Genomic DNA, 215991 nt, shown 5'->3' on the forward strand with positions numbered 1-215991 from the left:
GCCCCGGACTCCGTGCGCACGCCCCTCGCCTGGGGCGCCGGTGCGGGCGCCGTCCTGCTGTGCGCGGCCGTCGCCGTGGCCACCCGCGCCGCGCAGACGGCCAAGGTGCTGCGCCGCCGTATCGACGCCGTGACGGCGGACACCGGCCGGCTGCTGCACGAACGGGCGCGGCAGGCCGAGGAGTTCGCGCAGGAGCGCGGGCGCCTGGCCGGCGAGCTCGCCCAGGACCGCGCCCGGCTCGCCGAGGACGCGGCACGCGAACGGGTGCGCCTGACCGAGGAGTTCGCGCAGGAACGCGCGCGGCTCACCGAGGAGTCCGACCGTGAGCGCCGCCGGCTCACCGAGGACCGGGCCCGGCTCGCCGAGGAGAACGCCCGCCTCGCGGAGCGCGCCCGGCAGGCCGAGAACGCCCGCGACGCCGCCGTCTCCGCCACCGCCAACGCGGCCGGACGGATGCAGGCCCTGGCCACCGGCATGCTCGCCGACCTGCGGGCGATGGAGGAGCGGCACTCCGACGAGGAGGTCCTCACCGACCTGCTGCACCTCGACCACCGCACCGCGCAGGCGGGCCGTCTCGCCGACTCCGTCGCGGTCCTCGCGGGCGCCCGCTCCGGACGCCGCTGGGCCCGCCCGATCCCGATGGAGTCCATCCTGCGCGGCGCGATGGGCCGTATCAGCGGCTACCAGCGCGTGCGGGTGCACTCCGCGAGCGAGGCCGCCGTCTCCGGCCACGCCGCCGAGGGCGTCATGCACGCGCTCGCCGAACTCCTCGACAACGCCGCCAACTTCTCGCCGCCGACCGCCGAGGTGCACGTCTACGTCGAGGAGGTGCCGGCCGGTGTCATCGTCTCCGTCGAGGACAGCGGCCTGGTGATGGGCGACGTCCAGCTGCGCCGCGCCGAGAGCGCCGTGTCCGGCGAGGTCGCCGGACTGGGCGGGCTCACCGGCACCCGGCTCGGACTCGCGGTGGTCGGCCGGCTGGCCCGCAAGCACGGGCTCAAGGTGTCCTTCCGGCCGTCCGCGCGCGGCGGCACCGGCGTCCTGGTGCTCATCCCGCAGGACCTCCTGACGCCCCAGGCCGCCCCCGCCGGCGCCCGCCCGGCGGCCCTCGCCGGGTCCGCGGCGCAGGACGCACCGGCCACGACCCCGACCCACGCACCGGCGGCCATCACCCCGGCCGCGTCCGGGAGCGACGGGTCCGCGGAGCAGCCCCCGGCCCGGCCCCCGGTGTCGTACGCCGCCGCCCGCGCCGGCGCGGACCTCGACCCGGACCCGCTGCCCACCCACGAGTCGCCCCGCGCCGGACAGGACACCGGGGCCGGCGCCACCGGGGGGCTGCCCAAGCGCCGCCGGGGCCGCACCCTCGCCGCCGCCGAGCGCCGCGCCCAGGGTGCGCACGGCCACGGCCGGACCGACCGCGAGATGCCGTCCGCCGACGACACCAAGGCCCGCGTCGCCCGCTTCGGCAGCTTCCGCCAGGCGGTCCGCGGCACGGCCGGGGACCCGGGCTCCGCGCCGGGCGCCGCACCCGCCGACCACACCGCCGGCGACACCGGCCGCGCCCGGACCGGCCACGGGGACGCCCCCGTGGCCGCCCGCCCGGAGCCGGCCCGCTCCGCCCCCACCGACCCCGAAGAGGCCGTACGGGACTCCGCGCCCGCAGCGGCCGACGCCCCCGCCAGCCCCTCACACGCGCACTCCCCCTCGCACCCGGAAGGCGACACCACTCCATGACCGGCACCACCACCGCCGACGAGAAGCTCACCTGGCTCATCGAGGGCCTGCTGGAGCGCACCCCGGGAGCCCGGCACGCGCTCGTGCTCTCCCGCGACGGCCTGAAGCTGTGCCGTACGCCGGAGCTCTCCGTCGACCAGGCCGACCAGCTCGCCGCGATCGCCGCGGGCATCCAGTCGCTGTCCCACGGCGCCTCCGTCGAGTTCGGCGACGGCAGCGGCGGCGTGCGCTCGGCGATGGCCGAGTTCTACGGCGGCGTCCTGTTCATCGTGGAGGCCGGCGAGGGCGCGCACCTCGCCGTGGTCACCGGTGAGGACGCCGACGCCGGGCTGGTCGGGCACAACATGAGCGAACTCGTGGAGCAACTCGGCGAACACCTGAGCGCGCAGCCGCGTACGTCATGAGCCGCCCCGGCAGGGACGACGCCCCCGACCGGCTCTACACCCTCACCGGAGGGCGCACCCGGTCCGGGCCGGACACCCCGTTCGACCTGGTGACGCTGGTGGTCGCCGAGTGCGATCCGGTCACGGGCATGCAGTCCGAGCACGCCGCGATCCTGCGGCTGACCGACCGGCCCACGGCGGTCGTGGAGGTCGCCGCCGAGCTGCGGCTGCCGGTGAGCATCACCCGCATCCTGCTCTCCGACCTCCTCGCGGCGGGCCGCATCAGCGCCCGCCACCCGCAGAAGGACGCTCTACCCGATCCCGACATCCTGGAGCAGGTGCTCGTTGGACTCCGTAACCTCTGACGCGCGGACCCCCCTCGGGGCCACCGCCGACAACGGCCTGAAGATCGTGGTCGTGGGCGGCTTCGGCGTCGGCAAGACGACCCTGGTCCGCTCGGTCAGCGAGATCCGTCCCCTCAACACCGAGGAGACGATGACCCAGGCCGGCGAGGCCGTCGACGACATCAGCGAGGTGCGCGGCAAGTCCGCGACCACCGTCGCCTTCGACTTCGGCCGGATCACCCTCGACGCGCACAACGTGCTCTACCTGTTCGGCGCGCCCGGCCAGGAGCGCTTCTGGTTCCTGTGGGACCGGCTGTTCGCCGGCACGCTCGGCGCGGTCGTCCTCGTGGACACCCGGCGCATCGACGACTCCTGGTACGCCATCGACCGCCTGGAGCACCACGGCACGCCGTTCATCGTCGCCTGCAACGACTTCGGCGGCCCGGCCCACACCCCCGCCCAGATCCGCGAGGCCCTCGACCTCGACCCGCACGTCCCGCTGCTCGACTGCGACGCCCGCTCCCGCGCGTCCAGCAAGCACGTGCTGATCACCCTCGTCGAGCACATCCAGACCCTGTACGCGTCCCGGCCGGCCGGCGGCGCCGTCCCCGCCGCCCGGACCCCCGACGACACCCTGCAATCCCCGGAGTTGGCCCTGTGACCTCCGCCCCCGTGCCCCTGAGCGGGCCCAGGTTCCAGACCGAACCCGCGGCGCTGTACCGGGAGATGCGGCGCGAGCACGGCGCCGTGACCCCGGTGGTCCTCGACGGGGACATACCGGCGTGGCTGGTGCTCGGCTACCGCGAACTGCACCAGGTCACCGGCGACCCGGCGCTGTTCAGCCGGGACTCCGACCTGTGGAACCAGTGGGACCGCGTCCCCGACGACTGGCCGCTGCTGCCGATGATCGGGCGCAAGCAGCCCTCGATCCTCTACACCGTCGGCGAGCGCCACCGCGAGCGCGCCGCGATGATCAGCAACGCGCTCGAGGGCGTCGACCCCTTCGAACTGCGCGCCCACGCCGAGAAGTTCGCCGACGAGCTGATCGACGCGGTCTGCGCCAAGGGCGAGACGGACATCATCGGCGACTACGCGGCGCTGCTGCCGGTGCGCGTGCTGGCCCGGCTGTACGGCTTCTCCGACGAGGAGGGCCCCGGCCTGGTCACCGCCCTGAACGACATGATCAACGGGCGGGAGGGCGCGCTGGCGGGACAGCAGCACCTCGCCTCCTCGATGGCGCGGCTGCTCGCCGAGCGCAAGGCCGAGCCCGCGCACGACGTGGTCTCCCGCATGCTCGCGGACCCCTCCGGGTTCACGGACGAGGAGATCATGCAGGACCTGATGGTCATGATGGCCGCAGGCCACCAGCCGACGGCGGACTGGATCGGCAACTCGCTGCGCCTGATGCTGACCGACGAGCGCTTCGCCGCCTCCCTCTTCGGCGGCCGCAACAGCGTCGCCGAGGCCATGAACGAGGTCCTGTGGGAGGACACCCCCACCCAGAACGTGGCGGGCCGCTGGGCCTCCCGCGACACCCAGCTCGGCGGGCGCCGCATCCGCGCGGGCGACCTGCTGCTGCTCGGGCTCCAGGGGGCCAACTCCGACCCGCAGGTGCGCACCGACGGTTCCGCCCTGACCGGCGGCAACAACGCCCACTTCTCCTTCGGCCACGGCGAACACCGCTGCCCGTTCCCGGCCCAGGAGGTCGCCGAGGTCATCGCGCGCACCGGCATCGAGGTCGTCCTGGACCGGCTGCCGGACATCGACCTCGCCGTCCCGGCGGACGCCCTCGCGCGCCGCCCCTCGCCCTGGCTGCGCGGTCTCACCGAGCTGCCCGTGCGGTTCACCCCGACCCCGGCCCTTGGAGGCACGCCCGCATGACCACCCAGACGAGTCCGGCCGACGCCGAGACCACGCGGATCGCCCTGGACCCCTTCGTCACCGACCTCGACGCGGAGAGCGCCCGGCTGCGCGAGGCGGGGCCGCTGGCCGCCGTGGAGCTGCCCGGCGGCGTCCCGGTGTGGGCGGTCACGCACCACGCGGAGGCCCGCGCGCTGCTGACGGACCCGCGGCTGGTGAAGGACATCAACGTCTGGGGCGCCTGGCAGCGCGGCGAGATAGCCCCGGACTGGCCGCTGATCGGGCTCGCCAACCCCGGCCGCTCCATGCTCACCGTGGACGGCGCCGAGCACCGGCGGATGCGCACGCTGGTCGCGCAGGCCCTGACGCCCCGCCGCGTGGAGCGGATGCGCGGGCGGATCGCCGAGCTGACCGAGGGGCTCCTCGACGGGCTGGCCGGCGCCGGTGACGAGCCCGTCGACCTGAAGGCCGCGTTCGCCTACCCGCTGCCGATGTACGTCGTCGCCGACCTGATGGGCATCGACGAGGCCGAACTGCCGCGGCTCAAGGTGCTGTTCGAGAAGTTCTTCTCCACGCAGACCCCGCCCGCCGAGGTCATCGCCACGCTGACCGAGCTGGCCGGGATCATGGCGCAGACGGTCGCCGCCAAGCGCGAGAACCCGGGCGACGACCTGACCAGCGCGCTGATCCTCGCCTCGGAGGACGGCGACCACCTCACCGACGAGGAGATCGTCTCCACCCTCCAGCTGATGGTCGCCGCGGGCCACGAGACGACGATCTCCCTGATCGTCAACGCGGTGGTGAACCTGTCCACCCACCCGGAGCAGCGCGCGCTCGTCCTCTCCGGTGAAGCCGACTGGTCCGCCGTCGTGGAGGAGACCCTGCGCCACTCGACGCCGACCTCACACGTCCTGATCCGGTTCGCGACGGAGGACGTGCCCGTGGGCGACAAGGTGATCCCGGCGGGCGACGCGCTCATCGTGTCCTACGGCGCCATCGGCCGCGACGAGCAGGCGCACGGCCCCACCGCGGGCGAGTTCGACATCACCCGCACGTCCGCGAACCGGCACATCTCCTTCGGGCACGGGCCGCACGTGTGCCCGGGCGCCGCGCTCTCCCGTCTGGAGGCGGGCGTCGCCCTGCCCGCCCTCTACGAGCGCTTCCCCGCCCTCGACCTGGCGGTCCCGGCGAGCGAACTCCGCAACAAGCCGGTGGTGACCCAGAACGACCTGTTCGAACTGCCGGTGCGCCTGCGCGCGAACTGACCCTCCTGCCGCCTTACGCCGGACGGGGATCGCGACCCGTCCGGCCTACGGCCGGCCGCCGTCTCACCCGACGGACGACGTTTCACCCAGGTTTCCGTGAACGGCTAGGCTCCGCTCGTGGCTGAGATCCAGATTCCCTCCGACATCAAGCCCGCCGACGGCCGTTTCGGCGCGGGTCCCTCCAAGGTGCGGACAGAGGCGCTGGACGCCCTGGCCGCCACCGGCAGTTCGCTGCTGGGCACCTCCCACCGCCAGGCTCCGGTCAAGAACCTGGTCGGCAAGGTCCGCGAGGGCGTGAGCGCGCTGTTCTCGCTGCCCGAGGGCTACGAGGTCGTCCTCGGCAACGGCGGCTCCACCGCGTTCTGGGACGTCGCGACGCACGGCCTGATCGAGAACAAGTCGCAGCACCTGAGCTTCGGCGAGTTCTCCTCCAAGTTCGCGAAGGCGGCGAAGCTCGCCCCGTGGCTGGCCGAGCCCACCGTGATCACCAGCGACCCGGGCACGCACCCCGAGCCGTCCGCCGAAGCGGGCGTGGACGTGTACGCGTTCACCCACAACGAGACCTCCACCGGTGTCGCCGCCCCGATCAAGCGGGTCGCGGGCGCCGACGAGGGCTCCCTGGTGCTGGTGGACGCCACCAGCGGCGCCGGCGGCCTGCCCGTCGACATCACCGAGACGGACGTCTACTACTTCGCCCCGCAGAAGTCCTTCGCCTCCGACGGCGGCCTGTGGATCGGCGTCTTCTCCCCCGCCGCGATCGAGCGCGCCGAGCGCGTCCACGCGAGCGGACGGCACGTGCCGGAGTTCTTCTCGCTGCCCACCGCGATCGACAACTCCCGCAAGAACCAGACGTACAACACCCCGGCGCTGACCACCCTGTTCCTGCTGAACGAGCAGCTGGAGTGGATCAACGGCCAGGGCGGGCTCGACTGGTCGGCGGCCCGTACGAAGGACTCCGCCGGCCGGCTGTACGGCTGGGCCGACGACTCCAAGTACGCCACCCCGTTCGTCACCGACCCGGCCAAGCGCTCGCAGGTCATCGGCACGATCGACTTCGCGGACGAGATCGACGCGGCCGCCGTCGCCAAGGTGCTGCGCGCCAACGGCATCGTGGACACCGAGCCCTACCGCAAGCTCGGCCGCAACCAGCTGCGCGTCGCCATGTTCCCGGCGATCGACCCGGCGGACGTCGAGGCGCTGACGAAGTGCGTCGACTACGTCATCGAGAAGCTGTAACCGCCTTACGTACGACGGCGAAGGGCGCCCGGTGATCACCGGGCGCCCTTCGCGTTCCCGGGGCGGCCCGTTCAGGCGCGCTGCGTCCAGTCCTGGTCCAGGCGGTCGGCGAGGCCGGCGGCGGCGAACGCGGCCTCCAGCTCGTCGCGGCCCTCGGTGAAGTGCGCCCAGCTGTCGTGGTGGACGGGCACGACGCGCCCGGCGTCCAGGATGCGTGCGGCCTCGGCCGCCTGCGCGCTGTCCAGGACGAGCAGTCCGCCGTCGAAGAGCACGGGGAAGCGAGGGGCTCCGGCGAACAGGATGGCGGTGTCGACCGGGGCGAAGCGTCCGGCGATGTCCCGGACGGCGTCCAGCGAGGCGTTGTCGCCGCTGACGTAGACGGTCGGCAGGCCCTCGCCGGTCAGGACGAAGCCGACGACCTGGCCGGTGAGGGGTTCGACGTCCTCGCGCCTGCCCGGGCCGTGGATCGCGGGGACGCCGGTGACGGTGACCGTGCCGCCGTCCGGCCGCTCCAGCTCGACCGACTCGAAGTCGGCCAGACCCCTGGCCCCGCCCCCGAGGCGCTCGCCGCCGCCGGGGGTGGTGAGGGTGAGGGGGACGTCGGCGAGGAGGGCCCGGCCGGACCTGTCCAGGTTGTCGGCGTGCTCGTCGTGGGAGAGCAGGACGACGTCGACGGGGCCGAGGTCGGCGGGGGCGGCGGTGGAGGGGGCCGTCTTGGTCAGGGTCGGCCCTTGGGACGGGTAGTCGCCGGCGCCGTCGAAGGTCGGGTCGGTCAGGAAGCGCAGGCCGCCGTACTCGAACAGGGCGGTCGGGCCGCCGAACGTACGGACCGGGAACTGCGCGGTGTCGTGCCGGGACATGTCCACACCCTCATTCCTCACGGATAATCTCGTCAGTTTCCGTGATGAAGACTAGGCCGACGTCACGGAAAAACACAAGCGCTACCATGAGAGCCATGCGGAAGTCCCCGGCCACCGAGATCGCACAGGCGACCCTGCCCCCGGCCCCGGGCGCCGAGCGGTACCGCAGCCTGGACTTCGCCGACACCGCGGCGACCCTGCCCGGCGACCAGAGCTACGACGTGCTCGCCACCCCCGAGTCCGCGCGGCACTGGCTCGTCACAGGCGACCTGGCCACGCCGGACGTGCGGTTGTACGAGATGTGCTCCCAGCGCATGCGCACCCTGCGGGCACACGTACGGAACCTCTTCGCGGCACGCGTCGACGACGCCCCCGTGCCCGAGGAGTCCTTGCGGGCGGTGAACGAAGCGCTCACGGCCCTGCCCACCGCACCCCTGCTCGCCCGAGAGGGCGCCACGGGACTGCGCCGCGTCCAGGCCCACCCCACCGACCAGGCCGTCAACCACGCGCTGGCGACCCTCGCCGCCGACGCCGCCGACCTGCTCACCGGCCCGGACGCGGACCTCCTCGCCGCCTGCGGCTCCGCCCCCTGCGACCGCTTCCTCCTTCGGACCCACGGCCGGCGCCACTGGTGCTCCACGCGCTGCGGCGACCGCGCCCGCGCCGCCCGCGCCTACGCCCGGCGCGGCGGCACCTCGGCCTGAGGCGGATCACCGCGCCGCCCTCCGGGAGGGGCGCGGTGGAGCGTCCCGCCCTACCGGCCGGCGCCTCCGGGCCCGCCGGGAGCACGATCGCACCGGTCTCCCGCGGCGCACGCCCTCGCCCCGCGCGTCAGTTCACGCGGGCGCCCGCGGAGCGGTGTGCTATCCCCGTCGGCGCAGCCGCAGGCCCCCGAAGACGGCGACAGCCGCGATCGCCACGACGACGAGTGCGCCGGTGCCGACCTTCGTGCCGCCGGCCGGACCCCCGTCCCCGTCGCTGTGCCCGCTCGCCGAACCCCCGCCCCCCGACGGGGACTTGCCGTCGCCGGACCCCGGTACGCTCCCCGCCTGGACGGTGCTCCGCTCCCCCTCGGTCCCGTACAACAGCTCGGACCCGTCGGCGGTGTAGGTGACGGACTCGCCCTGCCCCTGGAGCGGCACGTCCAGCCGCGCCTGCCGCTCGGGCTTCCCGCCGTTCCAGCGGTAGGCGATGCCACCGAGGTAGCCGCGCACGGCGAGTTGGCGGCCGTCCGGGGAGAACGCCCCGTCGGTGGTCCACAGGCCGATGTCGGCGATGCGCCGGAAGACGTTCGTGCCGGAGGCCGAGAGCCGCGCGGGCGCCTCGTAGAGGCCGCCCCCGTCCTCGTTCTTCGAGACGATGTACACGCGCCCGGTCTTGGGGTGCACCATCATCGCCTCCGCGTCCCGGGGACCGTCGGCGTACTTCACGACGTACTGGGTGGCACGGACGGTCTGGTCGGCCAGCTTCTTCGGCTCGGGCAGCCTGTAGAGCCACACGTGGTCCCACCGGCCGCCGAAGTTGTCGCCGATGTCGCCGACCCAGATCTCGTTGCCCGGCCCGATGGAGACGGCCTCGACGTCACGGGGCGAGCCGATGCCGCTCAGCGTGACGGTGGCGACCGTCTTCCCGGTCCGGCTGTCGACCGCGTACAGGTACGGGCCGTCGTCGCTGTCGTTGTGGGTCCAGTAGACGCCGGGGTGCTGACGCGAGGCGGCGAGCCCGCTGGACTCGGTGATCCGCGGGTCCTCGATGGTGAACCCCCCGTCGTCGGCGGCCGCCGGTGCGGCCGGCCCCACGGCGAGCAGGGCTCCGGAGGCGGCGAGCAGGGCCGCGGCGAGGAAGGAGAAGGGTCGGCGCATGCGCCAAGCCTGCCATCCACGCCCGCCGTTCAGCTCGGGTGGCCATCCTCACACCCCAACCGCCGCGGTGATCCACCATGATGAGCGGATGCTCAGGTTCATGCCCGTCGGCGATTCGATGACGATCGGAAGCCCGGGCGAACACACATGGCGCTACCGGATGTGGCAGCACCTGCGCGCGGCGCACGGGGGACCCTTCCACATCGTCGGCCCGCGCGAGGCCCTGTACGACCCGGCGACCGGCACGCCCGGCTCGTACGCGTACGCGGACCCCGACTTCCCCCGCGCCCACCTGGCCGGCTGGGGCGAGGGCTGGCTGCACATGGCGCCGCTCATCCGGGAGGCGGTGAACACGCACCGGGCCGACGTCCTGCTGGTCTCCCTCGGCCTGATCGACCTCGGCTTCTACACGAACGCGGAGCAGACGGCCGGGAACGTGCGGCTCTTCGTCGCCGAGGCCCGGGCGGCGAACCCGCGCATACGCATGGCGCTCCTGCCGGTGATACCCAACGTGCGCGCGGAGTCGGACGCGCCGTTCGCCGCCGAGGTCGCCTCCTTCAACGAGCTGCTCGCCAAGGCCGTCGCCGACCTCGGCGAGCCCCGCTCCCCCCTGCTGCTGGCGTCCCCGCCCGCCTCGTACGACATCCACCTCGACACCTACGACGGCACCCATCCGAACGCGAGCGGCGAACACAAGATCGCGGAAGGGTTCGCGGACGCGCTGCACCAGGCCTGGGGGCTCGGCGGGCCGTACGCCGTCACCGCCTGACCGGCCGCCCCGCCGGGCGCGGCGCGGGCCCATGGTGACCGTGCGTCACCGAGACCACCGTCGCCTTCGGCGGGGACGTGGAGCTGACCGTGGGCGGCACCCGCCTCGTCCTCGCGAGCGGTGCCTTCCCGCGCGACTGAACGCGCCGTCCGCCCGGCCACCTCTTGCCTGGAGCGCACTCCAGCGCGTTGGCTTGGGACCCATGAAGTACACGCAGCTCGGACGCACGGGACTCAAGGTCAGCCGGCTCGTCCTCGGCACCATGAACTTCGGCCCGCAGACCGACGAGGCCGGCAGTCACGCCATCATGGACGCGGCCCTGGACGCGGGGATCAACTACTTCGACACCGCCAACGTCTACGGGTGGGGCGAGAACAAGGGCCGCACCGAGGAGATCATCGGCAGCTGGTTCGCTCAGGGCGGCGACCGGCGCGACAAGGTCGTACTCGCCACCAAGGTGTACGGGAACATGGCGGCGGACGGCGACGCCTGGCCCAACCACGACAAGCTCTCCGCGGTCAACATCCGCCGGGCCGTCGACGCGAGCCTCAAGCGGCTCCGGACCGACTACATCGACGTCTACCAGTTCCACCACGTCGACCGCAGCACTCCCTTCGAGGAGATCTGGCAGGCGATCGACACGCTCGTGGCACAGGGCAAGATCCTGTACGCGGGCTCCTCCAACTTCCCCGGCTACAAGATCGCCCAGGCCAACGAGAGCGCCGCGCGCCGCGGCAGCTACGGCCTGGTCAGCGAGCAGTGCCTCTACAACCTGGCCGAGCGCCGGGCCGAGATGGAGGTCATCCCGGCCGCGCGGGAGTACGGGCTCGGGGTCATCCCCTGGTCGCCGCTGCACGGCGGACTGCTCGGCGGAGTGATCAGGAAGGAGACGGCGGGCGGGCGCCGGGCCGGCGGCCGGTCCGCGGACGCGCTGGCCAACACGGCGGTACGCGCCCAGATCCAGTCGTACGAGGACCTGCTCGACAAGCACGGCCTGGAACCGGGCGAGACGGCGCTGGCCTGGCTGCTGAGCCGTCCCGGCGTCACCGGGCCCATCGTCGGCCCGCGGACGGCCGAGCAGCTCGACTCGGCGCTGCGTGCCGTCGAGCTGGAGCTGTCCGAGGAGGTGCTGGCGTCCCTGGACGAGATCTTCCCGGGGCCGGGCCCCTCTCCCGAGGCGTTCGCCTGGTAGTCGGTCCGGGGCCCCTCGGGAGCCTGAGCAGCGGGCTCCCGGGGCACGGCGCGTCCGGCGGCGGCGGTCTATCCGACCGCCGCCGCCACAGCCACGACGACGAACATCAGCACGAGCACACCGGCCATGATCCGGTTTCGGGTCTTCGGGTCCACAGGGTCGAGGTTATCCGGCCGGCCGCGACGCGCACCGGCCGCCCGTCCCCGCGGGGCCGCCGCGCCTCAGGCGGACGGGCCGTCCGCGCCCAGCGGCCACCGCTCCACGGTCTCGTAGCGCGGCTGCTCCCCCGGCACCCCCGAGACCGGCAGATTGCTCCGGACGAGGCTCAGTTCGCCGACGGTCCACTCCCGCCCGGCGAAGGCGTCCAGGGCGCTCACGCAGGGACCGAGGTCGGCGGTGCCGCGACTGCGGGCCACCGTCAGATGCGGCCGGTACCCGCGGTGCTCCTCCGTCGGCAGGCCGGCCTTCCTGGCCGCCGCCTCGGCGCGCTCGGCCAGCAGCCGCAGCGCGCCGACGTCGCCCGCGGCGCCCGTCCACAACGCCCGCCCGCCGAAGTGGCCGCCGCCGCGCAGGGCCAGCGGGAACGGCGGGGTGCGTTTCGCGGCGCGCGCCAGCCGGCCGGACAGCTCCGGCACGCTCTCGTCCGCCACCTCACCGTAGAAGGCGAGGGTGAAGTGCCAGCCGGGGCGGCCGGTCCAGCGCAGCGCGTCCGCGCCGGGCAGCCGCCGCAGGCCGTCCACGGCGGCGGCGAGTTCACGGACCGCCTCCTCGGGAGGCAGCACGGCGGCGAAGAGTCTCATGGCGCCACCCTTCCAGGGAACGGGCCGCCGGGCGAGCGGCCTCCGCGTCCCGGCGCCGGGACGGCGGAGGCCGTATCCGCGAAGTCCCGCCTGTCCCGCCTGTCCCGCCTTCCGGGCGGACGACGGGACCTCGCGGACAGGCCCTGCGAGGTCACGCGGCGGCGGTCAGCCGCTCCCGGGGCACGAAGCGGACCTGCGGGTGGCCGCGGTGCCAGCCGACGGACAGCCGCAGTCCGCCGACGCGGGCCAGCACCAGTCCCACGGTGGCCGCGGCGAGCGCCGACACCAGACCGCCGAGCGCGAAGCCGATGCGCGGTCCGTAGGCGTCGGTGACCCAGCCGACCAGGGGCGCGCCCAGCGGCGTACCGCCCATGAAGACCATCATGAACAGCGCCATGACCCGGCCGCGCATGGCGGGGTCGGTGGCCATCTGGACCGAGGTGTTCGCGGTGACGTTGACGGTCAGGCCGAAGATGCCGATAGGGACCATGAGCAGGGAGAACAGCCACAGGGACGGCGCGAGGGCCGCCACCGTCTCCAGCAGCCCGAAGGCCAGGGCCGCGCCGATCAGCACGCGCAGCCGGGCGGTGCCGCGGCGGGCGGCGAGCAGCGCGCCGGCCAGCGAACCGAGGGCCATCAGCGTGTTGAAGAGGCTGTACGCGCCGGCGCCCGCGTGGAAGACGTCGTCGGCGTAGGCGGAGAGCCAGACCGGGAAGTTGAAGCCGAAGGTGCCGATGAAGCCGACGAGGACGATCGGCCAGATCAGCTCGGGGCGGCTGGCCACGTAGTGCAGGCCCTCGCGGAGCTGGCCCTTGCCGCGCGGGGTGCGCCGGGCCTGGTGGAGGTCGCGGCCGCGCATGAGCAGCAGGCTCGCGATCGGCGCGACGAAGGACAGGCCGTTGCAGAGGAACGCCCAGCCGGTGCCGACCCCGGTGATCATCAGGCCCGCGACGGCGGGGCCGACCAGCCGGGCGGACTGGAAGTTCGCGGAGTTCAGGCTGACCGCGTTCTGCAGCTGGCCGGGGCCGACCATCTCGGCGACGAAGGACTGGCGGGCCGGGTTGTCGACGACGGTCGCGAGGCCGACGGCGAAGGCCGCGACGTAGACGTGCCAGACCTGGACGTGGCCGGAGAGGGTCAGGAAGGCGAGGGCGAGGCCGGTGAGGCCCATGGCCGTCTGGGTGGCCAGCAGGGTCGGCCGCTTGGGCAGCCGGTCGACCAGGACGCCGCCGTACAGCCCGAAGAGGAGCATCGGCAGGAACTGCAGCGCGGTGGTGATGCCGACCGCGGCTGAGGAGCCGGTCAGGCTGAGCACCAGCCAGTCCTGGGCGATGCGCTGCATCCAGGTGCCGGTGTTGGAGACGACCTGCCCGGTGAAGAACAGGCGGTAGTTGCGGATCCTCAGCGAGCTGAACATCGACGACCGGGCGGTCGGGGGGTCGGGCGGGGTGTCGGGGGTGGCTGGTGCGGGGGCGGAGTCTGCTCCGGGTCCCGAACTCAACAGCGTTCGCCTCCTACAGCGGGTTCGTACGGTGTCCTCCGGCGGCGGCCGCCGGTCACAGGTGCGCGAGCTTCTCCAGGACGGGAGCGGCGGCACGGAGCTTCGCGCGCTCGTCCTCGTCGAGGGCCGCGACCAGTCCGGCCAGCCACGCGTTCCGCCGTCGGCGGCTCTCCTCGAGCATGGCCTCGGCCTGCTCGGTCTGCGTGACGACCTTCTGGCGCCGGTCCTCGGGGTGCGGCTCCAGCCTGACCAGTCCCTTGGCCTCCAGCAGCGCCACGATGCGGGTCATCGAGGGCGGCTGGACGTGCTCCTTGCGGGCCAGCTCACCCGGGGTGGCCGAGCCGCAGCGGGCGAGGGTGCCCAGCACCGACATCTCGGTGGGGCTCAGCGACTCGTCGACCCGCTGGTGCTTGAGCCGGCGGGACAGGCGCATCACGGCGGAGCGCAGGGAGTTCACGGCGGCAGCGTCGTCGCCATGGGTGAGGTCAGGCATGTTCTTTAGCGTAACTCATTACTCTGACTAAAGACCACCTGGATGCCCGTGAAACGGACCACTGAACCCATGAGTCACTCATTCGAGTGAGCCGGGCACGGAAAGCCACCCCCGGCCGCCCGGAGTCCCGCGACCCTCGTCGGCATGGGGACCAGTGTGCTCAGCCTGCGCATAGACGGGGAGCTGCTCAACCGGCTCCGACACCACGCCGCTAGAAGAGGGATGAGCGTCCAGGACTACGTGGTCCGGACGCTCGTTCGCGACGACTTCGACGAGCGGTTCCAGACCGCGGTCGAGGAGACCGAGAAGTTCTACGGGGTCACGTGACCCGGGTGCCGTACGGGACGGGTCACGTGACCGCGTCGCCGCACGGGAACGGGGTCGCGCTGACCCCGTCGCCGCACGGCGCCGGGCGGATCAGGTCAGGCCCAGCGCCGGCATCAGGTAGTAGAAGCCGAACACCGCCGCCACGACATACATCGCCACCGGGATCTCCCGGGCCCGGCCGACCGCGAGGCGCAGCACCACGAAGGTGATGAAGCCCATGCCGATGCCGTTGGTGATCGAGTACGTGAACGGCATCATCAGCATGGTCACGAACGCCGGGACCGCGATCGTGTAGTCCGCCCAGTCGATGTCCTTGACCGAGTGGGACATGATCAGGAAGCCGACCGCGAGCAGCGCCGGGGTCGCCGCCTGGGACGGGACCATCGTGGCGATCGGCGTGAGGAAGAGCGCCACGGCGAACAGCGCGCCGGTGACGACGTTCGCGAAGCCGGTGCGCGCGCCCTCGCCGACGCCGGCCGTGGACTCCACGAAGCAGGTGGTGGCCGAGGAGGAGCTGGCGCCGCCGGCGGCGACCGCGATGCCGTCGACGAAGAGGACCTTGTTGATGCCCGGCATGTTGCCCTGGGCGTCGGTCAGCTTGGCCTCGTCGCTGACGCCCATGATCGTGCCCATCGCGTCGAAGAAGCACGACAGCAGGACCGTGAAGACGAACAGCACGCCGGTCAGCACGCCGACCTTGCCGAAGCCGCCGAAGAGGCTGACCTGGCCGACCAGGCCGAAGTCCGGGGTGGCCACGGGGTTGCCCGGCCACTTCGGGGTGGTCAGACCCCAGGACGGGATCGTGGCGACGGCCTCGATGACGACCGCGAAGACGGTCATGGCGACGATCGAGATGAGGATCGCGCCCGGCACCTTGCGCACGATCAGCGCGAGGGTGAGCAGCGCGCCGAGGACGAAGACCAGGACGGGCCAGCCGTTGAGGTGGCCGTCGGCGCCGAGCTGGAGCGGCACGGTGGTGTGCGCGGCGTCGGGGATGCGCGAGACGAAGCCGGAGTCCACCAGGCCGATGAGCATGATGAACAGGCCGATGCCGATCGAGATGCCCTTGCGCAGGCCGAGCGGCACCGCGTTCATCACGCGCTCGCGCAGACCGGTGGCCACCAGCAGCATCACGACGAAGCCCGCGAGGACCACCATGCCCATGGCGTCCGGCCACGACATGCGGGGCGCGAGCTGGAGGGCGACGACCGTGTTGACGCCGAGTCCGGCGGCGAGCGCGATCGGCACGTTGCCGATGACGCCCATGAGCAGCGTGGTGAAGGCCGCGGTCAGGGCGGTGGCGGTGACCAGCTGGCCGTTGTCGAGCTGGTGCCCGTACATGTCCTTCGCGCTGCCCAGGATGATCGGGTTCAGCACGATGATGTAGGCCATCGCGAAGAAGGTGGCGAGTCCGCCGCGGACCTCGCGCCCCAGGGTCGAGCCCCGTTCGGAGATCTTGAAGTAGCGGTCGAGAGCCCCGTCGGCGGGCCGCGGGGACGGCTGCTTTTCCGGAGCGGGGGCCGTGGTGGCCGAGGAGGACATGCGGGACCTCATACGTGCGGGGCCCGGAGGGGCCAGGACGGGCGCCGGGCGGTGAGCGGGCCCCGCTCGGGCGGGACCGAGCCTGGGGAGGTGCGCGGCGGAACATGATCGAGTCTGGCCGTCAGATGATCACCGAAGGGTTTCATCGACGTTTCCGTTGGAGTTTCGTACGAACAGAAAGAGCCAGCATCAAGCGGTTTCAGTATGAACATATGAGGCCGAAATCGCTATCTCCGCGCGTAGACCCTTGGCATACGGCGGAAGCGGCCCTTCCGCCACCACCCGCCGACCGCGCCGGACGGGCCCGCCCACCGTGCTCGTAAGCTGTGCCCATGGCGAAGTGGACCCCCAAGCACGAGGCGCCGGAGCCCCTGGAGGGCCCCGTCGTCGCCACCATCACGGGCGGCACGATCCTCTGGTTCGTCCTCTTCCTGGTGCAGCTCCCCTTCTACGGCTGGTTCGACGACCACGGGCACACCTGGTGGGTGTGGACCTGCCTGGCCGGAGCCGGCCTCGGCCTCATCGGCATCTGGTACGTCCGCAAGCGCGACGCGGCGATCCGGCGCGAGGCCGCGACCCGGGGCGCCGCTCCCGCGGAGTGAGGAGAGCGCGCCTCCACCCACGGCAGCACTCGGGGCCGCCCCCGTCCTCCCCTGGTCGGATCTTTGGCGCACTCAGCGGGTGAAGCCGTATATCCGCACGTACCGTCGAATCCATGACGCACATCGACGCGGGCGCCGAACTCGATCCTGTGCATCCCGTGCCCATGCCCGGACGGGCACGCGGCCTCACCGCCGCCGAGGTGGCCGAGCGGGTCGCGCGCGGCCAGGTGAACGACGTCCCCGTCCGCAGCAGCCGCTCCCTGCGCGAGATCGTCCGGGCCAACGTCTTCACCCGGTTCAACGCGATCATCGGCCTGCTCTGGCTCGTCATGCTGTTCGTGGCGCCGTTCCAGGACAGCCTCTTCGGCTACGTGATCATCGCCAACACCGGGATCGGCATCATCCAGGAGTGGCGGGCGAAGAAGACCCTGGACTCCCTCGCCGTCATCGGCGAGGCGAGACCGACCGTCCGCCGCGACGGAGTGGCCTCCGCACTCAGCACCTCGGAGATCGTGCTGGGCGACGTGATCGAGATCGGGCCCGGCGACAAGATCGTCGTGGACGGCACCTGCGCCGAGGCCGAGGGCCTGGAGATCGACGAGTCACTGCTCACCGGCGAGGCCGACCCCGTGGTCAAGCACGCCGGCGACGAGGTGATGTCGGGCAGCTTCGTCGTCGCGGGCGGCGGCGCCTTCACCGCGACCAAGGTCGGCCGGGAGGCCTACGCGGCCCAGCTCGCCGAGGAGGCCTCCCGCTTCACGCTCGTCCACTCCGAGCTGCGCTCCGGCATCTCCACCATCCTCAAGTACGTCACCTGGATGATGATCCCGACGGCGCTCGGGCTCGTCGTCAGCCAGCTCGTGGTCAAGCAGAACGACTTCAAGGACTCCATCGCGCGCACGGTCGGCGGCATCGTGCCCATGGTCCCCGAGGGACTCGTCCTGCTCACCTCCGTCGCCTTCGCGATCGGCGTCATCCGGCTCGGCCGCAAACAGTGCCTCGTCCAGGAACTGCCGGCCATCGAGGGCCTCGCACGCGTCGACACCGTCTGCCTGGACAAGACGGGCACCCTCACCGAGGGCGGCATGGACGTCACCGAGCTGCGCTCCCTGGGCGGCAGCGACGAGACCTACGTACGCAAGGTCCTCGGCGCCCTCGGCGAGTCCGACCCGCGCCCCAACGCCTCCCTCCAGGCGATCGTCGCCGCCTACCCCGACAGCGACGACTGGCGTTGCACCGAGTCGCTGCCGTTCTCCTCGGCCCGCAAGTACAGCGGGGCCACCTTCAGCGAGGGCGACGGCGAGAGCAGCACCTGGCTGCTCGGCGCCCCCGACGTGCTGCTCTCCCCCGGCGACCCGGCGCTCGCCGAGACCGACCGGCTGAACGAACAGGGGCTGCGGGTGCTGCTGCTCGTACGCGCCTCCCGCGACCTGGAGGACCCCCGGGTCACCGAGGACGTGCGGCCGACCGCCCTGGTCGTCCTGGAGCAGCGGCTGCGCCCCGACGCGGCGGACACCCTGCGCTACTTCGAGCGGCAGGACGTACGCGCCAAGGTGATCTCCGGCGACAACGCGGTGGCGGTCGGCGCGGTGGCCGCCAAGCTGGGGCTCGACGGCGGGACCGTGGACGCGCGCCGGCTCCCCGAGGACCGGGAGAAGATGGCGGAGGCGATCGACGGGGCGACCGTGTTCGGACGGGTCACCCCGCGGCAGAAGCGCGAGATGGTGGGCGCCCTCCAGTCACGCGGCCACACCGTGGCGATGACCGGGGACGGCGTGAACGACGTGCTGGCCCTCAAGGACGCCGACATCGGGGTGAGCATGGGCTCGGGGTCGGAGGCGACCCGGGCGGTGGCGCAGATCGTGCTGCTCGACAACAGCTTCGCGACGCTGCCCTCGGTCGTCGCGGAGGGCCGCCGGGTCATCGGCAACATCACCCGCGTCGCCACCCTGTTCCTGGTGAAGACGGTCTACTCGGTGCTGCTGGCGGTGCTGGTCGTGTGCTGGCAGGTCGAGTACCCGTTCCTGCCGCGCCATCTGACCCTGCTCTCCACCCTGACGATCGGCGTCCCGGCGTTCTTCCTCGCCCTCGCCCCGAACAAGGAGCGCGCCAGACCCCACTTCGTGCGGCGCGTGATGCGCTACTCCATCCCGGGCGGCGTACTGGCCGGCGTGGCCACCTTCGTGACGTACCTGATGGCCCGTCACTACTACCGCGGGGAAGGCGCGTTGGACGCGGAGACGAGCGTGGCGACGCTGACGCTCTTCCTGATCTCCATGTGGGTCCTGGCGATCATCGCCCGGCCGTACACCTGGTGGCGGGTCTGCCTGGTGGCGGCGATGGCGGGGGCGTTCGTGCTGGTGCTGGCCGTGCCCGCGCTCCAGCACTTCTTCGCGCTGAAGCTGGTGGGCTCGGTGATGCCGTGGTTCGCCGTGGGGGTCGCGGCGGTGGCGGCGGTCGTCCTGGAACTCCTGTGGAAGTGGGTCGACCGCCGCTTCCCCGCCTGACCTCGGCGCGGCTCCCTTACGGGAGACGGGAATTACTGCACGTCGACGAAGTCACCGGTGGCCTTGACGGCCGGGGTGGTCGAGGTGCCCGCGAAGCTGTAGCGGAAGTAGCCGTCGGTGGCGGCGGTGACGGTCGTCTTCAGGCTGCCCGTGGAGGACGAGGTCACCGACTTGACGGTGTTGTAGGTGTCCGTGCCCTTCTTGCGGAACTGCAGCTGCACGGACTGGCTGGTGTAGCCCTTGTACGTGTGCGTCTCCCAGTTGGCGCGGGTCAGGGCACCGGTGACCGTGATGGTCCGGCCCTTCTTGACCGGCTCCGGAGAGGCGTTGACGGTGAGCTTGGAGTAGCGCTGGAGCTTCGTGGTGGTCAGGGCGTCCTGGTCCACGTAGCCGACCTTGCTCCAGTCGGCGTTCTCGTCGTCCGGGTTCACGCCGTTGAAGGCGACGGCGTAGCCGATGGCCTTCCAGGTGGCGGCGTCGGAGTTGGTCAGCTCGACGTCCGGGTAGATGTCGATGGTGCCCGTGCAGGTGGCGGTGGTGGTGGACGTCGCGGTGCAGTACGGCCAGTCGTCGCCGACCAGGACGTTGGTCGGGTCGTCGTAGGAGCCGCGGTAGATCTCGACGTCCATCAGGAAGTCGTCGGCGGTGATGTCGACGTCGGCGCCGTGCGTGACGGTGTAGGTGACCGGCGCGGTGACCTGCTTGCTGGTGCCGGCGACGATCGGCTTGCCGCCGTTGACCTTCACGTCGGAGAACGAGAGGTCGAGGGTGTACGGCTCGCCGTCCTCGCCGGTGGACCCGGTGTACGCGGCGTTGCCGGAGTCGGCCTGGCGCGCGACCTGCGTGGCCTTCAGCAGGTCGTCGTGGTCGAACGAGGGGCCGCTCGCCTGTGCTGCGGGCACGGCGAGGGCGGAGAGGGCCAGGGCGCCGGAGACGGCGGCCACGGTGGCTCGTATGCGCATGCGTTCCCCATGTGGAGAAAGGGGCCCTGCGGTTGTCGTCATCACGCGGGGCCCACGTCGGTGAGAGTCTGTTGACTCCGGTGATCAGATTCGCGGGGGCGGCGAATGGTTGTACGCCGGGTGAAGTTTTTGTGCGCGCATTACCAAGATCACAGAAAGCGGCCCCGACGGCGGGCGGGGCGGCACGACCGTCGTCGTGCCGCCCCGCCCGCCGGACGCTCAGTCGAACCAGCGGTCGCGGGCCAACTCGTCCGTGCGGGACGGGTCTTCGAGCAGCGCGGCGACCTCGAAGCGGCGCGGCCACTGGCGGGCCGCCCAGGCGAGTCCGGCCGCGACACCCTCCAGGGTGGACGCGTGCAGCACGCCGTCCCGGGTGCGGCGCCAGTCCAGTTCGGTGCCGTCGACCACCAGCTCCTCGTGCTCGACGTACGTCGCCGGGACCGAAGGGCCAAGCAGCACCCGCACCGGCTCCGGCACCTCGTGCTCGACGCCCTCCGACGTCACCTCGCCGGTCACCGACTCGCTCAGCCGCCGCACCTGGAACAGCTCGGCGAGCTCGGCGGCCCGCGCCGGCCGCACCGGAAGCAGCGGCACGCCGGCCGTGAAGGGCAGCAGATCGGGCGAGTCGACGACCACGGCGTCCGCCGCGTCCACGACCGCCACCCGCCCGTCGACCACGGCCCGCAGCTCCTCCGGCAGGGTCACCTTCTCCGGGTCCAGCTCGGCCAGGGCCCCGTACAGGGCGTGCAGCTGGGCCGCCGACACCTCGCGCCCGGGGTCGGCCAGCCGGTCGAGCAGCTCGGCCGCACCACCGGGCTCGTCCAGCAGGGCGGCCACCGACGTCCGGACACCCAGCGCCCGCAGTACCTGCTCGTCCTCGAACCCGCTCGCGTCCGCCTCGTCGTACAGCCCGTGCAGCAGCGGGTCGCCGCCCGCCGCCCGCAGCCCCGCGGGACGGCGCCCGTCGAGCACCGGGTGCCCGCGCAGCCACCAGGCGGTGTACGGCCGGACGATCTCGTGGGTGCCGTCGGGCAGCAGGACGCGCACCGGCTGGGTCAGCGCGTCCCGCAGCGGCGGCTGCGACAGCATCGCCAGCGCCTGCGGCCAGCGCCCGTCGTCCACCAGGTCCAGATCCCGTACGGCAACGATCTCCGTGGCGACGGGCGGCACCGGCGTGTCCGGCAACTGGTCCAGGACGTCCTCGCACCACACGTCCACGGCGTCCAGCAGCCCGGCGTCGTCCGGCTCCGCGAAGTCGCCGTCACGCGGCTCCAGTTCGTCCGGGTCCAGGACGACGTCGGTGGCACGCACCAGGGCGAAACCGGCGAGCACCCCGCAGGCGGCCAGCGGCTGCTCCCCCCAGCGCTCGGCGAACTCGGCGTCAACGTGCGCGAGTTCCCCCTCACGCATGACCTGCGCGAACGGGCTGCCGGGCAGCACCAGTTCACCGGCGGGGGCGAGTTCGCCGTCCTCGTCGGGCAGGGCGAGGGCGCCCAGCCACGGCTCCTCGCCGGGATCGAGGGCGGCGTCGCGCACCAGCGCCAGCACCGTCTCGGCGAGCTCCTCGGCGTCCGGGCCCTCCTGGTCCCAGCCCCCCTCGTCGTCCAGCGACGCGGCCACGGCGGCCCGCACCTGCGGGGTCGTGAGCACGGCGCGCGGTGTGGCGGGCAGCGCGCCGAGCTTCTCCAGCAGCGGATGCGCGGCCTCTGGGTGAGCCACCTTCAGCCCGAGCCGGGCCAGCGCCTCCGGCGCCGCCTGCGGGCCGTCGCCGGACGGCAGGAGCACCTGGCGGGGCCCGATGGTCGTCCGGCCGTCCGCGAGCGGCACGGGAAGCCCCGAGAGCCGGTCCGGGTCGACGCCCGCGAGGCTGTCGTAGAGCCGCCGCCACCAGCCGGGCTCCTTCTCCAGCCCCGCCAGCCGGTCCACCGCCTCGGTGAGCGGCACCCGGGCCACGCCCAGCGTGCGCAGCTCCACCCGGCGTTCCAGTCCGGCCGGCAGCAGGCTGGGCAGCACCTCGGCGAGCACGCGGACGGTGTCGGCGCCGGCGCCCTCCACGACCTCGGCGTCCCGGGGGCGCAGTGCGACGGCCGGCGCGGTGATCTCCTCGGCACCGGCCCAGTCGGCGGGAGCGTCGGTGACCTCCGCCTCGGCCGCGGGCGGCAGGAAGGCGGTACGCGGCAGCCGGTCGAGGATCGCCTGCCGCAGGGCCCCGTCCAGCTCGCCCTTGCCGAGCGGACCCGGCACCAGGTCGATGATCCCGGGGCCCACCGGGCGCCAGGCGGCGAGGAGTTCGGCGTAGGCGTCCGCCGCCCGCTCCACCAGGAAGGCGGTCAGCGGACCGGGGGCTGCGTGCCGCCGGGTGGTGTCCAGCGGCAGGGAGGCGATGAGCAGCGCGGGCACCCCGAGGGGCTCGTCGCTGGGCGTCGGGGCGTGCACGACGGGACTGGTCCGGGGTCGGGCCGGACCGCCGTCGTCGCCGACCGGAACGGCCCAGGTCACCGACCAGAACGGACGCAGCCGCTCCTCGACGGGACGGTCCGCGAGGAGCGCGGGCTCCAGGTCGCCGTGCCGGGAGGCGGTACGCCAGCGGGTGGTGCCGTCGCGGGAGTCCTCGACGGTGACCCCGTCGTCGTCGGAGCGGCGCCGCAGCGTACGGACTTCACCGTCGCCGGACTCGACGACGACCTCCTCCAGGCCCGGCAGGGCGAGCAGCAGCGCGTCGTCGACGTCCCGCAGGAGCCGCTCGGCGAGGTCCGCGGCGGCGGCGTCCCGCAGCGGCAGCACGACGACGGTGTCGTAAGGGTCGGGGGCGGAGCCCTCGGCGGCGAACGGGAGCCGCAGCAGCGGCACATGGCCGTCCCGCCGGCGGATCTCGTCACCCAGACCGGGGCTGTGCCGAGCGGTCTCCTCCGCCAGCTCGCGGGCCTCGGCGAGGGACCAGCGGACCCCGCCGTGCCGGCCGAGGACGGCGGGCTCGTCGGTCACGGCCAGCACGGCCGCGAAACCGACGCCGAAGCGGCCGACGGCCGTGTCACGGGCGTCCCGCTTGGCGGAGGCGCGCAGCGTGGAGAGCGATTCGACGCCGGTCGCGTCGAGCGGGGCGCCGGTGTTCGCGGCGGCGAGCACGCCGTCCCGGAGGGTGAGCCGCAGGCGGCCCGGCACTCCGGCCCTGGCCGCGGCGTCGGCGGCGTTCTGCGCGAGCTCGACGACGAGTCTGTCCCGGTAGCCGCCGAGGGCCAGGTCTTCCTCGGCGTTGGCGTCCTCCCGGAACCGGGCCGGGCTGGTCGCCCAGGCATCCAGCACTCCGCGCCGCAGACGCGCCGTCCCGAACGGGTCCGCGCCCTCGGCTGCCGGCCGCACGAACTTGCTCACGGTTCACTCTCCCTCTCGTGTGGCGCTGCCGCGAGCGCTAGCGCCTGTCTGACAATTCCCGTCTGCCTCGCGACCCTCCGGGCGACGACGGGAATTGTCGGACAGGCCCTAGGCCGGCCACCGCACGAAGGTACCGTGACCGCGGCTTTCCCCGGCCCGCCGCCCCAGCCCCCTGCCCGGGCCCCACACCCCCAAGCAACCCCCGGCCCCACGACACACCACCCCCACACGTCCCCCGCACAACCCGCCCCGGCCAAGCCCCTCCCCAGCCACCGAGCGCAGCACCAACGGGGCCGCCCACGTGGGGCACCCAGCACCCCAGCCGAACCGCCGTACCCGGCGAGCACAGGGCACCGCCCACGAAGGCCCACTCACCCCACGTACATCCAGCACCCAGTGCTTGGACTGGGGTCGGGGTGGGACGGCGAACCCGGCGCCTACGGGTTACCGCCTGCGCCCACCCGTGCCGCCCCAGCGGCACGATTGCCCGCAGCTGGAGGGGCGCCGCCCTTCACCGCACGTATGCCCGCACCGGAGCCACCGGCCCCGAGCCCCCGCGGCTCAGCCCCCACGGCCCGCAGTCGCCCTACGACCGAAGGGGCCGTGCCGGTACATCAAATGGCCGTCGAGACGGGGACGTACGCAACCGAGGAACGCTGGTGACGGACGCCCACAACAACTACCGACGGCCGGATGTACCGGCACGGCCCCGACCCACCCACCGAACCGACAGCGCCCGACGCCCACCGGACCCAGCAAGCGTCGGCGAAACCTACGAGTGCCCCAGCTCCGCCGAGGTCTCGTCCTCCGTCGCCGGGACGGAGCCCGAGTCAGGGGCCGGCCGCAGCGGGAAGGGGTCCACCCTCGTCTCGTCGATCACCGGCGGAGCCGGCCGCGGCGGCTTCGGCATCACCGCGGCCTCCGAATGCCCCCCACACCCGTACGCCAACGACACGACCCGCCCGTCCGCCGGCGAGAACTCATTCGCACACACCCCGAACGCCTGACCGAGCGAGCCCCCGATCCGGTTCAGGAAGCCACAGCTGACGCACGCAGCCGGCGCCGCCTGCGCCATCGCCGTCTTGGGCCCGTAGGCCTCCTCCCACCGGTCCGCCGCGGTGTGCAGCCCGTACCGCGACAGCACCCGCGCCCGCCGCAGCCCCAGCTCCTCCGCCACGGAGGCGATCGAACCCCGCGAAGGAGCCACCGGCAGGCGCGCGGGCCCCTCGCCCGCGACCTCCGCGTCCTCCGCCTCGACCAGCTCGGCCATCTCCTCCGACACGGCGGAGTTCGGCAGCGGCTCGTCCTCGCCGGTGAACCCGGGCTCCAGCCGCAGGTCGTCCGCCTCGGTGGGCAGCAGGTCCCCCGGACCCATGTCCCCGGGCCGCAACCGCTCGCTCCACGGCACCCACTCGGGCGCGAGCAACGCGTCCGCCCCCGGCAGCAGCACCGTCTCGTCGAGGGTCACGACCTTGGCCCGGGAGGCACGGGCGACGGTGACGGCCCAGCGCCAGCCCCGGTAACCGAATTCCTTGCACTCGAAGAAGTGCGTGACAACGCGGTCCCCCTCGGAGACCAGCCCCACGTGCTCACCGACGACGCCGGGTGCGGCGGCCTCCTCGGCGGCGGCACGGGCGAGACCCACGGCCTCGGCGCACAGACGGTCGGGGGTGCGGCTTCGCGTTGTCGCGCTCACAGGTATCGCTTCTCTCCTACGCCGTCTCACGGGTGCGCCGGTACCCGGCGGGGGAGCGGACGGAGCGGACCGAAGGGCCGCGTCGACGTCCGCGCCCGATCGCGCTCGGGCGCACCTACGCCATCCATTCTGCGGGATGGCCGAGAGGCGCGCGGCCGAGAACAACCGCCGCAGGCGCGCTACGCACGCTACCTTCTCCCGGCCCCTGGGCCCACACCGGCGTGCGGCCGGGTTGGACCCGGGCCGCTCCCGGCGCGCGTCCGCACCCCGCTCCCCCACCACCCCGCGCCGCCACATCCCACGCATATCGCCCCCGCGGAGAGCTCCCGCACACCGCCGTACAGGCCCATACGCGCGGTAACCGCGCTACCTTCGCCGTTCTCGGGGCACTATGACGGGGTGGCAGCCGCGAGGTCGCCCCAGGGCACCACCGGTACCGGTGGTTCCAGGGGCAGTATCCGAAGTGGCGGATCGGGCCGGATGAGCGGGTCCGTCCGCGCGGTCGGCCGTGCCCTGCACTTCCCGGTGACCGGCACGGCACGGGGAATCCGCAAGGCGACCCACGCGCACGGCGCGGGCGAGTCCGGCCTCGGCAAGCTGATCGAACTGCACGCGGTCAACGGCGCCGGCGACGTCATGATCACCGTCGCGCTGGCCTCGACGGTGTTCTTCTCCGTCCCCACGGACGAGGCCCGTGGCCGCGTCGCCCTCTACCTCGCCATCACGATGGCCCCCTTCACACTGCTCGCGCCGGTGATCGGCCCCCTGCTGGACCGGCTGCCGCACGGCCGCCGGGCGGCGATGGCGGGCGCGATGCTGGCCCGGGCGCTGCTCGCGCTGCTGCTGTCCGGCGCCGTGGTGACGGGCGGTATCGAGCTGTACCCGGCGGCACTCGGGGTGCTGGTCTCCTCGAAGGCGTACGGCGTGGTGCGCAGCGCCGTGGTGCCCCGGCTCCTGCCACCCGGCTTCTCGCTGGTGAAGGCGAACTCCCGGGTCACCCTGGGCGGACTCCTCGCCACCGGTGTCGCCGCACCGATCGGAGCGGGCCTCCAGGCGGTGGGACCGCGCTGGCCGCTCTACGGAGCCTTCGTGATCTTCGTGGCGGGGATGTTCCTGTCGTTCTCGCTGCCGCCCAAGGTGGACTCGGCGAGAGGCGAGGACAAGGCACTGCTGGCCGCGGACGAGCAGCACCTGCACGGACCGCACCTGCGCAAGGACACGCGCCGCCCGGGACTGCGCACGGTCGGTACGGCCGTCACGCACGCCCTCGCCGCCAACGCGTCCCTGCGCTGCCTGTCCGGGTTCCTGATCTTCTTCCTGGCGTTCCTGCTGCGCGAGCATCCGCTGACCGGCGAGAGCGCGGCCGTCTCGCTGGGGATCGTGGGCGTGTCGGCGGGCGCGGGCAACGCGCTGGGCACGGCGGTCGGAGCCTGGCTGAAATCCCGCGCTCCCGAGATCATCATCGTGACCGTCGTCGCGTTCGTGCTCGGGGCGGCGATCACCGCGGCGGTGTTCTTCGGGGCGGTCCTGGTGGCCTGCCTGGCCGCGGTGGCCGGCTTCGCTCAGGCCCTCGCCAAGCTGTCCCTGGACGCGCTGATCCAGCGGGACGTCCCGGAACTGGTCCGTACGTCGGCGTTCGCGCGCTCCGAGACGCTGCTCCAGGTGGCGTGGGTGATCGGCGGGGCGATCGGCATCATGCTGCCGCTGAACGGCACCCTCGGGCTCAGCGTGGCAGCCACGATCGTGGCCGTCGGCTGGCTCACGACGGTACGGGGCCTGCTCCGCACGGCCCGGCACCCGGGCTCCCGCCAGCGCCTCTCCTGACCCCACGACGCCACCCCGCACACCGCCGTCATCACCCCGGGCCGCACAGCCCCTCCGCCCCCACCACAGCCGCCCCAGAGCCCCCGCACTCCGTCACCACCCCCTGACGCGACGGCCCCCACGCCACGACCACCCCGGACACAAGGCCCCAGCCCGCCGTCACCGCCCCCACCCCGGACACACCGCCCCCGCACGCCGCCACCGCCCCGGGACACGCCAGCGCCGAACACCGCCGCACCTCACCTCCCCCGGGCCAAAGGCCCCCCAGACACCACGCCCCCGCACCCGCCTCACCGCGCCCCCGCCCCACCCAGGACCAGGCGGCCCCGCCGCCACCCCCGGGAGAGGCCCGCACCGCCGCCTGGCCGCACCCCGCGGCACGCCGCACCCCACGTGGGGGGACCGGTGGGCCTGCCCGATAGCCTTCGGCCATGACCTCCCTGCGTTCCTCTGCGCGCCGCCGTCGCGCCGTCGCCGCTGTCGGCGCCGTTTCCGCCGGGCTTCTCGCCCTGTCCGCCTGTGACAAGCCGACGCCGCTGGCCACCGTCACGGTGGGCAAGAACTCGGTGAGTTCCGAGACCGACTGCTACAACGACGGCAAGTCCCTCAAGACCTCCGAGCTTGCGGACTGCCTGAAGTCCAAGGACATCAAGTCGATCAAGGTCGACCCCGACGAGACCGTCCGGTTCGGCGTCGACCCGGACATCGCCGACGAGGGCTGGACGATCCTCATGAACGGCCGCCCGCTCACCGACTCCAGCAAGAAGACGTACCGGACGATCCCCGGCAGCGTGTTCTTCAACGCCGAGTACGGCGCCAGCGGCGACTCGACCCTCATCTCCGTCCGCCAGGGCGACGAGAAGGCCGCGACCGGCCTGTGGTCGTTCAAGCTGAAGAAGGACGCCTGATCACGTCCCCCGCCGAACTCCCGGGCACGGCTCGCACGCGTGTCCTCGTGGCCACCGCGGTACCCGCCGAACGGGACGCGGTGGCCCGGGCGTTCACACGCCCGGGCCGGGACACACACCTGCACGACGTCCCGCTCCCCGGCGTGACCCTGCGCCGGGCACCGGGCCACGACCTGCTCGCCGCGGGCGTCGGCCCCGCCCTCGCCTCGGCCGCCACCGCCACCGCGCTCACCACGGCCGCCCTCGACGGAGCCCCGTACGACCTGGTCGTCTCCGCGGGCATCGGCGGCGGCTTCCAGCCCGGCGCGCCCGTCGGCTCGCTCGTCGTCGCCGACGAGATCACCGCCGCGGACCTGGGCGCGGACACCGCCGACGGCTTCGTCCCCGTCACCGCCCTCGGCTTCGGAACCGTCACCCACCACCCCCCGAGATCACTCGTACGAGACCTCGCCGCGGCCACCGGAGCGGCCCTCGGGACGGTCCTCACCGTCTCCACGGTCACCGGCACGGCCGCCCGCGCCGCCGAACTGCGCGACCGTCACCCCCACGCCCTCGCCGAGGCGATGGAGGGCTTCGGCGTCGCCGAGGCGGCCGCCCTGCACGGCGTGCCCGTGCTGGAGATCCGCGCGGTCTCCAACCCCGTCGGCCCGCGCGACCGCGCCGCCTGGCGCATCGGGGACGCCCTCGCCGCCCTCACGGAGGCCTTCGGGAAGCTCGCGCCCGTACTGGAGAGTTGGAACCGACATGACCGCAGCCACTGAAGCAGCCACCGCGTCCGCCGCGCCCGTGCGGATCGCGTACTCGCCCTGCCCCAACGACACCTTCGTCTTCGACGCCTGGGCCCACGGCCGCGTCCCGGACGCGCCGCCGCTCGACGTGACCTTCGCGGACATCGACATCACCAACGGCATGGCCGAACGCGGCGAGTCCGACGTGCTCAAGGTGTCGTACGCCGTGCTGCCCTACGTGCTCGACGAGTACGCGCTGCTGCCCTGCGGCGGCGCGCTCGGACGGGGCTGCGGCCCGCTGGTGCTGACCCGCGAGCCGGGGGCGGACCTCACCGGCCGCACGGTCGCCGTACCCAGCGAGCGCTCGACGGCGTACCTGCTGTTCCGCCTGTGGGCCGCGGACACGCTGCCCGACGGGGTCGGCGAGATCGTCGTCATGCCGTTCCACGAGATCATGCCGGCCGTACGGGACGGACGGGTCGACGCGGGACTGGTCATCCACGAGGCCCGCTTCACGTACGGGAACTACGGGCTGCACAAGCTCGCCGACATGGGCGAGCACTGGGAGCGGACCACGGGTCTGCCGATCCCGCTGGGCGCGATCATCGCCAAGCGGTCACTGGGCGAGGAGCGGCTCAAGCGTCTCGCCGAGTCGGCCCGCGCCTCGGTCCGCGCCGCCTGGGACGACCCGGAGGCCTCCCGCGGCTACGTCCTGGAACACGCCCAGGAGATGGACCCGGCCGTCGCGGACCAGCACATCGGCCTGTACGTCAACGAGTTCACGGCGGATCTGGGCGAGGACGGCTACGCCGCGGTCCGCGGGCTGCTCACCCGCGCGGCGGCCGAGGGACTGGTACCGCCCCTCGGCCCGGACGCGCTGAACTTCCCCTGAAACGGCGGCTTGCGGTCGGCTAGACGTCGAGCTGGTCGGCGACCGCCCGCAGCAGACCGGCGATCTTGTGACCGGAGGCCTTGTCGGGGTAGCGGCCCTTCTCCAGCATCGGCGTGATGTTCTCCAGGAGGGTCGTCAGGTCCTGCACGATGGAGGCCAGTTCGTCCGGCTTGCGGCGCTGTGCGGCCGCGACGGAGGGGGTGGGGTCCAGGATCGTCACCGAGAGCGCCTGGTCGCCGCGCTGGCCGGCGACGACGCCGAACTCCACGCGCTGCCCCGGCTTGAGAGCATCGACTCCGGCGGGCAGGACCGAGGAATGGACGAAGACGTCGCCGCCGTCGTCGCGGGAGAGAAAGCCGAAGCCCTTCTCACTGTTGAACCACTTGACCTTGCCCGTTGGCACGTCTGTCCTCGTCCTCGTACTCGTCGGGAACTGCACGGAAAATCACCGGTGACAACTGCGCGGGCAACTGCCCGGAAACTGCCCCGGATAGCACTACAGCGGGTCGTCGGACCCGCCGGTACCAAGGCTAATGGTCCGGGAGCCGGTGACAAGACGTCGCCGGATGGTTCCTTCGCGCTGGGAACTACCCTGGTCGGGTGCGTGACAAAACCCAACCGAATTCCGCGGAGCCCGGTGACTGGCTGATCCGTGCCGGTGCCGTCGTCTTCTTCGTCGGGGCGGTGGCCACTCTGGTCACGGTGGCCCCGCTGCTGCTCGACACGACGCCTTTTCCGACGTACATGTTCGGTCTGAGCATGCTGATGGGCGTCGGCTTCCTGCTGGCCGGAGCTGGGGTGTTCCAGTCGCTGGCGGCGGGCCGCCGAAGGGCGCGCGCCTCCCGGTCGTAGCGGGGACGCCCCGGGTTCCCGGCGGAACGCGGCGCGAACCCGCCGCCGGGCCGCCCGCTCAGCCGGCGGTGTGGCCCCTCAGCCATGCCGGGAACTCGGTGAGGTCGGCGAGGACGACGTCCGCTCCTGCCGCGGTCAGCTCCGCCGCGTCGCAGGGGCCGGTGGCGACGGCCACGGAGTACGCGTCCGCCCGGCGGGCGCCCCGGATGTCGCCGGTGTGGTCGCCGACGTAGACGCTCGCCCCGTGCTCACGCAGCGCGGCGGCCTTCTGCTCGGCCCAGAGGTTGCCCACCACCGCGTCGGCGTCGATGCGCAGGTGCTCCAGGTGGAGTTTGGCGTTGGGCTCCCACTTGGCGGTGACGACGACGGCGCGGCCACCCGCCGAGCGCACCGCCTCGACGGCCTCCCGGGCGCCGGGCATCGCGAGGGAACCGGTGATGGCGTGTGTGGGGTACATCTCCCGGTAGAGGTCTGCCATGGCGGCGACCTCTTCGGCCGGGAACCAGTTCGCCAGTTCGTCCTCCAGCGGCGGGCCGAGCCGGGTGACGACCAGGTCGCAGTCGATGTACGCCCCGGTCCGCGCGGAAAGCGCCCGGTAGCAGGCGTGGATGCCGGGGCGGGAGTCGATCAGGGTCATGTCGAGGTCGAAGCCGACGGTCGGCGCGCGCGAAGTCATACGGGCCATTGTGCCGAGCCCTCCGGACCGGGCCGCCGGATGTCCCGCCGGCCGGCTCGGCCGGGCCGGTTGTGACGTCCGGGGGTGGTCGTTCGGATCGGGTCGGCTGGATCGGGTCGGCCTGATCCGGACGGCAGGACCTAGCGGGGGCGGCGGGAGCGCCAGGTGAGGTAGAGGGCCGAGGCGACGGCGGCGCCGCGGACGACCCAGGGCCAGGTCTCGGCCATCGCGTCGCTCAGGTGGCCCTCGGCGACGGGGTCGCCCCAACGACCCTCGGTACGGCCCCACAGCCAGACGAGTCCGGCGGTGGCGGCGAGCCCGGGGAGCACCAGGGCCGCCCACTTGGCCTCGGCGGGGGTGAGGCGGCGTGAGGTGTAGGCGATGAGCCAGCCGAGGCCGAGGGCGATCCAGTTGCCGAGGGCGGCGCCCGCGACGAGAAGGGCGGCGGCGAGCAGCAGGAGCGGGTTGCTCCGGCCGCCGCCGGGCCGGGCGCCGAGCCGGGCGCCGCCGAGGCGGGGCAGCAGTCGTCGGCGGCGGGCGGGGGCGGCTTCGACGGTCTCGCCTGTCGGGGCGGGGGCCTGGGCGGGTACGGCGGGGGGTGTGCCGGCGGCGGGGGGTTCCGGTTCGCGGGGCGGGGGTTTGAGTATCTCGGGGATCTCGACTCCGCCGACGAATCCGGGGACGCTCTCGCCGGGGCCGAAGGTGTTGGCGTCCACGCGCCACCAGTCCGGCTGGTCGGCGGTGTCGCCGAGTTCGTGGGTGCCGGCGAGGTGGGGTGGGGAGGGGATGTCGCGGGGCGACTGCGCGGGTTCGGGTTCCGCGGGGCGCGGCCGTGGGACGGCGCGGCGCAGGCCCCGGGGGCGGTCGTCCGCCGGGCGGTCCCGGCGGTCGCGGGTGCGCTGGACGGGGACGGCGGCGCGGGTCTCGGGGCCGTCGGGCGGGGTGCTCGCGCCGGGTGTGGTGTCGGCGGCGGTGGCGACGACGTCGTCGGGGGTGCCGAGCCGGGTGAGGATGCGGCGGACGGAGGCCGGGCTGTCGACGGGGGCCTTGGCGCGGCGCCGGTCGATCTCGGCGCGCAGCTCGGAGACCAGCCGCATCCGTGTCGCGGACGGCAGTTGGCGCTGCTGGGCCAGGTCTCCGACCCGGCTCAAATAGTCGAAGACGAGCTGGTCGCTCTCGATCCCCACGAAGTCCCCTCCGGGGCGCGTGCGTTGTGTGTCCCGCGCACCCGACGGTACCGGGTGTGCCGCCTCGGCCGCCTGTTCGCGTCCCGTCGCCGTGCGCTCGCCGCCGGGACGCCGCCGTCCCCGTCGTCCCCTCGCGGTGCGCTCGGCGCCGGGAAGGGGCCGTCCCCGTCGTCCTCGTGGTGGGGTGGCGCGCCGGTCGCCGGGGCGCCACGCGGGTGCGGGAGGGGGTTCGGGGTGCCCGGTGGCGGGCGTTCGGGGGTGCCGTGGGCGGGTCCGGGGTGTCGTCCGGTGTGGGACGGGACGGGGCGGCGGGGGGCGTAACCGCTACCGTTGGCCGGATGAGCACCGAGGAGCAGCCCACGACGGAGTCCGCGCCCGCGGGGAACGCACCGCGCTCCCTGGCGGAGGCCCTCCGTGCGCGGGACGACGCCTCCCTGTCCGCGCTGCTGCGTGCCCGTCCGGATCTCATCACGCCGGTGCCCACCGATCTCACGCAGCTGGCGACGCGGGCGGGTACGCGTGCCTCGGTCGTACGTGCCCTGGAGCGGCTGGACCGGTTCGCGCTGCAGACGGCGGAGGCGCTGGCGGTGGCGCCGGAGCCGGCGGCGTACGGGGATCTGCTCGGGCTGATGGCGGGCGACGACCGTGACCCGGTGACGGCCGGTGCGCTCCCGCAGGCGCTGGGGACGCTCCGCGAGCAGGCGTTGGTGTGGGGCGGGGACGACCGGCTGCGGCTGGTGCGCACCGCGCGTGAGCTGCTGGCGCCGTCCGCGCAGCATCCGTCGCCGACGGGGCTCGGGCCGACGGTCGCGGAGGCGACGGCGGGGATGTCGCCGGGGCGTATCCAGGAGATCGTGACGGCGGCCGGGCTGGCGACGACGCACGACTCCGTGTCGGCGGTGGCGGCGTTGACGGAGCTGTTCACGGACCGGGGGCGGATGTCGGCGCTGCTCGACGAGGTCCCGGCCGATTCGCTGGAGGTGCTGTCGCGGCTGGTCTGGGGTCCGCCGTACGGACAGGTGACCGCGGATCCGGCGCCCCGGCTGCGGCTGCTGCTGGACCGGGGGCTGCTGCTGCCGACCGCGCCCGGGACGGTCGTCCTGCCGCGGGAGGTCGCGCTGCATCTGCGGGCGGGGCGTGCGCACCGGGAGACGCGGCCGTTGCCGCCGGCGGTCGAGGCGGCGGCGACTCACCGTCCGTCGATGGTGGACGCGACGGCGGCGGGGCAGGCGTACACGGCGCTGGCGACCGTCGAGGAGCTGCTGAAGGACTGGGACGAGGGCGGTCCGGCGGTGCTGCGGGCGGGCGGTCTGAGCGTGCGTGACCTGAAGCGGACGGCGGTGGCGCTGGACGTGCCTGAGCCGGTGGCGGCGTTCTGGGTGGAGCTGGCGTACGCGGCGGGGCTGCTGGCGTCGGACGGTGATCCCGACGAGCGGTATGCGGCCACGCCGGCGTACGACGAGTGGCTGGAGCTGCCGGCGGCCGAGCGCTGGGCGCGGCTGGCGACGGCGTGGCTGGCGGCGACCCGGACGGCCGGTCTGGTGGGCGGGCGGGACGCGAAGGACCGTACGCTCTCGGCGCTGGGCCCGGGTCTGGACCGTTCGGCTGCGCCCGAGGTCAGGCAGCGGGTGCTGGCGCTTCTCGGCACGCTGCCCGAGGGTGCCTCGCCTGATGCGGGTTCGCTGCTGGCCCGTCTCCAGTGGGAGCGGCCGCTGCGCGGTGCCCGGCCGGCGGCGGACGACGATCTGCGGACCCGGCTGGCGCGGTGGACGCTGTCGGAGGCGGAGTCGCTGGGTGTCACCGGGCGGGGGGCGCTGTCGTCGCACGGGCGGGCGCTGCTCGGGCTGCCCGCCGCGGACTCCGGGGACGGCGGGGGCGGCGGGGGCGGCGGGGACGCCGGGCACTCCGAGGACGGTGAGCCGTCGGGTCCGGGTGACCGGCTTCCGGTTCACCGGCGCCGTCCGGCGGGAGCCGGGGTGCCGGCGGTGCGTACGGCGGCCGAGCGGGCCGCGGACGCCGAGCTGGCCGCGCGGCTGCTGGCGCCGTTGCTGCCGGAGCCGCTGGACCACGTCCTGCTCCAGGCGGATCTGACGGCGGTGGCGCCGGGGCCGCTGCGCCGTCCGCTGGCGGACATGCTGGGGGTGCTGGCGGACGTGGAGTCCAAGGGCGGCGCGACGGTGTACCGGTTCACGCCGGGGTCGGTGCGGCGGGCGCTGGACGCGGGCCGGGCGGCGTCGGACCTGCACGCGTTCCTGGCCGAGCACTCGCGCACGCCGGTGCCGCAGCCGCTGGCCTATCTGATCGACGACGTGGCGCGCCGCCACGGTCATCTGCGGATCGGTGCGGCGTCGGCGTACGTGCGGTGCGACGACGACGCGCTGCTGAACGAGATCCTCGCGGACAAGCGCTCGGCCGGTCTGCGGCTGCGTCGGCTGGCGCCGACCGTGCTGGCGGCGCAGGCGGATCCGGCGGCGCTGCTGGAGGGGCTGCGGGCGATGGGGTTCGCGCCGGCGGCCGAGTCCGCAGAGGGCGATGTGCTGATCACGCGTGCGCATGCCCGCCGCACGCCGCCGCGGTCGGCTCCCGAGCCGGTCCCGGAGGGTCCGCCGGTACCGGACGCGACGTTGCTGGGTGCCGCGATCCGGGCCGTCCGCGCCGGTGACCTGGCGTCGACGGCTCCGCGCAGGACCCCTGCGGACGCCGACCCGGGGGCGGCCGGTGAGCTGCCCCGCACGAGCGCCGCCGAGACGCTGGCGACCATGCAGGCCGCCGTCCTGACCGGGGAGAGCCTGTGGATCGGGTACGTGAACGCGGAGGGCGCCGCCAGTCAGCGCGTCATCGCCCCCGTCCGGGTGGAGGGGGGTTTCGTGACGGCGTACGACCACACGGCGGACGAGGTGCGCACCTATCCGCTGCACCGGGTCACGGGTGTCGCGGAGCTGGCGGACGAGCGGCCCTGACGGCGGCCTCGACCTGATCGGACCCGGGTACGGCACACTGGACGTTTGGCCGCACGCCTCGGATGCGGGCCGGGACCGGAAAGGGCACTCGCGTGAACGGACCCCTCATCGTCCAGTCGGACAAGACCCTGCTCCTCGAGGTCGACCACGAGCGGGCGGACGACTGCCGTCGGGCGATCGCTCCGTTCGCGGAGCTGGAGCGGGCTCCGGAGCACATCCACACCTACCGGCTGACGCCGCTCGGGCTGTGGAACGCGCGCGCGGCGGGCCACGACGCGGAGCAGGTCGTGGACGCGCTGGTGGAGTACAGCCGCTATCCGGTGCCGCACGCGCTGCTGGTGGACATCGCCGAGACGATGGACCGCTACGGGCGGCTGACGCTCAGCAAGCATCCGGCGCACGGGCTGGTCCTGACGACGACCGACCGGCCGGTGCTGGAGGAGATCCTGCGGTCGAAGCGGGTCGCGCCGCTGGTCGGTGCCCGGCTGGACGCCGACACCGTCGCCGTGCACCCCTCCGAGCGCGGGCAGATCAAGCAGACGCTGCTGAAGCTGGGCTGGCCGGCGGAGGACCTCGCCGGGTACGTCGACGGCGAGGCGCATCCGATCGAGCTGGCGGAGGACGGCTGGGCGCTGCGGCCGTACCAGAAGCAGGCCGTGGAGAACTTCTGGCACGGCGGCTCGGGTGTGGTCGTGCTCCCCTGTGGCGCGGGCAAGACGCTGGTGGGCGCCGGGTCCATGGCCCAGGCCAAGGCGACCACGCTGATCCTCGTCACGAACACCGTCTCGGCCCGGCAGTGGAAGCACGAGCTGGTGAAGCGGACGTCGCTGACGGAGGAGGAGATCGGCGAGTACAGCGGTACGCGCAAGGAGATCCGGCCGGTCACCATCGCGACGTACCAGGTGCTGACGACCCGGCGGAAGGGTGTGTATCCGCACCTGGAGCTGTTCGACTCGCGGGACTGGGGGCTGATCGTCTACGACGAGGTGCACCTGCTGCCGGCGCCCGTGTTCAAGTTCACCGCCGACCTCCAGGCGCGCCGCCGGCTCGGGCTGACCGCCACCCTGGTCCGGGAGGACGGCCGGGAGTCGGACGTCTTCTCGCTGATCGGGCCGAAGCGGTTCGACGCGCCGTGGAAGGAGATCGAGGCGCAGGGGTACATCGCGCCCGCCGACTGCGTGGAGGTGCGGGTCAATCTGACCGACTCCGAGCGGCTCGCGTACGCCACGGCGGAAACCGAGGAGAAGTACCGGTTCTGTGCGACCACCGCGACCAAGCGGAAGGTCACGGAGGCGCTTGTCCGCAAGTTCGCCGGGCAGCAGATCCTCGTCATCGGCCAGTACATCGACCAGCTCGACGAGCTGGGCGAGCACCTCGACGCGCCGGTCATCAAGGGCGAGACGTCGAACGCGCAGCGCGAGAAGCTCTTCGAGTCTTTCCGGCAGGGCGAGATCAGCGTGCTGGTGGTGTCGAAGGTCGCGAACTTCTCGATCGACCTGCCGGAGGCCACGGTCGCCATCCAGGTGTCGGGCACCTTCGGGTCGCGGCAAGAGGAGGCGCAGCGCCTGGGGCGTGTGCTGCGGCCGAAGGCCGACGGCCACCAGGCGCACTTCTACTCGGTCGTGGCCCGCGACACCATCGACCAGGACTTCGCGGCGCACCGCCAGCGGTTCCTGGCCGAGCAGGGGTACGCGTACCGGATCGTGGACGCGGACGAGCTGCTCGCGGACAGCTGACGCGGTTCAGGGCGCCGTTCAGGGCCCCGTTCAGGGCGCGGGCAGGGTGAGCACCAGGAACAGCACGGTCACCGGCGGCAGCAGTGCGCCGCAGGCGGCCCAGGCCCGGGTGCCCGCCCAGCGTCGCTTCCAGGGCAGCGCCCACGACGCCACCAGGAACACGGTGCTGAAGGGGCCGCCGAAGTAGAGCAGCCACCCGATCACGGCCAGGGAGTCCATGAGGGCCGGGGAGCAGTGGTCGGGGCCGCAGCTGTCCGTGGCCATGAAGGACAGGCCGCCGAGGGCGAGTGCGGCCGGGCCGAGCAGCAGCAGGAGCACGGAGGCCGTGACGGGCGCCAGCCAGGCCCGGCGGTGCGGTTCATCCGCCGGAGGCGGGGTCGTTCGCGGCGGTTCATCCGCCGGGAGCGGGGTCGTTCGCGGCTGCGCGGTGGGCCGGGACGCGAGGTGCGGTGTCGTCATGCCCGCATTGGATCGTCCCGCGCGGTGCCGGCACACCGGCGCGGATACTCAGCGGGTACGGGGCGTCGTACTCAACCGGTGCGGGGGTGCGGCGCCGGGTGCGGTGCGGGGCCGCCGCCCCGGCCGCGGCCAGGAGGGCCGCCGCCAGCAGGGGGTACGGCGACGCCGCGAGCTGCTGCCACCAGGGCAGGTGCAGGTCCAGGTCGCCCTCGTGCGGGACCAGCCACAGGGTGCGCGCCGTGAAGACGGCCGTCGCCAGCGCGGCGAGGCCGGTGCGGCCCTCGGCGAGCAGGAACGCGAGGAGCGGTACGCACCACACCCAGTGGTGCGACCAGCTGACCGGCGAGACCAGCAGCGCGGTGGCGGCCGTCGCCAGAACGCCGAGGCGGGTGTCGGTGGCGCGGCACGCGAGCCGGAGGCCGGCGCAGGCGGCGGGCACCGCCACGAGTGCCCAGGCCGCGCCCGGGGCGGGGTCGCCGAGGGCCCGTGCGAGGAGCCCCTGGAGCGACTGGTTGTCGACGATCCACACCTTGCCGATCCGGCCGGTCTCGAGGAGGCGGCGGGTCCAGAAGTCGACGCTCGCGGCGGGCAGTACGACGGCGCCGAGCAGGACGGTGCCGAGGAACGACGTCAGCGCGGTCAGCCCGTCCCGGGACCGGGCCCCGGGGAGGGTGGGAGGGCGCCGGCTCCGGGTGAACAGGAGGTACGCGACGAAGAGGACGGGGGTCAGTTTCACCCCCGCCGCGATGCCCACGGCGATCCCCCGGCCCCGGGCGCCCTGCGGGCGGCTCAGGTCCCACAGGACGAGGCAGGCGAGGGCGAGGTTGATCTGCCCGAACAGCACGGTCTGGAAGACGGGTTCGAGCCACAGGGCGAGGGCGGTGGCGGTGCACACCCGGGAGGTGCCGGCGGGCAGACCGGCGAAGCGGCAGGAGAGTCTGACGAGGAGCGCCAGCAGCGCGGTGTTGCCCGCGACGAAGGCCGCCTTGAGGGCGAGCGGTGGGAGCCAGGCCGTGGGCACGAACAGGAGCGCCGCGAACGGGGGGTACGTGGCGGGCAGCCGCCATTCGGTGACCGTGAAGCCGTACAGGTCCCTGCCGGTGACGACGGCCGCGCCCTCGGCCCGGTAGACGAGGGCGTCCGCCATGGGGGCGCGCTGGAGGACGCACAGCGCGACGAAGGCGCTGAGGGAGAGGGCGAACAGCGTGCCCGCCGCGGCGGGGGTCGCGGCCAGTGCGCGGAGGGTCACGTTCCGTCGGGTCACCCAGGGACCCTAGTGTCCGCGCGGGTCGGGACGGGGGCGCGGCGCACGGGGCACGTCCGGGCAGGCAGGCAGGCGGGCGCGGCGTCCGGTGGGCGTCGGGCGCGGTGGGGCCGGTGGGTGGGTCGGGGCCGTGCCGGTACATCCGGCCGTCGGTAGTTGGTGTGGGCGTCCGTCACCAGCGTTCCTCGGTCGGGTACGTCCCCGTCTCGACGGCCATTTGATGTACCGGCACGGCCCCTTCGGTCGCAGGGCGACTGCGGGCCGTGGGGGCTGAGCCGCGGGGGCGCGGGCCCGGGGGCTCCGGTGCGGGCCGGTGGGCGGCGCCACCTGGCGGACGGGCGTGCGGCGAGGGGTGGCGCCCACCCACCCGGCTGGCGCCGGCGGGCCGCCCGCCCCAGCTGCGGACAGGCGTGAGGCGGGGGGCCGCCCGCCCCAGCTGCGGACAGGCGTGAGGCGGGGGGCCGCCCGCCCCAGCTGCGGACAGGCGTGAGGCGGGGGGCCGCCCGCTCCAGCTGCGGGCAATCGTGCCGCTGCGGCGGCACGGGTGGGCGCAGGCGGCTCCCCGTTCGCGCCGGGCTCGCCGACCCACCTCGACGCCGGCCCAAGTGCTGGGTGCTGATGCGGGTCAGGGGGAGTGGGCCTGCGCGGGCGGCACCCCCTGGCGCCGGGCTCGGCGACTCGCCTCGACGTCGTCGCAGCGCCGGGCGCTGGATGTACGTCAGGGGAGCTGGCCCACTCTGACGGTGCCCCAATGGTGCTCCGCGGGTGGGAGCGAGGGCTCGCCCTGGTGGTGAGCAGGGAGGCGGGGCCAGTCAGCGGCGGTGGACGCCGGCTTCCTCGCCGTATTCGCCGAGCAGGACGACGCCGACGGCGGCGGTCGCGAAGACCTTGACGGCGCGCAGGGCGTCGCCGAGACGATGCCGATGGTGGCCGCTGTCGAGCGCGGTCGCACCACTCGGCGGGACGCGGTGGGGTGTGAAGGTCGCTGCACTCATGCTTCCATCATGGAATCCGGACACAGCGGATACGTCGGTCTTCCGATGTAACCTCGGCGCCCTTTGCCTACGCCTGCGGGCCGCGCCCTCTCCCCCTCGGGAGTGACCCGGGCGCCCGGTACCCCTAAGGAAACTCGGGGTCGCGACCCCGAAATCGGCTGGCACCCGCCACCCGTCTTCACCTAGGATCTCCGCTCTTGCCCGCCTCCCTTCACGGAGTGCCGCCGTCCGGACGGAAACCGGACGGCAGACCACCAGCGACGCAGCCCGTTCCCCGGAGGCAACACCCGTGTCCCCCATGCCCGAAGAAACCGACGATCCCCTCGTCCGCGAGCGGTCGCACCTCGCGAAGTCCCGTGCGGCGCTGCGCGCCATGCGGGAGGACGTGGAGTCGCTCGACATCAAGGACGTCACCGCGAACTGGGTGAACGCGGTGGTCCTGCAGAACCAGATCGACCAGCGCATCGCGGCCCTCGCCGACCTCAGCCACACCCCGCTGTTCTTCGGCCGCCTCGACTACCTCCACGCCCCCGGCGCCGACCGGGCCGAGGGCGCGGAGGGCGAGCGGTTCTACATCGGGCGCCGGCACGTGCACGACGCCGACGGGGACCCCATGGTCATCGACTGGCGCGCCCCGGTGTCCCAGCCGTTCTACCGGGCCTCCAAGAAGGACCCGATGGACGTGGCGCTGCGCCGCCGCTTCGGTTACACGGGCGGCGACCTCACGGCGTACGAGGACGAGCACCTCTCCGACCCCGCCGAGGCCGCGGCCACCAGCAAGCTGCTCCAGCAGGAGATCGAGCGGCCGCGTGTCGGCCCGATGCGCGACATCGTGGCGACCATCCAGCCCGAGCAGGACGAGATCGTCCGCGCGGGCCTCTCCGGTTCCGTGTGCGTGCAGGGCGGCCCCGGCACCGGGAAGACGGCGGTGGGTCTGCACCGGGTCGCGTACCTGCTGTACGCGCACCGGGACCGGCTCGCCCGCACCGGCACCTTGGTGATCGGGCCGAACCGGTCCTTCCTGCACTACATCGAGCAGGTCCTGCCGGCGCTGGGCGAGCTGGAGGTCCGGCAGGCCACGGTCGACGACCTGGTGGCCCATGTGGAGGTGCGCGGCACGGACGACGCCACGGCCGCCGTCGTGAAGGGCGACGCGCGGATGGCCGAGGTGCTGCGCAGGGCCGTCCGCTCGCACGTCACGCCGCCCGCCGAGCCGGTCGTGGTGGTGCGCGGCTCCCGGCGCTGGCGCGTCCCGGTGTACGAACTGGAGGAGATCGTCCGGGAACTGACGGAGCGTGACATCCGGTACGGCGCCGCGGGCGAGGCGTTGCCGCAGCGCATCGCGCACGCCGTCCTCGTGCAGATGGAGCGGGCGGGCGAGGCCCCGGACGACCGGGTGCAGGACGCCGTCGCCCGCAACAGCGCCGTCAAGGCGGCGGTCAAGGCGATCTGGCCGCCCGTCGACCCGGCGAAGCTGGTCCTGCGGCTGCTGTCCGACGCGGACTTCCTCGCCGCGCACGCCGGTGGGCTCCTCGACGAGGAGGAGCAGAAGGCGATCCTCTGGGCGAAGCCGGTGCGCAGCGTGAAGAGCGCCAAGTGGTCCGCCGCGGACGCCGTGCTGATCGACGAGGCGACCGATCTCGTCCGGCGCACGCACTCGCTGGGGCACGTGGTGCTCGACGAGGCGCAGGACCTGTCGCCCATGCAGTACCGGGCGGTCGGGCGGCGCTGCACCACCGGTTCGGCGACCGTGCTCGGCGACCTCGCGCAGGGGACGACGCCCTGGGCGACGCGGAGCTGGGAGGAGGCGCTCGCGCACCTGGGCAAGACCGAGGCCGTCGTGGAGGAGCTGACGGCCGGTTTCCGCGTCCCCACCGACGTGATCACGTACGCGTCCCGGCTGCTGCCCTACATCGCGCCGGGGCTGACGCCGGTGGCGTCGGTGCGGGAGAACCCGGGGTCCTTCGAGGTGCGGGAGGTCGGCGCCGTCGAGGACGTGGTCGCCGCCTGCGCCGAGTCGCTGCGCCGGGAGGGGTCGATCGGCCTGATCGCCGCCGACGCCCGGGTCCCGGCGCTGGCGGAGGCGCTGGCGGCGGCCGGGATCCCCTGCCTGGACCCGGGTGAGGAGACCACCGCGGACGCCCGGCTCACCCTCGTGCCGGCCTCGCTGGCCAAGGGCCTGGAGTACGACTACGTGGTGCTGGACGAGCCGCGGGCCGTGGTCGACGGCGAGCCCGACGAACGCACCGGCCTGCGCCGCCTGTACGTGGCCCTGACCCGAGCCGTCTCGGGCCTCATCGTCACCCACACGGCCCCCCTGCCACCCCAACTCGACTGAATCCGCCGGGCAACAAGCGCTCAGGTGCCCCGTCCGGCGGCCGGGTACGGCCGCCGCCGACATCGGTCGCCTTCCGGCCCGTTGCCGCCCGGCGGCCAGGTGTAGCGGACACGCGATTGGCGGCCGGACACCACGGACCCCGCCCACCCGCGGACCGGGCCCGGCGGACTGCCGTAAACCGGCCGGGCGGAGCCGGCTCCCGCCTGGTGTCCGGGCCACGGCCGCCGCCAACACCGGTCGCCTTCCGGCCAGTTACCGGACGGCGGCCAGGTGCAGCGGACACGCGATTGGCGGCCGGACACCACGGACCCCGCCCACCCGTGGACGGGGCCCGGCGGACTGCCGTAAACCGGCCGGGCGGAGCCGGCTCCCGCCTGGTGTCCGGGCCACGGCCGCCGCCAACACCGGTCGCCTTCCGGCCCGTTGCCGCCCGGCGGCCAGGTGCAGCGGACCACGCGAGTGGCGGCCGGACGCCATTGACTTCCGCCCACCCATGGACGGGGTCCGGCAGGCGGCCGGGTACGGCCGTCGCCGACATCGGTCGCCTTCCGGCGCCTTGCCGGTGCGTCCGTGTCCCCTCCGTCCCCCGGCGTACCGGCGCCCCGGGCGTCGGCGCTCGGGGCGGCAACCGGCATGCCTGCAGGAGGCGGTGACGTCCGGTCAGGTTTCCCGTCCGGTCGGGGTCACGCGTCCAGGGCCGTCCGCCACTCGCGGACCGCCTCCGCGGCGACCGGGGCCGTCCAGCCGCCGGGGCGGGCCGCTCCGCCGATGTGGAAGGCGTCCACGCCGGCCGCGCGCAGCCGGGGCACGTGGTCGAGGCGGAGGCCGCCACCGACGAGGACCTGCGGCTCGTAGCCGGGTTCGCCGCGGCGGGCCGCCTCCGCGAGGAGGGTGGGCAGTCCGTCGTCGACGCCGTCGGCGGAGCCGGCCGTCAGATAGGCGTCCAGGCCCGGCAGGTCGGCGAGCTGCTTGCGCAGGGCGTCGCGGTCGGCGGCCCGGTCGATCGCGCGGTGGAACGTCCACCGGCATCCGTCCAGCTCGGCGGCGATCCGCTCCACGACGGCGAGGTCCGGGCCGCCCTGCTCGTCCAGGAAGCCGAGGACGAACTCCTCGGCGCCGGCGGCCCGCATCTCCCGCGCGGTCGCGACGAGCGCGGCGGTCCCCTCGGCGCCGCCCGCCGCGAAGCCGTCCGCCAGCCGCAGCATCACGCGCAGCGAGATGTCGACGGCAGCGCGGATCCCGGCGAACGTCTCCACGGCGGGGGTGAGCCCGTCGGCGGCCATGTCGGTGACCAGTTCGAGGCGGTCGGCGCCTCCCGCCTGGGCGGCGACGGCGTCCTCGACGTCGAGGGCGATCACCTCCAGGACCGCACGCTTGCTCATAGGACCTCTTCCCTTGGGCGGCTACAGGTCTAGTCCAATCCAAGACTACGCCCGTAGCGCGTGCGCCCGCGAGAAGATCGCGCGAGTGGCGGGCGGCCGCCACCCGCTTCACGCGGTCAGTTCCCGAAGACGTTCAGCTCCGCCTCGGCCGCCCCGGCGAGTTCGTACCGCGTGCCCACCAGGGGGCGGCCCGCGTACAGCCGTACGAGGGTGGGCGCGTCCCCGATGTACCGGGCCGGCGGGCGGGTGCCCGAGGGGCGCCCGAGCCGCAGCGGCTCGTCCAGGCCGTCGAGGTCGGCGTGCAGGGGGACGTGGTCCCGCTCCCGGGTGACGCGGGAAAGCAGCGCGAGGGCGTACGGCAGGCCCTCGCCCCCGGCTCCCCGAACGCCTCGCGCACGTCCCCGGCGTGTACCCACTCGCCGAGCGCGACCGCGTCGAGGACGCCGCCGGCCCGGGCGATCACCGGTCCCGCCTCCGTCATCCCCCGCTCCAGCTCGTCCACGATCCGCTCCACCGGCAGCCCGTCCCGCTCGGCGATGTCCCGGTCGTTGGCCTCGGGCTCGAACACCCCCTTCTCGAAACGGCGCTCCACCACCCGGGTCAGCACGGCCCCGCAGTGCGCGAGCACGTGCCGCACGGTCCACCCGGGGCAGGCGGTGCGCAGCGCGAAGTCCGCCTCGGGGCGGGCCCGCAGCAGCGGGATCAGCAGGTCACGTTCGGTGCGGAGCAACCGCCCGGGCAGTTCCGGGTCCCGTACGTCCGACACGTCTGGCACGTCCGCGAGAGTCATGCCCACCAAAGTAGGGGTCGGCGGCGCCCGCTGGGGGTGCCGGGGACAATGGCGGGCATGGCACAGGACGAGACGGGGACGGCGCGGCGGCATCCCGCGCACGAGGACCTGGTACGGCGCTGGGCGGCGGCGGTCGCGGCGGCCCGCACACCGGACCCCGGGGCGGCGGACCCCTCTCCCCGCCCGTACGCCGAGGACCTGCTCCGCCGCTGGGCCGAGCCGCAGCGGCGCTACCACACCACCGACCACCTCCTGGCGGTCCTGGACCGCATCGACGTCCTGGAGGAGTACGCCGGTGATCCGGCCGCGGTGCGGCTGGCGGCGTGGTTCCACGACGCGGTCTACCTGCCGGACCGCTCGACGAACGAGGAGCGCTCCGCCCGGCTCGCCGAACGGGCGCTGCCGGAGCTGGGCGTCGACGGGGCCCGTACCGCCGAGGTCGCCCGGCTCGTCCGCCTCACCGTCGGCCACGACCCCGGCGAGGGCGATGCGAACGGCGCCGTCCTGTGCGACGCCGACCTCGCGGTGCTGGCCTCGCCCCCGGACGCGTACGCCGCGTACGCGGCCGCCGTCCGCGAGGAGTACGCCTTCGTCCCCCCGGACGCCTTCCGCGCGGGCCGGGCCGACGTCCTGCGGCACCTGCTGGACCTGCCCCGGCTGTTCCGCACCCCGTACGGCGCGCAGGCGTGGGAGGAGCGGGCCCGCGGGAACCTGCGAGAGGAGCTGGCGGCGCTCACCGCGTGAGGGCCGCCCCGCGCCTCCGGGTCACCGCGTGGCCGGGTCCGGCCGGGAATGCGCTCCGGCCGCCGGTCGTTGCACCCTGATATGCCCGCACCCGTCGATCGCCCCCGCATGCCCTTGGCCGTCTACATACTCGGGCTCTCCGTCTTCGCGCTCGGCACGAGCGAGTTCATGCTGTCCGGGCTGCTCCCGCCCATCGCCGACGACATGGGCGTCACGATCCCGCAGGCGGGACTGCTCATCTCGGCGTTCGCGATCGGCATGGTGGTGGGCGCGCCGCTGCTGGCCGTGGCGACGCTGCGGCTGCCGCGCCGCACCACGCTGCTCGCGCTGATCACGGTGTTCGGCCTCGGCCAGGTCGCGGGCGCGCTGGCCCCGACGTACGGGGTGCTCTTCGCGTCGAGGGTGGTGAGCGCGCTGGCCTGCGCCGGTTTCTGGGCGGTGGGCGCCGCGGTGGCCGTCGCGATGGTCCCGGCGACGGCGCGGGCCCGTGCCCTGGCGGTGATGATCGGCGGGCTGTCGATCGCGAACGTCCTCGGTGTCCCGGCCGGCGCCTTCCTCGGCGAGCACCTGGGCTGGCGGTCGGCGTTCTGGGCCGTGGGCGCGGCCTCCGCGGTCGCCCTGGCCGGGGTGGCCACGCTGATCCCGCGCATCCCGCTGCCGGACGAGAAGCCGCGGCTCAAGCGGGAACTGCGTATCTACCGCGATCCCCAGGTGCTGCTCTCGGTCACCGTCACCGCGCTGGCGGCGGGCGGTGTCTTCTGCGCGTTCAGCTACCTCGCCCCGCTCCTGACGGACGTGGCCGGTCTCGACGACGGCTGGGTGCCGACGGTGCTGGCGCTGTTCGGCGTCGGAGCGCTGATCGGGACGACGATCGGCGGGCGCTTCGCCGACGCGCACCTCTTCGGGGTGCTGGTCAGCGGCATCACGGCCTCGACGGTCGTCCTCGCCGCGCTCGCCCTCCTCGGCCAGTACGCCGTCGCCGCGGTCGTCCTGTCCTTCGTCCTCGGCGTCACCTGCTTCTACACGGCACCGGCGCTGAACTCCCGGATGTTCGACGTCGCGAGTGCCGCCCCCACCCTGGCCGGTGCCACCGTGACGGCCTCCTTCAACCTGGGCAACACCGGCGGGCCCTGGCTCGGCGGCACGGTGATCGACGCGGGCCTCGGCTACGCCGCCACGGCGTGGGCTGGCGCCGCGCTGACGGTGGCCGGACTCGCGGTGGTGCTCGTCTCCCTGCGGCTGCACCGGCGCACCCGGGCCTCCCGCGTGGTCGCCGGGGCCGGTTCGGCGCCGCATCCGGTCCGCACCGAGGTGTGAGGCACCCGCCGCTCCGGCGGGGCCTGCGGACGTCTCAGCGGGGTCCCGCCCACTTCTTGCGCCTGCGCAGTCCGGAGCCGTACAGCAGCCGGACGACCTCACGGCTGCCGACCTCGACCGCGCCCGCCCGCACGGCGTCCGGGTAGCGGTGCGCGGGGATGTCGTAGTGGTCCCGCTCGAAGGCGCGCCGCGGGACGCCCAACTCCTCGGCGAAGGCGTGCAGTTCCTCGTACGAGACGTCGCTGACGAGGTGGGACCACATCCGCCCGTGCCCGGGCCAGTTGGGCGGGTCGATGTACACCGTCACGACGAGGGCTTCCCGGCGGCGGGGCCCAGCGAACCGACGGAGGCGACCTTCACCCCCGCCTTGTGGCAGACCCAGTGCGGGTCGGGCCCCAACTCGGGCTCCACGTCGAGCGCGTGCGGGTCGCCCGAGCCGCAGACCGGGCACAGCGGCCACCGGCCGTGCCGGTCCAGCAGGGCGTCCTGGACGTCCTGCGCGACGAGTCCCGCCACGTAGCCCGCGCCCTCCGGCCACTGCTCGACCCACCAGCGGCGCTGCGCCACCGACTCCTCGACGAGGGAGACGACGTCCGCCTGGGCGACCTCGCCCGCTATCAGGTCGGCGAGCACGAGCGCGCGCGCCGCGTGCAGCGCCTGCTCCAGGGGGCTGATGGGGTCCATGCACCTATTGTGCGCACCCTTGACCGTATGCCCCAAAGGAAAATATCTTTCATTGGTGACCCATGACGTGAAGGAAATTTTCGCCGGGGAGGCTCCGCCCGCCCCCGCCGCCCTCGCGGCCAAGGTGCGCACGCTGGCCCCGTCGATGACGCGCTCCATGCAGCGCGTCGCCGAGGCCGTCGCCGGCGACCCGGCCGGCTGCGCGGCCCTCACGGTCACCGGCCTCGCCGAACTCACCGGCACCAGCGAGGCGACGGTGGTCCGCACCGCCCGCCTCCTCGGCTACCCGGGGTACCGGGACCTGCGGCTCGCGCTCGCCGGTCTGGCCGCCCAGCAGCAGTCCGGGCGGGCGCCCGCCGTCACCGCGGACATCGCGGTCGACGACCCGATCGCCGACGTCGTCGCCAAACTCGCCTACGACGAGCAGCAGACGCTCGCCGACACCGCGGCCGGACTCGACACGGTCCAGCTCGGTGCCGCCGTCACCGCGCTCGCCGCCGCCCGCCGCGTCGACATCTACGGCGTCGGCGCGTCCGGCCTGGTCGCCCAGGACCTCGCCCAGAAGCTGCTGCGCATCGGGCTCATAGCCCACCCGCACAGCGACCCGCACCTCGCCGTCACCAACGCGGTGCAGCTGCGCGCCAAGGACGTGGCGATAGCCATCACGCACTCGGGCTCCACCGGCGACGTCATCGAGCCCCTGCGGGTCGCCTTCGAGCACGGGGCCACGACGGTCGCGATCACCGGCCGCCCGGACGGACCCGTCACGCAGTACGCGGACCACATCCTCACCACCTCCACGGCCCGCGAGAGCGAGCTGCGGCCCGCCGCGATGTCCTCCCGCACGAGCCAACTGCTCGTCGTGGACTGTCTGTTCGTGGGGGTCGCCCAGCGGACCTACGAGACCGCGGCGCCCGCGCTCTCCGCCTCCTACGAGGCGCTGGCCCACCGCCACAGCCCGCGCGGCTCGCACCGCTGACCGCGACCGGCCCGCCCATCCCCGTAGCTCCGACGACGCATCCACGGAACGCGCGCACGCCCCGCCCGTACGCGCGGAAAGCACCGGAAAGAGCCGCTCCACATGACCTCCACCGCCGACGCCTCCTCCAACCACCGCGACCTGCGCGACGACGACCGCGCCCCGGGTGACGCCGACCCCCGCGACCCGGACGGGGGCGACGACTACCGCGGTCTGCGCGCGCAGTTGGAGACCCTGACCACCGAGGCGTTCCGCCCCGAGCTCTCCGAGATCGACCGGCTGCCGACGCTCGAGATCGCCCGCCTGATGAACGGCGAGGACGCCTCCGTGCCCGCCGCGGTCGCGGACCGGCTGCCGCTCGTCGCCGAGGCCATCGACGCCATCGCGGAGCGGATGTCCCGAGGCGGCCGACTGATCTACGCGGGCGCGGGCACGGCCGGCCGGCTCGGCGTGCTGGACGCCTCCGAGTGCCCGCCCACGTTCAACACCGACCCCGCGCAGGTCGTCGGCCTGATCGCGGGCGGCCCCAGCGCGATGGTCACCTCCGTCGAGGGCGCGGAGGACTCCCGGGAGCTCGCCGCGGCCGATCTGGACGCCCTGGCCCTGACCGCCGACGACACCGTGGTCGGCGTCTCCGCCTCGGGCCGCACCCCGTACGCCGTCGGCGCCGTCGAGCACGCCCGCGCCCGGGGCGCGCTGACGGTGGGCCTGTCGTGCAACGCGGACAGCGCGCTCGCCGCCGCCGCGGACCACGGCATCGAGATCGTGGTGGGCCCCGAGCTGCTGACCGGCTCCACCCGGCTGAAGGCGGGCACCGCCCAGAAGCTCGTCCTGAACATGCTCTCGACGATCACGATGATCCGTCTCGGCAAGACGTACGGGAACCTGATGGTCGACGTCCGCGCCTCGAACGAGAAGCTCCGGGCGCGCTCCCGCCGCATCGTCGCGCTGGCGACCGGCGCCTCGGACGAGGAGATCGAGTCGGCGCTCGCCGCCACGGACGGTGAGGTCAAGACCGCGATCCTGACGATCCTCGGCGAGGTCGACGCCGCGACGGCCGCCCGTCTCCTCGACACCAGCGACGGTCACCTGAGGGCCGCCCTGCGGGCCAACCACGACTGAGCACGGCCGCCCGGACGGCCCGGCACCGCGAGGTCCCGGGCCGTGCGGGGCGGGCGCCGGGTGACGGCGCTCAGCGTGCCGCGCGGGCCGCCACGGCACGGGCGGGGCACCATGGGCGTCAGGCGCCGTCCCTCCCGCACAGCAAGGCCCGCATGAGCACTGAAGCCACCGCCCGTGCCACCGCCGCCGCGATCCTCCCCCTCGTCGGGGGCGCCGCGAACGTCGTGTCCGTGGCCCACTGCATGACCCGGCTGCGGCTCGGCCTGCGGGACCGGACGCGGGTGCGGGAGGACGCCCTGCGGGCGCTGCCCGCCGTCCTCGGCGTGGTGGACGACGACACGTACCAGATCGTCCTCGGCCCGGGCGCGGTCGCCCGGATCACCCCGGAGTTCGAGGCGCTCGTCGCCGCCGCCCCCACGGCCGCCGACACCCTGGAGAGCCGCGGGGCCCGGCTCAGGGCCGCCCGCCGGGAACGCAACGCGACACCGTTCAAGCTGCTGCTGCGCCGCGTCGCGAACATCTTCGTCCCGCTGATCCCGGCGCTGATCGGCTGCGGCGTCATCGCGGGCCTCAACGGCCTGCTCGTGAATCTCGGCCTGCTCGCCTCCCTCACGCCCGCCCTCACCGCGGTCGCCTCCGGGTTCATGGCGCTCATCGCCGTCTTCGTCGGCCTCAACACCGCGAAGGAGTTCGGCGGCACCCCCGTCCTCGGCGGCGCCGTCGCGGCGATCGTCGTGTACGCGGGCGTCGCCAAGGTGACCGTCTTCGGCACCACGCTCGCGCCGGGCCAGGGCGGCGTCCTCGGCGCACTGGCCGCGGCGCTCCTCGCGACGTACGTCGAGAAGTGGTGCCGCGGCCGGGTCCCGGACGCCCTCGACGTGCTGCTCACCCCGACCGTCACCGTGCTCGTGGCCGGCCTCGTCACCGTCTACGGGCTGATGTACGCGGCCGGCGAGGTCTCCGCGGCGATCGGCACGGGCGCGGACTGGCTCCTCGGCCACACCGGCGCCTTCGCCGGACTGGTGCTCGGCGGCCTGTTCCTCCCGCTGGTGATGCTCGGCCTGCACCAGGCGCTGATCCCGATCCACACGACCCTCATCGAGCAGCAGGGCTACACCGTCCTGCTGCCCATCCTGGCCATGGCGGGCGCGGGCCAGGTCGGCGCCGCCCTGGCGGTCTACGTCCGGCTGCGCCACGACCACGCCCTGCGCACGACGATCCGGTCGGCGCTCCCCGCGGGCCTGCTGGGGGTGGGCGAGCCGCTCATCTACGGCGTCTCGCTGCCCCTCGGGCGCCCGTTCGTGACGGCCTGCGCGGGCGGCGCGGCGGGCGGCGCGTTCGTCGGGTTCTTCTCGATGGTCGGCGACACGGTCGGCTCGACCGCGATCGGCCCGTCGGGCTGGGCCCTGTTCCCCCTCCTCTCCGGCAACCGGAGCCTGACCCTCACCGCCGCCGTCTACGCGGGCGGCCTCCTCACGGGCTACCTGGTCGGCTTCGCCGCGACGTACTTCTTCGGCCTCGGCTCCGTCGAACGGCCGGCCGGGGCCCCGGCGGACACAGCGGCGGATACAGCGGCGGACACGGCGGCGGCCCCGCGCTGACCGGCCCGGCCCGCGCTGTCGGCGGCGTGTGCGATTCTCGTAGGACAGCACTCCGCCCCGGGAGGGACACCGCACGCCCATGAACCACGCACAGCTGACCGCCCTGGGCCGCGCGCTGCGGCTGCTGGGCGAGCACGGCGAGGCGCTCGGCGCCGACAGCCCCGACGCGAAGCTGCACGAGGTCAAGGCCGACCTGAAGCGGGCCCTGGACCTGCTGGAGGAGACCGTCACCACGGCGGTGCCCACCACGCGCTGCGCCGAGCACCCGACCGGGCCGGTGGACGAGGGCGCCGTCGACCTGTGCCTGCTGTGCGAGACCCGGCGCCGGGCCGCCCGCCGCTCCGAGGTCAACGGCTCCTTCGCGCACGGCCGCCCCGGCGGACCCGACGACTCCCCCGACCGCACCCAGTCCCGCTACGGCGTCCGCGCCGACCGCCCCCAGCCCCAGCAGCGCTGGCTGCCGGAGGTGTGGAACGGCCAGGCATGGCAGCTGTGCGGCACCCCCCGCCGCGACCGCCACGAGGCCGAGCGCTACCTCGCCGCCGAGCGCAGGTCCCCCCGCCCCGGGATGGCCTACCGCCTGGTCCACGAGTTCACCGACTACGAGGTCCTGCGGATCTGGGGCACCCCCGTCAAGATCGACATCGAGCCGATGGGGAACCTGTAGGCGGACCGGGAGCGGACGGGGGCCGTCCCGGCTCCGGCCCCCTTCCGCGCGGTCACGGCAGGCGCGCCTCCGCGTTGAGCCGCCGCACCCGCGCCCGCAGCACCTCCCCCGGCGGGGCCTCCGCCAGCGCCTCCGGCGGGCAGTCCCACTCCCGCCCGCCGCCGGGCGGCCGCAGCTGTACGAGGCCGCCCTCGTGTCCCATCACCCGGCCGAGCCGGCCGTCGCGCGTGTCGATCGCGTACTCCTCGCTCACGCGCCACCGCCCTCGTCGGCGGTGCCGCGGCCGCGGAGCACGGCGGCCAGCTTCCGCGCGGTGCCCACGTTGCACCGGCCGAGCGCGACCAGGGCGAACGGCTCGTCGCTCGCGCCGCTCACCGGATCGACCCGCAGCGACGGCAGCACCACGCCGACTCCGGCCAGCGCCGCCCGCAACTCCGCCACGATCTCCTCCGTCGGCCGTACGTGTGTACCCGGTGTCATCTCCATCGGAGCGTTCCCTCCACGCTGAGTGTTCGTGTTCGGTACTCAGCGTGGTCGGGGGCCCCTAACCTGGCCAGAGACGGCGTCTCAACAACCCAGGCTGTGTGACAGGGAGTTGCCATGCCCGGACCGAAGGACCTCGACCCCGCGTCCTCGCCCCGCGCCATGATCGGGGCGGAGTTGCGGCACGCCCGCGAGAACGCGGGCCTCAGCCAGGCCGAGCTGGGCGAACCGCTCTTCGTGAGCGGTTCGTTCATCGGCCAGCTGGAGGCCGGGACACGGCGGCTGCACCTCGAATACGCCGTCCAGATAGACGAGATCCTCGGGACCAAGGGGTTCTTCGAGCGCAACTGCCGGGCGCTGGCCAGGTCCCGGTACCCGGACCACTTCGCCGAGGCGGCGGAGGCGGAGGCGATCGCCACGGCGATCAGGGAGTACTCAAGCCTGCTGATCCCGGGACTGTTGCAGACGGAGCGGTACGCGGAAGCGGTCTTCCGCGCATACAAGCCGACGGCGCCCGACGCCGACATCCGGGCGCTGGTGGCCGCCCGCCTGGACCGTGCGCGCCTGATCGACCATCCAACAGAGCCGCTGTTGTGGGTGGTCGTGGACGAGGCCGTGCTGCGGCGGAAGGTGGGTGGCGCCGACGTGATGGCTGAGGCGCTCCGGCACATGACGGCCCTGGCACACGATCACCGCATCCTGGTGCAGGTGCTCCCGTTCGCTTCAGGGGCGCACGCGTCGATGACCGGTCCGCTGAAGCTGATGGAGTTCGAGGACGCGGCTCCGCTGTCGTTCGTCGAGGGACCGGACATGGGCAAGCTGCTGGACGACCCGGCGACGGTGGCCCGGCACAGCCTGACCTTCAACCTCCTTCAGGCGGCGGCCCTTTCACCACGGGACTCCCTGGCCCTGATCGAGTCCGTGGCGGAGGATTACGGCCATGGAGACCAACACCCGTGAGAACGGCCCGACGGCAACCACCTGGTACAAGTCCAGCTACAGCGGGGGCGAGGGCGGGAACTGCCTGGAGGTCGCTCGCTGGCGCAAGTCCAGCTACAGCGCCGGTGATGGCGGCGACTGCCTGGAGGTCGCCGACGGTCACCCCGCCCTCGTGCCCGTGCGGGACTCCAAGAGCCCCGGGACCGAGATCACCTTCGGCCCCGCCGCCTGGGCCGCGTTCGTCGGTCACGTCGGTTCCGGCGGCTGACCCGCGCCGGGTACGCGAAAGGGACGGCGCCCGCGTCACGGCGGGCGCCGCCCCTCGATGCGGGCGGGGTCAGCTCAGTGAGCCCAGCGCCGCCGCGTCGTACGCCTTCAGCTCGTCGTAGCGGCCGGCCAGGACCTTCGCCGCCCACTCCGGGTCCTGGAGCAGCGCGCGGCCGATCGCGACGAGGTCGAACTCGTCGCGCTCCAGCCGGTCGAGCAGGTCGTCGATGCCGCGGACCGAGGAGCCCTCGCCCTGGAAGGCCTTGAGGAACTCGCCGTCCAGGCCGACCGAGCCGACGGAGATGGCGGGCTTGCCGGTGAGCTTCTTCGTCCAGCCGGCGAGGTTCAGGTCGGACCCGTCGAACTCGGGCACCCAGTAGCGGCGCGTGGAGGCGTGGAAGGCGTCCACGCCGGCCGCGGCGAGCGGGGCGAGGATGGCCTCCAGCTCCTCCGGGGTCTCGGCGAGGCGGGCGTCGTAGTCCTGCTGCTTCCACTGCGAGTAGCGGAACAGGACGGGGAACTCGGGCGAGACGGCGTCCCGGACCGCGGCGACGATCTCCGCCGCGAACTTCGCACGGGCCACCGGGTCGCCGCCGTACGCGTCGGTGCGCCGGTTGGTGCCGGACCACAGGAACTGGTCGAGCAGGTAGCCGTGGGCGCCGTGCAGCTCGACGCCGTCGAAGCCGATGCGCTCGGCGTCCGCGGCTGCCTTGGCGAACGCCTCGATGACGTCGTCGATGTCCTGCTGGGTCATGGCCTTGCCCTTGGGCTCGGCGCCGGCGGTGTGGATGCCGGAGGGGCCGACCGCGGGGGCGTCGGCGAAGGGCGGCTCGCCCGCCCGGCGGACCATGCCGATGTGCCACAGCTGCGGCACGATCGTGCCGCCGGCCGCGTGCACGGCGTCGGCGACCTTCGTCCACCCGGCGAGCTGCTCCTCGCCGTGGAAGCGCGGCACGCTGTCGCTCTGGCCGGCGGACTCGTGGCCGACGTAGGTGCCCTCGGTGACGATGAGGCCCACGCCCGCGGCGGCGCGCCGCGCGTAGTAGCCGACCACGTCCTCACCGGGTACACCGCCCGGCGAGAACTGCCGGGTCATCGGTGCCATCACGATCCGGTTCGGGACGGTCAGGCCGTTCAGGGACACGGGTCGGGAAAGGATCTCGGCTGCGCGGGACGCGGCGTCGGCTGTCACGTGAGGGCTCCTCGGGGCGGGGAAGACGGACATTCCGGTGGGTATGTGCACGTGCATTGACCCACCCTCCCGACAACGGTCCCCGGCGCCGCGGCATTCCGTGTCCTCGCCGTGCCGCGGTGTGATCCCGGCCACGTGGGCGGGGGCTCCCGCCCCGGAAACGCCCGAGGGCGGCACCCCCGGGAAGGGGTGCCGCCCTCGGAAAGGACGAGCCTGATCCGGAAGGATCAGAAGTCCATGTCACCGCCCGGCATGCCGCCCGGGGCGCCGCCGGCGGCGGCCTTCTCGGGCTTGTCGGCGATGACGGCCTCGGTGGTGAGGAACAGCGCGGCGATGGACGCGGCGTTCTGCAGGGCAGAGCGCGTGACCTTCGCCGGGTCGATGATGCCCTCGGCGATCATGTCCACGTACTCACCGGTCGCGGCGTTGAGACCGTGGCCGACGGGCAGGTTGCGGACCTTCTCGACGATGACGCCACCCTCGAGACCGCCGTTGACGGCGATCTGCTTGAGCGGGGCCTCCAGGGCGAGCTTCACGGCGTTGGCGCCGGTCGCCTCGTCACCCGTCAGTTCCAGCTTCTCGAAGACCGAGGAGGCCTGGAGCAGGGCCACGCCACCACCGGCGACGATGCCCTCCTCGACGGCCGCCTTCGCGTTGCGAACGGCGTCCTCGATGCGGTGCTTGCGCTCCTTGAGCTCGACCTCCGTGGCGGCACCGGCCTTGATGACGGCCACGCCGCCGGCCAGCTTCGCCAGACGCTCCTGGAGCTTCTCGCGGTCGTAGTCCGAGTCGGAGTTCTCGATCTCGGCGCGGATCTGGTTGACCCGGCCGGCGACCTGGTCGGCGGAGCCGGCGCCGTCGACGATCGTGGTCTCGTCCTTGGTGATGACGACCTTGCGGGCGCGGCCGAGCAGGTCGATGCCCGCGTTCTCCAGCTTGAGGCCGACCTCCTCGGAGATGACCTCGCCGCCCGTGAGGATGGCGATGTCGCCGAGCATGGCCTTGCGGCGGTCACCGAAGCCCGGGGCCTTGACGGCGACGGACTTGAAGGTGCCACGGATCTTGTTGACGACCAGGGTCGACAGGGCCTCGCCCTCGACGTCCTCGGCGATGATCAGCAGCGGCTTGCCGGACTGCATGACCTTCTCGAGGAGCGGCAGCAGGTCCTTGACGTTGCTGATCTTCGAGTTGGCGATCAGGATGTACGGGTCGTCGAGGACGGCCTCCATACGCTCCATGTCGGTGGCGAAGTACGCCGAGATGTAGCCCTTGTCGAAGCGCATACCCTCGGTGAGCTCCAGCTCCAGACCGAAGGTCTGGGACTCCTCGACGGTGATGACGCCTTCCTTGCCGACCTTGTCCATCGCCTCGGCGATGAGCTCGCCGATCTGGGTGTCGGCGGCGGAGATGGAGGCCGTCGAAGCGATCTGCTCCTTGGTCTCGACATCCTTCGCCTGCTCCAGCAGGGCACCGGAGACGGCCTCGACGGCCTTCTCGATACCGCGCTTGAGAGCCATCGGGTTGGCGCCGGCGGCGACGTTGCGAAGGCCCTCGCGGACCAGCGCCTGGGCCAGGACGGTCGCGGTCGTCGTGCCGTCACCGGCTACGTCGTCCGTCTTCTTCGCGACTTCCTTGACCAGCTCGGCGCCGATCTTCTCGTACGGGTCCTCGAGCTCGATCTCCTTGGCGATGGAAACACCATCGTTGGTGATCGTGGGGGCGCCCCACTTCTTCTCGAGGACGACGTTGCGACCCTTGGGACCAAGGGTGACCTTGACGGCGTCGGCGAGCTGGTTCATCCCGCGCTCGAGACCGCGCCGTGCCTCCTCGTCGAACGCGATGATCTTGGCCATGTGAAGTGGTCCTCCCGGACTGGGGTGGATTGCTCCGGACCGCGCTGGCGCCCGCGACGGACGGCCTGCCTGCCTCGTGGTTCCTTGCCCCACATGGCCTGCGGGCCTCACCGACCCGGTCCTTCGTTGTCACTCTCACCTTCAGAGTGCTAACGCCAATGATTAGCACTCGACCCCCGAGAGTGCAAGGTGCTCCTCCCCAGCGAGCCCTATCGAGGGGGCGCGCGGAGCGCGTCGCGGCTGCCCTGCGAGCGCCTGCGCGGCCCCGAGCCACCCCCTCCGCGTCCGGAGCGGCGGGGACCCCGGCCGCTCCCGGGAACGCCCGAGGGGCCCGTACCCCTGATGGGATACGGGCCCCTCGACGTGAGTGAGTGCGTGCGTCGGTGGCCGATCGCGCCGAGATCAGACGGCGAGTTTGACCATGTCCGCCTGCGGACCCTTCTGGCCCTGCGAGATCTCGAACTCCACTCGCTGACCCTCTTCAAGGGTGCGGTAGCCGTCCATCTGAATCGCGCTGTAATGCACGAAGACGTCCGCACCACCGTCGACCGCGATGAAGCCGTACCCCTTCTCCGCGTTGAACCACTTGACGGTGCCCTGAGCCATGCCTAACTCCCCTATTACTGGCCCTTGCACAGATCCACACTTCGCGGATCCGGGTCAGACCTCACCCCCCAACGGTTGGGGGTGTGCGCCGGAACGCGTCGACCGCGGCTGAATGTATCTGTCCAACTGCCGTCTGCAACAGGTCAATCGGACGAGAATTCCGGGCATCGGCGATCGGCCGTATGTGGAGAATTCACACATATTCAGGGCAAGTCGGGCCCCGTAAATGCCGTAAAAGGCTCAAAAATGCCGGGTACATTGGCTGCTTCTTATCGGGCACCGGGTCGGTGTTCATATGCACCCGGCATGGAAAGCGAAGCGGCTTCCCCAACTGTACCGCGCTCAACCATGCAGAATTGCCCCCTCCGTTTCTCTCACGGAGAGGGCAATCCGGTTGAACGGTGCGTCGTCAGCAGCCGCCGGCCACGGCCGGGATGATCGAGACGCCGGCGCCGTCGGGCGTCGCCGTCTCCAGGCCCTGCTCGAAACGCACGTCGTCGTCGTTCACGTACACGTTCACGAAGCGGCGCAGCTTGCCCTGGTCGTCCAGGACGCGCGCGGCGATGCCCGTGTGGTTCTTCTCCAGGTCCGAGATGACCTCGGCGAGGGTCGCGCCCTCCGCCGGGACCTCGGCCTTGCCGCCCGTGTAGGTGCGCAGGATCGTGGGGATGCGAACGTTGACGCTCATGATGCGAGGCCAGCCTCTCGGAAGGAGTCCAGGTTCGGGCGGATGGTCGCGGTCAGACCGGTCCCGGCCACCGCGTCGAGGGTCTTGAGGCCGTCACCGGTGTTGAGGACGACTGTGGTCAGCGCCGGGTCCAGGGCGCCGCTCTCGATCAGCTTCTTCGTGACGCCCACGGTCACCCCGCCCGCCGTCTCGGCGAAGATGCCCTCGGTGCGCGCCAGCAGCTTGATCGCGTCGACGATCTGGCCGTCGTCGACATCCTCCACCGCGCCGCCCGTCCGGCGCGCGATGTCGAGGACGTACGGCCCGTCGGCCGGGTTGCCGATGGCGAGCGACTTGGCGATCGTGTCCGGCTTCTGCGGCCGCACGACGTCGTGCCCCGCCTTGTAGGCCACCGACACCGGCGAGCAGCCCTCGGCCTGGGCGCCGAAGATCTTGTACGGCCTGTCCTCGACCAGCCCGAGCCTGATCAGCTCCTGGAGGCCCTTGTCGATCTTCGTGAGCTGCGAGCCGGACGCGATCGGCACGACGAGCTGGTCCGGCAGCCGCCAGCCGAGCTGCTCGCAGATCTCGTACGCGAGGGTCTTCGAGCCCTCCGCGTAGTACGGCCGCAGGTTGACGTTGACGAAGCCCCAGCCCTCGCCGGCCGGGTCGCCGATGAGCTCGGAGCAGAAGCGGTTGACGTCGTCGTAGTTGCCCTCGATGCCGACGAGCTCGCCGCCGTAGACCGCGGCCATGACGATCTTGCCCTGCTCCAGGTCGTGCGGGATGAACACGCAGGAGCGGAAGCCGGCCCGGGCGGCGGCGGCACCGACGGCGCCGGCCAGGTTCCCGGTGGAGGAGCAGGAGAGCGTGGTGAAGCCGAAGGCGCGGGCGGCCTCCAGGGCCTGCGCGACGACGCGGTCCTTGAAGGAGTGCGTCGGGTTGCCGGAGTCGTCCTTGACGAACAGCTTGCCGGCCTCGACACCCAGCTCGCGGGCGAGGTTGTCGGCCTGCACGAGCTTGGTCCAGCCCGGGTTGATGTTCGGCTTGTCGGCGACGTCGGCCGGGACGGGCAGCAGGGGCGCGTAGCGCCAGATGTTCGCGGGTCCCGCCTCGATGCGCTTGCGGAGGTCCTCGGTGTCGTAGTCCGAGAAGTCGTAGGCGATCTCCAGCGGGCCGAAACACTCCTCGCAGGCGAAGACCGGGCCGAGCGGCACGCGGTGTCCGCACTCGCGGCAGGAGAGGGCGGCGGCGGGGCCGAGATCGACGGAGTCCGCGGCGGAGGGGGAGTTCGTGGTGCTTGCAACTGTCTGCGCAGCCATGGAGGCGAGGCCCTTTCTCCTCATCTTCCTCACGGCGCACTTCGCCGTGAGACGGATTTGGCACCTTCCCTAGCCGGGAGCCTCGCGACGCTGATCGGCGATGATCAGGACGAGACCGGCTGGAGGGTTGCCGGGGCTTCAACGGGCCGTATCCCTCTGCCCCTCTGGATGAGCGGTGTTCAGTTGTTGATCTGCGCGCGGTTCCCGGATCAGGACATGCGATGGTCATCCGCGTTGTTCAAGACTGTAACCGACGGCCAGGACAGTTGAGATAGTCGTCCGAACCGCGAGATGGATCACACCCCGGGTGGGCGTGTGAGCAGACAGTGAGGAGCCGCAGACCGTGCTGGAAGAAGTCGAGCGCTGGCTGAGCACCCGCTCCTGGTCCGTCACCGATCGTCCGCTGCACCGGCTGATGGCCGCGAAACGCGCCGCGGGCTCGACGGTCAGCGTCGTGCTGCCCGCGCTGAACGAGGAAGAGACCGTCGGCGAGATCGTCGCCGTCATCCGCCACGACCTCATGCGGCAGGTCCCGCTCGTCGACGAGATCGTCGTCGTCGACTCGGGCTCGACCGACCGCACCTCGGCGGTCGCCGCCGCGGCGGGCGCCCGGGTGGTGCACCGGGACGAGATACTGCCGCGCCTGCCGGCCGTCCCCGGCAAAGGCGAGGTCCTGTGGCGGTCACTGCTCGTGACGAGCGGGGACATCGTCTGCTTCGTCGACGCGGACCTGAAGGAGTTCTCGTCCGACTTCGTCACCGGGATCGTGGGCCCGCTGCTCACCGATCCGGGCGTCGATCTCGTCAAGGCCATGTACGACCGGCCGCTGACCGTGTCCGACGGGTCCGCCGCCGGCACGACCGCCGCGGGCCAGGGCGGCCGGGTCACGGAGCTGATGGCGCGCCCGCTGCTGAACATGCACTGGCCGCAGCTCGCGGGCTTCGTGCAGCCGCTGGGCGGCGAGTACGCGGCCCGCCGGTCCCTGCTGGAGCGGCTGCCGTTCCCCGTCGGGTACGGCGTCGAGCTCGGCATGCTGGTCGACGCGCTGCACCTGGTGGGCCTGGACGCGCTCGCGCAGGTCGACGTGGGGGTGCGCAGGCACCGCCACCAGGACGGGCAGGCGCTCGGCCGGATGGCGGCGGCGATCTACCGCACCGCGCAGCTCCGGCTGGCCCGCGGCCATCTGATCCGCCCGGCGCTCACCCAGTTCGAGCGGGGCGACGACGGCTTCGAGCCGCGCACCTACTCGGTGGACACCGAGGAGCGGCCCCCGATGACGGAGATCTCCGAGTACCGCTCACGCAGAGTGGCGTGAGACCGCTCCCGGAGTGACGGGCCGTGACGGGTTCCGGCGGTCGTATACGGCCGGTACCCGTCAGGTCCGTACGTTTGAGCGGTTCCGACCCGGGCTAAGTTGAGGCTTATGGCTTCCACGCACGGTGACCACCAGATCCTTGTCGCGTCCAACCGCGGACCGGTCTCCTACGAGGTACGCGAGGACGGCTCGCTCCACGCCCGGCGCGGCGGGGGCGGACTGGTCTCGGGGCTCTCGGCGATCGGACCGGACGCGGGCGCTCTGTGGGTGTGCGCGGCCCTCGGCGACGGGGACCGCGAGGCGGTGCGGCGCGGGGTCGGCGAGGACGGCGTGCGGATGCTCGACATCGACGCCGAGGTGCACGCGGACGCGTACAACGGCATCGCGAACTCGGTGCTCTGGTTCGTTCACCACATGCTGTACCAGACGCCCCTGGAGCCGGTCTTCGACGCGGAGTTCCGGCGCCAGTGGGCGTCGTACGAGGCGTACAACCGGGCCTTCGCGAAGGCGCTGGCGGAGTCCGCGGCCACCGGCGCCTCGGTCCTGGTGCAGGACTACCACCTGACGCTGGTGCCCGGGATGCTCCGCGAGCTGCGGCCGGACCTGCTCATCGGGCACTTCTCGCACACCCCGTGGGCGCCCGTCGACTACTTCCGGATGCTGCCCGACGACATCGCGGACCAGGTGCTGCGCGGGATGCTGGGCGCGGACCGGCTGGGCTTCCTGACCCGGCGCTGGGCGGACGCGTTCACCGCGTGCTGCGCGGAGCTGGCCGGCGGGGTCGGCGACACCCGGATCGGGGTGCACGGCCTGGGCGCGGACGCGGACTTCCTGCGGGCGCGCTCGCACGAGGCGGACGTGGACGACCGGATGGCGGCGCTGCGGGAGCAGATCGGCACGTCTCCCGAGGGGACGCCGCGGCGGACGGTCGTGCGGGTCGACCGCACCGAGCTGTCGAAGAACATCGTGCGGGGCCTGCTGGCGTACGAGCAGCTGCTCGCGGACCGTCCGGAGTGGCACGAGCGCGTGGTGCACGTCGCCTTCGCCTATCCCTCCCGGCAGGACCTGGCCGTCTACCGGGAGTACACGGCCGAGGTGCAGCGCGTCGCCGACGCGATCAACTCCCGGTTCGGGACGCCGGGCTGGACGCCGGTGGTGCTGCACGTCAAGGACGACTTCGCCCGGTCCCTCGCGGCGTACCGGCTCGCGGACGTGGCGCTGGTCAACCCGATCCGGGACGGCATGAACCTGGTCGCCAAGGAGGTGCCCGTCGTCTCGGACGGGGGGTGCGTCCTGGTGCTCTCCCGGGAGGCGGGGGCGCACGAGGAGCTGGGCGAGGACGCCGTCACGGTGAATCCGTACGACGTGGTGGGCACCGCTCGCGCGCTGCACGAGGCGCTGACGCTGCCGCCGGACGAGCGCGCCACCCGCACCAAGCGGCTGGCCGCCGCGGCGACGGCGCTCCCGCCCGCCCAGTGGTTCCTGGACCAGCTGAACGCCCTGCGGGCCTGAGCCCCGGGCCGTCCGGGGTCCCCGGACGGCTCCCCCGGCGCCCGGCACGGTGGGTCCCGTGCCGGGCGCCGCGGTGTGTCAGACGATCCGGTCCGCCAAGGCGGCGAGGAGTGCGACGACCCCGGCCGGCCCTTCGACCACGAGGTCGGCCCGCTCGGCGAGTTCGGCGACCTCGGAGCTGCCGCTGCACACCAGCAGGCCCGGTACGCCGTCGGAGCGGAGCTTGTCGACGGCGGCGAAGGCGGGCAGGTCGCCCAGGTCGTCCCCGGCGTAGAGGACGGCCTCGGCGCCGGTCTCGCGCACGTACTCGGTGAGGGCGACGCCCTTGTCCACGCCGGGCGGCCGCAGCTCCAGGACCATCCGGCCGGGCTCGACGATCAGGCCGTGCCGGGCGGCCAGCTCCGTGAGCGGGCCGCGCAGGGTCTCGAAGGCGGCCTGCGGGTCGGCGGCGCGGCGCGTGTGCACGGCGACGGCGCGGCCCTTCTCCTCGATCCAGGTGCCCTGCCAGGCGCCGATCTCGTCCAGGAAACCGGGCAGCTCGGCGCGGACCGCGGCGACCCCGGGGTGCGGTGCGGGCGCGTTGACCGTGCCGCTCACCGCGTCCCAGCGCTCGGCGCCGTAGTGCCCGAGGACCACCAGGTGCTCCAGGCCGGGGACGCCCGCGAAGCCGCCGTGGCGGACCGCGACGCCCGCCGGGCGCCCGGTGACGACGGCCACGGACGCCACCTTGGGGGCGAGGGCCGCGAGGGCGGGGACCGCGCCGGGGTGGGCCCTGGCCTGTTCGGGGTCGGGGACGATCGGCGCGAGTGTCCCGTCGAAGTCGAGTGCGATCACGGCCCGGCCGGGCCGTCCCAGGATGGCGTCGAGTCCCTCGCGTCCGGCCGTGGTCACCGGCGTCGGCAGGGAGTCCGTGGAGTCCGCGTTGCTGCCCATACGACGACCCTATCCGCGAGGGGCGGTACGCACGCATGTCTCATCGCGTCAGGTGCGGGCCGCCGGCCTCAGCGCTCCGCGCGGCGGGCCTCGCGGACGCGGCGCAGGCGGTTGACGGTCACCGGGTCGTGGGCGAGCGCCCTCGGATCGTCGAGCAGGGCGTTGAGGAGCTGGTAGTACCTGACCGGCACGAGACCGAGCTCCTCGCGTATGGCCCGCTCCTTGGCGCCCGGCCCGGGCCAACTCCGGCGCTCGGTCGCGAGGACGGCCCGCTCCCGGGGGGTGAGCTGTTCCATGCCGGCCACGGTAGTACCCGGCACCGACACCGCCGCCCCGGGACGGGCGGCGGCGCGGGCCCGTAGGTCCTACTCCGCGCTCTCCGCGATGGTCGCCTTGCGCTGGAGTTCGCCGAGGACGGCCGAGGGGCGGCCGCCGGGGCTCACGGCCTTGCCGATCTCCTGCTTGACGGAGGCGGCGACCCCGGCCCAGCTGGTCCGGCCGACCGGGTACAGCTCAGCGGCGGGCAGCTGCTCCAGGAAGGGCGCGAGATCGCGGTCGTCCTCGTCGGCGGCCATGGCGTCGGACGCGGAGGTGGTCACCGGCAACAGGTCGTACTCGTGGGAGAAGGCGAGGACGTTCTTGGTGCTGTAGACGTAGTCGAGGAACTCGCCGATCTGGTCGCGGTGGCCGTTCTGCTTGAAGGCCATCATCCAGTCGGCGACGCCCATGGTGGCGCGGCTCCTGCCGTCGACGCCGGGCATCGGCACCATGCCGACCTTCACGCCCTTCTCGGCGGCCGCCCGCATCAGCGTGGGGTGTCCGTTGAGCATGCCGACCTCGCCGCGCGCGAAGGCGGCGAAGGCGTCGGCGCGGTTCAGCTTCGCGGGCGGGGTCGGTCCGGTGAGGCCCTTGTCGACGAGCTCGTCCTTCAGCCAGTCGAAGGTGCTGATGTTCTCCGGGGAGTCGATCAGATAGGTGCCTACGTCCTGCGTGTAGCCGCCGCCCCCGCTCAGCAGCCACTGCATGGTCTCCGCCTGCGCCTCCTCGGGGCCCAGCGGCAGCGCGTAGGGGATCTTGACGCCCTTGGACTTGAGCACCGCCGCGTCGGAGGCGAGCTGGTCCCAGGTCTTCGGCGGGGTGAGTCCGGCCGAGGAGAACAGCTTCTTGTTGTAGAAGAGCAGCCGCGTGGATGCTGCGAAGGGCATGCCGTACTGGATGCGCCGCGTCTCGCCCGCGCTGCTGAGCTGCGGGACGAAGTCGGCCTGGGTCGGTATGGAGAGCAGCTCGTCGGCCTCGTACAGCAGGTCCTTGGCCGCGTAGTCTGCGTACGCGCCGATCTGGGCGAGGTCGGGCGCCTTGCCGGCGTCGACCATCTCCCTGACCTTGCGGTCCACGTCGTTCCACGAGTAGACGCTGACCTCGACGTCGATGCCCGGGTGGCCGGCCTCGAACTTCTTCACCAGCCGGTCCCAGTACTTCTGGGAGCTGTCGGCCGCGGAGGTGCCGTAGTCGGCGGCCACCAGCCGCAGCGTCACGTCCTTCGAGCCGGCCGAGCCACCGCAGCCCGCGAGCGCCGCCGTCATGCCCAGTGCGGACACCACCGCGATCAGTCCTGTCCTACGCCGCTGCACCGCTCGTCCCCACCATGTTGTCTAGTCCTGTTCAAACTTCGGATACAAGGTCTACACCACGTGAGTGGACTAGACCTCTCCAGGGGTAAGGGGCGACACTGTCCCCCGTGAGACATGTCATCGCCCTCGACGTGGGCGGCACCGGAATGAAGGCCGCCCTCGTGGGGGCCGGTGGCGAGCTGCTCCACGAGGCCCGGAGGGCGACCGGCCGCGAGCGCGGCACCGACGCCGTCGTCGGGACGATCCTCGACTTCGCGGCCGAGCTGCGGGCCCACGGCGAGCGGGAGTTCGGCGTGAGCGCCGAGGCCGCCGGGGTCGCCGTCCCCGGCATCGTCGACTCCGCGCGGGGCGTCGCCGTCTACTCCGCCAACCTCGGCTGGCGCGACCTCCCGCTGCGCCGGCTGCTCGGCGAGCGGCTGGACGGCGTACCGGTCGCGCTCGGCCACGACGTGCGCACCGGCGGGCTCGCCGAGGGCCGGATCGGCGCGGGCCGGGGAGCCGACCGCTTCCTGTTCGTGGCGCTGGGCACCGGCATCGCGGGCGCGATTGGCATCGACGGCACGGTCGAGGCGGGCGCGCACGGCTTCGCCGGCGAGATCGGCCACGTCGTCGTACGGCCCGGGGGCGCTCCGTGCCCGTGCGGGCAGCGTGGCTGCCTGGAGCGGTTCGCCTCCGCGGCGGCCGTCAGCGCGGCCTGGGCGCGGGCCTCGGGGAACCCGGAGGCCGACGGGGCGGACTGCGCGCGGGCGGTGGCGGCCGGGGACGCGCGGGCCGCGGCCGTCTGGCAGGAGGCCGTCGACGCGCTCGCCGACGGACTGGTCACCGCGCTGACCCTGCTGGACCCCGGCGTGCTGGTCGTCGGGGGCGGTCTCGCCGAGGCCGGCGAGACCCTGTTCGCCCCGCTGCGGACCGCCCTGGAGCAGCGCGTCACCTTCCAGAAGCTGCCGCCCCTCGTCCCCGCCGCCCTCGGCGACACGGCCGGATGTCTGGGCGCCGGACTGCTGGCCTGGGATCTACTCGAAACCGACATCACCGTCCGCTCGGAGGTAACCACCTGATGGCCCCTAGCAAGGTTCTCGCCGGCGCCCGGGTGGTCCTGCCCACCGGGACCGTGGACGGCGGCCGCGTGATCGTCGACGGCACGCGGATCACCGAGGCCGGTCCCGCCGGGCCGGAGCCCGCCGCGGTCCCCGCGGACGCGGAGCACCTCGACCTGACGGGCCACTGGCTGGTCCCCGGCTTCGTCGACATGCACAACCACGGCGGCGGCGGCGCGTCCTTCACCTCCGGGACCGTCGAGGAGGTCCTCAAGGGCGTCCACACCCACCGGCTGCACGGCACGACCACCCTCGTCGCCTCCACCGTCACCGGCGAGATGGACGGGCTCGCCCAGCGTGCCGGGCTGCTCTCCGAACTGGCCGAGCAGGGCGACATCGCGGGCATCCACTTCGAGGGCCCCTTCATCTCTCCCTGCCGCAAGGGCGCGCACTCCGAGGAGCTGCTGCGCGACCCCGACCCGGCCGAGGTCCGCAAGCTGGTCGACGCGGCGCGCGGCCGGGCCCGGATGGTCACGCTCGCCACCGAACTGCCGGGCGGACTCGACTCCGTACGCCTGCTCGCCGAGCACGGGGTGATCGCGGCCATCGGGCACACCGACGCGACTTACGAGCAGACGCGCGAGGCCATCGACGCGGGCGCCACCGTCGCGACGCACCTGTTCAACGCGATGCCCGTGCTCGGCCACCGCTCCCCCGGCCCGATCGCCGCCCTCCTGGAGGACGAACGGGTCACCGTCGAGCTGATCAACGACGGCACCCATCTGCACCCGGCCGCACTGGAACTGGCGTTCCGTCACGCGGGCGCCGGGCGGGTTGCGTTCATCACCGACGCGATGGACGCGGCCGGCTTCGGCGACGGCCGCTACATGCTCGGCCCGCTGGAGGTCGAGGTGGCGGACGGCGTCGCCCGCCTGGTGGAGGGCGGCTCGATCGCCGGGTCCACCCTCACCCTGGACCGCGCCTTCAGACGGGCGGTGACCGTCGACCGCCTGCCGGTCGAGGACGTCGTCACCGCGCTGTCCGCCAACCCGGCCCGGCTGCTCGGCGTGTACGACCGCACGGGCTCCGTCGAGGCGGGCAAGGACGCCGACCTCGTGGTGCTGGACGCCCGGTTCGCGGTGACGGGCGTGCTGCGCAGGGGCGAATGGGTGGTTCGTCCTCAACTGGGGTGACACGTGCTCCCGTTGGAGCATCCTCTACGCCGGCGGCGGGCCCGTGGGACTGGGCCTGCCGCCGTCGTCTTTGGCATGATCGGGTCTCCGCACGCGGGCAAGCGCGCACTTCACCACGACTCCTGGGGAGGTCGGCCCAGGTGATCCTCACGGTCACGCTGAACACCGCTCTCGACATCACCTATCGCGTACCGGCCCTGCGGCCGCACGCCTCGCACCGGGTCACCGAGGTGAGCGAACGGCCCGGCGGCAAGGGGCTGAACGTGGCCCGCGTGCTCGCCGCCCTCGGCCACCGGGTGACGGCCACCGGCTTCGCGGGCGGCGCCACCGGCGACGTCCTGCGGGAGCGGCTGGCGCGGGTCCCCGGGGTGGTGGACGCGCTGCTGCCGGTGGCGGGCGCGACCCGGCGGACGATAGCCGTGGCGGACACGGCGACGGGCGACACGACCCAGCTCAACGAGCCCGGGCCGGTCATCACCCCGCAGGAGTGGTCCGCCTTCCAGGAGACCTACGCGGCGCTGCTGCCCTCCGTGTCGGCGGTGGCCCTGTGCGGCAGCCTGCCGCCGGGGGTGCCGGTCGGCGCGTACGCGGGGCTCGTCCGGGCGGCCCGCGCGGCGGCGGTCCCGGTCCTCCTCGACACCAGCGGGGAGCCGCTGCGCCGGGGGCTCGCCGCCCGCCCCGACCTCGTCAAGCCGAACGCCGAGGAGCTGGCCGAGCTCACCGGCTCCCACGATCCGGCCCAGGCCACCCGGGACGCCCGCAGACGCGGCGCCCGCACGGTGGTGGCCTCACTCGGCGCCCGGGGACTGCTCGCGGTGAACGCCGAGGGCCGCTGGCGGGCGGCACCGCCACACCGCGTCCCGGGCAACCCGACCGGCGCGGGCGACTCGGCGGTCGCGGGCCTGCTGTCGGGGCTGGTGGAGCGTCTGGGCTGGCCGGAGCGCCTGGCCCGGGCCGTCGCCCTGTCCGCGGCGACCGTCCTGGCGCCCGCGGCGGGCGAGTTCGACCGGGCGGCGTACGAGGACCTGCTGGGCCGGGTGACGGTGACGCACGAGGCCGCCGCGGCGTAGGAGGTACGCGGGGGCGGCCCGGGCCACAGGGGCGGGGGTCTAGCCCTTCCAGCCCCTCACGAGCCACATCTGGTCGAGGAGGGCGTCGCACTGGTTGCCCTGCTCGCACGAGATCTTGATCGTGTTGGTGCCCTTGTTGAGCTCGACGTAGTTGTAGGTCTTCGTCCAGCCCTTGGCGTAGTCGCCCTCCGGCGCCTGCGCCCAGTTCTTCAGGGCGAGCGGCGTGGTCTGCGGCTTGCCGTTGACCGAGAGGGTGGCGGTGGCGTCCTTGCCGGGCACGCTGTAGCCCGTGTAGACGGTGTACTTGCCGTCCTTCGGGATGCCGTTCACGTTCCAGGTGACGGCGGCGCCGACCTGGTTGAAGTTCGTCACGTAGACGCCGCCGGCCGCCTTGGCGCCCTTGACGTCGGACGCGGTGACGGCGCCGTCCAGGCGCAGCGCCTTGGCGTCGATCGTGGGCAGCTCGCCCTCGTCCTCGGCCTGCGCGCCGGACGACTTGCTGGGCTCGGCGCTCTGCGAGGCCGTCGGGGCCGAGCCGCCGGCCTTGTCGTCCTTCTTGTCGTCCGAGTCGCCGCCGAGCATCACGACGCCGATGCCGACGACCACGGCGGCGACCACCGCGACGGCGCCGATCAGCAGACCCTTGGTGTTGGGGCCGCGGCCCCGCCCGCCGCTGTCGAGGCCGCCCGAGCGGCTGGTGACGGTGGTGGTGCCGGAGGCGGTCGCGGGGGCCCCGTGGTGCGCGTTCTGCTGGCCGTACGCCTGCTGCGGGGCCTGCTGGCCGTACTGCCCGGTGGGGGCCTGCTGGCCGTACTGCGCGGTCGGGGCCTGCTGGCCGTACGCGGCCTGCTGCCCGTACTGCCGCTCGCCCACGGCGCGCACCCTGTTGACCGAGCCTGGGTAGCCGTAGCCGCCGCTCGGCGGCTGGGCTCCGGCGGCCTGGCCGTCGGCGTACAGATAGCCGAACGGGTCGTCGTCCTCGGGCGTGCTCGCGCCGTTGTTGCCGGGCGTCATCCCTTGGTACTCCTCAGCGGTGCGGGTCGGATGCGGTACGTGGATGAATGGCGAGCCTACCCGCTCCGAGGGACCCAAACGGGTGACTCAGACCTCACCGACCCACTGACCTGCGTGTTATCCCGCACGCCGATGTTGTTTGGGACGAGACCGTTTCTCTACGTACATCCGCTCGTCAGCGGATTTCAAGACCTCGTCCGCCGTCATCCCGCAGTGTGCCCACCCGATGCCGAAACTCGCGCCCACCCGGACGGCCCGGCCGTCGACCCTGATGGGCGGGATGATCGCGTTGCGCAGCCGTACCGCGAGGTCCTGGGCGTCGGCCCGGCCGAGGCCGTCGGCGAGGACCACGAACTCGTCGCCGCCGAGCCGCGCGACGGTGTCCCCGTCCCGCACGCCGTTGGTCAGCCGCCGGGCGACCTCCACGAGCACCGCGTCGCCCGCGTTGTGCCCGAAGCGGTCGTTGATCGACTTGAAGCCGTCGAGGTCGCAGAAGAGCACCGCGAGGCCCTTGGTGCCGTCGTCCGTCTCGCCCTCGGGCGCGATGGTGTGGACGTGGTGGTCGAAACCGTCGTACGGGCCCGTCTCGGGACGGAAGTCGAAGCCGTGGCCGTGCCCGTGCGCCTCCTGGTCGAAGGCGGCCGGGTGCTCGGGCGGGTACGCCCCGTACGCCGCGTCCAGCGAGGCGACCGCGCCGGGCGGCAGGGACTGCGGGCGCTGGCAGAGGCGGGCGCCGAGCCGGGATCGCAGCTCGGCCGAGTTCGGCAGGCCGGTCAGCGAGTCGTGCGAGGCGCGGTGGGCGAGCTGGAGCTCGCGGCGCTTGCGCTCCTCGATGTCCTCGACGTGGGTGAGCAGGAAGCGGGGCCCGTCGGCGGCGTCGGCGACGACCGAGTTGCGCAGGCTCACCCAGACGTAGGTGCCGTCGCGGCGTCCGAGGCGCAGCTCGGCCCGGCCGCCCTCGGCGGAGGTCCTGAGCAGGGTGCCGATGTCCTCGGGGTGCACGAGGTCGGAGAAGGAGTAGCGGCGCATCGCGGAGGCGGGGCGGCCGAGGAGCCGGCACAGCGCGTCGTTCGTGCGCAGGATCCGGCCGTGCTGGTCGCCGCCCATCTCGGCGATGGCCATGCCGCTGGGCGCGTACTCGAAGGCCTGGCGGAAGCTCTCCTCGCTGGCGCGCAGGGCCTGCTGCTCGCGCTCCAGGCGGACCAGGGCGCGCTGCATGTTGGCGCGCAGCCGGGCGTTGCTGATGGCTATGGCGGCCTGGAACGCGTACATCTGGAGCGCCTCGCGGCCCCAGGCGCCGGGCCGGCGGCCGTTGCGCGGCCGGTCCACGGAAAGGACGCCGATCAGTTCGCCGCAGCGGGCTCCGGAGACGCCGGGGGTGTACATCGGCGCGAAGAGCCGGTCGGAGGGGTGCCACTCGTCCTCGAAGCGGGGCGCCGGGCCGTCCGTGTACCACTGCGGTACGTCGTCCTCGTCGAGGACCCAGCCCTCGGTGTGGGGTATGAACCGCAGGTCGCCCCAGGCCTCGCCCATGGTGAGCCGGCGGTCCCAGGAGTCGCGCGAGCCCACCCGGCCGGTGATGAGGGCCTCGGCGGCGGAGTTCCCGGCGAGGGCGGCCACCACCAGGTCGCCGTCGGGCCGGACGAGGTTGACGGCGGCCAGCTCGTAGCCGAGGCCGTTGACCACGCCGTCGGCGACGGTCTGCAGCGTGTCGGCCAGGCTGCGGGCGGTGTTCATGTCCGCCATCACCTGGTGCAGCTGCCGCAGGGTCGTAAGGCGGACGTACGGCTCCGACTCGGTCTCCATGCGCCCTCCCCCCGAGACCTCGCAGCAACTCCAGGGTTCTCTTCGGCGTGACTCGGCTTACTGCTTGGTAGCTTCACACGCAGCTTCGTACATCGTCCCCGCCACTGAATCACAGCGCGCTGCCCACTCGGTACACAGGGTCAACAAAATATGGCTCCTGTGACTCAAGTCACAGCAGAACATGAGCAATTGCGTGGGCTTTCTGCATTTTCACGGTGCGTTTACTGCGCGCATGACCGGGAAATGTGCACGCGCTGTGAGCATAGGTGTCCATGCGCGACCGCGGGCCGTTCTCCGCGACGGGCGGCGCACTCGGCCCCTGGTCCTAGGACCCGCTTCGGCCGCTGGTCCGATGCGGCCGCGCGGGACCGGCGACTAGCGTCTTCCCGTGCTGAAGACTCCCGCCGACCCCGCCCTCTCCCCCCTGTCCGGACCGCCGCCCGCCGGCGGGCATGCTGAGGGGGTGAGCAACGACGAGTTCCGTGCCGTCATGTCCCGGCTGGCCGCGGGCGTGGTCCTGGTGACCGCCCACGAGCCCGCGCTGGACCCCGACGGCCCCGGCGGCGAGGACGTCGGCATGACCGCGACGTCCTTCATGTCCGTGTCCCTGGACCCGCCCCTGGTGCTCGTCGGGTTGCGGGAGGGCTCCCGGATGGACGACCTGCTCGCCGAGCAGCCGAACTGGGCGGTCTCCGTGCTCTCCGAGAGCCAGCGCCATGTCGCGGGCCGCTTCGCCATGAAGGGCCGCATCAGCGACCGCCTGCTGTTCGAGGACATCCCGTACCTGCGCGGCCAGGAGTCGGGCGCGCCGCTGGTCGGCGGCGCGCTGGCCACCCTGGAGTGCCGTACGGAGCAGCGGGTGACCGCGGGCGACCACACCCTCGTCATCGGCCGCGTGCTGACCGCGGCGGTGCCGAGCGCCGACGGCGGCCCGCTGACGTACTTCAAGGGCCGCTACCGGCAGCTCGGTTGACGGCTCGGGGCTGCCCCGCGCCCCCGCGGTGACGGGCCGTCCGGTCCGACGGCGGGCCCCGCCGGGAAGGGCGCACCGGACCACCGGCGATCGCGGCCGGCGGTCGGTGTCGGGCCACCGGCGGCCGGTGGTCCGTGCCGGTCAGGGCGTCAACGGGTACGACGTGCGGCCCGAGGCCTCGTCGATCTCGTCGTGCGCCTTGGTCAGCAGCTTCATCGCCAGTTCGTTGAGCGCCCTGGCGCCCGCGACCTCCTCGCCGACCCTCGGCTGGTCGGCGTCGGAGGGGTGGCGGCTCGAGTAGCCGTGCGCCCGTACCTCGCTCCCGTCCGGGAGCCGCACCATGGCGGCCGCCCGCGTGCGGTGGGAGTCCTCCTCGAATTCCAGCTCGACATGCCATCCGACAGCGGTCCGCGCCATCACGATCACCTCCGGAACCCCTGCTTCCAGGATGTGCCCGCGACCCCGTCGGCGCACGGCCTGAGGCGGGGCGGGCGGCCCCGCTCAGCCCCAGTCGCGCCCGGAGCGGCCCCGCTTGGTGTCGGAGCGCTGCTTCTTCTCGCGCAGCCGCCGTTCGTTGATCCCCCGCGGGATGCGGGTGGCGCGGCGGGGGCGGGGCGGCGGCGCGCTCGCCTCGGCGAGCAGCGAGGCCAGCCGGACGGCCGCGGTCTCGCGGTTGCGCCACTGCGAACGGTGCTCGGAGGCGCGCACGCTGATCACGCCGTCGACCAGGCGCCCGGCCAGCCTGTCCAGGGCGCGCTCCTTCCACACCGGCGGCAGCGCCTCGGTCCTGGCGAGGTCGAACCGCAGCTCGACCTGGGAGTCGCTGGTGTTGACGTGCTGTCCACCGGGTCCCGAGGAGCGCGAGAAACGCCACATGAGCTCGGCCTCGGGCAGGGAGACGGAGCCGCGGATGACGTAGGGACCGGACATGGGGTCCATGGTCGCCTGCGCGTGCGGTCCGCGTCACCCGTTTTTCCGACCGGTGCGTCCCTTCGGGTAAAGAAAGTAAAGAGAGCTGGAACCTCAGGTACCCCCCTCGACGTTCATAGGTGTAGCTGTAGCTTCGTGCCCGTACGAAGCCCATACGTACGGGCACCGAGCGCGTACGCAACGAGGGAAGGGACTCCCAACAATGGCTGTAAGCCTGTCCAAGGGTGGCAACGTCTCGCTCACCAAGGAGGCTCCGGGCCTGACCGCCGTCACCGTGGGCCTCGGCTGGGACGTCCGCACCACCACCGGTACCGACTTCGACCTCGACGCCTCGGCCATCGCGGTCAACCCGCAGGGCAAGGTCTACTCGGACGGTCACTTCGTCTTCTTCAACAACAAGCAGACCCCGGACCAGACCATCGTCCACACCGGCGACAACCGCACGGGCGAGGGCGCGGGCGACGACGAGGCGATCAACGTCAACCTGGCGGGCCTCCCCGCCGACGTCGAGAAGATCGTCTTCCCGGTCTCGATCTACGACGCCGAGACCCGCTCGCAGAACTTCGGCCAGGTCCGCAACGCGTACATCCGCATCGTGAACCAGGCCGGCGGCGCGGAGATCGCCCGCTACGACCTGTCCGAGGACGCGGCCACGGAGACCGCCATGGTCTTCGGCGAGCTCTACCGCAACGGCGCCGAGTGGAAGTTCCGCGCGGTCGGCCAGGGCTACGCCTCGGGCCTCGCCGGTATCGCCCAGGACTTCGGCGTCAGCGTCTGATCACGCCATACGCGCAGCGCCCGAAGCCCCCGGCCCCGCGGCCGGGGGCTTCGGCGTCCCCGCGCCGGGTCCGTCCCCAACCCTGGGTCGCGGACACGGCCTGGGCGCGGCGGTACTTTGCCCCCGTGATCCTCGAATCCCTCCGTCTCACCCCCGACCACGACCTGCCGGCCCCGCTCCTCACGGAACTGACCGGCCTCTACGCCTCCAACCGTGACTTCTACGCCCTGAGCGGGGACTTCCCGGACGCGGACGACATCCGCCCGGAGCAGGTCGCGGCGGCGCTCGCCGGGGAGCTGGCCCATCCGGACGTGGAGGTGCTGCTCGCGCGCGGCGCCGGGCGGCTGGTCGGGGTCGCGATCACCCTCGCGCACCATCCGGACCCGGCCGACCCCGACCCGTGGATCGGCCTGCTCCTGGTCGACGCGGGCGAACAGCGCAAGGGGCACGGGCGGACGCTGGCCTCGCTCGTCGAGGACCGGATGCGCGCGGCGGGCCGCACCGCCGTACGGCTGGCCGTCCTCGGCAACAACCCGGGCGCGCTCGCCTTCTGGACCTCCCTCGGTTACGAGGTCATCGGGCACCGCAGGGATCTGCAGCAGGGCCGCCCGTGCGCGGTGCTGCGCAAACCGCTGGCCGACGTCGACGTAACCCGGCCGCGACCTCAGCCGCAGCCGCACTGACGAGGGGGCGGCCGGAGGGCCGCAGACCGGGCTTTACGGTCCGGGCCCCTCGGGCGACCGGCGGTGGGGTGCACCCGTCGCCTGCTCGGCGGACGTGACTCGCCGTGCCGTCGTTACGGTCCGGTCCGGTCCGCTCCCGTCCGTTCCGCTCCGGCCCGGTCCGGTCCGGCTGGGCTCGCCGTGCCGTCCTCACGGGCGGTCCGGCTTCCCCTCCCCGTACAGCCAGTCCCGCCAGATCCCCTCGAAGTCCTTGTCCGGCGCCCGCTTCTCGACGTAGTCCGTGAAGTCCGCGGTGTCGGCGTTGCCGTGCCGGTGGGCGGCGGCCCAGCCCCGGACGAGGTCGCGGAAGGCGGCGTCGCCGACGGTCCGGCGGATCTTGTGCAGGACCATGGCGCCGCGCTCGTAGACCGGGCTGTCGGAGATGTGGGCGGCGTCGGTGGGCCGGGCGGGCGGGAAGGCCCACACCGCCTCGCCGGTCGCCGGGTCGTCGTAGTAGTCGCCCCGGTAGAGGGCGTCGAAGGTCTCCTGCGCCGTGTCGCCTCCGTGGTCCTCCTCCCACAGCCACTCCGCGTAGGTCGCGAACCCCTCGTTGAGCCACATGTCCCGCCAGGACTTCGGGGTGACGGAGTCACCGAACCACTGGTGGGCCAGCTCGTGGACGAGGGTCCCGAGGTCGGGGGCGCCGGGGAAGACGGGCCGGTTCTGCGTCTCCAGGGCGTAGCCCACGTCGTCCGCGTCGTCCACGACCGCGCCGGCGGAGGAGAAGGGGTAGGGGCCGAAGGCGTCCTCCTGCCACGCGAGGATCTCCGGCAGCCGCCGCAGCACCTTCGCGCTCGGCCCGGCCTGCGCGGGGTCGACGGCGACGTACAGCGGCAGTCCGCTCTTCGTCGTCGTGCGCCGGACGTCGTACCGGCCGATCGCGAGGAAGGCCAGATAGCTCGCCATCGGCTCCGCCGTGTGCCAGCGGAAGGTGCGGCGGCCCTTCCCGGCCGTCCCGCTCCTCGGCTCCCCGTTGGACACCGCCCGCAGCCCCGCCGGGACGGTGACCGCCACGTCGTACGCCGCCTTGTCCGAGGGGTGGTTGCTGCCGGGGAACCAGGCCATCGACCCGGTGGGTTCGCCGAGGGCCAGGGCACCGTCGGCCGTCGGCAGCCAGCCCTCCTGCGAGCCGTCCGGATCGGTGACCGTCTCGGGCCTGCCCGAGTAGGCGACCCGCACGTGGAACGTCTCACCCCGGTCGAGGTCGTCGTGCGGGCGCACCGTCAGTTCCTGGCCGGTGCGGCTCCAGCGGGCGCCCCGCCCCTCGACGCTGACCGTGCCGACGTCCAGGCCCTTCAGGTCCAGGTTGAAGGCGCTCAGGTCCTGCGTCGCGCGCGCCGTGATCTCCGCCGTCCCCGTGAGGTCCCCGCGCACGGGGTCGTAGGAGAGGGTCAGGCCGTAGTGCGTGACGTCGTAGCCTCCGTTGCCCGCCTTCGGGAAGTACGGGTCGCGTACGCCCGAGGTCCCGGGTCTGCCCTCCACCCCGCCGCCGCACGCGGTCAGGAGCAGGGCCGCGGCCAGGGCAAAGGGCACGGAGACGGAAGATCGGGGCACGTCCGTGATCCTACGAGGGCGTGACACCATTCCTTCCGTGCTCGACATCGGCTACGCCCTCTCCAACCGCTTCCCCGACCCCCCGCAGACCGACTACCGCCGCGCGGACGTACGGGCGCTGCGGCACGACCTGTTCTGCGGGGACGTCTACCTCGCCGACACCAAGGCGGACCGGGAGCTGTCCACAGCCTGGGGATGGGTGCCGGTGCTCGACTTCGCCTGGGCGCTGTGCGACATCGTGGAGCAGCTGGACCAGGACCCGCGGGGCAGCCGGGCCTCCCGCCCCCAGCACGCCGAACTCGACTTCACCGAGTCCACCGACCGGATGCTCTTCGAGCGGCGCTTCGGCTGGGTCGACATCGAGGCCGACTGGATGCCCGTCGAGGAGGCGCCGCTGACCTTCTCGCACTCCGAACTGCGCCGCGAGGCCCGCGACTTCCTGCACGACCTGCTCGCCGACCTGACCGACCTGCACGAGGGCCTGGCCGACAACCCGGCCATCTGGACCCTCCAGGCCCGCTTCCCCCGCATCGGCTGAACCCGGCCCGCACCGGTCGCCCCCGGTGGAGGCGGGCCCCGTTCGTCACGCCTGGCCGGGGCCCACCACCCGCAGGCCCAGCTCCGCCGCCAGCAGCGGCGCCAGGTCGAGCAGCTGGGACGGGCTGATCACCGCGCCCGCCAGCCGGTCCACCCCGCGCGCGATGTCCAGCTCCGCCGCCCGCAGATCGACGTCCTTGAGCGTGGCCGCGCTGAAGTCCGCCCCCTTCAGGACGCAGTCGACGAACTCCACGCGCTCCAGCGTGGCGGCGCCGAAGTCGGGCTCGACCAGGACGCATCCCTCGAAGACCACGTCCTTGAGCCGGGCCTTGCGCAGATTCAGGTAGTCGATCTTGCCGCCGCGCACCAGCACCCGCTCCAGCACCGCACCGTGCAGCTGCACGCCCCCGACGCGGGCGTCGAGCAGCTCGACATCGCGCAGCATCGCCCCGGCGAGGTCGGTGCCCACACCGCGGGCGTTCGAGAGGACCGAGTCCAGGAAGCGCGCGTTCGGCAGCCGGGTCTCGTCCAACGCGCAGCCCTTGAGCGCGCAGTCCATGAAGCGGGCGCCCGAGCCGTCCTGCCCGGCGAGGTCGGCGTCCCGGAACTCCAGCCCGTCGTAGTCCCCGTCGGGCTCCAGCGCGCCGTCCGCGAACGCCTCAAGGGGCGGCAGCCGCACCCCGGGGCGCCGCGCCCCCTTCACCGCTCCGCCCGCCCTGCCCGCCCTGCCCGCAGCCCTGTGCACCATCCGCTCATCGTGCACCACCCCACTGACAGCATCCCTGACCTGCCGTTCTCCTCCCGATGTCACATTCCGGGGCCCCGAACCGGTCCTAGTCACGGACCGGGCCGTCCTCGGCCGGCACCGGCCGGGGCCCGGACCGCGACCAGAGGGAGACCCGACCATGCACCGCATCACCGTCATCGGCGGCGGCTTCGCCGGACTCACCGCCGCCATCACCGCCGCCGAGGCCGGCGCCAAGGTCACCGTGTACGAGGCGCACCACACCCTGGGCGGCCGGGCCCGCACCGCCGAGGGCCCCTACCGGACGAACGAGGGACCGCACGCCCTCTACAGCGGCGGCCCGCACTGGACCTGGCTCAGGCAGCGCGACCTCATCGGCCCGCTCGCCCCGCTGCCGCCGCTGGAGGGCGCCCGGCTGCGCCTGCGCCACCGCGGTGTCCTGCGCCGCACCCCGCCCTTCGCCATGCTCAGGCTGCTGCGCCGCACCGCCCGGCAGGCGCCCGTGGACAGCGACTTCCTGACCTGGGCGACCGCCCAGGCGGGCGAGGAGGGCGCCCGGGCCGCCGCGCACTACTCCGCCGTCGCCCTCTTCCACCACGACCCGGGCTCGCTCTCGGCGGCGTTCGTGCAGGAGCGGCTGCGCCGGGCCACCCGGCTGCCCCCGGAGGCGCACTACCCGCGCGGCGGCTGGGCGAGCGTCATCGACCGGATGGCGGCCCGCGCCTGGAACCTCGGCGTACGGGTGGAGACCCTGTCCCGCGTCGACGCCCTCCCCGAGAACCAGGGGCCGGTCGTCGTCGCCACCTCCCTCGACGCCGCGCGGCGGCTCCTCAAGGACGACACGCTCACCTGGACCGGCGGCCGGACCGCCCTGATCGACCTGGCCGTGCGCACCCGCCGCGGTGACGCGTTCGCCGTCTCGGACCTGGACGCGCCCGGCTGGATCGAGCGCTTCACGGCCCAGGACCGCACGCTGGCCCCGGCCGGGGAACAGCTCGTGCAGGGCCAGATCCCGATCGCGCCGCACGAGTCGCGGGCCGACGGCGCCGCACGCGCCGAGGAACTGCTCGACCTCGGGTTCCCGGGCTGGCGGGAGCGTCTGACCTGGCGCCGGGAGGCCGTCGCACGGGGGCGTACGGGGGCGGTGGACCTGCCGGGGACCAGCTGGCGCGACCGGCCCTCGGTGGACCGCGGGGACGGCGTCTACCTGGCCGGCGACCAGGTCGCGGCACCGGGTGTGCTGTCCGAGGTGTCGTTCAACAGCGCCCTCGAAGCCGTGACCCTGGCCCTGCGCATCCGGCAACGCCTTGACCTCAAGCAAGCCTGAGGTTGAAGGCTGGGCACCTCAGGACCCGTGCACGGCCGCGCACTCCCGCGCGGCCCGCACGGGTCACGACCGCACAGCGAGGAGCCCGCCATGCACGCCGTACGCCTGCACGCCTTCGGTCCCGCCGAGAACCTCACCTTCGAGCGGACCGCCGATCCCGAACCGGGCCCGGGGCAGGTCCGGATCGCCGTGGCCGCGGCCGGCGTGCACCTGCTCGACACCGCGCTGCGCGAGGGCATGCGGGGACCGGCGCCGCGGCCCGCCGAACTGCCCACGATCCCCGGCCGCGAGGTCGCCGGCGTCGTCGAGTCCCTCGGTGCGGGCGCCCCCGCCGGCCTGCTCGGACGGCGCGTCGTCGCCCACCTCGGCTTCGCCCCCGGCGGCTACGCCGAGCTCGCCGTCACCGACGCCGCCCGGCTCCACGAGATCCCGGAGAACCTGGACTTCGCGGCGGCCGTCGCCATGATCGGCACGGGGCGTACGGCGCTGGGGATCCTCCAGTTCGCGGAGCTGGGGCCCGGTGCCGTGGCCGTGATCCCGGCCGCGGCGGGCGGCATCGGAACCCTGCTCGTGCAGTACGCCAAGCACGCGGGCGCCACGGTGATCGGCCTCGCGGGCGGTCCCGAGAAGGCCGCCCTGGTCCGCGCGAACGGCGCCGACCTGGCCGTCGACTACCGGGACGGCGCGTGGCCGGAGCGGGTCCGCGCCCACCTGGGCGACCGCGCGGCCACCGTGGTCCTGGACGGCGTCGGCGGCGATGTCGCCCGTGCCGCCGTCGGCCTGCTCGCGCCCGGCGGCCGGCACCTCGTCTTCGGCTGGTCCGCCGAGGGCGTCCGGGACGGCGGCCCCCACCTCGTGGACGGGGTGTCGACGCAAGTCCTCGGCCCCGTCATGTTCGAAAAGGCGGGCGGCCCAGACCCGCTGCGCACCCTGGAGGAGCGCGCCCTCGCCGAGGCCGCGGCCGGGCGGCTGACCCCCGCCGTGCAGCGCTTCCCCCTCGCGCGGGCCGCCGACGCCCACCGCGCCCTGGAGTCCCGGCGCACCGTCGGCAAGGTGGTCCTGGAACCCTGAACGCCCGCCCGCCCCGGAGATGCGACGAGGTCCGCTTCATGGTGTTCTGGGCGGATGACTGTCCCCCACACAGGTGAACACGTGGGCGCCGATCCCCGCCGCTGGTGGGCTCTGGTGGTCATCGCGCTCGCCCAGCTGATGGTGGTCCTGGACGCGACGATCGTGAACATCGCGCTGCCGTCGGCCCAGAGCGATCTGCACATCTCCGACGGCGACCGCCAGTGGGTCGTCACGGCCTACACGCTGGCCTTCGGCGGACTGCTGCTGCTGGGTGGCCGAATCGCCGACCTCGTCGGACGCAAACGTACCTTCGTCATCGGTCTGATCGGCTTCGCCGCCGCCTCCGCGCTCGGCGGCGCGGCCACCGGATCCGCGATGCTCTTCGGCGCCCGCGCGCTGCAGGGCGCCTTCGCCGCCCTCCTCGCCCCGTCGGCGCTGTCCCTCCTGACGACCACCTTCACCCACCCGAAGGAGCGCGGAAAGGCTTTCGGGATCTACGGAGCGCTGGCGGGCAGCGGATCCGCGATCGGGTTCATCGCGGGCGGGCTGCTGACCGAGTACCTGGACTGGCGCTGGTGCCTGTACGTCAACATCCCCATCGCCGTGCTCGCGGTGGTCGGTGCGTTCGCGCTCCTGCACGACCGGCCGGGCCGCGCCGGTGCCCGGCTCGACGTGCCCGGCGCGGTGCTGGGCTGCGGCGGCCTCGTCGCCATCGTGTACGGGTTCAGCGAGGCGCAGCCGCGCGGCTGGACGGACCCGCTGGTGCTCGGCCTGTTCGCGGCGGGGATCGCCCTGCTCGTGGCCTTCGTGTGGTGGCAGGCGAGGGCACCCCAGCCGCTGCTGCCGCTGCACATCGTCAAGGACCGCAACCGCGCGGGCTGCTTCCTGACCATGGGACTCGCCGTCATCGGCCTGTTCGGGCTGTTCCTGTTCCTGACCTACTACCTGCAGGGCGTCCTCGGCTACTCCCCCGTGAAGGCGGGCCTGTCGTTCCTGCCGCTGACGGCCGCCATCATCGTCGGTTCGACCCAGATCTCGGCCCGCCTGATGAACCGCCTCGCGCCGCGCATGCTGATGGTCCCCGGCATGGTCCTCGCCTCGGCCGGCATGGTGCTCCTGACCCGGCTCGAGGTCGGCTCCTCGTACGCGAGCCATCTCCTGCCCGCCATGCTGCTGATGGGCCTCGGCATGGGTCTCACCTTCATGCCGGTCTTCGCCACCGCCACCGCCGGGGTCGCCCCGCACGACGCCGGAGTGACCTCCGCCACCGTCAACACTGCCCAGCAGGTAGGCGGTTCCATCGGCACGGCACTGCTCAACACCATCGCCACCACCAGCAGCGCGGCGTACATCACCGCGCATCTGCGCGACCCCTCGCGAAAGGAGCTGGTGACGCAGGAGGGCATCGTGCACGGCTACACGGTGGCCATCTGGTGGGCCGCCGGGATCATGCTGCTGGCGGGCCTGATCGCGGGCCTGATGGTGACGGTGCGGGCTCCCCGGCACGCGCCCGCGCAGCACTCGGTGCCGGAGTCAGTCCCGTGAGCCGAGCCTCGTGAGCGACTCGTCCGTCAGCCGGTACACGCTCCACTCGTCCTGCGGGCGGGCGCCCAGCGACTCGTAGAACTCGACGGCGGGGCGGTTCCAGTTCAGCACCGCCCACTCCAGCCGCTCGTAGCCGCGCTCGACGCAGATCCGCGCCAGCTCGGTGAGCAGCGCCCTGCCGTGGCCGCCGCGGCGCGCCTCCGGGCGTACGTACAGGTCCTCCAGGTAGATCCCGTGCACCCCGCGCCAGGTGGAGAAGTTCAGGAACCACAGCGCGAACCCGACGGGCTCGCCCGCCTCCTCGGCGACGAGCCCGAACACGGCGGGTCGCTCCCCGAACAGCGCCTCGCGCAGCTGCTCCTCGGTGGCCCGGGCCTCGTGCGCCGCCTTCTCGTACTCGGCCAGCTCACGGATCATCGCGTGGATGACGGGGACGTCGGCGGGGGTCGCGGTACGAATCATGCGGGCAGGCTACGTGAGTGTCCCGGCGGTCCGCCGCGGGGTGCCCGCGGGGGCTTCCGGACGGCCTCCGAGCAGCGAAAGAGCACGAAATCCGAAGGAGACACCGGCGTCCCGCAGGGGTTAGCGTCCGGGCCATGAGCAGCAAGCCCGCGAGCAGCGCAGGAAGCACGGCCGCCACGGTGAACGGCGGCATCTCGTTCTGGTACGCGCAGGACGGTCTCCCCGGCCCGCGCGAGCCCCTGCCCGGGGACGCGTCGGCCGACGTCGTCATCGTCGGCGGCGGGTACACGGGGCTGTGGACCGCGTACTACCTGAAGAAGGCGGCCCCCTTCCTGCGCATCACCGTCCTGGAGCAGAAGTTCTGCGGCTACGGCGCCTCGGGGCGCAACGGCGGCTGGCTCTACAACGGCATCGCGGGCCGCGACCGGTACGCGAAACTGCACGGCCACGACGCGGCCGTACGGCTCCAGCAGGCGATGAACGAGACCGTGGGCGAGGTCGTCAGGGTCGCCGCGGAGGAGGGCGTCGCGGCCGACATCCACCAGGGCGGCGTCCTCGAAGTGGCGTACACACCCGCCCAGTTGGCCCGGCTGAAGGACTTCCACGCCACCGAGCTGTTCTACGGCGAGAAGGACCGCGAGCTGTACGGCGCCCGCGAGACCGCCGAGCGGATCCGGGTCGCGGACGCGGTCGGCTCCGCCTGGACCCCGCACGGCGCCCGGCTGCACCCGGTGAAGCTGGTCAAGGGGCTGGCCGCGGCCGTCGAGGCGCTCGGCGTCACCATCCACGAGCAGACGCCCGTGACCGAGATCCGCCCCAAGCACGCGGTGACCCCGTACGGCACGGTCCGCGCGCCCTACGTCCTGCGCTGCACGGAGGGCTTCACCGCCTCCCTGAAGGGCCAGCGCCGGACCTGGCTGCCCATGAACTCGTCGATGATCGCGACGGAGCCGCTGACCGCCGCCCAGTGGGAGTCCGTCGGCTGGGAGGGCCGCGAGACGCTCGGCGACATGGCGCACGCCTACATGTACGCCCAGCGCACCGCCGACGGACGCATCGCGCTCGGCGGGCGCGGGGTGCCGTACCGCTTCGGCTCGCGCACCGACAACGACGGCCGTACGCAGCCGGCGACCGTGGAGGCGCTGCGCGAGATCCTCGTGCGTCTCTTCCCGTCGCTGGCGGGAGTGCGGGTGGAGCACGCCTGGTCCGGTGTCCTCGGCGTCCCGCGCGACTGGTGCGCCACGGTCACCCTGGACCGCTCCACCGGCCTCGGCTGGGCGGGCGGTTACGTCGGTTCGGGCGTCGCGACCGCCAACCTCGCCGCCCGCACGCTGCGCGACCTCGTCCAGTACGACTCCGGCCAGGCGGGCCCCACCGACCTGACCGCCCTGCCGTGGGTGGGCCACCGGGTGCGCAAGTGGGAGCCGGAGCCCTTCCGTTTCGTCGGCGTCCACGGCATGTACGCGACCTACCGCACCGCGGACCGGCGTGAGCTGGCCACGCACGCCGCGCGGTCCTCGCGGCTGGCGCGGCTGGCGGACCGGGTGGCCGGCCGCCACTGACGGGCCCTCACCCCGCGTCGCAGGCACCGCCGACGACGCGGGGGACGATCACGTGGTGCAGCGGCTGGATCGCCGTGAAGTACAGGCGTCCGGCGGGGCGGTGGAAGCGTACGGCCGTGGTGCAGACGCCCTCCGTGCCGGTGCCGGAGGCGGCCGGGCGGACCGCGAACGACGTCCGGAAGTCCAGGTGCTTGTCGTCGTCCCCGCACAGGACCTCGTCGTCGTCGACCGTCAGCAGCCGGAACGGCCCCATCTTCAGGCCCGGTTCGATCCGGATGTGCTCGGGGGCGACGCGCCGCTGCCGCTGGAGGCCGAAGGGCGCCATCACCCGGTCGCGCACCCCGATCAGCCGGTGCACCCACTCCGGGGTACCCAGGAAGACGGCGCGGGTGAAGTCGACCGCGGTGGTGCCGGGCGGCAGGTCCACGGCCACCGCGTCCACGTGGTCGCAGCCGCCGAGGCTCTCCCGGGCCGCGTCGAGCACGGGCGTGGCGTGCCTGCGTACGTTCCCAGCGGCCATGTCGCCGCCCCCTTCTCCAGTACGGTCCCGGCCGGCTCCCGGGCACGGTCGCCATGGTCCTCCCCGTGCCGTCGGGCCGGCGTCAGGTGTGCGCGGGCGCCCCGAGGACCTCGCTGGGGCGCAGCGCGGTCATCACGCTGTCGACCGTGAGGACGGGTCTGCCGTCGGCGGTCGAGGTGGCGCCCTCGAAGATCCACGTCCCGGCGAGCGCCCGGCTGATCGTCACCTCGTGGCGCAGCACGTCACCGGGCAGGACCTCGCCCACGACCTCGATGCCGGACATGCCGCCGAACAGGGCTACCTGCCCGGCCAGTTCCTCCGGGGCCCGGTCCCAGGCGGCGAGCAGGGCCGCGCTCTGGCACCACGACTCGATGAGCAGCGCCGCCGGATACCCGTACCCGGAGTCGGCCGTCTCGTCGGGAAGGTCCCGGTACCAGGGCTCGTTGCACGTCACCGCCTTCCGCGTGACGACGCGCCGGCCGGGCTCGACGGCGAGGACCCGGTCCACGAGCAGCGCGGGATAGCGGTGCGGGATGAGCCGCTTCAGCACGGCCACCCCGTGGGAGGCGCCCGGGGCGGTGTCGGCGCCCGCCGCCGGTGCCCGGGGTGCGGGGGCCGGGTCCGGCCGCCCGGCGTCGCGGTACCGCAGCCGCAGCGTCGCGCTCTTGCCGCGCGCGGTCCGGCAGACGGCCCGCACGTCCCGCACCCCGTCCGCGGCGGCGACGGCGGCCTCGACGGTCAGGGTGTCGCCGGGCAGCACGGGGGACAGGAACCGCACGGACCTGATGCCCGCGAGTACCGGCGTCCCGCCGCCGGTGTCCCGGGCGTGCCGGAGCACCGCGTGGTGCACGGCGTCCAGGGCGAACACACCGGGCAGGAGCGGGAAGCCCGGGTAGTGGCCCGCGAAGACCGGCGCCGCCGGGTCCGCGGGGAACGTCATCTCGATGCCGTCGCCGTCCCGTCTCACGACGGACGACCTGGGCATCAGCTCGATGGAGTGCACTCGGTTCCTCTTCCTCGGGTCCTCGGGGTCCAGGGGGTCCTGGGGCCGGTCCGCGTTCCGCGGGGTCCGCGGGCCGCTACAGGGCGATCCGGGTGCGGACGACGAGCCCCTCGGGCCCGAGCACCGCCTTGACGTCCAGCAGCCGGTCGGAGTCGGAGTAACTGAGCCGGACGCCCAGCGCCTGGAGCGCGGAGGCCCCCGGCCGGCCGGCCGTGCCCAGGGAGCGCAGCTGGTGCCGGGCCGCCGCCACGGCGTGGTGGCCGCCGCCCGCGACCAGCAGTCGGCGCAGTCCCTGCGGTGCGGCCAGCCCGCGCAGCCAGGCGAGCAGCGGGCCCATGGCGTCCTGCTCGCGCAGATAGACGTTGCGGGGGTGGTCCGCGCACTCGGCGTCCTCGGAGGCGGGGACCCGGCAGCGGTAGTAGGGCTCGCCGTTGTTCCAGGTGCCCTGCATCAGCCGGTTGCAGCGTCCGCAGCGCAGCAGCCCGCGCAGCGCGTACGGCTTCGGCGGCTCGGCGTCGCACTCCCCGGTGCGCTTCCTGCGCTTGGCGAACACGGCGTGGACCTGCTCGAAGACGTCGGACGCGATCAACTGCCGCCCCCCGGCGGCGTCGTCGGCGAGGCCCTCGGGCGCATTCCGGCCCGCGTAGCGGGGGTTGAGGAGGATGGCCCGCACCGTGCTCTTGGACCAGCCGGACGCCGGGCGGGTCGCACTCGCGGCCGCCGGGCCGGGGCTCGGGACGCCGTCGGTGTTCAGGCCCTCGGCGATGCTCTGCAGGCTCCGGCCGTCGAGGCACTCGTGGAAAATGCGGCGCACGACCGGTGCCGTGTGCTCGTCCGGGACGAGTAGCTGCCGTTGTCCGGTGCCGTCGAGGACGACGGCCGTACGGAATCCGTAGGGCGGGCGTCCACGCCCGCGGGACAGTTTCCGCAGCGGATACGAGTTCGTCGGCGCGGAAATCGAATGGGACGGATTTTCTCCCCGGATATCCGCGCAGGGGCGGGCCGGTATATGCGATTTCATCAAGCTTCCCCGTTGATTCTTGCCGGCCGTTCACTCGCGACGGCATGCCCGCGCCGCCGCACGGCGGCACCCCGGAAAAGGGAGCGCCGCGTGCGGTCGTTCCGCGCGGATGAGTGAGTGCCGTCTCGGCACGGCCGGGCCGGGGCCGCCTCGTCGCGGCCGGGCCCGGCCCGGGTGAATGGCCGTGGTCCCCCAGCGGGCCGCGTGCGGGAGAGTCCCGCCTCGCGAGCGCCGCTCGAACTGCTCTCAAGCTATGCCCGGGTCCCGGAGCGGGACAACGGCCTGGCCGGTTGCTGACGGCCGGGCCCCGTGGTTCCCGGCGGGGCCGGCCGGAAGTGGCAGCTTGCTGAGCCCTCAGCCGTGCCCGGCGCGGCCCCCGTCCGCCCCGCGGTCCCCTCTGAGCAGCCCCATCTCGGCCGCGCGGACCCCCGCCTGGAAACGGGAGCCGGCGCCCAGTACCCGCATGATCTCGGCCACGTGCCTGCGGTAGGTGCGCACGGAGATCGACAGCGCCCGGGCCGCGGCGTCGTCGGTGTACCCCTCGCACAGACAGCGCAGGATGTCCTGCGGGACCTGCCGGCGCAGCTGTTCCTCGGCGAGCGGCACCCCGCGCTCCCAGGCGTCGGTGAACAGCGCGTTGAGCGCGTCCACGACGGCGGGCGCCCGGACCAGCGCGATGTGCCGCGGGCCCTCGTTGCCCGTGCCCTCCGAGCGGGTGAGCACGTTCTCCGCGTCGATGACGATCGCGCCGGTGAGCGCGGCGTCGCCGAGTCTGACCTCGATGCCCGGCCGGCGCCGCTGGAGTTCGGCGAGCCGTCCGCGGTCCGCCGTCGCCTGCGAGTCCAGCACGCGTACGCGCACCCCGTCCGGCACCTCGCCTGCCAGTTGCGACAGCACGTGTATACGCAGCCGGGCCGCCGAACGGTCCGACGGCACCAGGACGTTCACGCTGTGCTTCGCCTCGCCGAGCAGGCGCTGCAACGCTCCGAGCGCCGCCCGGGCGCTCTCGGCCGTCACCAGCAGCGACCTGCTGTCCGGGGACGGACGCTGTCCCCGCGAGACGATCGATTCGATACGGTCACGGATCTCCAGGAGCGCCTGCTCGGCGTCGCTTGAAATGTGCGAGAACTCTACCCCCACACTGTCGAACAGACCTGAATTCGCTAGTGTTTCCCCATTGGACATACATCCCCCGTTACGACCCCGCACGATTTTTCTCTCGGTGCGGGATCATCCCCCGAAAAAGCTGGTCAAAAGCTTCCAGAATTCTCTTTCGGGAGTCTACCTATAGCAACTCTCAGCGTCAACGAACAGCAGTTAGGTGAGAATTGAACCTTATTTCGTCGACAGAATGTCGAGAAGAACCCGTCACCCCCCGGCCGGGGTTTCGCCCGGCTCGCCGCCCCGCGCCCCGCGTCTGACGAGTCCGGCGACGACGGCGTGGTGAAAGGTCTCGATCGCCCGGAAGTAGAGGCGGCCCGCCCTGCGGTGAAAGCGGACGACGGTCGTGCACACGGCCTCGGGACCGCGCGGTCCCTGCCGTACGGCGAAGGAGCAGCGGAAACTCAGATGCTTGTCGTTGTCGCCCGCGAGGACTTCCTCGTCCGAGACGCTCAGCAGCCGCATCGGGCCGATCTTGGCACCGGCGGCGACGGCCGCGGGCGCGCCCCTCTCCCGCTGTTTCAGGCCGAAGGGCGCCACCGCCGCGTCCCGCACCACGAGCAGGGTCCGCACCCAGCGCGGGGGCGAACCCAGCATCCGCCGGGTGAAGTCGACCGCGGTGACGCCCGGTTCGACGTCGACGGCCACCGTGTCGACGTGGTCGTAGCGGCCCAGACTGGCGTGCGCCGCCGCCACGACCGGCTCGACGTTCCTGCGTACCGCGACCCGCTGCATCTCGTGTTCCGTTCCCTGGGGCGTCGTGACTTCGGGTGGGGGCCGCTCCCGGTCCGGTCCGCTCAGTCCTTGATCTCGCAGATGGGGGCGCCGGAGGTGAGGGAGGCGCCGACTTCGGCGGTGAGGCCCTCGATGGTGCCGGACTTGTGGGCGTTGAGGGGTTGTTCCATCTTCATCGCTTCGAGGACGACGATGAGGTCGCCTTCCTTGACTTCCTGGCCTTCCTCGACGGCGATCTTGACGATGGTGCCCTGCATGGGGGAGGCGAGGGTGTCGCCGGAGGCGGCGGGGCCGGACTTCTTGGCGGCGCGGCGCTTGGGTTTGGCGCCGGCGGCGAGGCCGGTGCGGGCCAGGGACATGCCCAGGCTGGAGGGCAGGGACACTTCCAGGCGTTTGCCGCCGACCTCGACGATGACGGTCTCGCGGCCGCTCTCGTCGTCGGTGTCGGTGTCGGCGGGGGTGGTGAAGGCGGGGATGTCGTTGACGAACTCGGTCTCGATCCACCGGGTGTGGACGGTGAAGGGGGCGTCGGAGCCGGTGAGTTCGGGGGCGAAGGCGGGGTCGGTGACGACCTTGCGGTGGAAGGGGATGGCGGTGGCCATGCCCTCGACGGTGAACTCCTCCAGGGCGCGGGCGGCGCGCTGGAGGGCCTGTTCGCGGGTGGCGCCGGTGACGATGAGTTTGGCCAGGAGGGAGTCCCAGGCGGGGCCGATGACGCTGCCGGACTCGACGCCGGCGTCCAGGCGCACGCCGGGGCCGGAGGGCGGGGTGAAGGTGGTGACGGTGCCGGGGGCGGGCAGGAAGCCGCGGCCGGGGTCCTCGCCGTTGATGCGGAACTCGAAGGAGTGGCCGCGCAGGACGGGGTCGCCGTAGCCGAGTTCCTCGCCGTCGGCGATGCGGAACATCTCGCGGACCAGGTCGATGCCGGCGACTTCCTCGGTGACGGGGTGTTCGACCTGCAGGCGGGTGTTGACCTCCAGGAAGGAGATCGTGCCGTCCATGCCGACGAGGAACTCCACGGTGCCGGCGCCGACGTAGCCGGCCTCGCGCAGGATCGCCTTGGAGGAGGCGTACAGCTCCTCGACCTGCGCGTCGGACAGGAACGGCGCCGGGGCTTCCTCCACCAGCTTCTGGTGGCGGCGCTGGAGGGAGCAGTCGCGGGTGGAGACGACGACCACGTTGCCGTGGGTGTCGGCCAGGCACTGGGTCTCCACGTGGCGGGGCTTGTCGAGGTAGCGCTCGACGAAGCACTCGCCTCGCCCGAACGCGGCGACCGCCTCACGGACGGCCGAGTCGTACAGCTCCGGGACCTCTTCGAGGGTGCGGGCGACCTTGAGGCCGCGTCCGCCGCCGCCGAAGGCCGCCTTGATCGCGATGGGCAGGCCGTGCTCGCGGGCGAAGGCGACGACCTCCTCGGCGCCGGAGACCGGGTCGGGAGTGCCCGCGACCAGCGGTGCGCCGGCGCGCTGCGCGATGTGGCGGGCGGCGACCTTGTCACCGAGGTCGCGGATGGCCTGCGGGGGCGGGCCGATCCAGATCAGGCCCGCGTCCAGGACGGCCTGGGCGAACTCGGCGTTCTCCGAGAGGAACCCGTAGCCGGGATGGACGGCGTCCGCTCCGGAGTCCTTGGCGGCCTGCAGCACCTTGGCGATGTCCAGATAGCTGGTGGCCGGGGTGTCACCGCCCAACGCGAACGCCTCGTCCGCGGCCCGGACATGCAGAGCGTCCCGGTCCGGATCGGCGTAGACGGCAACACTCGCGATCCCGGCATCCCGGCACGCCCGGGCCACGCGGACAGCGATTTCGCCACGGTTGGCGATGAGCACCTTGCGCATTACGGAAGAGACCTCCAAGACCCGGCCTGCGCCGAGGAACGGTGAGGGGCACGGTCCCATCCGGCCCTCACCGAACGACGCTCCGGCGGGGCCGAGGGTTCCCGGCAGACCGCCAGGAGTACGCCGACCAGGGCGGCCAGGTCCTCCGGGTCGGCGTTGCCCCGGACGAGGGTGAAGGACGGACGGCCGGCGCTCACGGCGCTCACACCGGCGGGTTGCCGTGCTTGCGCGACGGCAGGTCGACGTGTTTCGTGCGCAGCATCTCCAGCGAGCGGATCAGCATCGAACGGGTCTCCGCGGGGTCGATGACGTCGTCGACCAGCCCCCGCTCGGCGGCGTAGTACGGGCTCATCAGCTCGCTCTTGTACTCCTTGATCTTCTGGCTGCGGGTCGCCTCGGGGTCGTCGGCCGCCGCGATCTCCCTGCGGAAGATGACGTTGGCCGCGCCCTCGGCGCCCATGACCGCGATCTCGTTCGACGGCCAGGCCAGCGACAGGTCGGCCCCGATGGAACGGGAGTCCATGACGATGTAGGCGCCGCCGTACGCCTTGCGCAGGATCAGCGAGACGCGCGGGACGGTGGCGTTGCAGTACGCGTACAGCAGCTTGGCGCCGCGCCGGATGATCCCGTCGTGCTCCTGGCCGACCCCGGGCAGGAAGCCGGGCACGTCCACCAGCGTCACCAGCGGGATGTTGAACGCGTCGCAGAACTGCACGAAGCGCGCCGCCTTCTCCGACGCCTCGATGTCGAGCACGCCCGCGAGGCTTCCGGGCTGGTTGGCGACGATGCCGACGACCCGGCCGTCCAGGCGGGCCAGCACGCACAGGACGTTCGTCGCCCAGCGCTCGCTGACCTCGAAGTACTCGCCGCCGTCGACGATCTCGGCGACGACCGCGCGCATGTCGTAGGAGCGGCCCGGGTCCGCCGGGACGAGTTCGGCGAGCGCCTCCGTGCTGCGGTTCACGGGGTCGTCGCACGGTTCAGCGGGCGGCACCTCGCGGTTGTTGGACGGCAGCAGCGACAGCAGGTAGCGCACCTCCTCCAGGCACTGCTCCTCGTCGTCGTGGACGAACGCCGCCACGCCGGAGGTCGCCGCGTGGACGTCGGCGCCGCCGAGCCCGTCCTGGGTCACCTGCTCGCCGGTGACCGCCTGCACCACGTCGGGCCCGGTGATGAACATCTGCGAGGTGCCGCGGACCATGAACACGAAGTCCGTCAGCGCGGGACTGTAGGCCGCGCCGCCCGCGCACGGGCCGAGCATCACGCTGATCTGCGGGATGACGCCGGAGCAGCGGGTGTTGCGCCGGAAGATGCCGCCGTAGCCCGCGAGGGCCGTCACCCCTTCCTGGATCCGGGCGCCCGCCCCGTCGTTGAGGCTCACCAGCGGCGCGCCCGCCGACTCGGCGAGGTCCATCACCTTGTGGATCTTCTCGGCGTGCGCCTCGCCCAGGGCGCCGCCGAAGATGCGGAAGTCGTGGGCGTAGACGAAGACCGTACGGCCGTGGACGGTGCCCCAGCCGGTGATCACGCCGTCGCTGTACGGGCGCCGCTGCTCCAGTCCGAAACCGGTCGCGCGGTGCCGGCGCAGGGCCTCGATCTCGTTGAACGAGCCCTCGTCGAGGAGCAGTTCGATGCGCTCGTGGGCGGTCAGCTTGCCCTTGGCGTGCTGGCGCTCGGTCGCCGCGGGGTCCGGCCCCTCCCGGAGCGCTCCCTTGATCCGGGCCAGTTCGGCGACGCGCTCACCGGGGCCCCTGTTCTCCTGGACGGTGGTCATACGGCGGCTCCCGGGGTGGCGGGTTCGAGGGGTCGGCCGGCGGTGCCTCCGGCGGTCGGCGGCACGGCGGACAGCGTCCTGGCCAGTGCGCGTTCGTCGTGCGTGGCGTGCACGGCGGCGGCCGGCACGATACGGCGGCACAGACCGCCGAGCACCTTGCCGGGGCCGACCTCGACGAAGGTGGTGACGCCCTCTTCGGCGAGGGTGCGCACGGTCCCGGTCCACTGCACGCGGCCCGCGAGCTGGCGGCGCAGGCAGCGGGCGACGTCCTCGGCCGTGGTGACGAGCCCGGCGGTGACGCCGGAGACGAACGGCACGCGCGGGGCGCGCAGTTCGACCCGGTCGAGCGCGGCCGCGAACTCCTCCTCGATGCCGCTCATCAGGCTGGAGTGGAACGGGGCGCCGACGGCCAGCGGCAGCGCCTTGACGGCCCCGGCGTCCTGGGCCTCGGCGCGGACCCGCTCGACGGCCTCCCGCTCGCCGGACACGACGACCTGCCGGGGCTCGTTGTCGTTGGCGACCTCGACGACCTGGCCGAGCTCCAGGGTGACCCGGTCGCAGAGGGCCTCCACCACGGCGAGGTCCAGGCCGAGCACGGCGGCCATCCGGCCGGGTATCCGCTCGTTGACCCCGGCCATCAGCAGGCCGCGTCGGCGTACGAGGCGCAGCGCGTCGGTCCAGTCGAGGACTCCGGCGGCGACCAGGGCGGTGTACTCGCCGAGGCTGTGCCCGGCGACGAGGTCCGGTTCGAGTCCCTTGTCCCGCAGGACGTCCAGGGTGGCGAGGGCGGTCAGGAACACCGCGGGCTGGGTGACCGAGGTGTCGCGCAGGGCCTCCTCCGGTCCCTCCCGGCACAGGGCGGACAGGGGGATGCCGAGGATGTCGTCGGCCGCCCGATAGTAGGTGTCCAGCAAGTCGGGTCGCTCGGTGAGCAGATGGAGCCCCATGCCCACCCGCTGCGACCCCTGGCCGGGGAAGACGAACGCGGTCTTGCCCATCACGGGTGACCCGCCTTTCTTGGTGATTCCTGTGTCATGGAAGGAAGCGGGGACGGGGTGTCACGGCCGTCCGGCGTCGGTGACGGCGACACCGGCGACGGGGGTTCGGGTCCCGTCGGCCGGGGTCTTCGTCCCGGGGGTGCGCGGCAGGTCGCGGACGAACAGCACGACGACGAGGGCCGCGGCCAGCGTCACCGCGGCGGCGAACCAGGCGCCGTGGTCCAGTCCGTCGGTGATGGCCGCCTGCTTCAGCGCGGCGGCCCGTTCGGGCGTCAGCGTGCCCTTCGCCGCGAGCTTCTCGGCCTGCTCCGTGGCGGATTCGGTCTGCGTGCTCATCAGCGCGCCCATGATGGCGACGCCCACGGCGTTGCCGACCTGCCGGAACATGGTGCCGGCGCTCGCGGCCACGCCGACCTGGTCCTGCGGGGCGGCGGCGACGGTCAGTTCGGAGGAGACGGGCATGAGGATGCCGAGCGTGAGGCCGGTGACGAGCAGGCCTGGCAGCAGCCGCGTCCAGGAACCGGGGTCGCCCGCGGGGTCCGTCAGCGTGAACAGGGCGATGCCCACGGCCATCAGGCCGAACGCGACCGCCATGGCACCGCGCATCCCCAGCTTCGCGGCGAGTTTGCCGCCCAGCGGGGCGCCGACGATCAGCATCAGGGTCAGCGGGAGCAGCCGTACGCCGGTCTCCAGCGCGGTCAGTCCGAGGCCGCTCTGCATGTAGATGGACAGGTAGAACATCACCGAGAACATGCCGGCGCCCAGCAGGAAGCCCGCGGTGACGCTGCCGCCGAAGGAGGGCCGCCTGAACCACCCGAGGTTCATGATCGGGGCGGCCGAGCGGGACTCCACGGCGAGGAAGGCGAGCAGCAGCAGCGCCGAGCCGCCGAACAGCGCCAGTTCGCGGCCGGAGGTCCAGCCCCAGTCGGCCCCGTTGATGAGCGCGAGGTTGAGGCAGAGCAGCGAGCCGCTGACCGTCAGCAGTCCCGCCAGGTCCAGCGGGGGCCGCCCGGGGCCGCTCTCGCGCCGGTTGTCCTTGATGCCGAGGGCCGCGACGACCACCACCAGGCCGATCGGCAGGTTCACCAGGAAGATCCACTCCCAGCCGACGTGGTCCACCAGGACGCCGCCGATCAACGGGCCCAGCGCGGTGGCGAGTCCGCCCACGGCACCCCACAGCATGATGCCGAGCGCGCGCGCCTTGCCCTCGAAGGAGGAGTACACGATGGCGAGCGTCAGCGGCATGATCACCGCTCCGCCGACGCCCTGCACGACACGGCCCGCGTGCAGCGTGGTGATGTGCGACCAGCCGAAGGGCGCCAGCTCTCCGGCGGCGCCGCAGACCAGCGAGCCGGCGAGGAAGACCGTCACGCCGATGACGTAGATCCTGCGCTGTCCGTAGAGGTCGCCGAGCCGTCCGGCCGTGACGATGAAGACCGCGAGGGCCAGCATGTACGCGTTGGCCACCCACTCCAGGTCGGAGAAGGAGGCGTCCAGGTCGGTGCCCATGGTGGGCAGCGCGACCGTGACGACCGTGACGTCGAGCAGCGCGATGAACAGGCCGAGCAGGGCGGCCACCATCGTCAGGGCCGGTTTCCCGGACCGGTGTGCGGGATGCGTCGGCACAGGGGGTCAACTCCTTCGTTGCGGGTGCGTGGTGCGGCGGGTGCGGGCCGGGTGCGGCGGGTTCAGGCGGCGGTGTGCCGTGCCCCCGCCGTCCGGTCGAGGAAGGCGAGGACGAGACGGGCCACCTCGTCCGGCTGGTCCGAGTGGCAGAAGTGGGTCAGACGGGGGTCGAGATGGAACTCGGCGGCCGGCATGTCCGCCTTCAGCGCGTCGGCCCGTTCGCCCGCGAGACCGGTGTCGTGCGGGCTGCCGATGACGAGGGTGGGGATGTCGACGTGCGCCAGGTCGAGTCCGGTGGCCGCGCTGTACTGGTCGAACAGGGCCAGGAAGGCCTGCGGCCCCATGCCCTCCAGCATCTTGCGGGCCATGCCGTTGAAGATCTCCGGGTCCATCGTCTGCGCCCGCGCGCCCAGCCGGGTGCGCAGGCCCATCGTCATGACGGTGGCGAAGTCCTCGCGGAAGGAGTCGAACATCTGCCAGTCCGCGGGCTGCGACGGCGGCCAGTAGAACGGCGAGAGCAGGACCAGGGCGTCCAGTCCCGGCCGTACGCCCGTCGCCAGCCACTGGAGTACGGCGTTGGCGCCCAGCGAGTGGGCCACCAGGACGGAGACCGGCTCGGGCACCAGCTTCAGTCCCGCGTCCACCCACTGGGCGGTGGAACCCCGGCTGCGCCAGCGGTAGGTGCCCCCGGTGCGCCACGGCAGGTCCAGGGGGTAGCCGCGCAGCCGGCCGGCGAGCAGCCCGGCCAGCGGCGTCCACGAGTTCCAGGCGTCCTCCAGGCCGTGCACGAACGCGGCGGCGGGCGGGGTCCCGAACCGGTGCACGGCCAGGTCCTCGCCGAGCACGGTGCTCTCGCCGACCGGGTCCGGCCGGGGTGCGCGGCTCATCCGGTGCCGCCTTCCCGGGTGACCCGCAGGGCGACCAGGTGGCCCTGCGGTCCGAGCGTCAGGAACGCCACGTCCCCGGCGCCTTCGGCGGCGGCCGGGCGGGCCAGGTGCTGCGCGAGGGCGAGGAGGCCGGTGACCCCGGCCTGGGCGCCGCCCCGGACGACCGTCACCGCGTCCGGCACCCCGTGCAGGGCCGCCCAGCGCGCGCCGGCCTCCGCGGTCCGCTCCCCCGCCCCGGTCAGCGGGACGTGCAGGCGGATCGCGGCGGGCGGCGGGTCACCGAGCCGGTCGAGGACCGCCCCCAGCACCCGCTCGGCGTCGCGCGGGGCGCGGGGCAGCACGCGGCGCGCCCCGCCGGTCAGCCGGCCGTGGACCACGGCGCCGCGGCGCAGGGCCGCCCCGGCCGGTTCCAGGTGCAGCAGGCAGGCGCCCGCCACGTCGGCGTCCGGTCCGCACAGGGCGCCCGCCCCGGCGGGCGGCAGTCCCTCGATGCCGCCGGTGAGCACCGCGTCCGCCCGTCCCGCGAGCATGGCCCGCGCGCCGAGGAGGACCGACTCGTAGCCGGCGGTCAGCAGGTTGACCAGCGTCACGTTGAACGCCTTGAGGCCATAGGACAGGGAGACCTGGCTCACCGGCACGTTGATCGCGAAGTTCGGGCACTCGACGGGACTGATCCCGGAGACGCCCTCCTCCAGCAGCGCGCGGTCGATGCGGTCCACGATCTCGTCGACGGCGAAGTTGGTGCCGAGGGCGACCCCGGTGCGCTCCCGTGCGGGCGCGCCCATGGCGTCGGGGCCGGGGAGCGCGAGACGGGCCGCGGCCAGGGCGAGTTGGGTGGCGCGGGGCAGCAGCCGCCAGCCGCGCCTGCCGAGGAACTCGGCCGGGTGGAAGCCGTCCAGCTCCCGCGTCCGAGGTTGCCCGGCGGGCGCCTCGCCGACGGCGCCGGTCACGGTGGGGGCGGCGGCCAGTTCCTTCGCGCCGATGCCGAGCGTGCTGATGGGGCCGATGCCGGTGACGGCCACCTGGCCGCCGATGTCGGAGTTCATGCGATCGCCTCCCGGCCCGCGCCGGCCGCCGGACTGCCGATGGCCACGGAGATGTTGTTGCCGCCGAAGGCGTAGGCGTTGACCAGGACGGTGCCCGGTGCCGCCGCCTGCGGGGTGTCGCGCACGACCCGCAGCGCGCACCCGGGGTCGAGCCGGCGCAGGGTGCCGACCGGGGGCACGAGCCCGTGCCGGACGACCAGCGCGGCGGCCAGGCAGCCGAACGCGCCCGCCGCTCCCCCGCTGTGCCCCAGCGACGCCTTCACGGCGGTCACCGGCACCTCGGGGGTCCGGGCGCCCAGCACGCGGGCGGTGACGCCGCTCTCCACGGCGTCGTTCGCGGGCGTCCCGGTGCCGTGGCACAGCACCGCGCCGATGTCGGCGGAGTCCATCCCGCCGCGCCGCAGCGCGTCGTGGACCGCGCGCACGGCCTGGGTGCCCTGCGGGTCGGGCGCGGTGACGTGGAAGGCGTCGCAGCTCCAGCCGGAACTGACGACCCGGGCGTACGCGGTCCGGCCGCGGGCCGCCGCGCGGGCGGCCGACTCCAGCACCAGGAACGCGGCGCCCTCCCCGTACACGGTGCCGGCCCGCTCGGCGTCGAAGGGACGGCAGTGCAGCGGGTCGCCGGCGCCCAGCCGCAGGAAGGCGCCGACCGCCGGCCGGGAGATCGCCTCGGTGCCGCCGACCAGGACGGTGTCGGCCTCGCCGTCGGTGATCATGTCGGCGCCCATGGCGACGGCGTAGGCACCGGCCGCGCACGCGGTGGAGACGGTCACGCCGGGCCCGTACAGGCCGAGCCGGTCGGACAGCAGACCGGCGGTGCCGTACGGGAACCAGCTGTCGCCGTCCGGTTCGCGCCGGCCGTCCCGGCACGCCTCCTGCACGTCGCTGTCGCCGTTGCCCGTGGCCACGCAGACCCCGACGCCGTCGAGCTCCTCGGGGCCGCCGGTGCCGAGACCGGCGTCGGCGAGCGCGTCCCGGGCCGCCGCGAGGGCGAACCCGCTCGCCCGGCCCGCCCGTGCGGGGAGGCCGGAGGCGGGCGGGTCCTCGGCCCGGTAGGCGAGGGAGCCGGGCATCGCCGCGCCGGGGAAGGCGAGCGGGCTCACCGGCACGTCGCCGCGCAGCAGGCCCGCCCAGAACCGCTCGACGCCCCGGCCCAGCGGCGAGACGACCCCGAGTCCGGTGATGACCACGTCGGTGTCCATCAGGCCGCGCCCCAGGTCAGCTCTTCGGCCGGCCGCAGCACCGCGATGGCGTAGCCGATCTCGGCGACCAGGTCGTCACCGACGTAGGACTCGCCGCTCATGATGACGCTGCTGCCCGAGTACTGGTCGACCCGCACGACGTGCCGCAGCGTGTCCCCGGGGAAGACCTCGCGGTGGAAGGTCATGTCGCGGGAGGCGGCCAGGATCGGCGCCCCGCCGCGCTCGCCCCGCTCGTCGACCCGCCGCATCCACAGGATGGCGCCGCCCTGCCCCCAGGACTCCATGAGCAGTGAGGGCGGGTAGGCGAAGGCGCGGTGGGGCGCTCCGGGGGCCAGGCCCGCGTAGCAGGGCTCGCTCCCGGTGACCGCTTTCTGGGTGACGATCCGGTCGTAGGGCTCCCACTCCACGACCCGGTCCACCAGGAGCATCGGGTGGGCGTGCGGGATCACTCCGCGGATGTCGGCGTACTCAAGCATCCGGGCCTCCCGGCAGGTCGTCCGCGTCCGCGGTGGTCCGGAAGGTCATCTTGATCAGCGCCGCCTTGGTGCCGCCGTTGGTGCACCGGGCCTCGACCGCGAGCACGCCCGCCGCCTCCGGCCGGCACACGCAGTGCACCTCCAGGGTGTCGCCGGGGGCGAGCGCGCTGGTGAAGCGCACCGACCGGATGGCGGCCGGCCGCGCCCAGGCGTCCGCGCCCGACGTGTGCCGCACCAGGTGCAGCACCGCCTCGCAGACCGACTCGACGATGAAGGCGCCCGGGTAGACGGTGAAGTCCGGGTAGTGGCCCTCCAGATACGGCTCGTCGGCCGCGATCAGCTTGCGCACGGTGACCTCGGTCGGCGAGTGGACCGTCACCAGGTGGGCCGCGTCGACCGACGTGGCGCGCCGCCTGGGCCCCGTCACGGCGCTCTCCTCGGCCACGGCGACCGCGGCCGGGCTGCTCACAGCGCGACTCCGCCGTCGATCTGGATGACCTCGCCGGTGATGTACGCGGCCCGGTCGGACACCAGGAACGACACCAGGTCGGCCACCTCGTCCGCGCCGCCGTACCGCTTCAGCGGGATCGACTTGAGGGCCTGCTCGCGCACCTTCTCCGGGAGCGCCTCGGTCATGTCCGTCTCGATGAAGCCGGGCGCGACGACGTTGACGCGGATGCCGTAGGCCGCGACCTCCTTGGCCAGGGACAGGCTCATGCCCTGGATGCCGGCCTTGGACGCCGAGTAGTTGCTCTGCGTGGCGTGGCCGTAGACCCCGGAGATGGACGACATGTTGACGATGACGCCCTTCTTGCGCTTCATGAAGCCGAAGCCCACCGAGCGGCAGAAGTTGAAGGTGCCCGTCAGGTTGGTGTCGATGACGGTGTGCCAGTCCTCGACCGGCATCAGCACCATCGGGTTGTCCCGCACGACACCGGCGGAGTTCACCAGGACGGAGACCGGGCCCAGGCGCTTGGCGGCGGCTCCGACGAACTCCTGCACGGCGTCGAAGTCGGAGACGTCGCAGGGCGCGTGGTGGACCTGCGCGCCCCGGTCCCGCACCAGCTTCTCGGTCTCGGCGGCCGCCTCGGTGCCGCTGCGGTAGCAGAAGGCGATGTCGTACCCGTCCGCGGCGAGCTGGACGGCCACGGCACGGCCGATGCCGCGCGATCCTCCGGTGACGATGGCCACTTGACGTTCGGTCACTGCACTGCCCTTCTGAGTCGGTGGGGCGGGGGCACGGCGTCAGCCGCAGCCGCCCGCGGTGTCCTGGTCCATCGAGCCGATCCGCTCCCGCAGTTCGCGCGGGACGCCGAGCAGCGGGTCCTCGCCCCACTCGGTGTCCACCAGCGGGTACGCGGTGGTCGGTGCCGGTTCGCTCGCGGCGGCCTTCGCCGCGGTCGCGGTGGTCGTCGTGGTCATCGGTGCCTCATCCCTTCGCCGTCGTGCCGGCCAGCGCCTCGTCCAGCGCGGCCAGGAAGTCGTCGAGCCGGTCGAGGCCCCAGAAGCGGTGCCGGCCGACCTTGAAGTACGGGACGCCGAAGACGTCGTCCTCGTAGATGCGCATGAGCGCCCGTACGCCCTGCTCGCGGATGTGCGGCTCGTCGGGGGCGCCGGTCAGCGCCGCGCCGTCGAGGCCCGCCTCCTCGCAGACCCGCAGCAGCGTGCCGGGGTCGCAGATGTTCTCGCCGCGCTCCCAGCGGGCCGCCATCACGGCGTCGTAGTAGGCGCGTTCGACGCCCAGCTCGCCCGCCTTGAACCAGGCCAGGTGCGGCAGGTCCCACCACTCGTCGCCCTTGTCGATGGGCCACTTCATGGCGTAGCCGTACTTCGCGGCCAGGCGCTTGGTGTCGTTGAGGATGTACAGGTGCTTGGCCTTGCTCATGGCCACGTAGTGGAACTCGCCGCCCGCCGCCTCCAAGTCCGCCGCGCTGCGCGCGTCCGGCTCGGAGAACGGCACGAACTCGATGAGCTCCCGGGCGTCCGGCCGCGTCTCCTCCAGACGGCGCAGCGCCATCCAGCTGAAGGGGCTGCGCAGGGAGAAGTACAGCCGCGGGGGCCGGCGCGGGCTCATGCGGCACCTCCGCGCAGCGCGGTCTGGACCTGCTCGTCCAGGACGGCGACGGTGCCGGCCAGTTCGCCGCGGCTGATCGCGTAGCCGTGCATGATCGTGGCGGTCGCGGCGCGCTCCAGGCGGTCACCGCGCCGGACGTAGCAGTCCATGCGCGCGGTGTACATGGTGTCGCGCAGGATCTCGTCCACCCGGAAGACGGTGTGGACGGTCTCCTCCATCCAGATGTCGCCGAGGAGCTGGACCCGCGCCCGGGACACCACGGGGATCCAGCCGCGCTCCTCCAGGAGCCGCCCGATCGCCAGGTCCCGCGAGTGCAGGTAGCGGTCCACGACCTCCTCCAGCGTGCGGATGTACGCGGAGTGCTGGAGCCGGTCGGAGAAGTGGCAGTAGTAGTAGGGGGCCCGCCAGTCCCACAGGTAGGCACCGGAGCCCTCGGGCGCCAGCACGTCGGCGACCTCCTGGCCCTCGGCGATCGGCAGGCTCCCGGCGGCGCTGTTGTGCAGCGCGGCCACCTCGGGAACGACGTACGGCTCCAGGAAGGCGGGGACCGGCTCCGAGCCCGAGCCGTCCTTGACGGTGACGAGGGCGGCGCGGACCTTGCCCTTGAGCACGGTGACCGTGCGGCCCTCGCGCTCCACGGTCAGCGACACGGCGAACGGCGCGCCCTGGCCGGGCTTCGGCGTCGCCGAGACCACGGTGGCGTACACCTGCTCGCCGACCTCCAGGGCCACCGGCAGCTGCACCGAGGAGTCGACGATCTCCAGGCCGAGACCGTAGGTGTGGTAGAGGGTCCTGGCGTCCACGCCGCGGTCCGCGAAGTACTGCAGGACGGCTTCCTCGGCCAGGTACATGAAGTGCTTGAAGCCGATCCAGGTACGGATGTTGGCGCCTTCGTAGCGCGGCTGGCCCACGTAGCTGGTGGGCTCGCCGTCGAGCAGTTCGGGCACGGCGGGATCTCCTTCGGTGGTGTGCGGGGTCGGTGCGAGGGCGGCGGCGAGGAACGCGGCGGTCTCCCCGCTCATCCGCTCGGTCTGCGCGACGTGGCAGAAGTGCCCGTAGGCGGGGTGCAGGCGGACGGTCGCCGCGGGCATGTCCCGGTCGAGGGCGGCGGCCCGCATGGGTGTCAGCGACTCGTCCCGGGTGCCGGCCAGCACGAGCGTCGGCACGGTGACGCGGGTCAGGTCGAGCAGCCCGGACTGCGCGAACTCCTCGTAGAACACGGGGAATCCGCCCGGTACGGCGCGGTCGAGGAGCTTGCGCACCATCAGGCGGCGCACCTCGGGGTCCAGGGCCTCGCCGCGTGCGCCGAGACCCAGCCGCAGTCCCTCCACGATCACCTTGCGCAGTGCGGCGAGCGAGCGGGTGCGCAGCTCGGGCGTGAGCGGGAAGTCGGCGGGCCGGTAGAAGGGTGCGGCCAGGACCGCGGCCTCGATCCCGGGCCGCACGTCCTCGCCGGAGAGGTACTCCAGGATGGCGTTGGCCCCGAACGAGTGGCCGAGGAGCGCGACGGGCGGTTCCGGCACCAGGTCCAGCGCGCGGCTCAGCCACTGGCCCGGCGAGCCCTCGGGCCGCCAGGCGTAGGAGTTGCCGCCGTGCCAGGGGAGCTGGAGCGCGTAGGGCCGGTAGCCGGGGAGCCGGCCGGCGAGGGCGCGCCAGCACCCCCAGGAGTCCTCGATGCCGTGGGCGGCCACCAGCGCGGGACCCTCCCCCGGCCCGCGCCAGACCTCCAGGCCGTCCCGCTCGGCCACCTTCGTCCAGGTGCTCACGCGAGGGCCTCCGCCCGTCGTACGAGGGTGAGGTGCGTGCCCGCCCAGCCGTCCTCCGCGTCTCCGCAGCCGACGGCGACCGGCGTCTCGCTCGGGCCGACGGCGGTGAGACGGGCGGCGGCCACGGCGAGCCGGACGACACCGGCGGCCCCATAGAAGTCCCCGGGTTCCGCGTGGAAGGGGGTGACCGGTCCGGCGGCCCGTACGACGGGGCCGATCCGCAGCCCGTCCGGCCGCTGCCACGCGCCCGGCAGGCCCAGCAGCAGGCAGCCGGCGGCGGCGGTCAGCGGGGCGGGGGCGTCCTCGCGCAGCGCCGCGAGCCGTACCGCCACCGGGTCGGCGGGCTCCACGCCCACCACGACCGCGCGCCGCGCCCGGCCGGCCCGCACCAGCCGCGAGGCGAGGGCCACCGCGTCGAGTCCCGCGGTGGCGCCGCTGCACACGGCCAGGTTGGGGCCGGTGAAGCCGTACCGGATCGCCACCGTGCTCGCGATCACGTTGCTCGACGCGTTGGGCGCGTCCAGCACGCTGACCACGGAGCCGGAGCGCTCGCGCATGTCGCCGAGGACCGTGCACACGGTCTCGACGTTGCCGAGGTTCGAGGCGACGACCACGGCGGTGCCCGCGGCGTCCGGGACGGGCCCGGCGAGGGGGCCGGGCGGCAGTCCGAGGGCCCGGTGGACCGCGCACAGCGCCAGCCGCGTCGACGGCTCCTTGCCGAGGAGCCCCTTGCGGCCGAGCACCTCCTTGGCGTCCTCGGGCCGGCAGGCCGGTGTCTCCGGCGAGCCGGGCAGGTCCGCCGCGGACAGTCCGGGCACGTGCACGGCCCAGCCGTCGAGGGCGAGTTCGCGGGTGTCAGTGCTCATCGCAGGCCTCCACGACCGTCACGGCGTTCACTCCGCCGAAGCCGAACGCGTTCACCTGGGCCAGCCGCGCCCGCGAGGGCCGCGGCTCCCCGTACACGAGGTCGAGCTTCTCGGCCTCGGCGTCGGGCCTGCGCAGACCGGCCGTGGGTGGTACGACGCCGGTGCGCAGCGCGTCCACGGCGACGAGCAGGCTCATCAACGCGGCGCCTCCGGAGGTGTGCCCGACGGAACCCTTGATGCCGGTGACGGGCGGGCCGTCGGTGCCGAAGACCTCCAGCAGCGCCCCGGCCTCGGTCGGGTCGTTCAGGGCGGTCGAGGTCCCGTGGGCGAGGACCAGGCCGATGTCGTCCGGGGTGACACCGGCGCGCTCGTGCGCGTCCCGCATCGTCGCGACGATCCCGGCCCGGTCGGGGGCGGTCTCGTGGTGGGCGTCGCAGCCGAGGCCGACGCCGTGCACGAGCGCCGACGGCCGTCTGTCGCCGGTGAGTCGCTCCGCCCGTTCCAGGACCACGGCGACCGCGCCCTCGCCGAGCAGCACGCCGTCGCGGTCGGCGTCGAAGGGCCGGACCATGTCGGCCCTGACCGCGCCGACCCGGCCGATCATGGTGAGCATGCTCTCGGTCATGGTGTCGCAGCCGGCCGCGACGACCGCGTCGGCCTCACCGAGTTCGAGCATGTCCGCGGCCAGGGCCAGCGCGTAGCCCGAGGCGGCGCAGGCGTTGGCGATCGTGTGCACCTCGGTGACGTCCGGGGCGACGGAACGCACCGCCTCGGCGAAGTGCAGCTCGGCCAGACGCAGCGGGACACCGTCGGCGTACCACTGCTCCACCGCGCGCAGCTCCCGCAGGCCGGTGCCGACGAGGACCGCGACCCGGCGTCGCGCCGGGTCCACGCCCGCCTCCTTCAGCGCCCGCTCCACACAGCGGGCGAGCCACCGTCCGGCCAGCCGGGGCAGGCCGGGCGGGGTCTCCTCGTCGTCGTCGATCGAGTAGGCGTTGGCGACGTTCAGCCTGGCCGGGTCGCCGCAGCGCAGCGGGGACACGCCGGAGCGGCCGTCCCGCAGTGCCTGGAGCGTCTCGTCGAGATCGCCCAGGCACGTGATCATCGCGCTACCCGTGATGGCGGTCGGCACGGCTCCACCCCCTGACCACGGCGGCGCCGGCCGCGCCGTCACCGCCGAGGGTGGTGATCACGGAGATGTCGCCGTCACGCGCGGGCTCGGCCCGGTGCCGGGCGATCAGCGCCGCCAGCTGGAACGCCCCCGAGGCGCTGAACGCCTCCCCGGTCACGTCCTTGACGCGCAGCCGCTCGGGTCCGGCGCCGAGGACCGCGGCGACGGCCGCGTCCTCCGCGTCGTCGTAACGGGGCATGCCGCTGGTCGCCGTGGCCACCGCGGACACCTGGGAGGGCTCCACCCCGGCCCGCTCCAGGGCCCGGGCCAGACAGGCCGTCAGACCCGCGACGAAGGTGCCGTCGGTGCCCGGCGGGTCGTACACGCCGGTCTCCACGGCGAGCACCTCCGCGTCGGGCCGGCGCCCCGCGGCGCGCACCGCCTCGGCGCTCTCCACGACGAACACCGCCGCGCCCTCACCCGGCGGCAGTTCGCCGCCGTCGGTGGACTGCGCGTAGTGCACCGCCCAGGCCGACTGCGGGCTGAACTCCTCGACGCAGCCCGCCAGCAGGGCGTCCGCGTAGCCGCAGCTGATGAGGTTGCGGCTGTAGCGCAGCACGTTGAGCATCGCCAGCGGGCCGCCCGCGATGGTGGCGTTCACCCCCTGGAGCCCGTACCGGATCGCCGCCTGCCCCGCCGCGCAGTTCATCACCGCGTTGGGGAACAGCAGCGGGTTGACCAGGTAGGGCCGGTCCTGGACGAACGTGTCCCGGCTGTAGTCGCTGGTGGACTTGGCGCTGCCCGCGGTGGTGCCCAGGGTGATGCCGATACGGGCCCGGTTGCCGTCGCCGACCTCCAGGCCGGTGTCGGCGAGGGCGGCCTGGCAGGCGACCATGCCGAGCGAGGTGCTGCGGTCGAAGAAGGAGGTCCCCTTGCGGCCGAGGAAGTCGCGGACCTTGAAGTCCACCAGCGCGTGGGCGTCCGGGCGCGGCAGCGGGTCCTCGAACATCCCGGACACGTCCGCCGTGGCGGACCTTCCCGCGGTGAGGGCGCCCACCAGGGCCTCGGTGCCGATGCCGGCGCCGGACAGCACGCCGAGACCGGTGATGGCCAGGACGGCCGGAGTGGTGGGCGGGGTGGTGGCGGACAGCTCGGCTGCCGTCGCCGTCATGAGTACCTCCCGAGCATGACGATGGCGTTGTTGCCACCGAACGCGAAGCCGTTCACCTGGGCGATGCGCACGTCCGCGGGCCGTGCGGTGTTGGGAACGGGGTCGATCAGGGGCATGGCGGGGTCGGGGGTGCTGTAGTTGATGGTCGGCGGCAGGAACGACCCCGTGATGCCGAGCACCGACGCGATCGCGCCGAGGCCGCTCGCGGCGCCCATGGTGTGGCCGAGCATCGACTTGGTGGAGCTGATCGGCGGCGGGCTGTCCCCGAAGACGTCGACCACCGCCCCGGCCTCCACCTGGTCGTTCGCCGGGGTGCCGGTGCCGTGGGCGCAGATGTAGTCCACGTCCGCCGCCTGGACCCCGGCGTTGCGGTGGGCCAGGCGCATGCACTCGGCGATGCTGTCCCGGTTCGGCGCCACCATGTGGTTGGCGTCGCAGTTGACGCCGTAGCCGAGCACCTCGGCGTGGATACGGGCACCCCGGGCCTGCGCGGACTCCAGGCTCTCCAGGAACATGGCCGCCCCGCCCTCGCCGGTGATGATCCCGGACCGGTTCTTGTCGAAGGGCGAGCACGCCTTCTCGGTGAGGGCGCCGAGCCGGTAGAAGCCGGCGTGCGACCAGCGGCCGACCGAGTCCGCGCCGCCGGCGATCATGTAGTCGGCCTCGCCCGTCCTGATCAGGTCGTAGGCGTAGCCGAGCGCGTAGTTGCTGGCCGAGCAGGCGGTGGAGAGCGTGACGGCGTCGCCCGTCAGCCGCAGCTCCCGGTTCACCGCCTGGGAGAGGCGGGCGCTGGAGACCTGGCGGACCAGGTTGGCGTCCAGGCCCTGGACGCCGGCCCGCAGTGCGTCGCCGGTGAGCCGTTCGAGCACCTGCGACTCGCCGCCGGTGGTGCCCATGCTCGACCCGGCCCGGGAGGCGGCCAGTTCCTCCTCGTCGATCCCGGCGTCCGCGACCGCGAGACGGGCCGCGGACGCCGCGAACAGGCTGGTGCGGCCCCACTCGTCGACAGACAGTCGCCGGACCATCTCCTCCGGCCGGAAATCGTGCACCTCGCCGGCCATGAAGTAGGGGAAGCCGCTGGAGTCGAAGCAGGCGATCGGGGACACCCCGTTGACGCCCGCCCGCAGCGACTCGCCGTAGGCGGACGCTCCGATACCGATGCTCGACACAGGCCCGAGGCCGGTGATGACTACCCGTCGCATGGGGTCAGTCCTGCCAGCCCGCGTGCTGCCCCAGGATCCGGTGCACCTCGGTGAGGTTGACCATCTTGGGCAGTTCCGACTGCGGTATCTCGACCTTGTACTTCTTCTCCAGGCGCGCCAGGATCTCGATCGCGCGCAGCGAGTCCGCCTCGTGGTCCTCGACGAAGAGGCTGGTCTCCGTGATTTCCTCCGGCTCCAGCTCGAGCACCTCGGCGACGATCTCGCGGATTTCGTCGAGCTGCTCCTGCTTGGTTCCGTTCGACATACTGGAATTCCTCCCGTGGGAAATGCACTGGTTACTTGTCAACCGTCGGAAGCCGGAACGGATTTCCGATTCCCTTGCCATGACACTAAGAGCCGGTCCGCCCGCCGGACCAGCAACCATGGGCGTTCACAATTACGGCGCCGCGTCCGGACAGCAGAAAGGCGGAGGCCGGCGACCCGAGGGTCACCGGCCTCCGCCTGATCCGTCCGCGGGCGGCAGCGGGGGAACGGACGACCGGCCGACGGATACGGAATTCCCGCCCGCACTCCGAACGGCGGGATATTCCCGGGGACTTTCTAGCCGTTGACACGAACAACCAGCAACATCACGGCAGGAAGATGCCGACATTCCCCCGCCGGACGACAAGCGCGTGCACCATACGGACGGCGACGGCAGCTTTTTTCCCGCAGGCGACGGAGACGAGTGACATGGCGACGGCGGACGTGTGGTGGTGGCGCATACCGGTGCCGTTCGAACCGGCCGACCTCGCGCTGCTCAGTCCCGCGGAGCGCGCCCGCGTCGACCGTGCGCGCACCCCGCGCGCCAAGGCGTCCGTCGTCGGCTCCCGCGCGGGCGTGAGGCGGGCCCTCGGCGTCCTGCTGGGGGCCCGGCCCGAGGACATCGAACTGGGCCGCGCGGCCTGCCCGTGCTGCGGCGCCCCCGACAAGGGGCCACCGGTCGTGCTGCGTCCCGCCGCCGCGCCGCACATCAGCATTTCTCACGCCGACGGCTGCGCGGCCCTCGCGGTGAGCGAGCGCCTCGTCGGCGTCGACGTCGAGCGCCGGCGCGCCCTGGCCACCACGGAGCTCGCGTCCGTCGCCCTCTCCCCCGCGGAGCGGGCCCATCTGGGGTCCCTGGCACCGGGCCCGGCGCGCGAGGCGGCCTTCCTGCGGTGCTGGACCCGCAAGGAGGCCGTCCTCAAGGCCGTCGGCATCGGCGTCACCACCGACCTCACCCGGCTGGAGAGCGACCCGGCCGCACCGGGCCCGGTACGCGTCACGGCGGGCGCCCGCCCCGGCGACACCCGCCCGTGGTCCGTCACCGACCTCCCGCTCCCCACCCCCTGGACCGCGTCCCTGGCCGTAGCGACGCCATCCACCGCCCCGAGGCCCCCCGAAATCCGCCTGCACGGTCCCCTGACACCGCGGGGCGACGACGGCTGGCCGTGCCCGCCATACCGGCCCGCTGAGCGCGGCGGAACAGCTCCCTGCGGCGATGTCAGTGCCGGCGCACACAATGCGCGCCATGAGTGATCACTACGAAGTCGTCTTCTCGTGCTTCCTGAGCGACGACACTCCGGTCTCGGTACTGGCGGCACTGCGCTGGCACATGGGCATGGACGACGAGTGTCCGGACGACCTGGACCCTGAAGACCATCCTTACCCGTCACTTCTCCCGGGAAGCAGCCGTCTTCCCGGCGGTGACACCGTGTCGCTCCGCCGCACCGTGCAGGAGATCACGGGTTCGGGAGAGCGCTACGAATGGGAGCTGTTCGCCCGCCTCTACTGGGTCGATGACCTCAAGCTCCACCTCGACGCCCTGTTGGAGCTGATGGCTCCTCACATCGCGCGCGAGGGCTACGGCGGCCACATACGCGACGAGTACGACACAGACGTGAAGACCTTCAACTTCCACGACGGCACATATGACCACGTTGACATCTGAGTCGGGGTTCCGCCGATCCTGATGGCCAGAAACCCCACCTTGCCTGCCTGACGTTGCCGGATGGCGGCACAGTTCCACGAGTTGCCGGTGCCGGAAACGCACCCTCCCGCGCGCCGGCCCGAGGCGTACGGTTGCCCTTGGGGCAGCTGGGGGTGATCGGCACCGGGACCGTCACGAGCGGTCCGGGACGAATACGGGGTGACGATGGTCTACCTGGTGATCGCCGCGTCGGCGGTCGCGGCCGTCCTGACGGCCGCACTGACCGTGCTGGTGCGCCGAGAGCGGCGCCGGAGCGTCTCCGGCCCGGACGGGCACCGCATCGAGACGGCGGCCACGCAAGCCCTGCGCGACGCCCGCCGCCAGGCCCACGCCCGCCAACACTTCAACGACGGCGGAGGCATCAGCGCCCTACGGGACCGCGACTCCTCCTCGTAGGGCTCCGCCGAGCGAGCGCCCCCGCCGATGTCACCTTCGCACGCTGCGCGGTGCGGCGTGCCTGTGGGGGCCCGCTGGGTGATCGGGGATGCGACGCGTAAGGACGGCCTCTCCCTTCTGCTTACGCCTGAAGGGCTCGAACAGCACCGGCGCGGAGAGACGCCAGCTTTGGTCTCCACTGAGTGGACCCAGCTCATGGAGTTGAGGATGCGGGCCGCGTACCAAAAGTGGCAAGCCAGCCCTGGCGCAGGCATTTTCGGAGGCTTTCAGCCCCGTGCCGACTTCGGCCGTGACGGCTGCTCCCTACACGGCATCCGGCGTGACCCCTACGAGCCATGGTCGGTGCGGTATACACATCACGAACGTCGCTATAAGGGTGGCCACGTCATCGTGCTCAAGACACAACCGCTCGATCGTGGCCTGTCGGCTCACTGCTCGACTCGGCCACCGTTCCATCCATCCCTTCTGCACTGGGCACGCCTCGAGGAGCGGCCGACCTCGCCGAGTCCCTTCTTCCGCAGCTCGGGAACCGGTGGCTGCACACGCAGGCTGTGGCCGCTCGGGCTCAGGGAGCCACTGCCGCTGTGGCCGAAGCTGACCGGGATCTCCTCGTCGCTGCCGCGTGGCTGCACGACGTCGGCTACGTACCCGAGCTGCACAAGACCGCGTTTCATCCCCTTCACGGTGCCCGGCACCTCGAATCGCTGGACGCACCGGCGCGTCCTCACCACCCGCACCGGCCGCCCGATCGACCCGCAGAACATCAACCGGTCGTTCTTCCGCATCACCGACGCCGCCGGCCTTTGCCGCATCCGTCTGCACGACGCCCGCCACGGCTGCGCCACGCTTCTCACCGCGGCCGGTGTCGCGCCCCGGGGTCGTGACGGAGATCCTCGGCCACGGCCAGATCAGCAACACGATGGACGTCTACACGCACGTGCCGTCCGACACACAGCGCGAGGCCATCAGCCACATGGACCGCCTGCTCAGGCGCCACATCGACCGGGAGTGAACGCCCGCATTCATGTCACCCCCGAACGCCGAACGCCCCGGACCGTTCCGTCGGCCGGGGCGTTCGCGCTGTTCAAGACAAGAGCCCCCTGTCGGATTCGAACCGACGACCTTCGCTTTACAAGAGCGGCGCTCTGACCAGCTGAGCTAAGGAGGCCCGCACGCGTGCGTGCGGTGCTGCGTGCGAGCACGCCCGAGCAGTGTACCCACGTCACAGCGGGGGTCCGTCGAAAATTTCCTCGAACTTCATCGGCCTCGGACTACTGACAGATCCGGTGAACGCGGGGTAGCGTCCTGACCCAGTTCACTCGTGTGGACTACACCACTATGGAACGTTCCGTAGTGGATCACCACCTTTACAACGGATCGTCCGGCACGTTCCTGCCGGTGAAGGGGGCCCCTCACCATGGCCACTGTCTCGTTCGACAAGGCGACCCGGATCTACCCGGGTTCCGAGAAGCCCGCCGTCGATGCTCTGGAGATCGACATCGAGGACGGCGAGTTCCTCGTCCTCGTCGGTCCCTCCGGCTGCGGCAAGTCCACCTCGCTCCGCATGCTCGCGGGGCTCGAGGACGTGAACGCCGGCGCCATCCGCATCGGTGACCGCGACGTCACGCACCTGCCGCCCAAGGACCGGGACATCGCCATGGTGTTCCAGAACTACGCGCTGTACCCGCACATGACGGTCGCCGACAACATGGGCTTCGCGCTCAAGATCGCCGGCGTCAACAAGGCCGAGATCCGCCAGAAGGTCGAGGACGCGGCGAAGATCCTCGACCTCACCGAGTACCTCGGCCGCAAGCCGAAGGCGCTCTCCGGCGGTCAGCGCCAGCGCGTCGCCATGGGCCGCGCCATCGTCCGCGAGCCCCAGGTCTTCCTCATGGACGAGCCGCTGTCGAACCTCGACGCCAAGCTCCGCGTCTCGACGCGTACGCAGATCGCGAGCCTGCAGCGCCGCCTCGGCATCACGACCGTCTACGTCACCCACGACCAGGTCGAGGCCATGACCATGGGCGACCGCGTGGCGGTCCTGAAGGACGGTCTGCTCCAGCAGGTCGACTCCCCGCGCAACATGTACGACCGTCCGGCGAACCTGTTCGTCGCCGGCTTCATCGGCTCCCCCGCCATGAACCTGGTCGAGGTCCCGATCACCGACGGCGGCGTGAAGTTCGGCAACAGCGTCGTGCCGGTCAACCGCGACGCGCTCAAGGCCGCCGCCGACAAGGGCGACCGCACGGTCACCGTCGGCGTCCGCCCCGAGCACTTCGACATCGTCGAGCAGGGCGGCGGCGCCGCGGCGTCCTCCCTCACCAAGACGACCGAGGACGCCCCGGCCGGCCTGGCCGTGTCCGTCAACGTCGTCGAGGAACTCGGCGCCGACGGCTACGTCTACGGCAGCGCCAAGGTCGGCGACGAGCTCAAGGACCTCGTCGTCCGTGTCAGCGGCCGCGCGGTCCCGGACAAGGGCGCCACGCTGCACGTCGTCCCGCGTCCGGGCGAGACCCACGTGTTCTCGACCTCCACGGGTGAGCGCCTCTCCGACTGAGGCCGCTCCAACCCCCCGTAGAGGGTGAATTCACCCAAGTTGACGAGAAGGGCCCCGCAGCCTGCTGCGGGGCCCTTTCCGTTGTCGACGAATACCCCGGCAGAGCGGTCATTTCGATACGTGTACGTCAACACGTCACCTGAAATCCTCCCTCTTCCCGTCCCCCGAACCGGTGACTAAATGTCGCCAAATCATCACCCCGCGCTACCCTCACTCGCGTGAAGCACTCCACCACTAACCAACGGACCCGGCGTGGCCGTGGCCCCGCCCGCCGGATCGGCCGCACCCTCGCCCTCGTTCTGCCTGTCGTCCTGGTGCTCTCCGGGACCCTCGCGGTCACCCGAGTCAACTGGTCGGGGAATTCCTCGGACTCGGTGCTCACCGCCTCCTCGACGGACGTCTCCAAGCGTCAGTCCTCCCGCGCCCCGCAGGACGTCCTGCGGGACAGACTCCTCATGGAGCTCCAGGAGAAGGACCCGGGTGTCGCGCTGACCCACCTCCAGCAGGCGGTGAACGGCCGCCCGTCGCTGGCGAGGCACTGCTCGTCGATCGCCCGCGCCCTCGGCCGGGCCGCCGTGCGCGTGTACGGCCCGACGCGCGCCCAGTCGTTCTCCCGGCCCGTCTGCGACACCGCCTTCGCATCGGGGGTGGCCCACGGCCTCGCGGCCCGGTAGACCCGCCCCGGACCCCGTACGAGTAGGTCCGGTTACGGAACGATTGCCGCTCGGAACCTTCGACGGGGCGCCACGTACAGTTCGGGCATGACCGATCCGAACGCCGCGTCGCGCCCCGTTCAAGCCGTTGTCCTGGCCGGCGGCCAGGGGTCACGCCTGCGCCCCTACACCGACGACCGGCCCAAGCCGATGGTCGAGATCCCCGGCACCGGGACCCCGATCATCGGCCACCAGCTCGTCTGGCTCGCCGAGGAGGGCGTGACGGACGTGGTGGTCAGCTGCGGGCACCTCGCCGAAGTGCTGCAGAACTGGCTCGACTCCGCCGATCTCCCGGTCAACGTGAAGACCGTCGTCGAGACGGAGCCCCTCGGCCGCGGCGGCGGCCTCAAGTACGCCGCCGCCCACCTCCCGCACCCGGACAAGCCCTGGTACGCGACGAACGGCGACATCTGGACCCGTTTCTCGCTGCGCGACATGGCGGACTTCCACACCGAGCGCGACGCGGTCGCGACCCTCGCGCTGGCCCGTCCCCGCATCCCCTGGGGCGCCGTGAAGACCGACGGCTTCGGCCGCATCACGGACTTCATCGAGTCACCGCCGACGCAGCACGAGATCAACGCGGGCGTCTACGTCTTCTCCCCCGAGTTCGCCTCCCTGCTCCCGGAGCGCGGCGACCACGAGCGCACCACGTTCCCGCGCCTGGCCCGCGAGCGCCGCCTGGCCGGCTTCCCGATTCCGCAGGGGGCCTACTGGCGCGCCATCGACACCGCCAAGGACCTCAGCGAGGCGGCCAAGGAACTGGCGGCGCTGGGCCGCTGAGGTCCTCCAGCGCACGGCTGGCGACCCACGGCCGCCCTCGGTCCCGTACACGCCGACGGCCCCGCACACCCGGTGTGCGGGGCCGTCGGCGTGTGCGCCGCGGGGCGTCAGCCGAGGAGGCCGCCCACGAGACGGTCGGAGCCGCCGGAGCCGCCGCCGCTCGACGTGCCCCCGGACGTACCGCCCGAGCCGCCGGTGCCGCCGGAGGTGCCGCCGCCCGAGGTCGGACCCGAGGTGGTGCTCGGTGCCTGCTGGGCGGGGGACGACTGCCGGGGCGGGGCCTGGCCGGTGCCCTGGGTCTGGGTGGGGGCGGTGCCCGTCGTGCCGGGCGTCGCTGCCGCACCGGGCGTCGTGGCCGCGCCAGACGGGGACGAGGAGGCGTCGCGGGTCGGCGTCTGGGAGGCGGACGGACGGGCCTTGTGGTGGCGCTTGCCGGGCTCTCCCGGAAGCGGGGAACCGGGCAGCTCGTTGCGCGGGGCCTCGCCGGGACCCGGGACGACGACCCGGTCGGCGTCGCGCACGGCACCGCCGAGGAGCGAGCCGACGAGCAGGGTGAGTCCGACGACGACGGTCGTGACGAGCGCGCCGCGGCGCAGCACCCGCTGCCGCAGCTCCCAGATGTCCGCGCGGGGCCCGAGCCTGCGCCAGGCCTCCCCGGCGAGGCGCCCGTCGACGGAGTAGACCGGGGCGCCCGCGGTGATCAGCGGGGACCAGGCGGCGAGGTAGATGATGTCGGGAGCGTCGTAGACCGGCACCGTCTTCCAGCTGACGGTGAGCAGCAGGGCGGCCGACAGTCCGGCGCCGACGACGGCGGCGACGCGCTGCCAGAGCCCCAGGATCGTCAGGACGCCCACGACGACCTGGAGGAAGGCGATGACGAGTCCGGCGCCGACGGGGTGCTGGAGGGCGAACTGGCGCAGCGGCTCGGCCGCCTCCCACGGGTGCAGGGAGTTGAGCCACTTGACCATCGAGCCGCGCTTGCCGCCGTCGAAGTAGACGGGGTCGCAGAGCTTGCCCATGCCGGCGTAGATGGAGATGAACCCGAGGAAGACGCGCAGCGGGAGCAGGACGACGCCGAGGTTCATCCGGCGGCCGGGGTAGTACGCGTGCCGGACCGGGTCCGCGCCGTGGCGCTTCGCCGGGGACGCGCCGTCCTGGTCGAGGTCCCGGTCGAGGTCCTCGAGGTCCTGTTCCGCGAACTCGGTGTCGGCGTAGGCCGGTTCGTCGTAGGTGCTGCCCACCTGGCGCATGTGCGGCAGGAGCCGTGTCTCCCCGGCGACGGGAGACCGCTGGCTGCCGACGAGCGGCGTCTCGACCGTCTCGACGGTCATGTCGGCCTCGTAGCCGTCCTGTTCGCCGAGGCCGACGACCGGGATGACCTGGGTCGCGCCGGTGTCGCCCGACGACTCCTCGCCGTGGCGCACGCTCGTACTGCGCGCGGCCTGGAGCAGCCGGGTGGCGCCCGTGTCGTCGGGCGCGGACTTCCCGCTCCAGACGACGGGGGCGCGACGGCGCGTTCCGGCGGCCGAACCGCCCGCAGCCGCACCGCCCTTACCGACGAAGGGGGTGCGAGCGGTGGCCTCGGCGGAGCTCAGGGGCTGCGCGATGCGCGGGGATCGGGGCCGCGTCGACTCGCCTAGCCGCACGCGAAAGCTCGCGTGATTGACGATGATCTGCGCCGGGTCGCTCGGCACCTTCACCATGCTCAGCGCGGGAGCGTCGTCGTATCCCGACGAGCGGTCCCCCGTGGGTGTGCGGGGTGTTCTGGTGTCCACACTCATCTAACCGAGTGACGTCTGTTTAGGACACTGCTTTGACCCGGCCGATCTGTCCGGACCGCGTCAAGGTCATCCGGAACATCCCTGTTGCCCCACGGGGGTGATTACGCGCACATCTGTTCAGGCGCGGCGTCGCGAGGCCTCGTAGAGGACGACTCCCGCCGCCACGCCGGCGTTCAGCGATTCGGCGCCGCCGGGCATCGGGATCCGCACCCGGAAGTCGCAGGTCTCGCCCACGAGTCGGGACAGGCCCTTGCCCTCGCTGCCGACCACGATGACCACCGGGCCGCCCAGGGACTCCAGTTCGTGGAGTTCGACCTCGCCGTCCGCGGCGAGACCGACCACGACGAGCCCGGCCTTCTTGTACGACTCCAGGGCGCGGGTCAGGTTCGCCGCGCGGGCGACCGGCGTACGGGCCGCGGTGCCGGCGGACGTCTTCCAGGCGCCGGCGGTCATGCCGGCCGCGCGCCGCTCGGGCACGACGACGCCGTGACCGCCGAAGGCGGAGACGGACCGGACGACGGCGCCGAGGTTGCGCGGGTCCGTCACGCCGTCGAGGGCGACGATCAGCGGGTCCGCTCCCTCGTCGTACGCGGCGGCGGCGAGGTCCTCGGGGTGCGCGTACTCGTACGGCGGGACCTGGAGGACCAGGCCCTGGTGGTTGAGGCCGTTGGTCATGCGGTCCAGCTCGGGGCGGGGCGCCTCCATGAGGTGGATGCCGCCGCGGTCCGCGGCGAGCTGGAGCGCCTCGCGCACCCGCTCGTCGTTGTCGATGAACTGCTGGACGTACAGCGTGACGGCGGGCACGCCCTCGCGCAGCGCCTCGACGACCGGGTTGCGTCCGACGACCATCTCGGACGTGCCCTTGCCGCCCCGGCCGCGCGGCGCGGGCCGGCGGGCGGCCTGCTTCGCCTTGGCGTTGGCGATGCGGTTCGCCTTGTGCTTCTTGCGCATCTCGGCGGGCGGGGTCGGGCCCCTGCCCTCCAGGCCCTTGCGTCGCTGGCCGCCACTGCCGACCTGCGCGCCCTTCTTGCCGGACATGCGGCGGTTGTTAGCGGCCATGACCTACCTGTCTGTGTGAGGCGTGCGTACGTACGTATATGAAGTGTGCCGCCCGGAGGCCCGGGCGGCACAATCGATCAAGGTCGACGGAGCCGCTCAGCGCGGTCCGAGCGTCCAGCGCGGCCCCTGCGGGCCGTCCTCGATGACGAGACCGGACTGGTTCAACTGGTCCCGGATGGCGTCCGCGGTCGCCCAGTCCTTGCGCCCCCGCGCCGACTCGCGCTGCTGGAGCACGAGGCGTACGAGGGTGTCGACGACGCCGTGCAGGTCCTCGCCGCGGTCGCCCTCGCCCGCCCACTGCGGGTCGAGCGGGTCGAGGCCGAGGACGCCGAGCATCGCGCGGACCTCGGCGAGGCGGGCGACGGCGGCTTCCTTGTCGTCGGCGGCCAGGGCGCTGTTGCCCTGGCGGACCGTGGTGTGCACGACGGCGAGGGCCTGCGGGACGCCCAGGTCGTCGTCCATCGCCTCGGCGAAGGCCGGCGGCACCTCGGCGGCGGGCTCGACGACTCCCCCCGCCTTCTCGACGACGCGCTGCACGAAGCCCTCGATGCGGGCGAACGCCGACTCGGCCTCGCGCAGGGCCTCTTCGCTGTACTCGATCATCGAGCGGTAGTGCGGGGTGCCCAGGTAGTAGCGCAGCACGATCGGGCGCCACTGCTTGACCATCTCGCTCACCAGGACCGAGTTGCCGAGCGACTTCGACATCTTCTCGCCGCTCATGGTGACCCAGGCGTTGTGCACCCAGTACGCGGCGAAGTCGTCGCCGAAGGCCTTGGCCTGGGCGATCTCGTTCTCGTGGTGCGGGAAGATCAGGTCGATCCCGCCGCCGTGGATGTCGAAGGCGCTGCCCAGGTACTTGTGCGCCATCGCCGAGCACTCCAGGTGCCAGCCGGGACGGCCGCGGCCCCACGGGGTCTCCCAGTCGGGCTCACCGGGCTTGGACGCCTTCCACATGGCGAAGTCACGCGGGTCGCGCTTGCCGGTGATGCCGTCCTCGGCGGGCTGGCGCAGCTCGTCGAGGTCCTGGTTGGACAGCGCCAGGTAACCGGGGAACGAGCGCACGTCGAAGTAGACGCTGCCGTCGGCCTCGTACGCGTGACCGCGCTCGATGAGGACGCGCATCATCTCGACCATCTCGGTGATGTGCCCGGTGGCGCGCGGCTCGTAGGTGGGCGGCAGGCAGCCGAGCACGTCGTAGCCGTCGTTGAAGGCGCGCTCGTTCGCGTACCCGATGGACCACCAGGGACGGCCCTGCTCGGCCGACTTGACGATGATCTTGTCGTCGATGTCCGTCACGTTCCGGATGAAGGTGACGTCGTATCCGCGGTGCTCGAACCAGCGGCGCATGATGTCGAAGTTGAGCCCGGAGCGGATGTGCCCGATGTGCGGTGCGGCCTGCACGGTGGCACCACACAGGTAGATCGAGACACAACCCGGCACGAGCGGGGTGAAGTCACGGATCTGCCGGGCGCTGGTGTCGTACAGGCGAATAGTCACCACTCCAGGGTAGTGGGCCCCGGCCAGTGCCCCGAGCCCGTTACGCCTGAAGGCACACGGATTCGTGACATCCGGCGTGCCATCAGGCGCCCGGACCTCCCGTCCGGCGGCCCGCCGGGTCAGTCCGTCCGCACGACCAGCGCCGTGGCCACCGCCAGCAGACCCTCGTCCCGGCCGGGGAAGCCGAGCCCGTCGGTCGTGGCGCCGGACACGGAGACGGGTGCCCCCACCGCCTCGGACAGCAGCTTCTGCGCCTCGTCCCGGCGCCTGCCGATCTTCGGCCGCGGCCCGACGACCTGCACCGCCACGTTCCCGACGGCGAACCCGGCCGCTCGGACGATCCGCGCCGCCTCGGTGAGCAGCGTGACCCCCGAGGCGCCGGCCCACTCGGGCCGCCCGGTCCCGAAGTGGGCCCCGAGGTCACCCAGTCCGGCCGCGGAGAACAGCGCGTTGCACGCGGCGTGCGCGACGACGTCCGCGTCGGAGTGCCCGGCGAGCCCGGGCCCCTCGCCCTCCCAGAGCAGTCCCGCGCACCACAGCTCGCGGCCCTCCTCGAAGGCGTGGATGTCGGTACCGATCCCGACCTGCGGAATCACCGGCACGCCCGCGGGCGGCCGGCCGGCGGCCGTCTCAGAACCCATCGTTGAGCCTCCTGCGCGCGAGAACCGCCTCGGCGAGTACGAGGTCCAGGGGGCGCGTCACCTTGAACGCCTCCTCGTGCCCGGGCACCACGACGACGGGCGTGCCGAGCCGCTCGACCATGCTCGCGTCGTCGGTCACGTCGTCGGTGACGGCCGCGTGGGCGCGTACGAGCGTGTCGCGGTCGAAGCCCTGCGGGGTCTGCACCGCACGCAGCAGGGACCGCTCGGGCGTGGCGACGACCGGCTCGGGCGAGCCGTCGGCGCGCGGGTCGACCTGCTTGACGGTGTCGCTGAGCGGCAGCGCCGGTACGACGGCGGGGGCGCCGTCCCGTACCGCCTCGATGACCGCGTCCACGGTGTCCACGGGCACCAGCGGGCGGGCCGCGTCGTGCACGAGGACGATGTCGACGCCGTCCGGCAGCGCGTCGAGGCCGCACTTCACGGACTCCTGGCGGCTCTCCCCGCCGGGGACCACCAGGAAGTCGGTCCGCTCCGGCAGCGGGTGCGCGTCGAGGAGCGTCCTGACCTCGGCGGCGCCGTCGGGCGGGGCCACGACGACGACGAGGGAGACCGCGCGGGAGGCGGCCATGGCGCGTACGGCGTGGACGAGCATGGGCGTGCCGTTCAGCGCGCGGAGTGCTTTGGGGGCGCCCGGACCGAGGCGCACACCCCGGCCGGCGGCCGGAATCACGGCCGCGGTGCGGGGTTCCGGAGGCGAAGGGCGCGATTCGTCAGACATCGGTTCCTGTCAGGTTTGTGTGCTCGGCCGAGGTGGGTATGGGCTGGGCGTACCCCCGGCCGATGGTTGGGGCAGTGCCGGGCGCGACGCCTTGACCGGACCCCTTCCGTGACATCCGGTCGAGTCGGCTGCCCGGGCCCGGCACGTCAGTATCGGGGCCGCACATGATCATCTGGTGTTCGCGCGACCGGTCGGGGACCGGGACCCACGAAAGACCGGCTGACCGGGACGGCCCCGAGGCACGACATCGGAGCTCCGCGCCCGAACGGCATACGGGCACGAACATGCCGCAGCGCCCGGCGACAGCTTTCGCGTCATCGGGCACCGCGGCATTACGTTGCGCTGAACAGGCCGGCGCCTGCGTCAATCCGGCCGTCGTCTCGACGGGCACCGCCGTCGGGACGACCGTCGCTCGACGACCGCCGTCGTCAGGACGCGAGGACCTCGTCGAGCAGGGCCTCCGCCTTGTCCTCGTTCGTGTTCTCCGCGAGGGCCAGCTCGCTCACCAGGATCTGCCGGGCCTTGGCGAGCATGCGCTTCTCACCTGCGGAGAGTCCGCGCTCGCGCTCACGACGCCACAGGTCACGCACGACTTCCGCGACCTTGATGACATCGCCCGAGGCGAGCTTCTCCAGATTTGCCTTGTAGCGACGCGACCAATTCGTGGGCTCCTCGGCGTACGGCGCACGCAGCACCTCGAAGACCCGGTCCAGCCCGTCCTGACCGACCACATCACGCACGCCGACGAACTCCGCATTGTCCGCTGGCACACGTACCGTCAGGTCGCCCTGGGCGACCTTCAGCACCAAGTAGGTCTTGTCCACGCCTTTGATCTGGCGAGTTTCGATGGCCTCGATCAGCGCGGCCCCGTGATGGGGATAGACCACGGTGTCGCCAACCTTGAACGTCATGTGACAGGTACCCCTTCCGTGGCTATCCAGAGTAACACGGAAACGGCGTCTTCTGAATGGCGTTTTCGCAGGTCAGGGCATATCTCGGGGCTTGACAAGCACAACCGGAACGTGCTGCGAGGGGCGAGCGGAAGAGGGTATTCGCAGGTGGGAGCCGCTGTCCAGGCCGAGTGAAACACGTACGTCACACACCCCGGAAGTGACCTCAAGAGGTCCGAACGTCCTATTTTGTCCGACTCCAAGAGGGCGACTTCCGCTACTCCGTTCGGTGAGCGGAGTCGGGTACGAGACGTTTCGGGAATTGATCACCGCGGTCGATGATCAAAATTCCGGCGGCATCCGCATTCCGCACCGGCCGTTACCGATCCCCACCGGGAAATCCGCAAGTCAAGACCCCTGGCGCTTATGTGAATGGCGGACCGGTGCAGCGCCCAACTACCCGGCGCGCCTCACCCCGGGCCCGATCCGGCCGCCCCCGCCACCGGTCCGGCGCAGCCCGGCGGTGCGTAGGGGCGGGTCGGGTGCGGCGGCGCGGGAACGGCTCGGTAACCTAAGCCCGCTGACAGACACTTAGGGCGGCTTTACAGCCGTACGGCCGCCCTCCCTCGTACGCCCACGTTCTAGGAGTTGCCGCCGCCGTGAGCAGCAGCCTTCGACGCGGCTCCCTCGCCGCCGCCGCCATCGCGTTCTCGATCGCCTCGCTCGCCGCCTGCGGCGCCGGCAACAACGCCGAGACCCTGCAGGTCAAGCCCGACAACGCGGCCACCAGCGTGGGCGAGATCAAGGTCCAGAACGCCCTCGTCATCACCCAGCCCGACCCGGAGGCCGGCGGTCCCGCCGCGATCTCCGGAGCCGTCTTCAACGGCGGGAGCACGCCCCAGACCCTGGACTCGATCACCGTCGCCGGCGAGACGGCCACGATCAAGCCCGCCAAGGGATCCGGCAAGCTGACGATCCCGCCCCACGGCTCCGTCCTCCTCGGCGGCAAGGGCAACGCCTCCGCGGTCCTGGAGAGCACCCCCGAGGCCGTCAAGGACGGCAACGCGCAGAAGACCACCTTCAGCTTCAGCAAGACCGGTGACGTGACCCTGCGGGCCTTCGTCGTCCCGGCCGAGAGCTACTTCAGCGACTGGGGCCCGACCGCGGTCCCGGCGGGGCCCGGTGCCTCCGCGTCCGCCTCCCCGAGCGGCAAGCCGTCGAAGTCGGCCGGGGCGTCCGCCTCGCCGTCCGACGAGGCCACGGGTACGCCGACCGACGCCGCGTCGGCCAGCGCCTCCGCCTCGCACTCGGCCGCGGGTCACTGACCCGGCGGCACCCGGCTCGCGTACGACCGAGGGCGGCACCCCCTTCGCGGGGGTACCGCCCTTCGTGCGTCCGCTCGTCGTCCGGGCCGGTCTACGGCTCGAACTTGTAGCCGAGACCCCGCACCGTCACCAGGTAGCGCGGCGCGCCCGGGTCCGGCTCGATCTTGGCGCGCAGGCGCTTGACGTGGACGTCGAGGGTCTTGGTGTCGCCCACGTAGTCGGCGCCCCACACCCGGTCGATGAGCTGCATACGGGTCAGCACGCGGCCCGCGTTACGCAGCAGCATCTCCAGGAGGTCGAACTCCTTCAGCGGGAGGTCGATCTTGGAACCGGCGACGGTGACCACGTGACGGTCCACGTCCATCCGCACCGGTCCGGCCTCCAGGGCGGCCGGAGTGACCTCCTCCGGCTCACCCCGCCGGCGCAGGACGGCCCGGATCCGGGCGACCAGCTCGCGGGAGGAGAAGGGCTTGGTGACGTAGTCGTCCGCCCCTATCTCCAGTCCGACGACCTTGTCGATCTCGCTGTCCTTCGCGGTGACCATGATCACCGGAACGTTGGAGCGTCCGCGCAGCTGACGGCAGACCTCGGTGCCCGGCAGGCCGGGCAGCATCAGGTCGAGCAGGACGAGGTCGGCGCCGTTGCGCTCGAACTCGTCGAGGCCGTCGGGCCCGGTGGTCGCGACGGCGACCTCGAAGCCCTCCTTGCGGAGCATGTACGACAGGGCGTCGGAGAAGGACTCCTCGTCCTCGACGACGAGCACTCGGGTCACGGAAGGACCTCCGGGGCAGGATGCGGTTCGTACGGGGATGAGACGGCGGTCGTTCCGTCGGGCTGCTCGTTCTCGTCGTCTTCGTCGAGTCCAGGCATGTGGTGACCGGTCAGGCGGGCGCGGGCCGCGCCCGCCTCCGGCAGTCGCAGGGTGAAGGTGGAGCCCTGTCCCTCCGAGCTCCACACCGTGACCTCCCCGCCGTGCGAGGCGGCCACGTGCTTGACGATCGCGAGTCCCAGGCCGGTGCCTCCGGTGGCACGTGAGCGGGCCGGGTCCACGCGGTAGAAGCGCTCGAAGATGCGCTCCTTGTCCTTGTCGGAGATGCCGATGCCCTGGTCGGTCACGGCCACCTCGATGAGGTCTCCGCCGGGCGCGGTCACCCGGCGCGCGGCTATGCCGACCCGGGTGCGGGCCGGCGAGTAGTTGACGGCGTTCTCCACCAGGTTGCCCAGCGCGGCGGCCAGCTGACCCCGGTTGCCCCAGACGTGGAGTTCGGCGGTGCCGCCCGCCGCCATGGTGATCTGCTTCGTGCCGGCCTGGTGGCGGCAGCGGTCGATCGCCTCCGCCACCAGCTCGTCCACCCGGACGGGCTCGGCGTCTTCGAGGGGATCGTCGTTCTGCACCCGCGACAGGTCGATGAGCTCCTGCACGAGGTTGGTGAGCCGGGTGGCCTCGATCTGCATGCGGCCGGCGAAGCGCTGCACGGCCTCGGGGTCGTCGGAGGCGTCCATGACGGCTTCGGAGAGCAGTGACAGCGCTCCCACGGGCGTCTTGAGCTCGTGGCTCACGTTCGCGACGAAGTCGCGCCGTACCGCTTCGATCCGGCGCGCCTCGGTGAGGTCCTCGACCAGCAGGAGCACGAGCCGGGACCCGAGCGGCGCCACCCGGGCGGACACGGCGAGTGCCTCGCCCCGGCCGGTGCCCCGCCGGGGCAGATCCAGCTCCACCTGCCGTATCTCCCCGTCGCGGCGGGTGTCGCGGGCCATCTGCATCATCGGATCGACGGCCAGCTTCCCGCCCCGCACCAGCCCGAGGGCGTACGCGGCGGAGCTGGCCTTGACCACGGCGTCCGCCTCGTCGAGTACGACGGCGGAGGACCGGAGCACGGACAGCACCGTGTCCACACCCGGGGGAAGCACGGCGTCCGTGTGCAGGGAGGTCCTGGTGGGCCGTTTCTGGTCGCGCTCGCTCCAGCGGAACGCCAGCATGGCGATGACACCGGTGAGTACTCCGGCGATCGCTGCCGCTGCGGCGACCGCCGCGTTCACGTCCATGCCCCCAGGTTAGGCATGTCGTCGGTCGAGGCCACAGCCATCCGAGTGCGAGCTCGAACACTCGTCGCCCAGAGTTCACCTGGGAGCCAGTGATGGTTCATTTGGGGTGACGGAAACGGACGCGTAGGGGCCCGACCGTGGGAGCGTGGGGTTCACAGGGCCTGTCCGGCGGTCAGGGCCCAGCCCCCGGAACCCCCGAGAAGACGTAAGAGAGGGACATCCTGATGCGGGACGCGTACCACGAGGAACTGGACTCGATCGGCGAGGGCCTGGTCGAGATGGCCCGGCTTGTCGGGTCGGCGATCGGGCGCGCCACGACGGCCATCCTCGACTCCGACCTGAAACTGGCCGAGAGCGTGATCGCGGCCGACGAGAAGGTCGACGATCTGCAGCACGAGCTGGAGGCCCGGGCGATAGCACTGCTGGCCCGCCAGCAGCCGGTGGCGACGGATCTGCGGATCGTCGTGACGTCGCTGCGCATGTCCGCCGACCTGGAGCGCTCCGGCGACCTGGCGCAGCACGTCGCCAAGCTCGCCCGGCTGCGCTTCCCCGAGCGGGCCATCCCGCACGACCTGCACGCCACGATCCTGGAGATGGGCCAGCTGGCCCAGCGCCTCATGGCCAAGGCGGCCGAGGTCATCATCACCAAGGACGTCGACCTCGCCCTCCAGCTGGAGCAGGACGACGACGAGATGGACCTGCTGCACCGCACGCTCTTCCAGCACCTGCTGGACGACAAGTGGAAGCACGGCATCGAGACGGCGGTCGACGTGACGCTGCTCGGCCGCTACTACGAGCGCTTCGCCGACCACGCCGTGTCCGTCGCCAAGCGCGTGGTCTACCTGGTCACGGGCGAGCACGCGGACGACCTCCAGACGGACATCCCGCCCGTCACGGGGGCCGAGGGGGCCTGAACCCCGGGCCTCCGGGGCGCCCGAAAGCCTCCGTGCGCCGTTGATGCGCCCGCCCGGGTGGGCATGCAATGGGCGAACGGAAGCTGTGCGGTGCGGTGCCTTTCGCACCGCACCGCACACCTTCGTGTCCGAAGGAGGGACCCATGGCCGAATCCCCCAGTACGCCCGACCCCACGCAGGACCGCGAGACGCAAGCGCCCGCCGAGATCAAGAGCCTGCCGCTGTTCGGTGCCTGCGGGTGCGGTTCCGGCTGCGGCTGCGGCTGCCAGTCGGGCAACCCCTGTCAGTGCGGCTGACCGGGTACGACGTCGAAGGGGCCCCGCCGTGTCGGCCGGGGCCCCTTCTGCTCAGCGGGCGTCAGCCCTGGACGCCACCGAGGTGCAGCGGGTCCTGCATGCCCGCGTGGCCCTCGTCGCGACCGTCGTGGCCCTCGCCGCGGCCCTCGTCGTCGTGGCCCCAGTCACGGCCGTCGTGGCCCCAGTCGCGGCCCTCGTCGTCATCGTCGACGTTCAGACAGCCCTCGGCGTAGTACGTGTTGGCCTCACCGCTGCCGGCGGTCGTGCCGGCGAGGATCCCGCAGCCGGAGACGTGGCGGCCGTCGTTGTCGCCGCCCCAGTCGTTGGCCATGGCCTGGGCGGAACCGCCCAGGACGCAGGCGGCGGACAGGACCGCCGCGGTGACGATCGTGCGCATGCGCATGAAGAAACTCCCTTTTGTCGGGGGTTGAAGGGTCGTCAACAGCCATGGACCGGGGGCGTTCCGGGCAAACCTCGCCGCGCCCATCCAGCGCAACGGCCTTCCACCCTCGCTTCCGGCCGCCCGCGGACCTCCTCGCGCCACCTCCCGGGGCCCGCGTCCCGCCGTGCCGCTCCCCGCTCCCCCGGCCGCCTCGCGAGCCCGCTCGGGCCCCTCGCCCCCGTTCACTCCTTGGTGTCGCCGGAGCCGGGATTCGCGGCGGGCGCCTCCCCGGCGCGAGACGCAGGTCACACCGAGCCGTGTCACATCCCCCGGGGCCGTCCCGTCCTAGGGGTGTCCGCACCGACACGACACAGGAGTGCAGCATGGAAGCTCGGTTGAACCTCATGGCCAGCCCGGTCGCCGCCGCCTTCGGCAAGCACCTCGTCGCCGCGAACCGCGTTCTCGCCGAGTCGGCGCTGCCGGCCGCGACCCGCGAACTGGTGCTGTTGCGCGCCAGCCAGATCAACGGCTGCGGGTTCTGCGTCGACATGCACACCAAGGACGCCGCGCACGCCGGTGAGAGCTCGCTCCGCCTCAACCTGGTCGCCGCCTGGCGGGAGGCCACGGTGTTCACCGACGCCGAGCGGGCCGCCCTGGAGCTGACCGAGGAGGGCACCCGTATCGCCGACGCGGCGGGCGGTGTCAGCGACGAGGTCTGGGCGAACGCCGCCAAGCACTACGACGAGGAGCAGCTCGCAGCCCTGGTGTGCACGATCGCCCTCATCAACGCCTTCAACCGCGGCAACGTCATAGCCCGCCAGCCGGCGGGGGGTTATGAGCCGGGGCGGTTTCACTGAGGTGAGGGCGAGGGAGGCAGGCTGACCGCCCAGAGCGTGAGGGGGAGGGCTCACTGTCCGGGGGTGAGGGGGGAGGGAGTGGCCAACGCGACGGGCGGCCTGATGGACGTCGACCATGTCGTACGCCGGCTGACGGGACCGAGTCTCTGGCACAGCCAGGTCCTGGCGACCAGGTGCCCGCCGTCGCACTCGCGGAGCTGCCCGAGGGCGACGCCCAGCTAGCCGCCGCGGCCCTCCGTGAGGCCCACTGTCCCCGGCTGACGAGCGTCGCGTCGTCGAACAGAGGAAGCCGGGGTGGGCGGCCCGTGACCACGCTGCGTGTGCCGTCAGTTGCGCCGTGCCTCGGCGATCTGTCGCGCGAGCTCCTCGACCACCTGGGGTACAACACGCTGGGTCTCTTCTGCTTGCAGGGCTTCCGTGAGTGCCCGGTGCACTTCCGGATACGGCCGTCCAGAGTGGGTGGCACGGGTGCGATCGACCGCTCGCTCGATCTTCGCGACGTGCGCCGCAACGATCGGAATGGCCTTGTCGTACTCGCTCGGGTCGGTGGTCATGAGCTCAACCGATCAGTGTGGAGCGCCTCGGTCAAGAGGGGGCGAGGCGTTCCGGGACCTAGCTGAACTGCGGCCGGCCGACCTGTTCGGCCGCGACCACAGCACTGAGCCGAGCCCGTGCCATCCGCTCACGGCTCGCAGAAGGTCCAGTGCCGACTGGAGCGAGCCGTGACGGTCGGCCCGTGACGAGAACGCCTGAGCCATCAGCTTGGGAAGCTCGAGTTCTCGACGCGAGCCGACTCGGCTGAACGGCGCCGGGGCAGGCAGGAAGCCTGTCCGACCGCGGCCCGGTTCGTGTCGTTTCACTTCGTGGAGCCAACACGCAATGCATGAGCGGGCGTTGAGGGCCTGGAGTGTGTCCGATGTCGGTTGGCTTCCGACAAGATCACACAGTCGGCAAAGGGCGAAGTCGGGTTTCCCACTCCCTTCCAGGGAAAGACCCCGAGTGCATCTCGGTGAGTCGGAGGGGGCTGCTCATGAGCGATACATCACGGGCGCGGCACGACGGGTCAGAGCCGGGGCCGCCGCCCGAGCGCGGCTCAGATCGCTTCAGTGATGGTCCCCCTGATCCCCTCGCCTCTCTGCTTGCCAAAGTCAACGACGGGGAACACATCGCGGCTCCTGGAGACAATCTGGGCGCCGCAGACCGTGACCCTCATGACGAGGATTGGCGGGAGCATGATCGCCACGGCCCCTACGGGCAGGGGCGTCGCCGGAGGAACTGACTCCCAGGGCGGAGTCCCGTCTGCGGCAGCGCGAGCGGGGACTTGGCGTGGAGCTGTTCACACACTCGACCTGTCCGTTGGTTTCGCGCGCCGGCTCGACGCCCCATCGCTCGACGTTCGAACACGTTCGAGATGCCCTGTGAGGTGGCGGCAGCGGGTCTCCGCTGTTCGGGGCGCCATGCCTGAGCGACTCACGGATCTGGCACGGCACGAAACTCTTTGGCCGCGGCGCGGCGTCCAGGCTGAAGATTGGTCCTATGGATGTCGTTGTTCAGCGGATACGCACGTCGTGGACGAAGAAGTCGCGCGGCGGCCCTGGAGCTGCTCGCAGAAACGCCGCACCAACAGCCTTCTCGCTGCCCCCGCGCTTGAACGCCGCCCTACACGAGGTCGCCATGCAGGAGTCCGACTCCTTCGAACCTCACGTGCACGTACGGGACCTGTCGGCCCCCGGGACGATCATTCGCGAGGTTGACGGGCTGCTGCGCGTGAACCCGCCGGAGGTGAGCACGTTCGCCATGCCGCGACGCCATCGGCGCCCGTCGGCCGTTCGCCTGGCTCCCGGCCAGTGGCTGCAATGGCAGATCAACCACCGGTTTGTCGACCGTTGTGACGGAGGCTGGTCCTATCGACTGGAAACCTTCAACATCGTTTATGGCCCAGCGGCACCCGACGTGTTTCTGGGTGTGCCGACACGCCGTGTAGACGAGCGTCGGGCTCTGCGCTGAACTCCGCGGCGCAGAATCCCTCGTTGCCCACGGACGGCCCGGGACGAGCGCCCGAGCCGTCTCATGGTGGCGGGACCCTCTGATCCGTAGCTCCGGATGGATCGGTCAGCGACGTCTGGAGCTGCTCCAGGTCACCGACCTCCCGGCCTCCGCCGACTATGTGGGTCGGCGGTGGTCGGAATGGCAGCGGCGGGCCTCGTCTGTCCAGCCGTTACGTCCAGCAAGCTCGGCGTCCTCGGCGAAAGGCGAGTCTCGCAGGAGGTCGCGCGTCCAGCGTCGGGACGATACGCCTGCTGACGTCGAGGGCGGTTCCTGTCACCCTGTTCAGGGCTTAGGGGGGCAGCGGATTGGCTGGGGCTTTCTGGGATGGCAGCGGGTCGGCTCTGCTGGGCTCGGCGCTGTCGGGCATCTTGGCTGTCGGAACGTTCTACGCGACTCGTTGGCACGAGCGGAAGATCGCACGGGAGCACCTCGCGTACCAGGCAGCCGAGGACATCGCCAAGGCGCTGCTCGCATTGGAAGACGCCATCAGTCCGCGTCCTTGGGAACAGCCGCGCGGAGACTGGAAAGCGCTTTGGAAGGCTGCCGACAAGTGCGGTGAGGTCTGCATAGTGCGTATCGCAGCCCTCTCCGAGCGATCTTTGTCCCTTGCCGTCCAGGAGATTTACAACATGGTCTACGACGCGTTGCGGGTCATGCAGCGCCAGGCGGAAACGGATCCCGGCCCTGTCTCTGACGTGGACGTGGAAGCGATGCTTCACGAAACGATCATGTACTTGGAGCAGGTAGTCAATGCTCTGACGAACTGGCGAAGCCTGTCCGTAGCACGGAAGCCAGTGGTTCCGGAGATGCCATGGCGGAGCCTGCTCGAACCCGCGCCTCCACGCATCGAACCCGGTCGGCCCGAGTCCAGACGCGGGGTCCTGGGCTGGGCCAGGCGGCCCGACGAGAGCTGACAGCGTTGAACTCGGCTCACGGCCCAGAGACGGCTCCAGTACGGCAACAAGGCCCCTGCCGGCGGAGAAACCGCAGGCACGGGCCTTGATCGTGTCGCGTTACTTCTTCTTGCCCTGGTTCTTCACTGCCTCGATCGCTGCCGCTGCCGCGTCCGGGTCGAGGTAGGTGCCGCCCGGGTTCAGCGGCTTGAAGTCGGCGTCCAGTTCGTAGGAGAGCGGGATGCCCGTCGGGATGTTGAGGCCCGCGATGTCGGTGTCCGAGATGCCGTCCAGGTGCTTGACCAGGGCGCGCAGCGAGTTGCCGTGGGCGGCGACCAGGACCGTGCGGCCGGTCAGGAGGTCGGGGACGATGCCGTCGAACCAGTACGGCAGCATGCGGACGACGACGTCCTTCAGGCACTCCGTCTGCGGGCGCAGCTCCGGCGGCAGCGTCGCGTAGCGCGGGTCGGAGAACTGGGAGTACTCGGCGTCGCGGTCCAGCGGCGGCGGCGGGGTGTCGTACGAGCGGCGCCAGAGCATGAACTGCTCCTCGCCGAACTCGGCGAGCGTCTGCGCCTTGTCCTTGCCCTGGAGGGCGCCGTAGTGCCGCTCGTTCAGGCGCCAGGAGCGGTGGACCGGGATCCACAGGCGGTCGGCGGCCTCCAGCGCGAGCTGGGCGGTGCGGATCGCGCGCTTCTGGAGCGAGGTGTGGACCACGTCGGGCAGCAGGCCGGCGTCCTTGAGCAGCTCACCGCCGCGGACTGCCTCCTTCTCGCCCTTCTCGTTGAGATTGACGTCCACCCAGCCGGTGAACAGGTTCTTCGCGTTCCATTCGCTCTCGCCGTGGCGGAGGAGGATCAGCTTGTACGGTGCGTCGGCCATGGCTCCGAGCGTAATGGAAGCCTTCGTACCCTCGCTCGCCTGCCCGGAAGCCGGACACTTGACGGCATCTGCTAATTGAGTGGCTCCCCCGGCCCGGCCGCTCGTAAGTTGTGCTCACCGCCTGAGCCGCTTACCTGTGGGGGACCCCGATGCCGCTCGCCGTCATGAGACGCGCCGTCCGAGAGACCGTCTCGGGACTCCCCCGCGAGTTCTGGTGGCTGTGGACGAGCACCCTGGTCAACCGCCTGGGTGCCTTCGTCGCCACCTTCATGGCGCTGTACCTGACGCTGGACCGCGGCTACTCCGCCTCGTACGCCGGTCTCGTCGCCTCCCTGCACGGCCTCGGCGGGGTCATCTCCTCGCTCGGCGCGGGCGTGATGACCGACCGGCTCGGGCGCCGGCCCACCCTGCTCGTGGCGCAGACGTCCACGGCGGCGTCCGTCGCGCTGCTCGGCTTCGTGCACGATCCGGTCGCGATCGCCGGCGTCGCCTTCGTCGTCGGCATGGCGAGCAACGCCTCCCGGCCCGCCGTGCAGGCGATGATGGCCGACATCGTCCGCCCCGAGGACCGCGTACGGGCGTTCTCGCTGAACTACTGGGCCATCAACCTCGGGTTCGCCGTCTCCTCGATGGGCGCCGGGTTCATCGCCGAGTTCAGCTACCTCGCCGGTTTCCTCATCGAGGCGGGCATGACCCTGGTCTGCGCGCTCGTCGTCTTCGCCAAGCTGCCGGAGTCCAGGCCGGCGCCGACGGCCAAGTCCGCCGCGGAGCCCGTGACGAACCTCGGCACCGTTCTGCGCGACGGCCGCTTCATGAGCGTCGTCGGGCTGTCCTTCCTGGTCGCCGTCGTCTTCCAGCAAGGTTCGGTGGGGCTGCCGGTGGCGATGGGCGCGGCCGGCTTCACCGCCGCGGACTACGGCATGGCGATCGCCGTGAACGGTGTCCTCATCGTCGCCCTGCAGATCCCGGTCACGCGGTTCATCGAGCACCGGGACCCCAAGCGCCTGCTGGTGATCTCCTCGCTGCTCGCGGGCTACGGCTTCGGGCTCACCGCCTTCGCCGGCTCGGTCGGCCTCTTCGCCCTCACGGTATGCGTGTGGACGCTGGCCGAGATCGTCAACGCCCCCACCCAGACCGGGCTGGTGGTGCGCCTCTCGCCGGTGCACGGGCGCGGCCGCTACCAGGGGATGTACACGATGTCGTGGTCGCTCGCCGCGCTGGTCGCGCCGGTGATGTCCGGCGTCGTCATCGACCGGTTCGGCGCGGCGTGGCTGTGGGCGCTGTGCGCGGTGGTGGGCACGGTCGCCGCGGTCGGCTACAGCGCCCTGATGCGCAGCCTGCCCCCGGAGACACCGCCCGGCCCGTCGTCGAAGCCGGCCCCCGAATCCCTCGCGGCCCTGTCGGTGGGCGGCCCCGCCGACCCCTCCGCGGGACTGCCGACCGAGCTGCCTCCGACCCCGTCGGCCGGACTGCCCGCCGACCTGACGTCGGTCTCGTCCCAGGGACCGGTCAGCGGCCCGGCCGACATCGATCCGGCGGCGAAGTCCCTCGGCGCCGGCCGGGCGGTGGTGCCGGGACAGGCCGCCGCCCCGGCACCCGGCGACGAGGTCCGTCCGGAGGTCGCCGCCGGGTGAGGCGGCGGCGGACGCCCGGTCCGGCGCCCGTCAGGGATGCATCCGCGCTCCCTTGAGGACCTTGTCCACCCCGTGGCGCGGGCCGTACACGGCGAGGCCCACCAGGTCCAGGTCGGCCGCCGGCACGGCCCGTACGGCGGCCCGGTTGTCCCGGTCGTTGCCGGTGGCGAAGAGGTCGGCCGTGAACAGGGCCCGGGGCAGCCCGCGGGTCAGGGCGCGGGTGTGCGCGGCGGTCAGGGTCTCCTTCGAACCCTCGAAGACCAGCACCGGCTGGCGGAACATCGGCAGGTACGGCGTGCCGTCCGCGTCCTCGTACGGCTCGCCGACCACCTCGGGGACGGCCGAGCCGAGGCCGCTGACCAGGAACGCCGTGACGTTCAGCCGCTGCCAGGTCTCCAGGTCGTCGCGCAGCAGCACGGCGATCCTGGTGTCGAAGCGGACGGGTGCGGCGTCCGGGGTGGCGGGGTCCGCGGAGGGGCCGCCCGCGGAGACGGTGTCCGGAGTGTTCTCGCTGCTCATGCCTCGAGACTGCCGACCGGGACGGCCCGCGGTCTTGTACGTTTCTTGCATGGTGGCCCAGCGCGAGATCTCCGCGTGGCGCCCGCGAGTCCCGGGCGTCGTGGAGGTCTTCCACGCCCACTACACCGAGTACGCCTACCCGATGCACGTGCACGACGCGTGGACGCTGCTGATCGTCGACGCCGGCGCGGTGCGGTACGACCTGGACCGGCACGAGCACGGCACCCCGCACGACACGGTCTCGCTCCTGCCGCCGCACGTCCCGCACAACGGCTCCCCCGCGACGGCGGACGGCTTCCGCAAGCGGGTCCTGTACCTGGATCTGAGCCGGCTCGACGAGAGCCTGATCGGGCCGGCGGTGGACGGACCCGACCTCGCCGACCCCGTGCTGCGCCACCGCGTCGGGCAGTTGCACGCGGCGCTCGCGCGGCCCGGCGACGAACTGGAGGCGGAGAGCCGGCTGACGCTGATCGGCGAGCGGCTGCGCACGCATCTGCGCCCCGGGCCGGGGGCCGGCACTCCCCCGGCCGACCGGGCGGCCGCCGACCGCCCGCTCGCCCACCGGCTGCGGGAACTCCTCGACGAGCGCGTGGTGGCGGGCATCGGCCTCGACGAGGCCGCGCTGCTCCTGCACGCCCATCCCGCCCACCTCGTGCGGGCGTTCGGCTCGGCCTTCGGCATCGCCCCGCACCAGTACCTGATGTCCCGCCGGGTGGACCGCGCCCGCCGGCTGCTGCTGTCGGGCGCCCGGCCCGCCGAGGTGGCGACGGCGACCGGCTTCTACGACCAGTCCCATCTCACCCGGCACTTCAAGCGGCTGGTCGGAGTGGCCCCCGGCCGCTACCGCACCGCGTCCCGCTGAGCCTCGTACAGGTTCCGCGGCCGTACGGCGTCGGTGGTGCCGTACAGCTCCAGGCGGGAGTGCAGGTCCCCGGTGAAGTCGGGTACGTCGGTCTGGTCGAACTCGGTGACGTCGTTCAGTCCGACGGTGGCGCCGTACGGGGCGAGTCCGTCGATCTTCATCAGCCCCGCGCGGCCGTTGGTGACGCGGATGTTCCAGTGGGTGAAGCGGGCGCCGAACAGGGGCCCCGCGCTCGCGTCCCCGCCGTGACGGCCGTTGTTCTCGACCGTGATGTCGGTGCGGACGTTCGCGAAGGGCAGGCCCCGGTGGGAGTCGAAGGTGCCCATCTCCATCCGGCCGCGCGACCAGACGTTGTACGAGGACAGGCCCTCCACGTTGATGCCGTGGAGCTGCGTTCCGGCGGGGGCCGGGACCGTGCGCCGCTCGATCGTGAAGTCCTCGATCAGGTTGTCGTGCGAGCCCTCGCGGCAGAAGTAGGGGTGGTGGGCGCCCCGCCCCGCGACCCGCGTACGGCGCAGGGTGCAGGCAGAGGCGGCGACGAGCCCGAAGCCGTTGTCGACGTGGCGCACGACGACGTCGTCCGCCCAGCAGTCGTACGCGCACTGGAAGGTGACGCCGTTGTAGCCCTTGTCGAGGAGGTGCGGGGACTGCGGTGTCTCGACGGCCTCCAGGGTGAGCCCCTCGACGCCGGAACCGGTGAGGGCCGGCACGTGCGTGGTGAGCCGCGGGTCCCATTCGGGGCGGACGTCCAGGGGCAGCGGGCGTTCGAGGGTCACCTTCCTGCCCCGCACGCGCGCGATGCGTACGGGCCACTCGTAGGGGACGTAGCTGGTCAGCTTCGTCTTGTCGTCCCAGGTGTACGCGGCGGGGCCCGGGCCGTCGCCCGCCATGTGCCGGAGCAGGGTGTGCCCGGCGTCGTCGGCGAGGCGGAGCAGGACGAGGCGGCCCGGCTTCAGGCCGCTCGCGTCGGCGACCGTCACCGTCCGGGATCCGCGGGTGGCCGGCGCCACCGTCGTGAGCGTCTCCCACTCGTCCCGGGCGTTGCCGGTCCAGCCCTCGAAGGGCCAGGCCCTCGCCCGGACGGCGGCGACGAGGGACTCCCAACGGGCCTGCGGCGCCAGCCAGATGAGGCCGCCCGCCCAGGACCAGGACGACTTGTCGCCGCCGTAGCGGGAGCCGTAGGGGCCGATCAGTTCGGTGAGGTTCCTGGTGGCGTACAGCGTGGTGCGGCCGCTTCCGGCGCCGCGCAGGACGACGTCGTCGTAGCCGATGCGGACGAGTCCGTCGATGCGGTAGGTGCCCGGCGGGATGAGCACCGTGCCACCGCCGGCCCTTCCGGCGGCGGCGATGGCACGGTTGATCGCGGGGGCGCAGTCGGTCGTCCCGTCGGCGACGGCGCCGTGGTCGCGGACGTCGGCGACCACGGGGCGGCGGGGGAAGCGCGCCGCCCCGGCACGCTGTCCGGCCCGGCCGACGTACGGGATCTGCGGGTGGGTGAAGGGCGTGCGGGCGAACTCCCGCCAGATCGCCGGGACTTGACCGGGCGTCGGGGCGGGGGCTCCGCCGGGCGCCGGGCCCGCCGCCGCGTCCGAGGGGGCGGCCGTCGCCGTCCCGCCGGTCACGGCCGCCGCGGCCACGGCCGTGGCACCGCCGAGCAGACTCCGTCTGGTGATCCCCGCGTACCGGTCGCCCATACCCGCCACCTTTCACACATGTGAACGACGTTCAGATCTGCGTCGGCGGTGAGCATGCCACGGCGACCCCGGGCGGGGAAGGGGGCCTGCAAGGGTGAATCGGGAAGCCCGCCGCACCAGTTGCCGGGAGCGGGGGCCTGACGAGCGGGCGGGGGGTCAGTCCGTCGGGCGCTGGGTCAAGTGCGTGAACGCATCCAGGTTCCGGGTGGATTCGCCCCGGGACACGCGCCAGTCGTACTCCTTGCGGATCGCGGAGGCGAACCCGAGCTCCAGGAGCGTGTTGAACGAGCCGTCCGCGGCTTCGAGCACCGAGCCGAGCAGGCGGTCGATCTCCTCCGGTGTCACCGCGGCGAGCGGCAGCTTGCCGACCAGGTAGACGTCGCCGAGGCGGTCGACGGCGTAGGAGACCCCGTAGAGCTTGAGGTTGCGCTCCAGGAGCCAGCGGTGGACCGCTTCCGCGTTCTCGTCGGGGTGGCGGATCACGAAGGCGTTCAGGGAGAGCGAGTGCTTGCCGACGATCAGCGAGACGGTCGTCGACAGCTTGCGCGTGCCGGGCAGCTTCACGACGTACGAGCCCGTCTCCGGGCTCTCCCACTCCAGCTCGGCCTCGGTGAGTACCCGCTCGATGATCGACGCTGCGTCAGCCATGCAGCGAGCGTACGTCAGCCCCCGGAGGGCCCGCGCGGGAGCCCCGGGGCCCCGTGACCGGGCGCGTGTCAGCCGTGGTGGGCGCGCACCCGGCGGCGGTGGGCCTGCGTCGCCGCGGTGTACACGTCCGCCGTGGCGGCGGCGGCCGTGTCCCAGCCGAAGCCCTCCGCGTGCCGGGCCGCCGCCGCGCCGAGCCGGTCGGACAGCTCCGCGTCGTCGGCGAAGTCACGCAGCACGCGCGCGTAGGCGGCGGGATCGTGCCCCTGGACCAGGAACCCGGTCCGCCCGTCGCGCACGGCCACCGGCAGTCCGCCGACCGCCGCCGCGAGCACCGGCGTACCGGCGGCCTGCGCCTCGATGGCGACCAGCCCGAACGACTCGCTGTACGACGGCATGACCAGCACCGACGCGGCCCTGAACCAGTCCGCGAGCTCGTCCTGGCAGACGGGCGGCCGGAACCGCACGACGTCGGCGATGCCGAGCCGGGCCGCCAGCTTCTGCAGCCCTTCCGGCTTGGCGAGCCCGGTGCCGCTCGGCCCGCCCACGACGGGGACGAGGATCCTGGAGCGCAGCTCGGGGCGTTCGTCGAGCAGCACGGCCACCGCGCGCAGCAGCACGTCGGGGGCCTTGAGGGGCTGTATGCGGCCCGCGAAGAGGGGGATCAGCGCGTCCTGCGGCAGGCCGAGGCGGGCGCGGGCCGCGGCACGGCCGTCGGCGGGGCGGAAGCGGTCCAGGTTGACGCCCGGGTGGACGACGGCGACCTTGCCGGGCTCGGCGTCGTAGTGGCGTACGAGTTCGTCGGCCTCTTCGGAGGTGTTGGCGATGAGCCGGGAGGCGGCGCGCACGATCTGGGTCTCGCCGATGACCCGGGCGGCGGGCTCGGGGCTGTCGCCCTCGGCGAGCGCCGCGTTCTTGACCTTGGCCATGGTGTGCATCGCGTGCACCAGGGGGGCGCCCCAGCGCTCGGCGGCCAGCCAGCCGACGTGCCCGGAGAGCCAGTAGTGGGAGTGCACGAGGTCGTAGTAGCCGGGGCGGTGGCCCGCCCACGCCTGCATGACGCCGTGCGTGAAGGCGCACAGCTGGGCGGGCAGGTCCTCCTTGGCGAGCCCTTCGTAGGGGCCCGCGTCGACGTGCCGGACGAGGACGCCGGGGGCCAGCTCGACGGTGGGCGGCAGGGCCCCGGTCGTCGCGCGGGTGAAGATCTCGACCTCGATGTTGATCGCGGCCAGGCGCTGGGCCAGCTCCACGATGTAGACGTTCATCCCGCCGGCGTCGCCCGTGCCCGGCTGGTGCAGCGGTGACGTGTGCACGGACAGCATGGCGACGCGACGGGGCCTGCGGTACAGCCGGAGCCTCGAGGGTGCCGTCGCCGAGCGACGCCCGAGCCTGCTGACGTACTGGCTCACGTGGCGGTCCTCCTCGCTGCGGGCATGCCGTAAGGAGGGCGCACGGCACCCTCCAGGGGCGAGAACGCCGGAGCACTCCGCTCCATTTCCTCTTTGCCGAATCATTACCGCCTATCGCTCAACCGTTCGACGCCGTGTTGCGTACGTCGCGTAAGCGCGGCTCCGGAAGAGTCCGCGCCCTCGCAGGCGGCGGAGCCCGCCGCAGCGACCCGTGTCCCACCTGGTCCGCCGGGGTTGCCCACAGGCCGACGCCGGGGTTCATCGCGGTTGTCCACAGGCCCGCGACGGCCTCGCCCGCTCCGCATACCCTCGTACGCATGACAGCCCGCGCCGCTCCCGCCCCCCGCACTCGGCCCCGCCCGAGCGGCGGAGGCGCCGTCGTGGGTGCGGTGACACGCGGGACGACGAACCCCAACCGGCTGCGCCGCATGGACCGCTGGATCGCCGCGGCGCACGGCGCCGAGCTGCGCCGCGCCGCCGATCCGGTCGCGGTCGACCTGGGGTACGGGGCCGCGCCCTGGACCGCGGTCGAGCTGCTGGCCCGCCTGCGCACCGCCGCTCCGCGGACCCGCGTGGTGGGCGTGGAGATCGAGCCGGAGCGGGTCGCGGGCGCCAAGGCGTACGAGCGCGACGGACTGGTCTTCCGGCGCGGCGGCTTCGAGGTCCCGGTGCCGGGCCGGCCGTCGCTGATCCGCGCCGCGAACGTGCTGCGCCAGTACGACGAGGACGAGGTGGCCGCCGCCTGGGACCTGATGCGGGGGCGGCTCGCACCCGCCGACCCGGCGACCGGTTCACGCGGCGGGCTGCTCGTCGAGGGCACCTGCGACGAGATCGGCCGCCGTCACGTCTGGGTCGCCCTCGGCCCCGAAGGCCCGCGCACGGTCACCCTCGCCACCCGCCTGGGCTCCCTGGAGCGCCCGTCCGACCTCGCCGAGCGGCTCCCGAAGGCCCTGATCCACCGCAATGTCCCGGGCGAGCCGGTGCACGCGTTCCTGCGGGACTTCGACCGTGCCTGGGCCGCCGCCGCGCCCTACGCCTCGTACGGCGCGCGGCAGCGCTGGATACGCGCGGTCCGCGACCTGACCGCCGACTGGCCCGTGACGGACGGCGCGTCCCGCTGGCGGCAGGGCGAAGTGACGGTCCGCTGGGAGGCGTTGGCGCCCCGGAGGTGAGCGGTACCGGGCGGCTCGCGTGCGCGCGGGCGCCGGGATCGGGGCCCGCCACGGCGTCCGACCTGCGGGGAACGATCTCCGTGAGTCGTTCGTCACACAGACGGGGAGATCGCCTGGGGGAAAGCAGAAGGGGGGTAAAGGGGGAAGGGAGTTGCCGCCTGCCCCTGTTACACCGCGCGCCGACATGGCACGATCCCCGAGGCGTCCGTAAGTTACTGACGGTAAATCAGCTTTGGGGGCGAAGTATGGGATGCGGCAAGCGGAGCCTGACCACGGCGGCCGTGGCTCTCGTCTGCGCGGTCACCGTGTTGAGCGCACCGGGCATGGCGTACGCGAGCCCGCCCGCACCGACCCCCACCCCGGCGCCGACGCCCCCGTCCGGCACAACGCCCAAGAGCGCCGCGGACCTTGAGGAGGTCCGCGAGAAGCTCGAGAAGCTGTACCACGAGGCGGCGGTCGCCACGGACGCGTACAACGCCGCCGAGGAGAAGACCGAGAAGCAGTCCACGCAGCTCGTCGGGCTGGCCCGGGAGATCGTCAAGGGCCAGGCCAAGCTGGACAGGCTCCAGGACCGGGCGGGCGCCGCGGCCCGCGCCCAGTACCGCGGCGGCGGCCTGCCGCCCGACGCCCGCCTGTGGCTCAGCGACAACCCGCAGCAGTATCTGGACGGCGCCGGCCGGGTGCGTCAGGGCGAGCACGCGACCAAGGGCATGCTCGCCGAGATGACGCGCACGCAGAAGGACTTGGCGCAGTACACCAAGGACGCGTCCGCGCAGTGGCGGCGCCTGGAGGCCAACCGCAAGGCGAAGGCCGCCGCCAAGAAGAAGATCAAGCAGCGGATCGCCACCGCCGAGGAGCTGGAGTCGCAGCTCGCCGCCGAGGAGAAGGAGCGGCTCGCCAAGCTGGAGGAGGACGCCGCGCACGCGGCGCAGACGGCCTGGCTGAGCTCCGGCGTCCTGGCGGAGATCAACGGCAAGGCGTCCCCGCAGGGCCGCAAGGCCGTGCAGTACGCGACCGCCCAGATCGGCAAGATGTACGAGTGGGGCGCCGAGGGCCCGAAGACGTACGACTGCTCGGGGCTGACCTCCCAGGCCTGGGCCGCCGCCGGACTGGGCATCCCGCGCACCTCGCAGGAGCAGTGGCGGCAGCTCCCCCACGTCGACGTCCGGTCCATGCGCCCCGGTGACCTCGTCATCTACTTCGGCGACGCCAGCCACGTCGGGATGTACATCGGCGACGGCGCGATCGTCCACGCCCCGCGCCCCGGGCGCTCGGTGACGATCGCGGGCGCCGGCTCGATGCCGATACTGGGCGTCGTACGGCCCGACAAATAAGGCCTGTCCGGACACCTCCGGGGCCCGCGAGCGGCCGGGACTGGCCCGACGTGACCCACCGCACGTGGGATGAGTCACGTCCGCGCGGCCGGGCAACCCGCGCGACGTGACGTTCGTCATTCCCCCTGGGACCGGGCCGTGCCCAATTGCGTTACGGGATGCGGCATATGACGGTGGCCGTTTGCCGCACACCATTCCGCTGCGGCGCCGGGTACCGCTATGGTCCCCGTCGGTGGGTCGGACCTTCGCCCCACCACACCCTCGGGGGGAGGGAAGGAACCCACAACGATGCCCGCACCCGTACCGCGGCAGAGAGCGATCCCGGCCGTGGAAAGTGGTCAGGCTCAAGCCGCGTCCTCACCCGTTGCCCCGTTCGCGGGCGCACCGGCGGGCGGCCCCACGGCTCCCGCCGACAACACCACCAACCTCACCCTGCTCGTGATCGAGGACGATCCGGCGGGGTCGCTGAGCGTGCCCCGGATGCTGGACGCGGCGGGCAAGCCGATCCGCATCCGCACCGCGCGCAACCTCACCGAGGCCGAGCGGCTGCTCACGGACGACGTCCACTGCATCCTGCTCGACCTGACGCTGCCCACCCCCGGCCGCGCCGCCGGGACCGAGGACGAGCTGTCCACCCTCAAGCACGTCCTCGAACTGGCGCCCCGGCACGCCGTCCTGGCGCTGACCGGGTCCGGCGACGCCGAGCGCGGTGCCGAGGCGGTGCGCGTGGGCGCCCAGGACTACCTCCTGCGCGAGGAACTCGACGGACGGCTGCTGAGCCGCGCGATCCGGTACGCGGTGGAGCGGAAACGTTCCGACACGGCCGAGCGGCGGCTCACCGAGTCCCGGCTGCGGGCGCAGGAGAACGCCCGGCTGGAGCGCGGTCTGCTGCCCACCCCCCTGCTGGACGGCTCCCCGCTGCGCTTCGCGGCCCGTTACCGCCCGGGGCGCTCCCGCGCGCTGCTCGGCGGCGACTTCTACGACACGGTCCGCACGCCCGACGGCACGGTGCACGCCATGATCGGCGACGTCTGCGGGCACGGCCCCGACGAGGCGGCGCTCGGCGTCGAGCTGCGGATCGCCTGGCGGGCGCTCACGCTGGCCGGCCTGTGCGGGGACCAATTGCTCTCGACGCTCCAGCAGGTGCTGGAGCACGAGCGCGACAACGACGAGATCTTCGCGACCCTGTGCACGGTGGACATCGCGCCGGATGGCCGCCGGGCCGGCCTGTGCCTGGCCGGCCACCCGTCGCCGCTGATCGCCCGCCCCGGCCGCCCCGCGCAGCTGCTGCCGTACGAGTACGGCGGCCCGGCGCTCGGGCTGCTGCCGCAGGCCCGCTGGCCGCGCATGCAGGTGGAGCTGGGCGCCGCCTGGAGCCTGATGCTCTACACCGACGGCCTGATCGAGGGCCACGTCGGCGAGGGCAAGGAGCGGCTCGGCCAGGACGGCATGGTGGAACTCGTACGCCGCCGGCTCGCCGAGGGCCTGGAGGGCGAGGAGCTGCTGCGCGTGACGGTCAACGAGGTCAGGGACCTCAACGGCGGCGAGCTGACGGACGACGTGGCGGTCCTGCTGCTGGACCGCACCCCCTGACGGACGCCGGCATCGACCCGGGGCGCGGGCGACGACCGCATTCCGGCAGTCGGCAGGCTACTGATGGGCCCCCGCTGACGGGAGGGCGCGCGCCGGGCGTGCCGGGAGGAACCGCGCCAGGACACCGTGCGGCGAGGCGGGCCGCCTTCGAAGCGGGCGGCGCTGGAGACGTAGGTACCGAAGGGGCCCGGCGGGTCGCCGAACCGCGGCCTTGCCCGAGGCGGGCCCGGGCTCCCGTGCGAATGCGGACGGGGACGTAGCCAGCGAGGGCGCCCAGCGGGTCACCGGCGTGCGGCCTTGCCCGAGGCGGGCCCAGGGTCCGCGACGGGGACGCTTGCCGAAGCGGGCGGTGCGGGAGAACAGAGCTGTCGAGGGCGCCCAGCGGGTCGCCGGTGCGCGGGCTTGCCCGAGGGGACTCGGGGTCCGGCGGACGGGGACGCCTGCCGTAGCAATCAGCGCTGGAGACCTAGGGCCCCCAGCGGGTCCCGGTGGGCGGCCTTGCCCGAAGGGGCCCGGGGTCCCGTGCGGAGGGGGCGCCCGTCGTAGCGGGGGTCGCTCCGGACGTACGCGTCACGGGGCTCAGCGAGACCCCGCCGCAGGGGGGTGGGTCAGCGGCCGCCGTTGTACGGGCCGTAGGGGCCGTCGCTGCTGGAGCCGCGGCGGCCGCGGCCGCCGCCCCCGCCGGAGGCCGTACGCACGGCGGGCCGGACGTCCACGATGTACACGATGCTGGCGATGACGCCGATGATCGGCAGGAACGACAGGATCGAGAAGAGGTAGCTCACCACCAGCGCGAGCCCCAGGATGATCAGCCAGAACGGCTTCGTCTGCTTGTCCGCCGCACGGAACGCGTCCTCGCGCCGGAAGGCCGCGTCGAACAGCCCGAAGGCGGCGAGGGCCATCAGGACGATCTTCAGCAGTCCCAACAACCCCGCGAAGCCCAACATCAGCATGCTGCCACCGCCCGTTCCGACCGACACCTACGCCCGCCACCGTACCCGTAGAACGGGCCGGACACCCCAAGGGTGCCCGGCCGCGCTCACTGCTCCGTCTATCCGCCCCCGGCGGTCCGTGGACCGCCCTGCGGGACCGCCTACTTGGCGGGCGGAGTGGTCTTCTTCGTGGTGGCCTTCTTGGCCGCGGCCTTCTTCGCCGCGGACGCGGGCGTCACGGGGGCCGTGGTCACGGTGGCGGTCCCGGCGGGCTTGTCCTCGACCTTGATCTCGCCCGGCTCGGCCTTCGGCTCGACGGCCACGGCGAGCTCCTCGATCTCCTCGGCCGCCTCGCCGCGCCAGGTCTTCACGGCCTGCTCGCCGTGCTCGGCGACCTTCTCGTACGTCTCCCGGGCCTTGACCGCGTACTCGGCGGCGACGCCGACACCGCGCAGGGCGAGGTCCTGGGCGGACTCACCGATCTTCTTCAGGTCGGTGTCGAGGGTGCTGATGAAACCGGTGACCTTGGTCTGGAGGGTCTCCTGCGCCTCCTTGGCGCGGGCGCTGGCCTTCTCCTGGACCGCGTTCGGGTCGATGTTGCGGACGGTGTCGATGCGCGCCGGGGCCTCGGCACGGATCTGCTCCACGAGGGCGGGCACCTTCTTGGCCTGCTGGACGGCCAGGTCGGCGGTGCCGGCGAGGAAGTAGAGCGGCGTCGGGTTGGTGGCGGCCTTGCGGATGTCGTCGGTGATGGCCATGAGGGTGGTCCTCCCGGATCGGCTGTCGACTGAGGGTGTGTGCGGTCCGCCGCGCGGCGGGCCGGTCGTGGTGCTCAACCGGCCGACTGCTGCGGTCCGGTATCGCTGCCGTCGGCCGTGCGGGGGCCGCGGCGGGCGGTGTCCTGTGTACCCGGTATGTCCTGCGTGTGCCGTGCGCCGGGAGCCGTCTGCGTGTCGGTTTCCCGCACGTCCTCGGGCACCACGGCGATCTCGAAGCCGTTCTCCTTGCGGAACGACTCGTAGATCTGGAGCAGCACCTGCTTCTGCCGCTCGCTGAGCGTGGGATCGGCGAGGATGACGGCGCGCGTCTCCACCTCGTCCCGGTCCCGCTCGGCGTCGAGGATGCCGGCGCGCACGTACAGCGTCTCGGCGGAGATCCGCAGGGCCTTGGCGACCTGCTGCAGCACCTCCGCGCTCGGCTTGCGCAGCCCGCGCTCGATCTGGCTCAGGTAGGGATTGGACACCCCGGCGGCGTCGGCGAGCTGCCGCAGCGACAGCTGCGCGTTGCGCCGCTGCTCGCGCAGGTACTCACCGAGATTGCCGACGTTGAGCGATGCCATGCCCCTACCCTGCCCCACCCCCGCTAACAATTGCAAGCGCCCGCTTGCAAAAGTGCGCCACGCCACGCCCCAGGGTCCGGCCCCTTCGGCCGCGAGGCCGCTCCGAAGCGCTGCTTTCCACCCCGCCGGTAGAGCCGCTCCAAATGACGTCGAACGGCCTGCCGACCTGGCGTCACGCCCATGACCGCCCAGGACGTCAGCACTGACGACGAGGCGCGCGTGACCATCCGCTCCCACTACGACGCGGCCGACGGCCGACGTTCGACCCGTTCGGCTTCGACGCAGGCTCCGGCACACGACAGGGGTGCCGACACCGGGCCGCCCTCGCCTCCGCAGCAGGTCAGGGCTCCAGTGGGCCAATAAGCGGGTGCGTGTGAGCTGGTTCGCGCTCGTATACTCGGGCGGGCTCAGGAGGGGGAGGTGGAGACGGTGAAGCTCGCCGAGGCACTGGCGGAACGCGCGGAGGCGACGCGGCGTGTGGAACAGCTGCGGGCGCGCGTCGTCGGCAGCGCGCGGTACCAGGAGGGGGAGACACCCCCGGAGGACGCGGCTCAGCTGTTGGCCGAGGCCGGTGAGGTGCTGAACGCGCTGGAAACGCTGATCCGACGGATCAACCGGACCAACGCCACCGTGCAGATGGGTCCGGACGGCACGCTCACCGATGCCCTCGCACGCCGGGACGTCCTGCGGTTGCGTCACTCCCTGGTCACCGCGGCGGCGGACGCGGCGGCGGGCAACGGCGAGCGGGGATACGGTCGCCAGCTCCGCTCCGAGCTGATGATGCTCTCCGCTCTTCCGGTAGCCGAACTGCGCGGCCAGGCGGATGTACTCGCACGGGAGATCCGCGAGGTCGACGTGCGGATCCAGCGTACGAACTGGGAAGTCGATCTGCTGGACTGAGCAGTCCGGCGAGCGGGACGATGTGGAGCAGGTAGCCGCTTCGGAAGCGTGCACACACCGAGGGCCGGCGGTTTCCGGCCCACTCCTGGCGCGTGAAGAGCAACGCGGGGGTTCGACTCCCCATCAACAGTGCAGCTCAGCACCGCGTACAGGTAAAAGTGCACATCGCACAGCACATCACCACGTGCAGATCCGAGTCGGCGAGGGCGGGTTCGGGGCTTTCCACATCGCAGCACCACGGCGAGCGGCGGTACGAGCGCGACGGGGTGCGGGAACGGCTGATCCGTACCTCGCTCCCGACGGCCTTGACGCACCCCGGCCGAGTCCGGCCCGGTAAGCGGGCGGGGCGGGCCGCGGAACGACCTCCCCTTTCCACCGTCCCCGCCGGGTATTACCGTGACCCTCATGACTGCCGGGTCGGCCTTGTGCCGTGAGCTAGTTGGGTTCCCGGCCTCCGAGTGAGGCCCGGGCGGGCCAGGAGCCCGCCCCTCTTTCTTCTTCCACTCACCGCCCTACCACGGGCATGCCCGCGTGCGCCCCGTGGCGATTTCTCCTGCGCGAAAACAGGGGAAAGGCGGGAGCAGGGCATCGGGAAATCCACGAAAAGAAAAGACGGCACACACGCCCACGGAAGAAAGCAGCGAATGCCCAACCCCTTCAACCAGCAGATCATCGACGAGTTCCGGGCCAACGGCGGCCGGGTCGGCGGCCCCTTCGAGGGAGCGCGCCTGCTCCTGCTGACGACCACCGGCGCCCGTACCGGCGCCCCGCACACGACACCCGTCGGCTACTACCCCGACGGCGGCGGCCGGGTCCTGGTCATCGCCTCGGCAGGCGGCTCGCCCCGGCACCCCGACTGGTACCGGAACCTGGTCGCCGACCCCCGCGTGAAGGTCGAGACCGGCGTCTTCACCTACGAGGCCGAGGCCGAGGTCCTGACCGGCGAGGAGCGCGACGAGGTCTTCGCGCGCGCCGTCGACGCCGACCCCGGCTGGGCCGACTACCAGGCCCGGACGGAACGGGTCATCCCGGTCGTCGCCCTGCGCGAGATCCCCAAGGCCGGTCCGCCGGACATCGCGGCGCGCTCCGCAGGCGAGGCCCTGAAGGTCGTCCACGACGCCTTCCGTCGTGAACTCGCGCTCATCCGGCAGGAGTTCGCCAGGTCCGGCCCGGTCCTGGGAGCGCAGCTGCGGATCAACTGCCTCACCCTGTGCCAGGGCCTGCACAACCACCACACCGGCGAGGACACGATGCTGTTCCCGTTCGCCGCCGACCGGGACCCCGGATTCGCCCCGGTCCTGGAGCGCCTGCGCCACGAGCACGAGCGGATCGCCGTCCTCCTGGAGGAACTGCGCCGCGCCGTCACCGCCGAGGACACGGACCCCGGCGCCGCGCTCCGCGAGGTGGAGCGCCTCACCGCCGAGCTGGAAGCGCACCTCGCCCACGAGGAGGAGGTGCTGATCCCCGTACTGGAGGCGGTGTCCGCGCCGGCCCCCTGATCCCGTCCCCGACGGGCGCGGCCCCGGCCGCGCCCGTCACCGGCGGCGGGCCGGGTCCGCGTCACCAGGGCAGCGGGCGGGTGTGCACGACGTCCAGCCGCGAGACCGCGCGGGTGAGCACGACGTACAGCCGGTGCAGGCCGCGCGCCTCCGCCTCCGCGATCGCCGCCGGTTCCACGGCCACCACGTGGTCGTACTCCAGCCCCTTGGCGAGGGAGGCCGCGAGCACCGTGGTCCGCGCGCCCGGTTCACCGGGGCCCGCGTACGGGATGCCCGCCGCGTCCAGCGCCTCGCGCACGCGTCCGGCCTCCGCGTCGGCCGCGATGACGCCGACGGACCCCTCGTGGGTGAGGGCGTCCCGTACGGCGTCGAGGGTCAGGGAGAGCACGTCGGCGCCCTCCCTGACCCTCAACTCCCCGTCCCTGCGCAGCGACCGGGCGCGCGGGACGTCCACGTCCAGTCGGTCCAGGAGCCGGTTGGCGAGCCCGACGACGGCCTCCGGTACCCGGAAACCGGTGGTCAGCGGCACCACGACGGCGTCCGGCTTGCCGAGCTGTGCGAGCAGCGCGGGCCAGTCGCGGGCGGCCCACGGCGTCGTCCCCTGCGCCAGGTCGCCGAGCACCGTGAGCGACCCGAAGGACGACCGGCGCGCGATGGCCCGGCACTCCATGGGCGACAGGTCCTGGGCCTCGTCGATCACCACGTGCCCGTAGCCTCGCGGATGCTCGATGAGGCCCGCCACCTCGTCCAGGAGCACGAGGTCGGCGGCCGACCAGCGTGCCGAGCGGTACGACCGCGGGGGCCTGGTCCACAGGATCGCCTTCTGCTCCTCCGCGTCGAGGACGCCGTCGGCCGCGGCGGCGAGGGCGTCCGGGTCGGCGAGCAGGCCGGCCAGCACCTCCTCCGCCCGCACACCGGGCCAGACGGCGTCGACGTACGCGCTCACGGCCCGGGCCCGGGAGACCTTCTGCACCCAGGCGTTCGTGCGCGGGCCGGCCCGCAGCTCGGCCTGCGCCCGGAGGTGGCGCACGGCCCGGGTGCGCACCCGCTCCCGCCCGGTCGCGTACGGCGGTTCCTCGGCTCGTACGCCCTCCACGATGCGCTCCAGCGCGCTGCCCGGGATCCGCCACAGGTACGAACCGTCCGGCACCGCGAGGGAGTCCGCGACGCCGACGGTCACGCGCCCGTACAGGGCGCGGTGCAGCACCCGTGCCATCCGGGCGTCGTGCTTGACGGCCGCGGCCCGCTCGTCGTCCTCGGCGGTGACGGGGTGCCGTGCGATCTCGTCGCCGAGGGTCGACTGCCGGACGCCCGTCTCGCCGAGGGCGGGCAGCACCTCCGAGATGTACGACAGGAAGGTGCGGTTGGGGCCGAGGATCAGCAGGCCGCCGCGGCGGACGCGCTGCGGGTGGGTGTAGAGGAGGTAGGCGGCCCGGTGCAGGCCGACCGCCGTCTTGCCGGTGCCGGGCGCGCCCTGCACGCAGACCGAGAGGGCCGGCTCGCCGCGTACGAGGTCGTCCTGTTCGGGCTGGATGGTGGCGGCGATGTCCCGCATCGGGCCGACGCGGGGGCGTTCGATCTCCTGGGCGAGGATGCGGCTGCCCGTGGGCTGGTTCGCGGGAGTCCCGCGAGCGCCGTCCGCCGTCAGGTGCTCGTCCTCCAGGCCGGTCAGGTCGGCGGAGGCGCCGCTGGTGCCCGGCGCCCAGCCGAACCGCCGGCGCACGGCGACGCCCTGCGGATCGCGGGTGCTCGCCTGGTAGAAGGCGCGGGAGACGGGGGCGCGCCAGTCGACGACGAGCGGCGGGGCGGCCGGCTGCTCGGTGATCCGCAGGCGGCCGATGTGGTAGCTCTGGCCGGCGTGCTCGCCCCCGCCGGCGTCGAAGTCGAGGCGCCCGAAGAAGAGCGGGCCCTCGGGGAGTTCGCGCATCTCCTTGGCGTGGCTGCGGAAGCGGTAGCCGAGGACCTCGGCGTCGGCGCCGGAGGCGGACACGTCCTCGCCGGTGACGACCTGTTCCTCGGCGCCCTCGACCATGGCGGCGAGGGCGGCGCGGCAGGTCTCGTGATAGGCGCGTTCGCGGGTGAGGGCACGGGCGGGGTCGGGTGACGTCATTCCATGGAGCGTAACCGAATAACGTGACTGGGTTAAATTTTTTCCTTGGTTGCCTTCAGGGCCCACTCCAGTCGCGCGAACGCGCGCTCGGCGGCGGCGACGGCCTCGCCGCGCACCTCCGCGGCCGTCTCCCCGGCCGCCATCCGGCGCCAGTTCTCCAGGGCGAGGACGCGCTGCACGGCGATGATCTGCCCGGCGGCGAGCCTGGCGTCGAGGTCACCGCCCAGCGCGTCGGCGAGCGCGGACTCCGAACGCTCCAGGTACGCGTACAGGCGGGCGGCCAGCGAAGGGGTCCCGTACAGGAGGCGGTGGAAGGCGAGGACGCGCGGGTCGTCGTTGAGGCCGGTGACCGGATCGAACCGCTCCAGGCCCGCGACGAAGTGCCGGCGCAGGACGCCCGCCGGGGACTCACCGGCCGGGCGCCCGGCGACCAGACGCGCGGGTTCGGTCTCGTGGTCGGCGAAGCGGTGGAGGACGAGGTCCTCCTTGGTCGGGAAGTAGCGGAAGAGGGTCGGCTTGGAGATCTCCGCGGCGGCCGCCACCTCGGCGACGGAGACCTCGTCGAACCCCTTCTCCAGGAACAGCGCGATCGCCGTGTCGGAGACGTCCTGGTACATCCGCTGCCTCTTGCGCTCACGCAGCCCGATCTCACCCATGCCCCGAGCCTCGCACACCGTCCGCCCCGGCCGCCCTTGACCTCGACCGCACTTGAGGTCGAAGACTGCTGCGCACACGCCGGCCGACGGCACCCCCGTCCGTGAGGAGAGCACGATGCTGACAGCACAGGTGACCGAGTTCGGCGGACCCGAGGTCCTGGCCCCGGTGGACGCGCCCGACCCGGACCCGGGCCCGGACGAGGTGGTGATCGACGTCGCCTACGTCGACACGATCTTCGTGGAGACCCAGGTCAGGGGCGGCTGGGGGCGCGAGTTCTTCCCGGTCACACCGCCCTACGTGCCGGGCGGCGGAGTGGCGGGGATGGTGAGTGCCGTCGGGCCGGGCGTGCCGGCCGAGTGGCTCGGCCGCCGGGTGACGGCCTTCGTGACGGGCTCGTACGCGGAACGGGCGGTGGCGGCGGTGCCCGCCCTGGTCCCGGTGCCGGACGGGCTCGATCTCCGTACGGCGGCGGCCCTGGTCCACGACGGCGTGACGGCGGCCGGCCTGATGGAGCTGACGGCCGTCGGACCCGCCGACCGCGTCCTCGTCCTCGGTGCCTCGGGAGGCATGGGCACGCTGCTCGTCCAGCTGGCGCACGCCCGGGACGCCCGTGTGGTGGCGGTGGCGCGGGGACCGGAGAAGCTCGCCCTGGTACGGGAGCTGGGGGCCGACGCCGCCGTCGACGCGACCCTTCCCGGCTGGCCGTCGGCCGCCGCCACGGCCCTCGGAGGTGACGAACCCGCCGCCGACGTGGTTCTCGACGGCGTCGGCGGCGGCCTCGGCACCGCCGCCTTCCCGCTGACCGCCGACGGCGGGCGCTTCTCCGCCCACGGCGCCCCCGGTGGCGGCTTCACCCCGGTCGACCCCGGGGAGGCGGCCCGTCGCGGGATCACCCTCCTCGGCATCGGCGATCTCCAGTTCGACACCGCCGCACGGACCCGGCTCGCGGCGACCGCCCTCGCCGAGGCGGCGGCGGGCCGGCTGCGCCCGGTGGTCGGCGGGACGTTCCCGCTGAGCCGCGCGGCCGAGGCCCACGCGGCGATCGAGGGACGGGGGTTGGTGGGGAAGGTGGTGCTGAAGGTGTGAGGACGCCGGTGCCGACCGCCCGGCCCGCACGGGCCGGGGGGGCCGCTCCCCCGGACCGGCGGGACCGGCCCCCCCCTGAACGGCAGCACCGCTCACCCTTGGCAGGGCGGGACCACGCCTGACGGGAGCACCGCTCACCCTTGCCCCAAGGGCCGGACCACGCCTGAACAGGCGTCCCGCCCACCCCTGACCGAAGGGCGGGGCCACCGCCGAGCAGGAGGACCGCCCCTGACCGGGAGGCCCGCTCACCCTTTGCCCCAAGGGCCGGACCACCCTGACCAGGAGGACCGCCCACCCCTGACCGAAGGACGGGACCACCGCCGACCAGGAGGACCCCCCCCCGACCGGGCGACCCGCTCACCCTTGCCCCAAGGGCCGGACCAGGGGAGCCGCCCACCCCTGATCGAAAGGCCGGACCACCCCGACCCGGAGAACCCGGAGAAAGCGATCCCCGATCCGGAGGAGCGGGTCATTCCCGGTCGGCGGGGCCCGAGTGGCCTCGCCCGCTCCGCAGCATCTTGAGCACCGGCTCCAGCGAGTTGACCAGCAGCCCCGCGCCCGCCTCCCGCAGCGTCTTCTCCTTCGCGCCGTTGCGCGCGTAGCCGAGGAAGGCGACGCCCGCCGCCCGCGCGGCCACCAGGTCGGACGGGGAGTCGCCGATCATCAGGGTGGCGGCGGGGTCGGCGCCGAGGGCACCGAGGGCCCGGTTCAGGCAGTGCGGGTCGGGCTTGAGCAGGTGCAGGGCCTGGGTGCGGCCGTAGACGTGCGGGTCGAAGCAGCCGGCGAGGCCCCGGGTCCGCAGGTACTCGCGGACCACGAGGGGGGAGTTGTTCGTGGCGACGGCGAGCCGGGCGCCGACCGCCGTCCACGTGCGGACCAGCGGATCCGCGTACGGCGTCGGCATGGCGGAGGTCGCCGCGCGCAGCTCCTCCTGGGTGAGGCGCTCCTCCAGCTCCGCCACGAGGTCGCTCCCGGGGTGGCGGCGGTCGACGGCGCGCAGCACCTTGTGCGGGTCCAGCGACTCCCGCTCCCCTTCCGTGAGCAGACCGCGCAGCCCGCGCCCCTCCAGCCAGCTCACGAGGTCGGCGGCCACCCGCTCGGCCTTGTGGCCGGCGAACAGCGCGCAGATCGGCCCGTCGAAGTCGAAGAGCACGAATCGCGCTTTCTCGATCAACTCCCGCAGGGGATCAGTCTCTTCCGTCACATGAACAGTCTGCTTCGACGCATCAGAAGTCACTAGGAGAGTGTCAGGTCCGTCGTGATGGTTTCCCAGAGGGCGTTGAACCACTTCTGGGATTCCTCCACGAAGGCGGCGTCCCGCTGCCCGGCCCGCTTCTCGAAGGAGAAGAGCAGGGACTTGCCCCCGAGGGCGTCGTACATCTCCAGCATCCCGCTGCCGACCTCCTCCTCGCGCTTGGTCACCATGTAGTACGCGATCAGCGCCTCGGCCTCGTTCAGGAGGTACAGCTTCACGGGCGGGGTGAAGGGCAGCGCCCGGAAGGAGACGCGCACCTCGATGCCGTGCGAGGCGCGCAGCGACCGCAGGTTGTGCCGCAGGACCTGCACCTGGGCGTCCCGCTGGGCGAGCCAGCGCCGGTGCACCGGGTCGGGGTCGCCGTCCTCCCGGCTCTCGACGGGGACCGGGAAGGCGAGGTTGATCTCCCGGCTGGGCAGCAGGATCCGTACGTCGATCGACTGCGGGCGGATGCGGCCCTCGTGGATCAGCCGGACCGGTTCCGCGAGGGCCAGCATCAGCGTCTCGGCGGTGAGGCAGGCGGCGTCCACGCGCACGTGCGGGGAGGCGAACGCCTCGGCCAGCCGCGGGGCCAGCCCCACCATCGTGGGCTGCGGCGCCTCGGGGCTCGCGGAGGCCTTGGCGATCCGCGGCGGGCTCCCCTTGCTGACGTTGCTGAGCAGCCCGTCCTCCTGGAGGACCCGCAGTGCCTGGCGGACGGTGCCGCGCTCGACGCCGAACTGCTCGGCCAGCTCGGCCTGCGTCGGCAGCCGGTCGCCGGCCTTGAGATCGCCGCCGCGGATGCGGTCGCGCAGGGCCTCGGCGATCTCCTGGGGCGAACGCCTTCTGTCGCCGTTCACTGCACCGTTCTCCTGGGTCACGACCAAAACGCTACAACTTCAGTCCATCTATGGGGAGTTGTTTGAAAGTTGTTTATAACTGGCTGCCAAGTGGGGACAACTCAATCAGAGTTGGCTACCAACTTTCAGGAGTTGGCGGAAGGTTTGCCTCCTCTCGCACACGCTTCGCAGCAGCCCGCACCGCAGTCCCGCGCAAGCCACCGAAGGAGGAACCACCATGCCCGCCCTCGCCCTCCTCTCCAGCGTCTTCGTGATCGGCTTCGAGCAGACCGTCCAGTGGCGCTACGGCCCCCCGGGCATCGTCGGACTCCTGCTGCTCACCGTGGGCCTCAAGGCCAAGAGCCCCGCCTGCAGCTCCGCGGGCGCCGTCCTGCTCGCCCTGATCGTCGCCGCTCCCGCCCTCTGAGGACCGGGACCTCAGTCGGAGAACCGCAGCTCCGAACTGATGGTCTCCCACAGGGCGTTGAACCACAGGTGCGACTGCTCGACGAACGTCGTGTCCCGCGCACCGGCCCCCTGCCCGAAGGCGAACAGCATCGACTGCGTGCCGGTGGCGTCGTACATCTGGAGCGGCTCGTGGTCGATCTCCGCGTCGCGCTTGGAGAGCGTGTAGTAGGCGAAGAGCGCCTCGGACTCGTTGAGCAGGTACAGCTTCACGGGCGGCGTGAAGGGCAGCGCCCGGAACGTGACGCGCACGTCGATGCCGTGGGTGGACCGCAGCGCCAGCAGGTTGTGCTGGAGGACCCGCACCTGTGCGTTGCGCTGGGCCAGCCAGGAGCGCTGGAGACGGTCGTCGCCGGTGTCGTCCACCCGCGCCGGGAACGCGAGGTCGATGTCCCGGCTGGGCAGCAGCACCCGCACGTCCACCCTGGCCGGTTTCGTACGCCCGGCGTGGATCCGCAGCAACGGCTCGCTCATGGCGAGCGTCAGTGACACCGCCGTCAGGCACAGCGCGTCTATCGCCACGTGCGGGGTCTCGAAGGCGGCCGCGATCCGGGGCGCGAGGGCGACCATCGTGGGCTGCGGCGGGGCCTCGGGCGCGGCCGGCCGACGGTCCGTGGCGGGGGCGACGATCGCCGGGCTGCCCTTGGACACGTTGGCGAGCAGGTCCTCCGCCTGCAGGATGCGCAGGGCCTGGCGCACGGCCCCGCGCTCGACGCCGAACTCGTCGGCGAGCCGGGCCTGCGTGGGCATGCGCTGGCCGGGCCGCAGCTCGCCGGACCTGATCCGGCTGCGCAGCTCGTCGGCCACCTCGCGGTGCGACCTCGGTGGCCGTGGCGACCTCTCCCGCCCGCTCGCGGCGGCCTGTTCCGGCTCCACGCCCGAACCCTACAACTTCGGGCCATCTTGCGGCAGTTACCAGGAAGGTGGTTATGAGACGCGTCCAAGCGGAGATAACTCAGGTGGAGTTGGTTACCAACTTGAGCAACATGGTCAAGCTACCGAGTGGTTGGCCGCCTTGGACGACTTCCTCGACCAGGTGGCCGGCCCCTCACGGGGGATCCGTATCCCCATCCCGAAGGCGTCCCACAGACGTCCCGAAGGAGGGACCGTCATGCCGCTCCTCGCCATCGCCGTCGCCGCACTCGCCATCGGATTCGAGTACCTCGTCCAGTGGAGGTACGGGCCCATGGGCATCATCGCGTTCGTCGCGCTGTCCGTCGGGCTCAAGGCCAGGAACACCGTGATCAGCGGCATCGGGGCCGTGATCCTCGTGATGCTGCTCGCCCAGTCCGGCTGACCGGAGGAACCGTCCGGCAGTCCGGCCGGCCGGGCTCCCTTCCGGAGGGGAGCCGGGAGCCCGGACCGGTCGCACCACCGCGCCGCCGCACCCCGTGCGAGGGCGCACCGCACCACCGGCGAACCGCGACAGCCGGTTCGCCGCACCACGGAATCGCCACGGATGCGCACCACCGCCCACCGTCCGCCCCGACGGGAAGGAGACCGCACCACGGCCGGCCGACGACCGCGCCGGACCCAGTCCGCAGATCTCAGAAGATGTCCGGGCACCACGGTCGCCTGGACGTACGCAGCAGGGCGTCGGCCAGGGAGGCGGCGCCCGCCCGTTCCTCCCGCACCCGGCCGAGCGCCGCGAGCCGCACCGCCGACTCGTCGCCCAGCCACAGGGACGCCAGCTCACGTACGTCCAGCGTGAGTTCGGCGTCCCGCGTGGTGGACGCGCAGGACGCGCCGTCCGGCGCCGCGTGGAGCAGGTACCGCCCGGCCGACAGCCCGTCCCGGTCGGTGACCTCCAGGACCAGCGACCCGGTGCCCGCGTACGTACGCGCCTCCAGCGCCCGTACGACGTCCAGGATCCGCACCCACAGCCAGTCGGCCTGCGTCGTGATCCGGGCGGCCCGGGGGTCCGGCAGGAGGTGCGGCAGCAGGTCGTCTGGGGCGCGCCAGCCCGTCTTCACGCGGGCGATCCAGTCGATGGAGCACAGGTACTCCCACAGAGCGCGCTCCGCGGCCGGCGTCACCGCGATCAGCCAGTTCACCGACGCCGTGTTCAGCGGCTGCTTCACGTCGCCCCAGTTGTCGTCCGACTCGTACGACACCATGCCCTCGACCTCGCCGGACGCCGAGCGGTACACGGCGTAGAAGGGCTCCGTCCACGGCGCGCGGTCCAGGACCAGCGCCCCGGTGTTCGCCTGCCACCAGCGCGCGTCGCGGCTGACGGCGCCGGGCTGGACGCGCCGGAGCCGGTCGTGCAGCTCGGGCCCGGCCTTGCGCACGTCCTCGCCGTCCACCAGGTCGATGCGGCCGCCGTCGGCCGGTCCCGACCAGCGCGGGTCGAGGCCCGTCCGCGGCACGTCGACCGTCCACTCCGCGGCGGTGGTCGCGGGCCCGAAGCCGTACCGCCCGTAGATCGGGTACTCGGCGGCGATCAGGGTCGCCACCACGTCCCCGCGCTCCTTCGCGGCCGTGAGGTCGCGCGCCATCATGCGGGTGAGCAGGCCCCGGCGGCGGTGGGTGGGGGTGACGGTGACGTTCGTGATCGCGTGGGCGGGTACGGCCGTCCCGCCGACGGCGGTGAGCTCCTGCGGGAACGAGCGGAACGTCGCCACGCACCGGCCGCCGTCGAAGGCGCCCAGGGTCCGCTCCGGGACGATGTACGACCCCCGGTCGGCGACCTCCCGCTCCGAGACGGCCGGCGACCGGAGGAAACCGGTGTTCAGCGCGCGGATCCAGTCGGGGATGTCGGCCTCGGTGATCGCTCGTACGTCGATGTCGTCACGATGGGTCATGAGGTCACGCTAGGTCTCCGGCCGGGCGGGTGTCGCCGGGTTTTCGCCCCGCCCGGGGGCGCCCCGAACCAGCCGGAGCGGTCCGCGTGCCGTTTCCCGGGAGCCCGGAAAGGCAGGCCCCCGGACCCCCGCCGTCAGAACGCCGCGCGGATCTCCCCGACCTCGCGGCCCGCGCCCAGCAGCGGCGCGTGGCCTATGCGGGACAGCACCGGGGCATCCACTCCCAGCAGGGCGAGCGCGCGGGACAGCACGGGGCCGAGCGCCCGGACCGAACCGTCGTCGATCTTGAAGGCGAGGGCGCGGCCGTCCGGCAGGGCCACCGCCTGGACGGCCTCGGCGCCCATCTTGGACAGCGCGCCGGGCACCTCCCGCATCAGCCAGGTGTCCGGGCGGCGGGTGCCCGCGACGTACTCGGGGTGGGCGCGCATCGCGTCGGCGACCCGGCGCTCGGCGGTACCGGGCGCGGCCAGGACGAAGGAGCGGAAGGCGCGGGCCAGGCCGGTGAGGGTGACCGCCATCAGCGGGGCGCCGCAGCCGTCCGTGCCGAGGGCGGCGACCCGCTCGCCGGCCGCCTCCTCCACGACGGAGCGGATGAGCTGCTGGAGGGGGTGGGCCGGGTCGAGGTAGGACTCAAGCGGCCAGTCGCGCTGGACGCACACGGCGAGCATCGCGGCGTGCTTGCCCGAGCAGTTCATGGTCACCCGGTCCCGGACCCCGCCCGCCGCCAGGTACGTCTCGGCCTCCACGGGGTCCAGCGGCAGGTCCGCCGGGCACTGGAGCTGCTCGGGCCGCAGCCCGTGCTCGGCCAGCATCTTCAGGACGAGGTCGCGGTGGAAAGGCTCGCCCGAATGGCTGGCGGCAGCCAGCGCGAGGCGCTCGCCCCCGAGGTCGAGGCCCGCCCGCAGGACACCGGCCGCCTGCATCGGCTTGTTGGAGGAGCGGGGGAAGACGGGCGCCGTCACGTCTCCGAGAGCCAGCTCCACCGAACCGTCCGCGGCCAGCAGGACCAGGCTGCCCCGGTGGCGGCCCTCAACGAAGCCGGAACGGACGACCTCGGCGAGGACGGGGGGTATGGCGGGGACGGACATCAGCGGCGGCCTTCCGGGGCGGGACCCGCCCCGGCGACGGCGGAGCGCGCTCCACGGGCGCCCGGTCGGGGCGCAGGGGTCACTCCGGCCGGGGGCACCCGGGATCACCGGGGCCGCCGCGTCACATGAGCAGGTCGTCTACTTGTGCTTCTCCCTCACGGTACCTGCGGGCGATCTCCGCGCTGCAATCGTCCGCGGTGCGCTGGAGCCGCTGGCGCCGCCGGGAGACCTGCTGCTCGTAGCGGACGAGCCGCCCCATGCCGTCGTTCAGCTCCTCGTCCGTACGGGCCTCCAGGTCCGACAGCTCGACCTCGGACAGCATGTCCGCGGCCAGCCGCCGGTACTCCTCGCCGTGCGGGGTGCCGACCGTCACATGGCGGGCGGAGGAGCGGTGCCGGGCGGGCGCGTCGGTCAGGATCTCCGGGAGCCGGTCGACGAGCGAGGGCACCGCCACGAGCCCGGGCGGCGCCGGAAGGCCCCCGCGGCGCGCGAGTTCGGCCCGCAGGATGTCGATACGGCCCTGGAGCAGCCGCCGTACGTAGCTGAGGTCGGCCTCGTCCCGCTGGGCGTCGCGGCGCAGCGTGCGCAGCTCGGGCAGGCCCAGCACCGCGAGATCCGGCTCGGGCGGGTCCACGGCCAGCGGGCTGTCGGTGCGCTGCGCGGGTGGCCGCGGGGCGGCGCCCGTCTCCGCGGCGACCCCGGGCGGGCTCGTACGGGTCGATGACACGGTCCCGGGCGGTCGCCCGGTGCTGCTCGGTGTGCTCATGTGCCTCTGCCGTCCCCTCGACCGGTGCGGTCCACCGCGTATGAGCTTCGCGGTACACGCATGGTGCCACCCCATGGGCCCGCTATGTGACCGAGTGCCCCCGATCGGCCCCGGATGGGGGGTTCGAACCCCCCGGAAATCACGCGAAGGGCCCGCACGGCATGATGGTCGGCATGCGAGCGGTGGTGCAGCGGGTGGACGGCGCGAGTGTCGTCGTGGACGGGGACGACGGACCGGAGACGGTCGGCGCGATCAGCGGAGAGGGACTGTGCGTCCTGGTGGGGGTGACCCACGACGACACCAAGGAGAAGGCGGCCCAACTGGCCCGCAAGCTCTGGTCCGTCCGGATGCTGAGCGAGGAGCGCTCCTGCTCGGACATCGACGCGCCGCTGCTGGTCGTCAGCCAGTTCACGCTCTACGGCGACGCCCGCAAGGGCCGCCGTCCCACCTGGAACGCGGCGGCCCCCGGGGAGGTCGCCGAGCCCCTGGTGGACGAGGTGGTCGCCCAACTCCGGGCGCTGGGCGCCACGGTGGCGACGGGCCGGTTCGGTGCGCGGATGCGGGTCTCGCTGACGAACGACGGCCCGTTCACGGTCCTGCTGGAGATGTGAGCGGACGCGGGGCGGTCTACGGCTCCACGACGACTTCCTGGGCCGCCGCCGTGGTGTCGGCGAGGAGCCGCGCGTCCAGCGGGACGTTCCGCTTCACCAGCGCCAGCGCGATGGGACCGAGTTCGTGGTGGCGTACGGCCGTCGTCACGAAGCCGATCTTGCGGCCGTCGGGGCCGTCGTCCGCGAGACGCAGCTCGGTGCCGTGCGGCGGCAGGTGGACCTCGCTGCCGTCCAGGTGCAGGAAGACCAGGCGGCGCGGGGGCTTGCCCAGGTTGTGGACGCGGGCGACGGTCTCCTGGCCGCGGTAGCAGCCCTTCTGCAGGTGCACGGCGCTGTCGATCCAGCCCAGTTCGTGCGGGATGGTGCGGTGGTCGGTCTCGAAGCCGAGCCGCGGCAGGTGGTGCTCGACGCGCAGGGCCTCGTACGCCAGCAGGCCGACCGCCGGGCCGTGCGCGCCGGTGTCCGCCGCGAACGCCTCCAGGTCGGCCCGCGGCAGGAAGAGGTCCCGCCCGTACGGCGTCTCCCGCACGACGACGCCCTCCGGCGCCTCGGCGATGGAACCCGCGGGCAGGTGCACGACCGCGAACTCCTCCGTCCGGTCGGCGACTTCGACGCGGTAGAAGAACTTCATGGACTCCAGGTACGCGATCAGCGCGTCCTGCGTGCCGGGTTCGGTGTGCATCCACACCGTCTCGCCGTCGTCGACGAGGTACAGCGCGTGCTCGATGTGGCCGTGCGCGGAGAGGATCAGCGCCTCGGTGGCACGGCCGGCGGGGAGGTCGCTGACGTGCTGGGTCAGCAGCAGGTGCAGCCAGCTCAGCCGGTCGTCGCCGGAGACGGCGACGACACCGCGGTGCGAGAGGTCGACGAAGCCGGTGCCGTCGGCGAGGGTCCGCTGTTCGCGGAACAGATCGCCGTAGTGGGCCGCGACACCTTCGTCCACGCCCTCGGCGTCGACGGCGCCGGGCAGGGTCAGCAGGGGGCTCTTCATACGCCTAAGCCTACGACTTGGTAGTTGAAGTCTTGAGTGTGCAGTTCTCGCAGCGTCCGAAGATCGCGAAGTGCTTCATGTCCGTCTCGAAACCGAAGGTGTCCCGCAGCTTGGCGGTGAACTCGGCGGCCACCTCGATGTCGGCCTCGATGACGTTCGTGCAGTCCCGGCAGACCAGGTGGATGTGGTGGTGGCGGTCGGCCAGGTGGTACGTCGGGGCACCGTGCCCGAGGTGCGCGTGGCTGACCAGACCGAGCTCCTCCAGGAGCTCCAGGGTCCGGTAGACCGTGGAAATGTTGACCCCCGACGCCGTCTTCCTCACCTCGATGAGGATGTCGTCGGGGGTCGCGTGCTCCAGGGTGTCCACGGCTTCCAGGACAAGCTGGCGCTGCGGCGTCAGACGGTAGCCGCGCTGCCTCAGGTCGCTCTTCCAGTCGGTGCTCACCACACCAGAGAGTCTAGGTCTACTTGAAGAAAGCGATCCCGTCGTCCGGCATGTCATCGGGGAGGGCCTTGGCCCAGCGCTCGACGTCCTCCGGGCTGACGACCTTCTTGAGGTGCGCCGACATGTACGGGCGGAGCTCGACGTCGGGGGTCTGCTTCTCGCCGACCCACATGAGGTCGCTCTTCACGTAGCCGTACAGGCGCTTGCCGCCGCTGTACGGGCCGGAGGCGGCCGTCCGGGCCACGGCGTCCGTGACCAGGTCGATCTGCGGCTTCTTGTCGGCCAGCTCGCCGTACCAGATCTCGACCACGCCGTCGTCGCGGGTCATGACGACCTCGACCTTGCGGCTGCCGTCGATCCGCCAGAAGCCGGACTCGCTCTCCAGCGGCCTGACCTTGTTCCCGTCGGCGTCGAGGACCCAGGTGTGCGAGTGGTACTCCAGGAAGTCGCGCCCGTCGTGGCTGAAGGAGACCTCCTGCCCGAAGTTGCACTTCTCGGAGCCGGGGAAGTCGTGGACGCCCGCGCCCGCCCAGTCGCCGAGCAGGAAGGCGAGCGGGACGAGGTCCTTGTGGAGGTCGGACGGGATCTCGATCATGAGCAGCTTTTCGTCGGGGGCGTCTGGGGCGTCGCGGAGGTCGGGGGACGGCGCGGGGTCAGCGCTGGCCCTGGTAGAGCTTCTTCACGGTCAGCCCGGCGAAGGCGAGGACGCCGACGCAGACCAGGACCAGCAGGGCTTCGAAGAATGCCTCAAGCACGGGGTGCTCCTCGATTGAGCGGGGTGGAAGTACAAGAGCCGGGTCCCAGCTTAGTGGGCGGGGACCCGGCTCTCTCTGTGAGGTCGCCCTCGGCGGGGTCAGCCCAGCAGCTGGCTCTGCAGGGTCACCGTCTGCTGGAACGGCGCGGCCTCGGCGTGCCCCTTACGGGACTGCACGATCAGCGCCATGGTGTCCCCGGCGGACAGGTACGCCTGCCTGACCTGCTCCGGGCCGTACGGCTTCGTCTCGGTGTAGACCGTGCGGCGGACGTCCTCGACGCGGGCGGCTGGGGGGTAGGCGTCGTCGGTGCCGGATTCGGTGGCGCCGCGCACGGCGTACTTCGGGGCCCGGAACGCGGTGAGGCCGTCGCCCCGGTAGACGTTCTCCTCGACGGCCGCGGTGCCGAACTGCAGCAGGTAGATCCGCGTGTGCGTGCCGTCCGGCGTGGTCCAGCCGCGGGCCGCGACGTGCCGCAGACCGTTGTCGACGAGGGTCTGGGCGAACTCCTCGCGGTCCTCCTTCGAGGCGTACTCCGCCAGGAAGTCCTTGGTCGGCAGCCAGCCGTCCTCGCCCTTCAGCGCCGGGTCGACCTTGGCGCCGCGGGGCGCGGGCAGCAGCAGTTCGCGCAGGTCGGCGAAGTGGGCGCCGGCGAGGTTCTCCTCGGCGAACGGCCGCGGGCTGCCCTGCGGCAGCGGCGGACGGGTCAGCCGCGGGTAGTCCCAGCGGCCGTCCGACTCGGTCGCGAGACCGGGCACGTCCGTGCGCTCCATCCGCGTGATGCCGTACGCCGTGGAGGCGCCGAGCGCGGCGAAGACGGTGACGGCGGCGGTCCAGCGCAGGACGGCCCGCAGCACCCTGCGGTCCTTCTTGACGGCCGGCGCGGGGGACGGTTGCCCCTCCGCGTACGCGGCGGGCGGGAGCCCGGGCATCGGCGGAGCGGCGAGAGGCGCGGGCTGCGGCGCGGGCGCCTCGACGGCCGGCGTCCCCGTCGCCCCGGCCGGCGTGGGCTCCCCGGTCGCGGGGGCCTGCCGTACGGTCGTCTCCGTGCCGACGACCTGCTGCTCGGTCATACCGCCTCCCCCGGGTCGCTGACGAGGTCGAGCTGCTTGCGGAGCAGTTCGGCCACGCCTTTCTTGTCCAGCGACTTGGTACCGGTCGCCGTGGCGCTGATCAGGATGTCGCCCTCGTAGGCGGAGCAGACCATCATGTCGAGCTTCTCGTCCGCGTCGGTGGGCGGCAGGAAGCACTGGGCGTTCTTGTGGCCCTCGATCTTCGGTCCCTTGCGGAAGACGCGCAGGGCGTCGAAGAAGTCCTGCTGGGCGGTGGCGACGGAGCGCACGGCGCCCCTGCTGCCCATCTGCGACAGCACGACGTCGACGACGAAAAGCTTGTCGCCGTCGAACGAGGACCCGGGGCTCGCGGTGCCGAGGTAGCTGCGCATCGCCACACCCTTGATGCGCTGCCTGTCGATCTCCCGCTCCAACTGCCGGCGCTGGGAGCGCGGTAGGCCCTTGATCGACTCCTTGCGCAGCTCGGTGGCCTGGCGGCCGCTCAGCTCGGCGTCCGAACCGAACTCGCCCATGTCGGGGCCGCGCCCGTAGCCGCTGCTTTCGCCGTAGGGCAGGAGCAGGCTGCCGAGGCCGGTCTTGTGGGCCTCGGCGGGCTTCTCGTCCGTCACCGCCTTCGGGAACCGCCACGCCGGCCGGCCGGCATCGCGGTCGGCGTCCTGCACGGTCACGACGGTGTACCCGGTGCCGCCCAGGACCGCGAGCAGCAGGACACCGGCACCGGCGAGCGCGGCGATACGACCGCGCCGCCGGGGCGTGCGGGGTGCCGGCTGCGCGTCCGGGGCGGGCTCCGCCGCACCGGGCGCGGCGGCGTCGACAGGCGCGCCGGCCTCGGTTTGCTCGGCGTCCGGTGTGGGGGCCTCTGCCACCGCGGCGTCCGGTGCGGCTGCCTCGGGTGCCGGGACCGGTGAGGGTGACGCCTGTTCCGCCGGAGCCGGGGGGACCGCGGGAGCGGGGGCCGGTGCGGCGTTCGCGGGCTGTACGGGCTCCTCGGGCCCGTTCCGGTCGTCGGTCACAGCCGCTCCATCTGCCGCTTGGCCAGGTCCATGATCTTCTTCTTGGGGATCGGCTTCGTGTCGTAGATGTAGATCTCCAGCGCCACGTCGCCACGCCAGGCGTGCGCCTCGGCCGAGTACATGGGTACGTAGCCGGGCTCGGTCTCGGGCTTGGTGTCGACGTAGACCTCGCCGTCGCCGGTGCCGGGGATGGGCCAGCTGTCGGCGCCGCTCTTGCGGCCCGCCCAGTAGTGGCCGTTGTCGGCGGAGCCGAGGGCCTCGGGGGCCTCCTCCTGGCGGAACTGCACGAGTCGGACCTCGACGAAGCGGCTGGAGTCCTCGCGCCAGCCGACGACGGCGGCGCGGCGGAACTCGTCCTCGTAGGACCGCTCGAAGGCCACCTCGGGCTTCTCGAAATTCTCCGCGTAGCCGGCCAGGCTCATCCAGCTGTCGTCGCCGTGTTCGCCCAGCGGGTCCCGCGCCCCCTTCGGCCGCTTCACCAGCAGCTTGCGCAGGTCGCCCTCGGTCTTGACCCGGCGGTCCTGCGCGGCGGACAGGGGCTCGACCTCGCCCTTGGCCTGCGCGATCTTCGGCTGCGAGAGCGAGGGGAGGGCGGTGGGCTCGCGGTCCGCCTGCACCAGGTAGCCGGCGCAGGTGCCCGCGACGACACCGAGGACGGCGGCGGCGGCGATGAGCAGGGTGGTGCGTCCGCGCCGCCGGGGGCGCGGGCCGGGCGTGACGGCACCGGCCTCGCCGGGCGCGGCGGGCCCGTCCGCCGGGGCCGCCGCGACGGGCGGGACCTCGTCGGAGGGCACGGCGCCGGGCGCGTGCGGCTGCGGTGAAGGTTCCGGTGTCTGGCCGGGTCTTTCCGGCACTCCGGATTCCTCAGGTGATCGGGGTTCTTCCAAGACGTCCCCCCACAGAACGTGAAGCACGGATTCCGTATCCGCGCGCACAGGAGACCCATGGCTGATGCATGGAGTTGTACGGAACTTGATCACGATTCGGACTACGATTCGGCCATGGCGAAAAAGCTCGTGATCAAGGTGACCGCGGGGGCCGACGCCCCCGAGCGCTGCTCCCAGGCGTTCACGGTCGCGGCGGTGGCCGTGGCCAGCGGCGTCGACGTGTCCCTGTGGCTGACCGGTGAGTCCGCGTGGTTCGCCCTGCCGGGCCGGGCCGCGGAGTTCGAGCTCCCGCACGCGGCCCCGCTGCCCGAGCTGATCCACTCGATCATGTCGGCCGGCCGCATCACGCTGTGCACGCAGTGCGCGGCCCGCCGGGACATCGCGGAGAAGGACGTCATCGAGGGCGTGCGCATCGCGGGCGCCCAGGTGTTCGTGCAGGAGGCGATGGCCGACGGGACGCAGGCGCTCGTCTACTGAGACACCCCCGGGGGGCCGGGCCGTGTCCGGCCTACGGCTGCCGGCGGCGCTTCCCGTCGAGTTCGTCCCACCACTCGTCGGACGTGGCGTCGCCCGAGGGGTCGTCCCACCAGCGGTCCTCGGGCCCGCGCCGGTTGGCCACCATCGCGGCCACCGGCGGGATCACCATCGCGACCACGCACATGCCGACGGCCACGGGAACGGACCAGAGCCGGACGACTCCCCAGGCCAGGACGAACAGGCCGATGCACGTCGCCATGAGGGCGAAGTAGGCGTGCCGCCGTCGCGCGTACATACGTCCAGCGTAGGACGGGAACAGCCGAAGGGCCGCACCCCGAGCGTCCAACCCTGGGGTGCGGCCCTCCGGCCGTTCATGTGGTCTCGTCAGACGGCGATCGCGACCTCGGCGAGGCCACCCGTCTGCGCGACGACCGTGCGGTCCGCGGTGCCGCCGGGGACCAGCGCCCGGACGGTCCAGGTGCCCTCGGCCGCGTAGAAGCGGAACTGTCCGGTCGCCGAGGTCGGGACCTCGGCGGTGAACTCGCCCGTCGAGTCCAGGAGCCGGACGTAACCGGTGACGGGCTCGCCGTCGCGGGTCACCTGGCCCTGGATGGTGGTCTCACCGGGCTTGATCGTCGAGGCGTCGGGGCCGCCGGCCTTCGCTCCACACATATGTTCTGTCCTTCGGGTGATGAGAGGGGTCGCGGAGGCCGCGGGTTACTTGTTGGCGCCGAGCTCGATCGGCACGCCGACCAGGGAGCCGTACTCGGTCCAGGAGCCGTCGTAGTTCTTGACGTTCTCGACACCGAGCAGCTCGTGCAGCACGAACCAGGTCAGCGCGGAGCGCTCGCCGATGCGGCAGTACGCGATGGTGTCCTTGGCGAGGTCGACCTGCTCGGCGGCGTAGAGCTCCTTGAGCTCCTCGTCCGACTTGAAGGTGCCGTCGTCGTTGGCGTTCTTCGACCACGGGATGTTGCGGGCGCTCGGGACGTGGCCCGGACGCTGGGACTGCTCCTGCGGCAGGTGGGCCGGGGCGAGCAGCTTGCCGGAGAACTCGTCGGGCGAGCGCACGTCGACCAGGTTCTGCGAGCCGATCGCGGCGACGACGTCGTCACGGAAGGCGCGGATCGCGGTGTTCTGCGGCTTGGCCTTGTACTGCGTCGTCGGCCGGCTCGGGACCTCGTCGACCAGGTCACGGGAGTCGAGCTCCCACTTCTTGCGGCCGCCGTCGAGCAGCTTCACGTTCTCGTGGCCGTAGAGCTTGAAGTACCAGTAGGCGTACGAGGCGAACCAGTTGTTGTTGCCGCCGTAGAGGACCACCAGCGTGTCGTTGGCGATGCCCTTCTCCGACAGGAGCTTCTCGAAGCCCTCCTGGTCGACGAAGTCACGGCGGACCGGGTCCTGGAGGTCCTTGGTCCAGTCGATCCGGATCGCGTTGCGGATGTGGTTCTTCTCGTACGCGGACGTGTCCTCGTCGACCTCGACGACGGCCACGTTCGGGTCGTCCAGGTGCTCCTGGACCCAGTCGGCGTCTACCAGGACGTCGCTGCGGCTCATGCTCGTTCTCCTCCGGGGCAGTTGCGGCGGGGCTGTGCGGTGGGGCGGCGTGCGCGGTACACGGTCACGACAGCGGTGGCGTACGCGGCGCACGAGGGGCCCTGACGGGGATGGCCGAGGGCCGGGAATGCGGAAGTACGCGGACTTCCGCTCAGAAGGTGCGACAGAGCATGGCGGCGACGCGGCACAGGTCTACTGCCCGCCGCTTCGTGAGATCCGCCTGTCGCTTCATGACTGCGATCGTAGGGACGGACGGGCGCGGATGTCACCGGTGTGTCGCATTATGAGACGCGATCGTCCGTGATGTGGGATGCGGAGCCCTGCCGCGTCCGTGTCGCCCCCATTTCCCGGGCCCGCGGCGGCCGTCCCCGCTGCCGGCCGGACCGGGCATCTCGCTCTTCGGACACCAGTCCCAACGCGCCGGGGGACGGAGCGCCGTGCCTCTCCCGGGCGCCCGGCTGGCCTAGCCGACGAGCCGGACGTTCGAGCCCTTCACCTTGATGTCGACGCCGTTCTCGGCGGCCTCGACCTTGTCCAGCTCGACGCCGCCGGGGAGTTCGTCGATCTTCTGCTGGAAGTCGGTTATGGCGCGGATCTTGCCCTCGGCGAGTTCGACGCCGAGCTTGGGCAGCGAGTCGGCGTGCACCCGCACCTTGTCGCCCGACACGCTGACCGAGCTGAGCACGGCGACCGGCTGGGGCAGCTTGGCGCCGAGGACGGTCGCCTCGACCTTGACCTTGATCTTGCCGTTCCCGCCGTCCGAGAGCCCGACGACCTTGGCGGTGACCCCGGGAGCGACCTGCACCGGCTCCGACTTGGCGGCCTTCAGCAGCTCGTCGTAGGCGATGGTGGCGGTGCCGGTGGCGCTGTCGGCGGTGGCCGAGCTGTAGTCGCCGCTGAACTCGACGCCGTGCATCTCGGCGTTCAGGTCGTCGATGCGGATCGAGTCGCCCGCGGCGCCCGTGCCGTCGGTCGAGGCCTGGTAGTTCTTGATGCCGATCTCGACGTCGTCCAGTTCGCCGCCCGCGACCTGGGTCAGGAACGGGAAGCCCTTGATGGACACGTCGGGGGTCTCGGCCAGGCTCTCACTGCTCTTGATCCGGTCGGCCGCCTCGTCCTCGGCGAAACCGACCGCGACACGGTCCGCGATCACGAAGAGACCGCCCAGGATCACGGCGACGATCAGAAGTATTCGCAGTGCGCGCATGCTCGGTGTTCCCCCAGTCGGCGGCCGGCCGACGACCTGGCCGGCCGTCCAGCGTGAGCCTAATCCCGCGGGGCCCCGGATCGGAGGGCCCCGCGGAGTTGTCGATCAGCTGTGACGAACGCCCCTACTGGCCGAGGGCGCGGCCCAGCAGGTAGACCGCCGGGGCCGCCGCGGTGAGCGGGAGCGCCACACCGGCCGTCATGTGGACGAAGCGGGACGGATAGTCGTACGAGGCGACCCGGTGGCCGATGAGCGCGCAGACACCCGCGCCGAGGCCGAGGAACGCGCCCCCGGTGCCCAGGTGCGTCAGTCCGCCCACCGCGATGCCCGCACCGGCGGCGGCCAGCAGCGCCACGACCACCGAGGCGGCCGTGGGCAGCGGCAGGGCGCGGGCCAGGACCGCGACGGCGACCGAGGCGGCGCCGACGGTCACGGCGTCCGGCTCGGCGGCGAGATGGCCGGTCGCGACGATCGCCAGAGCGGCCGAGACGACCGTCGCCATCAGCCCGTACATCCGGGTGTCCGGGTCGGCGTGGCTGCGCAGCTGGAGCACGAGGGTGAGCAGCACCCAGACCCCGAGCGTGCCGAGGATCGCAGCGGGCGCGTTCTCCCGCCCTGCCGCGAACAGGGCGGCGTCCGCGGCCAGCGCACCGGCGAACGCCAGCGCGATGCCCTGCCGGGCCGGCCACATGCCGTTCAGCCGGAACCAGCCGGCCGCGGTGACCGCCTGGAGCAGCACCAGCGGGACGGCGAGCGCGTACTGCCCGACCGCCGCGCCCCCGGCCAGCAGCAGCCCGAGCAGGGCGGTCAGGGCGGCGGGCTGCATCCCCGGCTCGATGATCGGCGATCGGCCCTCGGCCCTGGCCCGCTGGGCGTCGGTGATGCGGGCGTTGCCGGTGACGGTCGGCGGCCCGTAGCCGGGGGCGTCCTCACCGGCGGCCGGCACGGCCGCGCCGACGGGCGGGACCGGTGCGGCCGGGGCGGCCGCGGCCGGCTCCTGGTGGGCGGGACCGTAGCCGGACCCGGCGGACCCGTACCCGGGCCCGTCGGAACCGGTCCACTGGGCGCCGGGGTCCGCGGCGCCGGTCCAGCGGCCGTCGGAGGGGGCCCCGCCGTTCCACCGCTCACCGGGGTCGCCCGCGTCGCTCCACGCGCCGGCCGGGGCCTCGGGCGGCAGCGGCTGCCCGGCCGTGCCGTACGGGGACGGCACGGCGTACCCCTGCGGCGGCAGGTAGGCGGTGTCCGCGGCGGCGTGGGGCTGCGTCTGGGTCTCCCAGGTCTGGCCCTCCCACTGCTGCGTGTACTGGTGGGACTGCTGCGCCTCGTCGTACCCCTGCTGCCCGGGCCAGCCGGACTGCTGCGGGGCCGGAGGCTGCTGCTGAGCCTGCTGGTACGGGTCGTACCCCTCGTACGGGGGTTCGTACGGCTCGTAGGGCTGGTTGCTCATGCTCTCGGTCACCCTCCTGCGAACGGCGGGAGCACCTCGACCGTGCCGCCCTCGGCCAGCCGTACCGTCTCATGTGCGCGGGTGCCCACCGGGTCACCGTCGATGAGGAACGAGCACCGCTTCAGGACCCGGACGAGTTCGCCGGGGTGTCGCTCGCGTGCCGCGTCGAGCGCCTCGGCGAGCGTGCCCGCCTCGTACGGCTCCTCGGCGACGCCGGCCGCGGCCTTGGCGGCGGCCCAGTACCGCACCGTGCCCTTTGCCATCTGGTTCCTCGATCAGTGATGAAGTCGGCGCCGGCGTCGTCGATGACACCGGCACCGCCAGGCTAGCCCGCGTGCCGCGCGACCCAGCGCCCGATACGGGCCAGCAGCTCGTCCCCGGCCGCGTTCTCGGCGTGGCCCATCCCGTGCTCCAGCCACAGTTCGGCGTTGTCTCCGGCCGCCTCGGCCAGCATCTTGGGGTGGTCGACGGGGAAGTAGCCGTCTCGGTCGCCGTGCACGATCAGCAGCGGGGTGGGGGCGATCCGCGGGACCGACTCGACCGGGGACGGCGGCACCGGGTCCCACTCGCGGTGGTGGATGCGGGTGCGCAGTCCCACGCGGCCGACGACCCGGCCCACCGGGCGGGTTACCAGCCAGTGCAGGCGCCGCATAGGGGCCGTACCGCGGTAATACCAGCGAGCCGGGGCACTCACCGCCACCACGGCGTCGACGCGCGCCTCCGTGCGCCCCTCGTGCTGCGGAACCGCCGCGGCCTCGTCCGCCCCGGCATGGCGCAGGACCACCGAGCCGCCCATCGAGAAGCCGACGGTGGCGACCCTGGTGTGCCCGAGTTCACGTGCCCACGCCACCGCCGCCGCGAGATCGAGGACCTCGCGGTCGCCGACCGTGGAGCGGCCGCCGGAGGCCCCGTGGCCTCGGAAGGAGAACGTCACGACGGCCGCGTGACCGGCGAGGACGTCCGCCGCGCGGCGCAGGTGCGGGCGTTCCAGATCGCCCGTGAAACCGTGCGCGACGACGATGACCAGCTCGTCGGAGGTCCCCCTTCCGGGGGTGTACGCCGCGTCGATGCTGACGCCGTCGGAGGTGCGCAGAAACCTGCGCAAAGGGGTGCGGGCGCCTGTCTCACCTGGTGGAATTCTGTGAGATCGCGTCACACGACCTGCCGTACCTGAGCTCATGTGGGCTATTCTGCTGGGCAGAGGACTCGGGCAGAGAAGCCCCCGGGTCCTTTTGTGCTTTCCGAAGCGTTGTATACGAAGCCGGTATACCAAAGCGTTTCGGATCCGGTGCAGCGGATTCCTGGGCGCGGGATCCGCATCGCAGTACGAAGCAGTGCCGCAGACTCCCCCACCGCCCCCAAGGCGTGGGAGGTGCCCCCATCAGGGACCGAGGAGGAACCAGACGTATGGGCGAGCGAACCGTGCACGAACGTAGGACGACCCAGGCAGGTGGGGCGCGATGAGTTCTCTGCTGCTCCTGACCAACGCCCTTCAGCCGTCGACGGAGGTGCTTCCCGCTCTCGGCCTGCTCCTGCACACCGTGCGCGTGGCTCCGGCGGAAGGGCCCGCGCTGGTCGACACCCCGGGTGCCGACGTCATCCTCATCGACGGGCGCCGCGACCTCCCGCAGGTCCGCAGCCTGTGCCAGCTGCTGCGGTCCACCGGGCCCGGCTGTCCGCTGATCCTCGTCGTGACCGAGGGCGGCCTCGCGGCCGTCACCGCCGACTGGGGCATCGACGACGTCCTCCTCGACACCGCGGGACCGGCCGAGGTCGAGGCACGGCTGCGGCTGGCCATGGGCCGCCAGCAGATCGTCAACGACGACTCCCCCATGGAGATCCGCAACGGCGACCTCTCCGTGGACGAGGCGACGTACAGCGCCAAGCTCAAGGGCCGGGTCCTGGACCTGACCTTCAAGGAGTTCGAGCTCCTGAAGTACCTCGCGCAGCACCCGGGCCGCGTCTTCACCCGTGCCCAGCTGCTCCAGGAGGTCTGGGGCTACGACTACTTCGGCGGCACCCGCACGGTCGACGTCCACGTCCGGCGGCTGCGCGCGAAGCTCGGTCCCGAGCACGAGTCGCTGATCGGCACCGTCCGGAACGTCGGCTACCGGTTCGTCACCCCGGAGAAGGCCGACCGGACCGCCGCGAGCCCTTCCCGGCCGGGCGCGGCCGAGAGCGAGCAGAAGGCCGGGCCAAAGCCGGACGAGGCGGACGAGACGGCTCACCTCGACGCCGTGGCCGCCCCCGAGGTCGCGGCGGCGGCGCAGGAAGCGGCCGTACGCCCTGCCCAGAGGTAGGTCCATCCGCGTAGACTCCGCCCGTGGCCAAGGTGACTCGGGATGACGTGGCACGACTGGCGGGTACCTCCACCGCCGTCGTCAGCTATGTCATCAACAACGGACCCCGGCCGGTCGCCCCGGCCACGCGCGAGCGTGTCCTCGCCGCGATCAAGGAGCTGGCGTACCGCCCGGACCGGGTCGCCCAGGCCATGGCCTCGCGCAAGACCGAGCTCATAGGCCTGATCGTCCCGGACGCGCGCCAGCCCTTCTTCGGGGAGATGGCGCACGCGGTCGAGCAGGCCGCCGCCGAGCGCGGAAAGATGGTGCTCGTCGGCAACTCGGACTACATCGCCGAGCGCGAGGTCCACTATCTGCGGGCCTTCCTCGGCATGCGGGTCTCCGGGCTGATCCTCGTGAGCCACGCCCTGAACGACAACGCCGCCGCGGAGATCGAGGCCTGGGACGCCCGGGTGGTCCTGCTGCACGAGAAGCCCGAGGCCATCGACGACGTCGCCGTCGTCACGGACGACACGGGCGGCGCCCAGCTCGCCACCCGCCACCTGCTGGAGCACGGCTACGAGTACGTCGCCTGTCTGGGCGGTACGGCCGAGACGCCCGCGGTGGGCGACCCCGTCTCCGACCACGTCGAGGGCTGGCGGCGCGCGATGCAGGAGGCCGGCATCCCCACCGAGGGCCGCCTCTTCGAAGCCCCGTACAACCGCTACGACGCCTACCAGGTGGGCCTCGAGCTGCTGGCCGGGCCCGACCGTCCGCCGGCCATCTTCTGCTCCACCGACGACCAGGCGATCGGCGTGCTGCGGGCCGCCCGCGAGCTGCGCATCGACGTCCCCGGCGAGCTGGCCGTGGCCGGCTTCGACGACGTCAAGGAGGCGGCGCTCACCGACCCGCCCCTGACGACCATCGCCTCCGACCGCTCCGCGATGGCCCGCGCCGCCGTCGACCTCGTCCTGGACGACGGTCTGCGGGTGGCCGGATCGCGGCGGGAGCGGCTGAAGCAGTTCCCGTCCCGGCTGGTCGTACGACGGTCCTGCGGCTGCGAGTAGAAGCGGGGACCCGCGGGGCCGGTCACGGCCGTCCGCGGATCCCCGGGTACTCCTAGAACAGCAGGTTGTACTGGTTGAATCCGGTGCCCAGGCTGATCCGCGTGCCGAACAGGCCGCTGGACGCCTTGTTGGTGCCCGGGTAGAGCCAGAGCGTGCCGCCGGAGTCGCGGGCCATGACGTCGGCGACGCCGTCGCCCGTCACGTCGCCGTTCGCCACGTACGAGGTGAAGTTCCAGCCGGTACGGGCCTGGATCCGCGCGGACCACGGGGTGTGCTCCTGCTGGGTGCCCCGGTAGAGGTACAGGACGCCCGAGCTGTTGCGGACCAGCAGGTCGGCCCGGCCGTCGCCGGACAGGTCGCCGTGACCGAAGATCTTCACGTTCTTCCAGGCCCGGTCGACGACCTTGACGCGGGGGTAGAACTGGCCGGTGCCCTTGCCCGGGTACAGGTAGACCGAGCCGTCGGCGTCCACCGCGACCAGGTCGGGGCGGGCGTCACCGGTCATGTCGCCGGGGACCGCGTACGACTTGTAGCCGCCCCACACCGAGCTGATCTGCATCCAGGTGTACTCGCCGGAGGCGTGGTCCAGGTACTCGCGGTAGATCTTGCCGTCGGTCTTGTCGCGGACGATCCAGTCCTGGAAGAAGTCGCGGTCCAGGTCGGCCTGAAGGCCCCAGCTGATGCTCTCCCAGCCGCCGCCCAGGTACTTCCGCTGCGCGAGCGAGGTGCCCTTGCTGTCCTGCTCGAAGAGGCCGCCGGAGGGCGTGCGGGCCAGCAGGTCGGCGCGCCCGTCGAACGACTCGTCCGTGTCGTCGATGCGCGGCTGGGCCGCCCAGGTGTACGACGAGACCTTGGTGAACACCGGGTAGGCGCCCTCGGCGGTGCAGCCGGCGACACCCCACGAGACGATGCCGACGATCTTGCCGCCCAACACCACCGGGCCGCCGGAGTCACCGTTGCAGGGGCTCTTGGTGCCCTCGTCCGTGCCCGTCGCCGGGGTGCCCGCGCAGAACATGGAGCCCTCGACGAAGTCGTCCTCGCCGAGCACCGAGCGCATCGCGGAGTCGCAGGTGGCGTCGGCGACCATCGGCAGGTTCACCTTGCGCAGCGTCGCCGACAGGTCGGCGTCGGCGGCACCGGAGGTCAGGCCCCAGCCGTAGACCGTGGCCTCCTGCCCCGGGGTGTACCAGGGCGTGTCGTTGGCCGCCGCCAGGCGCATCCAGGGCTGCTCCAGCGGCCGGTCGAGGGTGAGCACCGCGATGTCGTTCTGAATGGTGTCGGGGTTGTAGCGCGGGTGGTTCCACTGGCGCCAGACCCCCGCGACGGTGCCGGTCGTGTCGTCGAGGAGACCGGCGGTGCCGGCCACCACGGCGCCGTTGCCGACCCAGTCGAGGCCCGCGACGCAGTGCGCGGCGGTGAGGACCTTGTTCGGGGCGACCAGGGTGCCGCCGCAGAAGTAGCCGTCGCCGGTGGCCGGGTCGTAGTAGGAGAGCTGGACCATCCACGGCGCGGACGAGATGCCGGTCGTGCTGCCGCCGATGATGAACGGGGTCTTCCGGGGCGTCTTCTCCGGGGTCGCCTGGTCCTGGACGGCCTTCAGGTAGCGGGCGCGCAGCTCCGCGTCGGAAGCCACCGGCGCGGGGGCCGCGGGCTGGGCGAGGCCCGCTTCGGGCAGTCCGGGCGGGGCGTCGGCGGCGGTGGCGGGCTGCGCCGCGAGGACGCCGGCGCAGCTCAGCGCCAGCGCGAGTGCGGCCGCGGGAAACGCCGTGGCGGGGCGTCTCAGACGGGCGCGCAGGGCACGTATCACTCAGGGCTCCTGGGTGGGTGTCGCCCGGGCCCTTCGAGACGTACGGGGCCCGGAAAAGGACTGACGGGACCCGAGAAGGGCGTACGACGCACCGGCCCGGACCGCGCGTGGCGATCGGGCGAAACCGCGGAGCCCCCCTCCGGCGCGGTGATCGTAGGCCGCGCGCACCACCGGGCACACGGGCCGCACGGCGGGCAGACAAGTATTCGTCCGGCGCGTCCCGTGCCATCGCGCCCACGCAACCCGCCGTTTCCCCGGGCGTCTTTATATCGGGCATACGAGGTTCTGTCGGGCTTCTCAGCGGCCCCTCAGGGAGCTCTCATGATGGGGCGCGAGTCTGCTTTCCATGACCGAGAGCTTCCGCCGCAGCGGCGAGTACGAGCACCCCCAGCAGGGCGACCAGTCCGGGTACGTCCAGGGCGACCAGCCCGCGTACCCCCGGCAGCAGCACGCCTCCTCCCCCGTCGACCCCGAGTGGCCGCCCCCGCCGGCCTACGAGCCCGGCACTCCGGTCGCCGTCGCGCCGGGCACCACGGTGTGGCCGGGCGCGGGCCACCAGAGCGGCGGCCACGGCGACGGCGGCGCCTTCGGCGGGCACGGCAACCCCCCGCCCTCCCCGCCGGTCCCCGGTGCCGGGCCCGCCCCGGCCCCCGGACGGCGGGCCCGGGGTCCGCTGGGCCTGCTCGCCGCCGTGGCGATCGCGGCGGCGGCCGTGGGCGGCGGCACCGCGTACGCCTTCCAGGAGCTGACCGGCCCGGACACCGTGGCGACCAGCCCGAGCACCAACGTGGTCCCCGCCGCCAAGAAGGGCACCGTCGCCGGGGTGGCCTCGGCGGTCAGCCCGAGCATCGTGGAGATCAGCGCCACCTCGAACGCGGGCCGGTCCACCGGCTCGGGCGTGATCATCACCTCCGGCGGTGAGATCGTCACCAACAACCACGTCATCTCCGGCGCGTCCTCGATCAAGGTGACGACGAGCAAGGGCAAGACCTACACCGCGAAGGTCGTCGGCACCGACAGCAAGAAGGACCTCGCGCTGATCGAGCTGGAGCACGCCCCGTCCGGCCTGAAGGCGGCGAGCCTCGGCGACTCCTCCGCCGTCCAGGTCGGCGACCAGGTCGTCGCGATCGGCTCCCCCGAGGGCCTGACCGGCACCGTCACCAGCGGCATCGTCTCCGCGCTCGACCGCGACGTCACCGTCTCCACGGACGAGAGCCAGGGACAGCAGGGCGGCGGCAGCGGCCAGTGGCCCTTCGAGTACGGCGGCCGGGAGTTCAACGGCGACACCGGCTCCTCCACGACGACGTACAAGGCGCTCCAGACGGACGCCTCGCTGAACCCGGGCAACTCCGGCGGCGCGCTGATCGACATGAACGGCAACATCATCGGCATCAACTCCGCCATGTACTCGGCCGCCTCGGACTCCTCGTCCGGCTCGTCGGACGCCGGCAGCGTCGGCCTCGGCTTCGCCATCCCGGTCAACACAGTCAAGGCCGACCTGGACACCCTGCGTGCCGGCGGCTCGGACAGCTGAGCCGCCCCCGTCCGGGGACCGGCCACCTCAGGAGGTCGACATGATCACGCGTGCTCCGTTCCGGCAGGTCGTCCACTCCGCGGCGGGCGGTGACCCGGCCGGCCTGGGCCTGGCCCTCGCCGTCGCCCGAGAACTCCATCCGCCCCTCGCGCGGGCCCCCGAGGTGGCCCCGGCGGCCGCCCGGCCCGTCCGCGCGAACCGCACCCGCCGCCGTACCGCCGCGCGGGCCTGACCGGCAGCCGCGGCGCCGCGCGGGCCCGCCCCCGCCGACGTGCCGGGCGGCTGCACGCGCCGCCCGGTCCTCGCACCCGGCCGGCCCTGCGGAAGCGGCCGCCGACGTGCGAGGCTGAAAGTCCCCGCACCCGCCGTCCCATCGCACCCGAGGAACAGAACGCCGATGAGCCCCGCCGAAGGCGACCGTGAACCCCAGCGCATCCTGATCGTCGACGACGAGCCCGCGGTGCGCGAGGCGCTCCAGCGCAGCCTCGCCTTCGAGGGGTACGGCACCGAGGTCGCCGTGGACGGCGCGGACGCCCTGGAGAAGGCCATCGCCTACCAGCCCGACCTGGTCGTCCTCGACATCCAGATGCCCCGGATGGACGGCCTGACGGCGGCCCGCCGGATGCGCGGCGCGGGCACGACCACGCCGATCCTCATGCTCACCGCCCGCGACACCGTCGGCGACCGCGTCACCGGACTCGACGCGGGCGCCGACGACTACCTCGTCAAGCCCTTCGAGCTCGACGAGCTCTTCGCCCGCATCCGGGCACTGCTGCGCCGCAGCTCGTACGCGGCCACGGCGATCGGCACCCCGGAGGACGACGCGCTCACCTTCGCCGACCTGCGCATGGACCTGGCGACCCGCGAGGTCACCCGGGGCGGACGGCAGGTCGAGCTGACCCGCACGGAGTTCACGCTCCTGGAGATGTTCCTCGCCCACCCGCGCCAGGTCCTCACCCGCGAGCAGATCCTCAAGGCCGTCTGGGGCTTCGACTTCGAACCGAGCTCCAACTCCCTGGACGTGTACGTGATGTACCTGCGCCGCAAGACCGAGGCGGGCGGCGAGCCGCGGCTCGTCCACACGGTGCGGGGCGTGGGCTACGTACTGCGCTCGGGCGGCGCCGAGTGAACCGAGTCCTGCGCCGGTTCCGGTCCCTGCCGATCCGGTCCCGGCTCGCCCTGCTGGTCGCGGCGGCGGTGGCCTTCGGGGTGGCGGCGGTGTCGGTGACGTGCTGGTTCATCGTGCGCGGGAAGCTGTACGACGAGATCGACGAGAACCTCCACTCCGTGAACGCGCCGCTGGAGAAACTCGACGTGGCGAGCGTGGCGAGCGACTGCCCCGCGGAGCCGTCCACGACCGTGCCGGGCGGTCCGCGGGGCAGCACGTACTACAGCCAGCTGGTCAAGGCGGACGGAACGGCCTGTGTGTTCCCGCTCTCGGTCGGCTCGGTCGAGGTCACCGACGGCGACAAGGCCGTGGCGAAGGACCCCTCGCCGGGCCTGGAGAAATACCGCAACGGCACCGACAGCGAGGGCAGGCCCGTCCGGGTCATGACCGTGCCGGTGATCGTGCAGGGCCCCGGCGGCCAGGCGATGGCGCGCGACACGGCCCTGCTCGTCGCGGTCCCCCTCAAGGACACCCAGTCCACCCTCAACGAACTCGCCCTGCTCCTCCTCCTCGTCTCCGGTATCGGTGTCGTCGGTGCCGGGGCCGCCGGGCTCGCCGTGGCCCGGGCCGGGCTCAGGCCCGTCGACAAGCTGACCGAGGCCGTGGAGCACGTCGCGCGGACCGAGGACCTCGCCGTCCGCATCCCGGTGGAGGAGGACAGCGAGGACGAGATCGCCCGGCTGTCCCGCTCGTTCAACTCGATGACCGCGTCGCTGGCGAACTCCCGGGAGGTGCAGCAGCAGCTGATCGCGGACGCCGGCCACGAACTGCGCACGCCTCTCACCTCGCTCCGTACCAACATCGAACTGCTCACCCGCAGCGAGGAGACGGGCCGCGCGATCCCGCCCGCCGACCGCAAGGCGCTGCTCTCCTCCGTGACCGCGCAGATGACCGAACTGGCCGCGCTGATCGGCGATCTGCAGACCCTCTCGCGGTCGGAGTCGGCCCAGTCGGGGGACCGCGTGCAGGTGGTCGCGCTGCGGGACGTCGTGGACGCGGCGCTGCGCCGGGCCCGGCTGCGCGGGCCGGAGCTGACGATCTCGGCGGACCTCCACCCCTGGTTCGTACGGGCGGAGCCGGCCGCGCTGGAGCGGGCGATCGTCAACGTGCTCGACAACGCGGTGAAGTTCAGCCCCGGCGGCGGCACCGTCGAGGTCGCGCTCGACGGCGGCGTCCTCACCGTCCGGGACCACGGCCCCGGCATCCCCGCCGACGAACTCCCCTACGTCTTCGACCGGTTCTGGCGCTCGCCCTCGGCGCGGGCGCTGCCCGGCTCGGGCCTCGGCCTGTCCATCGTGGCCCGCACCGTCCAGCGGTGCGGCGGAGAGGTCTCGCTGACCCCGGCGGAGGGCGGCGGCACCGTCGCGACGGTGCGGCTGCCCGGCGCGCCGACACCCCCGCCGGAGACTCCCTAGGCACCGTTCGGCCCCCAACTGGGCACGCGGGGAACTGCGTTGCCGCCGCACGCGTCTCTTTGGTACGAATGATCGGCCATTGCCGAGAAAACGTGTCTGATGAACGTGACTGTCAAAGGCTTTACGGGGGCTGGAATGACAGCTTGGGACATCGATCCCGTCGGCGTGCAGGCCACGCTGACGACGACGGGCGAGGCGGGCGGGGACCTGGAGAAGGCCGCCACCTCGCTGGTGACGAACATGGCGAGCGCGGCGTCCTCGGCGGGGACGGCCGTGCCGGGCGGGCAGTTCAGCGGGCCGATGGTCGGCCCGGTGCCGGCCGGCACCCCGCGCGTACCGGTCGGCCCGGTCGCCGCCGCGCTGAGCCAGTACCTGGAGGAGCGGCAGAAGAAGCTCGCCTACATGGCGCAGCGGACCGTGAACTCCCTGAAGGGCGCGGTGGCGGCGACCAACGCCTACAACCAGGGTGACCTGGACATGGCCGCCGAGGCGCAGGCGGCGGCGCTGAAGGAACCGAAGATCGATCTGCCGGGCGCTCCCGCGGGCGGTGCCAAGTGAGCGACCAGACGGCACTGAACCCGGCGGAGATACCGAAGTTCACCGGAAATCTGGAGCAGCTGGAGAAGGACGTCTCCGCGCTGAGCACGGACGCGTTCAACCTGTGGGACGCCGGATCGCAGATCGACACCCGCTTCAAGGGGCTGTCCGCGTACTACGAGGCGCCCGAGGCGGAGAAGCTGTTCGCCACCACCGCCCCGGTGGCCAAGGCGGGCGACGAGCTGTGCACCGAGGTGGGCACGGTCGCCTCGGCGCTGAGCGCCTACGCGTCGGAGATCCGGCCCATCGTCGCCAAGTTCGAGAGTCTGCGCCATGACGCGGCGGCCTTCGCGAGCAGCATCGCGGACGACGACGACTGGCGCGAGGACGCCGACCTGGTCGACGAGAACAACGCCCGGCGAGGCGAGGTCAACGCGGCCTGGGCGGCGTTCCAGGCGGCGGAGCGCACCTGCTACGGCAAGATCGTCGCCCTGATCGGCGGGGCCCCGCTCACCGTGAACGACGGGTCCAACAAAGAGGGCATGTACGGCTACCGGGCCGAGGACCTGAACAACGCCCAGGGTCTGCCCTGGGGCGACCCGGTCGAGGAGTCCACGCCCTGGTACCAGATCCACGAGCACCTGTGGGACTTCACCAAGGGCTTCTTCGTTGACGGCGTGTGGGGCACGATCAAGGGTCTCGGCACGCTCGTCGGCTTCGACGGCTGGGACGCGGCGGGCCAGGCCTGGACGGGCCTCGGCAAGCTGCTGACCGGCCTCGTCATCACCGGCATGCCGATCGTCGGCACCGCCTACTGGCTGGTTCCCGACGACAAGCTGCCGTCCTGGCTCCGGGACTCGCGCACCGCGGTCGTGGAGACCGGCAAGGCTCTGATCGCGTACGACGAGTGGGGCAAGAACCCCTCGCGCGCGGCCGGTGCCGTCACCTTCAACGTGCTCACCACGGTCTTCACCGGCGGCACGGGCACGGCCGCGAAGACCGGCGCCATCGCCAAGGCCATCTCCTTCGCCGGCAAGGCGGGCCGCATCGTCGACCCGATGACGTACGTCGCGAAGGGCGTCGGCGTCGGCATCACGCGGCTCGGCGACGTGATGGCGAGCCTCAAGGCCGTCACCAACGGCACGTACATCAAGCTCGCCGACAGCACGTTCAAGATCACCGACCAGCCGCTGAAGATGGACGACCTGCCCGCGGGCCTGACGCCCGAGAACACGGTCCGCATGGAGACGCCGAAGGGCGAGGTCGTCTTCCTCGACACCAAGACGCTGGTCATGCACAACGCCGACGGCACCGTGCGGGAGTCCCTCGCGGACATCGCGCACGAGGGCACGGCCGCCGAGCGCGCCACCTCCGAGCACGGGGCGACCCCCGGCCGGGACGGCGAGCTGGTCGGCGTCGGCGCGCACACCGCCGACACGGCCGGCACGGTCGGGCGGGGCGGCGACCCGGTCGGCACCGGCGGGACCGGCTCCCACCTGCCCGGCGGCCACGGCACCGACACGCTGCCGCCGCGCACGGGCGGCCACGGCACCGGCGGGACGGGCGGCACCGGCGGCTTCGACGGCCTGGACGACCTCGGCCGCGGCGGCGACGACGGTCTCGGCGCCGGCACGCACGCGGACGACACCGCCGGACCCGCCGGCGGCGACCCCACCCCCGGCGAGCCCCAGGGCGGGCGGCCGGCGGAGGGCACCCCGCGCGAGATCATGCAGCGCCACGTCGACCTGGCCAACAACGACCCGGCGTGGTTCAAGGAGCACTACCGGTCCAACGGCTACCGCCGGTTCGCCGAGGAGGAGGTGTTCGGGCAGCGCCTGCCGACCCTGGTCCCCGACCCCGCCAACCCCGGCAAGTGGATCTCCAAGAGCGACCTGCCGCCGGCGATTCCCGCGAAGTACGTCGACACCGGTTTCCCGTCCGGCGCTCGGACGACCATCCCGTCCGACACCCTGCACCAGCTGGACAACTGGGCGCACAACCGCCAACACGCCATCACGGCCGACAACACCGCCGAGGCGAACCTCGAGGCGGCCGAGAAGGCCTACAAGGCCAACCCCACACCGGAGTTGGAGGCGGCCCGGGACGCGGCCGAGGCCGCGCACTCGCCGCTGCACGGCGACATGCTCAAGCAGAGCGAGCTGTTCGGTGAGAACGTCGCGGAGACGCACGCGATCCCCGAGCACTACCCCAACGCGACCCGCGTGGACGACGGCGCCTTCGGCAACAACCGCTTCGACCAGGTCTACCGGACGCAGGACGGCCGGTACGTCGTCGTCGAGGCGAAGGGCTCGACCACGGCCCGGCTCGGCGATCGCACGAGCCACCTCGGCAACCGGGTCCAGCAGGGCACCCGGGAGTACTTCCAGACGATCCTGCACGAGATGGAGAAGCGCGCCCAGACCTCGAACAACGTGGACGAGATGGCCCTGGCGCAGGACCTCCGCCGAGCACTCAAGAACGGCGACGTGGACTACGTGCTCGTGAAAGCCGATGCCACCAAGGCCGGAACGTACGCTGGCTATGAGATGAAGCAGTTCGATATCGGCAAGCCCGGGAGCAACTGATGCCCACACACGTGCCACGTCAAGAGTTTCCGGGCGGCGATCCCACCCGGATCATCGAAATGAGCGATCAGGGCGCGATCGAGCAGATCGAGGACCTCGAAGAGTCCCCCGAGATGTTCGGCCTGACCTTCAACAGTGTGCTGAGCACGGCCAACCTGCACTGCCTCCACGACCCCACCGCCAACACCTCCGAGACGTGGGAGGCGTGGGTCGCCGCGATGCAGGTCGGCTCCGCGCTGTTCGCGGCGGCCACCACCGACGCGGACTCCGTCGAGTGCGTCATCGCGCACAAGACGCGGACGATCCCCGCCACCGGCCCCAAGCACTTCACCGACGCGGGCAACTGGATCACCGCGTTCTGGCTGGCGGTCGTCTGCCGCGACCAGACCCGCATGACCCAGCTGGCCGGGGTGCCGATCGAGGTGCTGCGGGCGTCGGGCGCGGTCTACGACGACTACATCTACGACTGGGTGGACGCGCTCCAGACGTACTGGACGGAGCGCCCCGGCCTCGGCGAGAAGTTCTCCGCCGCCTTCCGCGGCACCGACCCGGATGTGCTCCGGGTCGCCGACCGGGAGCTGATGCTGCAGATCCTCTACCCGCCGCTGAACCTGTTCCTGCAGTTCCTCAAGCGGGACGCGGAGCAGTTCAACGAGGGGCTGGCCCAGGCGCTGCGGCTGCACAAGGCGTACTGGACCAAGGACGAGGACCGCCGGCTGTCCACCGACGGCGCCGTCGCACTCGGTCCGCTGGCCGTCGCCTGCCTCGCCCTCGACGTCGGCATGCCGGTCGAGGTCGAGTCCGAGTACCTGCCCAAGCACCTGCTCCAGCGCAGCTGGCTCGGGGAGTTCCCCACCTGAGGAATCCCGGGGGAACACGAGAAGGGGGCCCGCACTTCGCGGGCCCCCTTCTCCGTCGGCCCGCGAAGTGCGGGCCCGCGGAGCGTTACTTCACGACCGTGATCCGGTCCGCCTTCGGCACCGGATACGGCGCCGCGGCCGAGGAGTTGGCCGTCAGGTACGACTCGAACGCGGCCAGGTCGTCGCCGCCGACCCGCACGTTGCCGCCCTTGCCGAGCTCGGTGAAGCCGTCGCCGCCGCCCGCGAGGAAGGAGTTCATCGCGACGCGGTAGGTGGCGTTCGGGTCGATCGGGGCGCCGTTCAGGCGGATCGAGTCCGCGACCACCCGGGCGGCGCCCGTCTTGGTGAGGTCCAGCGTGTAGGTGAGACCCGAGGAGATCTGGAGGACCTTCGGGGCGGCCTCGTTGGCACCGCTGACCTGCTGCTGGAGCCCGGTGACGAGCTGCGAGCCCTTGAGGTCGACCAGGTTCACCGTGTTGGCGAACGGCTGGACGGTGTACGCCTCGCCGTACGTCACCACACCGTCGCCCTCGCCCGCGCTCGACGCGTAGGTGAGGCCGGCGCGGATGCCGCCCGGGTTCATCAGCGCGACGTCGGCCTCGGGGTCGACGGACTTGGCGTACGCGAGCTGCGCGTCGGCGATCATGTCGCCGAGCGGGGACTCGGTGCCCGTGTTCGGGATCTCACCGGCGATGTAGCCGATCGGGCGCGAGGCCACCGGGGCGGCCAGCGCCTTCCACTTCGTGATCAGGCCGGTCATGTCCGCGGCCTTCGCCACGTCACGGGTGACCACGTGGTTCGCGGACTTCACCGCGGTGCGCGCGATGTCGCCCGTCCAGCGGTCGTAGGTCAGCGTGGTGTCCGTGTAGAGGCGGCCGAAGGACGCGGCCGAGGTGACCATGCGCGGGTTGCCCGCCGGGTCCAGGATCGTGCAGGCGTAGGCCTGGTGGGTGTGGCCGGTGACCAGCGCGTCGACGGCCGGCGTGACGTTCTTCGCGATGTCGACGATCGGTCCGGAGATGCCGTCGCCGGCACCCGGGCTGTCGCAGTCGTAGTTGTACGCCGTCGAGGCGGGCGCGCCGCCTTCGTGGATCAGCGCGACGATCGAGTTGACGCCCTGCTTGCGGAGCACCTTGGCGTACTTGTTGATCGTCTCGACCTCGTCGCCGAACTTCAGGCCCTTGACGCCCTCGGCGGACACGATGTTCGGGGTGCCCTCCAGGGTCACGCCGATGAAGCCGACCTTGACGCCGTTCTTCTTCCAGACCCAGTAGGGCTTGAGGAGCGGCTTGCCGGTCTTCTCCTTGGTGACGTTCGCCGCCAGGTAGGGGAAGTCGGCGCCCGCGAACTCCTCGCTGTCGTCGTAGCAGCCGTCCTTCGGGTGGCAGCCGCCGTTCTGCAGGCGGGCCAGCTCCGCGGCGCCCTCGTCGAACTCGTGGTTGCCGACGCTCGTGACGTCCAGGTCTAGCTTGTTCAGCGCGTCGATCGTCGGCTCGTCGTGGAAGAGGCCGGAGATCAGCGGGGAGGCACCGACCATGTCACCGGCGGCGGCCGTGATCGAGTACTTGTTGCCCGCGCGGGCCTGGCGCAGGTGCGTGGCGAGGTACTCGACCCCGCCCGCGTCGATGTTCTTGGTGGTGCCGTCCTCGTTCAGGTGCGTGACCCGGCCGGAGGAGCCGGTCGGCGGCTCCAGGTTGCCGTGCAGGTCGTTGAAGGACAGCAGCTGTACGTCCTGGTAGCGGCCGCTGCCCTGGTGGTGGCGGGCGGTCGCGGTGTCCGGGCCGGCGCTCGCGGGCATCGCGGCGGCCAGCGCACCGACGGTGGCGAGGCCTGCGGCGGCGGCGAGTATGCGACGGGTGCGTCTGTGCCGGGGCGTCGGCAGCATGGTTCCCCCTGTGGGAGCGTCGTACGGCTGTGGCTTGGGCGCAGCCTAGGATCAACGCGCGTAGCGCAACAGGGGGTTCGGGTTACGGACTGATTGCCATCGGCTCACGGTTGCCCGAATCGCGCCCCGGACGAGGGGTGCGCGGTGCCGCCGGGCCACCCGTGCGCCGCCACGCCGGGACCGGCCGCGCCCGGCTCCTTGTCCGGAAATCCTCGCGCCGTACCCTCGTATCCATGACCAGCGACGACACCGCACCCGCCGCCTTCTCCCGCTCCATCGAGACCTGCGCGCAGCTCTCCCCCGAACAGGCGGGGGCCGTGCTCGACCTGCTCGCCGAGGCCGCGCGGACCGACGGCCAGCAGGCGGTGTCCGAGCAGGGGCGGCTCCAGCTGAGCGGCGGCGAGCGCGAGGGCGTACGGCACCTGCTGCTGACGGTGGGCGGGACCCTCGTGGGATACGCGCAGTTGGAGGACACCGACCCGGTGGAGGCGCCGGCCGCCGAGCTGGTCGTGCACCCCTCCCACCGCGGACGCGGGCACGGCCGGGCGCTGGGCACGGCGCTGCTCGCGGCCTCGGGCAAGCGCCTGCGGGTGTGGGCGCACGGCGCGCACTCCGCCGCGCGGCACCTCGCGCAGGTGCTGGGGCTGACCCTGTTCCGCGAACTGCGCCAGATGCGGCGGCCGTTGACCGGTATGGAGCTGCCCGAGCCGGTGCTCCCCGCGGGGGTCACCGTCCGCACCTTCGTGCCGGGCGAGGACGACGCGGCGTGGCTCGCGGCCAACGCCGACGCCTTCGCCCACCACCCCGAGCAGGGCTCCCTCACCCAGCGGGACCTGGACGACCGGACGGCGCAGCCGTGGTTCGACCCGGCGGGCTTCTTCCTCGCCTTCCGCGACGGTGAACTGGCCGGTTTCCACTGGACGAAGGTGCACGCGCAGGAGCGGCTGGGCGAGGTGTACGTGGTCGGGGTGCGCCCCGGCGCGCAGGGCGGCGGTCTCGGCAAGGCCCTGACGGCGATCGGGCTGCGCCATCTGGCCGCGCAGGGCCTGCCGACCGCCATGCTCTACGTGGACGCGGACAACAAGGCGGCGGTGACCGTGTACGAGCGGCTCGGCTTCACGGTCCACGAGACGGACCTGATGTACCGCACGGAGTCGTGACGCCCTGACCCGGCCCCTCCCGTCCCGGCCGGAGTCATCCGGCCGGGACGGGAGCCCGGCGCCGTGACACGGTCCGCCGGCGCGGGGGTTCGCGCGTCCAGGCGGCGCAGGCCAGGGCGCCGGCGGCGAGGAGCAGCGCCCACTGGTGGTGCGCCGCGCCCCACCGCTCGTCGTCCACGGTGACGAACGGGGTCCACCGGTCCGGGACCAGCAGCGGTGCCGCGACCGCCGCGACCAGGAACGTCACGGCCGCTCCGGTGCCGGGCTCGGCCTGGCCGGAGAAGCGGACGCCCGCCGCGGCGACGGCCAGCGCGAGGACGGCGGTGGCGGCGGCCTCCAGCGTGACGGCGCCGACGGGCGGGCGCCCCTCGGCGGGCACGAGGGCGAGCGCCGCCACCCACCAGAGCGCGGCGAACGGCGCCACGAGCGCCACGCGCAGGCCGGTGCGCAGCGGGCGCCCCGCCGGGACGGCCGCCGTGGTGTGCCGGGCGGGGTCGTCCAGGAGGAAGGCCAGCCCGAGGGCGAGGGCCAGCGCCGCCGCCCGCAGGAGGGTCAGGCACAACCAGGGGTCGGGCCGGCCGGGGAGCATCCGGGGCACGCCCGCGAGCAGCAGCCCGAGCGCGCCGCCCGCCGCGAGCGCCCACCGCGGCAGGGTCCGTGTGACGGGCCGCACCAGGGCCCGGGTCATTCCCCGCACGTGTCGGCCCCCTTCGGCACCGGCACGTCCAGCAGCTCGGCCGCCCGTGCCGTGGTCGTCCTCGGCGAGGTCAGCTCCGCCCAGTGGGCCTTGACCTTGGCGGTGATGCCGTAGCGGGGCTTCTCCAGCAGTTCGCGGACGACGTCGGTCTGCTGGGCGGTCATGGAGAGCGGGTTCGTCGGGGTGAGCGCGATGCCGGAACCGCTGACGCGGTCGTCGAGGCGGACGTGCCGGAAGGCGGACATGGGGTCGGGCTGGGCGCCGAGCGCGAGCCACATCACGGTCACCACGCGGGCGTCGCACGCCTCGCCCATGGCGTACTCGTCGCCCGCCACCAGGACCGATGCGACGGCGACCGCGAACTCGGGTACCCGGTTGCCGCCCCAGCGCGTGCCGACGGTCACCCGGCCGGGTGTGCGGGACGGCTGGAGCGCGGCGTCGCCGTCCAGGCCGTACCGCGCGTCGACGCGCTGGCGCACGGTCAGCCGGGTGGCCCCGGCACCGCCGCCCGCGAGGGAGCGCACGCGCCCGACGGCCTCGGCCCACTCGTCGGTCCGGCCGGACCACTCGGGGTAGGCGCAGTACGCGTCGCGGCCCTGGACGCGGCAGGACTGCACCTTCTCCGGGGCGACGGACGCCTTCTCCCGGGCGGCGGCCAGCCCGGCCGGCTCACCGGACGCCTGTCCCGCGACGCCCGCGCCGGTGGCGGCGAGCGCGGCGACGGTCACCGCGGCGACCAGCCGGTTGCGGCCGCCGGAGACGAGGACCGCCGCGCAGGCCAGGGTGAGGGCGAGTCCGGTCAGGTACAGGGCGTGCCAGGCGGCGGGGCGGCCCAGCAGCTCCGAGGGGAACGGCTCGGTGCCGGCGTCGCCGACCACGGGCCACAGCCACCGCTGCCAGTCGGCGTCCTCCAGTCCGGCGGACACCAGGGTGGCGAGGACCAGCCCGGCGACCACGAGGAGCGGCGCGGCGAACGCGGAGGGGACCAGGCGGGCGAGCAGCACGCCGATGATCCCGGCGAGCAGGACGACCAGCGGGCCGACGGCCAGTTCGGCGGGCGAACCGTGGCCCGCCGCGCCGGGCTTGAGGGCCGTGCAGGTGAAGTCGAGGAGGACGACCAGCGCGGTGAGCGCGGCGGCCGGGACGACCGACAGCAGGTGCGCGGCCGTACGCCGCCAGGGCTCCACGACCAGCACGTCGAAGGTCTGGTCGGTGCCGCGCCGCCGGGAGCGCAGGACCCCGCGGTTGGCGCTGACGAGTACGGCGACGGCGACGAGCAGGGGCCGGTCCTGCGTGGCCCGGTCGGCGTCCTGGAGGACCGGGAAGTCGTCCATGGGTTCGCCGCCGCCCCACAACTGCCAGCAGGTGTAGGCGAGGTACAGGGCGAACATGGCGAAGACCGGTATCTGCAGCAGCAGTTCACGGGACTCGAAGCGGGCCAGTGCGAGCACGGCAGCCGCCCGGGTCCGCCGGCCGGACGGTGCGGCGAGCGCGCTCTCCGCGCGGGCCGGGTCGATGACGGTGGTGCTCATGCCGCCACCTCCGCGGGCTCGCCGTCGAGGGTGAGCAGGTAGCCGTCCTCCAGGGTCGGTTCGAGCAGGTCCGCGCCGGGCGGCGGGTCGCCGACGTTGCGGAAGACGCCGGCGCCGGTGCGCCAGCCGGCCTTCGCGTGCGGCGCGCGCTCCGCGCTGCTCCACACCCGGCCCGCCGCGCGGGCGGTCAGTTCGGCGGGGGTGCCCTCGAAGCGGACCCGGCCGCGGGCCATGACGATCACCCGCCGGCAGAGCATCGCGACGTCCTCGGTCTGGTGGGTGGAGAGCAGCACCGTGCGGCCCTCCCCCGCCCTCGCGATCAGCTCCCGGAAGCGCATCCGCTGTTCCGGGTCGAGACCGACGGTCGGCTCGTCCAGGACGAGGAAGCCGGGGTCGCCGACGAGCGCGGCGGCGAGGGCGACGCGCTGCCGCATCCCACCGGAGAGCTTCTTGATCCGCCGGCCGCGCACCTCGTAGAGGTCGACGGCGTCGAGCACCCGGCGCACCTCGGCGTGCCGGGCGGCGCGGTCCGTCAGTTCCTTCAGGATCGCCACGTAGTCGACGAACTCGAAGGCGCTGAAGTCCGGGTGGAAGCCGGGGGTCTGCGGCAGGTAGCCGAGCGTGCGGCGCACCTCCTGCCGGCCGGCGGTCGTGCCGGGGTCGCGGCCGAGCACCGTGAAGGAGCCGCGGTCGGCGGTCAGGGCGGTCGCGAGCACCCGCAGCAGGGTGGTCTTGCCGGCGCCGTTGGGGCCCAGCAGGCCGGTGACGCCGTCCGCGAGCCGCAGCGACACGTCGTCGAGGGCGTGGGTGCTGCCGTAGCGCAGGGTCAGCCCTGCTGCCGAGACGGTGGGGGCGCCCCCCGGGAAGGCGGAGGTCATGCGGCACTCCTGTGGGTCGAGGCGGTGGATGAGTCGAAGCGGTCGCGGACGGCGTACAGCAGTCCGGCGGTGAGCAGTGCGACGGCCGCGGCGACGCCCTGGCCGGCCGCGGTGAACGGCGCGAGGATCCCCTCGGTCCTGCTGTCGGCGACGAGCAGCAGCCCGGCCCACGCGCCGCCGACGACGGCGGGCGCGGCGACCGGTCCGAGCCTGGGGGTCAGTGCGAGGGCGAGGCCGGTGAGGGCGAGCGCGGGCAGCAGCCAGGCCACCGCGCGCAGGCCGTACGAGGGCAGCGCGAGCGTGGCCAGGCCGTCGAGCGCCGTCCCGGTGGCCAGGACGGCGACCGTACGGATCATCAGCAGCCGGAATCCGTGGGTCGGGGAGACGACGGCCATCTCGTACGTCGGGTCGAGGGCGGGCCCGTACGACAGGGCGACCCCGGCGAGCGGAAGCAGCGGCGCGAGGGCGAGGAAGAGGGTGGGCGACTGACCGCTGCGCAGGGCGGTCGCCGCCGCGAGGGCCGTCATCAGGACGGCGACGACGGCGACGAGCCAGGCCCGCCGCAGCACGGGGGTGGCGGCGAGCAGGCGGGCCGTGTGGTCGGCGACGCCGATCCGCACCAGTAGGGACTCGACGAACCCCGGCCGCGGGGCGTCGAGTTCGGCGTCCAGCCGGGCCCACCCCTCCTCCAGCGCGACCGGGTCGGTGACCTCCGCCAGCGCCGCACGGCACCGCGCGCACGCGGCGAGGTGGGTGTCGGCGGACCACAGCCGGGGGGCCGTCAGTTCACCGCGCGCGTAGGCCCGCAGGTCGTCCTCCGGCACGTGCCAGGTGGTGTCGTTTCCGCTCATGCCAGCGCCTCCCGCAGCTGCTTGCGGGCGCGTGAGGCCCGTGTCTTGACGGTGCCGGGCGGGATGCCGAGCAGGACGGCCGCCTCCCGGGTCGTGAGGCCGTCGACCACGGTGGCCTGGAGGACCGCCCGCAGTTCCGGTGAGAGCCGGGTCAGCGCGCCGGCGAGGTCGCCGTGCTCGACGCCCGCGAGGACCCGTTCCTCGGCGGAGGCCTCGTCCCGGTGGCGCAGCCGGCCCAGCGCCTGGCGCAGCCGCCCACGCGCCCCGTCGCCGCGCAGGGTGTCGATGAGCCGGCGGGAGCCGACGCGCCACAGCCAGCCGGCCGCGTCCCCCTCCTCGCGGTAGCGGGCGGTGCCGCGCCACACGGCGAGGAACGTCTCCTGCACCACGTCGTCGACCACACCCGCGTCCGCGCAGCGGCCGCGCAGCCGCGCGGTCAGCCACGGCGCGAACCGCCGGTACAGCTCCTCGAAGGCGCGCCGGTCCCCGTCCGCCGCGATGGCCCGCAGCAGCTCCCCGTCGCTTCTCGTATCCCTCACGCCCCATCATCGGACGAGCCCCCCGGATCGGTTCACGAAGGGTCCGACGGGTTTCCGCGGGGCGGATTCCCGCAGGTGGGACGGGCGTTGGCCGTCCGCGTTTGACACCGGGACCACCCTTGCACCACCCTTTCACTACTCAATTAGTGAAAGGGTGGTTGGTCCGAGTGGTCGAGTACCGCATCGACCGGCGCAGCGGCGTCGCCACCTACGTGCAGATCGTCCAGCAGACCAAGCAGGCACTGCGCCTGGGGCTGCTCGAACCGGGCGACCGGCTCCCCACGGCCCGCGAGGTCGTGGAGGCGACGGCGATCAATCCGAACACCGTCCTGAAGGCCTACCGCGAGCTGGAGCGCGAGGGCCTCGTCGAGGCCCGCCGCGGCCTCGGCACCTTCGTCCGCCGCTCGCTGGGCGCCGCCCCGGCGGACTCGCCGCTGCGGGCGGAGCTGGAGGACTGGGCGGCCCGCGCCCGGGCGGCAGGCCTGGACCGGGACGACGTCTCGGCGCTCTTCACCGCCGTACTGGAACAGTTCACGCACACCGAGGGGGAACAGCACATGAGCACCGAGGGGGGCCGGAAATGACGGACACCGCCATAGCGGCGGCCGGACTGGGCAAGCGGTTCGGACGCCGGGGAGGCTGGGCCCTGCGCGAGTGCGCGCTGCGGCTGCCCGCCGGACGCGTCTGCGCCGTCGTCGGCCCGAACGGCGCGGGCAAGTCGACGCTGCTCGCCCTCGCGGCCGGCGTCCTCGGACCGACCGAGGGCACGCTCACCGTGCTCGGCACGGACCCGGCCGCGGCCCGCGAACGCATCGCGTACGTCGCCCAGAACAAGCCGCTGTACCCGCAGCTCACCGTCGCCGAGACGCTCCGCCTGGGGCGCGAGCTCAACCCGGCCCGCTGGGACCCCGCCGTCGCCGAACGGATCGTGACGGCCGGCGGGCTCGCACCGAAGGCCCGGATCCGCTCCCTGTCCGGCGGCCAGCGCACCCGGGTCGCGCTCGCCTTCGCACTGGCCAAGCGCCCCGAACTGCTGCTCCTGGACGAGCCGATGGCCGACCTCGACCCGCTGGCCCGCCACGAACTGATGGGCGTCCTGCTCGCGGAGTCCGCCGAGCACGGCACCAGCGTCGTGATGTCCTCGCACGTGGTCGCCGAGCTGGAGAACTCCTGCGACCACCTGATCATGCTCGGCGACGGCCGGGTGCGGCTCGCGGGCGACCTGGACGACCTGCTCGCCGCGCACGTCCTCACCACGGGCCCGAGCCGCGACCTCGCCCCGCACACCGTGATCGAGTCCCGCACCACCGGACGGCAGCAGACCGCCCTCGTCCGGCCGCGGGGCCCGCTCACCGGCGTCGGCGAGACCACCGCGCCCTCCCTGGAGGAAGTGCTGCTCGCGCACCTGCGCAGCCCCGAGGCCCCCGACCTGATCCTGGAGCCGTCCCACCGCTCCGCCGCCCCGGAGCCCGCCGTATGACCGCGCTGACCACGGCCGACGCCCCCGTGAGCGCGCGCCCCGCGGCCGGGCGCCCCGGCACCGTGCGCGCCGTGCTGCGGCTGCACCGCGCCGCCCTCTACGCCTGGGCGGCCGTGATCACCGCCGCCTCCGCGCTGATGCTGTGGGCGTACGCCGCGCTCGCCGGGCCCGCGAGCGACGCCTACCGCCGTCTGAGGGCCTGCGACTACTCCTGCGCGTACGACCAGGACGCGTACCTGGCCTTCAAGGACGCCTCGACGTACGCCCACTGGACCGTCACGTTCCTGCCGCTGCTCGTCGCGGCCTGGGCGGGCGCCGTGCTGACCGCGCGCGAGCTGGAGAGGCACCGCGCGGCTCGCCTGGACCCAGTCGGTCACCCCGGCCCGCTGGCTGGCCGCCAAGCTCGCCGTCCCGGCCGCGCTGGTCACCGCCGGGACCGTCCCGCTCGTCGTGCTGCACCACCTGATGTGGGACGCCGGGCGCGGCGGGAACAACCTCGCCTGGCACGACATCCTGGTCTTCCAGGCCAACGGCCCGACCACCGTCGCGCTGGCCCTGTTCGCCCTGGCCGCGGGCGCCCTGGCCGGACTGCTGCTGCGCCGCACCCTGGCCGCCCTCGCCGTCACCGCCGCGGCCACCGGGCTGCTCTGGTACGCGCTCAACGGCTACCGCGCCTGGTTCTGGCCGCCGGTCACCCGGACCACCTCCCTCCAGGAGGGCCCCTGGTACGGCGGGCTCACCACCGACCGCGGCGTCGTCGACGCCGCGGGCACCCAGCTGCCCATGCCGCACTGCGTCGCGTCCTGGGACCACGCCAGGGCCTGCGCCGGCACCTTCGAGCGGCTGCACGTCACCGCCTTCTACAGCGACGTCCAGCCCGCCTCCCACTACTGGCCGCTCCAGCTCTCCGCCACCGGCGCCGCCCTGGCGCTGACCGCGCTCACGGTCCTCGCCGCCTTCCGGGTGCTGAAACGGCACACCGATGGCACCGGGAACACCGGACGCGTCACCGGCGGCGCGGCACGCGTGACCGGCGGCACCACGGGCGTCACCGCCGCGACGAAGACGGCCCCCGCGCGGACCTTCACCGTCAAGGGGGTCTTCCGGGGGCCGGTCTGGGCCGTGCTGCGGCTGCACCGCCCCGCCCTGCGGACCTGGCTGGGACTCGTCGTCGTGGTGTCCGCGGCGCTGCTGTGGGCGCACGGCCCCGGCTTCGAGCACGCCCTCGCGGAATCCCGCTACGGGTGTCTCGCGCAGATGGACGCCTGCGACGTGGCCACCGGCCCCTGGGGAAGCCAGTACTACTCGGTCGTCGTCGCTCTCAGCACCCTCACGGTCTCCTACCTGCCCCTGCTCGTCGCCGCCTGGGCCGGCGCGACCCTGACCGGGCGCGAACTGGAGAACGGCACCGCGCAGCTCGCCTGGACCCAGTCGATCACCCCGGCCCGCTGGCTGACCGCGAAGCTCGCCGTCCCGGCCCTGCTCGTCGCCACCGGCACCGCCCTCCTCGTGGCGCTGCACCGGTGGATGTGGAACGACGGCCGGGAACTGCTCTGGGGCAGCTGGTACGACATGGACACCTTCCGCGCCAACGGCCTCGTCACCCCCGCCTACGCCCTGTGCGGCCTGGCCCTCGGCGCCCTCGCGGGCCTGCTGACGCGCCGCACGCTGCCCGCGCTGGCCGCCTCCTTCGGCGCCCTGCTCGTGGTGTACGTCCTCGGCAACGTCGACCGCGCGAGCCTGTGGCCCACCGAGACGCTCACCGGCAGGCACGCCCTCGACCCGCCCGAGAGCGTCCAGGTCGTGGAAAGCGGTGTGATCACCGCGGACGGCACGAGCGTGGGCGGCAACACGACGTGTACGCAATTCGGCGACGCGGCCCGGCTCAGGCACTGCATGGCGGACAAGGGCATCGCCGACTTCTGGACCACCTACCACCCCGCTTCCCACGTCTGGCCGCTCCAGCTGGTGGAGTCCGGGATCGTCCTCGCGGTCGCCGCCCTCGCGGTCGCCGGGTCGTACGCCCTGCTGAGGCGCCGCACGGCCTGAGCCCCGGCCCGGGTGCGTCCCCACGGGGGTGGGACGCACCCGGGCCTGCGTGGGCCCCGGAAGCCGCCATGGACGCCCGGGAGCCGCCCCCCGATATCCCGCACGTCATGTCGCCGTAACCATCGATTCAGACGGGCTTGCGACCCTCACCGAATGAACCCCGCCGTGCCCGAGCCCTCACCTCCGCCGGAGAACGGGAAGGCCGGGGGGAGCGGTCGTTTCGCCCTGACGCTCCCGCCCGCCCTCTCCGACGCGCCTGTCACGCCCCTGGCGCGGAACAATGGGTCCATGAACCAGCCCAGCGCCCAGGCACAGGTCCAGCACCCGCAGCCCTCCGTGGGCTCCATCGCCGCGCACCGGCCCCACACCGTGGCGGCCAACGTGTCCGACCTCGAACCGGATCTCGACGCCGATCTCGACGTGTACGAGGACACCGTGCAGGACGGCGTCCAGCTGCCCCAGGGCCGCTTCCTGGACCGGGAGCGCAGCTGGCTGGCGTTCAACGAGCGGGTGCTCGAACTCGCCGAGGACCCGAACACGCCCCTGCTGGAACGCGCGAACTTCCTGGCGATCTTCGCGAGCAACCTGGACGAGTTCTTCATGGTCCGGGTGGCCGGTCTCAAGCGCCGCATCGCCACCGGCGTCGCCACCCGCTCCGCCTCCGGCCTCCAGCCCCGTGAGGTGCTGGAGATGATCTGGGCCCGCTCGCGCGAGCTCATGGCCCGGCACGCGGCCTGCTACCAGGAGGACGTCGCCCCCGCGCTGGCCGAGGAGGGCATCCACCTGGTCCGCTGGAACGAGCTGACCGAGAAGGAGCAGGCCCGCCTCTTCACGCTCTTCCGGCACCAGATCTTCCCGGTCCTGACCCCGCTGGCGGTCGACCCCGCGCACCCCTTCCCGTACATCTCCGGCCTCTCGCTGAACCTCGCGGTGGTCGTACGGAACCCGGTCAGCGGCCACCGCCACTTCGCGCGCGTCAAGGTCCCGCCGCTGCTCTCCCGCTTCCTGGAGGCCTCCCCGGACCGCTACGTCCCCATCGAGGACGTCATCGCCGCGCACCTGGAAGAGCTCTTCCCCGGCATGGAGGTCCTGGAGCACCACACCTTCCGCCTCACCCGCAACGAGGACCTGGAGGTCGAGGAGGACGACACCGAGAACCTCCTCCAGGCCCTGGAGAAGGAGCTGATGCGGCGCCGCTTCGGGCCGCCGGTGCGCCTGGAGGTCGAGGAGTCCATCGACCGGTACGTGCTCGACCTCCTCGTCCGGGAGCTGAAGATCAGCGAGGCGGAGGTCTACCCGCTGCCCGGTCCCCTGGACCTCACGGGTCTCTTCGGCATCAGCCACCTCGACCGGCCCGAGCTGAAGTACCCGAAGTTCATCGCGGGCACCCACCGCGACCTCGCCGAGGTGGAGTCGGCGTCCGCGCCCGACATCTTCGCCGCCCTGCGCGAGCGCGACGTCCTGCTGCACCACCCGTACGACTCCTTCTCCACCTCCGTGCAGGCCTTCCTGGAGCAGGCGGCCGGCGACCCGGACGTGCTGGCCATCAAGCAGACGCTGTACCGGACCTCCGGCGACTCGCCCATCGTGGACGCGCTGATAGACGCGGCCGAGTCCGGCAAGCAGGTCCTCGTCCTGGTGGAGATCAAGGCCCGCTTCGACGAGCAGGCCAACATCAAGTGGGCCCGCAAGCTGGAGGAGTCGGGCTGCCACGTGGTCTACGGGCTCGTCGGCCTCAAGACGCACTGCAAGCTCTCGCTGGTGGTCCGTCAGGAGGGCGACACGCTGCGCCGCTACTCCCACGTCGGCACCGGCAACTACCACCCGAAGACGGCCCGCCTGTACGAGGACCTCGGCCTGCTCACCGCCGACCCGCAGGTCGGCGCGGATCTCTCCGACCTCTTCAACCGGCTCTCCGGCTACTCCCGCCGCGAGACCTACCGCCGTCTGCTCGTCGCCCCCAAGTCCCTGCGCGACGGCCTGATCTCGCGGATCAACAAGGAGGTCCAGCACCACAACGCCGGACGTCCCGCCCACGTCCGCATCAAGGTCAACTCGATGGTGGACGAGGCGATCATCGACGCCCTCTACCGCGCGTCGCAGGCCGGCGTCCCCGTCGACGTGTGGGTGCGCGGCATCTGCGCGGTCCGCCCGGGCGTCACGGGCCTGTCCGAGAACATCCGGGTCCGCTCCATACTCGGGCGCTTCCTGGAGCACTCCCGGGTCTTCGGCTTCGGCAACGGCGGCGAGCCCGAGGTGTGGATCGGCAGCGCCGACATGATGCACCGCAACCTCGACCGCCGGATCGAGGCACTGGTCAGGGTCACCGACCCGGCCCACCGGGCCGCCCTGAACCGGCTGCTGGAGACCGGCATGTCCGACACGACCTCCTCCTGGCACCTGGGCCCCGACGGCGAGTGGACCCGGCACGCGACCGACGCGGACGGCCAGCCCCTGCGCAACGTCCAGGAGATGCTCATAGACGCCCGGAGGCGCCGGCGTGGCACAGCGACACCTTGACCCCACGGGCCCCACCGCGGGGCGGGCCCCGTCCGGCGGGGACCTCGACGCACTGCGGGGCGCCCCCACCGGGGAGGCGCTCGCGGGCTATCTGCGGGCCCAGGCCACGGAGTTCCTGCGCTCGCTGCGCCAGCACCGCGAGGCGGGCGGGGACGGCGGTCCGGCCGCGCGGGCCAAGCCCAAGCCCGGGGGGAACGGTTCGCAGGAGACCGTCGACGCGGCGCGCGCCCTGCGCCGCTCGGCCCGCCGGATCAGCGGCACCCTGCACACCTTCCGGCCGCTGCTCGACGCCGAGTGGTCCGAGTCCATGCGGCCCGAACTGGCCTGGCTGTCGGGCACGCTGGCCCGCGAGCACGCGTACGCGGCCCGGCTGGAGCGCCTGCTGCTGGCCCTGCACCGCCTGTCCGGGTCGGCGGCCTTCCCCGCGCAGTCCTCCTCCGCGGGCCGGGCGGCGGCCTCCGCCGGGGCGAGCCGGCCCGCCGGAGCGGACGGGGCGGCGACCGGCCCGGTGCCGCCGGCCCCCGGGCTCCCGGAGCGCGGCCACCTCACCGTGGGCGCCGCCAAGGCTGGCGCCCTGCTGGAACGGCAGCTGACCCTCGCCCGGACGCGCGCCCACTCGGCGGCCCTCCAGGCGCTCGGGTCGAGCCGCTTCCACGCGGTCGCCGACAGCGTCGCCGTCCTCGCCAGCGAGGTCCCGCTCACGCCCGGCGCGGCCACCGCCGACCTGCGCCGCCCGGCCACCGCCGCCGAGGAGCGCCTGTGCGACGCGGTCACCGCCCTGCCCCTCATCACGGCGGGCCACCCCTACAACGCCGAGGCCCTGGTGCACGGCCTCTCCGCCGACACGGCGCCCCAGCCGCAGGACGCGCCCTGGCACCAGGTCCGCCTGCTGCTGCGGCTGCACCGCTACGCGCGTGAGGTCCTGCACGGCGGCGAGGGCCCCCTGGACGTCCGCCTGCTGAACGCGGGCCGGGCACTGAACCAGCACCGGGACGCGGCGGAGGCGGCCTCGGCCGCCGCGTCGGCGGCCCGCACCCCGCGCATCGCCCCGGCGACGGCGTACGCCCTCGGCGTGCTCCACGCCGACCAGCGGCACGAGGTGGAGGCCGCCAGGTTCGCGTTCCAGCAGTCCTGGCAGAAGGCCGCGGTGGGCACCGCCTGACCGCGCGATCGAGCCACGCACGGCCGGCCGCGGCCGGAGCGGGCGGGAGGAGGCCGTGACGCATGACCGACACCACGATCCGGGCGGCGGGCTGCGTGCTCTGGCGCCGTTTCCCCGGCACCGGCGACCTGCGGCTCTGTCTGGTCCACCGGCCCAAGTACGACGACTGGTCCCACCCCAAGGGCAAGCTGAAGCCCGGTGAGGACCCGCTGGCCGGCGCGTTGCGCGAGGTGGAGGAGGAGACGGGGTACGCGGCCGAGCCCGGCGCCGCCCTGCCCGTCCTGCGCTACGTCGTCGGCGGCCGCCCCAAGGAGGTCCGCTACTGGGCCGCCGAGGCGCGGGCCGGCGGCTTCGTACCGAACCGCGAGGTCGACCGCATCCTGTGGCTCCCCCCGGCGGAGGCCCGCGGCCGGCTGACCCAGCCCCGCGACCGCGACCTGGTCGACGCCCTGCTCTCCGCGCTGCACCTCACCTAGGCCGTGTCCGCCGCCATCGCGCACCCGGCCCGGGGCACCCGGACGGCCGTGGAGTTACGACGGGCGGGGGTACTCGGGCGCCGAGACGGCCAGGCCCGTACGGCGGCGGAGGCACCCCGGGTGCCGGGACGACCGCGCGGACGTACGGCAGGCGGAGGTATCCGGGCCCCCGCAAGGCCGTCGGCGAGCGTGGAAACCCGGATGTCGGTGTCCGGTTGCCTAGTGTTTGCGCGGCGACCGGAGTCACCCGAGTTGTCCGAAACCGACCCGTGTCCTCGACGTAAGCGTTCCGTGACCTCACCGCACCGCCCTCAGGGGTTCACCCCCCGTTCACTCACGCCAGTCGGCGGCTTCACCTGTTCTGCCTAATTTCGGCCTTACCCGGTGCGGACCGCTTCCTGGATGTGGCGCCCGCATGACACCGATCTCGCGCGCCGCCATCTGTAGGCGGCTCCTGGAAGGAACTCCCGAAAGTGAAGCTTCAGCGCAAGAACCGGCTTCGCGCCCTCTCCCTCGGTGCTGTCGCCGTCTCCGGCGCCCTGGCCCTCACGGCGTGCGGCTCGGACGACACCGGCAAGAGCAACGAGGGCGGCTCCTCGGCCACGGCCGGCAACAGCGCCATCAAGTGTGACGACGCCAAGGGCCAGCTCCAGGCCTCCGGGTCCTCCGCGCAGAAGAACGCGATCGACGCCTGGATCAAGGCGTACTCGGCCTCCTGCAAGGGCGTGCAGATCAACTACAACCCGACGGGTTCGGGCGCCGGCATCACGGCGTTCACCCAGGGCCAGACGGCCTTCGCGGGCTCCGACTCGCCGCTGAAGCCCGAAGAGGTCACCGCCGCGAAGAAGGCCTGCGACAACAACGCGGCCATCGACCTGCCCATGGTCGGCGGCCCGATCGCGGTCGGCTACAACGTCCCGGGCGTCGACAGCCTGACGCTGGACGCCGCCACGCTGGCCCAGATCTTCGACGGCAAGATCACCAAGTGGAACGACGAGGCGATCGCCAAGCTGAACGCCGACGCCAAGCTCCCGAGCACCAAGATCCAGACGTTCCACCGCTCGGACGACTCCGGCACCACGGACAACTTCACCAAGTACCTGAAGGCCGTCGCCCCCTCCGACTGGAAGTACGAGGGCGGCAAGGCCTGGCAGGCCAAGGGCGGCCAGTCCGCTCAGGGCTCCTCGGGCCTGGCCCAGCAGGTCAAGCAGACCGAGGGCGCGATCTCGTACTTCGAGCTCTCCTACGCCGGTGACGGCATCAACACCGTCGACCTCAAGACCGAGGCCGCCGAGCCCGTCAAGGCCAGCGTGGAGAACGCCACGAAGGCCATCGCCACCGCCAAGGTCGCCGGCACCGGCAAGGACCTGTCGCTGGAGCTGAACTACAAGCCGACCGAGGAGGGCGCCTACCCGCTCACCCTGGTCACCTACGAGATCGTCTGCGAGAAGGGCAACAAGGCCGACACCCTGGCCGCCACGAAGTCCTTCCTCACGTACATCGCGAGCGAGCAGGGCCAGCAGCAGCTGGCCGACGCCAAGTACGCCCCGATCCCCGACGAGATCATCACGAAGGTCCGCGAGACCATCGCGGGCCTGAGCTGACCTGAGTGTGCGGCCCGCCTCCCCGAGGCGGGCCGCACCGTCCGGTGCACCGCCGCCTGGAGCCGCCACCCGAACCGGCTCCGCAGACCGGAGAATCCTGATGGACATATCTACGCGTACCGCAGAGGCACCGCCCCCTGCCCCCCAGCCTTCCGCGGCCGAGCAGAAGAACGCCGCCCGCGGTGCCACCCGCCCCGGAGACCGGATCTTCCTCGGTCTCTCCCGCGGGTCCGGCATCTTCCTCCTGGTGATCATGGCCGCCATCGCGGCCTTCCTCACCTACCGCGCGTCCCTCGCGATCAGCAAGGACGAAGCCAACTTCTTCACCACCTTCGAGTGGAACACCAACGTCGAGCCGCCGTACTTCGGCATCGCGGTCCTCGCCTTCGGCACGGTCGTCTCGGCGATCATCGCCATGGCGCTCGCGGTCCCGGTCGCGGTCGGCATCGCGCTGTTCATCACGCACTACGCGCCGCGCAAGCTCGGCGGGACCATCGCGTACGTGATCGACCTGCTCGCCGCCGTCCCGTCCATCGTGTACGGCCTGTGGGGCGCCCTCGTCCTGGTGCCGCACATGAGCGGCCTCTTCGGCTGGCTCGACCACTACTTCGGCTGGACCGGCATCTTCGAGTGGCAGGGCGGCGCCCCGCGCTCGATGCTCACCGTCGGCATCCTGCTCGCGATCATGATCCTGCCGATCATCACGAACGTGAGCCGTGAGGTCTTCCGCCAGGTCCCGCAGATGCACGAGGAGGCCGCGCTGGCCCTCGGCGCCACGCGCTGGGAGGTCATCCGCATGTCGGTGCTGCCCTTCGGCCGCTCCGGCGTGATCTCCGCCTCGATGCTCGGCCTCGGCCGCGCGCTCGGCGAGACGATGGCCGTCGCCACCGTGCTCTCCCCGACCTTCGACATCAACGCCAGCCTGCTCGACCCGGGCGGCGGCACCTTCGCCCAGAACATCGCGAGCAAGTTCAGCGAGGCCACCGAACTGGGACAGGACGCGCTCATCGCCTCCGGTCTCGTCCTGTTCGTCATCACGCTGGTGGTCAACGGCGCGGCGCGCATGATCATCAACCGCCGCAAGGAGTACTCGGGGGCCAACGCATGAGCCACGCACCCGTCACCGACAAGCGCCCCAGCAGCCTCCGCGGCGCGCAGCTGCCGAAATGGTCCCCGTGGGGGATCGCCGCCGGGTCCGTCGTCCTCGCGGTGGGCATCGGCCTGGCCGGCGGCCTCGACAGCCGCGTCCAGTGGGGCCTGATCGCCGCGCTCCTGTTCGTCTTCGGCACGTACGCCATCGCGGCGCGCGTCGAGGGCCGCCGGCAGGCCAAGGACCGCGTCGCCACCAGCCTGGTCTGGGTCTGCTTCCTGATCGCCGTGATCCCGCTGGCCTCCCTGATCTGGGAGACCGCCAAGCGCGGCATCAAGGTCTTCGACGTCTACTTCCTGACCCACTCGATGGGCGTGGTCGCCGACACCGAGCCCGGCGGCGGCATCTACCACGCCATCCTCGGCACGCTGGAGCAGGTCGGCATCGCCACCCTGATCGCCGTGCCGGTCGGTGTCCTGACCGCGATCTACCTGGTCGAGTACGGACGGGGCGGGCTCGCCAAGGCCGTCACCTTCTTCGTCGACGTCATGACGGGCATCCCGTCGATCGTCGCCGGCCTCTTCGTCCTCAGCTTCTGGATCCTGATCCTGGACATGGGCTACTCCGGCTTCGCCGGTTCGCTCGCCCTGGCGATCCTGATGATGCCCGTGGTGGTCCGCTCCACGGAGGAGATGCTCAAGCTCGTCCCGAACGAGCTGCGCGAGGCGTCCCTGGCGCTCGGCGTGCCGAAGTGGCGCACGATCATCAAGGTGGTGCTCCCGACCTCGATCGGCGGCATCATCACGGGTGTGATGCTCGCGGTGGCGCGCATCACGGGTGAGACCGCGCCCGTCCTGCTCCTCGTTTGGGGTACCGGATTCATCAACAGCAACCCCTTCGAGGACCCGCAGGCCTCGCTGCCGCTGTACATCTACCAGCAGTACGCGAACAGCGCCGGCTCCGGCGCGGCCTACGACCGGGCCTGGGCGGCGGCACTCGCCCTCATCGCCTTCGTCATGATCCTGAACCTCGCGGCCCGCGGCATCGCCCGCTGGAAGGCCCCGAAGACGGGCCGCTGACGCGGCCATCAGCGACCCGAACCTTTCGAAAGAAGCAGTGATCCACATGGCCAAGCGAATCGACGTAAGCGGGCTGACCGCCTACTACGGCGCCCACAAGGCGATCGAAGACATCTCGATGACGGTCGAGCCGCGCTCGGTGACGGCCTTCATCGGCCCCTCCGGCTGCGGCAAGTCGACCTTCCTGCGCACCCTGAACCGCATGCACGAGGTCACCCCCGGCGGCCGCGTCGAGGGCAAGGTCCTCCTGGACGACGAGGACCTGTACGGACAGGGCATCGACCCCGTCGCCGTGCGCCGCACCGTCGGCATGGTCTTCCAGCGCCCCAACCCCTTCCCCACCATGTCGATCTTCGACAACGTGGCGGCGGGCCTGCGCCTCAACGGCTCGTACAAGAAGTCCGAGCTGAACGACGTCGTGGAGAAGTCCCTCAAGGGCGCGAACCTCTGGAACGAGGTCAAGGACCGCCTCAACAAGCCCGGCTCGGGCCTGTCCGGCGGCCAGCAGCAGCGTCTGTGCATCGCCCGCGCCATCGCGGTCGAGCCCCAGGTCCTGCTGATGGACGAGCCCTGCTCGGCCCTGGACCCGATCTCCACCCTCGCCATCGAGGACCTGATCGGGGAGCTCAAGGAGCGCTTCACGATCGTCATCGTGACGCACAACATGCAGCAGGCCGCCCGCGTCTCCGACCGCACCGCCTTCTTCAACCTGGCCGCGGTCGGCCGCCCCGGCAAGCTCGTCGAGATAGACGACACGGAGCGGATCTTCTCCAACCCGTCCGTCCAGGCCACCGAGGACTACATCTCCGGCCGCTTCGGCTGAGCCGGACCTCCTCCCCCAGCCCCTCGCGGTGCTGCATGGCGGTGCCACCGCGAGGACAAAGAAGCGGGCCCTCCCCTGAATCAGGGGAGGGCCCGCTTGCTGCGCGGAGCAGGAGGAGAAGCGCGGAGCGCGACCCCCTACAGCACCGCCGCGTTCACGATCCAGAAGCTCACCGCGGCCACGACACCGGCCGCCGGCATGGTGATGAACCAGCCCAGGATGATGTTCTTCGCGACGCCCCATCGCACGGCGTTGACGCGCTTGGTCGCGCCGACGCCCATGATCGCGGAGGTGATGACGTGCGTCGTGGAGATCGGCGCCTTGAAGAGGAACGCGGTGGCGAACATGATCGACGCCCCCGTGGTCTCCGCGGCGAAGCCCTGCGGCGGGTCCAGCTCGATGATCTTGCGTCCCAGCGTCCGCATGATCCGCCAGCCGCCGGCGTAGGTGCCGAGCGACAGCATCACGGCACAGGCGATCTTCACCCAGACCGGGATCGGGTCGTCGGAGCCCTGCACGTCGCCGATGACGAGGGCCATCACCACGATGCCCATCGTCTTCTGGGCGTCCTGCAGACCGTGCCCGAGCGCCATGCCGGCCGCCGACACCGTCTGGGCTATCCGGAAACCGCGCTTGGCCTTGTGCGGGTTGGACCGGCGGAACAGCCACATGATCGCGCACATCACCAGATAGCCGACGAGCAGGCCGACCACCGGCGAGATGAACATCGGGATGACGACCTTGTCCAGGACGCCGGACCAGATGACACCCGTGCCGCCGGCCAGAGCCGCGCCCACGAGTCCGCCGAACAGCGCGTGGGACGAGGACGACGGCAGGCCGAAGTACCAGGTCACCAGGTTCCAGGCGATGGCGCCGATGAGCGCCGCGAAGAGGATGCCCATCCCCTTCGAGCCCTCGGGCGTCTCGATCAGGCCCTTGCTGACGGTGTGCGCGACCCCGCTGCCGAGGAAGGCACCGGCGAGGTTCATCACCGCGGCCATGGCGAGCGCCGCCCGCGGGGTCAGCGCCCGCGTGGAGACCGACGTGGCGATGGCGTTCGCCGAGTCGTGAAATCCGTTCGTGTACGTGAATCCGAGCGCGACCCCGATGGTCACGATCAGTGCGAAGGTGTCCATGAAGAGGTCAGGACTCCTTGACGGCGATGGTCTCCACCGTGTTCGCCACGTGCTCGAACGCGTCCGCCGCTTCCTCCAGCACGTCCACGATCTGCTTGAGCTTCAGCACCTCGATGGCCTCGTACTTGCCGTTGAAGAGCTGGGCGAGCAGCTTGCGGTGGATCTGGTCGGCCTGGTTCTCGAGGCGGTTGACCTCGATCCAGTACTCGGTCAGGTTGTCCATGGTCCGCAGGTTCGGCATGGCCTCGGCGGTCAGCTCCGCCGCGCGGGCCAGCACCTCGATCTGCTGCTCCACACCCTTGGGAAGCTCCTCGACCTGGTACAGCACGACCAGGTCGACGGCCTCCTCCATGAAGTCCATGATGTCGTCGAGGGACGAGGCGAGGTTGTAGATGTCCTCGCGGTCGAACGGCGTGATGAACGAGGAGTTCAGTTGGTGGAAGATCGCGTGCGTGGCGTCGTCACCGGCGTGTTCCGCGGCCCGCATACGCTCTGCGATCTCGGCCCGGGCGGAGGAGTCCGCCCCGAGCAGTTCCATGAGGAGCTTCGAGCCCGTGACGATGTTGTCCGCGGATGCGGCGAACATGTCGTAGAAGCTCGTCTCCCTGGGGGTCAGACGAAAGCGCACGTGGGGTCCTCGGGGTCCTTTTGTTTCGGTCAGGCTGATGCTAGGCGCATCATCCGGCCACGGCTAACCGGCCGTCCCCCAGTGTCGCCCATCGGGCACAGTGCTCCGCACGGGGTCCCGGTCCCGGCGCCGGGCAAGGGCCACATACCCCGTGAAGTTCGATACCATATACCCACCAGGGGTATATGTAACCGGCGAACCAGACAGGTTTGCCGCCGGATCAGCAGGAGGACGCGATGACGACCACCGAGGCCGGCGCGACGGCGCCCTCCGGCCGGCCCGAGGACGCCCCGACGGACCACGACCGGGGTGTGCACGGGTACCACAAGCAGAAGGACGAGCACCTCAAGCGGCTGCGCCGGATCGAGGGCCAGATCCGCGGCCTCCAGCGCATGGTCGACGAGGACGTCTACTGCATCGACATACTCACCCAGGTCTCCGCCTCCACCAAGGCGCTGCAGTCCTTCGCGCTCCAGCTCCTGGAGGAGCACCTGCGCCACTGCGTCGCGGACGCGGCAGTCAAGGGCGGCGCCGAGATCGACGCGAAGGTCGAGGAGGCCACGAAGGCCATCGGCCGGCTGCTGCGCACCTGAGCCCCGGGGCGTGCCCCGGCCCGGCGGTCGGCGGCGGTGTCTCTCGGGGTGCGCATCCTCGCCGAGAGCCAGGAGTGTGCGTACTCGCGGAGACTAGGAGTGCGCGTCCTCGCGGAGGGCGCGCTCCTCGGCCACTTTCAGGACCGCGTCGATACTCTCCAGGCTGAGCCGGTCCTCGTCGGCGGCCGAGGCCGCGATGATCAGTTCTCCGCACAGCTCGATCTCGGCGAGAGCCACGTGGTCCTGAACCGCCGTACCGCCGACCGGAGCCACGTACCTCACCTCTTCCTGCCGTCACCGGCTTCCTAGAGTAGGGAGCGGCCTACACGACGCGCATGGCACCAACGGACCATTTCCGGCCCCGCGCATTCCGGCCTCTCCCGCGCCTCCACGATGCCCTACGGCTCCGCGATCCGGCCCGCGAAGATGTCGGCGGACCCGGGGAGCCGCACGTCCACCGGCGTCCCGAAGGCGTACAGCAGAGTCGTCGAGGCGACCGCGACCGCGTCCTTGCGCACGCCGTTCACGAAGCTGAAGCGGTGCCGGACCTTGCGGACGCGCCCCTCGTCGTCGAGGTAGGCGTCGAAGGGCACCTCGACCGTGGCGAACCCTTTCGCCGCCGCCTTCAGCGCCTGCCGGTGCCCGTCGGAGGCCTCCTTCGCGGCGACGACCAGGTCGGCGGTGCCGCGGTAGTGCCGGACCGGGGTGCCCGCGACCTCGGTCGATCCGACGTACGTCGCCGTGCGCGTCCCGCGCAGCAACTCCGCCGCGGCGAACGGGTCGGTGGCCCCGCCCGTCACCAGGTTCCCGTCGGAGAGGCCGGCCGTCTCGACGCGCACCCACTTGTCGGCGGGCACCCCGGCGCCCCGGTTCTTCATGAACAGGGCACCCGGCGCGAGGAGTTCGGTGATGGGCCGGTGACCGGGGGCGCCCGCCGGATCCTGAGGGAGCATCACCTTCAGCCGTCCCAGGCGTCCTTCGAAGTCGTACACACCCTCGCCGCGGATGGTGACGCGTGTCCCGCCGGTGGCCATCTCCATCGACGTACGGGCCTTGGAGCTACCCGCTCGCACCAGCGCGGCGGCCGATCCCCGCAGCACCTCGACGGCGTCGGCGCCGGTGCGCCCGTCCTCGGCGACCGCCCCGCCGCCCGCACACCCGGTACCGCAGACCGCGACCCCCAGCGCGGTGACGACGGCGACGAGCGCCGGTCCGGTCCGCCTGTGCTCCCGCTCCACCATCGCCTGCCTACCCCCAAGCCGGTCCATCCGTCTACGGGCCCCCTGTGACCCGGTTAACGACGGGTATCAGTCCCCGTCACGCGTACTCCGGCCGTTCACTTGCCTTGGGTAACGTGTCGGCGTGGCGCAGCAGAACGATGTGGACGCTTCCCGGGAACACCGCACGACGACGATCGAGCAGGGCCGCTTCTGCCTGGCCCGCTGCACCTGCGGCTGGCGCGGTCCGGCGCGAAGGGCCCGCAGCCTGGCAAGAACGGACGCGGCGACCCACGCCGAGTCCGGCTGACCCACCCTCCCGGACCGCCCCGGGGTTTGCGCCGGGCGCCTCGGGCGACAGGAGTGTCCTGGGGGTGCGACCTCCGGGAGCGGGGCGAAAAGGGGCGTAGAGGCCCAAACCCCCTCACCGCGGCGGCCGTACGGCCCGGGAGGGAACCCCCGGGTCCGCCACCCCGTCTCGTCCCAGGGGAGCGGGAGCCATCGGGAGGGCACACATGTACCGGCGCACATTCATAGGCGGGGCCACCGCCGCACTGACGGCGGCGGCCACGACCGCGTGCAGCGGCCACGACAGGGCGGGCGCCGGCGGCGGCGCCGCGGAACGGACCGCGTCCCGCACCACGACGACCACGGCCACCCACGCCGCGGCGGCGGCGGCGAACTGGACCGGCCTGGCCAGGGACCTCGACGGCCCCCTGATACGCCCGGGCGACGGCTCCTGGCCGGCCGCCCACCAGCTCTACAACACCCGCTTCGACACCCTGAAGCCCGCCGCCGTCGCCTACGTGTCCCACACCGACGACATCCGCACCGCCCTCGCCTACGCCCGCGCCCACGGCGTGAAGGTGTCGATCCGCAACGGCGGCCACTCCTACGCGGGCTGGTCCTCCGGCAACGGCCGTCTGGTCGTCGACGTCTCGAAACTGAGCCGCATCCGCGCCTCGGGCGGCGAGGCCGTCATCGGCGCCGGGGCCAAGCTGATCGACGTGTACCGGGCGCTGGCCGCGAAGGGCGTCACGATCCCCGCCGGCTCCTGCCCGACCGTCGGCGTCTCGGGCCTCACCCTCGGCGGCGGCCACGGCGTCGTCTCCCGGGCGTACGGCCTCACCTGCGACAACCTCACCGGGGCGACCCTGGTCACCGCCGCGGGCAAGCAGCTCACGGTGAGCGCGAGCGAGCACAAGGACCTCTTCTGGGCCCTGCGGGGCGCGGGCAACGGCAACTTCGGCGTCGTCACCGAACTGCGCTTCCGGACCCGTCCGGCGCCCCAGTGCGTGACGGCGTACATGTCCTGGCCGTGGTCCAGGGCCGCCGCCGCGTTGAAGGCCTGGCAGGAGTGGGGGCCGGACCAGCCCGACGAGATCTGGTCGTCCTGCCACCTCGCGAGCGCACCGGGCGGCACCCCCACGGTCTCCGTCTCGGCGTTCTCCCTCGGCACGTACGGCGAGCTCCAGAACGCCGTGGACCGGCTGGCCGACCGGATCGGCGCCCCCGCCCGCAGCGTCTCGCTCAAGCGGCGCTCGTACGAGGAGTCGATGGAGGTGTACGCGGGCTGCTCCGCGTTCGCCGAGGACGCCCAGTGCCATCTGCCGGGCTCGACCCCGGGCCGCAGTCCGCGGGGCGCCCTGGGCCGGGAGACCTACGCGGCCCGCTCGGACTTCTTCGACCGCTCGATCCCGGCGGCCGGGGTGCAGACGCTCCTGACGCAGATGGCGGGCGTCCGCGGCGGCTCCGGCAGCATCGCGCTCACCGCGCTGGGCGGAGCGGTCAACCGGGTCTCACCGACGGCGACGGCCTTCGTCCACCGGCGCTCCCGGATGCTCGCCCAGTACATCGCCTCGTGGCGGGCGGGCACCTCCGGCACCGCCGCCCAGGGCTGGCTGGACACCGCCCACCACGCCATGTCCCGGCACGCCTCGGGCGCCGCGTACCAGAACTACACGGACCCGACCCTCACCGACTGGCGCAAGGCGTACTACGGCGACGCGGCCCCCCGCCTGACGGCGCTGAAGAAGCAGTACGACCCGGACCGCTTCTTCACCTTCCCCCAGGCGCTCTGACGCCGCTCAGGCGGCCAGGTCCCGGTCCTCGGGCCGCTCCGTGAGAGCGGCCCCCGGGATGAGCGCGTCCCGCTCCGCGGGCACCCCACCGCGGGCCCGGACCAGCCGGCCGGCCCGCGGGGACCGCTCGACCGCCCGGACGACCGGTGTCAGCAGGGCCATGGCGAGCGGCGAGAGCAGCAGGGCGACGGCGGTGCCGAGCGCGAACCCGCCGACGACGTCCGTCGGGTAGTGCACGCCCATGTAGACCCGGCAGAAGCCCTCCAGGAGCGCGAGGCCGATGCCGGCGAGGCCGAACTTCCGGTGCGCGACGAAGAGTCCGACGCCCATCGCCATGGTGAGCGTGGCGTGGTCGCTGACGAACGAGAAGTCGGTCTTCCCGGAGACCAGCACGTCCAGTCCGCGGTGGTCGACGAAGGGCCGCGGGCGCTCCACGAAACCCCTTATCGGCACGTTCACCAGGACGGCGATCCCGGCCGCCAGCGGCGCCCAGACCAGCGCGGCCACCGAGGGCGCCGCGTTCTCCCCGCCGCGCCGCCGGACCGTCCACCAGCACCAGAGCACGAGCAGCACCATGGCGAGCAGCAGGCCGTACTCGCCCACGAACTCCATGACGCGGTCGAACCAGTGCGGCGCGTCCTTGGCCAGGCCATTGATGTCGTAGAGCAGGCTGACGTCGGGGTTGGAACCGGAATCGGCGAGTCCAGCCATTGCGCTGAGGCCCCTTCGTCGTCTTTTCTCCCACGGCCGCACACGCTCGTGCGCCGCTCGGTGCCACCCCCGTGAACCGCGTTCCTCTGTCTGGACACGCGTTACGTCAACAGGAACGCACAGTCCCCTTCCGTACGTTCCACCCTCCACCGAATGATCACGCAGACGTTACCGAAGAGAGATCCATCGCCGCAGCTCAGAGGGTTGATTCCGGCAGGTTTCAGACCGCCGTGGGGAGTGCTTTCGCGCCATCTTCCGTCACTCGGGTCGCACCGAAGTAGTCGGGGGTGTCGACCGGGTCGAATCGGATGACGGCACCCGTGCGCGGTGCGTCGATCATGTACCCGCCGCCGACGTAGATGCCCACGTGCCGGATGGTCCGCGAATTGGTCAGGTCGTCCGAGAAGAAGACCAGGTCCCCGGGCAGCAGTTCGTCGCGGCTCGGGTGCGGACCGGCGTTGTACTGGTCGTTGGCGACGCGCGGCAGCGTGACGCCGACACTCTCGTACGCGGCCTTCGTCAGCCCCGAGCAGTCGAAGCGTCCGCCCTGGTCGGCGGTGCCGTTGCCACCCCAGAGGTAGGGGGTGCCGAGCTTCTTCTGCGCGTAGTAGATGGCCCCCGCGGCCTGCTCGGACGGATCGACCCGGGTCACCGGAGCGGCGAAGCTCTTCTCCAGCGTCGTGATCGTCTTCACGTAGTTCTGCGTCTCCTTGTACGGCGGCACGCCCCCGTACTTGATGACCGCGTACGCGCCCGCGTTGTAGGCGGCGAGCATGTTCTCGGTCTGGTTCCCCGGGGCGTCCTTCACGTACTTCGCGAGGGTGCAGTCGTACGAGGCGGCCGAGGGGATCGCGTCGTTCGGGTCCCAGACGTCCCGGTCGCCGTCCCCGTCGCCGTCGACCCCGTGCGTGGCCCACGTACCGGGGATGAACTGCGCTATCCCCTGCGCCGCCGCCGGACTCTTGGCCCGCGGGTTGAACCCGCTCTCCTGGTACAGCTGGGCGGCCAGCAGCGCGGGGTTGATCGCGTCGCAGAGGTTGCCCCACTTCTTCACGAGGTCCTGGTAAGCGGCCGGCACGGCGCCCTTGGCGAGCCCGACCGAGCCGCCGCCCACGCCGTTGGTGAGGTTCCCGGCGACGAGGTAGACGCCCGCGACGAGCAGCATCACGAGGCTGAGCCCCGCCCCCGCGGCGGCGAGCGCCACGACCCCAGCCTTACGCACCGTCAACCGCCCCTCACCGCACAGGAGTCCGCCGACGTCAGTGTAGAGGCGGCCCCGGCGGCGCGGGATGATCACGCACGAGAAGAAACCGCACGTGGCGGACGGGTCCTGGCGGCACGATCGGTCCGGACGCGGTCCGCACGCCACGCAAGACGGTTACACGCCAAAATCGGCTTCGTCGCGTTCCGGCGTACACAGTCCGGGATGTGACGGCGGATCAACACCGGGGGTTTCGCCGGCTCTCACGTGCCTTCCGGGAAGTGGCCGTCCCACCCTCTCCCCCGGAGGGTGACCGGCTCCTCGCGCCCCGCCCGGGGAGTCCGCCCGTCCCGCCGGGCTCACCGCTCGGCGGACGCCGTGCGGTGGAGCGCGGCCGCCTCCTCGCCGAGGACGACGCTGTAGGAGACGTCGGCCGTGTTCCCGCCCTCCTCGTGGCCGCCGATGACGCCGACGACCCGCCCGTCGCCGTTGACCCACGGGCTGCCGCTGGTGCCGCCGGTGAAGCCGGGGCACTCCACGCGCTGCTGGGTGCCGCTGTGCGCGCTCGGCCTCGCGGTACACGTGACCGGCACCTCGCGGGACCTCGGGTACCCGGTCACCGTCACTGCGGTCGCCCCGGTGGCCTGCCCGATGGCGAGGGGACTGCCGCCGACGACGTCCTCGACCTCCAGCCCCGCCAGGTCGTCCACGACGGCGAACGCGAGGTCGCTGTCCTCGTCGCGGTCCCGCCGCCACGCCTCGGCGACGTACGTCCTGCCGACGTCCCAGACGCCGTACGGCGCCCTGCCGTCCCGGTAGCCGGGCGCGAACCGGAACCTCCCGCCGCCGTCCAGGCAGTGCGCGGCGGTGACGATCAGGTTCCGTCCCTCGCTGTGCACCACGGACGCCGTGCAGAAGTGGCCGCCCGCCAGGGCGCCCGTGCCGCGGAACAGGGCGCCGACGCGGGCCGTCGGCCAGGTCGCGGGCGCGTCCACGGTCACCCCGAGCGGTCCGACGCCGTCGTCCGCGGCGGCCACCGAGGAGGTCGTGGCGGCCAGCACGAGGACCACGGCGGACAGAGCGTGCCGCCGTGGACTCCCGGGACGAGTGGTGCGCCGCATCACCCGTCCACTTTGACCCAGCCCCCCGGAAAAATCTCCGCGACCCGGAGAGCAAAGGCCGACAGGCATCCGGTAAGCCCCGAACCCCGCACGCACCCATGACGGACGCCCTCGCCCGCACCCCGAATCGCCCCGGCGGGGTCACCCCTCCCCGTACGCCACCGTGAAACCGGTGACCCCACGACCGTCGTCCCTACCACCTAGGAGAAGTGGGACGCCGGCGTACGAGGCGTACGGACAGGCGAGACCGGCCACTTCGCACGCGTACAGGAGGACCGAGCGATCTTAGAACCGACGACAACCCGCCGCACCCTGCTCACCACGGCCGCAGCGGTCACCTCCACGGCGGCGCTCGCGCTCACCGCCGGCTCCGCGCACGCCGACCCCGGCGCCCGGGACGCCCGTTCCCGTCTGCGGGAGCTGGAGGAACGTCACGGCGCCAGGGTGGGCGCGTTCGCCCACAACCTGAGGACCGGGAGGACCGTCGGCCACCGGGCCGGGGAACGCTTCCCCATGTGCTCGGTGTTCAAGACCCTCGCGGTCGCCGCCGTCCTGCGGGACCTGGACCGGCACGGCGAGACGCTCGCCCGGCGGCTCCACTACACCGCCGCGGACGTGGCGGCCGCCGGAGGCGGGGCGATCACCGTCAAGCCCGAGAACGTCGCCGCCGGCATGACCATCGCCGAACTGTCCGACGCGGCGATCCGCTACAGCGACAACCTGGCGGCCAACCTGCTGCTGCGCGAGCTCGGCGGGCCCACGGCCGTCACCCGGTTCTGCCGCTCGCTCGGGGACCGGCGGACCCGCCTGGACCGCTGGGAGCCGGAACTGAACACGGCGGAGCCCTGGCGCCGGGAGGACACCACCACCCCGGCGGCCATCGCCCGCACCTACGCCCGCCTGACCCTGGGCGACGCCCTGTGCGAGCGGGACCGCACCCGCCTGACGGCCTGGCTCCTCGGGAACACGACCAGCACCAAGCGCTTCCACGCGGGCCTGCCCGCGGACTGGTCCATCGCCGACAAGACGGGCACCGGCTCCCACGGCACCGCGAACGACGTGGGCATCGCCTGGACCCCGGACGGCACCCCCGTCGTCCTGGCCGTCCTCACCACGAAGCCCGCGCGGGACGCCGCCCCCGACGACGAGCTGGTGGCCGGGACGGCCGACGTCCTTGCCACGGCGGTGACCTGAGAGGGCGTCGGTCCGCCCGCTCCCCCTTGTCGCCCGGTTCCGGATCCGGAGATAACCTCTGTATCGGACAGGCACCGCCCGGAACGGGCCGGTCAGTTTCCGTCCGCACCGCGGACCGCCCCGGGAGGGTCCCGAGGCGTAAAAGGGGTTAACGACGGAACCACACGACAGGTTCCGGTTCGACTTCATTGCCCGGCGTGACCTGCCGTGATACACAGAGTGACCATACGACCCCTTGCCATCCGTCCCGCGCTCCCGAGAGGGTGCCCCGCGGGACGGCGGGCAAGGGATTCGCACGAAACCCGCCAACCAATGACGTCAAGTCGACATACGACAGCGTCTTTGTCGGCGAGAATGAGCTGACCTCTGCGCAGTGGCAGGGGGTGGAGAGAACTACCCACAAGGGGCGGTGACTTACATGCTTTTCGCAGCCGAAAAGGGCGACATCACCACGATCATCGGCGGGATCGCTCCGGACTGGGGGCCCTTCGGCAGCCTGGGCAACGAGGCGAAGGTGATGATCGAGGTCGTGATGGCGGTCGCCATCCTGCTGTGCCTCGGGATCGCGATCTGGGGTGCCGCGAAGCAGCGGATCGGCGCGACGGCGCTGCGCGACACCTTCAGCGCCGAGCAGGGCAAGGGCCTCATCATCGCGGGACTGACGGGGGTCTTCATCATCGGCTCCCTCGGCACGCTCTTCACCATCGTCTACGGCATGGCCGTCTAGACCCGGCCGGGCGCGCCCGGTGCCCCCTCCGACCCACCCGTCCGTCGTGCCCACCGGCTGAGGTTGCGTTTCCCTGATGTCCAGTCACCACACCGCGCCCGCGCGGGAACCAGCACGGCTACCGTCGTACTGCTACGCGTTTCGGTACGAGGCGTTTCGGTACGAGGTCGAGGGGGCGTGCGCGGTATGAGTCTCGGTGACGATCATGGTTACGGTGACACCTCCCGCGGTGACGACGGCGGGTACGGCGGCTCCGGGCAGACCCGGACGCGGCTGCCCGACCGGGGTGGCGACGTCTACGGCGGTGCCCGGCGGGGCCGGTCCTCGTCCCGGAGCCTGATCACCGTCGTCGGTGTCGTCGTCCTGCTCATCGCGGCGATCGCCTTCGCGAACCGCGGCGAGGACGACGCCCCTTCGGGGTCGGGCGGCGGCGACAAGGCGGAGACCGCCCCGACGGCCCCCTCCGGGGAACGCCCGGTCCAGTCGAAGACGGGGGACATCCCCACGGGGTACGCACACGACCAGCAGGGCGCGGAGTCCGCCGCCAGCAATTACGGGGTCGCGCTGGGTTCGACGGGGATGTTCAACACCGCTCAGCGGCACGTGATCGTCGACACCGTGTACGCGCCCGAAGTCGCGGCCGCGCGGCAGGACGACTTCGACAAGGCGTACTCGAGCGAGAAGTTCCTGACCAACATCGGCTTGAGCAAGGACGGCTCCGCGCCCAGTGGACAGACCTTCGTCTCACGCATCATCCCGGTAGGCACCAAGGTCACGGCCTCGACCACCGACAGCGCGAAGGTCGAACTCTGGTACACGTCGCTGTTCGGTCTGTCCGGCGAGGGGTCTACGAACCCTGTGTCCGAGAGCTGGTACACGACCACGTACGAACTGAAGTGGATCAACGGTGACTGGAAGGTCACCGACTTCACGCAGAAGGACGGTCCCGTGCCGGTCGGACGCGACCAGAAAGCCTCCACCGCCGATGACATGACGAAGGCCGTCCAGGAGTACGGAGGGTTCACGTATGCCCGCTAGCCATCGCGTACTCAAGATCGCCGGTGTCGTGACCGCCGTTCAGGCCACGTCGGTACTGCTGGCCACACGCGCTTTCGCCGCCCCCACCCCGACTCCGAGCAATGACCCCTGCGACCTGATCCGCGGCCCCGCCAAGAACTACTGCGAGCGCGGTGACAACCGGCGTGGGGCGACCCGGGGTGGGACCGACGGGCCCGATCTCACTTCCCCCCTCGACCCCCTCTCCTCCCTGGCCAAGGGCTGTGCCGACGCCGCTTCCTGGACCGTCGACAAGCTCTCGGAGGCCGTGAAGGAGACGGCCAACGTCGACTACACGAACCCCAAGTTCCTCCAGCAGTACGCCGTCGTGTTCGCCGCGTCGACGATCCTCACGCTGCTGCTGTGGCTGCTCGCGGTCGCGAAGAGGGCGGTGCGGGGCGTCCCGCTCACCACCGCCCTGTCCGAGGCCGTCGGCTTCCTCTGGCTGACCGTGCTGGCCTCGGCCTTCACGCCGCTGATCCTCTACACGGTCGTCTCGGCGACGGACGGCGTCAGCGACGTGCTGGCGAAGACGACGGGCAACCAGACCGACGCGTTCTTCGGCACGTTCTCCGAGGCCCTCGCCAAGGGCGACGACATCGGCGGCGGCCCCATCATGCTGATGCTGGTCTCGCTGATCTCGATCGTCGCCGCCGGAGTCCTCTACCTGGAGCTGTACCTGCGCGCGGTCCTGCTGTACGTCGGCGCCCTCCTCGGCGTCGTCGTCTACGCGGGACTCGTCGACAAGAACCTCTGGGGCCACGTCCGCCGCTGGGCGGGCGTGATGATCGCGGTGATCCTCGTCAAGCCGGTGATCGTGATCGTCCTCGGCCTCGCCGGGGCGCTCGCCTCCGACGGCGGCCCCGACTCGCTCGCCGCGATCGTCTCCGGCCTCGCCATCATCCTGCTGGCCATCTTCGCGAGCGGCATGATCTACCGCTTCGTCCCCGGCTTCGGCGACGAGATCGCCAACTCCCGCAACAACCGCATCATGCAGGGCGCCGAAGGCAAGGCCGCGGCCGTGATGAGCTCGCCGGCCACCCTCGTCGCCCAGGGCATCAAGACCCACAGCACCCGCACCGACAGCGGCGGCGGTGGAGGCGGCGGCCAGTCGTCCCCCCGTCCCGCCAACCCCGCGTCCGGCGGTGTGGCCGCGCACAGCACGCGTACGCCCGCGGGAGGCGGCGGATCTGTCCCCTCCGCCGCACCCCCGCCGCGTACCAGCCCGGCCAACACCCCCCACGCGAGCAACGCCCGCAACAGCAGTACCAACCGCACGGGAGGTGAAGGGCGTTGACGACCGAGTCCCACGTGTCCCATCCGGTCACGCCCCGCCGTACATATCTGATCGGCCGCGCCCGGCCGAACGCGATCGTCGGCCGGAACCGCGAGTCGGGCGAGATCGCGCTCATCATCGTGGGCGCGTTCCTCGGCATGATGTGCGGACTCCTCGTCCCCGTCCTCGCCCTGCGCATCGTGCTCCTGATGGGCTTCCCGCTGCTGGCGCTCGCCGCGGTGTACGTCCCGTACAAGCGGCGGACCTTCTACAAGTGGTTCGAGATCAACCGCAGTTACAAGCGCTCCCTGCGCCGGGGCACCGCCTACCGGTCCCACGTCATGGAGGCCGGCACCCGGATCGACGGACGCGAGGTCGAGATCGGCCCCCCGCCGGGCATCGGCCGCATCAGCTGGCTCGCGGCCCCCTTCGGGCCGGACGAGATCGCCGTGCTGCTGCACGCCGACCGCCGTACGGTCACCGCCGCCATCGAGATCGAGGGCCCCGGCGTCGGCCTGCGGGACAGCGAGGACCAGGAGGCCCTCGTCGACCGCTTCGGGACCCTGCTGAAGCACGTCGCGAACGGCGACGGCTTCGTCACCAGGATCCAGATGCTCGCCCGCACGCTCCCCGCCGACCCGGACGCCCACGCCAAGGACGTCGCCGTACGCGGGGACGACCGGGCACCCGGCTGGCTCCAGCAGTCGTACGACCAGCTCCAGTCGATGGTGTCCACCAGCAGCGAGCAGCACCGCGCGTACCTCGTCGCCTGCATGCACTACTCGCGCGAACTCGCCGCCGAGGCCCAGGCCATGGCCCGCGCGGCCCGGCCGCACGGCGGCAGGAAGCTCGACCGGGACGCGGGGCTCGCCGTCGTCATGGCGCGCGAGCTGACCGACATCTGCTCCCGGCTCCAGGAAGCGGACATCCGCGTACGGCAGCCGCTCGGGCAGGGCCGTCTCGCCTCGCTCGTGCACTCCATGTACGACCCGGACCACCCGATCGACCACATCCAGGCGATGACGAAGCGCAACGCCTGGCCGGCCGAGCTGGACGCGATGGAGCCGACGTACCTCCAGGCGAAGACCCGCGAGTCCTCCACCCGCGAGCCCTGGTGCCACGCCACGGCCTGGGTGAAGGAGTGGCCGATGACCCCCGTCGGCGTCAACTTCCTCGCCCCGCTGCTGGTCCACACGCCGGACGTCATCCGGACGGTCGCCGTCACGATGGACCTCGAACCCACCGAGGTCGCCATCGAGCGGATGCTGACCGAGAAGACGAACGACGAGGCGGAGGCCAGCCGCGCCGCCAAGATGAACCGCACCGTGGACCCGCGTGACATCGCCTCCCACAACCGTCTCGACCAGCGCGGCGAGGACCTCGCCAGCGGTGCCGCCGGCGTGAACCTCGTCGGCTACATCACGGTGTCCTCGCGCAACCCCGAGGCGCTCGCCCGCGACAAGCGGACCATCCGCGCGTCGGCCGGGAAGTCGTACCTGAAGCTGGAATGGTGCGACCGCGAGCACCACCGCGCGTTTGTGAACACACTGCCGTTCGCCACCGGAATCCGCAGGTAGGGGCTGATGCACTGATGCGGGATCCGCTCTCCGTCCTCACGGACGCCTTCACGTCCTTCCTCTTCGGCAAGGTCGAGACGACCCGCCTGCCGGTGCGTACGTCGACGGGCCAGGCCCAGGCGGTCTACCTGCCGACCGCCGCACCCGGCCTCGGCGACTCCGGCGTGATCATCGGACGCGAGGTGTACTCCGGCAAGGGCTACATCTACGACCCGTTCCAGCTCTACGGCCAGCAGCTCCCCGCTCCGCACTGGCTGGTGCTCGGCGAGTCCGGCAACGGCAAGTCGGCGCTGGAGAAGACGTACGTCATGCGCCAGCTGCGGTTCCGCGACCGGCAGGTCGTCGTCCTGGACGCCCAGGGCGAGGACGGCGTCGGCGAGTGGAACCTCATCGCCGAGGAACTCGGCATAACTCCTATCCGGCTCGACCCCACGGCCGCCCTGGACATGGGGATCCGGCTCAACCCGCTCGACCCGGCGATCACCACGACCGGGCAGCTCGCGCTGCTCCGGACGATCATCGAGGTCGCGATGGGCCACGGCCTGGACGAGCGGTCCGGCTTCGCGCTGAAGGTCGCGCACGCCTACGTGAACGAGACGATCGTCGAGCGCCAGCCGGTGCTCACCGACATCGTCGAGCAACTGCGCCACCCCGAGCCGGAGTCGGCCGAGGCGATGAACGTCGCCATAGACGACGTACGGGCCTGGGGGCTCGACGTCGCCCTGGTCCTGGACCGGCTGGTGGACGGTGACCTGCGGGGCATGTTCGACGGCCCGACGACGGTCGGCATCGACCTGGACGCCCCGCTCATCGTCTTCGACCTGTCCCACATCGACCGGAACTCCATCGCGATGCCGATCCTCATGGCCATCGTGGGCGTGTGGCTGGAGCACACGTGGATCCGGCCCGACCGCAAGAAGCGCATCTTCCTGGTCGAGGAGGCGTGGCACATCATCAACAGCCCCTTCGTCGCCCAGCTGTTCCAGCGGCTGCTGAAGTTCGGGCGCCGGCTCGGTCTGTCCTTCGTGGCGGTGGTCCACCACCTGTCCGACGTGGTGGACGGGGCGGCGGCCAAGGAGGCGGCGGCGATCCTGAAGATGGCGTCGACGCGGACCATCTACGCCCAGAAGGCGGACGAGGCACGGATGACGGGCCGGGTCCTCGGGCTGCCCCGCTGGGCGGTCGAGATCATCCCGAGCCTCACCCCGGGCATCGCGGTGTGGGACGTGAACGGCAACGTCCAGGTGGTCAAGCACCTGATCACGGAGACCGAACGGCCACTGGTGTTCACGGACCGCGCGATGACCGAGTCCTCCGAGGACCACCTCGCCCACGACGCCCTGCGCGCCGCGGAACTGGAGGCCGAGGAGCGGGCCGCGGCCTTCATGGAACAGCACCTGAACGACCTCGACGGTTCGTCCGAGTCCACGGTGGCATGAACGACGGCATGACCGGTGCCGGAGACGGCGTGCGTACGACGCCGGCACGAGACGCGAGAACGGCGGCGTGAGATGAGACGGGACGAACGCGCCCCTCGCCCCGAGGGCGACGGAGGCATTCCCGACGGTCTGCTGGTGGGGATCCTCGCGTTCCTCCTCGGCATGACGCTGATGGTGTGGTCGGCGACGGGCCTCGCCGGCCTGTTCGCCCACGGTGTCTGGCCGGACGCCGTGACCTTCGGCCGTACGCCGCTGGCCATGCGGCACCTCATCGGCCGCCCGCACGACATCCCCGGCGCCTGGCCGGACACCCCCGGCGGCCAACTCTCCGGCTACGGCCTGTTCTGGGGCCTGTTCATCGGCCAGCTGATGATCCTCGTGGTGCTCACGGTCTTCGTCATGGGCACGGTGGCCCGCTGGCGCGCGACGAAGCCGAAGAGACGCGCCGCTCAACTCCCGGAGCCGACCGAGGGCCTGACCGTCCGGGAGGACCCCGCCAAGCAGGCCCCAGCGCCCCTGGAGCGGCTGGAAGGGGCGCCCGGACGGGAAGACCCGGCACCACGGCCGGAGCGCCCGGCACAGCCCCTGGAGCAGACCGCGCCGGAACCCCTCACACAGTTGAGCGCGATGCCTCCCGCCGTCCCGTCCCCCGTCGCCGGCTGGGACACCCCGGCCCCCCTGGTGCCCCCGCAGCGGAGCCCCGTCTTCCTCGGCCCCCCGGACACCCGCCACCCCCTCGCCGTCCAGGCGGTGCGGGACGCGGAGGGCGCCGCCCTCGTCATCACCTCCAGCCCCGCCGTCTGGTCGGAGACCAAGGACGCCCGGGCCAAGCTCGGCCCCGTCCTGCTCTACGACCCCGCGCACCTGTGCGACACCCCGGCCCGCCTCCACTGGTCCCCCGCGGCCGGCTGCGAGGACCGGGACACCGCCAGGGCGAGAGCCGCCGCTCTCCTCGCCCCGGTACGCCCGGGAGCGAAGGTCGACCAGGCGATGGCCGACGTGGCGGAAACGCTCCTCCGCAGCTACCTGCACGCGGCCGCGGTCGAGGGCAAGGCCATCCGCCACGTCCACCGCTGGGCCCAGGGCAGCCAGGTCCAGGACGCCGTACGGGCCCTGCGCACGAACCCGAAGGCCGCCGCGGGCTCGGCGGGCGAACTGGAGGCGGCCCTCACCTCGCACCCCGAACGCCGCGACATCGCCCAGGAGTTGACGGCGAGAGCGCTGTCCTCGCTCTTCACGGTGAACGTGCGCGAGTCCTGCACTCCCAACCGAACTGATGCACTCACCTTGGATTCCTTCGTCAACGAAGGGGGCACGCTTTATGTGGTCGGTGAACCCATCGAGGACCCCAAGGCGAATCCCGGCGCGATGCCGCTCCTGACGGCCCTCGCCTCAAGCGTGGTCGAGCGCGGCCGGCGCATGGCCGAACGGTCATCCTCCGGTCGCCTCGACCCACCACTCACGCTCGTCCTTGACGACGTCGCCGCGGTCGCCCCGCTCCCCCAGCTCCCGGATCTGCTCACCGGCGGAGCGGAGCGGGGCCTGCCCACGCTGGCCCTGCTGCGGTCACAGGAACAGAGCCGCTCGCGCTGGCCGCAGTACGACCTCCCGGTCTGAGGACGCCCGTCCGCTCAGCGGTCCGCCCTCACGGTCAGCGCCGCCTGACCTCGAACTCGATCTCCCGCTCCTCGGGGTTCCCCGGCACGGCGGCCGTCGCTCCGGTGGGTACGAAGCCGGCCTTGCGGTAGGCCGCCTCCGCACGGGAGTTGCGTTCGTGGACGAACAGCCGCACCCGCTCCAGGCCGAGCCCCCAGGACCACTCCAGGGCCGCGTCGAGCAGTGCGCCGATCAGCCCGTTGCCGCGCTGCCCGTCGCGCACGAACACCCCGACGACGTGCCCCTGGGACTCCTCGACCGCGCCCCCGAAAGGATCGTGCGTCCCGGCCTTCTCGACGAGCACGGTCAGCGAGCCGGCCCACTCCCCGTCCGGCCCCTCGGCCACGAACTGCTGACGCTCCGTCGTGCCCTCGGCGGCCCCGGCGGCCCGCTCCCGCCAGTACGAGTCGGGTCGCGCAGCAGCTTCCTCGTACGCCTCCAGGAAGGCGATGGGAGCGACGGGGTCCTGGAGCGCGGCGAGCCGGAGCGCCTTCACGGCGGGCCATTCGTCGGCACGTATGGAACGGATCACGTGGGTCATGCAGCCACCGTAATACCGCGGGAATTCACGTACAACGCAGAAAACCCCCGTACCGGTATCCCCGGTACGGGGGTTCTCTTTCAAAATTTGTTCGGCGGCGTCCTACTCTCCCACAGGGTCC

General features: G+C 72.7%; 210 protein-coding genes, 1 tRNA gene, 3 pseudogenes and 1 riboswitch (1 of these 215 only partly in view). Of the genes and pseudogenes, 98 read left to right on the forward strand and 116 right to left on the reverse strand.

Going from position 1 to position 215991, the window contains the following annotated elements:
* The 7 genes from ACFYQQ_RS23010 to serC form a co-directional block, all read left to right on the forward strand.
* Nucleotides 1-1734, forward strand: partial view of an ATP-binding protein gene (locus tag ACFYQQ_RS23010; RefSeq protein ID WP_388905018.1) — the 3' portion only. 111 nt of this gene lie to the left of the window's left edge; 1734 of the gene's 1845 nt are visible here — the last part of the coding sequence; the start codon falls outside the window, past its left edge; it ends in the stop codon at nt 1732-1734.
* Nucleotides 1731-2138: a roadblock/LC7 domain-containing protein gene (locus ACFYQQ_RS23015; protein ID WP_121402281.1), complete on the forward strand. Its 408-nt coding sequence runs from the start codon at nt 1731-1733 to the stop codon at nt 2136-2138. Before ACFYQQ_RS23010 ends, ACFYQQ_RS23015 begins: the two co-directional genes overlap by 4 nt.
* Nucleotides 2135-2482: a DUF742 domain-containing protein gene (locus ACFYQQ_RS23020; RefSeq protein WP_355789268.1), complete on the forward strand. Its 348-nt coding sequence runs from the start codon at nt 2135-2137 to the stop codon at nt 2480-2482. Before ACFYQQ_RS23015 ends, ACFYQQ_RS23020 begins: the two co-directional genes overlap by 4 nt.
* Nucleotides 2463-3122, forward strand: a complete 660-nt coding sequence (locus ACFYQQ_RS23025) for an ATP/GTP-binding protein (RefSeq protein ID WP_355789265.1) — start codon at nt 2463-2465, stop codon at nt 3120-3122. The genes ACFYQQ_RS23020 and ACFYQQ_RS23025 overlap by 20 nt, the downstream gene beginning before the upstream one ends.
* Nucleotides 3119-4342, forward strand: coding sequence for a cytochrome P450 (locus tag ACFYQQ_RS23030; protein ID WP_355789262.1), 1224 nt, complete (start codon nt 3119-3121; stop codon nt 4340-4342). Before ACFYQQ_RS23025 ends, ACFYQQ_RS23030 begins: the two co-directional genes overlap by 4 nt.
* Nucleotides 4339-5586 (forward strand): cytochrome P450, encoded by a 1248-nt coding sequence (locus ACFYQQ_RS23035; RefSeq protein ID WP_355789259.1) that lies wholly within the window; start codon nt 4339-4341, stop codon nt 5584-5586. The genes ACFYQQ_RS23030 and ACFYQQ_RS23035 overlap by 4 nt, the downstream gene beginning before the upstream one ends.
* Nucleotides 5587-5703: 117 nt before the next feature.
* Nucleotides 5704-6822, forward strand: coding sequence for a phosphoserine transaminase (serC, locus tag ACFYQQ_RS23040; RefSeq protein WP_355789256.1), 1119 nt, complete (start codon nt 5704-5706; stop codon nt 6820-6822).
* Nucleotides 6823-6893: 71 nt separating this feature from the next.
* Here the strand turns inward: serC and ACFYQQ_RS23045 are convergent, their stop codons facing one another.
* Nucleotides 6894-7682, reverse strand: a complete 789-nt coding sequence (locus tag ACFYQQ_RS23045; protein WP_355795164.1) for an MBL fold metallo-hydrolase — start codon at nt 7680-7682, stop codon at nt 6894-6896.
* Nucleotides 7683-7768: 86 nt separating this feature from the next.
* On the opposite strand from ACFYQQ_RS23045, the gene ACFYQQ_RS23050 reads away from it, so the two are divergent.
* Nucleotides 7769-8386: an ABATE domain-containing protein gene (locus ACFYQQ_RS23050; protein WP_388905019.1), complete on the forward strand. Its 618-nt coding sequence runs from the start codon at nt 7769-7771 to the stop codon at nt 8384-8386.
* A gap of 159 nt (nt 8387-8545) precedes the next feature.
* On the opposite strand, the gene ACFYQQ_RS23055 is transcribed toward ACFYQQ_RS23050, so the two are convergent.
* The gene (locus ACFYQQ_RS23055; protein WP_355793961.1) at nt 8546-9544 is read right to left on the reverse strand and encodes a WD40 repeat domain-containing protein; all 999 of its coding nucleotides are present in this window, start codon (nt 9542-9544) and stop codon (nt 8546-8548) included.
* A gap of 88 nt (nt 9545-9632) precedes the next feature.
* Between ACFYQQ_RS23055 and ACFYQQ_RS23060 the strand changes: the two genes are divergently transcribed.
* Both ACFYQQ_RS23060 and ACFYQQ_RS23065 read left to right on the forward strand, forming a co-directional pair.
* Nucleotides 9633-10313 (forward strand): SGNH/GDSL hydrolase family protein, encoded by a 681-nt coding sequence (locus ACFYQQ_RS23060; protein WP_355793962.1) that lies wholly within the window; start codon nt 9633-9635, stop codon nt 10311-10313.
* A gap of 202 nt (nt 10314-10515) precedes the next feature.
* Entirely contained in the window at nt 10516-11505 is a 990-nt protein-coding gene (locus ACFYQQ_RS23065; protein WP_356174303.1) for an aldo/keto reductase, read from the forward strand.
* Nucleotides 11506-11726: 221 nt separating this feature from the next.
* Here ACFYQQ_RS23065 and thpR read toward each other — a convergent pair whose 3' ends face one another.
* The 3 genes from thpR to ACFYQQ_RS23080 all read right to left on the reverse strand — a co-directional run bounded on the left by thpR (nt 11727) and on the right by ACFYQQ_RS23080 (nt 14299).
* The gene (thpR, locus tag ACFYQQ_RS23070) at nt 11727-12305 is read right to left on the reverse strand and encodes an RNA 2',3'-cyclic phosphodiesterase (protein WP_356174306.1); all 579 of its coding nucleotides are present in this window, start codon (nt 12303-12305) and stop codon (nt 11727-11729) included.
* A gap of 151 nt (nt 12306-12456) precedes the next feature.
* On the reverse strand, nt 12457-13806 hold the full coding sequence (locus ACFYQQ_RS23075; protein WP_355779957.1) for an MFS transporter: 1350 nt from the start codon (nt 13804-13806) through the stop codon (nt 12457-12459).
* 55 nt (nt 13807-13861) lie between these two features.
* Nucleotides 13862-14299 carry a MarR family transcriptional regulator gene (locus ACFYQQ_RS23080; protein ID WP_355779954.1) on the reverse strand — a complete coding sequence of 146 codons (438 nt, stop codon included), beginning with the start codon at nt 14297-14299 and terminating at the stop codon, nt 13862-13864.
* A 144-nt stretch (nt 14300-14443) separates the two neighbouring features.
* Here ACFYQQ_RS23080 and ACFYQQ_RS23085 point away from each other — a divergent pair, with 144 nt between their 5' ends.
* A complete protein-coding gene (locus ACFYQQ_RS23085) occupies nt 14444-14626 on the forward strand; it encodes a ribbon-helix-helix protein, CopG family (protein ID WP_355779951.1) in 183 nt (60 codons plus the stop codon).
* A 90-nt stretch (nt 14627-14716) separates the two neighbouring features.
* Here ACFYQQ_RS23085 and ACFYQQ_RS23090 read toward each other — a convergent pair whose 3' ends face one another.
* The gene (locus ACFYQQ_RS23090; RefSeq protein WP_355779948.1) at nt 14717-16168 is read right to left on the reverse strand and encodes an NCS2 family permease; all 1452 of its coding nucleotides are present in this window, start codon (nt 16166-16168) and stop codon (nt 14717-14719) included.
* Between the two features lie 332 nt (nt 16169-16500).
* On the opposite strand from ACFYQQ_RS23090, the gene ACFYQQ_RS23095 reads away from it, so the two are divergent.
* Both ACFYQQ_RS23095 and ACFYQQ_RS23100 read left to right on the forward strand, forming a co-directional pair.
* The gene (locus ACFYQQ_RS23095) at nt 16501-16770 is read left to right on the forward strand and encodes a DUF2530 domain-containing protein (protein WP_355779945.1); all 270 of its coding nucleotides are present in this window, start codon (nt 16501-16503) and stop codon (nt 16768-16770) included.
* Nucleotides 16771-16883: 113 nt separating this feature from the next.
* Nucleotides 16884-19277, forward strand: coding sequence for an HAD-IC family P-type ATPase (locus tag ACFYQQ_RS23100; RefSeq protein WP_355779942.1), 2394 nt, complete (start codon nt 16884-16886; stop codon nt 19275-19277).
* Between the two features lie 32 nt (nt 19278-19309).
* Here the strand turns inward: ACFYQQ_RS23100 and ACFYQQ_RS23105 are convergent, their stop codons facing one another.
* The 3 genes from ACFYQQ_RS23105 to ACFYQQ_RS23115 all read right to left on the reverse strand — a co-directional run bounded on the left by ACFYQQ_RS23105 (nt 19310) and on the right by ACFYQQ_RS23115 (nt 25307).
* Nucleotides 19310-20239, reverse strand: a complete 930-nt coding sequence (locus tag ACFYQQ_RS23105; RefSeq protein WP_355779940.1) for a hypothetical protein — start codon at nt 20237-20239, stop codon at nt 19310-19312.
* A gap of 219 nt (nt 20240-20458) precedes the next feature.
* On the reverse strand, nt 20459-23611 hold the full coding sequence (locus ACFYQQ_RS23110) for a sacsin N-terminal ATP-binding-like domain-containing protein (RefSeq protein ID WP_356239283.1): 3153 nt from the start codon (nt 23609-23611) through the stop codon (nt 20459-20461).
* Nucleotides 23612-24383: 772 nt separating this feature from the next.
* On the reverse strand, nt 24384-25307 hold the full coding sequence (locus tag ACFYQQ_RS23115; RefSeq protein WP_355791929.1) for a DUF3027 domain-containing protein: 924 nt from the start codon (nt 25305-25307) through the stop codon (nt 24384-24386).
* Nucleotides 25308-25706: 399 nt separating this feature from the next.
* Between ACFYQQ_RS23115 and ACFYQQ_RS23120 the strand changes: the two genes are divergently transcribed.
* From ACFYQQ_RS23120 to ACFYQQ_RS23135, 4 genes are all read left to right on the forward strand, one after another.
* A complete protein-coding gene (locus ACFYQQ_RS23120) occupies nt 25707-27131 on the forward strand; it encodes an MFS transporter (RefSeq protein ID WP_355791927.1) in 1425 nt (474 codons plus the stop codon).
* A 431-nt stretch (nt 27132-27562) separates the two neighbouring features.
* On the forward strand, nt 27563-28039 hold the full coding sequence (locus tag ACFYQQ_RS23125; RefSeq protein WP_355791924.1) for a DUF2771 domain-containing protein: 477 nt from the start codon (nt 27563-27565) through the stop codon (nt 28037-28039).
* On the forward strand, nt 28009-28800 hold the full coding sequence (locus ACFYQQ_RS23130) for a futalosine hydrolase (RefSeq protein ID WP_388905020.1): 792 nt from the start codon (nt 28009-28011) through the stop codon (nt 28798-28800). Before ACFYQQ_RS23125 ends, ACFYQQ_RS23130 begins: the two co-directional genes overlap by 31 nt.
* Complete coding sequence (locus ACFYQQ_RS23135) at nt 28784-29659, forward strand: 1,4-dihydroxy-6-naphthoate synthase (protein WP_355792645.1); 876 nt, start codon at nt 28784-28786, stop codon at nt 29657-29659. Before ACFYQQ_RS23130 ends, ACFYQQ_RS23135 begins: the two co-directional genes overlap by 17 nt.
* Before the next feature lie 19 nt (nt 29660-29678).
* On the opposite strand, the gene ACFYQQ_RS23140 is transcribed toward ACFYQQ_RS23135, so the two are convergent.
* Entirely contained in the window at nt 29679-30062 is a 384-nt protein-coding gene (locus ACFYQQ_RS23140; protein WP_121402260.1) for a cold-shock protein, read from the reverse strand.
* Between the two features lie 197 nt (nt 30063-30259).
* Here ACFYQQ_RS23140 and ACFYQQ_RS23145 point away from each other — a divergent pair, with 197 nt between their 5' ends.
* Entirely contained in the window at nt 30260-30511 is a 252-nt protein-coding gene (locus ACFYQQ_RS23145) for a hypothetical protein (RefSeq protein ID WP_355792641.1), read from the forward strand.
* Nucleotides 30512-30569: 58 nt separating this feature from the next.
* On the opposite strand, the gene ACFYQQ_RS23150 is transcribed toward ACFYQQ_RS23145, so the two are convergent.
* Together ACFYQQ_RS23150 and ACFYQQ_RS23155 are read right to left on the reverse strand one after the other, a co-directional pair.
* Entirely contained in the window at nt 30570-31196 is a 627-nt protein-coding gene (locus ACFYQQ_RS23150) for a haloacid dehalogenase-like hydrolase (RefSeq protein ID WP_355792638.1), read from the reverse strand.
* Between the two features lie 131 nt (nt 31197-31327).
* Nucleotides 31328-32374 (reverse strand): hypothetical protein, encoded by a 1047-nt coding sequence (locus ACFYQQ_RS23155; RefSeq protein WP_356174321.1) that lies wholly within the window; start codon nt 32372-32374, stop codon nt 31328-31330.
* Nucleotides 32375-32712: 338 nt separating this feature from the next.
* Here ACFYQQ_RS23155 and ACFYQQ_RS23160 point away from each other — a divergent pair, with 338 nt between their 5' ends.
* Both ACFYQQ_RS23160 and ACFYQQ_RS23165 read left to right on the forward strand, forming a co-directional pair.
* On the forward strand, nt 32713-35334 hold the full coding sequence (locus tag ACFYQQ_RS23160) for a helicase-associated domain-containing protein (RefSeq protein WP_388905021.1): 2622 nt from the start codon (nt 32713-32715) through the stop codon (nt 35332-35334).
* Between the two features lie 92 nt (nt 35335-35426).
* A complete protein-coding gene (locus tag ACFYQQ_RS23165) occupies nt 35427-37070 on the forward strand; it encodes a DNA repair helicase XPB (RefSeq protein ID WP_355790565.1) in 1644 nt (547 codons plus the stop codon).
* A 30-nt stretch (nt 37071-37100) separates the two neighbouring features.
* Here the strand turns inward: ACFYQQ_RS23165 and ACFYQQ_RS23170 are convergent, their stop codons facing one another.
* From ACFYQQ_RS23170 to ACFYQQ_RS23180, 3 genes are all read right to left on the reverse strand, one after another.
* Nucleotides 37101-37529: a hypothetical protein gene (locus ACFYQQ_RS23170; RefSeq protein ID WP_388905022.1), complete on the reverse strand. Its 429-nt coding sequence runs from the start codon at nt 37527-37529 to the stop codon at nt 37101-37103.
* On the reverse strand, nt 37462-38793 hold the full coding sequence (locus tag ACFYQQ_RS23175) for a glycosyltransferase 87 family protein (RefSeq protein WP_356174329.1): 1332 nt from the start codon (nt 38791-38793) through the stop codon (nt 37462-37464). Before ACFYQQ_RS23175 ends, ACFYQQ_RS23170 begins: the two co-directional genes overlap by 68 nt.
* An 812-nt stretch (nt 38794-39605) precedes the next feature.
* Entirely contained in the window at nt 39606-39788 is a 183-nt protein-coding gene (locus tag ACFYQQ_RS23180; RefSeq protein WP_356174508.1) for a hypothetical protein, read from the reverse strand.
* A gap of 298 nt (nt 39789-40086) precedes the next feature.
* On the opposite strand from ACFYQQ_RS23180, the gene ACFYQQ_RS23185 reads away from it, so the two are divergent.
* On the forward strand, nt 40087-42126 hold the full coding sequence (locus ACFYQQ_RS23185; protein WP_355785027.1) for an ATP-binding domain-containing protein: 2040 nt from the start codon (nt 40087-40089) through the stop codon (nt 42124-42126).
* Nucleotides 42127-42809: 683 nt separating this feature from the next.
* Here the strand turns inward: ACFYQQ_RS23185 and ACFYQQ_RS23190 are convergent.
* Nucleotides 42810-43508, reverse strand: coding sequence for a copper homeostasis protein CutC (locus ACFYQQ_RS23190; protein ID WP_388905023.1), 699 nt, complete (start codon nt 43506-43508; stop codon nt 42810-42812).
* Nucleotides 43509-43624: 116 nt separating this feature from the next.
* Nucleotides 43625-44298, reverse strand: a pseudogene (locus tag ACFYQQ_RS23195) (maleylpyruvate isomerase family mycothiol-dependent enzyme).
* 57 nt (nt 44299-44355) lie between these two features.
* Here ACFYQQ_RS23195 and ACFYQQ_RS23200 point away from each other — a divergent pair.
* The gene (locus tag ACFYQQ_RS23200; protein WP_355781938.1) at nt 44356-45042 is read left to right on the forward strand and encodes a hypothetical protein; all 687 of its coding nucleotides are present in this window, start codon (nt 44356-44358) and stop codon (nt 45040-45042) included.
* 108 nt (nt 45043-45150) lie between these two features.
* Complete coding sequence (locus ACFYQQ_RS23205) at nt 45151-46359, forward strand: Cmx/CmrA family chloramphenicol efflux MFS transporter (RefSeq protein WP_355781936.1); 1209 nt, start codon at nt 45151-45153, stop codon at nt 46357-46359.
* Between the two features lie 34 nt (nt 46360-46393).
* Here ACFYQQ_RS23205 and ACFYQQ_RS23210 read toward each other — a convergent pair whose 3' ends face one another.
* Both ACFYQQ_RS23210 and ACFYQQ_RS23215 read right to left on the reverse strand, forming a co-directional pair.
* On the reverse strand, nt 46394-46666 hold the full coding sequence (locus ACFYQQ_RS23210) for a DUF4031 domain-containing protein (RefSeq protein ID WP_355781933.1): 273 nt from the start codon (nt 46664-46666) through the stop codon (nt 46394-46396).
* A complete protein-coding gene (locus ACFYQQ_RS23215; RefSeq protein ID WP_355781930.1) occupies nt 46663-47043 on the reverse strand; it encodes a hypothetical protein in 381 nt (126 codons plus the stop codon). The genes ACFYQQ_RS23210 and ACFYQQ_RS23215 overlap by 4 nt, the downstream gene beginning before the upstream one ends.
* A gap of 55 nt (nt 47044-47098) precedes the next feature.
* On the opposite strand from ACFYQQ_RS23215, the gene ACFYQQ_RS23220 reads away from it, so the two are divergent.
* The 4 genes from ACFYQQ_RS23220 (at nt 47099) to ACFYQQ_RS23235 (ending at nt 51412) form a co-directional block, all read left to right on the forward strand.
* Nucleotides 47099-48022 (forward strand): MurR/RpiR family transcriptional regulator, encoded by a 924-nt coding sequence (locus ACFYQQ_RS23220; RefSeq protein WP_355781927.1) that lies wholly within the window; start codon nt 47099-47101, stop codon nt 48020-48022.
* A 102-nt stretch (nt 48023-48124) separates the two neighbouring features.
* The gene (gene murQ / locus ACFYQQ_RS23225; RefSeq protein WP_355781924.1) at nt 48125-49144 is read left to right on the forward strand and encodes an N-acetylmuramic acid 6-phosphate etherase; all 1020 of its coding nucleotides are present in this window, start codon (nt 48125-48127) and stop codon (nt 49142-49144) included.
* 152 nt (nt 49145-49296) lie between these two features.
* A complete protein-coding gene (locus tag ACFYQQ_RS23230) occupies nt 49297-50745 on the forward strand; it encodes a PTS transporter subunit EIIC (RefSeq protein ID WP_355781921.1) in 1449 nt (482 codons plus the stop codon).
* 79 nt (nt 50746-50824) lie between these two features.
* Nucleotides 50825-51412 carry a hypothetical protein gene (locus ACFYQQ_RS23235; protein ID WP_355781918.1) on the forward strand — a complete coding sequence of 196 codons (588 nt, stop codon included), beginning with the start codon at nt 50825-50827 and terminating at the stop codon, nt 51410-51412.
* Between the two features lie 52 nt (nt 51413-51464).
* Here the strand turns inward: ACFYQQ_RS23235 and ACFYQQ_RS23240 are convergent, their stop codons facing one another.
* Nucleotides 51465-51665: a hypothetical protein gene (locus ACFYQQ_RS23240; RefSeq protein ID WP_355781947.1), complete on the reverse strand. Its 201-nt coding sequence runs from the start codon at nt 51663-51665 to the stop codon at nt 51465-51467.
* On the reverse strand, nt 51662-51898 hold the full coding sequence (locus ACFYQQ_RS23245; protein ID WP_355781915.1) for a hypothetical protein: 237 nt from the start codon (nt 51896-51898) through the stop codon (nt 51662-51664). The genes ACFYQQ_RS23240 and ACFYQQ_RS23245 overlap by 4 nt, the downstream gene beginning before the upstream one ends.
* A gap of 114 nt (nt 51899-52012) precedes the next feature.
* On the opposite strand from ACFYQQ_RS23245, the gene ACFYQQ_RS23250 reads away from it, so the two are divergent.
* Nucleotides 52013-52855, forward strand: a complete 843-nt coding sequence (locus ACFYQQ_RS23250) for a helix-turn-helix transcriptional regulator (protein ID WP_355781912.1) — start codon at nt 52013-52015, stop codon at nt 52853-52855.
* Nucleotides 52836-53102, forward strand: coding sequence for a DUF397 domain-containing protein (locus ACFYQQ_RS23255; protein WP_355781909.1), 267 nt, complete (start codon nt 52836-52838; stop codon nt 53100-53102). The genes ACFYQQ_RS23250 and ACFYQQ_RS23255 overlap by 20 nt, the downstream gene beginning before the upstream one ends.
* 69 nt (nt 53103-53171) lie before the next feature.
* Here the strand turns inward: ACFYQQ_RS23255 and ACFYQQ_RS23260 are convergent, their stop codons facing one another.
* From ACFYQQ_RS23260 to thrC, 5 genes are all read right to left on the reverse strand, one after another.
* Nucleotides 53172-54293, reverse strand: coding sequence for an NADH:flavin oxidoreductase (locus tag ACFYQQ_RS23260; protein WP_356174527.1), 1122 nt, complete (start codon nt 54291-54293; stop codon nt 53172-53174).
* A gap of 227 nt (nt 54294-54520) precedes the next feature.
* Nucleotides 54521-56146: a chaperonin GroEL gene (gene groL / locus ACFYQQ_RS23265; RefSeq protein WP_355783845.1), complete on the reverse strand. Its 1626-nt coding sequence runs from the start codon at nt 56144-56146 to the stop codon at nt 54521-54523.
* Nucleotides 56147-56548: 402 nt separating this feature from the next.
* Nucleotides 56549-56752 carry a cold-shock protein gene (locus tag ACFYQQ_RS23270; protein WP_005315736.1) on the reverse strand — a complete coding sequence of 68 codons (204 nt, stop codon included), beginning with the start codon at nt 56750-56752 and terminating at the stop codon, nt 56549-56551.
* A 409-nt stretch (nt 56753-57161) separates the two neighbouring features.
* The gene (locus ACFYQQ_RS23275) at nt 57162-57440 is read right to left on the reverse strand and encodes a MoaD/ThiS family protein (RefSeq protein WP_355783842.1); all 279 of its coding nucleotides are present in this window, start codon (nt 57438-57440) and stop codon (nt 57162-57164) included.
* The gene (gene thrC, locus ACFYQQ_RS23280) at nt 57437-58741 is read right to left on the reverse strand and encodes a threonine synthase (RefSeq protein ID WP_355783839.1); all 1305 of its coding nucleotides are present in this window, start codon (nt 58739-58741) and stop codon (nt 57437-57439) included. Before thrC ends, ACFYQQ_RS23275 begins: the two co-directional genes overlap by 4 nt.
* 17 nt (nt 58742-58758) lie before the next feature.
* A riboswitch (SAM riboswitch) is annotated at nt 58759-58916 on the reverse strand.
* Between the two features lie 168 nt (nt 58917-59084).
* Between thrC and ACFYQQ_RS23285 the strand changes: the two genes are divergently transcribed.
* A complete protein-coding gene (locus ACFYQQ_RS23285; RefSeq protein ID WP_355783836.1) occupies nt 59085-60056 on the forward strand; it encodes a glucosyl-3-phosphoglycerate synthase in 972 nt (323 codons plus the stop codon).
* A gap of 108 nt (nt 60057-60164) precedes the next feature.
* The gene (locus ACFYQQ_RS23290) at nt 60165-61568 is read left to right on the forward strand and encodes a trehalose-6-phosphate synthase (protein ID WP_356174531.1); all 1404 of its coding nucleotides are present in this window, start codon (nt 60165-60167) and stop codon (nt 61566-61568) included.
* 78 nt (nt 61569-61646) lie between these two features.
* Here the strand turns inward: ACFYQQ_RS23290 and otsB are convergent, their stop codons facing one another.
* The 3 genes from otsB to ACFYQQ_RS23305 all read right to left on the reverse strand — a co-directional run bounded on the left by otsB (nt 61647) and on the right by ACFYQQ_RS23305 (nt 64084).
* Nucleotides 61647-62501, reverse strand: coding sequence for a trehalose-phosphatase (gene otsB / locus ACFYQQ_RS23295; protein ID WP_356174534.1), 855 nt, complete (start codon nt 62499-62501; stop codon nt 61647-61649).
* A gap of 68 nt (nt 62502-62569) precedes the next feature.
* The gene (locus tag ACFYQQ_RS23300) at nt 62570-62797 is read right to left on the reverse strand and encodes a DUF3263 domain-containing protein (protein ID WP_355794351.1); all 228 of its coding nucleotides are present in this window, start codon (nt 62795-62797) and stop codon (nt 62570-62572) included.
* A gap of 69 nt (nt 62798-62866) precedes the next feature.
* Nucleotides 62867-64084, reverse strand: coding sequence for an extracellular solute-binding protein (locus ACFYQQ_RS23305; protein WP_355794352.1), 1218 nt, complete (start codon nt 64082-64084; stop codon nt 62867-62869).
* Nucleotides 64085-64239: 155 nt separating this feature from the next.
* Here ACFYQQ_RS23305 and ACFYQQ_RS23310 point away from each other — a divergent pair, with 155 nt between their 5' ends.
* The 3 genes from ACFYQQ_RS23310 (at nt 64240) to ACFYQQ_RS23320 (ending at nt 67432) form a co-directional block, all read left to right on the forward strand.
* Nucleotides 64240-65190, forward strand: a complete 951-nt coding sequence (locus ACFYQQ_RS23310) for an ROK family protein (RefSeq protein ID WP_388905024.1) — start codon at nt 64240-64242, stop codon at nt 65188-65190.
* Nucleotides 65190-66362 (forward strand): N-acetylglucosamine-6-phosphate deacetylase, encoded by a 1173-nt coding sequence (nagA, locus tag ACFYQQ_RS23315; RefSeq protein WP_355787752.1) that lies wholly within the window; start codon nt 65190-65192, stop codon nt 66360-66362. The genes ACFYQQ_RS23310 and nagA overlap by 1 nt, the downstream gene beginning before the upstream one ends.
* 140 nt (nt 66363-66502) lie before the next feature.
* Nucleotides 66503-67432 (forward strand): 1-phosphofructokinase family hexose kinase, encoded by a 930-nt coding sequence (locus ACFYQQ_RS23320; protein ID WP_356174542.1) that lies wholly within the window; start codon nt 66503-66505, stop codon nt 67430-67432.
* A gap of 39 nt (nt 67433-67471) precedes the next feature.
* On the opposite strand, the gene ACFYQQ_RS23325 is transcribed toward ACFYQQ_RS23320, so the two are convergent.
* Nucleotides 67472-68446 (reverse strand): CBM35 domain-containing protein, encoded by a 975-nt coding sequence (locus ACFYQQ_RS23325; protein WP_355787945.1) that lies wholly within the window; start codon nt 68444-68446, stop codon nt 67472-67474.
* Between the two features lie 117 nt (nt 68447-68563).
* A complete protein-coding gene (cdgB, locus tag ACFYQQ_RS23330) occupies nt 68564-70252 on the reverse strand; it encodes a diguanylate cyclase CdgB (protein ID WP_355787948.1) in 1689 nt (562 codons plus the stop codon).
* 388 nt (nt 70253-70640) lie between these two features.
* Here cdgB and ACFYQQ_RS23335 point away from each other — a divergent pair, with 388 nt between their 5' ends.
* A complete protein-coding gene (locus ACFYQQ_RS23335) occupies nt 70641-71225 on the forward strand; it encodes a flavin reductase family protein (protein WP_355787951.1) in 585 nt (194 codons plus the stop codon).
* A 141-nt stretch (nt 71226-71366) separates the two neighbouring features.
* Here the strand turns inward: ACFYQQ_RS23335 and ACFYQQ_RS23340 are convergent, their stop codons facing one another.
* Both ACFYQQ_RS23340 and arfB read right to left on the reverse strand, forming a co-directional pair.
* On the reverse strand, nt 71367-71642 hold the full coding sequence (locus ACFYQQ_RS23340) for a DUF1876 domain-containing protein (protein WP_355787954.1): 276 nt from the start codon (nt 71640-71642) through the stop codon (nt 71367-71369).
* Nucleotides 71643-71726: 84 nt separating this feature from the next.
* Nucleotides 71727-72164 (reverse strand): alternative ribosome rescue aminoacyl-tRNA hydrolase ArfB, encoded by a 438-nt coding sequence (gene arfB, locus ACFYQQ_RS23345; RefSeq protein ID WP_355787957.1) that lies wholly within the window; start codon nt 72162-72164, stop codon nt 71727-71729.
* Between the two features lie 193 nt (nt 72165-72357).
* On the opposite strand from arfB, the gene ACFYQQ_RS23350 reads away from it, so the two are divergent.
* Together ACFYQQ_RS23350 and ACFYQQ_RS23355 are read left to right on the forward strand one after the other, a co-directional pair.
* Nucleotides 72358-72933: a TerD family protein gene (locus ACFYQQ_RS23350; protein WP_355787959.1), complete on the forward strand. Its 576-nt coding sequence runs from the start codon at nt 72358-72360 to the stop codon at nt 72931-72933.
* Between the two features lie 125 nt (nt 72934-73058).
* The gene (locus ACFYQQ_RS23355; RefSeq protein WP_356174550.1) at nt 73059-73616 is read left to right on the forward strand and encodes a GNAT family N-acetyltransferase; all 558 of its coding nucleotides are present in this window, start codon (nt 73059-73061) and stop codon (nt 73614-73616) included.
* Between the two features lie 189 nt (nt 73617-73805).
* Here the strand turns inward: ACFYQQ_RS23355 and ACFYQQ_RS23360 are convergent, their stop codons facing one another.
* A complete protein-coding gene (locus ACFYQQ_RS23360) occupies nt 73806-75239 on the reverse strand; it encodes a M1 family metallopeptidase (RefSeq protein ID WP_355793207.1) in 1434 nt (477 codons plus the stop codon).
* Between the two features lie 7 nt (nt 75240-75246).
* Between ACFYQQ_RS23360 and ACFYQQ_RS23365 the strand changes: the two genes are divergently transcribed.
* Nucleotides 75247-75747 (forward strand): hypothetical protein, encoded by a 501-nt coding sequence (locus ACFYQQ_RS23365; protein ID WP_355793203.1) that lies wholly within the window; start codon nt 75247-75249, stop codon nt 75745-75747.
* 45 nt (nt 75748-75792) lie between these two features.
* Here the strand turns inward: ACFYQQ_RS23365 and ACFYQQ_RS23370 are convergent, their stop codons facing one another.
* A complete protein-coding gene (locus tag ACFYQQ_RS23370) occupies nt 75793-76494 on the reverse strand; it encodes a pentapeptide repeat-containing protein (RefSeq protein WP_355793205.1) in 702 nt (233 codons plus the stop codon).
* A gap of 157 nt (nt 76495-76651) precedes the next feature.
* On the opposite strand from ACFYQQ_RS23370, the gene ACFYQQ_RS23375 reads away from it, so the two are divergent.
* From ACFYQQ_RS23375 to ACFYQQ_RS23385, 3 genes are all read left to right on the forward strand, one after another.
* A complete protein-coding gene (locus ACFYQQ_RS23375) occupies nt 76652-77818 on the forward strand; it encodes an FAD-dependent oxidoreductase (protein WP_355788325.1) in 1167 nt (388 codons plus the stop codon).
* Between the two features lie 90 nt (nt 77819-77908).
* Nucleotides 77909-78889, forward strand: coding sequence for a zinc-binding dehydrogenase (locus ACFYQQ_RS23380; protein ID WP_355788323.1), 981 nt, complete (start codon nt 77909-77911; stop codon nt 78887-78889).
* A 54-nt stretch (nt 78890-78943) separates the two neighbouring features.
* Nucleotides 78944-80434: an MFS transporter gene (locus ACFYQQ_RS23385; RefSeq protein WP_388905025.1), complete on the forward strand. Its 1491-nt coding sequence runs from the start codon at nt 78944-78946 to the stop codon at nt 80432-80434.
* Here the strand turns inward: ACFYQQ_RS23385 and ACFYQQ_RS23390 are convergent.
* The gene (locus ACFYQQ_RS23390; RefSeq protein WP_355788320.1) at nt 80423-80896 is read right to left on the reverse strand and encodes a GNAT family N-acetyltransferase; all 474 of its coding nucleotides are present in this window, start codon (nt 80894-80896) and stop codon (nt 80423-80425) included. The two genes, ACFYQQ_RS23385 and ACFYQQ_RS23390, sit on opposite strands and share 12 nt — an antisense overlap.
* 134 nt (nt 80897-81030) lie before the next feature.
* Here ACFYQQ_RS23390 and ACFYQQ_RS23395 point away from each other — a divergent pair, with 134 nt between their 5' ends.
* Entirely contained in the window at nt 81031-82458 is a 1428-nt protein-coding gene (locus tag ACFYQQ_RS23395; protein ID WP_388905026.1) for an NAD(P)/FAD-dependent oxidoreductase, read from the forward strand.
* 7 nt (nt 82459-82465) lie between these two features.
* Here ACFYQQ_RS23395 and ACFYQQ_RS23400 read toward each other — a convergent pair whose 3' ends face one another.
* The 24 genes from ACFYQQ_RS23400 to ACFYQQ_RS23515 all read right to left on the reverse strand — a co-directional run bounded on the left by ACFYQQ_RS23400 (nt 82466) and on the right by ACFYQQ_RS23515 (nt 105197).
* On the reverse strand, nt 82466-82978 hold the full coding sequence (locus ACFYQQ_RS23400) for a DUF2867 domain-containing protein (protein WP_355795501.1): 513 nt from the start codon (nt 82976-82978) through the stop codon (nt 82466-82468).
* 82 nt (nt 82979-83060) lie between these two features.
* On the reverse strand, nt 83061-83981 hold the full coding sequence (locus tag ACFYQQ_RS23405; RefSeq protein WP_356244350.1) for a hypothetical protein: 921 nt from the start codon (nt 83979-83981) through the stop codon (nt 83061-83063).
* Between the two features lie 76 nt (nt 83982-84057).
* A complete protein-coding gene (locus ACFYQQ_RS23410; protein WP_388905027.1) occupies nt 84058-85002 on the reverse strand; it encodes a recombinase family protein in 945 nt (314 codons plus the stop codon).
* Nucleotides 85003-85356: 354 nt separating this feature from the next.
* The gene (locus ACFYQQ_RS23415) at nt 85357-86142 is read right to left on the reverse strand and encodes a helix-turn-helix transcriptional regulator (protein WP_355784854.1); all 786 of its coding nucleotides are present in this window, start codon (nt 86140-86142) and stop codon (nt 85357-85359) included.
* Between the two features lie 228 nt (nt 86143-86370).
* Entirely contained in the window at nt 86371-86898 is a 528-nt protein-coding gene (locus ACFYQQ_RS23420; protein WP_355784857.1) for a DUF2867 domain-containing protein, read from the reverse strand.
* Between the two features lie 62 nt (nt 86899-86960).
* Nucleotides 86961-88733 carry an acetyl/propionyl/methylcrotonyl-CoA carboxylase subunit alpha gene (locus tag ACFYQQ_RS23425; protein ID WP_388905028.1) on the reverse strand — a complete coding sequence of 591 codons (1773 nt, stop codon included), beginning with the start codon at nt 88731-88733 and terminating at the stop codon, nt 86961-86963.
* Nucleotides 88733-88939, reverse strand: a complete 207-nt coding sequence (locus ACFYQQ_RS23430; RefSeq protein ID WP_356169537.1) for an acyl-CoA carboxylase subunit epsilon — start codon at nt 88937-88939, stop codon at nt 88733-88735. The genes ACFYQQ_RS23425 and ACFYQQ_RS23430 overlap by 1 nt, the downstream gene beginning before the upstream one ends.
* The gene (locus tag ACFYQQ_RS23435; RefSeq protein WP_355789011.1) at nt 88936-90507 is read right to left on the reverse strand and encodes an acyl-CoA carboxylase subunit beta; all 1572 of its coding nucleotides are present in this window, start codon (nt 90505-90507) and stop codon (nt 88936-88938) included. The genes ACFYQQ_RS23430 and ACFYQQ_RS23435 overlap by 4 nt, the downstream gene beginning before the upstream one ends.
* Nucleotides 90504-91505 carry an ACP S-malonyltransferase gene (gene fabD, locus ACFYQQ_RS23440; protein WP_355789017.1) on the reverse strand — a complete coding sequence of 334 codons (1002 nt, stop codon included), beginning with the start codon at nt 91503-91505 and terminating at the stop codon, nt 90504-90506. The genes ACFYQQ_RS23435 and fabD overlap by 4 nt, the downstream gene beginning before the upstream one ends.
* A gap of 60 nt (nt 91506-91565) precedes the next feature.
* Nucleotides 91566-93131 carry an MFS transporter gene (locus ACFYQQ_RS23445; RefSeq protein ID WP_355789008.1) on the reverse strand — a complete coding sequence of 522 codons (1566 nt, stop codon included), beginning with the start codon at nt 93129-93131 and terminating at the stop codon, nt 91566-91568.
* A 62-nt stretch (nt 93132-93193) separates the two neighbouring features.
* Nucleotides 93194-94018, reverse strand: a complete 825-nt coding sequence (locus ACFYQQ_RS23450; RefSeq protein ID WP_388905029.1) for an alpha/beta fold hydrolase — start codon at nt 94016-94018, stop codon at nt 93194-93196.
* The gene (locus ACFYQQ_RS23455) at nt 94015-95064 is read right to left on the reverse strand and encodes a beta-ketoacyl synthase N-terminal-like domain-containing protein (protein ID WP_388905030.1); all 1050 of its coding nucleotides are present in this window, start codon (nt 95062-95064) and stop codon (nt 94015-94017) included. Before ACFYQQ_RS23455 ends, ACFYQQ_RS23450 begins: the two co-directional genes overlap by 4 nt.
* Nucleotides 95061-96266, reverse strand: a complete 1206-nt coding sequence (locus tag ACFYQQ_RS23460; RefSeq protein WP_356169544.1) for a beta-ketoacyl synthase N-terminal-like domain-containing protein — start codon at nt 96264-96266, stop codon at nt 95061-95063. Before ACFYQQ_RS23460 ends, ACFYQQ_RS23455 begins: the two co-directional genes overlap by 4 nt.
* Complete coding sequence (locus tag ACFYQQ_RS23465) at nt 96266-96742, reverse strand: 3-hydroxyacyl-ACP dehydratase FabZ family protein (protein ID WP_356242981.1); 477 nt, start codon at nt 96740-96742, stop codon at nt 96266-96268. Before ACFYQQ_RS23465 ends, ACFYQQ_RS23460 begins: the two co-directional genes overlap by 1 nt.
* Nucleotides 96735-97211 carry a 3-hydroxyacyl-ACP dehydratase FabZ family protein gene (locus tag ACFYQQ_RS23470; protein WP_356242978.1) on the reverse strand — a complete coding sequence of 159 codons (477 nt, stop codon included), beginning with the start codon at nt 97209-97211 and terminating at the stop codon, nt 96735-96737. Before ACFYQQ_RS23470 ends, ACFYQQ_RS23465 begins: the two co-directional genes overlap by 8 nt.
* On the reverse strand, nt 97208-97948 hold the full coding sequence (gene fabG / locus ACFYQQ_RS23475) for a 3-oxoacyl-[acyl-carrier-protein] reductase (protein ID WP_355786043.1): 741 nt from the start codon (nt 97946-97948) through the stop codon (nt 97208-97210). The genes ACFYQQ_RS23470 and fabG overlap by 4 nt, the downstream gene beginning before the upstream one ends.
* A 39-nt stretch (nt 97949-97987) precedes the next feature.
* Nucleotides 97988-98164, reverse strand: coding sequence for a hypothetical protein (locus ACFYQQ_RS23480; protein WP_355786041.1), 177 nt, complete (start codon nt 98162-98164; stop codon nt 97988-97990).
* Nucleotides 98165-98171: 7 nt separating this feature from the next.
* Complete coding sequence (locus ACFYQQ_RS23485) at nt 98172-98816, reverse strand: 2-hydroxychromene-2-carboxylate isomerase (protein ID WP_355786038.1); 645 nt, start codon at nt 98814-98816, stop codon at nt 98172-98174.
* A complete protein-coding gene (locus ACFYQQ_RS23490) occupies nt 98813-100582 on the reverse strand; it encodes an alpha/beta fold hydrolase (RefSeq protein WP_355786035.1) in 1770 nt (589 codons plus the stop codon). The genes ACFYQQ_RS23485 and ACFYQQ_RS23490 overlap by 4 nt, the downstream gene beginning before the upstream one ends.
* Nucleotides 100579-101448, reverse strand: a complete 870-nt coding sequence (locus tag ACFYQQ_RS23495; RefSeq protein ID WP_355786032.1) for a beta-ketoacyl synthase N-terminal-like domain-containing protein — start codon at nt 101446-101448, stop codon at nt 100579-100581. Before ACFYQQ_RS23495 ends, ACFYQQ_RS23490 begins: the two co-directional genes overlap by 4 nt.
* Nucleotides 101438-102580 carry a beta-ketoacyl synthase N-terminal-like domain-containing protein gene (locus ACFYQQ_RS23500; protein ID WP_355786029.1) on the reverse strand — a complete coding sequence of 381 codons (1143 nt, stop codon included), beginning with the start codon at nt 102578-102580 and terminating at the stop codon, nt 101438-101440. The genes ACFYQQ_RS23495 and ACFYQQ_RS23500 overlap by 11 nt, the downstream gene beginning before the upstream one ends.
* Nucleotides 102558-103730 (reverse strand): beta-ketoacyl synthase N-terminal-like domain-containing protein, encoded by a 1173-nt coding sequence (locus ACFYQQ_RS23505; RefSeq protein ID WP_355786025.1) that lies wholly within the window; start codon nt 103728-103730, stop codon nt 102558-102560. The genes ACFYQQ_RS23500 and ACFYQQ_RS23505 overlap by 23 nt, the downstream gene beginning before the upstream one ends.
* A complete protein-coding gene (locus ACFYQQ_RS23510; RefSeq protein WP_356169556.1) occupies nt 103727-104932 on the reverse strand; it encodes a beta-ketoacyl synthase in 1206 nt (401 codons plus the stop codon). The genes ACFYQQ_RS23505 and ACFYQQ_RS23510 overlap by 4 nt, the downstream gene beginning before the upstream one ends.
* 4 nt (nt 104933-104936) lie before the next feature.
* Nucleotides 104937-105197 carry an acyl carrier protein gene (locus ACFYQQ_RS23515; RefSeq protein ID WP_121402202.1) on the reverse strand — a complete coding sequence of 87 codons (261 nt, stop codon included), beginning with the start codon at nt 105195-105197 and terminating at the stop codon, nt 104937-104939.
* Between the two features lie 428 nt (nt 105198-105625).
* On the opposite strand from ACFYQQ_RS23515, the gene ACFYQQ_RS23520 reads away from it, so the two are divergent.
* The 5 genes and pseudogenes from ACFYQQ_RS23520 to ACFYQQ_RS23540 form a co-directional block, all read left to right on the forward strand.
* Nucleotides 105626-106450 (forward strand): 4'-phosphopantetheinyl transferase superfamily protein, encoded by an 825-nt coding sequence (locus ACFYQQ_RS23520; protein ID WP_355786049.1) that lies wholly within the window; start codon nt 105626-105628, stop codon nt 106448-106450.
* On the forward strand, nt 106443-106862 hold the full coding sequence (locus ACFYQQ_RS23525) for a hypothetical protein (RefSeq protein ID WP_355786052.1): 420 nt from the start codon (nt 106443-106445) through the stop codon (nt 106860-106862). The genes ACFYQQ_RS23520 and ACFYQQ_RS23525 overlap by 8 nt, the downstream gene beginning before the upstream one ends.
* A gap of 198 nt (nt 106863-107060) precedes the next feature.
* A complete protein-coding gene (locus ACFYQQ_RS23530) occupies nt 107061-107297 on the forward strand; it encodes a hypothetical protein (protein WP_355786055.1) in 237 nt (78 codons plus the stop codon).
* A gap of 584 nt (nt 107298-107881) precedes the next feature.
* A pseudogene (locus ACFYQQ_RS23535) lies at nt 107882-108037 on the forward strand (hypothetical protein); the annotation flags it as partial.
* Nucleotides 108018-108309, forward strand: a pseudogene (locus tag ACFYQQ_RS23540) (tyrosine-type recombinase/integrase); the annotation flags it as partial. The pseudogenes ACFYQQ_RS23535 and ACFYQQ_RS23540, both read left to right, overlap by 20 nt.
* An 82-nt stretch (nt 108310-108391) precedes the next feature.
* Here the strand turns inward: ACFYQQ_RS23540 and ACFYQQ_RS23545 are convergent.
* Nucleotides 108392-108465: transfer RNA gene (locus tag ACFYQQ_RS23545), tRNA-Thr, on the reverse strand.
* Between the two features lie 249 nt (nt 108466-108714).
* Here ACFYQQ_RS23545 and ACFYQQ_RS23550 point away from each other — a divergent pair.
* The 3 genes from ACFYQQ_RS23550 to ACFYQQ_RS23560 all read left to right on the forward strand — a co-directional run bounded on the left by ACFYQQ_RS23550 (nt 108715) and on the right by ACFYQQ_RS23560 (nt 111347).
* Complete coding sequence (locus tag ACFYQQ_RS23550) at nt 108715-109854, forward strand: sn-glycerol-3-phosphate ABC transporter ATP-binding protein UgpC (protein WP_355786058.1); 1140 nt, start codon at nt 108715-108717, stop codon at nt 109852-109854.
* Between the two features lie 218 nt (nt 109855-110072).
* Complete coding sequence (locus ACFYQQ_RS23555) at nt 110073-110528, forward strand: hypothetical protein (protein ID WP_355786061.1); 456 nt, start codon at nt 110073-110075, stop codon at nt 110526-110528.
* A gap of 87 nt (nt 110529-110615) precedes the next feature.
* Nucleotides 110616-111347 carry a nucleotidyltransferase family protein gene (locus ACFYQQ_RS23560; protein ID WP_355786064.1) on the forward strand — a complete coding sequence of 244 codons (732 nt, stop codon included), beginning with the start codon at nt 110616-110618 and terminating at the stop codon, nt 111345-111347.
* Between the two features lie 107 nt (nt 111348-111454).
* Here the strand turns inward: ACFYQQ_RS23560 and ACFYQQ_RS23565 are convergent, their stop codons facing one another.
* The 6 genes from ACFYQQ_RS23565 to ACFYQQ_RS23590 form a co-directional block, all read right to left on the reverse strand.
* Nucleotides 111455-113128, reverse strand: coding sequence for a DoxX family protein (locus ACFYQQ_RS23565; RefSeq protein WP_356242965.1), 1674 nt, complete (start codon nt 113126-113128; stop codon nt 111455-111457).
* Between the two features lie 117 nt (nt 113129-113245).
* Nucleotides 113246-114187, reverse strand: coding sequence for a 23S rRNA (guanosine(2251)-2'-O)-methyltransferase RlmB (gene rlmB, locus ACFYQQ_RS23570; RefSeq protein WP_355780262.1), 942 nt, complete (start codon nt 114185-114187; stop codon nt 113246-113248).
* Between the two features lie 96 nt (nt 114188-114283).
* A complete protein-coding gene (gene cysS, locus ACFYQQ_RS23575) occupies nt 114284-115684 on the reverse strand; it encodes a cysteine--tRNA ligase (RefSeq protein ID WP_355780265.1) in 1401 nt (466 codons plus the stop codon).
* 119 nt (nt 115685-115803) lie between these two features.
* Nucleotides 115804-116325 (reverse strand): 2-C-methyl-D-erythritol 2,4-cyclodiphosphate synthase, encoded by a 522-nt coding sequence (gene ispF / locus ACFYQQ_RS23580; RefSeq protein WP_355780268.1) that lies wholly within the window; start codon nt 116323-116325, stop codon nt 115804-115806.
* A complete protein-coding gene (gene ispD / locus ACFYQQ_RS23585) occupies nt 116315-117064 on the reverse strand; it encodes a 2-C-methyl-D-erythritol 4-phosphate cytidylyltransferase (RefSeq protein WP_355780271.1) in 750 nt (249 codons plus the stop codon). Before ispD ends, ispF begins: the two co-directional genes overlap by 11 nt.
* A 428-nt stretch (nt 117065-117492) precedes the next feature.
* Nucleotides 117493-117975: a CarD family transcriptional regulator gene (locus ACFYQQ_RS23590; RefSeq protein WP_003953493.1), complete on the reverse strand. Its 483-nt coding sequence runs from the start codon at nt 117973-117975 to the stop codon at nt 117493-117495.
* Nucleotides 117976-118613: 638 nt separating this feature from the next.
* Here ACFYQQ_RS23590 and ACFYQQ_RS23595 point away from each other — a divergent pair.
* The gene (locus tag ACFYQQ_RS23595) at nt 118614-119279 is read left to right on the forward strand and encodes a DUF461 domain-containing protein (RefSeq protein WP_355780274.1); all 666 of its coding nucleotides are present in this window, start codon (nt 118614-118616) and stop codon (nt 119277-119279) included.
* A gap of 91 nt (nt 119280-119370) precedes the next feature.
* Here ACFYQQ_RS23595 and ACFYQQ_RS23600 read toward each other — a convergent pair whose 3' ends face one another.
* Entirely contained in the window at nt 119371-120051 is a 681-nt protein-coding gene (locus tag ACFYQQ_RS23600) for a response regulator transcription factor (protein WP_355780277.1), read from the reverse strand.
* Nucleotides 120048-121325, reverse strand: coding sequence for an ATP-binding protein (locus tag ACFYQQ_RS23605; protein ID WP_355780279.1), 1278 nt, complete (start codon nt 121323-121325; stop codon nt 120048-120050). Before ACFYQQ_RS23605 ends, ACFYQQ_RS23600 begins: the two co-directional genes overlap by 4 nt.
* A 224-nt stretch (nt 121326-121549) precedes the next feature.
* Here ACFYQQ_RS23605 and phoU point away from each other — a divergent pair, with 224 nt between their 5' ends.
* Both phoU and ACFYQQ_RS23615 read left to right on the forward strand, forming a co-directional pair.
* On the forward strand, nt 121550-122239 hold the full coding sequence (gene phoU, locus ACFYQQ_RS23610) for a phosphate signaling complex protein PhoU (RefSeq protein ID WP_355780282.1): 690 nt from the start codon (nt 121550-121552) through the stop codon (nt 122237-122239).
* 143 nt (nt 122240-122382) lie between these two features.
* Nucleotides 122383-122535 (forward strand): hypothetical protein, encoded by a 153-nt coding sequence (locus ACFYQQ_RS23615; protein WP_355780285.1) that lies wholly within the window; start codon nt 122383-122385, stop codon nt 122533-122535.
* A gap of 61 nt (nt 122536-122596) precedes the next feature.
* Here the strand turns inward: ACFYQQ_RS23615 and ACFYQQ_RS23620 are convergent, their stop codons facing one another.
* Nucleotides 122597-122938: a hypothetical protein gene (locus ACFYQQ_RS23620; protein ID WP_355780288.1), complete on the reverse strand. Its 342-nt coding sequence runs from the start codon at nt 122936-122938 to the stop codon at nt 122597-122599.
* A 362-nt stretch (nt 122939-123300) separates the two neighbouring features.
* Here ACFYQQ_RS23620 and ACFYQQ_RS23625 point away from each other — a divergent pair, with 362 nt between their 5' ends.
* Nucleotides 123301-123774: a carboxymuconolactone decarboxylase family protein gene (locus ACFYQQ_RS23625; protein ID WP_355780291.1), complete on the forward strand. Its 474-nt coding sequence runs from the start codon at nt 123301-123303 to the stop codon at nt 123772-123774.
* Nucleotides 123775-124100: 326 nt separating this feature from the next.
* Here ACFYQQ_RS23625 and ACFYQQ_RS23630 read toward each other — a convergent pair whose 3' ends face one another.
* A complete protein-coding gene (locus ACFYQQ_RS23630) occupies nt 124101-124328 on the reverse strand; it encodes a hypothetical protein (RefSeq protein WP_355780294.1) in 228 nt (75 codons plus the stop codon).
* A gap of 982 nt (nt 124329-125310) precedes the next feature.
* On the opposite strand from ACFYQQ_RS23630, the gene ACFYQQ_RS23635 reads away from it, so the two are divergent.
* Nucleotides 125311-125781 (forward strand): hypothetical protein, encoded by a 471-nt coding sequence (locus ACFYQQ_RS23635; protein WP_356169578.1) that lies wholly within the window; start codon nt 125311-125313, stop codon nt 125779-125781.
* Nucleotides 125782-126128: 347 nt separating this feature from the next.
* The gene (locus tag ACFYQQ_RS23640) at nt 126129-126737 is read left to right on the forward strand and encodes a hypothetical protein (protein ID WP_355780299.1); all 609 of its coding nucleotides are present in this window, start codon (nt 126129-126131) and stop codon (nt 126735-126737) included.
* 99 nt (nt 126738-126836) lie between these two features.
* Here the strand turns inward: ACFYQQ_RS23640 and ACFYQQ_RS23645 are convergent, their stop codons facing one another.
* Complete coding sequence (locus ACFYQQ_RS23645; RefSeq protein ID WP_355780301.1) at nt 126837-127598, reverse strand: phosphoglyceromutase; 762 nt, start codon at nt 127596-127598, stop codon at nt 126837-126839.
* Between the two features lie 149 nt (nt 127599-127747).
* Between ACFYQQ_RS23645 and ACFYQQ_RS23650 the strand changes: the two genes are divergently transcribed.
* Nucleotides 127748-129232, forward strand: a complete 1485-nt coding sequence (locus ACFYQQ_RS23650) for an MFS transporter (RefSeq protein WP_388905031.1) — start codon at nt 127748-127750, stop codon at nt 129230-129232.
* 30 nt (nt 129233-129262) lie between these two features.
* On the opposite strand, the gene ACFYQQ_RS23655 is transcribed toward ACFYQQ_RS23650, so the two are convergent.
* Entirely contained in the window at nt 129263-129751 is a 489-nt protein-coding gene (locus ACFYQQ_RS23655; protein WP_388905032.1) for a DUF2000 family protein, read from the reverse strand.
* 49 nt (nt 129752-129800) lie between these two features.
* On the opposite strand from ACFYQQ_RS23655, the gene ACFYQQ_RS23660 reads away from it, so the two are divergent.
* The gene (locus ACFYQQ_RS23660; RefSeq protein ID WP_355783585.1) at nt 129801-130613 is read left to right on the forward strand and encodes an AraC family transcriptional regulator; all 813 of its coding nucleotides are present in this window, start codon (nt 129801-129803) and stop codon (nt 130611-130613) included.
* Here ACFYQQ_RS23660 and ACFYQQ_RS23665 read toward each other — a convergent pair.
* From ACFYQQ_RS23665 to mshA, 3 genes are all read right to left on the reverse strand, one after another.
* Nucleotides 130592-132307 (reverse strand): glycosyl hydrolase family 28-related protein, encoded by a 1716-nt coding sequence (locus ACFYQQ_RS23665; protein ID WP_355783582.1) that lies wholly within the window; start codon nt 132305-132307, stop codon nt 130592-130594. The genes ACFYQQ_RS23660 and ACFYQQ_RS23665 overlap by 22 nt on opposite strands.
* Before the next feature lie 156 nt (nt 132308-132463).
* Nucleotides 132464-132955 carry a YbjN domain-containing protein gene (locus ACFYQQ_RS23670; protein WP_355783579.1) on the reverse strand — a complete coding sequence of 164 codons (492 nt, stop codon included), beginning with the start codon at nt 132953-132955 and terminating at the stop codon, nt 132464-132466.
* Between the two features lie 68 nt (nt 132956-133023).
* Nucleotides 133024-134361 (reverse strand): D-inositol-3-phosphate glycosyltransferase, encoded by a 1338-nt coding sequence (mshA, locus tag ACFYQQ_RS23675; protein ID WP_356169593.1) that lies wholly within the window; start codon nt 134359-134361, stop codon nt 133024-133026.
* A gap of 380 nt (nt 134362-134741) precedes the next feature.
* On the opposite strand from mshA, the gene ACFYQQ_RS23680 reads away from it, so the two are divergent.
* The 3 genes from ACFYQQ_RS23680 to ACFYQQ_RS23690 all read left to right on the forward strand — a co-directional run bounded on the left by ACFYQQ_RS23680 (nt 134742) and on the right by ACFYQQ_RS23690 (nt 138460).
* Entirely contained in the window at nt 134742-135533 is a 792-nt protein-coding gene (locus ACFYQQ_RS23680) for a class I SAM-dependent methyltransferase (RefSeq protein ID WP_355783573.1), read from the forward strand.
* Nucleotides 135534-135778: 245 nt separating this feature from the next.
* A complete protein-coding gene (locus ACFYQQ_RS23685) occupies nt 135779-136867 on the forward strand; it encodes an NlpC/P60 family protein (protein WP_355783571.1) in 1089 nt (362 codons plus the stop codon).
* Between the two features lie 288 nt (nt 136868-137155).
* A complete protein-coding gene (locus ACFYQQ_RS23690; RefSeq protein WP_355783568.1) occupies nt 137156-138460 on the forward strand; it encodes a SpoIIE family protein phosphatase in 1305 nt (434 codons plus the stop codon).
* A gap of 608 nt (nt 138461-139068) precedes the next feature.
* On the opposite strand, the gene ACFYQQ_RS23695 is transcribed toward ACFYQQ_RS23690, so the two are convergent.
* From ACFYQQ_RS23695 to ACFYQQ_RS23705, 3 genes are all read right to left on the reverse strand, one after another.
* Nucleotides 139069-139413, reverse strand: coding sequence for a DUF2516 family protein (locus ACFYQQ_RS23695; RefSeq protein ID WP_356169599.1), 345 nt, complete (start codon nt 139411-139413; stop codon nt 139069-139071).
* A 140-nt stretch (nt 139414-139553) separates the two neighbouring features.
* Nucleotides 139554-140150, reverse strand: coding sequence for a hypothetical protein (locus ACFYQQ_RS23700; RefSeq protein WP_355791492.1), 597 nt, complete (start codon nt 140148-140150; stop codon nt 139554-139556).
* 74 nt (nt 140151-140224) lie between these two features.
* Nucleotides 140225-140731 (reverse strand): helix-turn-helix domain-containing protein, encoded by a 507-nt coding sequence (locus ACFYQQ_RS23705; RefSeq protein WP_355791489.1) that lies wholly within the window; start codon nt 140729-140731, stop codon nt 140225-140227.
* Between the two features lie 429 nt (nt 140732-141160).
* Between ACFYQQ_RS23705 and ACFYQQ_RS23710 the strand changes: the two genes are divergently transcribed.
* Both ACFYQQ_RS23710 and ACFYQQ_RS23715 read left to right on the forward strand, forming a co-directional pair.
* Complete coding sequence (locus tag ACFYQQ_RS23710) at nt 141161-141631, forward strand: DIP1984 family protein (RefSeq protein ID WP_355791498.1); 471 nt, start codon at nt 141161-141163, stop codon at nt 141629-141631.
* A 644-nt stretch (nt 141632-142275) separates the two neighbouring features.
* A complete protein-coding gene (locus ACFYQQ_RS23715) occupies nt 142276-143130 on the forward strand; it encodes a nitroreductase/quinone reductase family protein (protein ID WP_355791486.1) in 855 nt (284 codons plus the stop codon).
* A gap of 61 nt (nt 143131-143191) precedes the next feature.
* On the opposite strand, the gene ACFYQQ_RS23720 is transcribed toward ACFYQQ_RS23715, so the two are convergent.
* On the reverse strand, nt 143192-145240 hold the full coding sequence (locus ACFYQQ_RS23720) for an AAA family ATPase (protein ID WP_355792016.1): 2049 nt from the start codon (nt 145238-145240) through the stop codon (nt 143192-143194).
* 32 nt (nt 145241-145272) lie between these two features.
* Nucleotides 145273-145896: a TetR family transcriptional regulator gene (locus tag ACFYQQ_RS23725; RefSeq protein ID WP_355792014.1), complete on the reverse strand. Its 624-nt coding sequence runs from the start codon at nt 145894-145896 to the stop codon at nt 145273-145275.
* Nucleotides 145897-146011: 115 nt separating this feature from the next.
* Here ACFYQQ_RS23725 and ACFYQQ_RS23730 point away from each other — a divergent pair, with 115 nt between their 5' ends.
* Entirely contained in the window at nt 146012-146983 is a 972-nt protein-coding gene (locus tag ACFYQQ_RS23730) for a zinc-binding dehydrogenase (RefSeq protein WP_355792011.1), read from the forward strand.
* 469 nt (nt 146984-147452) lie between these two features.
* Here the strand turns inward: ACFYQQ_RS23730 and ACFYQQ_RS23735 are convergent, their stop codons facing one another.
* Together ACFYQQ_RS23735 and ACFYQQ_RS23740 are read right to left on the reverse strand one after the other, a co-directional pair.
* Entirely contained in the window at nt 147453-148187 is a 735-nt protein-coding gene (locus ACFYQQ_RS23735; RefSeq protein ID WP_355794930.1) for an HAD-IA family hydrolase, read from the reverse strand.
* Between the two features lie 32 nt (nt 148188-148219).
* Nucleotides 148220-149104 (reverse strand): winged helix-turn-helix domain-containing protein, encoded by an 885-nt coding sequence (locus ACFYQQ_RS23740; RefSeq protein WP_356169613.1) that lies wholly within the window; start codon nt 149102-149104, stop codon nt 148220-148222.
* Nucleotides 149105-149294: 190 nt separating this feature from the next.
* Here ACFYQQ_RS23740 and ACFYQQ_RS23745 point away from each other — a divergent pair, with 190 nt between their 5' ends.
* Nucleotides 149295-149483: a hypothetical protein gene (locus ACFYQQ_RS23745; RefSeq protein WP_356169616.1), complete on the forward strand. Its 189-nt coding sequence runs from the start codon at nt 149295-149297 to the stop codon at nt 149481-149483.
* Nucleotides 149484-149494: 11 nt separating this feature from the next.
* Here the strand turns inward: ACFYQQ_RS23745 and ACFYQQ_RS23750 are convergent, their stop codons facing one another.
* Complete coding sequence (locus ACFYQQ_RS23750) at nt 149495-150397, reverse strand: winged helix-turn-helix domain-containing protein (RefSeq protein ID WP_355795264.1); 903 nt, start codon at nt 150395-150397, stop codon at nt 149495-149497.
* A 235-nt stretch (nt 150398-150632) separates the two neighbouring features.
* Here ACFYQQ_RS23750 and ACFYQQ_RS23755 point away from each other — a divergent pair, with 235 nt between their 5' ends.
* Entirely contained in the window at nt 150633-150818 is a 186-nt protein-coding gene (locus tag ACFYQQ_RS23755) for a hypothetical protein (protein ID WP_355795262.1), read from the forward strand.
* A gap of 250 nt (nt 150819-151068) precedes the next feature.
* Here the strand turns inward: ACFYQQ_RS23755 and ACFYQQ_RS23760 are convergent, their stop codons facing one another.
* The 3 genes from ACFYQQ_RS23760 to ACFYQQ_RS23770 form a co-directional block, all read right to left on the reverse strand.
* Nucleotides 151069-152325, reverse strand: a complete 1257-nt coding sequence (locus ACFYQQ_RS23760; protein ID WP_355793426.1) for a GNAT family N-acetyltransferase — start codon at nt 152323-152325, stop codon at nt 151069-151071.
* A gap of 134 nt (nt 152326-152459) precedes the next feature.
* A complete protein-coding gene (locus tag ACFYQQ_RS23765; protein WP_388905033.1) occupies nt 152460-153413 on the reverse strand; it encodes an asparaginase in 954 nt (317 codons plus the stop codon).
* 121 nt (nt 153414-153534) lie between these two features.
* Nucleotides 153535-154179, reverse strand: coding sequence for an AmfC protein (locus tag ACFYQQ_RS23770; RefSeq protein WP_356242937.1), 645 nt, complete (start codon nt 154177-154179; stop codon nt 153535-153537).
* A 173-nt stretch (nt 154180-154352) separates the two neighbouring features.
* Between ACFYQQ_RS23770 and dtd the strand changes: the two genes are divergently transcribed.
* Nucleotides 154353-154790, forward strand: a complete 438-nt coding sequence (dtd, locus tag ACFYQQ_RS23775; protein WP_355792674.1) for a D-aminoacyl-tRNA deacylase — start codon at nt 154353-154355, stop codon at nt 154788-154790.
* A 16-nt stretch (nt 154791-154806) separates the two neighbouring features.
* Here the strand turns inward: dtd and ACFYQQ_RS23780 are convergent, their stop codons facing one another.
* From ACFYQQ_RS23780 to ACFYQQ_RS23805, 6 genes are all read right to left on the reverse strand, one after another.
* Nucleotides 154807-155781 carry a folate-binding protein gene (locus tag ACFYQQ_RS23780; RefSeq protein ID WP_355792671.1) on the reverse strand — a complete coding sequence of 325 codons (975 nt, stop codon included), beginning with the start codon at nt 155779-155781 and terminating at the stop codon, nt 154807-154809.
* 10 nt (nt 155782-155791) lie between these two features.
* Nucleotides 155792-156229, reverse strand: a complete 438-nt coding sequence (locus tag ACFYQQ_RS23785; protein WP_355792668.1) for a transcriptional repressor — start codon at nt 156227-156229, stop codon at nt 155792-155794.
* 16 nt (nt 156230-156245) lie between these two features.
* The gene (locus tag ACFYQQ_RS23790) at nt 156246-156821 is read right to left on the reverse strand and encodes an FABP family protein (protein WP_355792665.1); all 576 of its coding nucleotides are present in this window, start codon (nt 156819-156821) and stop codon (nt 156246-156248) included.
* 258 nt (nt 156822-157079) lie between these two features.
* Nucleotides 157080-158051, reverse strand: a complete 972-nt coding sequence (locus ACFYQQ_RS23795) for a hypothetical protein (protein ID WP_388905034.1) — start codon at nt 158049-158051, stop codon at nt 157080-157082.
* Nucleotides 158048-159064 carry a hypothetical protein gene (locus tag ACFYQQ_RS23800; protein ID WP_388905035.1) on the reverse strand — a complete coding sequence of 339 codons (1017 nt, stop codon included), beginning with the start codon at nt 159062-159064 and terminating at the stop codon, nt 158048-158050. Before ACFYQQ_RS23800 ends, ACFYQQ_RS23795 begins: the two co-directional genes overlap by 4 nt.
* Entirely contained in the window at nt 159061-159918 is an 858-nt protein-coding gene (locus ACFYQQ_RS23805) for a hypothetical protein (RefSeq protein WP_388905036.1), read from the reverse strand. The genes ACFYQQ_RS23800 and ACFYQQ_RS23805 overlap by 4 nt, the downstream gene beginning before the upstream one ends.
* A gap of 147 nt (nt 159919-160065) precedes the next feature.
* Between ACFYQQ_RS23805 and ACFYQQ_RS23810 the strand changes: the two genes are divergently transcribed.
* Nucleotides 160066-160428, forward strand: coding sequence for a DsrE family protein (locus ACFYQQ_RS23810; protein ID WP_356169635.1), 363 nt, complete (start codon nt 160066-160068; stop codon nt 160426-160428).
* Between the two features lie 31 nt (nt 160429-160459).
* Here ACFYQQ_RS23810 and ACFYQQ_RS23815 read toward each other — a convergent pair whose 3' ends face one another.
* The 8 genes from ACFYQQ_RS23815 to ACFYQQ_RS23850 all read right to left on the reverse strand — a co-directional run bounded on the left by ACFYQQ_RS23815 (nt 160460) and on the right by ACFYQQ_RS23850 (nt 165819).
* Nucleotides 160460-160723 (reverse strand): DUF3099 domain-containing protein, encoded by a 264-nt coding sequence (locus tag ACFYQQ_RS23815; RefSeq protein WP_355779619.1) that lies wholly within the window; start codon nt 160721-160723, stop codon nt 160460-160462.
* 89 nt (nt 160724-160812) lie between these two features.
* Entirely contained in the window at nt 160813-161100 is a 288-nt protein-coding gene (locus ACFYQQ_RS23820; RefSeq protein WP_054232391.1) for a DUF1416 domain-containing protein, read from the reverse strand.
* 45 nt (nt 161101-161145) lie between these two features.
* Nucleotides 161146-161985, reverse strand: coding sequence for a sulfurtransferase (locus tag ACFYQQ_RS23825; RefSeq protein WP_355779616.1), 840 nt, complete (start codon nt 161983-161985; stop codon nt 161146-161148).
* A gap of 151 nt (nt 161986-162136) precedes the next feature.
* A complete protein-coding gene (locus tag ACFYQQ_RS23830; protein ID WP_350310325.1) occupies nt 162137-162217 on the reverse strand; it encodes a putative leader peptide in 81 nt (26 codons plus the stop codon).
* A 231-nt stretch (nt 162218-162448) separates the two neighbouring features.
* Nucleotides 162449-163192, reverse strand: coding sequence for a DUF2993 domain-containing protein (locus ACFYQQ_RS23835; RefSeq protein ID WP_355779614.1), 744 nt, complete (start codon nt 163190-163192; stop codon nt 162449-162451).
* A gap of 124 nt (nt 163193-163316) precedes the next feature.
* The gene (locus tag ACFYQQ_RS23840) at nt 163317-164639 is read right to left on the reverse strand and encodes a hypothetical protein (RefSeq protein WP_356242924.1); all 1323 of its coding nucleotides are present in this window, start codon (nt 164637-164639) and stop codon (nt 163317-163319) included.
* 8 nt (nt 164640-164647) lie between these two features.
* Complete coding sequence (locus ACFYQQ_RS23845) at nt 164648-164902, reverse strand: MoaD/ThiS family protein (RefSeq protein WP_355793193.1); 255 nt, start codon at nt 164900-164902, stop codon at nt 164648-164650.
* Between the two features lie 62 nt (nt 164903-164964).
* On the reverse strand, nt 164965-165819 hold the full coding sequence (locus tag ACFYQQ_RS23850) for an alpha/beta fold hydrolase (protein ID WP_355793195.1): 855 nt from the start codon (nt 165817-165819) through the stop codon (nt 164965-164967).
* Between the two features lie 280 nt (nt 165820-166099).
* Between ACFYQQ_RS23850 and ACFYQQ_RS23855 the strand changes: the two genes are divergently transcribed.
* The gene (locus ACFYQQ_RS23855; protein WP_355793197.1) at nt 166100-166939 is read left to right on the forward strand and encodes a response regulator transcription factor; all 840 of its coding nucleotides are present in this window, start codon (nt 166100-166102) and stop codon (nt 166937-166939) included.
* Between the two features lie 23 nt (nt 166940-166962).
* Nucleotides 166963-167985: a LacI family DNA-binding transcriptional regulator gene (locus tag ACFYQQ_RS23860; protein ID WP_356169643.1), complete on the forward strand. Its 1023-nt coding sequence runs from the start codon at nt 166963-166965 to the stop codon at nt 167983-167985.
* 52 nt (nt 167986-168037) lie between these two features.
* On the opposite strand, the gene ACFYQQ_RS23865 is transcribed toward ACFYQQ_RS23860, so the two are convergent.
* Nucleotides 168038-169792, reverse strand: coding sequence for a trypsin-like serine protease (locus ACFYQQ_RS23865; protein WP_355793436.1), 1755 nt, complete (start codon nt 169790-169792; stop codon nt 168038-168040).
* A gap of 346 nt (nt 169793-170138) precedes the next feature.
* On the opposite strand from ACFYQQ_RS23865, the gene ACFYQQ_RS23870 reads away from it, so the two are divergent.
* From ACFYQQ_RS23870 to ACFYQQ_RS23900, 7 genes are all read left to right on the forward strand, one after another.
* Nucleotides 170139-171326: a S1C family serine protease gene (locus ACFYQQ_RS23870; protein ID WP_388905037.1), complete on the forward strand. Its 1188-nt coding sequence runs from the start codon at nt 170139-170141 to the stop codon at nt 171324-171326.
* 40 nt (nt 171327-171366) lie between these two features.
* On the forward strand, nt 171367-171558 hold the full coding sequence (locus ACFYQQ_RS23875; protein ID WP_388905038.1) for a hypothetical protein: 192 nt from the start codon (nt 171367-171369) through the stop codon (nt 171556-171558).
* A 165-nt stretch (nt 171559-171723) separates the two neighbouring features.
* Nucleotides 171724-172455 carry a response regulator transcription factor gene (locus ACFYQQ_RS23880; RefSeq protein ID WP_355794427.1) on the forward strand — a complete coding sequence of 244 codons (732 nt, stop codon included), beginning with the start codon at nt 171724-171726 and terminating at the stop codon, nt 172453-172455.
* Nucleotides 172452-173909, forward strand: a complete 1458-nt coding sequence (locus tag ACFYQQ_RS23885) for a sensor histidine kinase (RefSeq protein ID WP_388905039.1) — start codon at nt 172452-172454, stop codon at nt 173907-173909. Before ACFYQQ_RS23880 ends, ACFYQQ_RS23885 begins: the two co-directional genes overlap by 4 nt.
* Before the next feature lie 135 nt (nt 173910-174044).
* Nucleotides 174045-174467, forward strand: coding sequence for a DUF6507 family protein (locus ACFYQQ_RS23890; RefSeq protein WP_356169655.1), 423 nt, complete (start codon nt 174045-174047; stop codon nt 174465-174467).
* On the forward strand, nt 174464-177031 hold the full coding sequence (locus tag ACFYQQ_RS23895; RefSeq protein WP_388905040.1) for a hypothetical protein: 2568 nt from the start codon (nt 174464-174466) through the stop codon (nt 177029-177031). The genes ACFYQQ_RS23890 and ACFYQQ_RS23895 overlap by 4 nt, the downstream gene beginning before the upstream one ends.
* Nucleotides 177032-177090: 59 nt before the next feature.
* Nucleotides 177091-177891: an immunity 49 family protein gene (locus ACFYQQ_RS23900; protein WP_356242908.1), complete on the forward strand. Its 801-nt coding sequence runs from the start codon at nt 177091-177093 to the stop codon at nt 177889-177891.
* Between the two features lie 85 nt (nt 177892-177976).
* On the opposite strand, the gene ACFYQQ_RS23905 is transcribed toward ACFYQQ_RS23900, so the two are convergent.
* Complete coding sequence (locus tag ACFYQQ_RS23905; RefSeq protein ID WP_388905041.1) at nt 177977-179776, reverse strand: bifunctional metallophosphatase/5'-nucleotidase; 1800 nt, start codon at nt 179774-179776, stop codon at nt 177977-177979.
* Nucleotides 179777-180009: 233 nt separating this feature from the next.
* Between ACFYQQ_RS23905 and mshD the strand changes: the two genes are divergently transcribed.
* A complete protein-coding gene (mshD, locus tag ACFYQQ_RS23910) occupies nt 180010-180936 on the forward strand; it encodes a mycothiol synthase (protein WP_388905042.1) in 927 nt (308 codons plus the stop codon).
* 34 nt (nt 180937-180970) lie between these two features.
* On the opposite strand, the gene ACFYQQ_RS23915 is transcribed toward mshD, so the two are convergent.
* Genes ACFYQQ_RS23915 through ACFYQQ_RS23935 form a run of 5 tightly spaced genes read right to left on the reverse strand, consistent with a single transcriptional unit; the run spans nt 180971 to nt 185433 of the window.
* Nucleotides 180971-181624, reverse strand: coding sequence for an ABC transporter (locus ACFYQQ_RS23915; RefSeq protein ID WP_388905050.1), 654 nt, complete (start codon nt 181622-181624; stop codon nt 180971-180973).
* Nucleotides 181621-183165: an ABC transporter permease gene (locus ACFYQQ_RS23920; RefSeq protein ID WP_388905043.1), complete on the reverse strand. Its 1545-nt coding sequence runs from the start codon at nt 183163-183165 to the stop codon at nt 181621-181623. The genes ACFYQQ_RS23915 and ACFYQQ_RS23920 overlap by 4 nt, the downstream gene beginning before the upstream one ends.
* Nucleotides 183162-184043 (reverse strand): ABC transporter ATP-binding protein, encoded by an 882-nt coding sequence (locus ACFYQQ_RS23925; protein WP_388905044.1) that lies wholly within the window; start codon nt 184041-184043, stop codon nt 183162-183164. The genes ACFYQQ_RS23920 and ACFYQQ_RS23925 overlap by 4 nt, the downstream gene beginning before the upstream one ends.
* Nucleotides 184040-184894, reverse strand: coding sequence for a zf-HC2 domain-containing protein (locus tag ACFYQQ_RS23930; RefSeq protein WP_355794605.1), 855 nt, complete (start codon nt 184892-184894; stop codon nt 184040-184042). The genes ACFYQQ_RS23925 and ACFYQQ_RS23930 overlap by 4 nt, the downstream gene beginning before the upstream one ends.
* Nucleotides 184891-185433: an RNA polymerase sigma factor gene (locus ACFYQQ_RS23935; RefSeq protein WP_356169678.1), complete on the reverse strand. Its 543-nt coding sequence runs from the start codon at nt 185431-185433 to the stop codon at nt 184891-184893. Before ACFYQQ_RS23935 ends, ACFYQQ_RS23930 begins: the two co-directional genes overlap by 4 nt.
* A 167-nt stretch (nt 185434-185600) precedes the next feature.
* Between ACFYQQ_RS23935 and ACFYQQ_RS23940 the strand changes: the two genes are divergently transcribed.
* From ACFYQQ_RS23940 to pstB, 10 genes are all read left to right on the forward strand, one after another.
* Nucleotides 185601-186017, forward strand: a complete 417-nt coding sequence (locus ACFYQQ_RS23940) for a GntR family transcriptional regulator (RefSeq protein WP_355793854.1) — start codon at nt 185601-185603, stop codon at nt 186015-186017.
* The gene (locus ACFYQQ_RS23945) at nt 186014-186913 is read left to right on the forward strand and encodes an ABC transporter ATP-binding protein (RefSeq protein ID WP_355793855.1); all 900 of its coding nucleotides are present in this window, start codon (nt 186014-186016) and stop codon (nt 186911-186913) included. The genes ACFYQQ_RS23940 and ACFYQQ_RS23945 overlap by 4 nt, the downstream gene beginning before the upstream one ends.
* 450 nt (nt 186914-187363) lie before the next feature.
* Nucleotides 187364-188962, forward strand: coding sequence for a hypothetical protein (locus ACFYQQ_RS23950; protein ID WP_388905045.1), 1599 nt, complete (start codon nt 187364-187366; stop codon nt 188960-188962).
* Between the two features lie 153 nt (nt 188963-189115).
* Nucleotides 189116-191482 (forward strand): RNA degradosome polyphosphate kinase, encoded by a 2367-nt coding sequence (locus ACFYQQ_RS23955; RefSeq protein ID WP_388905046.1) that lies wholly within the window; start codon nt 189116-189118, stop codon nt 191480-191482.
* The gene (locus ACFYQQ_RS23960) at nt 191463-192644 is read left to right on the forward strand and encodes a CHAD domain-containing protein (RefSeq protein ID WP_356169690.1); all 1182 of its coding nucleotides are present in this window, start codon (nt 191463-191465) and stop codon (nt 192642-192644) included. The genes ACFYQQ_RS23955 and ACFYQQ_RS23960 overlap by 20 nt, the downstream gene beginning before the upstream one ends.
* Nucleotides 192645-192706: 62 nt before the next feature.
* Nucleotides 192707-193120, forward strand: a complete 414-nt coding sequence (locus ACFYQQ_RS23965; RefSeq protein ID WP_355794344.1) for an NUDIX hydrolase — start codon at nt 192707-192709, stop codon at nt 193118-193120.
* 473 nt (nt 193121-193593) lie between these two features.
* Nucleotides 193594-194724, forward strand: a complete 1131-nt coding sequence (gene pstS / locus ACFYQQ_RS23970; RefSeq protein WP_355794343.1) for a phosphate ABC transporter substrate-binding protein PstS — start codon at nt 193594-193596, stop codon at nt 194722-194724.
* Between the two features lie 100 nt (nt 194725-194824).
* Nucleotides 194825-195832 carry a phosphate ABC transporter permease subunit PstC gene (pstC, locus tag ACFYQQ_RS23975; protein ID WP_355795725.1) on the forward strand — a complete coding sequence of 336 codons (1008 nt, stop codon included), beginning with the start codon at nt 194825-194827 and terminating at the stop codon, nt 195830-195832.
* A complete protein-coding gene (gene pstA, locus ACFYQQ_RS23980) occupies nt 195829-196893 on the forward strand; it encodes a phosphate ABC transporter permease PstA (protein ID WP_356169695.1) in 1065 nt (354 codons plus the stop codon). Before pstC ends, pstA begins: the two co-directional genes overlap by 4 nt.
* Nucleotides 196894-196939: 46 nt before the next feature.
* Nucleotides 196940-197716 (forward strand): phosphate ABC transporter ATP-binding protein PstB, encoded by a 777-nt coding sequence (gene pstB, locus ACFYQQ_RS23985; RefSeq protein ID WP_355783931.1) that lies wholly within the window; start codon nt 196940-196942, stop codon nt 197714-197716.
* A gap of 137 nt (nt 197717-197853) precedes the next feature.
* On the opposite strand, the gene ACFYQQ_RS23990 is transcribed toward pstB, so the two are convergent.
* Together ACFYQQ_RS23990 and ACFYQQ_RS23995 are read right to left on the reverse strand one after the other, a co-directional pair.
* On the reverse strand, nt 197854-198852 hold the full coding sequence (locus ACFYQQ_RS23990) for an inorganic phosphate transporter (RefSeq protein WP_355783928.1): 999 nt from the start codon (nt 198850-198852) through the stop codon (nt 197854-197856).
* A 7-nt stretch (nt 198853-198859) separates the two neighbouring features.
* Nucleotides 198860-199480, reverse strand: a complete 621-nt coding sequence (locus ACFYQQ_RS23995) for a DUF47 family protein (protein WP_355783925.1) — start codon at nt 199478-199480, stop codon at nt 198860-198862.
* Nucleotides 199481-199716: 236 nt separating this feature from the next.
* Between ACFYQQ_RS23995 and ACFYQQ_RS24000 the strand changes: the two genes are divergently transcribed.
* Nucleotides 199717-200073: a metal-sensitive transcriptional regulator gene (locus ACFYQQ_RS24000; protein ID WP_355783922.1), complete on the forward strand. Its 357-nt coding sequence runs from the start codon at nt 199717-199719 to the stop codon at nt 200071-200073.
* A 93-nt stretch (nt 200074-200166) separates the two neighbouring features.
* On the opposite strand, the gene ACFYQQ_RS24005 is transcribed toward ACFYQQ_RS24000, so the two are convergent.
* Both ACFYQQ_RS24005 and ACFYQQ_RS24010 read right to left on the reverse strand, forming a co-directional pair.
* Nucleotides 200167-200355: a hypothetical protein gene (locus ACFYQQ_RS24005; RefSeq protein WP_355783919.1), complete on the reverse strand. Its 189-nt coding sequence runs from the start codon at nt 200353-200355 to the stop codon at nt 200167-200169.
* 116 nt (nt 200356-200471) lie between these two features.
* Nucleotides 200472-201314, reverse strand: coding sequence for a hypothetical protein (locus ACFYQQ_RS24010; RefSeq protein WP_356169700.1), 843 nt, complete (start codon nt 201312-201314; stop codon nt 200472-200474).
* 121 nt (nt 201315-201435) lie between these two features.
* On the opposite strand from ACFYQQ_RS24010, the gene ACFYQQ_RS24015 reads away from it, so the two are divergent.
* Nucleotides 201436-201600 carry a hypothetical protein gene (locus tag ACFYQQ_RS24015; RefSeq protein ID WP_356169702.1) on the forward strand — a complete coding sequence of 55 codons (165 nt, stop codon included), beginning with the start codon at nt 201436-201438 and terminating at the stop codon, nt 201598-201600.
* Nucleotides 201601-201805: 205 nt separating this feature from the next.
* On the forward strand, nt 201806-203371 hold the full coding sequence (locus ACFYQQ_RS24020; protein ID WP_388905047.1) for an FAD-binding oxidoreductase: 1566 nt from the start codon (nt 201806-201808) through the stop codon (nt 203369-203371).
* Nucleotides 203372-203377: 6 nt separating this feature from the next.
* Here ACFYQQ_RS24020 and ACFYQQ_RS24025 read toward each other — a convergent pair whose 3' ends face one another.
* The 3 genes from ACFYQQ_RS24025 to ACFYQQ_RS24035 form a co-directional block, all read right to left on the reverse strand.
* Nucleotides 203378-204082: a phosphatase PAP2 family protein gene (locus ACFYQQ_RS24025; RefSeq protein WP_355779656.1), complete on the reverse strand. Its 705-nt coding sequence runs from the start codon at nt 204080-204082 to the stop codon at nt 203378-203380.
* A 220-nt stretch (nt 204083-204302) separates the two neighbouring features.
* Complete coding sequence (locus ACFYQQ_RS24030; protein ID WP_355779653.1) at nt 204303-205310, reverse strand: bifunctional lytic transglycosylase/C40 family peptidase; 1008 nt, start codon at nt 205308-205310, stop codon at nt 204303-204305.
* Between the two features lie 332 nt (nt 205311-205642).
* Nucleotides 205643-206404: a serine protease gene (locus ACFYQQ_RS24035; RefSeq protein ID WP_355779651.1), complete on the reverse strand. Its 762-nt coding sequence runs from the start codon at nt 206402-206404 to the stop codon at nt 205643-205645.
* A gap of 420 nt (nt 206405-206824) precedes the next feature.
* On the opposite strand from ACFYQQ_RS24035, the gene bla reads away from it, so the two are divergent.
* From bla to ACFYQQ_RS24070, 7 genes are all read left to right on the forward strand, one after another.
* Nucleotides 206825-207598 carry a class A beta-lactamase gene (gene bla, locus ACFYQQ_RS24040; RefSeq protein WP_388905051.1) on the forward strand — a complete coding sequence of 258 codons (774 nt, stop codon included), beginning with the start codon at nt 206825-206827 and terminating at the stop codon, nt 207596-207598.
* 418 nt (nt 207599-208016) lie between these two features.
* Complete coding sequence (locus ACFYQQ_RS24045) at nt 208017-208325, forward strand: hypothetical protein (protein ID WP_099503752.1); 309 nt, start codon at nt 208017-208019, stop codon at nt 208323-208325.
* A 186-nt stretch (nt 208326-208511) separates the two neighbouring features.
* Nucleotides 208512-209363, forward strand: coding sequence for a hypothetical protein (locus ACFYQQ_RS24050; RefSeq protein ID WP_355779648.1), 852 nt, complete (start codon nt 208512-208514; stop codon nt 209361-209363).
* Nucleotides 209353-210678, forward strand: a complete 1326-nt coding sequence (locus ACFYQQ_RS24055) for a hypothetical protein (protein WP_355779644.1) — start codon at nt 209353-209355, stop codon at nt 210676-210678. The genes ACFYQQ_RS24050 and ACFYQQ_RS24055 overlap by 11 nt, the downstream gene beginning before the upstream one ends.
* Entirely contained in the window at nt 210675-212234 is a 1560-nt protein-coding gene (locus ACFYQQ_RS24060) for an SCO6880 family protein (protein ID WP_355779642.1), read from the forward strand. Before ACFYQQ_RS24055 ends, ACFYQQ_RS24060 begins: the two co-directional genes overlap by 4 nt.
* A gap of 14 nt (nt 212235-212248) precedes the next feature.
* Entirely contained in the window at nt 212249-213673 is a 1425-nt protein-coding gene (locus tag ACFYQQ_RS24065; protein WP_356169717.1) for an ATP-binding protein, read from the forward strand.
* A gap of 72 nt (nt 213674-213745) precedes the next feature.
* Entirely contained in the window at nt 213746-215290 is a 1545-nt protein-coding gene (locus tag ACFYQQ_RS24070; protein WP_388905048.1) for a type VI secretion protein, read from the forward strand.
* A 34-nt stretch (nt 215291-215324) separates the two neighbouring features.
* Here the strand turns inward: ACFYQQ_RS24070 and ACFYQQ_RS24075 are convergent, their stop codons facing one another.
* Complete coding sequence (locus ACFYQQ_RS24075) at nt 215325-215870, reverse strand: GNAT family N-acetyltransferase (protein ID WP_355789962.1); 546 nt, start codon at nt 215868-215870, stop codon at nt 215325-215327.
* Nucleotides 215871-215991: the final 121 nt, after the last annotated feature.

It is taken from the genome of Streptomyces sp. NPDC005496, from assembly GCF_042872045.1.
GTDB lineage: Bacteria > Actinomycetota > Actinomycetes > Streptomycetales > Streptomycetaceae > Streptomyces.

Excerpts from the sequence above, each read along its gene's own strand:
- ACFYQQ_RS23015 (WP_121402281.1), top strand. The coding sequence starts at position 1,731 with ATGACCGGCACCACCACCGCCGACGAGAAGCTCACCTGGCTCATCGAG.
- ACFYQQ_RS23020 (WP_355789268.1), top strand. The coding sequence starts at position 2,135 with ATGAGCCGCCCCGGCAGGGACGACGCCCCCGACCGGCTCTACACCCTC.
- ACFYQQ_RS23035 (WP_355789259.1), top strand. The coding sequence starts at position 4,339 with ATGACCACCCAGACGAGTCCGGCCGACGCCGAGACCACGCGGATCGCC.
- ACFYQQ_RS23045 (WP_355795164.1), bottom strand. The coding sequence starts at position 7,682 with ATGTCCCGGCACGACACCGCGCAGTTCCCGGTCCGTACGTTCGGCGGC.
- ACFYQQ_RS23050 (WP_388905019.1), top strand. The coding sequence starts at position 7,769 with ATGAGAGCCATGCGGAAGTCCCCGGCCACCGAGATCGCACAGGCGACC.
- ACFYQQ_RS23055 (WP_355793961.1), bottom strand. The coding sequence starts at position 9,544 with ATGCGCCGACCCTTCTCCTTCCTCGCCGCGGCCCTGCTCGCCGCCTCC.
- ACFYQQ_RS23060 (WP_355793962.1), top strand. The coding sequence starts at position 9,633 with ATGCTCAGGTTCATGCCCGTCGGCGATTCGATGACGATCGGAAGCCCG.
- ACFYQQ_RS23065 (WP_356174303.1), top strand. The coding sequence starts at position 10,516 with ATGAAGTACACGCAGCTCGGACGCACGGGACTCAAGGTCAGCCGGCTC.
- thpR (WP_356174306.1), bottom strand. The coding sequence starts at position 12,305 with ATGAGACTCTTCGCCGCCGTGCTGCCTCCCGAGGAGGCGGTCCGTGAA.
- ACFYQQ_RS23080 (WP_355779954.1), bottom strand. The coding sequence starts at position 14,299 with ATGCCTGACCTCACCCATGGCGACGACGCTGCCGCCGTGAACTCCCTG.
- ACFYQQ_RS23085 (WP_355779951.1), top strand. The coding sequence starts at position 14,444 with ATGGGGACCAGTGTGCTCAGCCTGCGCATAGACGGGGAGCTGCTCAAC.
- ACFYQQ_RS23090 (WP_355779948.1), bottom strand. The coding sequence starts at position 16,168 with ATGTCCTCCTCGGCCACCACGGCCCCCGCTCCGGAAAAGCAGCCGTCC.
- ACFYQQ_RS23095 (WP_355779945.1), top strand. The coding sequence starts at position 16,501 with ATGGCGAAGTGGACCCCCAAGCACGAGGCGCCGGAGCCCCTGGAGGGC.
- ACFYQQ_RS23100 (WP_355779942.1), top strand. The coding sequence starts at position 16,884 with ATGACGCACATCGACGCGGGCGCCGAACTCGATCCTGTGCATCCCGTG.
- ACFYQQ_RS23105 (WP_355779940.1), bottom strand. The coding sequence starts at position 20,239 with ATGCGCATACGAGCCACCGTGGCCGCCGTCTCCGGCGCCCTGGCCCTC.
- ACFYQQ_RS23125 (WP_355791924.1), top strand. The coding sequence starts at position 27,563 with ATGACCTCCCTGCGTTCCTCTGCGCGCCGCCGTCGCGCCGTCGCCGCT.
- ACFYQQ_RS23135 (WP_355792645.1), top strand. The coding sequence starts at position 28,784 with ATGACCGCAGCCACTGAAGCAGCCACCGCGTCCGCCGCGCCCGTGCGG.
- ACFYQQ_RS23150 (WP_355792638.1), bottom strand. The coding sequence starts at position 31,196 with ATGGCCCGTATGACTTCGCGCGCGCCGACCGTCGGCTTCGACCTCGAC.
- ACFYQQ_RS23160 (WP_388905021.1), top strand. The coding sequence starts at position 32,713 with ATGAGCACCGAGGAGCAGCCCACGACGGAGTCCGCGCCCGCGGGGAAC.
- ACFYQQ_RS23170 (WP_388905022.1), bottom strand. The coding sequence starts at position 37,529 with ATGACGACACCGCACCTCGCGTCCCGGCCCACCGCGCAGCCGCGAACG.
- ACFYQQ_RS23180 (WP_356174508.1), bottom strand. The coding sequence starts at position 39,788 with ATGAGTGCAGCGACCTTCACACCCCACCGCGTCCCGCCGAGTGGTGCG.
- ACFYQQ_RS23185 (WP_355785027.1), top strand. The coding sequence starts at position 40,087 with ATGCCCGAAGAAACCGACGATCCCCTCGTCCGCGAGCGGTCGCACCTC.
- ACFYQQ_RS23190 (WP_388905023.1), bottom strand. The coding sequence starts at position 43,508 with ATGAGCAAGCGTGCGGTCCTGGAGGTGATCGCCCTCGACGTCGAGGAC.
- ACFYQQ_RS23200 (WP_355781938.1), top strand. The coding sequence starts at position 44,356 with ATGGCACAGGACGAGACGGGGACGGCGCGGCGGCATCCCGCGCACGAG.
- ACFYQQ_RS23205 (WP_355781936.1), top strand. The coding sequence starts at position 45,151 with ATGCCCTTGGCCGTCTACATACTCGGGCTCTCCGTCTTCGCGCTCGGC.
- ACFYQQ_RS23215 (WP_355781930.1), bottom strand. The coding sequence starts at position 47,043 with ATGGACCCCATCAGCCCCCTGGAGCAGGCGCTGCACGCGGCGCGCGCG.
- murQ (WP_355781924.1), top strand. The coding sequence starts at position 48,125 with ATGACCTCCACCGCCGACGCCTCCTCCAACCACCGCGACCTGCGCGAC.
- ACFYQQ_RS23230 (WP_355781921.1), top strand. The coding sequence starts at position 49,297 with ATGAGCACTGAAGCCACCGCCCGTGCCACCGCCGCCGCGATCCTCCCC.
- ACFYQQ_RS23235 (WP_355781918.1), top strand. The coding sequence starts at position 50,825 with ATGAACCACGCACAGCTGACCGCCCTGGGCCGCGCGCTGCGGCTGCTG.
- ACFYQQ_RS23245 (WP_355781915.1), bottom strand. The coding sequence starts at position 51,898 with ATGGAGATGACACCGGGTACACACGTACGGCCGACGGAGGAGATCGTG.
- ACFYQQ_RS23250 (WP_355781912.1), top strand. The coding sequence starts at position 52,013 with ATGCCCGGACCGAAGGACCTCGACCCCGCGTCCTCGCCCCGCGCCATG.
- ACFYQQ_RS23255 (WP_355781909.1), top strand. The coding sequence starts at position 52,836 with ATGGAGACCAACACCCGTGAGAACGGCCCGACGGCAACCACCTGGTAC.
- groL (WP_355783845.1), bottom strand. The coding sequence starts at position 56,146 with ATGGCCAAGATCATCGCGTTCGACGAGGAGGCACGGCGCGGTCTCGAG.
- ACFYQQ_RS23270 (WP_005315736.1), bottom strand. The coding sequence starts at position 56,752 with ATGGCTCAGGGCACCGTCAAGTGGTTCAACGCGGAGAAGGGGTACGGC.
- ACFYQQ_RS23275 (WP_355783842.1), bottom strand. The coding sequence starts at position 57,440 with ATGAGCGTCAACGTTCGCATCCCCACGATCCTGCGCACCTACACGGGC.
- thrC (WP_355783839.1), bottom strand. The coding sequence starts at position 58,741 with ATGGCTGCGCAGACAGTTGCAAGCACCACGAACTCCCCCTCCGCCGCG.
- ACFYQQ_RS23290 (WP_356174531.1), top strand. The coding sequence starts at position 60,165 with ATGGCTTCCACGCACGGTGACCACCAGATCCTTGTCGCGTCCAACCGC.
- otsB (WP_356174534.1), bottom strand. The coding sequence starts at position 62,501 with ATGGGCAGCAACGCGGACTCCACGGACTCCCTGCCGACGCCGGTGACC.
- ACFYQQ_RS23300 (WP_355794351.1), bottom strand. The coding sequence starts at position 62,797 with ATGGAACAGCTCACCCCCCGGGAGCGGGCCGTCCTCGCGACCGAGCGC.
- ACFYQQ_RS23305 (WP_355794352.1), bottom strand. The coding sequence starts at position 64,084 with ATGACGGCGGCGCTCGCGGGCTGCGGTGGCTCGGCCGGCTCGAAGGAC.
- nagA (WP_355787752.1), top strand. The coding sequence starts at position 65,190 with ATGGCCCCTAGCAAGGTTCTCGCCGGCGCCCGGGTGGTCCTGCCCACC.
- ACFYQQ_RS23325 (WP_355787945.1), bottom strand. The coding sequence starts at position 68,446 with ATGACGCCCGGCAACAACGGCGCGAGCACGCCCGAGGACGACGACCCG.
- cdgB (WP_355787948.1), bottom strand. The coding sequence starts at position 70,252 with ATGGAGACCGAGTCGGAGCCGTACGTCCGCCTTACGACCCTGCGGCAG.
- ACFYQQ_RS23340 (WP_355787954.1), bottom strand. The coding sequence starts at position 71,642 with ATGGCGCGGACCGCTGTCGGATGGCATGTCGAGCTGGAATTCGAGGAG.
- arfB (WP_355787957.1), bottom strand. The coding sequence starts at position 72,164 with ATGGACCCCATGTCCGGTCCCTACGTCATCCGCGGCTCCGTCTCCCTG.
- ACFYQQ_RS23350 (WP_355787959.1), top strand. The coding sequence starts at position 72,358 with ATGGCTGTAAGCCTGTCCAAGGGTGGCAACGTCTCGCTCACCAAGGAG.
- ACFYQQ_RS23360 (WP_355793207.1), bottom strand. The coding sequence starts at position 75,239 with ATGGTGTCACGCCCTCGTAGGATCACGGACGTGCCCCGATCTTCCGTC.
- ACFYQQ_RS23370 (WP_355793205.1), bottom strand. The coding sequence starts at position 76,494 with ATGGTGCACAGGGCTGCGGGCAGGGCGGGCAGGGCGGGCGGAGCGGTG.
- ACFYQQ_RS23375 (WP_355788325.1), top strand. The coding sequence starts at position 76,652 with ATGCACCGCATCACCGTCATCGGCGGCGGCTTCGCCGGACTCACCGCC.
- ACFYQQ_RS23380 (WP_355788323.1), top strand. The coding sequence starts at position 77,909 with ATGCACGCCGTACGCCTGCACGCCTTCGGTCCCGCCGAGAACCTCACC.
- ACFYQQ_RS23385 (WP_388905025.1), top strand. The coding sequence starts at position 78,944 with ATGACTGTCCCCCACACAGGTGAACACGTGGGCGCCGATCCCCGCCGC.
- ACFYQQ_RS23390 (WP_355788320.1), bottom strand. The coding sequence starts at position 80,896 with ATGATTCGTACCGCGACCCCCGCCGACGTCCCCGTCATCCACGCGATG.
- ACFYQQ_RS23395 (WP_388905026.1), top strand. The coding sequence starts at position 81,031 with ATGAGCAGCAAGCCCGCGAGCAGCGCAGGAAGCACGGCCGCCACGGTG.
- ACFYQQ_RS23400 (WP_355795501.1), bottom strand. The coding sequence starts at position 82,978 with ATGGCCGCTGGGAACGTACGCAGGCACGCCACGCCCGTGCTCGACGCG.
- ACFYQQ_RS23410 (WP_388905027.1), bottom strand. The coding sequence starts at position 85,002 with ATGAAATCGCATATACCGGCCCGCCCCTGCGCGGATATCCGGGGAGAA.
- ACFYQQ_RS23420 (WP_355784857.1), bottom strand. The coding sequence starts at position 86,898 with ATGCAGCGGGTCGCGGTACGCAGGAACGTCGAGCCGGTCGTGGCGGCG.
- ACFYQQ_RS23425 (WP_388905028.1), bottom strand. The coding sequence starts at position 88,733 with ATGCGCAAGGTGCTCATCGCCAACCGTGGCGAAATCGCTGTCCGCGTG.
- ACFYQQ_RS23435 (WP_355789011.1), bottom strand. The coding sequence starts at position 90,507 with ATGACCACCGTCCAGGAGAACAGGGGCCCCGGTGAGCGCGTCGCCGAA.
- fabD (WP_355789017.1), bottom strand. The coding sequence starts at position 91,505 with ATGGGCAAGACCGCGTTCGTCTTCCCCGGCCAGGGGTCGCAGCGGGTG.
- ACFYQQ_RS23450 (WP_388905029.1), bottom strand. The coding sequence starts at position 94,018 with ATGAGCCGCGCACCCCGGCCGGACCCGGTCGGCGAGAGCACCGTGCTC.
- ACFYQQ_RS23455 (WP_388905030.1), bottom strand. The coding sequence starts at position 95,064 with ATGAACTCCGACATCGGCGGCCAGGTGGCCGTCACCGGCATCGGCCCC.
- ACFYQQ_RS23460 (WP_356169544.1), bottom strand. The coding sequence starts at position 96,266 with ATGGACACCGACGTGGTCATCACCGGACTCGGGGTCGTCTCGCCGCTG.
- ACFYQQ_RS23465 (WP_356242981.1), bottom strand. The coding sequence starts at position 96,742 with ATGCTTGAGTACGCCGACATCCGCGGAGTGATCCCGCACGCCCACCCG.
- ACFYQQ_RS23480 (WP_355786041.1), bottom strand. The coding sequence starts at position 98,164 with ATGACCACGACGACCACCGCGACCGCGGCGAAGGCCGCCGCGAGCGAA.
- ACFYQQ_RS23485 (WP_355786038.1), bottom strand. The coding sequence starts at position 98,816 with ATGAGCCCGCGCCGGCCCCCGCGGCTGTACTTCTCCCTGCGCAGCCCC.
- ACFYQQ_RS23495 (WP_355786032.1), bottom strand. The coding sequence starts at position 101,448 with ATGAGCACTGACACCCGCGAACTCGCCCTCGACGGCTGGGCCGTGCAC.
- ACFYQQ_RS23505 (WP_355786025.1), bottom strand. The coding sequence starts at position 103,730 with ATGACGGCGACGGCAGCCGAGCTGTCCGCCACCACCCCGCCCACCACT.
- ACFYQQ_RS23510 (WP_356169556.1), bottom strand. The coding sequence starts at position 104,932 with ATGCGACGGGTAGTCATCACCGGCCTCGGGCCTGTGTCGAGCATCGGT.
- ACFYQQ_RS23515 (WP_121402202.1), bottom strand. The coding sequence starts at position 105,197 with ATGTCGAACGGAACCAAGCAGGAGCAGCTCGACGAAATCCGCGAGATC.
- ACFYQQ_RS23520 (WP_355786049.1), top strand. The coding sequence starts at position 105,626 with ATGGCGACGGCGGACGTGTGGTGGTGGCGCATACCGGTGCCGTTCGAA.
- ACFYQQ_RS23525 (WP_355786052.1), top strand. The coding sequence starts at position 106,443 with ATGAGTGATCACTACGAAGTCGTCTTCTCGTGCTTCCTGAGCGACGAC.
- ACFYQQ_RS23550 (WP_355786058.1), top strand. The coding sequence starts at position 108,715 with ATGGCCACTGTCTCGTTCGACAAGGCGACCCGGATCTACCCGGGTTCC.
- ACFYQQ_RS23560 (WP_355786064.1), top strand. The coding sequence starts at position 110,616 with ATGACCGATCCGAACGCCGCGTCGCGCCCCGTTCAAGCCGTTGTCCTG.
- ACFYQQ_RS23565 (WP_356242965.1), bottom strand. The coding sequence starts at position 113,128 with ATGAGTGTGGACACCAGAACACCCCGCACACCCACGGGGGACCGCTCG.
- rlmB (WP_355780262.1), bottom strand. The coding sequence starts at position 114,187 with ATGGCCGCTAACAACCGCCGCATGTCCGGCAAGAAGGGCGCGCAGGTC.
- ispF (WP_355780268.1), bottom strand. The coding sequence starts at position 116,325 with ATGGGTTCTGAGACGGCCGCCGGCCGGCCGCCCGCGGGCGTGCCGGTG.
- ispD (WP_355780271.1), bottom strand. The coding sequence starts at position 117,064 with ATGTCTGACGAATCGCGCCCTTCGCCTCCGGAACCCCGCACCGCGGCC.
- ACFYQQ_RS23590 (WP_003953493.1), bottom strand. The coding sequence starts at position 117,975 with ATGACGTTCAAGGTTGGCGACACCGTGGTCTATCCCCATCACGGGGCC.
- ACFYQQ_RS23605 (WP_355780279.1), bottom strand. The coding sequence starts at position 121,325 with ATGGACGTGAACGCGGCGGTCGCCGCAGCGGCAGCGATCGCCGGAGTA.
- phoU (WP_355780282.1), top strand. The coding sequence starts at position 121,550 with ATGCGGGACGCGTACCACGAGGAACTGGACTCGATCGGCGAGGGCCTG.
- ACFYQQ_RS23615 (WP_355780285.1), top strand. The coding sequence starts at position 122,383 with ATGGCCGAATCCCCCAGTACGCCCGACCCCACGCAGGACCGCGAGACG.
- ACFYQQ_RS23620 (WP_355780288.1), bottom strand. The coding sequence starts at position 122,938 with ATGCGCATGCGCACGATCGTCACCGCGGCGGTCCTGTCCGCCGCCTGC.
- ACFYQQ_RS23625 (WP_355780291.1), top strand. The coding sequence starts at position 123,301 with ATGGAAGCTCGGTTGAACCTCATGGCCAGCCCGGTCGCCGCCGCCTTC.
- ACFYQQ_RS23630 (WP_355780294.1), bottom strand. The coding sequence starts at position 124,328 with ATGACCACCGACCCGAGCGAGTACGACAAGGCCATTCCGATCGTTGCG.
- ACFYQQ_RS23635 (WP_356169578.1), top strand. The coding sequence starts at position 125,311 with ATGGATGTCGTTGTTCAGCGGATACGCACGTCGTGGACGAAGAAGTCG.
- ACFYQQ_RS23645 (WP_355780301.1), bottom strand. The coding sequence starts at position 127,598 with ATGGCCGACGCACCGTACAAGCTGATCCTCCTCCGCCACGGCGAGAGC.
- ACFYQQ_RS23650 (WP_388905031.1), top strand. The coding sequence starts at position 127,748 with ATGCCGCTCGCCGTCATGAGACGCGCCGTCCGAGAGACCGTCTCGGGA.
- ACFYQQ_RS23655 (WP_388905032.1), bottom strand. The coding sequence starts at position 129,751 with ATGAGCAGCGAGAACACTCCGGACACCGTCTCCGCGGGCGGCCCCTCC.
- ACFYQQ_RS23660 (WP_355783585.1), top strand. The coding sequence starts at position 129,801 with ATGGTGGCCCAGCGCGAGATCTCCGCGTGGCGCCCGCGAGTCCCGGGC.
- ACFYQQ_RS23665 (WP_355783582.1), bottom strand. The coding sequence starts at position 132,307 with ATGGGCGACCGGTACGCGGGGATCACCAGACGGAGTCTGCTCGGCGGT.
- ACFYQQ_RS23670 (WP_355783579.1), bottom strand. The coding sequence starts at position 132,955 with ATGGCTGACGCAGCGTCGATCATCGAGCGGGTACTCACCGAGGCCGAG.
- ACFYQQ_RS23685 (WP_355783571.1), top strand. The coding sequence starts at position 135,779 with ATGGGATGCGGCAAGCGGAGCCTGACCACGGCGGCCGTGGCTCTCGTC.
- ACFYQQ_RS23690 (WP_355783568.1), top strand. The coding sequence starts at position 137,156 with ATGCCCGCACCCGTACCGCGGCAGAGAGCGATCCCGGCCGTGGAAAGT.
- ACFYQQ_RS23695 (WP_356169599.1), bottom strand. The coding sequence starts at position 139,413 with ATGCTGATGTTGGGCTTCGCGGGGTTGTTGGGACTGCTGAAGATCGTC.
- ACFYQQ_RS23700 (WP_355791492.1), bottom strand. The coding sequence starts at position 140,150 with ATGGCCATCACCGACGACATCCGCAAGGCCGCCACCAACCCGACGCCG.
- ACFYQQ_RS23705 (WP_355791489.1), bottom strand. The coding sequence starts at position 140,731 with ATGGCATCGCTCAACGTCGGCAATCTCGGTGAGTACCTGCGCGAGCAG.
- ACFYQQ_RS23715 (WP_355791486.1), top strand. The coding sequence starts at position 142,276 with ATGCCCAACCCCTTCAACCAGCAGATCATCGACGAGTTCCGGGCCAAC.
- ACFYQQ_RS23720 (WP_355792016.1), bottom strand. The coding sequence starts at position 145,240 with ATGACGTCACCCGACCCCGCCCGTGCCCTCACCCGCGAACGCGCCTAT.
- ACFYQQ_RS23725 (WP_355792014.1), bottom strand. The coding sequence starts at position 145,896 with ATGGGTGAGATCGGGCTGCGTGAGCGCAAGAGGCAGCGGATGTACCAG.
- ACFYQQ_RS23730 (WP_355792011.1), top strand. The coding sequence starts at position 146,012 with ATGCTGACAGCACAGGTGACCGAGTTCGGCGGACCCGAGGTCCTGGCC.
- ACFYQQ_RS23745 (WP_356169616.1), top strand. The coding sequence starts at position 149,295 with ATGCCCGCCCTCGCCCTCCTCTCCAGCGTCTTCGTGATCGGCTTCGAG.
- ACFYQQ_RS23755 (WP_355795262.1), top strand. The coding sequence starts at position 150,633 with ATGCCGCTCCTCGCCATCGCCGTCGCCGCACTCGCCATCGGATTCGAG.
- ACFYQQ_RS23760 (WP_355793426.1), bottom strand. The coding sequence starts at position 152,325 with ATGACCCATCGTGACGACATCGACGTACGAGCGATCACCGAGGCCGAC.
- ACFYQQ_RS23765 (WP_388905033.1), bottom strand. The coding sequence starts at position 153,413 with ATGTCCGTCCCCGCCATACCCCCCGTCCTCGCCGAGGTCGTCCGTTCC.
- ACFYQQ_RS23770 (WP_356242937.1), bottom strand. The coding sequence starts at position 154,179 with ATGAGCACACCGAGCAGCACCGGGCGACCGCCCGGGACCGTGTCATCG.
- dtd (WP_355792674.1), top strand. The coding sequence starts at position 154,353 with ATGCGAGCGGTGGTGCAGCGGGTGGACGGCGCGAGTGTCGTCGTGGAC.
- ACFYQQ_RS23780 (WP_355792671.1), bottom strand. The coding sequence starts at position 155,781 with ATGAAGAGCCCCCTGCTGACCCTGCCCGGCGCCGTCGACGCCGAGGGC.
- ACFYQQ_RS23790 (WP_355792665.1), bottom strand. The coding sequence starts at position 156,821 with ATGATCGAGATCCCGTCCGACCTCCACAAGGACCTCGTCCCGCTCGCC.
- ACFYQQ_RS23795 (WP_388905034.1), bottom strand. The coding sequence starts at position 158,051 with ATGACCGAGCAGCAGGTCGTCGGCACGGAGACGACCGTACGGCAGGCC.
- ACFYQQ_RS23810 (WP_356169635.1), top strand. The coding sequence starts at position 160,066 with ATGGCGAAAAAGCTCGTGATCAAGGTGACCGCGGGGGCCGACGCCCCC.
- ACFYQQ_RS23815 (WP_355779619.1), bottom strand. The coding sequence starts at position 160,723 with ATGTACGCGCGACGGCGGCACGCCTACTTCGCCCTCATGGCGACGTGC.
- ACFYQQ_RS23820 (WP_054232391.1), bottom strand. The coding sequence starts at position 161,100 with ATGTGTGGAGCGAAGGCCGGCGGCCCCGACGCCTCGACGATCAAGCCC.
- ACFYQQ_RS23825 (WP_355779616.1), bottom strand. The coding sequence starts at position 161,985 with ATGAGCCGCAGCGACGTCCTGGTAGACGCCGACTGGGTCCAGGAGCAC.
- ACFYQQ_RS23830 (WP_350310325.1), bottom strand. The coding sequence starts at position 162,217 with ATGAAGCGACAGGCGGATCTCACGAAGCGGCGGGCAGTAGACCTGTGC.
- ACFYQQ_RS23835 (WP_355779614.1), bottom strand. The coding sequence starts at position 163,192 with ATGCGCGCACTGCGAATACTTCTGATCGTCGCCGTGATCCTGGGCGGT.
- ACFYQQ_RS23840 (WP_356242924.1), bottom strand. The coding sequence starts at position 164,639 with ATGAGCAACCAGCCCTACGAGCCGTACGAACCCCCGTACGAGGGGTAC.
- ACFYQQ_RS23845 (WP_355793193.1), bottom strand. The coding sequence starts at position 164,902 with ATGGCAAAGGGCACGGTGCGGTACTGGGCCGCCGCCAAGGCCGCGGCC.
- ACFYQQ_RS23850 (WP_355793195.1), bottom strand. The coding sequence starts at position 165,819 with ATGAGCTCAGGTACGGCAGGTCGTGTGACGCGATCTCACAGAATTCCA.
- ACFYQQ_RS23855 (WP_355793197.1), top strand. The coding sequence starts at position 166,100 with ATGAGTTCTCTGCTGCTCCTGACCAACGCCCTTCAGCCGTCGACGGAG.
- ACFYQQ_RS23870 (WP_388905037.1), top strand. The coding sequence starts at position 170,139 with ATGACCGAGAGCTTCCGCCGCAGCGGCGAGTACGAGCACCCCCAGCAG.
- ACFYQQ_RS23875 (WP_388905038.1), top strand. The coding sequence starts at position 171,367 with ATGATCACGCGTGCTCCGTTCCGGCAGGTCGTCCACTCCGCGGCGGGC.
- ACFYQQ_RS23880 (WP_355794427.1), top strand. The coding sequence starts at position 171,724 with ATGAGCCCCGCCGAAGGCGACCGTGAACCCCAGCGCATCCTGATCGTC.
- ACFYQQ_RS23890 (WP_356169655.1), top strand. The coding sequence starts at position 174,045 with ATGACAGCTTGGGACATCGATCCCGTCGGCGTGCAGGCCACGCTGACG.
- ACFYQQ_RS23900 (WP_356242908.1), top strand. The coding sequence starts at position 177,091 with ATGAGCGATCAGGGCGCGATCGAGCAGATCGAGGACCTCGAAGAGTCC.
- ACFYQQ_RS23905 (WP_388905041.1), bottom strand. The coding sequence starts at position 179,776 with ATGCTGCCGACGCCCCGGCACAGACGCACCCGTCGCATACTCGCCGCC.
- mshD (WP_388905042.1), top strand. The coding sequence starts at position 180,010 with ATGACCAGCGACGACACCGCACCCGCCGCCTTCTCCCGCTCCATCGAG.
- ACFYQQ_RS23915 (WP_388905050.1), bottom strand. The coding sequence starts at position 181,624 with ATGACCCGGGCCCTGGTGCGGCCCGTCACACGGACCCTGCCGCGGTGG.
- ACFYQQ_RS23920 (WP_388905043.1), bottom strand. The coding sequence starts at position 183,165 with ATGAGCACCACCGTCATCGACCCGGCCCGCGCGGAGAGCGCGCTCGCC.
- ACFYQQ_RS23925 (WP_388905044.1), bottom strand. The coding sequence starts at position 184,043 with ATGACCTCCGCCTTCCCGGGGGGCGCCCCCACCGTCTCGGCAGCAGGG.
- ACFYQQ_RS23930 (WP_355794605.1), bottom strand. The coding sequence starts at position 184,894 with ATGAGCGGAAACGACACCACCTGGCACGTGCCGGAGGACGACCTGCGG.
- ACFYQQ_RS23945 (WP_355793855.1), top strand. The coding sequence starts at position 186,014 with ATGACGGACACCGCCATAGCGGCGGCCGGACTGGGCAAGCGGTTCGGA.
- ACFYQQ_RS23955 (WP_388905046.1), top strand. The coding sequence starts at position 189,116 with ATGAACCCCGCCGTGCCCGAGCCCTCACCTCCGCCGGAGAACGGGAAG.
- ACFYQQ_RS23965 (WP_355794344.1), top strand. The coding sequence starts at position 192,707 with ATGACCGACACCACGATCCGGGCGGCGGGCTGCGTGCTCTGGCGCCGT.
- pstC (WP_355795725.1), top strand. The coding sequence starts at position 194,825 with ATGGACATATCTACGCGTACCGCAGAGGCACCGCCCCCTGCCCCCCAG.
- pstA (WP_356169695.1), top strand. The coding sequence starts at position 195,829 with ATGAGCCACGCACCCGTCACCGACAAGCGCCCCAGCAGCCTCCGCGGC.
- pstB (WP_355783931.1), top strand. The coding sequence starts at position 196,940 with ATGGCCAAGCGAATCGACGTAAGCGGGCTGACCGCCTACTACGGCGCC.
- ACFYQQ_RS23990 (WP_355783928.1), bottom strand. The coding sequence starts at position 198,852 with ATGGACACCTTCGCACTGATCGTGACCATCGGGGTCGCGCTCGGATTC.
- ACFYQQ_RS24000 (WP_355783922.1), top strand. The coding sequence starts at position 199,717 with ATGACGACCACCGAGGCCGGCGCGACGGCGCCCTCCGGCCGGCCCGAG.
- ACFYQQ_RS24010 (WP_356169700.1), bottom strand. The coding sequence starts at position 201,314 with ATGGTGGAGCGGGAGCACAGGCGGACCGGACCGGCGCTCGTCGCCGTC.
- ACFYQQ_RS24020 (WP_388905047.1), top strand. The coding sequence starts at position 201,806 with ATGTACCGGCGCACATTCATAGGCGGGGCCACCGCCGCACTGACGGCG.
- ACFYQQ_RS24025 (WP_355779656.1), bottom strand. The coding sequence starts at position 204,082 with ATGGCTGGACTCGCCGATTCCGGTTCCAACCCCGACGTCAGCCTGCTC.
- ACFYQQ_RS24035 (WP_355779651.1), bottom strand. The coding sequence starts at position 206,404 with ATGCGGCGCACCACTCGTCCCGGGAGTCCACGGCGGCACGCTCTGTCC.
- ACFYQQ_RS24045 (WP_099503752.1), top strand. The coding sequence starts at position 208,017 with ATGCTTTTCGCAGCCGAAAAGGGCGACATCACCACGATCATCGGCGGG.
- ACFYQQ_RS24050 (WP_355779648.1), top strand. The coding sequence starts at position 208,512 with ATGAGTCTCGGTGACGATCATGGTTACGGTGACACCTCCCGCGGTGAC.
- ACFYQQ_RS24055 (WP_355779644.1), top strand. The coding sequence starts at position 209,353 with ATGCCCGCTAGCCATCGCGTACTCAAGATCGCCGGTGTCGTGACCGCC.
- ACFYQQ_RS24065 (WP_356169717.1), top strand. The coding sequence starts at position 212,249 with ATGCGGGATCCGCTCTCCGTCCTCACGGACGCCTTCACGTCCTTCCTC.
- ACFYQQ_RS24070 (WP_388905048.1), top strand. The coding sequence starts at position 213,746 with ATGAGACGGGACGAACGCGCCCCTCGCCCCGAGGGCGACGGAGGCATT.
- ACFYQQ_RS24075 (WP_355789962.1), bottom strand. The coding sequence starts at position 215,870 with ATGACCCACGTGATCCGTTCCATACGTGCCGACGAATGGCCCGCCGTG.